This window comes from Campylobacter sp. FOBRC14, from assembly GCF_000287855.1.
In the GTDB taxonomy this organism is placed as follows: Bacteria; Campylobacterota; Campylobacteria; order Campylobacterales; family Campylobacteraceae; genus Campylobacter_A; species Campylobacter_A curvus.
On record NZ_ALJJ01000007.1, the window covers coordinates 1 to 230,686 of the forward strand.

The 230,686-nt window shown below is 45.1% G+C and carries 215 protein-coding genes, 7 tRNA genes and 4 pseudogenes (1 of these 226 cut by a window edge); 107 read left to right on the forward strand and 119 right to left on the reverse strand.

Going from position 1 to position 230,686, the window contains the following annotated elements:
- From HMPREF1139_RS00795 to fabZ, 8 genes and pseudogenes are all read right to left on the reverse strand, one after another.
- Nucleotides 1-2,926: N-6 DNA methylase (locus HMPREF1139_RS00795; protein WP_232209582.1), on the reverse strand; the 2,926-nt coding region annotated here is incomplete at its 3' end.
- Nucleotides 2,927-2,987: 61 nt separating this feature from the next.
- Nucleotides 2,988-3,089, reverse strand: a pseudogene (locus HMPREF1139_RS11805) (hypothetical protein); the annotation flags it as partial.
- 257 nt (nucleotides 3,090-3,346) lie between these two features.
- Complete coding sequence (gene carB, locus HMPREF1139_RS00800) at nucleotides 3,347-6,610, reverse strand: carbamoyl-phosphate synthase large subunit (protein WP_009649467.1); 3,264 nt, start codon at nucleotides 6,608-6,610, stop codon at nucleotides 3,347-3,349.
- Entirely contained in the window at nucleotides 6,610-7,365 is a 756-nt protein-coding gene (gene mreC, locus HMPREF1139_RS00805) for a rod shape-determining protein MreC (protein ID WP_009649603.1), read from the reverse strand. Before mreC ends, carB begins: the two co-directional genes overlap by 1 nt.
- Entirely contained in the window at nucleotides 7,355-8,392 is a 1,038-nt protein-coding gene (locus HMPREF1139_RS00810; protein ID WP_009649727.1) for a rod shape-determining protein, read from the reverse strand. The genes mreC and HMPREF1139_RS00810 overlap by 11 nt, the downstream gene beginning before the upstream one ends.
- Before the next feature lie 9 nt (nucleotides 8,393-8,401).
- Nucleotides 8,402-9,637, reverse strand: coding sequence for an ATP-dependent Clp protease ATP-binding subunit ClpX (gene clpX / locus HMPREF1139_RS00815; protein WP_009649678.1), 1,236 nt, complete (start codon nucleotides 9,635-9,637; stop codon nucleotides 8,402-8,404).
- Complete coding sequence (gene lpxA / locus HMPREF1139_RS00820; protein WP_009649838.1) at nucleotides 9,637-10,425, reverse strand: acyl-ACP--UDP-N-acetylglucosamine O-acyltransferase; 789 nt, start codon at nucleotides 10,423-10,425, stop codon at nucleotides 9,637-9,639. The genes clpX and lpxA overlap by 1 nt, the downstream gene beginning before the upstream one ends.
- A 13-nt stretch (nucleotides 10,426-10,438) precedes the next feature.
- A complete protein-coding gene (gene fabZ, locus HMPREF1139_RS00825) occupies nucleotides 10,439-10,885 on the reverse strand; it encodes a 3-hydroxyacyl-ACP dehydratase FabZ (RefSeq protein ID WP_009649448.1) in 447 nt (148 codons plus the stop codon).
- 160 nt (nucleotides 10,886-11,045) lie between these two features.
- Here fabZ and HMPREF1139_RS00830 point away from each other — a divergent pair, with 160 nt between their 5' ends.
- From HMPREF1139_RS00830 to HMPREF1139_RS11475, 3 genes are read left to right on the forward strand one after another with little or no spacing between them, the layout of a single operon-like run.
- Nucleotides 11,046-12,494: an MBOAT family O-acyltransferase gene (locus tag HMPREF1139_RS00830; protein WP_009649652.1), complete on the forward strand. Its 1,449-nt coding sequence runs from the start codon at nucleotides 11,046-11,048 to the stop codon at nucleotides 12,492-12,494.
- 11 nt (nucleotides 12,495-12,505) lie between these two features.
- Nucleotides 12,506-13,438, forward strand: a complete 933-nt coding sequence (locus HMPREF1139_RS11810) for a hypothetical protein (protein ID WP_009649498.1) — start codon at nucleotides 12,506-12,508, stop codon at nucleotides 13,436-13,438.
- Nucleotides 13,439-13,474: 36 nt separating this feature from the next.
- Nucleotides 13,475-13,630: a hypothetical protein gene (locus HMPREF1139_RS11475; RefSeq protein ID WP_009649728.1), complete on the forward strand. Its 156-nt coding sequence runs from the start codon at nucleotides 13,475-13,477 to the stop codon at nucleotides 13,628-13,630.
- A gap of 39 nt (nucleotides 13,631-13,669) precedes the next feature.
- Here HMPREF1139_RS11475 and HMPREF1139_RS00840 read toward each other — a convergent pair whose 3' ends face one another.
- On the reverse strand, nucleotides 13,670-14,743 hold the full coding sequence (locus HMPREF1139_RS00840) for an epoxyqueuosine reductase QueH (RefSeq protein ID WP_009649631.1): 1,074 nt from the start codon (nucleotides 14,741-14,743) through the stop codon (nucleotides 13,670-13,672).
- Between the two features lie 167 nt (nucleotides 14,744-14,910).
- Here HMPREF1139_RS00840 and HMPREF1139_RS00845 point away from each other — a divergent pair, with 167 nt between their 5' ends.
- The gene (locus HMPREF1139_RS00845; protein WP_009649832.1) at nucleotides 14,911-18,156 is read left to right on the forward strand and encodes a DUF748 domain-containing protein; all 3,246 of its coding nucleotides are present in this window, start codon (nucleotides 14,911-14,913) and stop codon (nucleotides 18,154-18,156) included.
- Here the strand turns inward: HMPREF1139_RS00845 and HMPREF1139_RS00850 are convergent, their stop codons facing one another.
- Entirely contained in the window at nucleotides 18,157-18,582 is a 426-nt protein-coding gene (locus tag HMPREF1139_RS00850; RefSeq protein ID WP_009649770.1) for a hypothetical protein, read from the reverse strand.
- A 114-nt stretch (nucleotides 18,583-18,696) separates the two neighbouring features.
- On the opposite strand from HMPREF1139_RS00850, the gene HMPREF1139_RS00855 reads away from it, so the two are divergent.
- The 9 genes from HMPREF1139_RS00855 (at nucleotide 18,697) to HMPREF1139_RS00895 (ending at nucleotide 25,763) form a co-directional block, all read left to right on the forward strand.
- On the forward strand, nucleotides 18,697-18,900 hold the full coding sequence (locus tag HMPREF1139_RS00855; RefSeq protein ID WP_009649660.1) for a tautomerase family protein: 204 nt from the start codon (nucleotides 18,697-18,699) through the stop codon (nucleotides 18,898-18,900).
- Entirely contained in the window at nucleotides 18,897-19,394 is a 498-nt protein-coding gene (gene bcp / locus HMPREF1139_RS00860) for a thioredoxin-dependent thiol peroxidase (RefSeq protein WP_009649517.1), read from the forward strand. The genes HMPREF1139_RS00855 and bcp overlap by 4 nt, the downstream gene beginning before the upstream one ends.
- 2 nt (nucleotides 19,395-19,396) lie before the next feature.
- Nucleotides 19,397-21,115: a phosphoethanolamine transferase gene (locus tag HMPREF1139_RS00865; RefSeq protein ID WP_009649850.1), complete on the forward strand. Its 1,719-nt coding sequence runs from the start codon at nucleotides 19,397-19,399 to the stop codon at nucleotides 21,113-21,115.
- 49 nt (nucleotides 21,116-21,164) lie between these two features.
- Nucleotides 21,165-21,824: a thiol:disulfide interchange protein DsbA/DsbL gene (locus HMPREF1139_RS00870; RefSeq protein WP_009649630.1), complete on the forward strand. Its 660-nt coding sequence runs from the start codon at nucleotides 21,165-21,167 to the stop codon at nucleotides 21,822-21,824.
- Between the two features lie 106 nt (nucleotides 21,825-21,930).
- The gene (locus HMPREF1139_RS00875; protein ID WP_009649804.1) at nucleotides 21,931-22,845 is read left to right on the forward strand and encodes a branched-chain amino acid transaminase; all 915 of its coding nucleotides are present in this window, start codon (nucleotides 21,931-21,933) and stop codon (nucleotides 22,843-22,845) included.
- Nucleotides 22,846-22,861: 16 nt separating this feature from the next.
- Entirely contained in the window at nucleotides 22,862-23,956 is a 1,095-nt protein-coding gene (locus HMPREF1139_RS00880; protein ID WP_009649429.1) for a prohibitin family protein, read from the forward strand.
- 13 nt (nucleotides 23,957-23,969) lie between these two features.
- Nucleotides 23,970-24,692, forward strand: a complete 723-nt coding sequence (hisIE, locus tag HMPREF1139_RS00885) for a bifunctional phosphoribosyl-AMP cyclohydrolase/phosphoribosyl-ATP diphosphatase HisIE (RefSeq protein WP_009649464.1) — start codon at nucleotides 23,970-23,972, stop codon at nucleotides 24,690-24,692.
- Nucleotides 24,682-25,212 (forward strand): DUF2393 family protein, encoded by a 531-nt coding sequence (locus HMPREF1139_RS00890; RefSeq protein ID WP_009649736.1) that lies wholly within the window; start codon nucleotides 24,682-24,684, stop codon nucleotides 25,210-25,212. Before hisIE ends, HMPREF1139_RS00890 begins: the two co-directional genes overlap by 11 nt.
- A complete protein-coding gene (locus HMPREF1139_RS00895) occupies nucleotides 25,212-25,763 on the forward strand; it encodes a DUF2393 family protein (protein ID WP_009649815.1) in 552 nt (183 codons plus the stop codon). Before HMPREF1139_RS00890 ends, HMPREF1139_RS00895 begins: the two co-directional genes overlap by 1 nt.
- A 59-nt stretch (nucleotides 25,764-25,822) precedes the next feature.
- Here the strand turns inward: HMPREF1139_RS00895 and HMPREF1139_RS00900 are convergent, their stop codons facing one another.
- The 3 genes from HMPREF1139_RS00900 to HMPREF1139_RS00910 form a co-directional block, all read right to left on the reverse strand.
- A complete protein-coding gene (locus HMPREF1139_RS00900; protein WP_009649539.1) occupies nucleotides 25,823-29,098 on the reverse strand; it encodes a S8 family serine peptidase in 3,276 nt (1,091 codons plus the stop codon).
- Nucleotides 29,099-29,288: 190 nt separating this feature from the next.
- Nucleotides 29,289-29,981, reverse strand: a complete 693-nt coding sequence (locus tag HMPREF1139_RS00905; protein WP_009649559.1) for a response regulator transcription factor — start codon at nucleotides 29,979-29,981, stop codon at nucleotides 29,289-29,291.
- A complete protein-coding gene (locus HMPREF1139_RS00910; RefSeq protein WP_009649699.1) occupies nucleotides 29,971-31,974 on the reverse strand; it encodes an ATP-binding protein in 2,004 nt (667 codons plus the stop codon). Before HMPREF1139_RS00910 ends, HMPREF1139_RS00905 begins: the two co-directional genes overlap by 11 nt.
- A gap of 152 nt (nucleotides 31,975-32,126) precedes the next feature.
- On the opposite strand from HMPREF1139_RS00910, the gene HMPREF1139_RS00915 reads away from it, so the two are divergent.
- Together HMPREF1139_RS00915 and HMPREF1139_RS00920 are read left to right on the forward strand one after the other, a co-directional pair.
- Nucleotides 32,127-34,577, forward strand: a complete 2,451-nt coding sequence (locus HMPREF1139_RS00915; protein WP_009649468.1) for a molybdopterin-dependent oxidoreductase — start codon at nucleotides 32,127-32,129, stop codon at nucleotides 34,575-34,577.
- Nucleotides 34,578-34,579: 2 nt separating this feature from the next.
- Nucleotides 34,580-35,128 carry a cytochrome c gene (locus tag HMPREF1139_RS00920; protein WP_009649829.1) on the forward strand — a complete coding sequence of 183 codons (549 nt, stop codon included), beginning with the start codon at nucleotides 34,580-34,582 and terminating at the stop codon, nucleotides 35,126-35,128.
- 53 nt (nucleotides 35,129-35,181) lie between these two features.
- Here HMPREF1139_RS00920 and HMPREF1139_RS00925 read toward each other — a convergent pair whose 3' ends face one another.
- Nucleotides 35,182-35,889, reverse strand: coding sequence for a hypothetical protein (locus tag HMPREF1139_RS00925; RefSeq protein ID WP_009649681.1), 708 nt, complete (start codon nucleotides 35,887-35,889; stop codon nucleotides 35,182-35,184).
- Nucleotides 35,886-37,223 (reverse strand): amidophosphoribosyltransferase, encoded by a 1,338-nt coding sequence (gene purF, locus HMPREF1139_RS00930; protein ID WP_009649547.1) that lies wholly within the window; start codon nucleotides 37,221-37,223, stop codon nucleotides 35,886-35,888. The genes HMPREF1139_RS00925 and purF overlap by 4 nt, the downstream gene beginning before the upstream one ends.
- Nucleotides 37,224-37,636: 413 nt before the next feature.
- Here purF and HMPREF1139_RS00940 point away from each other — a divergent pair, with 413 nt between their 5' ends.
- From HMPREF1139_RS00940 to HMPREF1139_RS00950, 3 genes are all read left to right on the forward strand, one after another.
- Nucleotides 37,637-39,409 (forward strand): aryl-sulfate sulfotransferase, encoded by a 1,773-nt coding sequence (locus tag HMPREF1139_RS00940; protein WP_009649698.1) that lies wholly within the window; start codon nucleotides 37,637-37,639, stop codon nucleotides 39,407-39,409.
- 80 nt (nucleotides 39,410-39,489) lie between these two features.
- On the forward strand, nucleotides 39,490-39,942 hold the full coding sequence (locus tag HMPREF1139_RS00945) for a hypothetical protein (RefSeq protein ID WP_009649585.1): 453 nt from the start codon (nucleotides 39,490-39,492) through the stop codon (nucleotides 39,940-39,942).
- Nucleotides 39,943-40,170: 228 nt separating this feature from the next.
- Nucleotides 40,171-42,435, forward strand: a complete 2,265-nt coding sequence (locus tag HMPREF1139_RS00950) for a hypothetical protein (RefSeq protein ID WP_009649472.1) — start codon at nucleotides 40,171-40,173, stop codon at nucleotides 42,433-42,435.
- Between the two features lie 305 nt (nucleotides 42,436-42,740).
- Here the strand turns inward: HMPREF1139_RS00950 and dapB are convergent, their stop codons facing one another.
- From dapB to mqnP, 21 genes are all read right to left on the reverse strand, one after another.
- Nucleotides 42,741-43,505: a 4-hydroxy-tetrahydrodipicolinate reductase gene (dapB, locus tag HMPREF1139_RS00955; RefSeq protein ID WP_009649821.1), complete on the reverse strand. Its 765-nt coding sequence runs from the start codon at nucleotides 43,503-43,505 to the stop codon at nucleotides 42,741-42,743.
- Between the two features lie 136 nt (nucleotides 43,506-43,641).
- Nucleotides 43,642-44,580 carry an NAD(P)/FAD-dependent oxidoreductase gene (locus tag HMPREF1139_RS00960; RefSeq protein WP_009649780.1) on the reverse strand — a complete coding sequence of 313 codons (939 nt, stop codon included), beginning with the start codon at nucleotides 44,578-44,580 and terminating at the stop codon, nucleotides 43,642-43,644.
- Nucleotides 44,581-44,590: 10 nt separating this feature from the next.
- Nucleotides 44,591-45,043 (reverse strand): hypothetical protein, encoded by a 453-nt coding sequence (locus HMPREF1139_RS00965; RefSeq protein WP_009649629.1) that lies wholly within the window; start codon nucleotides 45,041-45,043, stop codon nucleotides 44,591-44,593.
- Nucleotides 45,043-45,357 (reverse strand): thioredoxin, encoded by a 315-nt coding sequence (trxA, locus tag HMPREF1139_RS00970; RefSeq protein ID WP_009649715.1) that lies wholly within the window; start codon nucleotides 45,355-45,357, stop codon nucleotides 45,043-45,045. The genes HMPREF1139_RS00965 and trxA overlap by 1 nt, the downstream gene beginning before the upstream one ends.
- 71 nt (nucleotides 45,358-45,428) lie before the next feature.
- Entirely contained in the window at nucleotides 45,429-45,767 is a 339-nt protein-coding gene (locus HMPREF1139_RS00975; RefSeq protein ID WP_009649806.1) for a YraN family protein, read from the reverse strand.
- Nucleotides 45,767-47,029 (reverse strand): homoserine dehydrogenase, encoded by a 1,263-nt coding sequence (locus tag HMPREF1139_RS00980; RefSeq protein ID WP_009649459.1) that lies wholly within the window; start codon nucleotides 47,027-47,029, stop codon nucleotides 45,767-45,769. Before HMPREF1139_RS00980 ends, HMPREF1139_RS00975 begins: the two co-directional genes overlap by 1 nt.
- Nucleotides 47,029-48,234, reverse strand: coding sequence for an LL-diaminopimelate aminotransferase (locus HMPREF1139_RS00985; protein WP_009649612.1), 1,206 nt, complete (start codon nucleotides 48,232-48,234; stop codon nucleotides 47,029-47,031). Before HMPREF1139_RS00985 ends, HMPREF1139_RS00980 begins: the two co-directional genes overlap by 1 nt.
- A 9-nt stretch (nucleotides 48,235-48,243) precedes the next feature.
- On the reverse strand, nucleotides 48,244-49,041 hold the full coding sequence (locus tag HMPREF1139_RS00990; protein ID WP_009649741.1) for a hypothetical protein: 798 nt from the start codon (nucleotides 49,039-49,041) through the stop codon (nucleotides 48,244-48,246).
- Nucleotides 49,035-50,021, reverse strand: coding sequence for a hypothetical protein (locus tag HMPREF1139_RS00995; protein WP_009649505.1), 987 nt, complete (start codon nucleotides 50,019-50,021; stop codon nucleotides 49,035-49,037). Before HMPREF1139_RS00995 ends, HMPREF1139_RS00990 begins: the two co-directional genes overlap by 7 nt.
- A complete protein-coding gene (rlmB, locus tag HMPREF1139_RS01000; RefSeq protein ID WP_009649636.1) occupies nucleotides 50,014-50,694 on the reverse strand; it encodes a 23S rRNA (guanosine(2251)-2'-O)-methyltransferase RlmB in 681 nt (226 codons plus the stop codon). The genes HMPREF1139_RS00995 and rlmB overlap by 8 nt, the downstream gene beginning before the upstream one ends.
- 94 nt (nucleotides 50,695-50,788) lie before the next feature.
- Complete coding sequence (gene rsmI, locus HMPREF1139_RS01005; protein WP_009649748.1) at nucleotides 50,789-51,607, reverse strand: 16S rRNA (cytidine(1402)-2'-O)-methyltransferase; 819 nt, start codon at nucleotides 51,605-51,607, stop codon at nucleotides 50,789-50,791.
- A gap of 3 nt (nucleotides 51,608-51,610) precedes the next feature.
- Entirely contained in the window at nucleotides 51,611-51,811 is a 201-nt protein-coding gene (gene rpmE, locus HMPREF1139_RS01010; RefSeq protein WP_009649619.1) for a 50S ribosomal protein L31, read from the reverse strand.
- Between the two features lie 81 nt (nucleotides 51,812-51,892).
- Nucleotides 51,893-52,546, reverse strand: a complete 654-nt coding sequence (locus HMPREF1139_RS01015; RefSeq protein WP_009649489.1) for a 16S rRNA (uracil(1498)-N(3))-methyltransferase — start codon at nucleotides 52,544-52,546, stop codon at nucleotides 51,893-51,895.
- A gap of 1 nt (nucleotide 52,547) precedes the next feature.
- A complete protein-coding gene (locus tag HMPREF1139_RS01020) occupies nucleotides 52,548-52,949 on the reverse strand; it encodes a hypothetical protein (protein ID WP_009649856.1) in 402 nt (133 codons plus the stop codon).
- Between the two features lie 8 nt (nucleotides 52,950-52,957).
- Nucleotides 52,958-53,158 carry a hypothetical protein gene (locus tag HMPREF1139_RS01025; RefSeq protein WP_009649706.1) on the reverse strand — a complete coding sequence of 67 codons (201 nt, stop codon included), beginning with the start codon at nucleotides 53,156-53,158 and terminating at the stop codon, nucleotides 52,958-52,960.
- Nucleotides 53,158-53,739, reverse strand: coding sequence for a 6-pyruvoyl trahydropterin synthase family protein (locus HMPREF1139_RS01030; RefSeq protein ID WP_009649581.1), 582 nt, complete (start codon nucleotides 53,737-53,739; stop codon nucleotides 53,158-53,160). The genes HMPREF1139_RS01025 and HMPREF1139_RS01030 overlap by 1 nt, the downstream gene beginning before the upstream one ends.
- Nucleotides 53,739-54,485, reverse strand: coding sequence for a 7-carboxy-7-deazaguanine synthase QueE (locus tag HMPREF1139_RS01035; RefSeq protein WP_232209593.1), 747 nt, complete (start codon nucleotides 54,483-54,485; stop codon nucleotides 53,739-53,741). Before HMPREF1139_RS01035 ends, HMPREF1139_RS01030 begins: the two co-directional genes overlap by 1 nt.
- A gap of 20 nt (nucleotides 54,486-54,505) precedes the next feature.
- Nucleotides 54,506-55,474 (reverse strand): GTP 3',8-cyclase MoaA, encoded by a 969-nt coding sequence (gene moaA, locus HMPREF1139_RS01040; protein ID WP_011991755.1) that lies wholly within the window; start codon nucleotides 55,472-55,474, stop codon nucleotides 54,506-54,508.
- Nucleotides 55,475-55,619: 145 nt separating this feature from the next.
- The gene (locus tag HMPREF1139_RS01045) at nucleotides 55,620-56,126 is read right to left on the reverse strand and encodes a DUF6115 domain-containing protein (protein ID WP_009649867.1); all 507 of its coding nucleotides are present in this window, start codon (nucleotides 56,124-56,126) and stop codon (nucleotides 55,620-55,622) included.
- A 9-nt stretch (nucleotides 56,127-56,135) separates the two neighbouring features.
- Nucleotides 56,136-56,657: a hypothetical protein gene (locus HMPREF1139_RS01050; protein ID WP_009649764.1), complete on the reverse strand. Its 522-nt coding sequence runs from the start codon at nucleotides 56,655-56,657 to the stop codon at nucleotides 56,136-56,138.
- A complete protein-coding gene (gene mqnP, locus HMPREF1139_RS01055; protein ID WP_009649594.1) occupies nucleotides 56,654-57,523 on the reverse strand; it encodes a menaquinone biosynthesis prenyltransferase MqnP in 870 nt (289 codons plus the stop codon). Before mqnP ends, HMPREF1139_RS01050 begins: the two co-directional genes overlap by 4 nt.
- A gap of 97 nt (nucleotides 57,524-57,620) precedes the next feature.
- Between mqnP and HMPREF1139_RS01060 the strand changes: the two genes are divergently transcribed.
- Both HMPREF1139_RS01060 and miaA read left to right on the forward strand, forming a co-directional pair.
- Nucleotides 57,621-58,841: an NAD(P)/FAD-dependent oxidoreductase gene (locus HMPREF1139_RS01060; RefSeq protein WP_009649848.1), complete on the forward strand. Its 1,221-nt coding sequence runs from the start codon at nucleotides 57,621-57,623 to the stop codon at nucleotides 58,839-58,841.
- 2 nt (nucleotides 58,842-58,843) lie between these two features.
- On the forward strand, nucleotides 58,844-59,734 hold the full coding sequence (gene miaA / locus HMPREF1139_RS01065) for a tRNA (adenosine(37)-N6)-dimethylallyltransferase MiaA (RefSeq protein WP_009649767.1): 891 nt from the start codon (nucleotides 58,844-58,846) through the stop codon (nucleotides 59,732-59,734).
- Between the two features lie 12 nt (nucleotides 59,735-59,746).
- Here miaA and HMPREF1139_RS01070 read toward each other — a convergent pair whose 3' ends face one another.
- The 6 genes from HMPREF1139_RS01070 to HMPREF1139_RS01090 all read right to left on the reverse strand — a co-directional run bounded on the left by HMPREF1139_RS01070 (nucleotide 59,747) and on the right by HMPREF1139_RS01090 (nucleotide 66,009).
- Nucleotides 59,747-60,760 carry an ABC transporter substrate-binding protein gene (locus HMPREF1139_RS01070; RefSeq protein WP_009649555.1) on the reverse strand — a complete coding sequence of 338 codons (1,014 nt, stop codon included), beginning with the start codon at nucleotides 60,758-60,760 and terminating at the stop codon, nucleotides 59,747-59,749.
- A gap of 215 nt (nucleotides 60,761-60,975) precedes the next feature.
- The gene (locus HMPREF1139_RS01075) at nucleotides 60,976-61,749 is read right to left on the reverse strand and encodes an ABC transporter ATP-binding protein (RefSeq protein WP_009649518.1); all 774 of its coding nucleotides are present in this window, start codon (nucleotides 61,747-61,749) and stop codon (nucleotides 60,976-60,978) included.
- The gene (locus tag HMPREF1139_RS01080) at nucleotides 61,746-62,576 is read right to left on the reverse strand and encodes a FecCD family ABC transporter permease (RefSeq protein ID WP_009649688.1); all 831 of its coding nucleotides are present in this window, start codon (nucleotides 62,574-62,576) and stop codon (nucleotides 61,746-61,748) included. Before HMPREF1139_RS01080 ends, HMPREF1139_RS01075 begins: the two co-directional genes overlap by 4 nt.
- A 6-nt stretch (nucleotides 62,577-62,582) precedes the next feature.
- On the reverse strand, nucleotides 62,583-62,756 hold the full coding sequence (locus tag HMPREF1139_RS11815; protein WP_009649828.1) for a hypothetical protein: 174 nt from the start codon (nucleotides 62,754-62,756) through the stop codon (nucleotides 62,583-62,585).
- Between the two features lie 26 nt (nucleotides 62,757-62,782).
- On the reverse strand, nucleotides 62,783-63,679 hold the full coding sequence (locus HMPREF1139_RS01085; RefSeq protein WP_009649701.1) for a class I SAM-dependent methyltransferase: 897 nt from the start codon (nucleotides 63,677-63,679) through the stop codon (nucleotides 62,783-62,785).
- A 122-nt stretch (nucleotides 63,680-63,801) separates the two neighbouring features.
- Entirely contained in the window at nucleotides 63,802-66,009 is a 2,208-nt protein-coding gene (locus HMPREF1139_RS01090) for a TonB-dependent receptor (RefSeq protein WP_009649679.1), read from the reverse strand.
- Nucleotides 66,010-66,440: 431 nt separating this feature from the next.
- Here HMPREF1139_RS01090 and HMPREF1139_RS01095 point away from each other — a divergent pair, with 431 nt between their 5' ends.
- Nucleotides 66,441-67,631, forward strand: a complete 1,191-nt coding sequence (locus HMPREF1139_RS01095; RefSeq protein WP_009649557.1) for a NifS family cysteine desulfurase — start codon at nucleotides 66,441-66,443, stop codon at nucleotides 67,629-67,631.
- An 85-nt stretch (nucleotides 67,632-67,716) separates the two neighbouring features.
- Nucleotides 67,717-68,709 carry an iron-sulfur cluster assembly scaffold protein NifU gene (locus HMPREF1139_RS01100; RefSeq protein ID WP_009649889.1) on the forward strand — a complete coding sequence of 331 codons (993 nt, stop codon included), beginning with the start codon at nucleotides 67,717-67,719 and terminating at the stop codon, nucleotides 68,707-68,709.
- A gap of 58 nt (nucleotides 68,710-68,767) precedes the next feature.
- Here HMPREF1139_RS01100 and HMPREF1139_RS01105 read toward each other — a convergent pair whose 3' ends face one another.
- The 8 genes from HMPREF1139_RS01105 to ccoG all read right to left on the reverse strand — a co-directional run bounded on the left by HMPREF1139_RS01105 (nucleotide 68,768) and on the right by ccoG (nucleotide 78,047).
- Entirely contained in the window at nucleotides 68,768-69,001 is a 234-nt protein-coding gene (locus HMPREF1139_RS01105) for a hypothetical protein (RefSeq protein ID WP_009649584.1), read from the reverse strand.
- Between the two features lie 91 nt (nucleotides 69,002-69,092).
- Nucleotides 69,093-69,812, reverse strand: coding sequence for a hypothetical protein (locus HMPREF1139_RS01110; protein WP_009649600.1), 720 nt, complete (start codon nucleotides 69,810-69,812; stop codon nucleotides 69,093-69,095).
- A 54-nt stretch (nucleotides 69,813-69,866) separates the two neighbouring features.
- Nucleotides 69,867-70,094 carry a hypothetical protein gene (locus HMPREF1139_RS01115; protein WP_009649463.1) on the reverse strand — a complete coding sequence of 76 codons (228 nt, stop codon included), beginning with the start codon at nucleotides 70,092-70,094 and terminating at the stop codon, nucleotides 69,867-69,869.
- Between the two features lie 20 nt (nucleotides 70,095-70,114).
- Nucleotides 70,115-71,500, reverse strand: coding sequence for an efflux transporter outer membrane subunit (locus HMPREF1139_RS01120; RefSeq protein ID WP_009649787.1), 1,386 nt, complete (start codon nucleotides 71,498-71,500; stop codon nucleotides 70,115-70,117).
- The gene (locus HMPREF1139_RS01125) at nucleotides 71,493-74,648 is read right to left on the reverse strand and encodes an efflux RND transporter permease subunit (RefSeq protein WP_009649592.1); all 3,156 of its coding nucleotides are present in this window, start codon (nucleotides 74,646-74,648) and stop codon (nucleotides 71,493-71,495) included. Before HMPREF1139_RS01125 ends, HMPREF1139_RS01120 begins: the two co-directional genes overlap by 8 nt.
- Nucleotides 74,648-75,787 carry an efflux RND transporter periplasmic adaptor subunit gene (locus HMPREF1139_RS01130; protein WP_009649449.1) on the reverse strand — a complete coding sequence of 380 codons (1,140 nt, stop codon included), beginning with the start codon at nucleotides 75,785-75,787 and terminating at the stop codon, nucleotides 74,648-74,650. Before HMPREF1139_RS01130 ends, HMPREF1139_RS01125 begins: the two co-directional genes overlap by 1 nt.
- 259 nt (nucleotides 75,788-76,046) lie before the next feature.
- Nucleotides 76,047-76,664, reverse strand: a complete 618-nt coding sequence (locus HMPREF1139_RS01135; protein ID WP_009649495.1) for a TetR/AcrR family transcriptional regulator — start codon at nucleotides 76,662-76,664, stop codon at nucleotides 76,047-76,049.
- A 12-nt stretch (nucleotides 76,665-76,676) separates the two neighbouring features.
- Nucleotides 76,677-78,047, reverse strand: coding sequence for a cytochrome c oxidase accessory protein CcoG (gene ccoG / locus HMPREF1139_RS01140; RefSeq protein ID WP_009649717.1), 1,371 nt, complete (start codon nucleotides 78,045-78,047; stop codon nucleotides 76,677-76,679).
- A gap of 153 nt (nucleotides 78,048-78,200) precedes the next feature.
- On the opposite strand from ccoG, the gene HMPREF1139_RS01145 reads away from it, so the two are divergent.
- From HMPREF1139_RS01145 to HMPREF1139_RS01210, 14 genes are all read left to right on the forward strand, one after another.
- Nucleotides 78,201-79,706 (forward strand): flavocytochrome c, encoded by a 1,506-nt coding sequence (locus HMPREF1139_RS01145; protein WP_009649762.1) that lies wholly within the window; start codon nucleotides 78,201-78,203, stop codon nucleotides 79,704-79,706.
- A gap of 69 nt (nucleotides 79,707-79,775) precedes the next feature.
- On the forward strand, nucleotides 79,776-80,438 hold the full coding sequence (locus HMPREF1139_RS01150; protein ID WP_009649872.1) for a response regulator transcription factor: 663 nt from the start codon (nucleotides 79,776-79,778) through the stop codon (nucleotides 80,436-80,438).
- Nucleotides 80,431-82,089: a sensor histidine kinase gene (locus HMPREF1139_RS01155; protein ID WP_009649771.1), complete on the forward strand. Its 1,659-nt coding sequence runs from the start codon at nucleotides 80,431-80,433 to the stop codon at nucleotides 82,087-82,089. Before HMPREF1139_RS01150 ends, HMPREF1139_RS01155 begins: the two co-directional genes overlap by 8 nt.
- A gap of 11 nt (nucleotides 82,090-82,100) precedes the next feature.
- Nucleotides 82,101-83,447 (forward strand): FAD-binding protein, encoded by a 1,347-nt coding sequence (locus HMPREF1139_RS01160; protein ID WP_232209584.1) that lies wholly within the window; start codon nucleotides 82,101-82,103, stop codon nucleotides 83,445-83,447.
- 35 nt (nucleotides 83,448-83,482) lie between these two features.
- Entirely contained in the window at nucleotides 83,483-83,695 is a 213-nt protein-coding gene (rpsU, locus tag HMPREF1139_RS01165; protein WP_009649620.1) for a 30S ribosomal protein S21, read from the forward strand.
- 108 nt (nucleotides 83,696-83,803) lie between these two features.
- Nucleotides 83,804-84,433: a helix-turn-helix domain-containing protein gene (locus tag HMPREF1139_RS01170; RefSeq protein ID WP_009649709.1), complete on the forward strand. Its 630-nt coding sequence runs from the start codon at nucleotides 83,804-83,806 to the stop codon at nucleotides 84,431-84,433.
- Nucleotides 84,434-85,045 (forward strand): UPF0323 family lipoprotein, encoded by a 612-nt coding sequence (locus tag HMPREF1139_RS01175; protein WP_009649773.1) that lies wholly within the window; start codon nucleotides 84,434-84,436, stop codon nucleotides 85,043-85,045.
- A 1-nt stretch (nucleotide 85,046) separates the two neighbouring features.
- Complete coding sequence (locus HMPREF1139_RS01180; RefSeq protein ID WP_009649644.1) at nucleotides 85,047-86,225, forward strand: glutathionylspermidine synthase family protein; 1,179 nt, start codon at nucleotides 85,047-85,049, stop codon at nucleotides 86,223-86,225.
- A complete protein-coding gene (locus HMPREF1139_RS01185) occupies nucleotides 86,222-87,157 on the forward strand; it encodes a D-2-hydroxyacid dehydrogenase (RefSeq protein WP_009649452.1) in 936 nt (311 codons plus the stop codon). Before HMPREF1139_RS01180 ends, HMPREF1139_RS01185 begins: the two co-directional genes overlap by 4 nt.
- On the forward strand, nucleotides 87,157-87,654 hold the full coding sequence (locus HMPREF1139_RS01190) for a YajQ family cyclic di-GMP-binding protein (RefSeq protein WP_009649588.1): 498 nt from the start codon (nucleotides 87,157-87,159) through the stop codon (nucleotides 87,652-87,654). Before HMPREF1139_RS01185 ends, HMPREF1139_RS01190 begins: the two co-directional genes overlap by 1 nt.
- 132 nt (nucleotides 87,655-87,786) lie before the next feature.
- Nucleotides 87,787-89,151, forward strand: coding sequence for a coproporphyrinogen III oxidase family protein (locus HMPREF1139_RS01195; RefSeq protein ID WP_009649721.1), 1,365 nt, complete (start codon nucleotides 87,787-87,789; stop codon nucleotides 89,149-89,151).
- Between the two features lie 307 nt (nucleotides 89,152-89,458).
- A complete protein-coding gene (locus HMPREF1139_RS01200) occupies nucleotides 89,459-90,154 on the forward strand; it encodes an alpha/beta hydrolase (protein ID WP_009649672.1) in 696 nt (231 codons plus the stop codon).
- Between the two features lie 2 nt (nucleotides 90,155-90,156).
- Nucleotides 90,157-91,899 (forward strand): amino acid adenylation domain-containing protein, encoded by a 1,743-nt coding sequence (locus HMPREF1139_RS01205; protein ID WP_009649844.1) that lies wholly within the window; start codon nucleotides 90,157-90,159, stop codon nucleotides 91,897-91,899.
- Nucleotides 91,896-92,363: a GNAT family N-acetyltransferase gene (locus HMPREF1139_RS01210; RefSeq protein ID WP_009649497.1), complete on the forward strand. Its 468-nt coding sequence runs from the start codon at nucleotides 91,896-91,898 to the stop codon at nucleotides 92,361-92,363. Before HMPREF1139_RS01205 ends, HMPREF1139_RS01210 begins: the two co-directional genes overlap by 4 nt.
- Nucleotides 92,364-92,817: 454 nt before the next feature.
- Here the strand turns inward: HMPREF1139_RS01210 and HMPREF1139_RS01215 are convergent, their stop codons facing one another.
- Nucleotides 92,818-93,702 carry an alpha/beta fold hydrolase gene (locus tag HMPREF1139_RS01215; protein WP_009649738.1) on the reverse strand — a complete coding sequence of 295 codons (885 nt, stop codon included), beginning with the start codon at nucleotides 93,700-93,702 and terminating at the stop codon, nucleotides 92,818-92,820.
- 199 nt (nucleotides 93,703-93,901) lie between these two features.
- Between HMPREF1139_RS01215 and HMPREF1139_RS01220 the strand changes: the two genes are divergently transcribed.
- The 16 genes from HMPREF1139_RS01220 (at nucleotide 93,902) to HMPREF1139_RS01295 (ending at nucleotide 111,583) form a co-directional block, all read left to right on the forward strand.
- Nucleotides 93,902-95,542, forward strand: a complete 1,641-nt coding sequence (locus HMPREF1139_RS01220; RefSeq protein WP_009649506.1) for a multidrug ABC transporter permease/ATP-binding protein — start codon at nucleotides 93,902-93,904, stop codon at nucleotides 95,540-95,542.
- Between the two features lie 104 nt (nucleotides 95,543-95,646).
- Nucleotides 95,647-96,036, forward strand: coding sequence for an NAD(P)H-quinone oxidoreductase subunit 3 (locus HMPREF1139_RS01225; protein WP_009649869.1), 390 nt, complete (start codon nucleotides 95,647-95,649; stop codon nucleotides 96,034-96,036).
- The gene (locus tag HMPREF1139_RS01230) at nucleotides 96,018-96,530 is read left to right on the forward strand and encodes a NuoB/complex I 20 kDa subunit family protein (RefSeq protein WP_009649621.1); all 513 of its coding nucleotides are present in this window, start codon (nucleotides 96,018-96,020) and stop codon (nucleotides 96,528-96,530) included. The genes HMPREF1139_RS01225 and HMPREF1139_RS01230 overlap by 19 nt, the downstream gene beginning before the upstream one ends.
- The gene (locus tag HMPREF1139_RS01235; protein WP_009649745.1) at nucleotides 96,527-97,321 is read left to right on the forward strand and encodes an NADH-quinone oxidoreductase subunit C; all 795 of its coding nucleotides are present in this window, start codon (nucleotides 96,527-96,529) and stop codon (nucleotides 97,319-97,321) included. The genes HMPREF1139_RS01230 and HMPREF1139_RS01235 overlap by 4 nt, the downstream gene beginning before the upstream one ends.
- On the forward strand, nucleotides 97,318-98,547 hold the full coding sequence (nuoD, locus tag HMPREF1139_RS01240; protein WP_009649753.1) for an NADH dehydrogenase (quinone) subunit D: 1,230 nt from the start codon (nucleotides 97,318-97,320) through the stop codon (nucleotides 98,545-98,547). The genes HMPREF1139_RS01235 and nuoD overlap by 4 nt, the downstream gene beginning before the upstream one ends.
- A complete protein-coding gene (locus HMPREF1139_RS01245; protein WP_009649635.1) occupies nucleotides 98,544-98,774 on the forward strand; it encodes an NADH-ubiquinone oxidoreductase subunit E family protein in 231 nt (76 codons plus the stop codon). Before nuoD ends, HMPREF1139_RS01245 begins: the two co-directional genes overlap by 4 nt.
- Nucleotides 98,771-99,484, forward strand: coding sequence for a hypothetical protein (locus HMPREF1139_RS01250; protein ID WP_009649682.1), 714 nt, complete (start codon nucleotides 98,771-98,773; stop codon nucleotides 99,482-99,484). Before HMPREF1139_RS01245 ends, HMPREF1139_RS01250 begins: the two co-directional genes overlap by 4 nt.
- Nucleotides 99,485-101,824 carry an NADH-quinone oxidoreductase subunit G gene (locus HMPREF1139_RS01255; protein WP_009649826.1) on the forward strand — a complete coding sequence of 780 codons (2,340 nt, stop codon included), beginning with the start codon at nucleotides 99,485-99,487 and terminating at the stop codon, nucleotides 101,822-101,824.
- The gene (gene nuoH / locus HMPREF1139_RS01260) at nucleotides 101,817-102,809 is read left to right on the forward strand and encodes an NADH-quinone oxidoreductase subunit NuoH (RefSeq protein WP_009649794.1); all 993 of its coding nucleotides are present in this window, start codon (nucleotides 101,817-101,819) and stop codon (nucleotides 102,807-102,809) included. The genes HMPREF1139_RS01255 and nuoH overlap by 8 nt, the downstream gene beginning before the upstream one ends.
- A gap of 7 nt (nucleotides 102,810-102,816) precedes the next feature.
- Nucleotides 102,817-103,512, forward strand: coding sequence for an NADH-quinone oxidoreductase subunit NuoI (nuoI, locus tag HMPREF1139_RS01265; protein WP_009649447.1), 696 nt, complete (start codon nucleotides 102,817-102,819; stop codon nucleotides 103,510-103,512).
- A complete protein-coding gene (locus HMPREF1139_RS01270; protein ID WP_009649686.1) occupies nucleotides 103,505-104,038 on the forward strand; it encodes an NADH-quinone oxidoreductase subunit J in 534 nt (177 codons plus the stop codon). Before nuoI ends, HMPREF1139_RS01270 begins: the two co-directional genes overlap by 8 nt.
- Entirely contained in the window at nucleotides 104,035-104,337 is a 303-nt protein-coding gene (gene nuoK, locus HMPREF1139_RS01275; protein ID WP_009649886.1) for an NADH-quinone oxidoreductase subunit NuoK, read from the forward strand. Before HMPREF1139_RS01270 ends, nuoK begins: the two co-directional genes overlap by 4 nt.
- Before the next feature lies 1 nt (nucleotide 104,338).
- On the forward strand, nucleotides 104,339-106,180 hold the full coding sequence (gene nuoL, locus HMPREF1139_RS01280; RefSeq protein WP_009649891.1) for an NADH-quinone oxidoreductase subunit L: 1,842 nt from the start codon (nucleotides 104,339-104,341) through the stop codon (nucleotides 106,178-106,180).
- Nucleotides 106,180-107,697, forward strand: coding sequence for an NADH-quinone oxidoreductase subunit M (locus tag HMPREF1139_RS01285; RefSeq protein WP_009649514.1), 1,518 nt, complete (start codon nucleotides 106,180-106,182; stop codon nucleotides 107,695-107,697). Before nuoL ends, HMPREF1139_RS01285 begins: the two co-directional genes overlap by 1 nt.
- Nucleotides 107,694-109,184: an NADH-quinone oxidoreductase subunit NuoN gene (gene nuoN / locus HMPREF1139_RS01290; protein ID WP_009649428.1), complete on the forward strand. Its 1,491-nt coding sequence runs from the start codon at nucleotides 107,694-107,696 to the stop codon at nucleotides 109,182-109,184. The genes HMPREF1139_RS01285 and nuoN overlap by 4 nt, the downstream gene beginning before the upstream one ends.
- Nucleotides 109,185-109,252: 68 nt before the next feature.
- A complete protein-coding gene (locus HMPREF1139_RS01295; RefSeq protein WP_198003113.1) occupies nucleotides 109,253-111,583 on the forward strand; it encodes a DUF7494 domain-containing protein in 2,331 nt (776 codons plus the stop codon).
- A 302-nt stretch (nucleotides 111,584-111,885) separates the two neighbouring features.
- On the opposite strand, the gene HMPREF1139_RS01300 is transcribed toward HMPREF1139_RS01295, so the two are convergent.
- The 16 genes from HMPREF1139_RS01300 to tig all read right to left on the reverse strand — a co-directional run bounded on the left by HMPREF1139_RS01300 (nucleotide 111,886) and on the right by tig (nucleotide 122,885).
- Nucleotides 111,886-111,970, reverse strand: a tRNA-Leu gene (locus HMPREF1139_RS01300).
- A gap of 15 nt (nucleotides 111,971-111,985) precedes the next feature.
- Nucleotides 111,986-112,062, reverse strand: a tRNA-Arg gene (locus HMPREF1139_RS01305).
- 11 nt (nucleotides 112,063-112,073) lie between these two features.
- Nucleotides 112,074-112,150: transfer RNA gene (locus HMPREF1139_RS01310), tRNA-Arg, on the reverse strand.
- A gap of 6 nt (nucleotides 112,151-112,156) precedes the next feature.
- Nucleotides 112,157-112,233, reverse strand: a tRNA-His gene (locus tag HMPREF1139_RS01315).
- 10 nt (nucleotides 112,234-112,243) lie between these two features.
- Nucleotides 112,244-112,321: transfer RNA gene (locus tag HMPREF1139_RS01320), tRNA-Pro, on the reverse strand.
- A 95-nt stretch (nucleotides 112,322-112,416) separates the two neighbouring features.
- Nucleotides 112,417-113,088, reverse strand: a complete 672-nt coding sequence (locus HMPREF1139_RS01325) for a DNA alkylation repair protein (protein WP_009649882.1) — start codon at nucleotides 113,086-113,088, stop codon at nucleotides 112,417-112,419.
- A complete protein-coding gene (locus tag HMPREF1139_RS01330) occupies nucleotides 113,063-114,403 on the reverse strand; it encodes an MATE family efflux transporter (RefSeq protein ID WP_009649778.1) in 1,341 nt (446 codons plus the stop codon). The genes HMPREF1139_RS01325 and HMPREF1139_RS01330 overlap by 26 nt, the downstream gene beginning before the upstream one ends.
- 56 nt (nucleotides 114,404-114,459) lie before the next feature.
- Complete coding sequence (locus HMPREF1139_RS01335; RefSeq protein WP_009649450.1) at nucleotides 114,460-115,158, reverse strand: hypothetical protein; 699 nt, start codon at nucleotides 115,156-115,158, stop codon at nucleotides 114,460-114,462.
- The gene (locus HMPREF1139_RS01340; RefSeq protein WP_009649673.1) at nucleotides 115,155-115,895 is read right to left on the reverse strand and encodes a TerC family protein; all 741 of its coding nucleotides are present in this window, start codon (nucleotides 115,893-115,895) and stop codon (nucleotides 115,155-115,157) included. Before HMPREF1139_RS01340 ends, HMPREF1139_RS01335 begins: the two co-directional genes overlap by 4 nt.
- Nucleotides 115,896-115,919: 24 nt before the next feature.
- Nucleotides 115,920-116,495 carry a phosphoribosylglycinamide formyltransferase gene (gene purN / locus HMPREF1139_RS01345; protein ID WP_009649791.1) on the reverse strand — a complete coding sequence of 192 codons (576 nt, stop codon included), beginning with the start codon at nucleotides 116,493-116,495 and terminating at the stop codon, nucleotides 115,920-115,922.
- Nucleotides 116,477-117,877, reverse strand: a complete 1,401-nt coding sequence (locus HMPREF1139_RS01350; RefSeq protein WP_009649516.1) for a bifunctional ADP-dependent NAD(P)H-hydrate dehydratase/NAD(P)H-hydrate epimerase — start codon at nucleotides 117,875-117,877, stop codon at nucleotides 116,477-116,479. Before HMPREF1139_RS01350 ends, purN begins: the two co-directional genes overlap by 19 nt.
- A 1-nt stretch (nucleotide 117,878) precedes the next feature.
- Nucleotides 117,879-119,390 carry a YifB family Mg chelatase-like AAA ATPase gene (locus HMPREF1139_RS01355; RefSeq protein WP_009649648.1) on the reverse strand — a complete coding sequence of 504 codons (1,512 nt, stop codon included), beginning with the start codon at nucleotides 119,388-119,390 and terminating at the stop codon, nucleotides 117,879-117,881.
- Complete coding sequence (gene def / locus HMPREF1139_RS01360; protein WP_009649474.1) at nucleotides 119,387-119,911, reverse strand: peptide deformylase; 525 nt, start codon at nucleotides 119,909-119,911, stop codon at nucleotides 119,387-119,389. Before def ends, HMPREF1139_RS01355 begins: the two co-directional genes overlap by 4 nt.
- Nucleotides 119,912-119,916: 5 nt before the next feature.
- Nucleotides 119,917-120,951 (reverse strand): GGDEF domain-containing protein, encoded by a 1,035-nt coding sequence (locus HMPREF1139_RS01365; protein WP_009649593.1) that lies wholly within the window; start codon nucleotides 120,949-120,951, stop codon nucleotides 119,917-119,919.
- Nucleotides 120,952-120,969: 18 nt separating this feature from the next.
- Entirely contained in the window at nucleotides 120,970-121,560 is a 591-nt protein-coding gene (gene clpP, locus HMPREF1139_RS01370; protein ID WP_009649702.1) for an ATP-dependent Clp endopeptidase proteolytic subunit ClpP, read from the reverse strand.
- Entirely contained in the window at nucleotides 121,560-122,885 is a 1,326-nt protein-coding gene (gene tig / locus HMPREF1139_RS01375) for a trigger factor (RefSeq protein ID WP_009649841.1), read from the reverse strand. Before tig ends, clpP begins: the two co-directional genes overlap by 1 nt.
- A gap of 134 nt (nucleotides 122,886-123,019) precedes the next feature.
- Between tig and folE the strand changes: the two genes are divergently transcribed.
- Nucleotides 123,020-123,592 carry a GTP cyclohydrolase I FolE gene (gene folE, locus HMPREF1139_RS01380; protein WP_009649783.1) on the forward strand — a complete coding sequence of 191 codons (573 nt, stop codon included), beginning with the start codon at nucleotides 123,020-123,022 and terminating at the stop codon, nucleotides 123,590-123,592.
- Entirely contained in the window at nucleotides 123,589-124,896 is a 1,308-nt protein-coding gene (gene fliI, locus HMPREF1139_RS01385) for a flagellar protein export ATPase FliI (protein WP_009649608.1), read from the forward strand. The genes folE and fliI overlap by 4 nt, the downstream gene beginning before the upstream one ends.
- 140 nt (nucleotides 124,897-125,036) lie before the next feature.
- Here fliI and HMPREF1139_RS01390 read toward each other — a convergent pair whose 3' ends face one another.
- Nucleotides 125,037-125,213 (reverse strand): YgaP family membrane protein, encoded by a 177-nt coding sequence (locus HMPREF1139_RS01390; RefSeq protein WP_009649837.1) that lies wholly within the window; start codon nucleotides 125,211-125,213, stop codon nucleotides 125,037-125,039.
- A gap of 50 nt (nucleotides 125,214-125,263) precedes the next feature.
- Nucleotides 125,264-125,953, reverse strand: a complete 690-nt coding sequence (locus HMPREF1139_RS01395) for a Crp/Fnr family transcriptional regulator (protein WP_009649577.1) — start codon at nucleotides 125,951-125,953, stop codon at nucleotides 125,264-125,266.
- A gap of 127 nt (nucleotides 125,954-126,080) precedes the next feature.
- Between HMPREF1139_RS01395 and HMPREF1139_RS01400 the strand changes: the two genes are divergently transcribed.
- Nucleotides 126,081-127,055 (forward strand): SLAC1 anion channel family protein, encoded by a 975-nt coding sequence (locus tag HMPREF1139_RS01400; RefSeq protein WP_009649646.1) that lies wholly within the window; start codon nucleotides 126,081-126,083, stop codon nucleotides 127,053-127,055.
- Between the two features lie 2 nt (nucleotides 127,056-127,057).
- Here the strand turns inward: HMPREF1139_RS01400 and HMPREF1139_RS01405 are convergent, their stop codons facing one another.
- From HMPREF1139_RS01405 to HMPREF1139_RS01425, 5 genes are read right to left on the reverse strand one after another with little or no spacing between them, the layout of a single operon-like run.
- Nucleotides 127,058-128,791, reverse strand: a complete 1,734-nt coding sequence (locus HMPREF1139_RS01405; protein WP_009649567.1) for an ATP-binding protein — start codon at nucleotides 128,789-128,791, stop codon at nucleotides 127,058-127,060.
- The gene (locus HMPREF1139_RS01410) at nucleotides 128,791-130,461 is read right to left on the reverse strand and encodes a fatty acid--CoA ligase (RefSeq protein ID WP_009649888.1); all 1,671 of its coding nucleotides are present in this window, start codon (nucleotides 130,459-130,461) and stop codon (nucleotides 128,791-128,793) included. The genes HMPREF1139_RS01405 and HMPREF1139_RS01410 overlap by 1 nt, the downstream gene beginning before the upstream one ends.
- Nucleotides 130,462-130,469: 8 nt before the next feature.
- Nucleotides 130,470-131,717: an OmpP1/FadL family transporter gene (locus HMPREF1139_RS01415; RefSeq protein WP_009649503.1), complete on the reverse strand. Its 1,248-nt coding sequence runs from the start codon at nucleotides 131,715-131,717 to the stop codon at nucleotides 130,470-130,472.
- Nucleotides 131,714-132,565, reverse strand: coding sequence for a deoxyribonuclease IV (nfo, locus tag HMPREF1139_RS01420; RefSeq protein ID WP_009649634.1), 852 nt, complete (start codon nucleotides 132,563-132,565; stop codon nucleotides 131,714-131,716). Before nfo ends, HMPREF1139_RS01415 begins: the two co-directional genes overlap by 4 nt.
- Entirely contained in the window at nucleotides 132,562-133,044 is a 483-nt protein-coding gene (locus HMPREF1139_RS01425) for a hypothetical protein (RefSeq protein WP_009649754.1), read from the reverse strand. Before HMPREF1139_RS01425 ends, nfo begins: the two co-directional genes overlap by 4 nt.
- A gap of 66 nt (nucleotides 133,045-133,110) precedes the next feature.
- Between HMPREF1139_RS01425 and HMPREF1139_RS01430 the strand changes: the two genes are divergently transcribed.
- A tRNA-Glu gene (locus HMPREF1139_RS01430) sits at nucleotides 133,111-133,185 on the forward strand.
- A gap of 250 nt (nucleotides 133,186-133,435) precedes the next feature.
- On the opposite strand, the gene HMPREF1139_RS01435 is transcribed toward HMPREF1139_RS01430, so the two are convergent.
- A complete protein-coding gene (locus HMPREF1139_RS01435) occupies nucleotides 133,436-135,856 on the reverse strand; it encodes a bifunctional diguanylate cyclase/phosphodiesterase (protein ID WP_009649851.1) in 2,421 nt (806 codons plus the stop codon).
- A complete protein-coding gene (locus HMPREF1139_RS01440) occupies nucleotides 135,837-136,736 on the reverse strand; it encodes a cytochrome-c peroxidase (protein ID WP_009649893.1) in 900 nt (299 codons plus the stop codon). Before HMPREF1139_RS01440 ends, HMPREF1139_RS01435 begins: the two co-directional genes overlap by 20 nt.
- Nucleotides 136,737-136,844: 108 nt before the next feature.
- Between HMPREF1139_RS01440 and HMPREF1139_RS01445 the strand changes: the two genes are divergently transcribed.
- The 4 genes from HMPREF1139_RS01445 to HMPREF1139_RS01460 all read left to right on the forward strand — a co-directional run bounded on the left by HMPREF1139_RS01445 (nucleotide 136,845) and on the right by HMPREF1139_RS01460 (nucleotide 140,192).
- A complete protein-coding gene (locus tag HMPREF1139_RS01445; RefSeq protein WP_009649528.1) occupies nucleotides 136,845-137,603 on the forward strand; it encodes a DUF4197 domain-containing protein in 759 nt (252 codons plus the stop codon).
- The gene (locus HMPREF1139_RS01450) at nucleotides 137,604-138,488 is read left to right on the forward strand and encodes a DMT family transporter (protein WP_009649568.1); all 885 of its coding nucleotides are present in this window, start codon (nucleotides 137,604-137,606) and stop codon (nucleotides 138,486-138,488) included.
- 267 nt (nucleotides 138,489-138,755) lie between these two features.
- The gene (locus tag HMPREF1139_RS01455; RefSeq protein ID WP_009649858.1) at nucleotides 138,756-139,676 is read left to right on the forward strand and encodes a DMT family transporter; all 921 of its coding nucleotides are present in this window, start codon (nucleotides 138,756-138,758) and stop codon (nucleotides 139,674-139,676) included.
- A 96-nt stretch (nucleotides 139,677-139,772) separates the two neighbouring features.
- A complete protein-coding gene (locus tag HMPREF1139_RS01460; protein ID WP_009649733.1) occupies nucleotides 139,773-140,192 on the forward strand; it encodes a type II secretion system protein in 420 nt (139 codons plus the stop codon).
- Nucleotides 140,193-140,391: 199 nt separating this feature from the next.
- Here HMPREF1139_RS01460 and HMPREF1139_RS01465 read toward each other — a convergent pair whose 3' ends face one another.
- From HMPREF1139_RS01465 to HMPREF1139_RS01480, 4 genes are read right to left on the reverse strand one after another with little or no spacing between them, the layout of a single operon-like run.
- Complete coding sequence (locus HMPREF1139_RS01465) at nucleotides 140,392-141,198, reverse strand: metal ABC transporter permease (protein ID WP_009649877.1); 807 nt, start codon at nucleotides 141,196-141,198, stop codon at nucleotides 140,392-140,394.
- Entirely contained in the window at nucleotides 141,191-142,036 is an 846-nt protein-coding gene (locus tag HMPREF1139_RS01470) for a metal ABC transporter ATP-binding protein (RefSeq protein WP_009649445.1), read from the reverse strand. The genes HMPREF1139_RS01465 and HMPREF1139_RS01470 overlap by 8 nt, the downstream gene beginning before the upstream one ends.
- The gene (locus HMPREF1139_RS01475) at nucleotides 142,033-143,550 is read right to left on the reverse strand and encodes a nickel/cobalt transporter (RefSeq protein WP_009649599.1); all 1,518 of its coding nucleotides are present in this window, start codon (nucleotides 143,548-143,550) and stop codon (nucleotides 142,033-142,035) included. Before HMPREF1139_RS01475 ends, HMPREF1139_RS01470 begins: the two co-directional genes overlap by 4 nt.
- 3 nt (nucleotides 143,551-143,553) lie before the next feature.
- Nucleotides 143,554-144,447 carry a metal ABC transporter solute-binding protein, Zn/Mn family gene (locus tag HMPREF1139_RS01480; protein ID WP_009649742.1) on the reverse strand — a complete coding sequence of 298 codons (894 nt, stop codon included), beginning with the start codon at nucleotides 144,445-144,447 and terminating at the stop codon, nucleotides 143,554-143,556.
- Between the two features lie 292 nt (nucleotides 144,448-144,739).
- Here HMPREF1139_RS01480 and HMPREF1139_RS01485 point away from each other — a divergent pair, with 292 nt between their 5' ends.
- Complete coding sequence (locus tag HMPREF1139_RS01485; protein WP_009649739.1) at nucleotides 144,740-145,099, forward strand: Fur family transcriptional regulator; 360 nt, start codon at nucleotides 144,740-144,742, stop codon at nucleotides 145,097-145,099.
- Here HMPREF1139_RS01485 and HMPREF1139_RS01490 read toward each other — a convergent pair.
- On the reverse strand, nucleotides 145,090-145,482 hold the full coding sequence (locus HMPREF1139_RS01490) for an acyl-CoA thioesterase (RefSeq protein ID WP_009649475.1): 393 nt from the start codon (nucleotides 145,480-145,482) through the stop codon (nucleotides 145,090-145,092). The two genes, HMPREF1139_RS01485 and HMPREF1139_RS01490, sit on opposite strands and share 10 nt — an antisense overlap.
- Before the next feature lie 46 nt (nucleotides 145,483-145,528).
- Between HMPREF1139_RS01490 and HMPREF1139_RS01495 the strand changes: the two genes are divergently transcribed.
- Nucleotides 145,529-146,251 (forward strand): class I SAM-dependent methyltransferase, encoded by a 723-nt coding sequence (locus HMPREF1139_RS01495; protein WP_009649651.1) that lies wholly within the window; start codon nucleotides 145,529-145,531, stop codon nucleotides 146,249-146,251.
- Between the two features lie 27 nt (nucleotides 146,252-146,278).
- A complete protein-coding gene (locus tag HMPREF1139_RS01500) occupies nucleotides 146,279-146,833 on the forward strand; it encodes a manganese efflux pump MntP (protein ID WP_009649657.1) in 555 nt (184 codons plus the stop codon).
- A 450-nt stretch (nucleotides 146,834-147,283) separates the two neighbouring features.
- Here HMPREF1139_RS01500 and HMPREF1139_RS01505 read toward each other — a convergent pair whose 3' ends face one another.
- Nucleotides 147,284-148,042 carry an exodeoxyribonuclease III gene (locus HMPREF1139_RS01505; RefSeq protein WP_009649883.1) on the reverse strand — a complete coding sequence of 253 codons (759 nt, stop codon included), beginning with the start codon at nucleotides 148,040-148,042 and terminating at the stop codon, nucleotides 147,284-147,286.
- 119 nt (nucleotides 148,043-148,161) lie between these two features.
- Between HMPREF1139_RS01505 and HMPREF1139_RS01510 the strand changes: the two genes are divergently transcribed.
- On the forward strand, nucleotides 148,162-149,724 hold the full coding sequence (locus tag HMPREF1139_RS01510) for a phosphoethanolamine transferase (protein WP_009649871.1): 1,563 nt from the start codon (nucleotides 148,162-148,164) through the stop codon (nucleotides 149,722-149,724).
- A 29-nt stretch (nucleotides 149,725-149,753) separates the two neighbouring features.
- Here HMPREF1139_RS01510 and HMPREF1139_RS01515 read toward each other — a convergent pair whose 3' ends face one another.
- The gene (locus HMPREF1139_RS01515) at nucleotides 149,754-151,316 is read right to left on the reverse strand and encodes a flavocytochrome c (RefSeq protein WP_009649624.1); all 1,563 of its coding nucleotides are present in this window, start codon (nucleotides 151,314-151,316) and stop codon (nucleotides 149,754-149,756) included.
- Nucleotides 151,317-151,488: 172 nt separating this feature from the next.
- Here HMPREF1139_RS01515 and HMPREF1139_RS01520 point away from each other — a divergent pair, with 172 nt between their 5' ends.
- Both HMPREF1139_RS01520 and HMPREF1139_RS01525 read left to right on the forward strand, forming a co-directional pair.
- On the forward strand, nucleotides 151,489-151,848 hold the full coding sequence (locus HMPREF1139_RS01520) for a diacylglycerol kinase (protein ID WP_009649439.1): 360 nt from the start codon (nucleotides 151,489-151,491) through the stop codon (nucleotides 151,846-151,848).
- Nucleotides 151,845-152,084 carry a replication/maintenance protein RepL gene (locus HMPREF1139_RS01525; protein ID WP_034965923.1) on the forward strand — a complete coding sequence of 80 codons (240 nt, stop codon included), beginning with the start codon at nucleotides 151,845-151,847 and terminating at the stop codon, nucleotides 152,082-152,084. The genes HMPREF1139_RS01520 and HMPREF1139_RS01525 overlap by 4 nt, the downstream gene beginning before the upstream one ends.
- 42 nt (nucleotides 152,085-152,126) lie before the next feature.
- On the opposite strand, the gene HMPREF1139_RS01530 is transcribed toward HMPREF1139_RS01525, so the two are convergent.
- From HMPREF1139_RS01530 to rpsT, 3 genes are all read right to left on the reverse strand, one after another.
- Nucleotides 152,127-152,546, reverse strand: a complete 420-nt coding sequence (locus tag HMPREF1139_RS01530) for a TOBE domain-containing protein (protein ID WP_009649852.1) — start codon at nucleotides 152,544-152,546, stop codon at nucleotides 152,127-152,129.
- A 427-nt stretch (nucleotides 152,547-152,973) separates the two neighbouring features.
- Complete coding sequence (prfA, locus tag HMPREF1139_RS01540; protein ID WP_009649749.1) at nucleotides 152,974-154,041, reverse strand: peptide chain release factor 1; 1,068 nt, start codon at nucleotides 154,039-154,041, stop codon at nucleotides 152,974-152,976.
- Nucleotides 154,042-154,050: 9 nt separating this feature from the next.
- A complete protein-coding gene (gene rpsT, locus HMPREF1139_RS01545) occupies nucleotides 154,051-154,320 on the reverse strand; it encodes a 30S ribosomal protein S20 (protein WP_009649831.1) in 270 nt (89 codons plus the stop codon).
- 171 nt (nucleotides 154,321-154,491) lie between these two features.
- On the opposite strand from rpsT, the gene glmM reads away from it, so the two are divergent.
- From glmM to HMPREF1139_RS01575, 6 genes are all read left to right on the forward strand, one after another.
- Entirely contained in the window at nucleotides 154,492-155,832 is a 1,341-nt protein-coding gene (glmM, locus tag HMPREF1139_RS01550; RefSeq protein ID WP_009649458.1) for a phosphoglucosamine mutase, read from the forward strand.
- Nucleotides 155,825-156,271: a signal peptidase II gene (gene lspA, locus HMPREF1139_RS01555; RefSeq protein WP_009649532.1), complete on the forward strand. Its 447-nt coding sequence runs from the start codon at nucleotides 155,825-155,827 to the stop codon at nucleotides 156,269-156,271. The genes glmM and lspA overlap by 8 nt, the downstream gene beginning before the upstream one ends.
- Before the next feature lie 35 nt (nucleotides 156,272-156,306).
- Nucleotides 156,307-156,666 carry an NINE protein gene (locus HMPREF1139_RS01560; RefSeq protein ID WP_009649703.1) on the forward strand — a complete coding sequence of 120 codons (360 nt, stop codon included), beginning with the start codon at nucleotides 156,307-156,309 and terminating at the stop codon, nucleotides 156,664-156,666.
- 9 nt (nucleotides 156,667-156,675) lie between these two features.
- The gene (locus tag HMPREF1139_RS01565) at nucleotides 156,676-157,110 is read left to right on the forward strand and encodes a CopD family protein (protein ID WP_009649792.1); all 435 of its coding nucleotides are present in this window, start codon (nucleotides 156,676-156,678) and stop codon (nucleotides 157,108-157,110) included.
- 64 nt (nucleotides 157,111-157,174) lie between these two features.
- Complete coding sequence (locus HMPREF1139_RS01570) at nucleotides 157,175-157,933, forward strand: hypothetical protein (RefSeq protein WP_009649446.1); 759 nt, start codon at nucleotides 157,175-157,177, stop codon at nucleotides 157,931-157,933.
- Between the two features lie 114 nt (nucleotides 157,934-158,047).
- The gene (locus HMPREF1139_RS01575; RefSeq protein WP_009649781.1) at nucleotides 158,048-159,487 is read left to right on the forward strand and encodes an acetyl-CoA carboxylase subunit A; all 1,440 of its coding nucleotides are present in this window, start codon (nucleotides 158,048-158,050) and stop codon (nucleotides 159,485-159,487) included.
- A 220-nt stretch (nucleotides 159,488-159,707) separates the two neighbouring features.
- On the opposite strand, the gene HMPREF1139_RS01580 is transcribed toward HMPREF1139_RS01575, so the two are convergent.
- The 6 genes from HMPREF1139_RS01580 to proB form a co-directional block, all read right to left on the reverse strand.
- Nucleotides 159,708-160,478, reverse strand: a complete 771-nt coding sequence (locus HMPREF1139_RS01580) for an alpha/beta fold hydrolase (RefSeq protein WP_009649548.1) — start codon at nucleotides 160,476-160,478, stop codon at nucleotides 159,708-159,710.
- 19 nt (nucleotides 160,479-160,497) lie between these two features.
- Nucleotides 160,498-161,433, reverse strand: a complete 936-nt coding sequence (locus HMPREF1139_RS01585) for a DUF4299 family protein (RefSeq protein WP_009649537.1) — start codon at nucleotides 161,431-161,433, stop codon at nucleotides 160,498-160,500.
- A gap of 506 nt (nucleotides 161,434-161,939) precedes the next feature.
- Nucleotides 161,940-162,845 carry a pyrroline-5-carboxylate reductase family protein gene (locus HMPREF1139_RS01595; RefSeq protein ID WP_009649807.1) on the reverse strand — a complete coding sequence of 302 codons (906 nt, stop codon included), beginning with the start codon at nucleotides 162,843-162,845 and terminating at the stop codon, nucleotides 161,940-161,942.
- A gap of 68 nt (nucleotides 162,846-162,913) precedes the next feature.
- Nucleotides 162,914-163,804: a restriction endonuclease gene (locus tag HMPREF1139_RS01600; RefSeq protein ID WP_009649788.1), complete on the reverse strand. Its 891-nt coding sequence runs from the start codon at nucleotides 163,802-163,804 to the stop codon at nucleotides 162,914-162,916.
- A 219-nt stretch (nucleotides 163,805-164,023) separates the two neighbouring features.
- Nucleotides 164,024-165,352: a glutamate-5-semialdehyde dehydrogenase gene (locus tag HMPREF1139_RS01605; RefSeq protein ID WP_009649486.1), complete on the reverse strand. Its 1,329-nt coding sequence runs from the start codon at nucleotides 165,350-165,352 to the stop codon at nucleotides 164,024-164,026.
- Nucleotides 165,353-165,362: 10 nt separating this feature from the next.
- The gene (gene proB, locus HMPREF1139_RS01610; protein WP_009649597.1) at nucleotides 165,363-166,484 is read right to left on the reverse strand and encodes a glutamate 5-kinase; all 1,122 of its coding nucleotides are present in this window, start codon (nucleotides 166,482-166,484) and stop codon (nucleotides 165,363-165,365) included.
- 127 nt (nucleotides 166,485-166,611) lie between these two features.
- Here proB and HMPREF1139_RS01615 point away from each other — a divergent pair, with 127 nt between their 5' ends.
- Nucleotides 166,612-167,367, forward strand: a complete 756-nt coding sequence (locus HMPREF1139_RS01615; protein WP_009649876.1) for a PIN domain-containing protein — start codon at nucleotides 166,612-166,614, stop codon at nucleotides 167,365-167,367.
- 90 nt (nucleotides 167,368-167,457) lie between these two features.
- Here HMPREF1139_RS01615 and HMPREF1139_RS01620 read toward each other — a convergent pair whose 3' ends face one another.
- The 4 genes from HMPREF1139_RS01620 to HMPREF1139_RS01635 all read right to left on the reverse strand — a co-directional run bounded on the left by HMPREF1139_RS01620 (nucleotide 167,458) and on the right by HMPREF1139_RS01635 (nucleotide 171,536).
- Nucleotides 167,458-167,850 (reverse strand): GNAT family N-acetyltransferase, encoded by a 393-nt coding sequence (locus HMPREF1139_RS01620; RefSeq protein ID WP_009649811.1) that lies wholly within the window; start codon nucleotides 167,848-167,850, stop codon nucleotides 167,458-167,460.
- 178 nt (nucleotides 167,851-168,028) lie between these two features.
- A complete protein-coding gene (gene infC, locus HMPREF1139_RS01625; RefSeq protein WP_009649524.1) occupies nucleotides 168,029-168,547 on the reverse strand; it encodes a translation initiation factor IF-3 in 519 nt (172 codons plus the stop codon).
- Nucleotides 168,544-170,364 carry a threonine--tRNA ligase gene (thrS, locus tag HMPREF1139_RS01630; RefSeq protein WP_009649623.1) on the reverse strand — a complete coding sequence of 607 codons (1,821 nt, stop codon included), beginning with the start codon at nucleotides 170,362-170,364 and terminating at the stop codon, nucleotides 168,544-168,546. Before thrS ends, infC begins: the two co-directional genes overlap by 4 nt.
- 308 nt (nucleotides 170,365-170,672) lie before the next feature.
- The gene (locus tag HMPREF1139_RS01635) at nucleotides 170,673-171,536 is read right to left on the reverse strand and encodes a VIT1/CCC1 transporter family protein (protein ID WP_009649840.1); all 864 of its coding nucleotides are present in this window, start codon (nucleotides 171,534-171,536) and stop codon (nucleotides 170,673-170,675) included.
- Nucleotides 171,537-171,673: 137 nt separating this feature from the next.
- Between HMPREF1139_RS01635 and HMPREF1139_RS01640 the strand changes: the two genes are divergently transcribed.
- Nucleotides 171,674-172,942 (forward strand): hypothetical protein, encoded by a 1,269-nt coding sequence (locus tag HMPREF1139_RS01640; protein WP_009649583.1) that lies wholly within the window; start codon nucleotides 171,674-171,676, stop codon nucleotides 172,940-172,942.
- 11 nt (nucleotides 172,943-172,953) lie between these two features.
- On the opposite strand, the gene HMPREF1139_RS01645 is transcribed toward HMPREF1139_RS01640, so the two are convergent.
- Nucleotides 172,954-173,029, reverse strand: a tRNA-Val gene (locus tag HMPREF1139_RS01645).
- A gap of 278 nt (nucleotides 173,030-173,307) precedes the next feature.
- Between HMPREF1139_RS01645 and HMPREF1139_RS01650 the strand changes: the two genes are divergently transcribed.
- The 9 genes from HMPREF1139_RS01650 (at nucleotide 173,308) to HMPREF1139_RS01685 (ending at nucleotide 180,095) form a co-directional block, all read left to right on the forward strand.
- On the forward strand, nucleotides 173,308-174,852 hold the full coding sequence (locus HMPREF1139_RS01650; protein WP_009649722.1) for a flavocytochrome c: 1,545 nt from the start codon (nucleotides 173,308-173,310) through the stop codon (nucleotides 174,850-174,852).
- A 180-nt stretch (nucleotides 174,853-175,032) separates the two neighbouring features.
- Complete coding sequence (locus tag HMPREF1139_RS01655; protein WP_009649647.1) at nucleotides 175,033-175,467, forward strand: cytochrome c3 family protein; 435 nt, start codon at nucleotides 175,033-175,035, stop codon at nucleotides 175,465-175,467.
- Nucleotides 175,464-176,147 (forward strand): cytochrome c3 family protein, encoded by a 684-nt coding sequence (locus tag HMPREF1139_RS01660; protein ID WP_009649535.1) that lies wholly within the window; start codon nucleotides 175,464-175,466, stop codon nucleotides 176,145-176,147. Before HMPREF1139_RS01655 ends, HMPREF1139_RS01660 begins: the two co-directional genes overlap by 4 nt.
- 9 nt (nucleotides 176,148-176,156) lie before the next feature.
- Nucleotides 176,157-176,804, forward strand: coding sequence for a response regulator transcription factor (locus HMPREF1139_RS01665; RefSeq protein ID WP_009649713.1), 648 nt, complete (start codon nucleotides 176,157-176,159; stop codon nucleotides 176,802-176,804).
- 86 nt (nucleotides 176,805-176,890) lie between these two features.
- Entirely contained in the window at nucleotides 176,891-177,076 is a 186-nt protein-coding gene (locus HMPREF1139_RS12015; RefSeq protein WP_009649560.1) for a glycosyltransferase, read from the forward strand.
- On the forward strand, nucleotides 177,064-177,618 hold the full coding sequence (locus HMPREF1139_RS01670) for a glycosyltransferase family 2 protein (protein ID WP_009649661.1): 555 nt from the start codon (nucleotides 177,064-177,066) through the stop codon (nucleotides 177,616-177,618). Before HMPREF1139_RS12015 ends, HMPREF1139_RS01670 begins: the two co-directional genes overlap by 13 nt.
- Nucleotides 177,618-178,124, forward strand: coding sequence for a DedA family protein (locus tag HMPREF1139_RS01675; RefSeq protein WP_232209585.1), 507 nt, complete (start codon nucleotides 177,618-177,620; stop codon nucleotides 178,122-178,124). The genes HMPREF1139_RS01670 and HMPREF1139_RS01675 overlap by 1 nt, the downstream gene beginning before the upstream one ends.
- Nucleotides 178,125-178,393: 269 nt before the next feature.
- Nucleotides 178,394-179,119: an NAD-dependent epimerase/dehydratase family protein gene (locus HMPREF1139_RS01680; RefSeq protein ID WP_009649763.1), complete on the forward strand. Its 726-nt coding sequence runs from the start codon at nucleotides 178,394-178,396 to the stop codon at nucleotides 179,117-179,119.
- A gap of 40 nt (nucleotides 179,120-179,159) precedes the next feature.
- Nucleotides 179,160-180,095 carry a methylenetetrahydrofolate reductase gene (locus HMPREF1139_RS01685; protein WP_009649710.1) on the forward strand — a complete coding sequence of 312 codons (936 nt, stop codon included), beginning with the start codon at nucleotides 179,160-179,162 and terminating at the stop codon, nucleotides 180,093-180,095.
- 62 nt (nucleotides 180,096-180,157) lie between these two features.
- Here the strand turns inward: HMPREF1139_RS01685 and metE are convergent, their stop codons facing one another.
- The gene (gene metE, locus HMPREF1139_RS01690) at nucleotides 180,158-182,422 is read right to left on the reverse strand and encodes a 5-methyltetrahydropteroyltriglutamate--homocysteine S-methyltransferase (protein ID WP_009649610.1); all 2,265 of its coding nucleotides are present in this window, start codon (nucleotides 182,420-182,422) and stop codon (nucleotides 180,158-180,160) included.
- Between the two features lie 355 nt (nucleotides 182,423-182,777).
- Nucleotides 182,778-184,271: a C69 family dipeptidase gene (locus HMPREF1139_RS01695; protein ID WP_009649863.1), complete on the reverse strand. Its 1,494-nt coding sequence runs from the start codon at nucleotides 184,269-184,271 to the stop codon at nucleotides 182,778-182,780.
- A gap of 206 nt (nucleotides 184,272-184,477) precedes the next feature.
- On the opposite strand from HMPREF1139_RS01695, the gene rpmI reads away from it, so the two are divergent.
- The gene (rpmI, locus tag HMPREF1139_RS01700) at nucleotides 184,478-184,669 is read left to right on the forward strand and encodes a 50S ribosomal protein L35 (protein WP_009649813.1); all 192 of its coding nucleotides are present in this window, start codon (nucleotides 184,478-184,480) and stop codon (nucleotides 184,667-184,669) included.
- Nucleotides 184,670-184,759: 90 nt separating this feature from the next.
- A complete protein-coding gene (gene rplT / locus HMPREF1139_RS01705) occupies nucleotides 184,760-185,116 on the forward strand; it encodes a 50S ribosomal protein L20 (protein WP_009649469.1) in 357 nt (118 codons plus the stop codon).
- A 41-nt stretch (nucleotides 185,117-185,157) separates the two neighbouring features.
- On the opposite strand, the gene dapF is transcribed toward rplT, so the two are convergent.
- Together dapF and coaE are read right to left on the reverse strand one after the other, a co-directional pair.
- Nucleotides 185,158-185,907 carry a diaminopimelate epimerase gene (gene dapF / locus HMPREF1139_RS01710; protein ID WP_009649843.1) on the reverse strand — a complete coding sequence of 250 codons (750 nt, stop codon included), beginning with the start codon at nucleotides 185,905-185,907 and terminating at the stop codon, nucleotides 185,158-185,160.
- Entirely contained in the window at nucleotides 185,888-186,499 is a 612-nt protein-coding gene (coaE, locus tag HMPREF1139_RS01715) for a dephospho-CoA kinase (RefSeq protein ID WP_009649663.1), read from the reverse strand. Before coaE ends, dapF begins: the two co-directional genes overlap by 20 nt.
- A 69-nt stretch (nucleotides 186,500-186,568) precedes the next feature.
- On the opposite strand from coaE, the gene purM reads away from it, so the two are divergent.
- From purM to HMPREF1139_RS01730, 3 genes are all read left to right on the forward strand, one after another.
- A complete protein-coding gene (purM, locus tag HMPREF1139_RS01720) occupies nucleotides 186,569-187,552 on the forward strand; it encodes a phosphoribosylformylglycinamidine cyclo-ligase (RefSeq protein WP_009649724.1) in 984 nt (327 codons plus the stop codon).
- 37 nt (nucleotides 187,553-187,589) lie between these two features.
- The gene (locus HMPREF1139_RS01725; RefSeq protein ID WP_009649730.1) at nucleotides 187,590-188,267 is read left to right on the forward strand and encodes a DUF2625 family protein; all 678 of its coding nucleotides are present in this window, start codon (nucleotides 187,590-187,592) and stop codon (nucleotides 188,265-188,267) included.
- Between the two features lie 703 nt (nucleotides 188,268-188,970).
- On the forward strand, nucleotides 188,971-189,417 hold the full coding sequence (locus HMPREF1139_RS01730) for a nuclear transport factor 2 family protein (protein ID WP_232209586.1): 447 nt from the start codon (nucleotides 188,971-188,973) through the stop codon (nucleotides 189,415-189,417).
- A gap of 47 nt (nucleotides 189,418-189,464) precedes the next feature.
- On the opposite strand, the gene HMPREF1139_RS01735 is transcribed toward HMPREF1139_RS01730, so the two are convergent.
- The 3 genes from HMPREF1139_RS01735 to HMPREF1139_RS01745 form a co-directional block, all read right to left on the reverse strand.
- Nucleotides 189,465-190,886 carry an alanine/glycine:cation symporter family protein gene (locus tag HMPREF1139_RS01735; RefSeq protein ID WP_009649438.1) on the reverse strand — a complete coding sequence of 474 codons (1,422 nt, stop codon included), beginning with the start codon at nucleotides 190,884-190,886 and terminating at the stop codon, nucleotides 189,465-189,467.
- A gap of 88 nt (nucleotides 190,887-190,974) precedes the next feature.
- On the reverse strand, nucleotides 190,975-192,159 hold the full coding sequence (locus tag HMPREF1139_RS01740; protein ID WP_009649896.1) for a replication-associated recombination protein A: 1,185 nt from the start codon (nucleotides 192,157-192,159) through the stop codon (nucleotides 190,975-190,977).
- Nucleotides 192,160-192,241: 82 nt separating this feature from the next.
- Nucleotides 192,242-194,392, reverse strand: a complete 2,151-nt coding sequence (locus tag HMPREF1139_RS01745; protein ID WP_009649761.1) for a TonB-dependent receptor domain-containing protein — start codon at nucleotides 194,390-194,392, stop codon at nucleotides 192,242-192,244.
- A gap of 428 nt (nucleotides 194,393-194,820) precedes the next feature.
- Here HMPREF1139_RS01745 and HMPREF1139_RS01750 point away from each other — a divergent pair, with 428 nt between their 5' ends.
- Nucleotides 194,821-195,090 (forward strand): DUF5339 family protein, encoded by a 270-nt coding sequence (locus tag HMPREF1139_RS01750; RefSeq protein ID WP_034965933.1) that lies wholly within the window; start codon nucleotides 194,821-194,823, stop codon nucleotides 195,088-195,090.
- A gap of 232 nt (nucleotides 195,091-195,322) precedes the next feature.
- Here HMPREF1139_RS01750 and ung read toward each other — a convergent pair whose 3' ends face one another.
- Nucleotides 195,323-196,018 (reverse strand): uracil-DNA glycosylase, encoded by a 696-nt coding sequence (ung, locus tag HMPREF1139_RS01755; RefSeq protein ID WP_009649845.1) that lies wholly within the window; start codon nucleotides 196,016-196,018, stop codon nucleotides 195,323-195,325.
- Nucleotides 196,019-196,082: 64 nt separating this feature from the next.
- Between ung and HMPREF1139_RS01760 the strand changes: the two genes are divergently transcribed.
- A complete protein-coding gene (locus HMPREF1139_RS01760; protein ID WP_009649482.1) occupies nucleotides 196,083-196,658 on the forward strand; it encodes a YbaK/EbsC family protein in 576 nt (191 codons plus the stop codon).
- Nucleotides 196,659-196,699: 41 nt separating this feature from the next.
- Here HMPREF1139_RS01760 and HMPREF1139_RS01765 read toward each other — a convergent pair whose 3' ends face one another.
- From HMPREF1139_RS01765 to rsmA, 4 genes are read right to left on the reverse strand one after another with little or no spacing between them, the layout of a single operon-like run.
- Nucleotides 196,700-197,464 (reverse strand): pseudouridine synthase, encoded by a 765-nt coding sequence (locus tag HMPREF1139_RS01765; RefSeq protein ID WP_231931870.1) that lies wholly within the window; start codon nucleotides 197,462-197,464, stop codon nucleotides 196,700-196,702.
- A 10-nt stretch (nucleotides 197,465-197,474) separates the two neighbouring features.
- Nucleotides 197,475-198,437: a KpsF/GutQ family sugar-phosphate isomerase gene (locus HMPREF1139_RS01770; RefSeq protein WP_009649755.1), complete on the reverse strand. Its 963-nt coding sequence runs from the start codon at nucleotides 198,435-198,437 to the stop codon at nucleotides 197,475-197,477.
- An 11-nt stretch (nucleotides 198,438-198,448) separates the two neighbouring features.
- The gene (locus HMPREF1139_RS01775) at nucleotides 198,449-200,581 is read right to left on the reverse strand and encodes a ribonuclease J (protein ID WP_169753700.1); all 2,133 of its coding nucleotides are present in this window, start codon (nucleotides 200,579-200,581) and stop codon (nucleotides 198,449-198,451) included.
- Nucleotides 200,529-201,386, reverse strand: coding sequence for a 16S rRNA (adenine(1518)-N(6)/adenine(1519)-N(6))-dimethyltransferase RsmA (rsmA, locus tag HMPREF1139_RS01780; protein WP_009649641.1), 858 nt, complete (start codon nucleotides 201,384-201,386; stop codon nucleotides 200,529-200,531). Before rsmA ends, HMPREF1139_RS01775 begins: the two co-directional genes overlap by 53 nt.
- Before the next feature lie 155 nt (nucleotides 201,387-201,541).
- Here rsmA and hisF point away from each other — a divergent pair, with 155 nt between their 5' ends.
- The 3 genes from hisF to rlmN are packed head-to-tail and all read left to right on the forward strand — an operon-like array spanning nucleotide 201,542 to nucleotide 204,190.
- Nucleotides 201,542-202,300: an imidazole glycerol phosphate synthase subunit HisF gene (hisF, locus tag HMPREF1139_RS01785; protein ID WP_009649493.1), complete on the forward strand. Its 759-nt coding sequence runs from the start codon at nucleotides 201,542-201,544 to the stop codon at nucleotides 202,298-202,300.
- Nucleotides 202,301-202,337: 37 nt separating this feature from the next.
- Nucleotides 202,338-203,078, forward strand: a complete 741-nt coding sequence (locus tag HMPREF1139_RS01790; protein WP_009649855.1) for a purine-nucleoside phosphorylase — start codon at nucleotides 202,338-202,340, stop codon at nucleotides 203,076-203,078.
- Nucleotides 203,075-204,190, forward strand: a complete 1,116-nt coding sequence (gene rlmN, locus HMPREF1139_RS01795; RefSeq protein ID WP_009649765.1) for a 23S rRNA (adenine(2503)-C(2))-methyltransferase RlmN — start codon at nucleotides 203,075-203,077, stop codon at nucleotides 204,188-204,190. Before HMPREF1139_RS01790 ends, rlmN begins: the two co-directional genes overlap by 4 nt.
- Before the next feature lie 831 nt (nucleotides 204,191-205,021).
- Here the strand turns inward: rlmN and HMPREF1139_RS01800 are convergent.
- Entirely contained in the window at nucleotides 205,022-205,939 is a 918-nt protein-coding gene (locus HMPREF1139_RS01800; protein WP_009649653.1) for a pseudouridine synthase family protein, read from the reverse strand.
- A gap of 136 nt (nucleotides 205,940-206,075) precedes the next feature.
- Between HMPREF1139_RS01800 and purB the strand changes: the two genes are divergently transcribed.
- The 6 genes from purB (at nucleotide 206,076) to HMPREF1139_RS01830 (ending at nucleotide 214,170) form a co-directional block, all read left to right on the forward strand.
- Nucleotides 206,076-207,419, forward strand: coding sequence for an adenylosuccinate lyase (purB, locus tag HMPREF1139_RS01805; RefSeq protein ID WP_009649536.1), 1,344 nt, complete (start codon nucleotides 206,076-206,078; stop codon nucleotides 207,417-207,419).
- 122 nt (nucleotides 207,420-207,541) lie between these two features.
- On the forward strand, nucleotides 207,542-209,914 hold the full coding sequence (locus HMPREF1139_RS01810) for a ribonucleoside-diphosphate reductase subunit alpha (protein WP_009649782.1): 2,373 nt from the start codon (nucleotides 207,542-207,544) through the stop codon (nucleotides 209,912-209,914).
- A 259-nt stretch (nucleotides 209,915-210,173) separates the two neighbouring features.
- Nucleotides 210,174-212,279, forward strand: coding sequence for a ribonucleoside triphosphate reductase (locus tag HMPREF1139_RS01815; RefSeq protein WP_009649485.1), 2,106 nt, complete (start codon nucleotides 210,174-210,176; stop codon nucleotides 212,277-212,279).
- A 14-nt stretch (nucleotides 212,280-212,293) separates the two neighbouring features.
- Nucleotides 212,294-212,470 (forward strand): anaerobic ribonucleoside-triphosphate reductase, encoded by a 177-nt coding sequence (nrdD, locus tag HMPREF1139_RS11940; protein WP_009649543.1) that lies wholly within the window; start codon nucleotides 212,294-212,296, stop codon nucleotides 212,468-212,470.
- 54 nt (nucleotides 212,471-212,524) lie between these two features.
- Nucleotides 212,525-213,202 carry an anaerobic ribonucleoside-triphosphate reductase activating protein gene (locus tag HMPREF1139_RS01825; protein WP_009649618.1) on the forward strand — a complete coding sequence of 226 codons (678 nt, stop codon included), beginning with the start codon at nucleotides 212,525-212,527 and terminating at the stop codon, nucleotides 213,200-213,202.
- Between the two features lie 59 nt (nucleotides 213,203-213,261).
- Nucleotides 213,262-214,170 carry an aldo/keto reductase gene (locus HMPREF1139_RS01830; protein WP_009649454.1) on the forward strand — a complete coding sequence of 303 codons (909 nt, stop codon included), beginning with the start codon at nucleotides 213,262-213,264 and terminating at the stop codon, nucleotides 214,168-214,170.
- Between the two features lie 16 nt (nucleotides 214,171-214,186).
- On the opposite strand, the gene HMPREF1139_RS01835 is transcribed toward HMPREF1139_RS01830, so the two are convergent.
- Genes HMPREF1139_RS01835 through HMPREF1139_RS01845 form a run of 3 tightly spaced genes read right to left on the reverse strand, consistent with a single transcriptional unit; the run spans nucleotide 214,187 to nucleotide 216,566 of the window.
- Nucleotides 214,187-214,930: an ABC transporter ATP-binding protein gene (locus HMPREF1139_RS01835; RefSeq protein ID WP_009649541.1), complete on the reverse strand. Its 744-nt coding sequence runs from the start codon at nucleotides 214,928-214,930 to the stop codon at nucleotides 214,187-214,189.
- The gene (locus HMPREF1139_RS01840) at nucleotides 214,927-215,652 is read right to left on the reverse strand and encodes an ABC transporter permease (protein WP_009649774.1); all 726 of its coding nucleotides are present in this window, start codon (nucleotides 215,650-215,652) and stop codon (nucleotides 214,927-214,929) included. The genes HMPREF1139_RS01835 and HMPREF1139_RS01840 overlap by 4 nt, the downstream gene beginning before the upstream one ends.
- Nucleotides 215,649-216,566, reverse strand: a complete 918-nt coding sequence (locus HMPREF1139_RS01845) for an ABC transporter substrate-binding protein (protein WP_009649860.1) — start codon at nucleotides 216,564-216,566, stop codon at nucleotides 215,649-215,651. The genes HMPREF1139_RS01840 and HMPREF1139_RS01845 overlap by 4 nt, the downstream gene beginning before the upstream one ends.
- Nucleotides 216,567-216,758: 192 nt before the next feature.
- On the opposite strand from HMPREF1139_RS01845, the gene cooS reads away from it, so the two are divergent.
- From cooS to HMPREF1139_RS01885, 8 genes and pseudogenes are all read left to right on the forward strand, one after another.
- A complete protein-coding gene (cooS, locus tag HMPREF1139_RS01850) occupies nucleotides 216,759-218,789 on the forward strand; it encodes an anaerobic carbon-monoxide dehydrogenase catalytic subunit (RefSeq protein ID WP_009649622.1) in 2,031 nt (676 codons plus the stop codon).
- Nucleotides 218,790-219,273: 484 nt separating this feature from the next.
- Nucleotides 219,274-220,616, forward strand: a pseudogene (locus HMPREF1139_RS01855) (iron-containing alcohol dehydrogenase).
- 342 nt (nucleotides 220,617-220,958) lie between these two features.
- Nucleotides 220,959-221,336, forward strand: a complete 378-nt coding sequence (locus HMPREF1139_RS01860; protein ID WP_009649676.1) for a putative quinol monooxygenase — start codon at nucleotides 220,959-220,961, stop codon at nucleotides 221,334-221,336.
- A 37-nt stretch (nucleotides 221,337-221,373) separates the two neighbouring features.
- Nucleotides 221,374-222,213, forward strand: a complete 840-nt coding sequence (locus HMPREF1139_RS01865; RefSeq protein ID WP_009649591.1) for a carboxymuconolactone decarboxylase family protein — start codon at nucleotides 221,374-221,376, stop codon at nucleotides 222,211-222,213.
- Nucleotides 222,214-222,239: 26 nt separating this feature from the next.
- Nucleotides 222,240-222,653, forward strand: coding sequence for a cyclophilin-like fold protein (locus tag HMPREF1139_RS01870; protein ID WP_009649470.1), 414 nt, complete (start codon nucleotides 222,240-222,242; stop codon nucleotides 222,651-222,653).
- Between the two features lie 27 nt (nucleotides 222,654-222,680).
- Entirely contained in the window at nucleotides 222,681-223,544 is an 864-nt protein-coding gene (locus tag HMPREF1139_RS01875) for an aldo/keto reductase (protein ID WP_009649884.1), read from the forward strand.
- 2 nt (nucleotides 223,545-223,546) lie between these two features.
- Nucleotides 223,547-223,771, forward strand: coding sequence for a DUF2798 domain-containing protein (locus HMPREF1139_RS01880; protein ID WP_009649784.1), 225 nt, complete (start codon nucleotides 223,547-223,549; stop codon nucleotides 223,769-223,771).
- 92 nt (nucleotides 223,772-223,863) lie between these two features.
- Entirely contained in the window at nucleotides 223,864-224,613 is a 750-nt protein-coding gene (locus tag HMPREF1139_RS01885) for a carboxymuconolactone decarboxylase family protein (RefSeq protein WP_009649551.1), read from the forward strand.
- A gap of 6 nt (nucleotides 224,614-224,619) precedes the next feature.
- On the opposite strand, the gene rmuC is transcribed toward HMPREF1139_RS01885, so the two are convergent.
- The 6 genes and pseudogenes from rmuC to HMPREF1139_RS01910 all read right to left on the reverse strand — a co-directional run.
- Nucleotides 224,620-226,212 carry a DNA recombination protein RmuC gene (rmuC, locus tag HMPREF1139_RS01890; RefSeq protein WP_009649432.1) on the reverse strand — a complete coding sequence of 531 codons (1,593 nt, stop codon included), beginning with the start codon at nucleotides 226,210-226,212 and terminating at the stop codon, nucleotides 224,620-224,622.
- A gap of 22 nt (nucleotides 226,213-226,234) precedes the next feature.
- The gene (locus HMPREF1139_RS01895; protein ID WP_009649570.1) at nucleotides 226,235-226,684 is read right to left on the reverse strand and encodes a hypothetical protein; all 450 of its coding nucleotides are present in this window, start codon (nucleotides 226,682-226,684) and stop codon (nucleotides 226,235-226,237) included.
- 13 nt (nucleotides 226,685-226,697) lie between these two features.
- Nucleotides 226,698-227,186, reverse strand: a pseudogene (locus HMPREF1139_RS12065) (methyl-accepting chemotaxis protein); the annotation flags it as partial.
- 369 nt (nucleotides 227,187-227,555) lie between these two features.
- Nucleotides 227,556-228,578, reverse strand: a pseudogene (locus HMPREF1139_RS12070) (cache domain-containing protein); the annotation flags it as partial.
- A 30-nt stretch (nucleotides 228,579-228,608) separates the two neighbouring features.
- Nucleotides 228,609-230,282 (reverse strand): dihydroxy-acid dehydratase, encoded by a 1,674-nt coding sequence (ilvD, locus tag HMPREF1139_RS01905; protein WP_009649466.1) that lies wholly within the window; start codon nucleotides 230,280-230,282, stop codon nucleotides 228,609-228,611.
- Between the two features lie 225 nt (nucleotides 230,283-230,507).
- Nucleotides 230,508-230,686, reverse strand: partial view of a CsgG/HfaB family protein gene (locus HMPREF1139_RS01910; protein ID WP_009649615.1) — the end only. Its footprint extends 643 nt past the window's final position; only the last 179 of its 822 coding nucleotides appear in the window; its start codon lies off the right edge, out of view — the gene reads right to left on this strand; the stop codon is at nucleotides 230,508-230,510.

Sequence of the window (230,686 nt, forward strand, 5' to 3'; positions counted from 1 at the left end):
AATTTTGACTAAATTTTATGTCAAATTTTGAAAAAATTTCGCTCATTTTAGCTTTAAGCTCTGAAATTTCCATTCTTATTGTTTTAAATTCGTCATATACTTTTTCGCATTCAGCTACTATTTTTTCTTGTATTTCACGTGGCGGATTTGGGATTTTAATGGATTTTAATATTTCAAGATTGATATTTTTTTGAGAAGTTGTAATGGTCTTGTCAAACATTTGAAATTTAAAATAGTCAATCGAATACATAACATATTTATTTATAAAATTTTGATTAACTTTTAAAGCTACGATAGCTTGATTTGTTGCCATGTCAGAACCCAAAATACCAACTCTACCAATAGTTGCATAAATAGAAACTACAATACATCCCGATTTAACTACTTTTGCGGATGAATTTTGGATACCAAGATCCGTAATTTTTTCCTTTGTATCTAAAATTAAATCAAAATTTGCATAATCACCAATAGTTAGCCATTTTATATCACCATTCCAATATTGAGATATATTTCTTGACGGAGTTCCACCCATAAAAAAATCGCCACACTCTCCAAGCCTTACAAGTGGAAATTTACTAACTATTTCAACACTACTTTTCACACTCAAATTTATCGCCTTATCAAATTTTGGCTTTTTAAAATCCATCATATCAACTAGCTTAGAGACACTAGCAAATTTAGTTAAATTTCCAGGGATTTGCTTTAAATCTGCATTAAAATTTTGCCTTATCAAAAAGCTTAATTTTAAATTGTCATCTTTATCCTTTGGGTTGTAAAGTGGCGTATTTATAATATCCATTCCCTTGATGCTTGATATGATCTGTTTTTGAGCTTCGTCAAGTTCGTCGTTTTTTATGCTTACATTATTTAAAAGCTTTATGCCTTCTTTACCTTTTGATTCGCTCCACTCGTAGCCTAAAAACTCTTTTTGCTCCTTATTTTCAGTTGGACTTTTGATAATTAAAACATTTTGTTGCGATTTTGTAAGAGTAAAATAATAAATCTTTTCAAGCTCAATCTCTTTTGCAAATTTTACAAAAGCTTCATTTTTAAGCTCATCCTTTCGCCACTGCGGTATTTTAAAATTTTTTAACGCCTCATTTAGTGCCTTCTTATCATTATTGATATCTTTAAATTCTGGTGTTTTTTCAAATTCAATGCGTTTAAATTTTGGCTTATCAAAATTTCCTATAAGCTCTTTATAGGCATTTGATTTTTCAAATTCTCTTTCATAGTCTTTAAAAATTTCACTTTCAAAAATAGTATTTTTAATATTTTTATTTAAAAACTCGCCAAGCTCATTTTCGTCAAAATCTTGAAATTTAGCATAATCAGCAAGTAAATTTTCATCTTTATATCCATCATCGTTTATGAAATTATTTATCGCTCTATCACTCAATATATCGGCGTATCTTGGTGGTTCAAAACGCTTTTTTAAAAACAATGTTATAGTGTTTGTGCCCGTTTTGCCAAAAGTTTTATTTGACAGCTCACAAATGGCTATGATCTTAAAATTTTTAAGCACTATCTCACGAGCTTTTTCATAAATTTTAGGAGTGGATTTATTTAAAAAACTACTTGGTAAAATAATAGCAGCGATACCGTGAGGCTTTAAAAGCTGATATGCCCTTTCGATAAAAAAGCATTCGATATTATTACTTTCATCATTTGCAAATTCGTTTAGGCTAAATTTTTGCCTATCTTCATCATCCAAAGTTTGTAAAAAGCCCTTTACGCTATAAGGTGGGTTTGCGACAAGAAGCGAAAAAGTGTCATCTTTTATATTTTTATGAGATTTAAGTCCATCTGCATAGACTATATTTATATCTTCTTGTCCATACATAAAGGCTGAAACTTTACTAACTTTGCTTAGGCGATACTCTTTTTCTATGCCATAAATTTGTGAGTAAAACGCACTTAGTTCACTTGGTGCAATGTAGTGTTTAAGCTCGTTTGCATACTCTATCAAAAAGTGTCCAGCCCCACAAGCATAGTCGATGATACTTAAATTTTTATCATTTTCTATAAGCTCATTTAACGGGAGCGAACGGATGATAAATTTAACTATCGGAAATGGTGTAAAAAACTGCCCTTCGCTTTGCTGAAAACCGCCATCTAAAAACATCTCAAAAAGGTTGCCTAAAAACTGATTTGGCTTATTGCTTTTTAAACGTAAATTTTCAAATTCTTGAATAATCTCTTTTAAAACGATAGCATTTTTATTAAATAGCTCTTTGTTATAAACTTCCAAAAAAGCAAAGTTGTTTGACGAGAAAAATTTAAGCTCTAAGAAATATTTTTTTATAGTTTGTTTTAAGGCGTTATCTTTAAATTCCAAAAAAGAGCTATCTATCACATCGTCATTTATATAAGTAACCTCTTCATTTAAAAACTCTTTCATACCGATCTGATAAAGCTCTTCTAAGCGATCTTGCATATCAAAAAAGCTATCAGCCAGATCGCCTTTATAAGTAAATTTTAGATTATCTTTATTTTTGATCTCATCGACGATTTTACATAAGAATAGATTAACAAGCTTGTCAAAGGCATTTTCCTTACTTGAAATGTTGTGTTTTCTTAAAATAGTTGCGAATTTATTATATTTTTCATCTATTTGCTCACCAATATCTTGCAAATTTTGTGTCGTTTTTCGAGCTTCGCCGATAAAATAAGGCTCACTATTTTCAAAGATCCCACTTTCGTTGAAAATAATCCCATTATTTATCCAAGATGCAACCAACTCATCGTTATTTTGCGGACTAAATGCTTTAAAGATATTTTGTATATTTATGATTTTACTTTGATGAGTTAGTTTTTTTGTCAAAATCACTCGCATAAAGGCAGATAAATTTTGTCTTTTGTTCCTGCCAAGCGTAGCTAAAAAGTTGTCCGCCATTAGAACACATATTGTTCCACTCTTTTTCAAACTCGTCCCCATAGGTCTTACATTCTATAATAAGATAAGCGTTTTTTGAGTGATCGCAAACTAAAATATCAGCCTTACCACTTTTTGTGCTTCTACCAAGCTTCCATCTTGGCTCGATCTCTAAATTTTCAGGCTTGTATCCTAAATCTAAAAGTGCATTCACACACTCAAAAACAACAAAATTTTCATTATGTGAGAAATTTGATGTAGTCTCATCACTCTTTTTAAGTTCTTTAGGATATATTAGTTTTTCATTTTCAAAGTCTATCGCCAGTCCATTTTCACTAAATTAATATTCACATTTCTTGTCTTTTGTGAAACCTAGAAAAATCGCAAGTTCTTGTAAATTTTCTTTTGTTATCATTTTTTGATAATCCTAAAATTTCATTTAATAAAAGAAGATTTTGCCAAAAAGGCAAATTATTTCTGTAAATACTCCTGTAAACTTCTTACTTCCAGCGCGCTGCCTTCTTGCACGCTTTTTATCGATCTTGCCGCTGCAAGAGCCGCACGCATAGTGGTAAAATACGGAATTTTAAATCGCAACACGTTTTGGCGGATTTTCTTGCCGTCATCTACGCTTGATTTGCTATCGCTGGTGTTTATCACGAGCGCGATGTCGCCGTTTTTTAGCCTGTCTTCGATATTTGGGCGTCCTTCGCTGATCTTATAGACAAACTCCGCCGCCACGCCATTCCCACTTAAAATTTTATGCGTTCCGCCGGTCGCGACGATGTTAAAGCCTAAATTTATGAGTTCCTTTGCTAGCTGCGCGGCATAGGGCTTATCCGCGTCCGTTAGCGTCAAAAAGACGTTTCCGCCGGTTGGCAAGCAGTTGCTCGCGGCGATCTGAGACTTGGCAAACGAGCTTGCAAAATCGGCACTTATACCCATCACTTCACCCGTGCTTTTCATCTCAGGACCAAGGATGAGATCGGCTCCGCTAAGCTTGTTAAACGGAAAGACCGCCTCTTTGACGCAGACGTGACCTTTCACGCGAGGTTTTAAAATTTCTCCCGCTTGCTCCAGGGCGCCGTATCGATCGTAAAATTTAAGCGCCTCGCGCAGGTCGCCCTGCCACATCACGCGCGTGGCGACCTTTGCCATCGGCACACCCGTTGCTTTGCTGACAAAGGGTACAGTGCGGCTCGCACGCGGATTTACCTCGATCATGTATAGTTCATTCTCGTAGATGGCAAACTGGATGTTCATGAGCCCCACGACGCCTAAATTTAGTGCGATGTCGCGCGTTTGCGCCTCGACCTTTGCGATCATCGCTGGCGAGAGACTAAGGGGCGGCAGGATGCACGCGCTATCGCCGCTATGGATGCCCGCCTCCTCGATGTGCTCCATTATCGCGCCGATATAGACGTCCTTGCCGTCGCTTATCGCATCGACGTCAAGCTCGGTGGCGTCTTGTAAAAATTTATCAAGCAGCACGGGGGAGTTGTTACTGACCTTGACCGCTTCGTTCATATAGACTTTAAGCTCCGCCTCACTATGCACGCGGCGCATCGCGCGACCGCCGAGCACGTAGCTAGGGCGCACCAGCACAGGATAGCCGATCGCGGCAGCCTTTTTTAGGGCTTCATCTTCGCTTGTCGCGGTGTCGTTTGTGGGCTGTAAGATCTTTAAATTTGAGATAAATTCGCTAAATTTTTTGCGGTCTTCGGCAATGTCGATCGTGCGTGCGCTCGTGCCGATGATCTTTGCTCCCGCGACCACGAGCCGTTTGGCAAATTTTAGCGGCGTCTGCCCGCCAAAATGCACGATCACTCCGTCAGGCTTTTCGTGCTCGATGACCGAGCGCACGTGCTCGAAGTCAATGGGCTCAAAATACAGCACATCCGACGTGTCATAGTCGGTGCTGACGGTCTCTGGGTTGCAGTTATACATTATCGTTTTCACGCCAAGATCGCGCAGAGCGTAGCTAGCATGCACGCAGCAGTAGTCAAACTCGATGCCTTGACCTATGCGGTTTGGTCCGCCGCCGATGATCATCACTTTTTTCTCGTTCGCGTTTAAATTTTGCTCTTTGCGCGGTAGCTTCGTGACGTTTGTCGTGGAGTAAAGATATGGCGTGAGGGCTTTAAATTCGCCCGCGCACGTATCGACCTCATTGTATTCAAAATTTATGCCAAGCTTTTCGCGCGCGAAATAGATGTCGTTTTGGCTGAGTTCGAGGTTGTCTTTTTCGTTGATGAGCACTGCGATCATCTTGTCCGAAAAGCCCATAGTTTTGGCGGTGCGGAGTAAATTTGCGTCGTTTAGGATATCCATGTCGATTTTACTTTCAAACTGCACGATCTGATAAATTTGATCCAAAAACCAAGGATCGATCTTGCTAAACTCATGGACTTCACCGACGCTAAGCCCGTCACGAAAGGCTTGCGCGATATAAAGAATTCGGGCTTCATTCGCGTTTCGCAGCCCGTAAATAAGCGCGTTTTTATCTAAATTTAGCGCGTTAAATCCGCACAAGTCGCGCTCCATCGAGCAAAGCGCCTTTTGCACGCTCTCTTTAAACGTCCGCCCTATCGCCATCACCTCGCCCACGGACTTCATCGCCGTGCCAAGATATGGATTTGAGCCCGGGAATTTTTCAAAGGTAAAGCGCGGTATCTTGGTCACGATGTAGTCGATGACAGGCTCGAAGCTAGCCGGCGTGCCCGTGATGTCGTTTTTTATCTCATCGAGGCTAAATCCCACGGCAAGCAGCGTGGCGACCTTTGCTATCGGATAGCCCGTAGCCTTGCTCGCAAGTGCCGAGCTGCGGCTCACGCGCGGGTTCATTTCGATCACGATCATGCGCCCAGTTTTTGGATTTATCGCAAACTGCACATTTGAGCCGCCCGTATCGACGCCTATCTCGCGTAAAATTTTAAAACTCGCATCGCGCATCGCCTGATACTCTTTATCAGTTAGCGTGAGTGCTGGTGCAACGGTGATGGAGTCGCCAGTATGCACGCCCATGGGGTCGAAATTTTCGATGGAGCAGACGATTATGCAGTTGTCGTTGCGGTCGCGGATGACCTCCATTTCGTATTCTTTCCAGCCTAGCAGGCTCTCCTCGATCAAAATTTCATGTATCGGGCTGGCGTCAAGCCCTGCCGCGGCTAGCTCGCGAAATTCGTCCATATTATAAGCGACTCCGCTACCGGCACCTCCTAGCGTGTAGCTAGCGCGGATGATGAGCGGAAAGCCGATCTCATTTGCCGCGACAACCGCCTCGTCAAAGTTGTAGGCATAGCGGCTCTCGGGCAGATCCATGCCGATACGCTGCATCGTGGCTTTAAAAATTTGTCTGTCCTCGCCCTTTTTTATCGCCTCCGGATTCGCACCTAGAAATTTAACGTCGCCAAGTAAATTTTGCTCGTATAGCTGCATCGCGACATTTAGCGCGACCTGTCCGCCCATCGTCGGCAAGATCGCATCGACGCGCTCTTTTTTGATGATACGCTCGATACTTTGTGTCGTGATCGGCTCGATGTATGTGGCGTCGGCAAAGTCCGGGTCGGTCATGATGGTGGCCGGGTTTGAGTTAATGAGCACAACGCGGTATCCAAGCTCTTTTAGCGTCTTTGCCGCCTGCGTGCCCGAGTAGTCGAATTCGCACGCCTGACCGATGATGATCGGGCCGCTGCCTATCAATAAAATCGTTTTTATATCATCTCTTTTTGGCATTATTTTTCCTTTGTTACGACGTATAGATAGCTCGGGATGTTTATCTGGACGTAAGGCTCTACCAGGACGCTTTGATACGAGCTTTCTTTGAAAATTTTAGTGACCTTGCCTACCGGGATACCGCTGAAAAATATCCTGTCAAGACCGCTAGTAAAGACCTCGTCTCCGACCTTGGGGCTTAGCCACTGGGGGATAAATTTCACCATGATCCCGTTTTGATTGCCATGAGCGATGCCGGGGATCTTATCATTGCCGATATAAACGGCAAATACACTTCTTGGATCGTTTTGTAAATAAGCAAGCGGCTTGCCGTCCTTATCTATGACGATACCCGCACTCTTGCCTTGATACATCACTCCGTAGATTTTGTCCGGATCGTAGCCGTCAAATTCGCTTATCCAAATTTTGTTGTAATCGCCTATATGAGCGTAGCTAAGCCCCTTTACGAGCTTGACTGCCGGAGCATAGGCGCTTGAGTTTTTGTCTTTTAAAATTTGGTTTAGCTCGTTAGCGAAGGTCGAAAGTAGCATCGCCGATTTTTCGAGCTCGGCGTTTTGCTCCTTTAGGCTTTGTATCTCGCTGGCTTGTCTGAAGTGTTCGTTTATTTTGTCCTTAAGCGCCTTTGCGACGTCATCGTAAGAATTTACGACGTAGTTGCTAAATTTGAGCGAAACATTGCTTAAAATTTCACCCTTATAGATAGAAACGGCCGCAAGTAACGCGATAACGACAAAAAGAACGACCTTATTCTTCATTTGTTAGCTGTTGAAGCAGTCCTATCTCCTCTAGGGTCTTGCCCGTTCCTCTAGCTACGGCTAAAAGCGGCTCGTCCGCTACAAAAACAGGGAGTTTGACGATATCAGAAAGGAATTTATCAAGCCCTCTTATGAGCGCACCGCCGCCGGTTAGGACGATGCCGGTCTCTACTATATCGCCTGCAAGATCAGGTGGCATCATCTCAAGGACTGTTTTCAGCGCATCTGCGATCTCTTTGAGAGGCTCTCTCATCGCCTCGCGCACGTCTTCGCTAGTTAGCTCCACACGGCTAAGCAGACCGCTGACCTGGTCGCGTCCTTTGACGACTACGGACAGCTCTTTTTCAAGCTGGACAGCCGAGCCTACGCTGATCTTTATCTCCTCGCCGGTCCGCTCGCCTATTAGGAGGTTGTATTTTTCTTTGATGTAATTCACTATGCTGGTATCGATCTTATCGCCTGCCGTGCGGATAGACTTGCTTATGACCAGACCGCCGAGCGAGACGACGCCGATCTCTGTCGTACCGCCTCCGATGTCTACTACCAGGCTACCTTGCGGCTCGCGCACGGGTAAATTTGCCCCGATCGCCGCAGCCATCGGCTCTTCGATGAGAAACACCTCTCTTGCTCCCGCGCTCAAGGCACTCTCCCTGACGGCCTTTCGCTCGACCTGAGTAAGCCCGTAAGGCACGGAGATGATGATACGTGGGCGTAGGAAGCTCTTTCTGCGGTGAGTCTTTTCTATAAAATATCGTATCATCTTCTCAGTCATATCAAAGTCCGCGATGACGCCGTCTCTCATCGGGCGGATCGCCTCTATGTCACCAGGAGTTTTACCGACCATCTCTTTTGCCGCGTGTCCTACGGCTAGAATTTTTTGCTTGCCGTATTTTTCACGTCTGACGGCAACGACGGAGGGCTCGTTTATGATGATGCCTTTGTCTTTTACGAGCACGAGCGTATTTGCCGTGCCCAGGTCTATGCCCATATCATTTGAAAAAAATCCTATAATCTGATCTAAAAACATTATTTTCCTTTACGCGCTTTTCTTATTATGTTTTATAAAAATCGGCTTTGCACCGTCTTTTACGACCTCTTTTGATATGACGACCTCATAGTCCTTAAGCTCGGGCAGATCATACATTATATCAGTCATTATCTCTTCCATTATGCTTCTAAGCCCCCTAGCTCCGGTCTTTCGCTCTATAGCGAGGGCTGCGACCTCTTTTAGCGCATCATCGTCAAATTTCAGCGTCGCACCGTCGATAGCAAAGAGCTTTTGATATTGCTTTAGTATCGCATTTTTAGGCTCGGTCAAAATTTTGACCATATCCTCTTGTGTTATCTCATTTAGCGTGGCTACGACATGAAGGCGTCCGATGAGCTCCGGAATGAGGCCAAAATGCACCAAATCATCAGGCTCGAGCAAGCTTAGCAGATCCTCGCGCTCGGCCTTACCGCGCTTTTCTTGGTTAAAACCAAGTATATTTTTGCCCACTCTTCGCTCGATGATATCCACAAGCCCGTCAAACGCACCACCGCAGACGAATAAAATATTTGTAGTGTCTATCTGGATAAAGTCTTGGTTTGGATGCTTCCTGCCACCTTTTGGAGGGATATTCACAACGCTTCCTTCGATGATTTTAAGAAGCGCTTGCTGCACGCCTTCGCCGCTCACGTCACGCGTTATGCTGCGGTTTTCGCTCATCCTGGCGATCTTATCGATCTCATCGACGAAAACAATGCCTTGTTCGGCGCGCTTTACATCGCCGTTTGCAGCTTGAAGTAGCCTTGTGAGGATATTTTCCACGTCCTCACCGACATAGCCGGCCTCGGTCAGGCTCGTAGCGTCGCAAATAGCGATCGGAACGTCGAGGAATTTAGCCAGAGTCTGCGCCATCAGCGTTTTGCCGCTTCCGGTAGGGCCGACGAGCAAGATATTTGACTTTGAAATTTCAGTATCGTCTTTGATGTTGCTTTGCTTGAAAATTCTTTTGTAGTGGTTATAAACACCGACGCTAAAGACCTTTTTAGCGCGGTCTTGACCGATGACGTAGCTATCTAGCACGCTTTTTAGCTGCTTTGGAGTTAAATTTTGATATTCGAAATTTTCGTTTTCATCTTTTGCGTTTTCCGAAGCGTTATCGCCATATATCATATTATAAGCGGCGCTGATGCAGTATTCGCATATATAGGCGTTACCGTCGATATCGGCTAGTAAGCGCCTCTCGCTAGACTCTGCTTCGCCACAGAAGTTACATTTTCTTGGCATTAGTCTCTTCCTTTTGCAAGCGGGATTCCCCTTGTCGTTTCTAAAATAAATTTACACATCTTTTTTACATTCGTATCGTTCGTTTTCTCAAATAGTTCGCCGGCTTGATCCTTTAAGCTCACACCTTGGTTGAACAAAAATTTATAAGCCTTCACAAGCTCCTCGACCTGCTCTTTTTCAAATCGCCTACGGATGCCGACTAAATTTAGGCTCCTTATATAGGCTCTGTTGCCCTCGGCCAGACAAAACGGCACGACATCCTGCGAAAGCGCGCTGGCTCCTGCGATCATGCAGCTCTCGCCGACCTTGACGAACTGATGTATAGGCGTCAGCCCGCCGACGACAGCGTAGTCTCCAAGCTCGACGTGCCCGGCCAGAGTCGCGTTGTTGGCTAGAATTATATTATTTCCGATTAAACAATCATGCGCGATGTGGCAATACGCCATTATAAAGGCGTTCTCGCCAATGCGCGTGAGCCCGTCACCCTTGTGCGTGCCTGAATTTATGGTGCAAAATTCACGGATCGTAGCGTTTTTGCCGATTATCACGCCCGTATTTTCCTCGTCATGATAGCTTATATCTTGCGGGATATCGCCCACGATAGCGTAGCTAAATATCTTAGAATTATCGCCTATTTGCGTATTTCCGATGACTCTTGCGCCTTGCTTGATAGTGACGTTATCGCCAAGGACCGCGTCTTTGCTCACAAAGGCGTATGCCTCGATCTTGGCGTCCTCGCCGATCCTCGCTCCGTCTTCTACGACTGCTGTTTGGTGGATGTTTTTCATAAAATTTCTCTCATCACTTATCTACGATCATTGCCTTTAGCTCGGCCTCGGCGCATAAATTTCCGTCTATATAGGCCTTACCATCAAGAACCCAAATGTTGCCTTTGTGTTTTAGTACCTCGAGGCGATACTCGAGGCGATCGCCCGGGCGCACAGGATGGCGGAATTTAGCCTTGTCGATACTCATGAAATAAACTACTTTATTTTCGATGTCTGCTTGATGCTCGTCGCTCATGCTTTTAAACGCTAGCACGCCGCCGGCTTGAGCCATGCCTTCTACTATCATCACGCCAGGGTATATCGGATGTCCCGGAAAATGCCCCTGAAAAATAGGCTCGCCGATCGTTACGTTTTTATACGCGACGATGTGCTTGGCGGGCTCTAGCTCGGTAACGCGGTCAATGAGTAAAAACGGGAACCTATGCGGAAGGATTTTTTGAATTTCAACAACGTCTATCACTATCAAACCTTAGAAACTGAATTTTGACGCTGATTTTAGCAAATTTATACTAAGAACAAGTTTATTTATAAATTTCACAAACATTGCGTATTGCGTATTAATAAACCATTAAGTATATTTTAAATAGTATTTTTATTCAAAAAATGCCAAGGACTAGCTTTTGCTTTTCAACTCTTATGAATTCATATTTTTATTCTTACCAATAACATTTTTTATCTATTTTTATCTAAATTCAAAGCGATTAGCCACGACGGCGAAGGCGTTTTTGGTATTTGCGAGCCTCTTTTTTTACGCGTGGTGGAACGTGGCTTACTTGCCGATTTTGCTTTGCAGCATCGCGTTTAACTACATCGTTAGTATTTCGTTTGAAAAGGTCGAATTTAAAAAATTCCTCCTTATTTTTGGTATAGTTTTTAACGTCTGCTTGCTCGGATACTTCAAATACTATGACTTTTTCATCTCAAATTTAAACGCCGCATTTGGGGCGAATTTGACCCTGCTTCATTTGACGCTACCACTTGCACTTTCGTTCGTCACATTTCAGCAGATCGCCTATTTGGTCGATAGCTATAAAGGTCATACAAAAGAAAAGAATTTTTTAAACTACGCACTTTTTATAAGCTTTTTCCCGCAGCTTATCGCTGGTCCCATTGTCCATCACAAAGAGATGATGCCTCAGTTTGCAAGCAAATTTAACTTCGTCAAAAACTACAAGAATATCGCAACCGGTATTTTTATATTTTCTATAGGGCTTTTTAAAAAGGTAATCATCGCAGATAGCTTTGCTGTTTGGGCAAATAACGGCTTTGACGTGGCGGAGACGTTAAATTTCTTCGAGGCATGGGCGGCAAGCCTTAGCTATACTTTTCAGCTTTATTTTGATTTTAGCGGATACTGCGATATGGCGATAGGTGCGGCTTTGCTTTTTAATATCCGCCTGCCGATAAATTTTAACTCCCCGTATAAAGCGACCAATATCCAAGACTTCTGGCATCGCTGGCATATGACACTCTCTCGCTTTTTGCGCGATTATATCTACATCCCACTTGGCGGCAATAGGGGGGGGGTAGCACGCACTTATGCTAATTTGCTCATCGTTTTTCTCATTGGTGGGCTGTGGCACGGGGCTGCTTGGACGTTTGTTTTTTGGGGATTTTTGCATGGATGTGCCATCGTCATTCACCGCATCTGGCAAAATTTAGGCTTAAAAATGAATAAAATTTTAGCCTGGTTCATCACCTTTAACTTTGTAAATATCACGTGGGTCTTTTTCCGCGCTAGGGAATGGAGCGATGCGATAAAGGTTTTAAAGGGGATGAGTGGAGAAAATGGTATCATATTGCCACAAGCGTTGCACGACAAATTGTCATTTTTAAATACTTTGGGTTTTAAATTTGGAGACTGGATTATTCATTTGGACTATAGTGGAAAGACAATGTGTTTATACTTATTTTGCAGTCTTATCCTAATTTTATCTACCAAAAATTCATCATCTTTTATAGCCAATATGCGACTAAGCTATAAAACACTTTTAATAGCCTGCATACTATTTTCAGGTTCAATAGGTTCGCTAAATAAGATTTCTGAATTTTTATATTTTAATTTTTAGAAGGCAACTTTATGAAAAGCACAAAATGGGTAAAAATATTTTTTTTAATTTCTTTTATTTTATTATTATTAATATGCATAATTAATTATATAGTAGATCCCTACAAGCTATACGATACAAATTTTATAAAAAACAAAACGCAACTAGAAAAACAAGAAACACTCGTAAAAACCGTAGATGTTCAACGAATAAAACCAAAATCTATTATACTTGGCACATCAAGAGCCAATAGAGGATATAATCCATGGCATAATTATTTTATACAACCAGCATATAACTATGGAAGATCTGGTGCAAGTATTTATGAAATTTTAAATTTTTTAAAGTTTACACTTAAAAATGGCAAACTAGAGCAAACCTTACTAGTTGTAGACTGGATCTCTTTCAATGATATAAAAATGAAAGAAATTAACGATATTGAAACATATAATAATATAAATGTATTTTTATATCTTAATAATATTACTATGTTAAAAGATAGTATCCTAAATATAAAAGACCAATCTTATAGCATTTATTCAAACCATGGGCAAAGACTAACCAAAGATATTCAAGATTCTATAAGTAGAACAGGTGGGCATCTAGCGGTAACAAAAAATGATGAAAAAATATATTACAAAGATTTCAATACAAATTATACATATAAAGATACGGGCAAAAGCTCTTTTGAAGATTTCAAAGAAATTTTAAAAATTTGCCACGAAAATGAAGTAAATTTAGACATCATATTTGGACCTTCTCACATCAGGCTGTGGGAGGCATTTGCCTACTATCACGACTATGAGCTTTGGCTAAAATGGAAAAAAGACGTAGTGCTAGCCAACGAAGAAGTGGCAAAAGAGCTTGGCAAAAAGCCTTTTAGGATTATGGATTTTTCAGTATATCACGCATTAACTAGTGAGCCCTTTCCGCTAGATCCGGCTGCAAAAATGAAATATTACTGAGAGGCTAGCCACTATAAAAGCGAACTTGGCGATATAGTGCTAGATAAACTAGCTGGCAAAAAAGGTAAATTTGACGACTTTGGCGTGGAGCTAAATAGTACAAATATAGACGCACATTTACAAAATTTACGAGACGCAAGAGCTAAATTCATAGATACGAGAGCGTATCGTAAAGAAGTTTTTGGCGAGTAAATTTAAGCGTTTTAACCCGCATAAATTTACCCCTTAAATTTACTCCACCACGAGCATCTCGCGGCTATCGTTATAAAGCACGTTTTTGGCGTAAATTTCATATCGTCCGACCGGGATTTCATCCAGTACGATTATCGGATTGTGGCTAAATTCCCCGCACAGCTCGCGGCGCAATTTTAACTCCGCTTCCACGCCGATGGGCTCACGGCAAAGCTCGCGCACGCTAGCGAATTTCATCCCCACAAGCTCGTTAAATTTAGCCAAATTTAAAAGCGTCACACCCTCCCGCAGTTCGTCGCAAACGCACGCAGCCTCGCTCACGCTAAATTTCACGTTTTCGCGTTTAAAATTTGAGTATTGCAAAAAATAGCTCGTGACCACGCGCCCGTTAAATTTCACGAGTGCGCGCAGCAGGCGGTAGTTTAAAAAATATTTGCGCGAGAGGTGAAATCTCTCGCCCCGCTCCTCGCACCCGCGCACCCGCTCGTAGAGCCCCAGCCGCTCATCGATACTGCCGGGCAGTGCGCGACCGCACACATCGCTCATCAGCTCGGCGATCGGCAGCCCCTGCGCGTCACGCTGTTTGCTTAGTCCAAAGACGCAGCCGCAGTAGTTTTGGTGATAGAGTTTGTCCTTTTTGGCGAGCTCAAACTGCTCGTTCGTGCCACCGTTTTTGCGGTAGTCAATGGCAACGGGTGTTAAATTTGTCCCCGCCACCGCGCGGTTTAACGCCGCTTCAAGCTGCGCGAAGTCCTTTTTGGGGCTCATGAGCAAGGTCGTCGTGACCGATGTTTCGCCTATTTCAAGGGCTTTTCGCGCCGAGTTTCCCACGCGAAATTCAAAACAATACACGCACCGCTTGCCCTTTTCTGGCTCGTTTTCCAGCCCTTTCGTGCCCTCTAGCCAGCTTTCGTAGTCGTATTCGCCGCAGATGAGGTCGATGCCAAGCGCACCGCACGAGCGTTTGACGTCGTGAAATCTCATCAAAAACTCGCTATACGGGTGGATATTGGGATCGTAAAAATAGCCCACCAGCCGCTCGTTTGGGAAGTCCGCGCGCAAACGGCGTAAAAAATAGTGGCTATCGACGGAGCAGCAGATATGAACGAGCAAATTTAGCCTTTTTTGCTTGGATTATACTTAAAAATTTTAAAATTTATCGTGGGGCTCAGGAATTTAGCCCAAGCGCCTAGTTTGTCACCATCGTCGTTCTCGCCCGCACTAACTAAAATTTAGCTTTTTTGAAGTAAAATCACTCCAAAATTTTCAAGGCTTCATCCATGAACAAAAATAAAAAAATCGCTATCATAACAAGCTGCGTAGTCGCTGCATTGCTGCTTATTTACACGCTTTTTGGCTTTTACGGTGTGCCATATATCCTAAAAAACGTCGTGCCAAACAAGCTAAAAGAGATGAACGTCAGCCTTAGCCTAAACGAGGTGAAATTTAACCCTTACACATTCGAGCTAAACGTCACGAAGCCCGAGCTAAACACGACTTCACCGCTTTTTAGCGGCGAGCAGATAGACGTAAAGCTAAAGCCGTTTTTAATATTTAAAAAGCTGATCGCGGTGGATATTTTAAGGCTTGAAAAGCCCGATATCAGGATATCAAGAGATAAAAACGCGAGCTTAAATTTAGCGCCGTTCCTAAGCGACTCAAACAACACGAGCGAGGAGAAAAGCTCACTGAATTTCGCCCTAAATACCGCCAAGATCGTCAAAGGCTCGTTTGGATACAGCGATGAGAATCTGACACATCCTTTCAATGTCAAATTTAACGATATAAACTACGAAATTTCAGGCATAAACACCGAGCTAAACAGTATAGGTAAGCACAGCTTCGACTCAAACTCCAGCCTAGCTCAAAAGATCGACTGGCAAGGCGGCGTGGATATCTCTCCGCTTAGGATCTACGGCGTTTTAAAGATAAACGAATTTAGCATAAAGCCCGTTGCCATCAGCTTTATCGACGATCAAAGCCTCCAAATAAAAAATATGATAATAGACACAAAGCTTGACTACGAGCTAGCAGCCGATAAAAACGCCACTTCGATAAAGCTAAAAGATAGCTTCCTGACGCTAAAAGCGCTCGAGGCAGTGCTCGAAAATCAAAATATGAAATTTAGCGAGCTAAGCATACCAAACATCGTATTTGACGCGACTATCAGCGATAAAAGAGATCTCAAGCTAAATTTAGACACCATTGCGCTTAAAGAGCCGTCATTTGAGGGCGGCGTATCCTTAAACACAAAGGAGCTAAATTTAAGCGGTCTCGCGCTACATGCAAATATCGATGAAAACAGCAGCCTGAGCCTAAATACGGCGCTAAATTCAGCCTATATAAGCGCCGTATCGCTAGGACAAGGCGGCCTAAAAATAGCGAATTTAAAGGACATGAACGCAAGCGAGTTTAACGCCAGTATCCATGGTGGCGCTATTTTGGCGGGTGTAAAAAACATAATCGCAAGCTCACTTGATGCAAATATCGGTAAAAACGGCACTGCAAGCGTGGCGAACATCACTATAAATGCACCGAAATTTACGCAAGATACGAATGCCAGCTTCCTTGACATAGTCGGCGTAACGGCGCAAAATATAGGTGCAAAGGCCAAAAATAAAGAATTTGCAAGCATCCAAGATATCGATGTGAAAAATATAAATTTAAACCTCGCAAAAACGGCTCTAAACATAGAAAACATCGATATAAATAGGCCAAAATTTACCTCAGATCTAACGAACAAAGGCCTTAGCGTCATAAACGATCTCGCACTCGTCTCTCAAAGCGACAAAAACAGCAAGCAAGCCAGTGAAAGCGGATTTAAATTTAGCGTGAAAAATAGCTCCATAAACGCAGCCGATATCGGTATAAACCATATCTTTGAGGGTCAAAAGATAGCTCATAAATTTGACAACCTAAACATCAAAGCTCAAAACATATCACTCGAGCCAAAGTCGCAAATAACCGCGCAAATCGATATGAAAAGCTCGCAAAAGCTAAATTTAAGCTGCGACGCGAAAGTCATCCTCGAGCCTTTGAGCGTGGATGCGAACGTGAAGCTTGCGGATACGAACCTGCCGCATTTTTTTGCCTATGCCAAAAGCTATCTTGACGCGAATTTAAAAAGCGGAGCGCTAAATTTCGAGGCGAATTTAAAATACCAAAAAGATCTGAGCCTAAAAGGCAAAGCTAGCGTCCAAAACATCGCCCTAGATGACGGTAACAGGCAAAAGGTGCTGGCATTTAAGAGCATTGACGTGGCTAAAATTTCACTGCTGAAAAACAATCTAAATTTAGAGCAAGTGACGTTAAATTCGCCTTTTATCAAAGCTCATCTAAATAAACAAAGAGAATTTAACTTAAGCAAGCTCGTCATTAAAAAAGACGAAAAAGAGGTCAAACCGCAGGCAAAAACGGCCAAAAGCGGCGATGGATTCGACTTTGCCGTCAAGGACTTCAGTATCAAAAACGCAGAGGTGGATTTCTCCGATGCGTCCTTGTTCATGCCGTTTGCAACGACGATCACAAAGGTCAATGGCAAGCTATCGGATATCGACAAAAGGCATCCTTGCGCGGGAGAATTTGAAGGTATAGTCGGTAAAAACGGCTTTAGCAAGATCACGACAAAGCTTTTTGTCTATGAGCCAAAGCAAAACACACAAATAAAGCTCGACTTTAAGGACATAGATCTGACCGATATCACGCCTTACAGCGGGCAGTTTGCAGGATATAAGATCGCAAAAGGGAAGCTGAATTTAAACCTCAACTACGACGTCAAAGACTCCAAGCTAAACGGCTCGAATTTTGTAAATTTCGACTCGCTGACGCTTGGGGAGAAGGTCGAGTCCAAAGATGCCGTAAATTTACCACTATCGCTTGCTATCTCAATACTAAGTGATCAAAACAATCAAATAAACATCGATCTGCCGGTCGAGGGCGACCTAAACGATCCTGACTTCAAATATGGCGGCGTCATCTGGGCGGCGGTAAAGAAGCTCTTTGCCGACATCACGCTGGCTCCGTTTAGATTTTTAGGCGCGGCTCTTGGCATAAACAGCGAAAAGCTAAGCACCATAGACTTTTTACCAAACGACAGCGAGCTAATAAGCTCCGAAAGCGCCAAGATACCGGACTTCATAAAGCTAACGACGGCAAAGCCTAAAATGAAGCTAAGCATCACGCCAAGCTACTCTGACATCGACGAGCTCGCGATAAAAAACAAAAGGCTGGATAACAAGATAAACCTCATAATCACTCAAGATAAAAAGGACTATATGGGCGCGCTGGCTTCGCTCGTGCCAAATGAAAAGAGCCAGGACGAAAAGGTCTTAAGAGAGGCTGCGCTCAAAAATATAGAATTTAACGAGCAAAATTTGATAGAGCTGGCGAATCAAAGGGCTCAAACGATCAAAAACGCTCTAAAGGCCGCGGGGCTAGCGGAGGATAGGATAGTCGTAAAAGAGCCCGAGAAAACCGATGCGAAGCAAAACACCTATGTCAGCGTGCCTATGGGTGTAACAAACTAGCTAAATTTCGTTTATCTCGCTACTTCTGGCGTTATAAACGAACCAGCTAAGCAGCATCACCATCAAATAAAGCCCGCAAAGCAAAATGATGTAAAAATAGGCGCTAAAAACGGCTGAATTTTGCTCTGCGTGGCTTAGTAGATTTATGTTGTGAAGCCCGATCATGACGCCTACCAAAGAGAGCAGATAGCCGCAAAGCTTGATGATGAAAATTTTAGGATTTACGGCGGCTATCAGCGCACCGACCGCCATGACGCAAAGTGCCGTCAAAGCGTAGTTAAATTCGGGGCTCTCTTGTTTGAAATTTAAATATAACTCCGCCACCAGCGTACCGATAATCGCTGCAAATACGATATAAACGGCTCTCTTGCGGCCAAGATCATACACAAAACAGACAAAGCCTTTATTTGGTTTGTTATAGTCCATTTCATCTCCTTAAATTTCAAAATTTACGTTATTTTAATGTGTCAATGTTAAACAAAAGCTTTAATCTAAAATTTTAATGTTTTTGGTTAAAATTTCGTTTTTAAAGGAGAAAATATGCCTTTCATAAACGTAAAAATGGCGGGTCCCGAGCCATCAAAAGAGCAAAAAGCAAAGCTCGTCGAGGAGATGACCGAGGTCATGGTGCGCGTGCTTGGCAAACAAAAAGAGCGCGTGATGATATTTGTAGAGACCTACGAGCCTGACAGCATCGGGCTTGGCGGCAAAACAATAGAACAGATAAAAAAGGAGAGCAAATGAGCGAATTTAGCAAAGAGGATATGGAGCGTAAAGTAACACTTGAGGTAGGCGATAAAGCGCCAAATTTCGAGGCTCTCAACCAAGATGGCATGAAGGTCGCTTTAAAAGACTTCATCGGTAAAAACGTCGTGCTTTACTTTTACCCGAAGGACAACACTCCGGGCTGCACGACCGAGGCTTGCGAATTTAGCGCAAATTATGACGATTTCATCGCAAACGACACGGTCATAATCGGCGTCAGTCCCGACAGCGTGAAATCTCACGTAAATTTCATCGCTAAACAAAATTTAAAGCATATATTGCTAAGCGACGAGGATAAACAAATATCCAAGCTTTACGGCGTCTGGCAAGTCAAGAAAAACTACGGCAAAGAGTATCTTGGCATCGTGCGAACGACCTTTATCATAGGCAAGGACGGCAAAATTTTAAAAGTATATAAAAGCGTAAAAGCCAAAGATCATGCGGCTAAGGTTTTAGCGGATCTGGCGAAATAGCTATGAAATTTTATGAAGCTTTTAAAAATAGACCGATCTTAAATTTATTTATTGCAACTTTTATCTTAATGTTTGCACTAAATGTTTTTAAAACTTATAGCTTTTATAATCATGTGGCGTCAAAAATATATCAAGATATATTCAAAAACTTTTACATTGTAGGGCTATTAAATATTTTTATGTTTCATATAATATTTCTAGTTTTTAGGCGCTTTTTTAAAACGGCTATATATATTTATAGCATTTTGATATTTTTGCTATGCAGCACGGACTTTTTACTTATAAAAGAATTTTCCGCTACTATAAATCCAATTATAATAGATGCTATAATAAATACAAATTTCAATGAAGCAGATGAATTTATACAAGTATTTTTTGATATAAAATTTTTCATGACTATTTTTGTTTTTGCATTAATATCGATTTTAGTATTATGCATAAATACTAACAAATGCAGATGCTCAAAAAATAAAAGTCGTTCAAATAAAGTATATCACGTACTGCTTACTTTATATATACTCGCCATAATCGCATTTAGTATCGATATGACATCAAAAATATTAAAAGATAAAGACTACAAAGAAAAACTATCTAAAAATACACTAATAGAATTTATATTGGCAAATTTAGACTATGTATCAAGCGATAATTATATTTCCGCACTGAAAAATATAGATAAGCATTATGAATCAACTACCAAAAAGAACTCAAATATAACAGCTAAAACCAAAATAAAAAATATTATTATGATTATAGGTGAGAGCTTACAAAGAGACTATATGCAAATCTATGGATATAAACTCGCGGATACTCCAAATATGCAAAAACTACTTGAGACGAATCATTTAATAAAATTTAGCGATACCATTTCTTCGGGCACATATACAAATGCCTCACTCCAAAGAATGTTAAATTTTAGTAACTACGAAAGTACTTTGCCATGGTATGATAGTCTAAATATCATAGACATGTTTAAAATTCTAGGATATAAAACATCGTGGATAAGTAATCAAGAAGGTTTTAATAAAACACAAAATATAGCAAATAGCGTATCCAAACGTGCAGATAATGTCATCTACTTAAAATACGGAGATAAAGATAGTTTAGAACAAGTAGATGAAAAACTATTGCCTTATATATCAAAAGTTGCAAAAAACTCATCAGAATATAATTTTTACATTATTCACTTGATGGGAAGTCATGTAAGGTATGATAGACGTTACCCGAAGGAATTTATCAAATTTAAACAAAACGATATTAACATTACCAAACTCAATGAAAAACAAAACGCTCAAATAGCCGATTATGTAAATAGCGTATTGTATAACGATTATATAATCAATGAAATTTATAATATATTCAAAGATTATGAAAGTTTGATAGTGTATGCCTCAGATCATGGTGAAACCCTTTATAGGCACAAAGACATACTAGAGCATGGCGTTCTAAATAGATTCACTCTTGAAATTCCGCTTATTTTTATAGGTAGCGATAAATTTATAGCTAATTACCCTGAAATTTGGAAAAGGTTACAAAAAGCAAAAGATGACCCGTTTATGACGGACGATATTATCCATACTTTATCAGATATAGTCGGGGCAAAACCACTTGAATTTGACGAGAAAAGAAGTTTGATTAGCGATAAATTTAATATACATCGAAAACGTATAGTTCAAGATGTTGATTATGACAGTATAAAAAGACAAATAGAGTATCAGTAATTTGATATAATTTGTAAAATTTCACAAGTATAAAACCAAAGGAAAACCAATGAAAACATCCATTTTGAGTAAAATCGTAAAAATTTTAGCGCTGGTTTCATTTTTGAGTATCACGGCGTCAGCGGTCCAGGAGGGAGTTGATTATCAAGTGTTACAAAAACCACTCAACGTCCCTAAAAACTCCGTAGTCAAGGTCTTTAGCTACGACTGCCAGCACTGCTATAAATTTGACAAAAGTGTTACCAAAAAGCTCATGTCAAAGCTTGAGGGGGTGAGATTTATCCCGTATCACCTAAGCTCCAAAGGCAAGCTCGGAGAGACGGCGAGTAAAATTTTCGCATCCTTGATCGCTATCGACGAAGCTAACGGCACGGATCTGCTAAGCGACGAGTCGAAATTCAAAAAGGCAAAATTTGCGATCTACAAAGCAAGACACGATAAAAACGATGATTTTGACAACGGTAAAGACAAGGCGCGTTTTATAAAGCTAGCCCTTGACGCAGCGGGAGCGAGCCAGGACGAATACGAAAAAAGCCTCGCCTCCGCCAGAGCGCAAGAGCTCTTAAATGCGTGGTTTGACTCGTATGATGTGGCCATTATTAGCGGTGTGCCGGCCTTTGTAGTAAGCGGCAAATACCTCATCAACCTAGACTCCGCCACCTCGATAGACAAGATGGCTGAGATCGCAAAAGAGCTTTTGGCAAAATGATAAAAGCTAAATTTTCGGTGGCCGAGGGTCGCCGAAATTAAAATTTAAACCATTTTTTGATACACTCTGCGAAATTTTAAAAATTTTTAAACAAGAAAGGTCTGGGATGAACGCTTCGGAATTTATCTGGATGGATGGGAAACTCGTAAAATGGGACGATGCTAAAGTGCATGTCCTAACTCACTCGCTTCACTATGCAAATGCCGTATTTGAGGGCACAAGAGCATATAAAACGAACAAAGGTCTTGCTATTTTCAGGCTACAAGATCACACAAAAAGGCTCTTTAAATCGGCAAAAATGACCGCTATAAACGTGCCTTATACGCAAAAAGAGCTTGAAGATGCGCAGATAGAGCTACTTCGCGCAAACAAATATAACGGCAACGTCTATATCCGCCCGCTTATATTTTTAGGATACGGCGTGATGGGCGTATCTCACACGAAAGCTCCCGTCCAAACTGCGATCGCTTCATGGGAATGGGGTGCATATCTAGGCGATGAGGGACTAGAAAAGGGCATTAAGGTCAAAATTTCAAGCTTCACTAGAAATTCAGCCGCCAGCCAAATGGGTAAGGCAAAAGCCAGCTCGAACTATCTAAATTCGCAAATGGCAAACTACGAAGCAAAAGACGCCGGCTACGATGAGGCGCTCTTGCTTGACGGTGAGGGCTTTGTAGCGGAGGGTCCTGGCGAGTGCTTTTTCATCGTTGAAAACGGCGCTCTCATAACCCCGCCAAACGATAACAGCCTGGTCAGCATCACCCAAGACACCGTCATCAAGCTAGCTCACGACCTGGACATCGAGGTTCGCAGAGAGCGCATCACTAGAGATCAGGCCTACACCGCGGACGAGGCGTTTTTTACCGGTACGGCAGCCGAGGTCACGCCTATTAGCAACATCGACGGACGCGTCATAGGCAGCGGCGCTTGCGGAGCGGTGACTAAACGCTTGCAAAAAGCCTATTTCGACGTGGTCTACGGACACAATAAAAAATATCAATCATTTTTGACATACATTTAAAATTTAAAGGAAAATAATGCCAGCAGATTTGAACGACTATTTCAATAAGCGCAAACCAAGCGGTAATGACGGTGACAAAGAGCCTAAGATAAATTTCAAAGCTCCGAAACTGCCAAGCGGATTTGGTAAATTTGGCACATTAGCTTATATCATAATAGCCATTATCGCCGTCTTGGTCATAACTCAGCCCTTTGTCGTGATAAATTCAGGCGAGGTAGGCATCAAGGCCACCGCAGGAAAATACGAACCAAACCCGCTTCAGCCGGGATTTCACTTTTTCGTGCCGTTCATCCAAAAGGTCATCGTGGTCGATACCAGAGTGCGACTCATCAACTACACATCGGGCGAGGATATGGGCGAGTCGGTGCAAAAGTCATTTCAGGGCTCTGGTGCGGGCATAATCCGCAAAAATTCCATCTCGGTACTAGATGCCAGGAATTTGCCGGTCAGCATCGACATCACCGTGCAATACCGCCTAAATCCGGAAAACGCACCGCAGACTATAGCGTCTTGGGGCCTTAGCTGGGAGAGCAAGATCGTAGATCCCGTAGTGCGTGATGTCGTGCGAAGTATCGCGGGCAAATACACGGCCGAGGAGCTTCCGACCAAGCGTAACGAGATAGCCACTCAGATAGATGACAGCATAAGAAAAGATATCGACGCTCAGCCAAACCGCCCGGTAGAGCTCTTGGCCGTTCAGCTACGCGAGATCATCTTGCCTGAAAAGGTAAAAGAGCAGATCGAGCGCGTACAGATCGCAAAACAAGAAGCCGAGAGGACCAAATACGAGGTCGAGCGCGCAAATCAAGAGGCTCTTAAAAAGGCCGCCCTTGCAGAGGGAACGGCAAAGGCCGCCATAATCGAAGCCAAAGGTAAAGCCGATGCCGTAAAGATCGAGGCAGACGCACAGGCCTATGCAAACAAAGAGGTCGCTAAGAGCCTGGATGAAAATCTACTCAACCTAAAACAGATCGAAACACAGGGCAAATTCAACGAAGCGCTTCGCGACAACACGGACGCTAAAATTTTCCTAACTCCGGGCGGTGCGGTGCCAAACATTTGGGTCGACACCAAAGACAAAGCAAAGCAAAGCTCCGCTACGCAAAGATAAGAAAGGATAAAGCATGCTCGATCTACACATCGACTGGCAAAAGGTCTCGGGCATGCTGCCTGTCATCGTCTGCGAGCACGGAAGCAACGAAATTTTGATGCTTGCATACATGAACGAAGAGGCGCTGGATCTAAGCCTAAAAAGCGGATTTGCGCACTATTTTTCTCGCACCAAAAACCGCATCTGGAAAAAGGGCGAGGAAAGCGGTAACACGCAAAAGATAGTAAGCGCCAAGCTAGACTGCGACAACGACACGCTCTTGATAAGCGTCGTGCAAAATGGCGTCGCGTGCCATACCGGGCGAAAATCATGCTTTTTTAACGATATAAATTTGCAAAATTTTGAAATTTCGCATTCCGGTGATGAAATTTCAAAGCTAAAATACGATGTCATCGATGAGCTTTATCACATCATAATGGACAGGAAACTAAACGCAGATCCCAAGACGTCCTACGTCGCCAGCCTATTTAAAAAAGGTGAAAATTCCATCCTCAAAAAGGTCGGCGAAGAAGCGACGGAATTTGTAATGGCATGCAAAGATGCAAGTGCCTATAAAAGCGAAGATCCGGGCAAAAATACAAAAGACGCGCTGATATACGAGGCGGCTGATCTGTGCTTTCACTCTATGGTCGCACTGGCCCTCCACGATATACATCCGGACGCCGTGAAAGAGGAGCTAAAAAGGCGCTTTGGCATGAGCGGCATAGAGGAAAAAAGATCGCGCGATGATAAGTAGCATAAAGCAAAACATATTTTTTATTCTTGCAAATGCCCATTTCATCGATTATTTAGTGTATGGCTGGATATTTATAGCTTTTATTTTCATCTTATTCCTTGGAATATTTTTTGCTTTAAAATCATGGTGGCAGATAGGTTTTTTGTTTATAATGGCCGATTTGTTCGCGCTTTTAGCGGGGTTTTACTACGTAAACGATGCGCTTAGTAAGAATTTAAGGCCAGTCGAGATAAGCGCCGTAAATACAAAACAGCTGACCTATTCAAATGCCCTGATAATCGACTTTAACGTGACGAATCGCTCAAAAAAGATGCTAAATGTATGCAAGATCGATCTTGGCTTTTACACGGTGTCAAAGCAAAAGAGCAGAGACTTTTTAAATTCTCTCAACCCCTTTGCCAAAAAGACGATAGTGCTTCGTGAGCCGTTCATACCGGGCGAAGTCAAGCAGATAAAGGACTTTGTCAACGAATTTTCCTTTATTGATTACAATATAACCAAAAAAGCGGAGTGTTTTTGATGAGCCTGAGCTACTTTACCATCGTGCATATCATCGTGATGTTGGTGATATTTTTGCTCTCGATGTTGCTTTTGGTGCTGTCGATGAGGGCTGAGCGCAAGCTTTTTTGGTCGCTTTTGTTTATAAATATCCTAGTCTCTACGACGCTTTGCGTGTTTTTGATGCTCGTTTTGGACAAATACACAAAAAAGGGTAGCCTTGAAAACGTCACGAGCGAGAGGATCTTGATAAACGAAAGCATCGCGTTTAAGGGCAAAGTCCGCAATGTCGGCAACTTTACACTGACTCACTGCACGCTTAGCGTAAGGCTGGTGAATCGCCCGCAAAACAGAGACGGGCATTTCAAGGAAATTTTTAAGCCTAGCGGGCTTACGTTTTTTTCATCGCTATTTAAAAGCGAAGATAAAGACGAGAAGCCAAATGCCGTCGAATACAAATTTGACGTGGCTCAAAATTTACAAAAGCAAAGAAGCGTGGATTTTATGGTGAGTATGCCATACCCGCCGTATTTTGAAAACGTTATGCACATCACGAAACTTAGTTGTTATTAATCTAATTTTGCTACAAGCTAAAATTTGCTAAGGCCAAAAGACCTTAGCAAACAGTTTGATCAAAACAAAATTTGAAATTTTGCCCCTAGACTATTAGATTTTATGTCGCTTCCAAAAGCACCGCCATAAAATACCTTTAGATTAGCATTTTTAGATAGCATCATATTCAGTCCAAAATCTACCGTCGCAAGATCTTTTATCGCTTTGCCCTGCAAATTTACATAACCGGCATCAGCTATATTTAACCCTGCGCCAGGACGTTTGTCACCGAAGAAATGATTATACGCTAGATCAAGCTCAACCCTCGTATCCATCGAGCCTATCTTTAGCGGCACACTAGGAGCGATACCGATAGTCGCTATATTCATATTTCTCGTACTATCATCGGTGCTCATAGTAAACGGTCCAACTTTTTGACTCATGCCATCTGTTTTTACATATATATGAGAAATTCCAACATAAGGATCGATACTAAAATTTTGAGTACTAAATCCGCTATATACTAAATTTGCAAACAAATTCACCATCGTTTCGTCGCTTTTGATCTTATCGCGAGATATGTGCGAGACTATGGTTGATAAGCCGACTTTATTATGGTCTGCTTTGGTGTATATAGCGCCTAATTTTAGCCTTGCAAGGTCAAAATCCATGTCGCCATAAATACCGACATGTCTATTTTTGTTTTCAAATTCCTTGCTACCATCTTCTTTGGTATTTGTTTTGCCCATACCAAGCAAGATACCGACTCTAATGCTATCGTTTAGCTTTGTATCCGCGCCAAATAATTGAGTCAAAGAAGTAGATTTTAGATTATCAGACGACTCGTCAGAATCAGATTTTATGCTATTGCCAGTCGTTGTCATCCAAAAAGACATCCCGGTGGAAGCATCATCTCTATTAACGGCGTCAAAATTTCTATCATGGTTTAAAACGATATTTTTAAGTAGTAGATTATTTACTACGGCAGCATTTTGCGAAGCGAAATTTGCCTCGTTCGCAAATGTTTTAAGAGTATCTTTAGCTTGTTCAGGAGTAGCGAAGATAAAGCTTCTATAAAGATCGCTCGTTTTTACCGCTGGTCTGCTTCTAAAAGCACTCATCACAGCCGGCTGGTCACTTGAGCTTTCGATGACGGAAGCTATTAGTTTTTGGTTTTTAGTCCCTGCAAAATCCACCATACTTTTTTGACCCTTTTTAACTGTAAGTTCCAGCTTTGAGTCACTAAAATTTTTTACCAAATCAAAAAAGGCATATTGTCTTAAAGTAGCTCCATCATATCCTGCAAAGCTACCTTCTACCCAGTATTTTTTCGATTTTGACGGATCTTTATATATCTTTTGAATATCTTCAAAAAGCGGATTTTCAAGATCTACGATAGAGCCTTTCTCAAATGTAAGATTTAAATTTGACGCTCCGGCGGATGTCATCCCGACTATACCCTCATGGGACACTATAAATCTGCCGCCTGATCTTATGGTTGCAGTTACGGTGTCTGACGTGCTAGACCTTGACGTTTCTATTAGTTCCTTTGGTTTCCAACTAGATAGTGCATTAGCTTTGACTTCCTGAACGGTAAGTTTCTTTTTGATCTTCAAAGCACCACCGTTTTCTACGATTACATTGCTCTTTGTTAGAGATTGATTTAGCGCAGTGATCTGTCCGGCTTTTATTATAGTGTCACCGGTATATGTGTTCTTCCCTGCAAGCGTTAGTGTGCCATTGCCTCTTTTTATGAGAGTCCCTCGATAGCCTTCAGCGGCCCTATACACTCTTGCTCTTTCTCTTGCTAGCTCCACATCGTATTCGGCCTTTTCTTCAGCGCTTAAATTCCCGCCTTTTGCATCAAGCTCTGCTTTACGTAGAGCCCACGTGGCTGCGTCTGTATCATCCTCGGTTTTTCTAAATTTAATGGCCTTATCAGAGATATCGTTAGACCATGTATCATCTACGTCCATATATACGTCAAACACTCCTAAAAACTGACCGGGACCAAACATTGCCTTGCCAATGTCCACTACTCCCCATCCCCATTTTTTATCCGGTACGCCAAGCTCGCTGGTCCAGTCTGAAAGCTTCCTGGTATCATTTGGCTTAAAAGAGTATCTTGTCTGTCTTGCCGTAGTTAGCATGACATCCCTAGCTTGCTCGTTTGTCATATAAGTATATCTTGACATTATCACGCCAAGCGCTCCTGTAACGTGAGGAGCAGCCATAGAAGTACCGTCCCAAGAGTCATATCCCGCTTTTCCTGTTTTTACATCAACTATGGATGATTTTATTCCTTGCCCAGGCGCAGCGATAGTCCACCATTTAGAATGTCCTGCCGTATTAAATCTTTGAGAATCACCACTTGTTTGTCCAGTTACGTTTATCCAAAATTTCTCTGCATCAGGGCGAAAATACGGCAACATAGCCCTAGTATAAGACTCTTCCATTCCGTCACGATTTCCAGCAGTAAATACTTGTATGATTTTGTATTGCTTAGCCACTTCGTATGCAGCGTCTATAAAGTTTTTTTGACCACTTGTAACAAACTGATAATAAGCTTTTTTGGCACTATTTAAATCTTTTATATATAAGAAATCTCCTGGTTTAGTAGGATTAGTAGCTACTCCCGGGCTATAATAACCTTCCGCACCAGGATAAGAAGAGTTGACTTTTCTATTTGATCCCCAACTATTATTTATAGCCCTTGCACCTTTTTTGGCAAGCTCACTATATACTGCGTAAAAGTATCCATAGTCTTGATTTGGCCCGTAGGTCATACCGTCGTTTCCTCCGGTATTTGCGGACAAAAGTTTGGCTCCCCATGCTACTCCGTGCATACCTTCACCATCGCGATTAGCCGCTATCGTGCCACCCACATGAGTACCGTGAGAGTCATTTACTCCCGCTATCCAATCGCCGCTAGTTTCAAATTTTTCACCTTTTTTAAATTCGCCCTTATTGTTTCTATCTTTTTCTTCGGAATTTTTTTGTTTAAATGGCGCGTTGCCATACTCGGCATCCGGGTATCTAGCACCATCCTTTGAGTACTCGCCTTTTATCGTTATGCCAGAAACTCTGCCTCCGGCAAATTCTTTATGGCTTAAAAGCATCCCGGAGTCCACGACTCCAAGTACCACCCCTTTCCCATTAGCACCTTTAGCATATGCGACCGATGCATTCATGCCATCTAATCCCCAATACGATTTGTATTCATCGGTTTTCCAGCTATTTATGTTTCCGATCTCTCCGGGATCAACATATGTAGAGGCTTTACAGGCGTCCGAAAGCAACAAGGCGCAAACCGCCACCGAAAGTGTTGAAATACTTTTTAAAAAAGGCATTTGCATTTCTTCTCCTCACCTTAAAAAATGTAATTATGTGATTATATTTATTTTAATCTAAATAAATTATTAAAGATTTATTTAGATTATTTTTCATAATCATTAAAATTTTATGCAAAATGCTTTAAATTACGGAAGTAGAAAAGAAAGATTTAAAAAGACAAATCAAAATATAGAGAAATTTAGCCCTCAAATACTAATCTATATCGATCTTATACCCGATGCCCGAGATATTTTTTATGAGTTCAGGATAAATTTTGCTCCTGATCCTATTTATAAAATTTCTAATAGTATCCAGCGAAGCAAATTTTTCATTCCAGACATATGACTCTATCGCGTCAAACGATACGACTCTGCCGATATTTTTGATAAGTAGATATAAAAATCGCTGCTCGGTCCTGGTCAAAACGACCGCATCACCGTCTTTATACAAGATCCTTGCGTTCATATCATAGATAAAGCCATTTTTTAGATCGATAGTATTTTGGGCTAAATTTTGGCTATTTGTGATCGCCATTAGCATAGATATCATCAGCTGGCGCCTATCAAAGGGCTTTTTTAAAAATCCACTACTTTTTAATGATATGGAATTATACAAATTTTCATCGGTATCATAAGCGGTTATAAATATAATTGGCACGGCAGGATCTATCTTCCTGATCTCTTGAGCCATAGAAATTCCGCTCATATGAGCCATATTGATGTCGCTTATTATGAGATCTATTTTATTTGCATTAAAGAGTTCCAGCCCCTCTTCGCCGTTGCCAGCCGTATAAATTTCATTGATATAAGGCGCAATTAGACTCTTGACAATATTTTTTAAATTTTCATCATCCTCGACAAAAAGCACATTAGTGTCTTTTAAATTTTCAAAAATTTTATTGTCCATTTTTATAAAGCACCACTGAAAATATCGTTGGATTCGAGGCATGGCTCAAAATGATATCTCCGTTTATTTTCTTATCAAAAATCAACTTGCACAGATAAAGCCCCATACCTGTCCCCTCCTTGCCCTTAGTCGTGAAAAACGGCTCGAAAATGTGCTCTTTTATATCATCACCCACGCCAGCACCATTGTCCTCGACGTTTATAATATATCTCGTTTCCTCTTCAACGATACTTATTTTTATATAAGCTTTAAAATTCTCATCAAGTAGCTTCCTTTTTACGAGCTCATCTTTTGCATTTGATATCAAATTTAGCAAAACCTGTTTGATATAGGACGAATAGCTCGTTATCTCGTAGTCTTTTATCTCGTAATCAGCTTGTATATGTATGCCTTTTATCGTGATTTGAGGCTTGCATATATACAAGATATCATCCATTATGTCAAGCAGGTTAAATTTCGTCTCCTGCAAGCTTTCCTTGTAAAAATTTTTAAAGATATTTATCGTCTCGTCCATTAGTTCTATATTTGTCCTAGACTCACCAAGTCGCGAAAGTACTTCGCTTTTTGCATTATCTTGTATACAAGTCTGCTCTATTTTAGCCTCTATGTCGCTTACTAGCAGCAAAAGCGCATTTAATGGCTGCCTCCACTGATGAGATATAGCCGAGCTCATCTCGCCAAGCGCCGCCATTTTAGAATTTTCTATCAAGATCCTCTCTTGCTGCTGCCTATTCATCTCAAGTTGCGTCTCATGCGTCATATCATAGGTGACTATCATAACGCCTTCAAATTTATCGCCCTTTTCCAAAAGCGGTATGACGCGGATGCCATAAAAGCAGTCTCGTATATTTTTCTTGACCAGGATATTTTTGTTTGTATCGCTTTTTACTTGCTCAAATATATCCACATCGTTAAATAAATAAAATAGCTCACTTATGTTTTTACCGATAAATTCTTTAAATTTCAGCGAGAAAATTTTCTCGAAAGTTTTGTTTATAAACGTTATCTCGCCATTTTTATCGGTGATTACCAGTCCGTTTATTGAGCTTTTGGAAAATAAGCTAAGAAAGTGCTTGTTATCGTTAATCCTCTTTTGCGAAATATACATCCAAACCGATATACAAACGCCAAAAATCATCAAAAATAAAAATACTAAAAGATTGTTGAGTGTCTTTGCGTTTAAATTTTCATAAATTTTATCCTCTTCTAATATAGAAACGAATATCCACTCGCCGTATGCGATCATATCGTATACAAAGATATATTTTTTGCCATTTATCAAAAACCTGCCGCTTCCTTGTTTTTTATTGTATATGGCAAATAAAATTTTCTCGACATAAGCGTCCGTATAGTCTATGATCTGCTTTGTGGAGTCTAAAATTTTAGCCCCGTCCGTCATCAAAAAAGCCGAGCCGTATTTGGAAGGAAAAAACGAAGCCATCTCTTTTTGAAAGGCATCTAGCTCAAAATCGCCAACCAATACATTATCGAGTTTATTGTTTTTATATATCGGTACGGCTATTGATATGACGTATTTTTTTAGCTTCGTATCTATGTATGGCTCGGTAAAGGAGGTTTGCTGCTTTGATTTTACGATCTGATGCCAAGGTCTTCGCTTGACATCGTAGTTTGAGTAGTATTTTATCATGTCATATTTATCACTTGAAATGACCTTGTTTGTGTCGCTATATCCCACATAAACCTCTGAAAATCCAGCCGTTCTGGCCAAAATTCTAAGCACGTCCCTTATGAGGTCGTAGTCCTTGTCTGCATCTTTTGACTTGACAAATTTCGCCGTCTCTTCCAGCAACTTTTTTTGATTGCTTATACGCTCGTCTATCCTGGTCTTATAGCTTTGAGCCATGCTTATTTGATTTGAGACGGTCAAATTTAAAACATACTCTTTATTGTCTTTATAGTTTGCATAAATAAGATAAAAATAAAAAATGAAAAATATAGGGAAAAAGAAGATTATTATATATTTCGTATTCATTTTTCGGGCTCTTACTCGTTTTTGCCATGTATTATATAACACTTAAATAAAATTTTCTAATTGTTATATGTTTGTTATGCTTTAACAATATAATTACAATGAATATAAAATTTTACTTTAAGACTAACCACAATTCTTTAAAGGGAGAACAGATGAAAAGACGAGATTTTCTAAAGAGTGTTGGCGCTGTGGGTGCCATTGGTGCAAGTAGCGCTAGCGCTATCGATCTAGGCGGAGAGTCTATCCTAAGCGATGATGACTTTGTCATGAACGCTAGCCACTACGGTGCGCTTTGGGGGAAAGAAAGAAACGGTCGTTTTGAAATTCTTAAAGAATTTGAAGGCGATAAATATCCATCCTCTATGCTTCAAGGTATCGTCGCAAGGACTTATGACCCAAGCAGGATAACCGCTCCTTGCGTGAGAGAAAGCTATCTAAAGAAAGGCTACAAGGCCGATCCGTCGCTTAGAGGCAAGGAGAAATTTGTAGAGATCACTTGGGAAGAGGCTTATGATCTCATAGCAAAAGAGTTAAAAAGAGTCTATAAAGACTTTGGCTATCCAAGTGTTTATGGCGGTAGCGTAGGCTGGTACGGCGTAGGAAACGTAAATAACCCGCAAGCTCTAGTAGGCAGGATGTTGCAGGTTGCAGGCGGATACTGCAAAAGAAGCTACACTTACTCGGCTGGTGCTATATCTGTCATTACTCCACATGTCACAGGAACGAACGAAGCCTTCGTCGCCTCTGCATCTTGGGATAATATATGTAAAAATACGGAAGTGTTCGTACTTTGGGGCTCCGATATGATAAATACAAATCAAATCGGTGAGCATATCCCGACCCATCATCAATACGAAGACTTTAAAAATTTAAAAGATCAGATCAAAAAACGCGGACTAAAAGTCATCAATATAGACCCTATACAAACGACTTCGGCTGATTATTACGATGCAGAGCACATAGCGCCATATCCGAATACCGATGTTGCCTTGATGCTTGGTATCGCTTATCATTTAGCCGACAAAGGGCTTGCAGATCAAGAATTCTTAAAAAAATATACCAGCGGTTATGCACAATTTGAAGAGTATCTGTTTGGTAAAACCGACAATACGCCAAAAACCCCTGCATGGGCAAGTAAAATTTGCGGTATAGACGAAGCAAAGATAAAAGAGCTAGCCGAGCTTTTCGCTAGCAAAAGAACGATGCTTCATAGCGGTTGGGCGCTACAAAGAAACGACCATGGCGAACAGCCTTGCTGGATGATGATAACTTTAGCCGCTATGCTAGGACAGATCGGACTTCCTGGCGGCGGATACGACTTTGCTCTACACTACGAAGCACAAGGAAGTAAGGTAGCTAAATTCCCGGGTCTTGAGGCTGTAGCGGGCTCAGTATCTGCAAAAGGCGAATGGAGCACAAGAGAAATTCCGACTATACCTTGCGCCAGAATAGTAGACTGCATCAAAAATCCGGGCAAAGAGATAGAATTTAACGGCAAAAAGATAAAGTATCCGGACTTTAGAATGATCTACTGGGCCGGAGGAAATCCAGTCCACCACCATCAAGATGTAAATCAGCTGATAAAAGCGCTTCGCTCCAGGATAGAGACTTTCGTCATGCAAGATTGCTTCTGGACAGCCACTGCAAAGATGGCGGATATAGTCTTGCCTGCGACACTTGAGTGCGAGAGAAACGACATAGCAAAAGCATCTAACGGAAGCTATATCTTTGCTATAAAACCGATAGTAAAGCCTTGGTGCAACGCAAAAGACGACTATGAAATTTACTCAAATATCCTAAAAAGGTTTGACAAGGATGCGTATGACGCCTTTACAGAAGGCAACGAAGATAGCCTAAGCTGGGTCAAAACACTTTACGAAAGATCAGTCGCTCGCGGAAAAGAGATGGGCATAGATATGCCAAATTTCGAGGAATTTTGGAAAAAAGGATATGTTGAATTCGAGCTTCCAAAAGAAGATGACTCCGTAAGGCTAGCAGGCTTCATACAAAATCCAATGACAAACAGACTAGGAACTCCGTCCGGAAAAATAGAAATTTTCTCAAGAAAGATAGCTAAATTTAACTACAAAGAGTGCAGAGCCTATCCTAGCTGGTTCGAGCCGGTAGAGTGGCATGGCGACAAGAACGCTAAAGACTATCCTTTGTCACTTGTTTCACCACATCCAAAATACCGCTTGCACGCTCAGCTAAACAATACTTGGCTAAGAGATCTTGAAGAGGCGCAAGAAAGAGAGCCTGCTTGGATCAATCCGCAAGATGCTAAAAAATACGGCATAAAAAACGGCGATATCATAAAAGTAAGCTCCAAAAGAGGATCGATACTAGCAGGAGCGATCGTAACCGATAAGATAAGGCAAGGCGCTATCCGTATCCAGGAGGGCAGCTGGTACGATCCGCTCGACTGGTCTAAAAACGACTCTTTGGAAGTGCATGGGGCCGTAAACGTCCTAACGGTAGATAAATCTACAAGTGAGCTAGCGCAGGCTTGCTGCATCACGGCAAACGTGAAAATAGAGAAATTTAAAGGCGTAGCGCCGCTAGTAAAAGCGTTTGAGCCGCCAATCATCATCAAAAAAGGATAAAAATGAAAAAAAGCAATGCTTTAGTAGTCGGTTTTATTCTACTTAGCTCTCACCTGTTCGCAGGTGAGGCTTATGTTACACAAAATTACGATAGCTCGGTAGGGAAAATTTTTGCCGGAGCCAAAGTAGATGAGATCAAAAAAGATAGCGATCACTCGCTGGTAAAATACACCGGCTTTATACCAGCTGGCAGCACCATAGCTTATGCCAGACATGGGTTGCTCGAAAAGGAGATAGAGCTAAACGCTGACACAAAATATGAAAAAATCAGTGAAAAGCCAGACGAATACGACACGGTATGGACACAGGTAAGCTTCGAGCTAACACTACCTACAAAGATACTCTCCTATGATAAAAAACAAGTGGCAAATCAAGGCAAAGAGCTATTCGAAGCCAGGTGTAGTACCTGCCATCCTCTCCATCCGTATGATGAATTTGGCGTAAATGTTTGGCCCGGTATAATCGAAACGATGAAAGAAAGGGCGAATTTAAACGATACGGAGTATTCACTGGCCGTAAGATTTTTACAAAGCAAAGCTCCGACCGAATAAAAAGAAGGGGCGCTTAGCCCCTAAATTTAGCGCTGACTGCTATAAGCTAAATTTCACATCCCGCAAAGCACAACTAATAGTCTGCCTTGTTTCTTAATATCGTTTAAAAACAGCTCGCTCTCGCTTACGGTAAATTCCCTCGTCTCTTTTAGGGCGTTTTCATCTTCTATCTCGTAGTAAAAGCTCTTATTTTCGATCTTTGCGCCCTTTTTATAGATAAATTTCGCGTCGATGATGCTCGCGAAAAATCCACCCTTTTTTAGATAATAATTCGTCACACTCCTCACGTTTATTGGCTCGTTTGCTAAAAATTCCTCGCAGACATGGCCTTTTGCGCTATAAACTATGCTCTCCACCATGCCCGCGCCGATCTCGTAAAATTTAAACGACTTCGCCCTTTGAAGTGCGCTCATCTGCTCTTTTGAGCCGGGATCGATGGGTGAGTTCGCGTCTAAATTTATGATGATATTGTTTTTGCCGTGCGCCAGGCTATACATGTCGCCTATTTTATGGACGATGTAGCGCTCACCGGTAGGCGCTCTAAATTCGGCGCTTCCCACAAGAGGCATCGTCGCATTAGTCTCCTTCATCGCGCCAAAATTTTCACCTCTTTTAAAGCTTATTTGCATTTTCGTGCCGTTGTTTTCGATATATGGCGTCCAAACGGGCTCGACCTGCGGTGGCGGTGTCAGCTCGGCATCTCTTGCGCAACCTGCAAAGAGCAAAATAGCAAGCACGGGCAGGAATTTTAAAATTTTCATTTTATAAAATAATCCCCGTCAAAGCTAACGAGCGAGTATTTGCGCTCGGAGCCGATACTTGCGACCAGCTCGTCGATGTCTAAAAATTCAAGGCTGTCCGCGCCGATATATTCACGCACCTCCTCGCAGCTTTTATTCGCGCTGATGAGCTCGGCAAAGCTTGGCGTGTCGATGCCGTATCTCTCGGGAAATTTAAGCTCGGGGCAAGCGACCTTAAAATGTATCTCCCTCGCACCCGCATGCCGCAGCAGCGCCACGATCTTTTTGCTGGTCGTGCCGCGCACGATGCTATCATCGACCACGACGACGCTTTTGCCTTTTAGCACCTCGCTCATCGGGTTTAGTTTGAGCTTGACTTTGAGGTTGCGCATCTCTTGGGTTGGCTCGATGAATGTACGCCCGACGTAGTGGTTTCGCACGATCGCCGCCTCAAAGGGCAGTCCGCTAGCCTGCGCGTATCCAAGCGCAGCCGGCACGCCGCTATCAGGCACCGGCACGACGAAGTCCGCTTTCACGCGGCTTTTTTTGGCTAACGCTGCGCCCATTTTTTTGCGCACTTCATAGACGTTTTTGCCGTCTATGACGCTGTCTGGGCGTGCGAAATAAATATATTCAAACGCGCAAATTCTACTATCTGGCTCAAAAAGCTGGATACTTTCAAATTTATCACTGCCGTGCTCAAAGACGATCATCTCGCCTGGGCGCACCTCGCGGATGAATTGAGCACCCACTAGATCAAACGCGCAGGTCTCGCTAGCGACGATATAGCCGCCGTCTTTTAGCCGTCCCAGCGAGAGCGGACGCACGCCCCAGCGGTCGCGGATAGCGAAAATTTTGTGGCGCGACTGGATCAGCAAACAATACGCTCCGACGATCTTGCTAAGCGCGTAGATGATGCGCTCTTGCAGGTGCGGGCTGTGATTTTGGGCGATGAGATGGATGATGTTTTCGGTGTCCATGTTTGAACTAAATATCGCGCCGTTTTCGATAAGCTCTTTGCGGATCTCGTCTTTATTCACGAGGTTGCCGTTGTGTGCGAGCGCGATAGAGCCAAGAGCGTAGTTTGCGGTGACGGGCTGGGCGTCCAGGATCGAGTCCGAGCCTGCGGTAGAGTAGCGGTTGTGCCCGATCGCCATGTCGCCTTTTAAAATTTCAAAGCTATCCTTGCCAAAGACCTCGGTCACGAGTCCGCGATTTTTGATCGTTCGTATCTTGCCCGCATCGTTCGCGCTGATACCGCTAGACTCTTGACCGCGGTGCTGCATCGCAAATAGCGCATAATACGCCGTTCTCGCCGCATCTTTTGAATTTATCACCCCGACTATCGCACACATTTTTAAGCCTTTATTAAAATTTACAGGCGATTTTAGCCAAAAGAAGCTAAAAATTTAAGATACCAAGGGCAAGTGATTAAATTTTAAATTTTAGGCCTTTTTAAGTTTAATACAATCTTTGAAATGCTAAATTTTAATAAAATGTTGATTTGCTAAGTGTAGCCAAAATAGTGAAGCGGAAACGAGACTTTAAAAATTTATAAATAAATCATTGACACTTGCTTCGCTTCTGCTTTGCAGTTGCGAGTGTAACGCGGTCAGCCTTACGATTTCCCTAAGAATCGGCGGTGATAAGCTCGCTAGCAAGGTTTTTACAGGGATGCTGTTCGCATTCTCTTGCTTTAAAAACTGAAAATCAATGAAATATTGTAACAGAGCCAATTTATAAATACTTTACCTTATAAGGAGAGGATATGAAAAAGACTTCCTTCATCTGCGTTGCGCTCGCTTGCGCGCTTGGTTTTGGCGGTGCGTTTTTAGTTCCCGTGCCCGCAAACGCCGCAGTCCTGGCACATCAGGTCAAGACCCAAGGCGAGCTGGGGACGGTGTTTATCAACCCTTATGACGTCGCACCGCTTACCGCCGTCATCGACCGCGCGGGCAAGGACATCACGGACATCCACGTGCGCGTACTTGGCAAACCAAACGGCGGCATCGACATCAGTTACGACGTCTCGCCTCACGCGCTTCTGACGCACGATGGCGTGCCCGTTTGGGGGCTGTATCCGGACTACCTAAACGAGGTCGAGGTGAGCTATAAATTTAATGGCGTTGCCAAAAAAGAAATTTATAAAATTTACGCTCAGCCTATCGTCACGGTTAGCCGCGATTTTCGCTTTTCGCACATGCAGCGAGCCGTGCCAAGGAAGGTCGATCCGGCGTTTAAAAACCGCCTTTATCTCATCAACAACACCATTACTGGTATCCACAAGCCCCTAGACTGGCGTCGCGGCGGGGCTGCCAGCTGGAACGACTACACCGAAAATTTCATCGTCGATACGCAAGGCGAGGTCAGGTGGTATCTGGATTATCAGAAATTTTACGACCGCCACGAGATCGACGTGCGAAACGGCGGCATGATGATGGGCTTTCATCAGCTTGGTAACGGCGATCTTAGCTTTGGCATGGCGCAGCGATATATGCGCTACGATATGATGGGCAAGGAGGTCTATAATCGCTTACTTCCGCGCGGATACATCGACCTTAGCCACGAGGTGATGCCGATGCCTAGCGGCGATCTGCTCCTGCGCGTGGGCAAATACGACTACCACCACGCCGACGGTAGGGTATCGCACACGATCCGCGACCATATCATCCAGGTCGATAGCACGGGCAAGGTCGTCGAGGAGTGGGATTTGAACGAAATTTTTGGCAAAAACGTTTATCGCGCGAATCTCATCAAAGCCCTTGACGCGCGCGCCGTGTGCCTAAACATCGACATGGACGCAAAAGAGATCAAAATCAGCGACGATCTGCCCTTTGGCGACATCACTTCAACTGGCACCGGACGCAACTGGGCGCATGTAAATTCTATCTCCTACGACGCGAGCGACGATAGTATCATCCTTTCGCTCCGTCATCAAGGCATCGTCAAGATCGGGCGCGACAAAAAGATAAAATGGATATTGGCAAGCCCTGATGGCTGGAGCGAGGAATTTAAAGCAAAAGTGCTCGTGCCCGTGGATAAAAACGGCAAAAAGATCAAATGCGAAAACTCAAAATGCGAGGGCGACTTTGACTGGTCTTGGACGCAGCACACCGCATGGCTCACTGCGCGCTACGACAACAAGGGCAGTGTCAAGCACCTAAGCGTCTTTGACAACGGCGACGGACGCGGCATGGAGCAGCCCGCACTCAAAGAGGACAAATACTCCCGCGCGGTCGAATACAAAATCGACGAGAAAAAGGGCACGGTAGAGCAGTCGTGGGAGTTTGGCAAGGAGCGCGGATTTGAGTTTTATAGCGCGGTTACTAGCAACGTCGAGTGGCAAAATGACAAGGGCACATACTTCATATCAAGCTCGAATGTAAATTTACTCCGCCCGGACAAGACGATAAAAATGGTGCTCGTGGAGATCGATCCGAAGACAAATGATATAAAATTTGAAATGGACGTGGAGTCGGCGTCTCGCGATGATGTCGCGTATCGCGCACTTGTCATCGATCCGAATATTTTTAGTTATTAAATTTAGCTTCCTTGCTCGCCAAAAGGAGGGCAAGGAAAATTTGCTAAAATGAATGCTTAAATTTAGCCAAAAGGGAGGCGATGAAATTTAATACAAAATACTTTGGCGAGCTTAATGTCGAGATCGAGAACAGCGACGGCAGCGCATTTACCAGCTACGACGGACAAAAGTTGCACTTTTTCTTTGCTGATTTCAGATCTTACGGCACAAAGATAAATATCTGCCTAAACGTGCTCGATCACTATCCGCAAATTTGCGAAATGGCAAAGGCTGCGATAGTGCAAAATTTTAACAAAAATGAGCTCGTGAGATACTATTTTGAATGCCATTTTGACGGGCTTGACAGCGATAATCTGGTAGAAATTTTTAATACAGATAAATTTAAAGAGCTTGACATCAAGCAAGCCGTGCGTAATCTAGGCTATCCAAATTTGCTTTTTAGCTTTGCAGAGGGCAAAAAGAGCTTGAAATTTCGGTCGATTTTATGGTCGCACCCAAGTATTCAGACAAAATTTATGTGTAAAAATGGATGAAAATTTAAACGTTACGGACTTTTCGCACTAGAGTTAAAAATACCGCTCCACTTTGGCGCGACGGGAAATTTTGCTACGCTAAAATCATAAATTTTAAGCATTTTAAAATAAAATTTATTATTAATACTTATATAAACATTATAAAAATAAATTAAATTCAGTTAAATATAATCAACTTTATTTTACAATTAAATTTCTATTCAATAAATCTCAAACAAAGGAGAAAGTATGCGAGAATCGGCTTTAAGCGCAAAATTTACGCTTATTTGTCTAGTCCTGATGGCGAATTTCGTATTTGCGGCAGCGGATTTTCCCGCGCCTAAAAAAGCCTGTCTTACCTGTCACGACGGCGTCGAGCCGTTTACCGCTCACGATACCCAAATGGCGCAGCAAATTTATGCGCTGGGTGCAACAGTAGGCGATCCTAACGGCTGCGTCGTTTGCCACGGGGGTAATCCGAAAATCACCGACAACGAGAAAAAGGCTCACAGCGGCGCACCGAAGGGAAATTTACTCGACTTTTTCACGCCGACTCCGGGCGGACTTAGCGTGATAGACAAGACCTGCGGCGCCTGTCACGCCGAGCAAGTGGCTAGCATCTCAAAGTCGATGATGAGCACGGATGCGGGTAAGATCAAGGTCATAACCTACGGCTGGGGGCTTGATAACGAGGACTTCAAGCACCGCTACGCAAATCACCACACCAAGGACGAGGACGGATTCGAGCCGATATACGGAAGCGAATTTTACAAATCTTATATGAAAGAGCTCGCCGCTCAGCATGAAAATCAGTTCCCCGCCGAGCTAAAAAAGATACCTAAAACAAATTTCGCCACTCTAAAAGAAAAGCCCGAGGAGGCGGCTTACAACTATCTACGCAACTGCAACGCCTGCCACTTGATGTCAAAAGGCAAGCAGCAGCGCGGACATTACAGAGGGCTTGGCTGCTCGGCGTGCCACGTCGCATACGGCGTAGAGGGCTTTTACGAGGGCGGCGACAAAGCGATAAACAAAACTAAACCCGGGCACATGCTGACGCACTCCATGCAGGGCACGCGAAATTCCAAAGTAAAAGTAAACGGCGGCGAATACAGCGGTATTCAAATTTCTACCTGCAACGCCTGCCACTCATCTGGCAGACGCGTTAGCTTGCAGTATCAGGGCATGTTTCCGGTCGATCGCGGCGGGGCGTATATCCCGTTTGACGATCACGGCAAGCTTCAGCAGCCAAACGCGACCTATCTATACAAGCACATCAAAGAGGACATCCACAACAAAGCGGGCATGCTCTGCCAAGACTGCCACACCAGCCCCGACATGCACGGTAACGGTAACATCGGCACGGTCGCTTTAGGAGATGTAGAGGTGGAGTGTCAAGACTGCCACGGAACGCCTACAAAGTATCCTTGGGAGCTAAAATTCGGCACGGGCGACGAACTGCTGGATGCGAGAACCATAAAAGACGCAAATTTAAAAGAGATACTTTTAGGCGACAAACCGCGCGGACTAGCGGACGCACCGATGAGCGTGACCGAGAATTTCGCTACCAAATACGACAAAAAAGACGGCTTTTTGCTCACTGCGCGAGGTAACGCTTTTGGCAACGTCGTAAAAGACGGCGATAAAGTCGTCTTGCACTCCGCAAGCGGCAAAGACCATGTCGTGCCTATCCTAAAAGATATCGAGAAAAACAACAAATGGAAAAACCCGAACGGTCGCCTCGCGATGGTCGGAGCCGCGAAACACCTGGAAACGATGGAGTGCTACGCTTGCCACGCGACCTGGGCGTCGTCTTACTACGGATATGATTACAGCGTGGATTTCAGCAACAAGTCAAAAATGATAGACTGGATCGAATCGGCTGAAAAGATCGGCAAAAACGGCACGCCAAGCGACTTTGACGGCAAGAGCTTCATAATGCAAAAAGGCGGTTCAGCGGGGGATTATTCGCACGCTAGGTTTGAAGAACCGATCCTTGGCATAAACGGCGAAGGACGCGTCACGCCGGTCGTGGGCGTCATCCAGACCGTAGGCACAGTGATCGACGAAAACGGCAAGGTGCTGCTTCTAAACAACGTCGCCAAGCGCAAAGACGGCATGCTGACTATCGACATGCAGCCGCTTAATCCGCACACGACCATAAGAGAAGCAAGAGAGTGCAACGAGTGCCACCAAAACACCAAAACTATGGGCTTTGGCTTGCGTTTTGGCGAATTTGACGCGAGCCCGCAAGAGCCGAAATTTATGGGTATCAAAGACGCGAACGGCACGATGCTAAGCAAGCACTACAACGTCCAAATAAACGGCATCAAGAACCTTCACACCGGAGACTTCATGCAAATTTTGGATAAAGACGGCAATCAAAAAATGAGAGTCGATTCGCATTTTGAAAAATCCTCTCCGCTTACAAAAGAGCAGATCGAGAGCCTCAAAAAGGACAACTTCATCAAAGAAGCGCAGGAAAATCTTAAAAAAATCGATAGCCAAAAGTAGCTAAACTGGCGGTTTGCAAAAGCAAGCCGCCTAAATTATTTTAAATTGGCTCTATTAAAATATTTCATTGATTTTCAGATTTTAAAGCGAAGTCAAACCTTGTGAAGCGACGCTATCGCCGCCGATTTACAGGGAAGCGGTAGCTGACCGCGGTCTGCTTGCAGTTGCGAGTGCAACGAAGCAAAAAATCGTGCTATATGTTCGGCTACTCGCTCCCGCACAAACGCTGTTCACGTCTGTGCTAGGTCGCTCCTGGAGTGAATAGGGTTTGCGAAGCAAGTTTATTATAACAGAGCCTTTAAATTTTACAACCCCAAACAATCATATATACTATAAAGCCCGTTTTTTTGCGAGCTAAGCCACACGGCGGCTTTTATCGCTCCTTTGGCGAAGGTCGCGCGGCTTGTCGCGGTGTGATTTATCTCGATGAACTCGCCATCGTTATAAAAGCCGATCGTATGGCGTCCGACCACGTCGCCACCGCGCACAGCGAGTACTGCGATCTCGTCTTTGCTCCTAGCTCCCACCAGCCCGTCGCGACCCGTGACGATGACGTCCTTTAAATTTAGCCCGCGAGCACTCGCAGCGTGCTCTGCGAGCGTCAGAGCCGTGCCGCTTGGGGCGTCCTTTTTGTGCCTGTGGTGCTGCTCGACGATCTCGATGTCAAATTCCGCGAGGGTTTTAGCCGCGAGGCTGGCGAGGCGATTTAGCACGGCTATGCCTAGGCTCATATTCGTGGCGTAAAGGATAGGCATCGCGTTCGCGGCTAAATTTAGCACTCCAGCACCCTCCTCGCCAAGCCCCGTAGTGCCGATCACCAGCGGTTTTGGGTTCGTCCTTGCGTAGTTTATGAGATTTAGCGCGCCCTCTTTTATCGTAAAGTCGATGACCACGTCGCAGTTTGCAAAGAGCTCATTAAGCTCACCTGTCACGATGACGCCCTCCGGTGCGCTTTCGAGCGGCTCGATCGTGTAAAGCGCGGCTAGCTTCGCATCTTTGCTATCTTTTAAGCAGTTTATTATCATCTGCCCCATTTTACCGCTAGCGCCGTGTATACCGATATTTACCATCGTTTATCCTTTAAAATTTTGGCTAAATTTAGCATATTTTTGGTAAAAATCGATAATCAGAGGAGGCTAAAGCAGAATTTTATTTTGATGCGGCCCATAAGGCAGAATTTAGCCCTAAGGCTAAATTCTTAAAATTTTAATGCAAGCTCTCGATATAGCTCATCGCGCTAAGTGCGGCTACTGCGCCGTCTCCGGCTGCGACGATGACTTGCTTTGGAGCGTCTTTTCTGATGTCGCCAGCCGCAAATAGCCCGGGCACGCTACTTTGCATTTTTAGATCCACATCGACTTGACCGCCCTCGCTCATCTTGCAGATGAAAGAGCCGTCTTCGAGCTTTAAAATTTCGTTATTCACATTAAGCCCCACGAAGATAAAGACGCCTGGCACTTTCAGGTCGCGCTCGCCCTCTTTCGTGTTTAAAATAAGCCCGTTTAGTCCTGATTTATCACCGTATGCCTCTTTTATCGTGGCGCTCGTGATGAACTCGATTTTCTCGTTTTGGCGGGCCTTTTGCACCGTTGTCGGAGCTGCGCGAAATTCCTCTCGCCTATGGATCACATAGACTTTAGACGCGATATTAGCCAGATAAATCGCCTCCTCTATCGCCGTATCGCCGCCGCCAAGGACTGCGACCTCTTTATTTTTATAAAAAAAGCCGTCGCATGTGGCGCATGTGCTGACTCCGCGTCCGAAAAACTCGTCCTCGCCTTTAAACCCGGCGCGGCGCGGTACAGAGCCAGTAGCTACGATGACGGTCTTTGCTTGCTCGCTTTTGCCGCCTTCGAGTAAAATTTCAAAGCTCTTATCGACATTTTGCCTCACGCCTACGACGTTCGCCCACTTATGAACGAGCCCAAAATGACTGCATTGCGCCCACCATGTACTCATGAAATCAAACCCGCTTTCACCCGGGCTCTTTTGTCCGGGGTAGTTTTCTATCTCCGAGCTTGAGGTGATCTGACCGCCAGGCTCGCCCTTTTCAAACATCACGACGTTTTTAAGTCCGCCGCGAGTCGCGTAAAGTCCGGCGCTAAGCCCTGCCGGTCCGCCTCCTATGATCGCTAAATCTAACATCTTTTATCCTTTATTTTATCGTTTTTATTTTCGAGTCTTGTTTGTAAATTTCGCCGTTTTGACGCACTATCTGCACGCTGCTTGGCACGCTCGTGATACTTAAGGTATTCATCAGTTTTAATATCGTATTGATATCCGAGCTTATGTATTTTAGCGTTTTGTTCGAGTCGCTACGTTTTTGAAATATATCCACGGCGATAACTGGCTCGGCTATTTTTTCTCCCGCTAAAATTTCATCTATCTTTGACTGGTTCGAGCTAAATACCAAAATAGTGTATCTAGGCTCTTTTGGCTTGAAAATTTCGCTCTTTTCGTAAAAAACGAGCTGTGAAAAATCTATAAATTTATACTTTGAAAATCGATAATTATTATATGCAAAAACTATCGCTATCATGGCTGCACCGAAAAATGAGCCGAATATGTACGTTAGAGGAAGCAAGCTTCCCCTATTTTTTAAAGCCATTAAAGAAGTGAATTCAGCTTGTCGGTAATAGCCTGTTTTGACTGTGCGCCGACCATTTGATCGACTACTTCGCCATTTTTGAAAAATAGCAACGTCGGGATCGATCTAATGCCAAATTCAACCGCCAAGTCCTGTACTTCGTCGGTATTTACCTTGCAAATTTTAGCTTTGCCGTCAAAATCCTCCGCAAGCTCCTCGATGACTGGGGCTAGCATACGGCAAGGTCCGCACCATGGCGCCCAAAAATCGACGAGCGCGACGCCCTCTTTGGCGACATTGAAATTTGCAGTTGTAAGCTCTATGTATTTTCCCATTGTTTCTCCTTTGTTTTTTAAATGGTGTGATTATACACCAATTTTTCTGAATTTTTTCTAAATAATAATTTTTATAAACTAATATTTTCTATCAGCTCGAATTCGTCTTTTTTTATGACGAGCAGATCGATCTGAAAATCAAAATTCCAGCCATTTTTAAGCAAATAATAATCGACTGCCTTTAAAATTTTAGCGTATTTTGACGCGGTCAATCTATACTGCGCCTCGTAATCGCCATCAGTCGCCTTGACCTCGACAAAGTGCAAAATTTCATCTTTTGAGGCTATGATATCTATCTCACCAAATTTCGAGTGAAAATTTCGCTCGATTATTTTAAATTTTAGCCTCTCTAGGTACCTACTGGCCTTATCTTCCGAGCTTTTGCCAAAGAGATACTCTCTAAGCCCCACTACTCTTCGATCCTTATCATAAACGGATCTTCTTTTATGAAATTTTGCTTTTTCAAAAGCCCTATGACGCGTTTGACATCGGCCTCCAAGCTCGTATGCGTCGTGAAAAATAGCGTTACTTCGCCCTCGCTTTTGGTGACTGGCTTTTGCAAAAAGCTATCGATAGAAAGGTGATTTTCGCTCATCAAATTTGTGATCTTCGCCAGCACGCCGACCTTGTCCTCGACGCGCAGTCTAAAATAATATTTCGTGCGAATTTCATCTTGAGCAAGCAGCTTGAGCTCTTTTTCAAGGGGCGATTTGTAGCCTAGCATAGGGGTTTTAAGCCCTCTTGCGATGTCGATTAGATCGCTTATCACAGCACTTGCCGTAGCCGCTCCGCCTGCTCCAGCGCCGTAATACATCGTCTCGCCGACCGCGTCACCTACGACGCTGACTGCGTTCATCACTCCATCGACCTTGGCTATCATCTTGTCTTTTGGCACAAGGGCCGGATGTACCCGCAGTTCGACCTTTTCGCCTACCTTTTTGGCGATAGCCAGCAGCTTTATCACGTATTCAAAATCATTTGCGAAAAATATATCCTCTTTCGTTATCCGCTCGATGCCCTCGATCAAAATATCTTCGGGATCGCCGTGCACACCGTATGCGATGCTGGCAAGGATGAGCAGCTTATGCGCCGCATCAAAGCCGCCGATATCAAAGGTGGGGTCGGCCTCGGCATATCCTAAATTTTGAGCGGTCTTCAGCGCTTCGTCAAAATTCGCCCCGCCGTTCATCATCGATGTGAGGATAAAGTTGCTAGTGCCGTTCATTATGCCTTTGATCGAGAGGATATGGTTTGCACTCAGCCCTTCGCGTAGCGTCTTTATGATAGGTATGCCCCCGGCTACGCTCGCCTCAAAGCCAAACGGCGTATCGGCGGCTAAATTTTGCAGTTTAAAGCGATGATAGGCCAAGAGCGCCTTGTTTGCGGTAACGACTGCTTTTTTGCGTTTTAAAATTTCGCTCACCACGCGGTAAGGCTCGTCCACTCCGCCCATCAGCTCGACATAAACATCGATATCATCGCGCTTTATAACACTATCGATATCGGCACTAAGCGGTATCTTCACGTCTCGCTTTTTGTCTAAATTTCGTACCACGCCAACGACCGGGATTATCTGCTGGCCGCTTCTTGCGGTGATGATCTTTTTATTTTTTAAAAGGATATTAGCGACCTCGCTGCCGACGACGCCAACGCCCAAGATTGCTACGTTCATTAAAATTCTTTCAAATATTTTTTGACATTTCTGGCCGCTTGACGGATGCGGTTTTCATTTTCTATGAGAGCGATCCTGACGTAGTCGTTGCCACCTTCGCCAAAGCCCACACCAGGGCTCACAGCCACGCAAGCTTTTGTCAGTAGCTGCTTTGAAAACTCGAGGCTTCCGATGTTGCCTACTTGCGGTGGCAGCTTTGCCCAGACGAACATGCTCGCCCTTGGCTTTTGCATGCTCCAGCCCGCATTTTCAAAGGCTTCGATAAGCACATCGCGGCGCTTTTCGTAAATTTTGCAAATTTCGCTCACGCACTCTTGCGGTCCGTCAAGCGCCACGGTCGCGCCGACTTGTATCGGCGTGAACATGCCGTAGTCAAACCATGATTTGATCTTTTTAAGTGCGGCACAAAGGCGTTTATTGCCGCATACAAAGCCTACGCGCCAGCCCGCCATATTGTAGCTTTTTGACAGCGTGTAGCACTCCACCGCGACATCTTTTGCGCCGTCGACCTCAAAGATGCTAGGCGTTTTGTAGCCATCAAACGTGAGGTCCGCGTAGGCGATATCGGAGATAATGTAAAATCTCTCTTTTTTAGACATCGCTACCAGTCGCTCGTAAAAGCTCTTTTGCACGGTGACCGTCGTTGGATTGTGCGGGAAATTTACGACTACATATTTTGGCTTTGGCGAGCTGGCGTGGATGGTTTGTTGTAAATTTTCAAAAAATTTATTCTCGTCAAGCTCAAATTTTTCATTATAAACTAGCGGCATCTTTGCGACGTTCCCGCCAGCGATTATAAAAGCTTGCGTGTGTATCGGGTATGCAGGATCCGGCACTACGGCGACGTCGCCCGGGTTTATGATAGCTTGAGTAAGATGCACGAAGCCCTCTTTGCTGCCCATGACCGCCACGGCCTCGGTATCCGGGTCTAAATTTACATCGTATTTTCGCTTGTACCAGTTGCAAATAGCAAGACGAAGCTTGTAAATTCCGGCACTCGCCGAATATCCGTGCGTTTTATCCTTGTTCGCGCTCTCACAGAGCTTGTCTACGATGTGCTGAGGCGTGCGGCCTTCGGGATTTCCCATCGAAAAATCGATGATATCCTCGCCATTTCTACGTGCGGCCATTTTTATCGCATTCACCTCGGCAAATACGTAATTTGGTAGCCTCTCGATCGTGTTGAACCTAATCTCGTCAAACATCGCTTCCTCCTATTTGCTAAGCTTTACGCTTATGTCGTTTTTTATGTTGTTTATGTCAATATTATCGCTTATCAGCACGTATTTGGCGTCGCTTGGCAGCTGTAAGTCGTATTTGTGCATCGCCTTGTGTTCCTCAAAACTCACTATCTGCTCTAAATTTTTATCATAGATCCTCACCAAAGGCACCCAGCGGCTAGGCTCGTTAGAGACGATCTCAAGCTCGCTAGCACCGCCCGTGTTTAAAAAATACGCCCCGGCAGAACGCGGTAAAACAAACTCCTCACCAAAAATAGGCTCGCCGCTTTTTATCTGTGCGTCTTTTGCCTCAAGGCTAATGACTAGATTGCCGCTTTGTCTGCTAAATTCTAAAATCCCAAAACCGCTTGCATCAAGAGCCTGAGCGAGCAAAACGGGGTCGATGCCACCACTTTTAAGCGCGATGAGAGAGTAAGAAATAGGCGATAAATTTGAAAATTCATTGACTCTGGCGATGTTTGCGCCCATCATATCAAGGCTGAAATTTAGGGCTTTTACAAAAATCGCAGGCGAAATTTCATCGCTCGTGGTAAATTTTAAATTTAAGCTCGAAGAGGAAAATGACGCCGCATCAAAAAGCCCGTTTTCTTGCAAGAGACCGACTATCTCCTTTGTCTTTACGAAGCCTTTTTCATCGATAAATTTACTCTCGTCGCTAAAAAGAGAGCGAGCGGCCGAGGCATCGGCGCTAAGAGCCTGCGCACTAAGAGTAGCGCTCGCAGCAAAGAGCAGGGAGCAAAAAAGAGCCTGCAAGGCTAGGAATTTTACCAAGATTTGCCCTTGTTTAAAGCGATGAATTCATCGTAGCTTATGGACTTTATCTCGCCATTTTCGACTAAAAATCTAGCCGGCCTGCTAGGCGTGAATCTGCTGACTTTATCGCCGACTTTCAGCTCTATCGAGCCATTGCCACAGACGACGAGCTGTCTTTGTTTTAAATTTATAGAGATATTTTTATTCGAATCGCTTGAAATTTTCTGCCCGTTTTCTAAATTTATGATGCCTATCCAGACCTTTTGTTTTGGGATTATCAAGGCTTCGTCCGCAGAGCCTATGACCTCGCTTGCGTTAGTGTCCTTTGAGGAGATGCTCGTAGTGAGCTTTTCTAGCGCCGAGCTTTGCGTGCCGGCGTTTTGATCTAGTTTCACATCTTGTGCCGCGAGCTGCGGAGCGCTTAAATTTTGCTCTGCGGGCGCCGTGACCTCTCGCTCGCTTTGGCTGGCATTTTTATCCGCGCTTAAGCGCTCGCCACCAGCTTGAGTTATCGTTATGTTCGTATCTATGATATTTTTTTTTACTTCGCTTACGATGCTAGACTCCGAATACACCGCGCTTCTGTTCTCATCGTTGAAAAACGACGGTATGCTTTGGGCGTATTTGTAGATATCAAAATAATAAGCACCAAACGCTATGAGCGCCAGTATGACGACCCAAAACAGCCAGCCGAGCGAACCGCCGGATCTTTGCGTGACTATCTCGTCGCTCGTGTATGATGAAATTTTAGGATTTATCTTCGTTTTTTTGCTCTCGTCCGGCTTGTTTTCGCTCAAAAAGGCTTCGTATTCTTCCAGCCACCATCCAAGGTCGATGTTGTATTCACGTTGCAAAATTTTGATGTAACCCTTGGCGTTTAGGCGCACGAGCTTGGCGAAATCCTTATCTACGATACTTTGTAAAAAAACGGGCTCGATGTGCGTCTTGCGCGAAATTTCCTTGATACCGATCTCTTTTAAAATTTCAAGTTCATTCATTTATCATCCTATCACAGATTATCGCAAAGGCCGCGCTCACGTTTAGCGAGTCCCAGCCCTCTTTTAGTTTTATCCCTACGCACTCGTCGCATTTTGCGAGCGCCTTTTGCGGGATGCCTTCGCTTTCCGAGCCCATTATCAGTGCTCGCTTGGGATCAAATTTCATCTCATGCACGTTTTTGCCGTTACTAGCGGTAGCATAAAGACAAAAGCCGCTTTGTTTGAGCTCGTTTAGCAAACTCAGTCCGTCCTCGAAAAGCGCTATTGGGATCTCATAAGCAGCACCGCTACTGGCACGCAAAACGCCTTCCATATTTATGCTCTTTGCAACTACTATAAGCCCCTCGCAGCCAAGCGCATAAGCGCTCCTCGTGATAGCTCCGATGTTTCCTACGTCGCTGATGCCGTAAAGCACGGCAATGAAACTCATCTTTTTTAGCTCGTTCATCGCGGCGAATTCATATTCTCCGACCTTGGCCAAAAAGCCTTGATGGTTGCCGCCTCGAGCCAAAGACTGGGCCTTTTGATTATCCACACGAGATATATGCTTACCAACGCCGCAAATGCGCGAAAATAATTTTTTATCGCACTCTTTTGAGAGATATATCTCTTCTATCGTTTGCGGATGCTTGTCCAAAATATGCAAAAATAGCTGTTTCCCGTATATTATCATGGGTTTGATGATACCCAAAATCAAGTAAAATTTAACTTATTTTTGAAGAAACGCTCAAATATATCAGGCAAAATACACAACCGCTAAAATGCGGCTACAAAGAGGCTATAAGCTCGGAGTATATCTTTTTTACGTCTCGTCCCGTGATCTTGCTTAGCAGCTTGGCTTTTGCTTTTGGTGCGATATCAAGGGTGTTTATGTCGTCTATGCTTATGGCTTGCGTCGCTGCATTTGGATTTTGCGAGATGACTACGCACCATTCACCGTTTAGGTTGGCATCTTTTAGCTCGTTTGCGACACCTTTGGCGCTGCCTTTAAATTTCGTCTCAAATTTTTTAGTCGCCTCTTTTATGACAAAAATTTCACGCTCGCTATCAAATTTCGCTAAATTTTCAATAAGGCTCAAAATACGTTTCGGGCTTTCATAGATCACGCATGGGTAGGCTAAATTTAGGGCGTTTTGTATGGCTAAATTCCTATCTTTGCCAGTATTTGGCAAAAAGCCTAAAAATACGAATTCCTTATCGCAAAATCCGCTTGCTACGACGCTCAAGAGTGCAGCGTTGGCTCCGCTTAAAATTTCATAAGCGATGCCGTTTTTTTGAGCGTATCTAACGAGCGCCACTCCTGGATCGCTGATACCTGGCATACCCGCGTCACTCATATAAGCCACGTTTTTATCAAAAAAATTTTCATCTAAATTTGCAAAAAAATTAGCCTCGTTGTGAGTATGTAGGGGGATGAAATTTCGTATGTTTATGTTCGCGTCAAAGCGGTCGTTTAGTAGATTTACGAGACTTTTACTGACTCTCGTATCTTCGCAGATGATCACCTCGCATCCGCGCAAAACGCTGATCGCGCGAAGCGAGATGTCTTCTAAATTTCCTATCGGAGTAGGAACAAAATAAAGCAAGGCTTAGTTTAATGCGTATTTTTTCTTGAATTTCTCGACGCGGCCGGCGCTATCTACGATCTTTTCACTACCTGTAAAAAAAGGATGGCATTTGTCGCAAATGTCGATCTTGATCTCGCTTTTGTTCGATTTTGTTTTAAAAGTGTTGCCACATGCGCAAGTAACGGTACAATCGATATACTCCGGATGTATCTCTTTTTTCATGATTTTTCCTTTATTAGTTTGACTGTTTTTTATTTAAGCAAGCTGGGATTATACTAAAAAAAGCTTAAAAAATCAAATAAACTACACTAAAAATTTACTAGCCACACTAACAGCCGCGGTTTGCGACCTTAAAATACTATTCGTATCAAGTGAGTAGCTAGAATTTATCTTACGCGTCTCTTCTAAAGCAAAGCCTCCCTCAGGACCGATAAAAAGCAGCTCTCCTTTATATTCGGTTAAATTTTTACCGCCAAAATTTACGAGTGCAACATCTTTATAAACGGCTAAAAATTCGTCTAAATTTTTATAAATCTCAAAGCTCATCAGCGAGTCGCGTCCGCACTGCTCGCAAGAAAGCGCGCTTATATATTCGAGGCGCTTCACGTCTATTTTAAAATTCGCCTGCGAAAATTTCGTATAAACAAAGATGAGTTTGCCAACGCCAAGCTCGTTTAAAAAAGGGATCGTCTTTTCGATAGTTTTTGGATCCACGACCGCCCAAGCGAGGCTAAATTTATAGTCTCTCACTGTAAGAGTCGATGTAAAAACAAGCCTCAGTCTAGCATCTTTGCGCCCAAATTCCTCTATCTCGTAAAGATAGTCCTTGCCGTCTTTCAAATTTCTTAAATTTACGCGCTCGCCGACCTTCGCTCTGCGTGCCTTTAGATGCAAAAAGGCTTCGTTTATGATCTTTAAATTTTCGCAGCCGGCCATAGCGTCATATAAAAACTGCAAATCAATACCCAGCGATGATTATGAGTAAAATTTCAGCCAAGCTCTGAAACAGGGCAAATCGCCTGAATTTAGCCAGCTGCTTGGCGCGCGCATAGAATTTCAGCTTTTTAAACCCGACCGCGCTAATAGCTATCAGCGCCACGATCACGACTATCATTTTTACGGCTTTAAAGCTTAGCTCATAGTTATAAGCGGCCGCTAAAATAAGCCCCGTAAGGATCATGAAGCTTAAAAGCATGTGATAAATCGGTAAAAAATATCTGATACGAAGCACGTAGTTTTTGGTATCTATGCCAAACTGCGTCAAAAAAAGATATATGACGCAAAGCAGTAGCAAAACATGCATGAAGCCTTGATGTATCGGGAAAGTGTAGGCGTAAAGCTCGCTTAGATATTGGTTCAAATTTCGCCCTATTTTTGTGCGTTTTGCGTATCTTCTATGGCCGGTTCCGGCGGTAAATTCTCATCTATGCTGACGTTTGCGTCCGGCTGAGCGATGGAAACGTCGCTTGGCACCGGCTCGCTTTTAGGCGCGGTGTCGCTCTTTTCATCGCCGCATCCTACAAAAACGCTCGCACATATCGCCAAAATCAAAATTTTATAAAATTTCATCAAACATCCTTAGCATTTACGATAGGCTTTTTAAATTTTATCTTTTCAAACAGCTCTTTATCGTCCCACTCGTCGATCACGGCCTGCGAAAATACGATCCGGTCTAAATTTATCTCACCCATTTTCGCGTTATAAGCATCATCTCTAAAGCACTGCGCATAGCCCGTATCCGTCTCATGCACGATTATGCTCTCTAGCTTCACCTCGCGCTCGCCGTTTTGCATGATAGTAGTGCTCAAAAGCCTATCGATGATGACGAAAAATATCCTGCAAAACTGCTCCGCCGAGGGATTTAGCGGGATCTCTACCCAGCGCGCGGAGTGCTTTTTCAGATCGCTTTTATACTCCGCCTCGTCGCCTGAAAATATCGTCGTAGCGTGATCGAAGCTGTCGATTATGCACTTGATGTTTTGCTTCATCAAGCCAAAATCATAAACCATGCCGGCATTATCCAAAAAATTTGAGCTTAGCAGCACCTCAGCCTTGTAGCTATGGCCGTGGATGCTCGTCCTGCAGCGCTTTGAGCTGCAAAACCTCACGATATGCGCGTTTTCAAACGTAAAAAGTTTTCGTATTATCATCAAACACCCTCTTTTTTATCCCAAAGCCTGATGTGGATGCGCTCGGAGTAGTTAAATCCGTGCTTTATAGCAAAATCTGCGACCCTTGGCGCATTTTGCTCCAGCTCGCTCCTACTAGCGCCCATCGCCATGCACCAAACAGGCGCATCCGATATCTTCAGCACTTGCAAAATTTGTTCCAAGTCATTATCGCCAGGCGAGCTTAAAACAAACTTATAAAAGCTCTCTTTAGCATTTTTGCAAATCGCCTCTATCGCCTTCATATTTATACGTTTATCTACGCTCACGCCACTGTTTGCGAGCTTTATGCCAAGTGCGAATTTACATTTTTTATATACCGGGAATTTTGCAAAATTCACCTCGATCGTGCCGTTTGTCTCAAAATGCACATCAAAGCCAAGATTCAGCAAATTTTGTACTAAATTTATGAAATTTTCATTTTTGTGATGTATGAGAGGTTCGCCACCGGTCAGAACCACGATAGGCCTGGTTTTTAGCCCTTTGCATATATTTTTTACAAGCGATAAAATTTCATCGCTAGAGTATCTCTTGGACTTAAAATGTCCTTTAAAAACGGCTCTTGCACTATCGCAGCCGATCAAAATTTCGCCCGTTTTGTTTGATCTTGTTTTTACGTCAAAGCCGATGCAGTTTAGATTGCAGCCAAAAAATCGCAAAAATACGGCGAGCCTGCCCTGGTAAGCACCTTCGCCCTGAACGCTCAAAAAGCTCTCGACAAGCTCCAGTCCTCTGCCGCCGTCTCGCATCACCCGCCCGTTTGATAAAAGGCGCGCGAGGAGGTCTCGTTAGCGGCCCCGACAGCCCATTTGTTCTCTTTGGGCTTATTGGCCAAGACTTGTCTTAAAATTTCGCTCGCTCCTATGATGTCACCGCGACTGACGGCATCTTTTATGCTAAGCGCGTCCTCGAAATACAAACACGGTATGAGCAGTCCCTCGGCACTTAGGCGGATGCGGTTGCAGCTCTCGCAAAAGTCATGCTTATGCGGATCGATGATACCGAATTTATATCCGTCGTCCAGGCGGTAGATCGAGGCCGGTGCGTTTGGCAACTTTTCATCCTTCGTGACATTGTATTTTTGTGAAATGATATCTAAAATTTCGTCGCTTTTTAGGCCTTTTAGATCATCTTTCGCGTGAGAATTTTCCATATATTCGATAAATCTTATCTGCGAATTCCTAAACCTTGCGAATTCGAGCAAATTTATAAGCTCGTCGTCGTTCACGCCCTTTAACGCGACCGTGTTTATCTTTACCTTCAGTCCCGCGTCAAGAGCAGCCTCAAACCCGGTCAAGACCTCGTGTAAAACGCTCTTTTGAGCTATAAATTTAGCCTTTTGCTCGTTAAGCGTGTCAAGCGACATGTTTATGCGCTTTAGGCCAGCATCTCTTAGCCTCTTTGCGTAGTGGCGCAGCATAAAGCCATTAGTCGTAAGTGCCAGATCGATATCCGGCTTATAGTCGCTTATCATCTTTACGAACACGTCAAGATCTTTACGCACCAGCGGCTCGCCGCCGGTCAAACGTATCTTTGTCACGCCCTCGTCTATGGCGACCTTGACAAACAAAAACAACTCCTCGAAGCTGAGTAAATTTTCCTTTGGCGTCCAGCTAAAAGGCGTCGTCGGCATGCAATACCTACACCTGAAATTACAGCGCTGCGTAACGGAAATACGCAAATAATCAACCACCCGACCATATTTATCTACAAGCATTATGCACCTTTGAAAGCTTGGTTAAGGCTTTATTTTTACCTTGTTGGTTCGTTAATTATATGTTAAAAATTTTAAATACACATAAAATTTTTTATATGAAATTTTATATTTTGGAATTTTATTTAGCGTGAAGACATAGCCGAATTTAAGCCAGCTGATGAAGCTTTAGCACGAATTCCACTCGGCCTACGCCTAGATGCAGGTCCTTTGCTATGCTCTCTATGCTCTTGCCGGAGTTGAACATCCGCACGATCTGTTCCTCCTCGTCCTGCGCGCTTGGTGTTATCTTGCCGATATCGCGGGTGCGCTCCTCAAGAGTGAAAATCCTATCCTTTTGCTCGCTGGCAAACTCGTCTATAACGCGCTCGATACTCTTTATGGCTTTGACGATAGGCACGATCTTTTCGTTCAGCTCGGTTTGTAAATTCTTTTCGAGCTCCTTTTTCATTTCGTCAAGCTCGTCAGGATCGTCATGCTTGAAATTCGCCAAAGATGCGATCTGTTTTTTTAGGTTGAAATTCTCCTGCATGGCGCTTTCTATGGCGCGCTCGTATCTAGTAAAGCGCCTGTTCGTCTCGGCGTCTTTTATAAATATCAACACGATAATGATGATTAAAACTATGCTAAAGCCGCCAAATAGATAAATTTCCATCTTTTTCCTTTATGAGCCAGATCTCAGCTCTCTTATCATCACGCGCTCCCTAGCGGTCACATAGGCGTTCCAGTCGCTCTCGTCCTCTTCGTGCATCGTATCTATCTTTGCCGTGCGCTCGTCAAGGGCTAGCAGATAAAGGGCTATGGTGCGCTTAGGAAAGACCGGCATCAAAATTCTCGCGTAATATCGCTTATTGGCTTCAAATTTATGCTCGCTTATGCGCACATGCTCAAAGCCTATGGCGTCTATTTTCACGCTCTTACTTAAAGGCAGATAGCGCTTGTGCTCGTTTCTGACATATTCGCTGAGCGCATCGACCTTTCTGTGAAGCTCGATCATAAGCGTCAGTAAAACTTGATCGCTGTCTTTGGTCTCTCCACGCGATTTAGCGCGCTTTAGCCACGCTCCAAGCGGGTCTTCATCGCCAGGAAGCACGGAGTTGAATTCCCTCAAAAATTTTTCATCGCCCGCCTCGTCAAGCTCAAATTCCATATCAAGAGGAGCGGGGATCAAACGGATATCACTCATAATACACTCATCCAAACAAATATAAAAAATAAAATTCCAAGATAGCCGTTTAATGTGAAAAACACGCGGTCTATCTTGCTAAAGTCACGCCTAACGATCCTATGCTCCTGCCACAAAATCACACCGCTTAATAAAATCCCAAAAAACGCAAATCCGCCTAAATTTGCCGCCCAAGCAAAAAGCAGCCAAAATATCACCGACAAAGCGTGAAAAATAGCCGATATAAACAGTGTCGCCTTATCGCCATAAACGGAAGGTATGCTAAAAAGCCCGTGTTCGCGGTCAAATTCTATATCTTGTAGCGAATAAAGCAGGTCAAATCCTCCGACCCAAAACATCACGCCAAGGCAGAGCAAAACGCTCCAAAGCGGGATCTGCGCGCTCACTGCGACCGCCCCCGCGATAGGCGCTAGCCCTAGGCTAAGGCCCAAAACAAGGTGCGCTAGCTCGCTAAAACGCTTAAATATCGAATACCCCGCCAAAACCGCCAAGATAGGAAAGCTCAGCCAAAATGCGAGCGAATTTATAAAATAAGCGCAAACGACGAATATCACGCCATTTGCAGCGATAAAAATTCGCATATTGTCTTTACCGATGCGACCGTCCACGCTCGGGCGATTCGCCGTTCGTGGGTTTAGCTTGTCGATATCCTCGTCTTTGTAGCGGTTAAACGCCATCGCGAAATTCCTAGCCGAGACCGCGCACAAAGCCCCTAAGATCAGCAACTTAAAGCCAAACCAAGCCGAGCCGTTTATATGTTTGCTAGCGACTATCATCGCCGTAAAAATAAAAGGAAGCGCGAACACCGAGTGCTTGAAAACGATGAGCTCGCCGATATCTTTTAACTTTTTTATAAAATTTTCCATACATTTCCATTTCAAATTTTAAGGATTTTACACTCTTTTGCTTTAAATTTAAATTTATATTGTTATAATCGGGCAAATTCAAGAAAAAGGGGCGGATATGAGCAAGGTCGTTGTTATCGGGGCTGGTGTCAGCGGACTGATGAGCGCTTACGAGCTGGCAAAAAACGGCGAAGACGTCTTAGTGATCGAGCGAGGAGACGGCGATTACGATATGAGCGGGATATTAAGCGCATTCAAGACGCCTCCTTTGGCGCACGATGGCGTCATATCGGGCTCATTCAAGCGGCTCTTTGCAGGCACTAGCGAGCTTAGCATCAGCCCCAGCCTAAATGAAAATTTTCGCAGCTGGATGACGAAATTTAGCCTTAGTATAAACGACGAGCGCATAAAAAGATCGCAAATTTTATTTGAAAAATTTGGCGGCGAAAGCTATGAAATTTACGCTCAGCTAAACGAGAAATACCCTCAGATAAATTTCAAACGAAACGGTCAATTTCTAGTCTTTACCGATGAAAATAGCTTTAAAAAACGCCTGGATAGTATCAAGATAGGCGATCAAACGCAAGAAATTTTAGACATTGAGGGCGTGAAAAACGAGCTTGGGTTTTTAAACCAAAATATAAAAGGCGTCATAGATCTAAAGCAAAACGCCCAAATAGACGTGCAAAATTTGGCTGACGCCCTAAAAAGAGAGCTCGAAAATTTAGGCGCAAACATCGTTAAGGACGAGATCGCTTCGTGGGAATTTAGCGGCAGTCTCATCGCTAAAGCCATCGGCAAAGAAAACGCCTACGAGGCCGATACTTTCGTGCTGGCCTCCGGTATAGACACCCTGCTCGCAAGCCGTCTGGGCTCGAAGCTAAATTTGATCCCGTCTAAATTTTACAGCATCGATCTGAAATTTAGCGCAGAAAAGATCCCCTCAAAGCCGGTCGTTTTAAACGATCTGTTCGCCAAGATAATGCCTAAAACGGACGGCGTCAAGATCACATCGGGCCTGCAAATAGGCAACATCGACACCCTCATTCGCATGGATAAGATAAATGAATTTCTAAACGCGCTAAAGCCCTTTGGCACGACATGCGAACTAAAAGAGCCAAGATACAGGGCAAATTTCATCGCACTGACGCCAAACGACATGCCTTTGATCGGGCGCGACGAGGTTTATAAAAACTTGGTCTTTAGTATGGGGCACGGCTGGCTCGGGCTTAGCTTCGCACCAGCTAGCGCTCGCCTCGTGGCACGCCTCATAAGCGAGGATAAAGAAAACATCGACATCAACGAGCTGCTGCTTTTTAGCGGATTTTATCAGGGCTAAGGTTGTTTTGCGAATTTGCCATCATCGGCACCACCGCAAGCGGCAAAAGCGCGCTCGCGCTGCAAATCGCACAAGAATTTAGCGGCGTTATTTTAAGCCTTGACAGCCTGGCACTCTACAAGCAAATCGATATCGCAAGCGCGAAGCCAAGCCGCGAGGAGCTGGCCAGCGTGAAGCATTTTGGCATAGACGAGATATATCCGAACGAAAATTTCAGCGTCGGCATGTTTTTTAAAATTTACGAGCGCGCCAAAGACTACGCTCTAAACGCGGACTGTCCGCTCATCATCACCGGCGGCAGCGGCTTTTATCTAAGATCGATGCTAAGCGGCCTGGCTCCTGACGTGCCAAAATGCGACGAGGCTTTAAGCAACGATGAAATTTACGCGCTGGCAGCTAGGATCGATCCCGAATTTTGCGTTAAATTTAGCCCCAACGACAGCTACCGCCTCGAAAAATGGTATCAAATCTACAAATTTAGCGGCGCAGCGCCCAGCACCTGGCTAAGAGAAAATACGAGCGAGCCCGTGATAAAAGAGCTCGCGATATTTGAAATTTTATGGCCGACGCAGGCGATAAGAGAGCGCATACAAAGGCGCACGCAGGCGATGTTTGAGGCGGGGCTGCTAAAGGAGGCGAAATTTTTATTCGACACCTATGGACGCGAGGCAAAGCCGCTAAGATCGATCGGGCTAAAGGAGTGCGCAGATTTTTTTGACGCCAAGATATCGCGCGAGGAGTTAGCCTCGCTCATCTGCACGCACACGGCTCAGCTCGCCAAGCGCCAACGCACCTTCAACCGCTCGCAATTTAGCAAAATTTTCATCGGCGAACCGGACGCCGCGAGGGAGAAGATCAAGGAATTTTTAACAAACCAAGCAAAGCGCCCATAAATGCGAATCTAGCTAGAAATTCGACTTTGGATTTAATATATTTTTGACCTCATCGTCGCTTAGCTCGTAGCCGTAAAATTTCTCGTAAAATTCCTTCGTTTTTTGCTCCAAATTTAGCTCGGCAAATAGCTCAGGATATATCATCTTTCCCAGCCAGAGCGGCTGCAACGCACCCTCAGCACTTCGCACGCTCCATAGATACACTCCGCTTGGCACGACGAAGACCTTGGCGTTTTTAACCGCCTTTATACCCTGGAACGACGCATTTTTCATGATCTGAGCCTTGCCCTCGGGCGAGTTTGTGATGATGACGTCAGGATCGTAGAGCACGACTTGCTCCTCATTTATCGTTTTTGAGATCTTAAACGACGCAGGGTCCATGTCCGAGCTTAAATTTATACCGCCAGCGACCTTTATATACTCGGCTCCGATGTCGTTCGCACCGATGGTCGAGAAGTTGCCGGAGTTGAAATTTAGAGCCAAAACGCTTCTTTTTTGCTTTAAATTCGCCGTTTTTTCCTGCACGTATTTCACGTTTTCGTCAAAATAGGCGTTAAATTCCGCCGCTTTTTGCACGCTTTTGCCGCCTAAAATTTCAGCGATCTTGCTCACGCACGATTTTATCTCGCCGATCGTGCCAAATTTATCGAGCCTCACGACCGCGATCCCAGCGGCATTTAGCTGCTTGATTTGATTTTCGTCAAACATCATGGACACCGGCCCAAAGACGACCTGTGTTTTTGATGCGATGAGTGTCTCGACGCTGCTTCCTAGCATGCCGCTTTGATTGCCGCTGGTGCGGATCTTAGGAAAAATTTTAGCCATGAGTGGCGGCAGACGAGACGCGCCCGAGATGATCTTCTCCTGCTGCCCCAGCATCGCACTCATCTGCACGAAAGCCCCTATCATCGGTGTCGCGCGCTCCACCACATCAGGGATGCGCACCTCCTTGCCCTCGCTGTCCGTGACCATCCTGGCCTGTAAAATGACCGCAGTCAATGCTAAAAACAAAATTTTTTTGAACATGGTTTTTCCTTTTTAAATTATATAACGCTATAGCGAAGTCAAATCTTGTGAAGCGACGCTATCGCCGCCGATTTACAGGGAAGCGGTAGCTGACCGCGTAAATCGTGCTATACGTTCGGCGCCTTGCGGAGCAAGTAAGATTTGCGAAGCGATCGTTTAAGGATATCAACACCCCTTTAAAATAAAGCCCTTAAATTTAAAAGCCCAGCAAATCCTCACACCATCGGTACGCAGACAAATTTTTCCCTTCCATCTACGATCACTTTTTCCACCCTGACATCCACGCCGTAAGCCGCTTTTAAATTTTCGCTCGTGACGATCTCGCCAGCATCGCCGTAAAGGCACTTTGCTCGCATCAACAGGGCGACTTTGCTACCCGTGTAAAAGGCATGCTCTGGCGAGTGCGACGTCATCACGATGATAAAGCCCGCCGCTTTTAGCTTGTTTATCTCGCTTAGCACGCGGATTTGATTGCCAAAGTCGAGGTTCGCCGTGGGCTCGTCTAGCATCATGATCTTCGCCTCTTGCGCGAGAGCTCTGGCGATGAGTACCATTTGACGCTCGCCGCCGCTTAGATCGGTGTAAATTTTATCCGAAAACGCGCTCATACCAAGCCTATGAAGCGTCGCCTCAGCGATAGCAAAGTCTCTTTTTGACGGGCTTTCAAACAGCCCAAGGTGCGGCGATCTGCCCATTATCACGACGTCCATGACTTTAAAAGGAAACGGCGGCGTGTGAGCTTGCGGCACGTAGCTAAAGAGCTTCGCGCGCTCTTTATCGCTAAGGCTAAGAAGCTGCTCATGCTCCGCAAAAACGCTACCGCCAAGGGGCTTTAAAAAACCCAAAACGGACTTAAAAAGCGTCGTCTTACCTATGCCGTTCGCACCCAGCACGCATAAAATTTCGCCATCATCAAGCGCAGCGTCAAATCCCTTTACAACGCACTTTTCACCGTATCCACAGCTTAAATTTTGGATCTTAAATTTCACAGCCAGCCCTTTTTGCTGCGATAAAGCAGATAGATGAAGACCGGTGCGCCAACGAGCGATGTGAGCACGCCAAGGGGCACTTCGCTAGCCAGCATGCTACGTGCGGCGGTATCGACGACGAGCAAAAATAGCCCGCCACCTAGCATCGAGACTGGCAGCAGCGTCTTAAAGTCCGCTCCCACCGCAAAGCGCGCGATATGCGGGATCACGAGCCCTATCCAGCCCACGATACCACAAAACGCCACGCAACTAGCCGTCAAGAGTGTCGATGCGCAGATGATGACGAAGTTGTAAAATTTCACATTCACGCCCATGCTCTTGGCCTCGTCCTCGCCAAATGCCAGGATATTGAGCCGCCAGCGCAGTAAAAAAAGTGGCACGAAGCAAAGCGCGACCACGCATGCTAGGTAGGCGACGTTTGCGTATCCGCCCGTGCGAGCGAGGCTGCCCATGAGCCAAAACGTGATCTCAGGCAGCTTATCGTCGCTATCAGCTAGAAATTTAAGCAGTGAGCTAGCCGCCCCAAAAAGCGAAGAGATCACGACGCCACAAAGCACCATCACTAGCACGTTTATTTTGCCTTTTGCGATGAGCGAGCTTAAAAACACCACGAGTACGACCGCGCCCAGCCCAAAAGCAAACGCCATAACCTGCACGCCAAAATTTGGCAGCGACAAGATGATCGCGATGCTAGCTCCCACCGCCGCACCGCTGCTGACGCCAAGTATATCGGGCGAGACGAGAGGGTTGCGAAAGAGCCCTTGATACACCGCACCACTAGCGGCAAGCGCGGCCCCCACGAGCAGGGCAAAAAGTATGCGTGGCAAGCGTATCTACGTGATGATAGTATAGGCCTGCGCGTCTGCTGGCTCGCCGCCAAAGAAAAACGTCTGTAAATTTTGCGCTATCTGGGTGAAATTTAGCCCGTATCTGCCCACGCCGATCGACGCAAACGCGAGTATAACGACGAGCACACATAGCAAGATAATGATTTTGGTGTTGTTCAAATTTTTCCTTTTTGATTTGGGTAAATTTAGCAGTCCGCCCTGTCAGCGAGCTCTCGCACGTCCCACCACATCACGTAGCTTTTAGTCGGGCGGAAAAATCGGTATCCGCCCTCAAATTTCTGCAGATATTTATCTACGTTTGCGCGGTAAATTTTCTCCCTTTTAGCGGGCACGTCGCCTGCAAATTTAAAGTGCGCGTATGCCTCCTCCTTGCTCGCAAATACCGCCTCGTAGCCGTCATCTAGCACGCGGACATTTACGTTTGCGCCCATGTCGTAAAGCATGTTGAAAGTGATGTTGTAGCCAAACATCCTATTATTTTTGCTCGTCTCTTGGCGAGTATTTTTGACGGCGTCTTTACCGCTCGTTTTTGGTGTTTTTGGTGCGTCTTGCGCGATGCCTTCGAGCAGATCAAGCTGAATTTGCCGCAAGCTTGGCTCGGCGTCCAAAAAGCAGATCAAGCAGACGAATTTTCGCGCGATCTTGTTTAGCTTTTTGATGTCGCCAAGACCTAGCGAGCGCGAGGCGATGACGACGTCGTGGAGCCCGATGACCTCCGTCGCGTCATCATCCAGCCAGCTTTTTTTGAGGAATTTTATATTTTTCACACCCGCTTCCTTGGCGTTTGTCTCGCAGTGATGCAGCATTTTAGCAAACGCATCGACGGCGGTCACGCTTTTTGCGATGCGCGCTATCGGCACGCTTAGCCTACCCGTGCCGCAGCCGATGTCTGCGACGCTGTCTGCGCTCGTGACGGGCAAAATCTCGACCTGTTTTAGCGTGAAGTCGCGCTCAAGCTTTACCATCTCGTTATACATATCCGCCACATCGTCCCAGTCGATGCGGTTCACCCTGCCGTTTGTGTCCGTCAGATCGGCAAATCTAAGCTCTCTTATCGCTTCCCAGTTTAGTAGCCCTTGCATGTTTTTCTCCCATGATAGACAAAGCTAATATCTAAATTTTTAAAAGTATCAAGTGCCTTTAAAAATTTAGATCGGCAGCAGCTAAGCCACTGCCGAATGGGCTAAATTTAGACTAAATTCGCCTAGAATTTGACCTGTGCTGAAAGCATAAATGTCCTGCTTTGTCCCAAGAATAGAGAAGTAGAGCTATCTCCACCACCACGACCTGGATTAACCGTTCCGTCCATTGAAGCAGGGAACATACCGGCCCAGTATTTTTTATCAAAGAGGTTATTTATGTTAAACCTTATGGTAGTTTGCTTTCCTAACCAAGCGTTTGTTACATATCTCACGCCCACATCGGTTGTGAAATAGCTAGGCACTGCATAAGTGTTCGAGCTATCGGCGTAACGTTTGCCCGTATAGTGGAAATTTGTCGTAAATGCAAGTTTGTTAGTGTTTGGCACTACATAGTCAAAGAGCAAATTCGACTGGATCCTAGGCTCGCCAATCACATATTTATTTTCTGCATAAGCCGCCTTAGCTTCTTTGATTTTTGGATTTATCAAAGTTACACCACCAAATACACTTAAATTTTGCACTATCACACCGCCAGCCGTTAGCTCAAGACCGACATTTTTTTGAGTTCCTTGCTCTGAGTAGATACCGTCATCTCCCAAATACGCAATAGGACGTTTGATCTCAAAGAGTGCTGCACTTAGGTCAAGCTCGTTTATCCTAGCCTTTGCACCGATCTCATATTGTTTGCTTCTATATGGCTTTAGCACGACGGTTTGCCCTTTTCTAGGACCGTTATCATATGTATATGAGCTACCGGCCATCAAGCTATCGGCGTATGTGATATAAACACTTACGTTTTCAACCGGTTTATATATGAAGCTTGCTGCGTAGCTTAGCCCATCTTCGTCGTAAGTCTTTTTACCCTTTACGACATCTTTATTCTTAAACCATGAATTTGATACGGATAAAATAGTGCTGAAATTTTCATTAAATTTGATGTCATCAGCAACTGCTATATTATACATATCGTTATATGAACTCTTATAGGCACCGCCGCCTTTTCTAAAATTTGGATTAGGGTTAAATACCTTTGGGTTGCTTAGATTTGATCTGCCAAAAATATAGTTAGCCGACCCTCTATCTTTAGCACCAAATAGCGTCCAGCGATAGCCATTTGTGGCTACGCCCAGGCTGTGTTCTATGCCTCCCGTTTTAAAGTCGGTAGTGCCTTTTAAAAACCAGCTACTAGCCTCAAATTTACTCGCTGCACCGCTTCCGCCACTTTGAGAAACTCTAAAATCGCCATTTTGATTTAAAAGCGTATTGCTCGCGCCATACATATCTCTAACGGCTCTTTGCCACTGATAGCCACCCTCAAAATACCAATTCTCGTTCGGAGCGTATTTAAATTTAGCACTAGCAGTCGTCGTTTTTAGATTGCTTCCCGCAAAGGGCTGACCAAGCCCCGCTTTTGTCGTTTTAACGGCACTTGGGACGCCAAATCTTGCAGTGCCCGTACTTGGATCTACCGGTAAAGAAAAGCTACCCGGCATACCTTCCATTATGTGCTGATAGTAGCTAAAATTTGTCTCTATCGTTAGGCTTTCGGTCGGATAAAAGTCAAGCCCTAGGCTCGCTAGACGCCTGCGATAATCGCTTTGTTTAGCTTGCCTCTCACCGCCGCTCACATAAAACACACCGCGGTAGCCGACTTTCTCAAATTTATCCGACGTATCAAGGCCTATGCCTACGTTTTTACGAGAGGTGTAGTCCGTCCAGATGATATTTTGTAACGGCACAGGACGTTTTCTCGTATAGTTGAAAATTCCAGCCGGGTTTTGTCCGCCGTAAAGCGAGCCGGCAAGTCCGTTTTGTATCTGCAAACTCTCAAACATATACATCGGTATGGCTGTCGTCGAGATAGCGTAAAATCCGTCCCAGAAGACGTTACCAACGACGCTGCCCTCAAAGCCGCGCGTCTGCGGGCGACCGACCTCAGCGCCGCCGCGGTGCTGGATTTGAGCCGAAGGGAAATATTTGACTGCGTCCTCAAAGCCCACGACGCCTTGGTGGTTCATCATCTCCTTTGTCATCGTGTTTATCTGATAAGGCATATCAAGCACCTTTTTACCTGCAAGCGGACCGCTTGCAACTTGTTTGTTTAAAATTCCCTCCTCGATACCGCTCTCGCTGACGGCATCACCTACGCTATTTACCTCGACGGCTTGTAGCTTTTTCTCCTCTATCGCGCCAGCATTCACGGCAAAAAATATCGCGCAACACGCCACGATAGAAAGTAGGTTGCTACCACCCCCCATATACTTTTTCATGATAACTCCTTGATAATGTAAAGTAAATTTCATGTGATTTTAGGATTTGTTTGCTTAGTAAATATTTAAAATTTATTTTTTATATTGTTAAGATACCATATATATCGTTAAGATTCTATATACATATAAAGATATATATTTTAGATAGTAATTTTTACTAAAATTTTAAAAATCAAAATTTTAAGGCTTTTAGACAAAATTTCTTAAGAAAAAATTTTAATATTCAGATATTTTTAGCCCTTTTTTATGATAAAACACCTGGATAGCGATAAATTCAAATATTGATAAAGAATTTCAATATATTTTTACTATCAAAATTTAGTAGAAATTGAAAAAATTAGCCCAAAAATTTAAACTATCTTTTATCAAATTTGTTATAATATCCCATCAAAAATAAAAAGGATAAAATCTATCCTAATTAAGGGCAAATTTTGAGAGTATATTTAGATAATAACGCCACGACGATGGTCGATCCTGAAGCATTCGAGCTGATGAAACCATTTTTTTGCGAAAAATATGGCAATCCAAATTCCTTACATAAATTTGGCTCCGAGACACATCCGGCGCTAAGGACTGCGCTCGATCAGCTATATGCGGGCATAAATGCCAAAGATAGCGACGATATCGTGGTCACCTCGTGCGCGACAGAGAGCAACAACTGGGTCGTGAAAGGGGTTTATTTCGACAAGATCGCTACGGGTGAGAAAAAACGCATCATAACAAGCGCCGTGGAGCATCCGGCTATCGCTGCAACGTGTCAATTTTTAAAAAAATTTGGCGTTGAGCTTACGATACTTGATGTAAACAGTGAAGGCGTCGTAACTGCACAACAACTAAGAGATGCGATGAGCGATGATGTCGCACTGGTCTCCGTGATGGTCGCAAACAACGAAACGGGCATGATATTTCCGACAAAGGAGCTAGCGGCGATAGCGCATGAATACGGAGCACTTTTTCACAGCGACGGTGTGCAAGCCGTAGGCAAAATCCCTATAAACGTGCAAGATCTTGGCGTTGATTTTCTAAGCTTTTCGGCACATAAATTTCACGGGCCAAAGGGCGTGGGCGGACTTTACATAAAAGACAGTCAACCCCTAAGCAGTCTGCTTCACGGCGGCGAGCACATGGGCGGGCGCAGGAGCGGCACGCTCGATGTCGCAGGTATCGTCGGCATGGGCAAAGCACTTGAGCTAGCCAACAAATACATGAGCTTTGAGGGCTCACACGTGCGCCGTTTGCGAGACAAGCTGGAGGATGCGCTTTTATCTATACCTGATGTCAGCGTAGTAGGCAAACGCGAACACCGCGTGCCAAATACGATCCTGGCGTCCATAAAAGGCGTCGAGGGCGAGGCTATGCTGTGGGATCTAAATCGTGCCGGTATAGCGGCATCTACGGGCTCTGCATGTGCCAGCGAAACGCTCGAGAGCAATCCGATAATGGAAGCCATAGGAGCGGACAAAGAGCTCGCGCACACCGCGCTTAGGCTATCTCTTTCACGCTTTAACACAGAAGCCGAGATCGACTACGCGATAGAGCATATAAAAAAGGCGATAACCAGGCTAAGGGCGATCTCAAGCACGTTTGCATACGCGCCGATAGGTCACGTAAGCGGCCTGTAAATTTTAGAAAAAGAAAAGGTGGCGGTATCGTGAGATAAATTTAAAAGATACTCACGAGACAATACCGCAACCGCAAAGGAATAAAATGGCAAAAAATAGTTTGATAGGCGGCTCTATCTGGGACGAATACTCTCAGGTAGTGCAAGACAGGATGAATAATCCTAGATTTATGGGTGAGCTGACCGAAGAGGACGCCAAAAAGGCAAATGCAAAGCTCATCGTAGCGGACTTTGGTGCAGAAAGCTGCGGCGATGCGGTGAGGCTTTATTGGCTGGTCGATGAGAAGACTGACACGATAATCGATGCGAAATTTAAGAGCTTTGGCTGCGGGACTGCGATCGCCAGCTCCGATACGATGGCCGAGCTTTGTATCGGCAAAACTGTCGACGAGGCAGTCAAGATTACCAACATCGACGTCGAAAAAGCGATGCGAGACAATCCCGACACTCCGGCTGTTCCACCGCAAAAGATGCACTGCTCGGTCATGGCGTATGACGTCATCAAGGCGGCGGCGGCTAGCTACAAGGGCGTAGATCCCGAGCATTTTGAGGACGAGATCATCGTGTGCGAGTGCGCGCGCGTGAGCCTAGGCACGATAAAAGAGGTCATCCGACTAAACGATCTAAAAACCGTTGAGGAGATCACGCAATACACCAAAGCCGGCGCATTTTGCAAATCCTGCGTACGCCCTGGCGGACACGAGAAACGCGAATATTATCTAGTCGATATCTTGCGCGATACTCGTGCTGAAATGGAGCAAGAGAGACTAAAGGCCCAAGCCAACGCACAAGCTAACAACAACCTAAGCGACCTAAGCTTTGACGAGATGACATTGGTCGGGCAGCTAAAAGCGGTCGAAAGCGTAATAGATCAAGAGATCCGCCCGATGCTGATGATGGACGGTGGTAACCTCGAAATTTTAGACATCAGAAAAGACAACGACCAAAACGTCGATGTTTATATCCGCTACCTGGGAGCCTGCTCGGGCTGTGCGAGCGGTGCTGGCGGCACTCTATACGCGATAGAAAACGTGCTTCAAGAGAATTTAAGCCCGCACATTAGAGTGATGCCTGTGTGACGTGAAATTTAGCCTGTAAAGTGAATTTGCAGGCTAAATTCTAAATCTACATTAAAATTTACAGGTGTGAAATTTCAAAGGCTAAATTTTTAGCCGAGAACTCCGCCTTTAAAGCATTTTCTTTCCCCGCTAGAGAGTCATCGATAAACCTCTTATGCAAATCATAAAATTTCTTGCTATATTCGTCTAAAATTTTAAGTAGCTCGTCAAACGCTCTGCCGGCAGTATCGATGTCAGTTCCCGTGTAGGCGGCTATTTTCCTGGTCCTAAAATCAGGATCGCTTTGGCTCATGTATTGCTCTAAGCTTTTACCGCTTTTTAGGAAGTCGTAGTAGTTTTTTACTTGCTGGGTTACGCTAAGAGATCCTGATTGTTTGTGAGCCTCAGAGGTAGTGGCTTCGTAATATAATTAAATTATGAAATAACTCTCCGACGGTAGTCGTATCAAGATCGTTATTTTGGGTTAGTCCGACGACTTCTATATATCCTCTTTTTTCATTATGGATGATATCTAGGCTTCCCTTTTCTATATCAGCGGGCGAGGATACTCCAAAAGCGTATGAAAATCCAGTTTTCATGCTTCCATCGGATAAATTTTCTATTTGTAATAGATCGTTTTGTTCTCTCGTATCATTTCTAGTCTGATAAATTTTAACTAAATTTCCAAATATACTGCCATCATGACTATAGCCAGCCGGCATAGAAAGCATTTGCTCCTGAGTTATATTGGTATCTCCACTTAGATCTATCGCATTGTTCGTATAGGCTTTAAAAAATTTCCAAGCTCTAGAGATAGCTTCTATCGGTTCAAGTCCTGTTTTTTCGTTACTGGCATAATCTACTGCCATATCCATAGTCTTTATATGAATTTTGACATTTTGAGGGATGCCGGCTGCTTTATTAAAGTCAGCTCCGAAAAAGCCTTTACTATCAACATTAAAGCCATATTTCGTAGGAGTATCATAGACTGATTTTACATTGCTGATAGAATTTAGATTTGACTCCAAATTTGATTCTTTTATGTCTTTGATTATTTTGTTTGTGTTGTATGAAGCGTAAGAATTTGAGTAGGACGGAACATAATCGCTATTTAGACTTTGCATTTGCTTTACCTCCTAAATTTTAAAAGGTAAAGCAATGCTCGTTCCAAATTTAGCCTAGGCCTTTCGTCTGGCCGCTCTGATCGGGATCACGAAGATCGCGGCGATAGCGTAAAAAACTATGCCAAAAACCGCCGCCATCATAAATATCATCCCGATATCCACAAACGATGACTCCAGCCTAAACTGCTCCAAATAATCTATCAAAAACCAAAACGCCACGCCAAGGACTATGGCGAAGGCGAAAAAGCCCCAAGAGAATAAAAAATTTAAAATTTTAGTCATATCTGCTCCTTTTGTAAATTTTATTTTTGATCCGTTTGTTTGGCCTTAAACCCGCCACCAAATACCTTGTAAATTTCAATGGCCGCGTTATCTAAATTTAGCTGTGCGCTTATCGCGCTTAGTCTGGTGCTCAGTAAATTTCGCTGCGCATCGAGGAAGGTGAGATGATCGCTGTATCCGGCGTCGTATTGAGCCTTTGCCAAGCGATAAATTTCATCTTGAGAGCTTAGCAGCCTTTTTGTATCTTGCCAGACTTGCATAGCGTTTTTACGGTCCTCTAGGGCGACTTTGACCTCGCCAAGAGCCGTTTTTATCGTCTTTTCATAGCTTAGAGCGTTTGCACTTTGAGTGAGCTCGGCGATCTCTACGTTATTTGCCCGTCTGCCGTAGTCAAATACAGTCTGCGCTAAAGAGCCTGCGAGCGACCAAGTATTTGCATTTTGCACGAACAGTCTATCAAATTCCACTGAGCTAAAGCCAAAAATTCCGGTCAAAGAAAGCGTAGGAAAATAAGCCGCTTTAGCCACGCCGATCAGTGCGTTCGAGCTTTTTAGGCTCTCGTAAGCGCTCGCCACATCGCTTCTACGAAGTAAGATATCGGAGCTGATGCCGGCATTTACCTGCGGTGCATCAGGTAGTGTGGCGCTGGTGGCTACGATCTGGTTTAAAATTTCGTCATTGCTCTTCGCGCAAAGTATGGCTAGAGAATTTGAAGCGCTTACGATGGAATTTTTCACGTCAGTGAGGCTGATCTGCGCACTTTGGACCGACGCTACGCTTTGCAGATAGACCATTTGCGTTATACTGCCAGCATCGAGCTGCTTTTTGCGGTAGTTCATCGTATCTATGTAGCTGGCAAGGGTATCTTCTAACACACGCTCTTGCATCCTCAAAGACACCAGCGTGAAGTAGGCTTGAGCTACGTTTGAGGCGATAGTGAGCCTTGAGTTTGCGTAGTCATACTTACTAGCTTGCAAAAGCGCATCCGATGAGGCGATAGAGTTTCGTACCCTGCCCCAAAGATCGACCTCGTAGTTTAGCACGGCATTAAGCGAGAAGCTATCGTATTTTACATTATCTTGCCCGGTGTAAGTCTCGCCGCTCGTCCTGGCCTTGCTCGCTTCGGCGTTTATGCCCACAGTCGGGAAAAGGTCCGCCTTGGAATTTTTAAGCGTCAAAGCCGCTTTTTGTAAATTTATATAGGCGAGCTTTAGATCGATATTGTTTTTGAGGGCGTTCTCGACCAGTGCATTTAGCCTCTCGTCGTTAAATTCCTTCCACCAATAATCATTGATGTCGCTGCTTTCGTATTTATACTCAAACGTGGTATTGGTCTCTGGCATAGCAGGTCTAAACGAGCAACCGGCCATAAACAAAGCGATGATAAAAATAGCTATGTTACGCATTTACTTCACCTCCGTCGCGTTTAACAACCTTGCCTTTGTTCCAGAATTTCTCATTTAAATTTTCAAGCAAATAATAAAATAAAGGCACGAAAAATATCGAGATCGTAGATGCCGCTATCATGCCGCCTACGACGCCTGTGCCTAACGAGTGCCTACTGGCAGCACCCGCACCGGTCGAGATGACCATCGGGAAAACGCCAAGCGTAAATGCGATAGAGGTCATGACGATAGGACGGAACCTAAGCTTTGCTGCACTGATAGCTGCATCGAACACGCTCTTACCGCTCTCGCGCTCTTGCATCGCAAATTCTACGATCAAGATCGCGTTTTTAGCTGATAGACCGATGAGCAAAAGCAGACCGACTTGAAAATAAACATCGTTCGTAAGCCCTCTAGCCCATGTCGCAAGAAGCGAGCCAAAAACCGCAAAAGGCACGGCCGTGATGACCGCAAGCGGGATGAGCCAGCGCTCGTATTGAGCCGCTAGGATCAAGAAGACAAAAACCATACCAAAGATGAACGCTGTAGTTCCCGTTCCGGAGGCATTGACCTCCTGATACGCAGTCCCTGACCATGCGACTGAGTATTCGGCGTCACTTAGCGTCTCTTTGACGACCTCTTGGATAGCATTTAGCGCATCGCCGGAGGTGTAGCCGGCAGCCGGATCGCCCAAGACCTTAGCCGCAGGGAAAAGGTTGAACCTATCGACTATATCAGGTCCCATGCTTCTTGTAAGAGTCGCTACGGAATTTAGAGAGACCATGTCTCCGTTCGAGCTTTTTACGAAAATACTCCTCAGATCTTCGGGCGAATTCCTAAAGGTATCCTTAGCCCTCACATAAACGCGGTAAGTCTTGCCGAGCATGCTAAAGTCATTTACGTAGTATGAGCCTATCGTCGCTGCAAGAGCGCTAAATATATCCGATTTGCTCACTCCTAGCAAATTTGCCTTTTCATAGTCTACGCTTATGTCATATCGCGGGAAATTCGTCTCAAGTGTCGTTCTGACGCTTGTCAGCTCAGGACGAGTCCTAGCCTTGGCGACTACTTTCAAGACGTCTTCTTCGATTTGCTGGTAGCTTTTGCCGCTTCTGTTTTGCAGATACATCTCAAAGCCACCTGTCATGGATAGACCCATTATCGGCGGTAAATTTACCGCAAAGCTCAAGCTCTCTTTTGACGGATAAAACACTCCGTTATATTTATTGACTAGCGCGTCTATGCTGCTATCTGCAGTCTTTCTCTTGCTCCAGTCGGTAGTGCGTACGAAAAATACCATAGAATTTTCGCGAAGCGCTCCGGCTAGCAAATCATACCCTGCAAATCCAGTAATCCTCTCGATATTTGGATCAGCCATCAGCGTCTCGGTCATTTTTTTATTCTCTTTTACTGTCCTAGCTATCGCTGAAGCGGGGGGTAGAGATGATATGACCATGAAATATCCCTTATCTTCGCTTGGCACGAGGCTTGAAGGAAGCGTTTTAAAAAGTCCGCTCATGGCAAAGATAACGACTGCAACGATGATAAGGCTTGGTATGACGTGTCTGAGCACTTTGGCCACGCCTGCTGAAAACATCTTCGTGCTCCAGTCGAAGAAATCGTTAAATTTCTGAACTATCCAAAACGGTTTGTTTTCACCGCGCTTTAGCATGATAGCCGCAAGTGCCGGCGTGAGCGTAAGCGCCACAAATCCGGATAGACATACCGAAACGACGAGCGTAAGCGCAAACTGCCTTTGTATGACGCCGACAAAGCCCTCCATAAAAGCAACCGGCACGAAAACCGCCGAGAGGACGAGCACGATAGAGATGACTGGCGTGGCGACCTCTTCCATAGCCTTGATAGCTGCGTCTTTTACGCTTATATCGGGCTCTTCGTGCATTATACGCTCTACGTTTTCTATTACGATGATCGCATCATCAACGACGATACCGATGGCAAGGATAAGCGCAAAAAGGGTTATCAAATTTATCGAAAATCCCATCGCGTAAAATCCTGCAAACGTGCCTATGATAGATACCGGCACCGCTAGCATCGGTATGATGGTCGCTCTTATGCTCTTTAAGAAAAAATACATAACTATCATAACAAGTAGCATTGCTTCAACAAAGGTTTTTACGACCTCTTCGATAGAGACTTGAACGAATGTCGTAGTATCGTAAGAGACCGTATGTTTAAACCCTTCCGGATAGCTGGCGGATAGCTCGTTTAGCCTTTGAGCGACTGATTGTGCGGTCTGAAGTGCGTTTGCATCGTTTTGTAAAAATACTAGCATCGGCACCATGGTTTGGTTATTTAAAAAGCCGTTAAACGAGTAGCTTTGCATGCCTATATCGATATCGGCGACTTGCTTTAGTTTTAGCATAGTGCCGTCGCTGTTGGCCCTTAAAACGATATTTTCAAACTGACTGACATTAGAATAACGTCCATCAGACTTGATAGAATAGACATAAGGGTTTTTAGCATCTTGCAAAGGCGGCTCGCCGATAGTTCCGGCTGCGTATTGAGAATTTTGAGTCTTTATAGCGCTTAAGACTTCAGATACGCTTATGTTAAATTTAGATAGCTCGTCAGGCTTTAGCCAAATTCTCATCGCATAGCTTTGATTTCCTATGACAGCTACGTCACCCACGCCTTTTACACGTTTTATCTCATCTGAAATGTTTAGCAAGACATAGTTTGCCAAGTCGCGTTTATTCATACTAGGATCATCCGTCGTAAATGCTACGACCTCTAGGATAGAGCTACTTCTTTCTCTGACAGTGACACCTACTTGCTGCACCTCTTGAGGCAAACGAGCAAGGGCCGCTTGGACGCGGTTATTGACGTCGATAGTCGCTTGTTTGGAATTTGAGCCGATATTGAAATACACGCTTATACTCATAGTACCGCTCGAGCTTGAGGTGCTTTGCATGTAGATCATATTTTCAACACCGTTTATCTCGTCTTCAAGGATCGAAGCCACCGTGCTTGCTATGATCTCTGCATTTGCTCCCGTATAGGAGGCGCTGACGCTTACCTCAGGAGGAGTGAGCTTTGGATACTCTTCTATCGGCAATCCCCTGATCGACACGAACCCCGCGATAACGATGATTATCGATATGACCGCGGCAAATATCGGGCGATTGATAAAAAATTTAGAAAACATTATTTGTTCTCCTTGCCTTGCGTATCAGGCTGGACGCTAGAGCCCGGGCCTATCTTTTTGAAGTTATTTAGTATGATCACGTCGCCCTCTTCGAGCCCTTCTTTCACGTAGGCTTCAGTAACGGTTTGATATATGATCTTTATGCTTTTTTTGACTACTTTGCCGTCTTTTACAAGATAGACATAAGGGCTAACGGTATCTTGGAGTATGGCTACTTGAGGGATAGCAAAGCTATCTTTTTGCACGAAGCCGTTCATCGAAATTCTAGCGAACACTCCGGGCAAAAGCTTGCCGTCTTTGTTTTCAAATTCAGCCTTGGCTAAAACGCCGCCGCTATTTACATCGACGGTGCTATCTATAAATTTCACTTTGCCTTCAAAATTTTGCCCGTCTACGGTCAGTATAGCCTCTTTATTTATCTGCTCCCAGCTGTTTTGATCTATATTTTTAGCCCTATTTAGCTCGTCTATATCGGATATATAAAACCTAACATCGATAGGATCGATCTTGGTCAGCCTCACCAGCTCGGTAGAGCCAGCTGCTATGTAGGCTCCGACATCGACTAAATTTTCGCCCACCATGCCGCTAAATGGAGCCGTGACGTTCGTATAGCCAAGGTCCAGCTTAGCACTTTTAGTAGATGCGATTGCGCTTTTTAGCGTAGCGTCGGCGCTTTCATACGTAGCAAGTGCGGAGTCATAATCTTTTTGAGAGAGGGCTTTTTGGGCAAAGAGCTTTTTGACGCGCTCCATCTCGTTTTTGGCATTTTTTAAATTCGCCTCGGCTTGCGCTATGCTCGCTTTTGAGGACTCATAAGTGGCTTGATACTTCTCAGGATCGATGACAAAAAGCACTTGACCCTCTTTCACGGTATCGCCTGCCTTGAAATTTTGCTTTAAGAGCGTTCCTGAAACCTTTGGCTTGATGATCACATCTTGTTCGCTTTGTATGCGAGCAGGGTAGTTAAAGCTCATCGGATAATCGCCCTTTTTAGCAACCACGACATCGACCTGAGCCGGAGGCATAGCAGATGCTGCCGCTTGAGCTTTGTCTTTTTTAAAGATGTTTAGATCATCCAAGCAACCCGTAAAAAACAGAGCCGCCACTAAAGCGAGCGATAAATTTGTAAGCTTGCCCATTTAAAATTCTCCTTAGTAAATTTTATTGCCTGAAACTAAAGCAATATACATTACATCACCTGTTTAGAATGGACGATTATACTTTTAAATATTAAACAAATCAATAATATTATTAAAAAATTTTAGTTATATTATTCGTCACCCAAGCGCAGTCAAAACGGCCGTTTAAATTTAAAACGATTTTAAACTCTGTTAAAAAGCGGCCACGACCGCACATGCAATTAAAATTTCGCCCTTAAGGCTAACTTAGACCGAGGTTTTATTTATAAATTCCGTGTAAAAACAGATCGACTACGCTTTGGATCATCTTTTCTTTTTGGGTCTCGCTCAAATTTATATCTTCACCTAGTATCACGCCGCTTAGGTGATAGGGCTCTCGTATAAGAGCGCAAAATTTCAGTGCAAGCTCCTCGTAGTCATACTCTTTTATATGCGGCGCGACATCGTCTCTTGAGAAATATTTAGTCAAAATTCCACATGTTCTTTTGATTATATTTACGTTAAATCGCTCGCCAAGCTCCTTATTTTTATAGCATTCGCTTATTATGAGCCTAGAAAGCGCTATGGAGTAAGGCTTGCAAAATATATCGAAATAAAGCAATCCAAACCTATATAAAATTTCCTCCAAGCTCTTTGAAGGCTTTAAATTTACCTTCTCATCGAGCTCCTTACAAAAATCATCGAAATTTTTCTCCATTATCGCGGCAAAAAGCCCCTCTTTGTTAGTAAAATACTTATAAACGCTAGCAAGCGAACCTCCACCTTTGGCGACTATGTCGCTAAGACTCGTATGCTCATAGCCCTTCTCCAAAAATAGCTCGAGACCCGTTTGCATTATGATCTCGTATCTCTTTTTGCCCTTTTCTGAAATATTCATAAATTTCTCCTATTAATTTTTAAACTCATTATTGTAGCGTATTTTTTTAGGATACACAAATATAGTTTCACGATTTACGTTTATTTTACGTTGCTCGTCTATTGCAAATGCGTTTATCATAATAGAAATCGGCATATCATTTTTGAAATTTTGGTTTAAATTTAGTGATCTTAGCGTGACTATCGTCTTTTGCTTCGCACCGGCTTTTATGCGCACCGGGCTGTTTGGGCGGACTATTTTTAAATTTGTGTCATTAGTGTCAAAATAATATTCATGTTCCTTATTATCGGTGTTTTGAAACAAAAATACATAAGAATTTTCAACGCTTCCGTCCCTACCCACGCTGTAAAGTTCGCTGGTGCGGTTGATGTTTAAAAGCATATGCTCTTTTTTGCCACTCATTAGGATGAGTCCAACAAAAGCTACGATTAAGATAACGAGATAAGCTGCCGTCCTAAAGCGTATAAATTTTACCTTTCGGTGAGTTTTTTGTGAGTTGTCGCTCGTCCAGTCTATCAACGAAGGAAGGCTAAATTTCGCCATTACTTTTGCACATGCGTCAGAGCATTCAAGGCAGTTTATGCACTCAAGCTGCATACCTTTTCTTATATCGATATGAGTTGGGCAAATTCTCACGCAAGCCTCACAGCCGGTGCATTGACTTTCGGGATCTGGCGGCTTTTTGTAAAGTTTTACACCTTTATCGTAAATTTTACCGCCGCGCTGCTCGTTGTAGATGACTTGGATCGTATCGCTGTCAAACATCACCGACTGCACCCTCGCATACGGGCAAACATAAACGCAAAAATTCTCAGCCAAGATCGCAACGTCATAAACGAGCCAAAGCACGATACAGGCGAGAAATCCTATCAAAATTTTATGCTCGGAACCATCCTTTAAATAAGCAAAAAAATCCTCCGGCGGCACGAAATACCATAAAAAATTCGAGGCTATGAGCACGCAGATGATAGCCCAGATAAAAATGGCTGAAATTTGTTTTAGAATTTGCTCCTTTGCCGCTTGCTGCTTATTTTGGACGCTTTTGTTTATCTTTAAAATTTTAGTCTGCAAAAGATCGCGAAAGATCACGCGAAATATCGTCTGCGGACAGCTCCAGCCGCACCAAATGCGCCCTGCCAGCGTCGTTACAAAAAATACGAATAAAAATAGGATGATGAACAAAAACGGCATCAAATAAAGCTCTTGCATATCAAATTTTACGAAAAATAGATGAAGCTGGCTTTTGTCGAAATTTAGCAAAAATAGATGATTGCCATCTATACGGATAAACGGCAAAACAAGAGCGGTAAAGGTGATCAATGCATAAACAATATAGCGTTTATACGTGTATTTAAAGTAGTTTCTAACTTTTTCGTTACTCATAAACAACCCTTAATAAATTTTATAAATGATAGTTACAAAATAATTATATTTTTTGATTAATTATAAGTTAAAAATATTTGAATTTTCATTAAGATACACTTTTTTGACACTTTTGCCATATATAATTTTAAAATCTTAAAGAAAGGAGATATTATGCATAATATTTCAAGACGGAAATTTATAAAATCAAGCATAGTCGCGCTATCTGCCAGTGCAGTTGGAGCTGTAAATTTAAATGGCGACGAAAAGCCGAACAATGAGATAAAGTGGGATCAAGAATTTGATGTCTTGATCGTTGGAAGCGGCCTCAGCGCAAACGTTGCCGGTATAGTCGCTGCCGAAGGCGGACTAAAAACGGTACTGCTAGAAAAGATGTCAAGAGCCGGTGGAAATTCTATAATCTCTCAGCTTGACTTTGCTTGCGTAGGGTCTGACATACAGAAAAAAGAGGGCATAAAAGATTCAGTCGAACTTTTTATAAAAGATTTAAACAATGCAGGTAAAGGTTTCAATGACGTGGCACAATCCCGCAGAATAGCCGAAAATTCAAAAAGAGCTTATGAATTTATGAAAGCTAGAGGTGTCAAATATGCAAATAAATTAAAACATCTTGGCGGGCATAGTGTCGCCAGAAGCCTAGAAACCATCGGTGGCGGCGGGGTTTGCCTACAAACTCTAAACGCCCATTTTGAAACAAAAGGCGGAAGCATATTTAAAAGAGTGAAAGCCGATGAGATATTAAAGGACACAGAAGGAAGGGTTATAGGATTAAAAGTAAGAGAAGAGTATAAATTTGACAAAAGTCTAAAAGATGACGATAAAGAAAATACATCAGGAGTAGTCAAATACTACAAAGCAAATAAAGCGGTAATATTTGCTAGCGGTGGTTACTCCGCTGATAAAGAATTTAAGTTTATACAAAATCCAAGACTATCATTGGCAACGACTCCGTCAAATCCTGGTGCTACAGCAGGGGCGCTAAAGACAATGCTAAAAGCTAAAGCGACACCAGTACAGCTTAGTTTGGCCAGATACTCTTTTGGGATTCCTACAGAGGATTTGATATTTTCCATAATAGTAAATGGTAAAACCTCAAAGAGATTTATGAACGAAGATGGCGACAGGCAAACACTTTCAAATAACATTTTAGAAAATATGCAAAACACAGATACGACGCTATTTCCTGTTATTATTTTTGATGACACTGGCTTTAATCAAAGTCATGATATCAATAGGTTAAAAAACTTTTTAAATTTAGGAAAGATGAAAAAGTTTGACACTATTGAGGCTTTGACAAATGATTTTAAGCTTGACGTTAATGTATTAAAAAGCGAAATAGAAAGATATAACGGATTTATATCCAAAAAATCAGATGATGATTTCAAAAAAGACTTTACTAAAAAAATGGTCTCATCAATACAAAAAGCACCGTTTTATGCCATATTGGCAGCCCCTGGAGTTAGCTATACGCAAGGTGGTGTGAGAGTAAATTTAAATTTTGAGGTTCTTGATCTGCAAACCAATGAACCTATCAAAAATTTATACGCTGTTGGTGAGGCTACTGGCGGGGTGCATGGCTTTAGCAGACTCACAAGTTGTTCGGTGCCTGATTGTATAACTTCTGCTATGATAGCTGGAGAATTTATCCTAAAAAGCTAGATTATAAACGCCAGTAAAATGCTGGCGTTTAAGCCTTTTGTGCTATGATTAAAAACAAAAGGTTAATGCATGGATTTTAGTAATTTTAGCATACTTTACGCAGAAGACGAGCAAGGGATTTCTCAAAACATCTCATCTTTGCTTAAAATTTATTTTAAAAATGTTTTTATAGCAAAAGATGGACTAGAGCTTTTAGAGCTATATAGACTTTATGCTCCAGATATACTTCTTATAGATATTTGCATGCCGCATCTAGACGGACTTGATGCCTTAAAAATAATCAGAAAAAAAGATCCGAACATCCCTGCAGTTATCGTAACAGCACATACAGACACAAATCATCTTCTAAAAGCAGTTGAGCTTTTTATAACAAAATTTATAACAAAGCCCTTTGATAAAAAAACTTTATTTGAAGCTCTAGAATTTGCGCTAAAACCAAAATTTGACGAAAAGACGAGATTAAGAGATGATATTTTTTATTCGAGTAAAAATAAAACAATAGATATTAGCGGTCATACGGTAGCTCTAAACAAAAAAGAAAGCTTGTTATTAGAACTACTTTTAATGAATCGCGGTAAAATAATTTCAAGCTACATTATCGAAGAATATGTATATGCAGGCGAGGAAATGAGCGAGGACGCACTAAAATCTTTACTTAAAAATTTAAGAAAAAAAATCGGACAAGATATAATTATAAACAAAAAAGGTCTAGGCTATATAATATATGAGTAAAATTACAGCCAAAACTAAAAGCTTGATTTTTGTATTAACGCTAATGATTATTTTATCATCGTCTCAAATATATCAAAATTCTATATTCTACGAAACCTATATAAAGCAAATTCATATTTCGTATCAAAAATCATTTGAAAATTTCTATAAATCTTTTTTGAATAATGAATTCGACAAATATAGGCCGCTCGCTTCATATTTTACAAAAAAAGAGATCATTAAAGAGCTAAAAAACAATAATAACACCAAAATCATGAAGGAGCTTAGCTTCTACTTTTCATATTTTAAAAGTAGAGATAAATTTTTAAAAAACGTATTTTTTATAGATAAAGATTTGAAATTTAAAACAAGTAAAAATATGCTTATTTTCAATGAAAATAATTTTTTAAGATATAGCATTTATCAAGATAAAATAACCTATGAAAATAACGCTATTTTTGATGTTATAGAAAATAATAAAGAGCTGGAATTTGTATTGGTATTTGGGATATTTGAAAAAGGCAGAAACCTTGGCTTTATAGAAGTCGTTTTAGACCCAAATGCACTACTTAAAAATTTGCAATATTTTGATGGGAGCATTGGCTTTATCGTTAAAAACCAAGATAATATAAAATTTGGTGGTCAAACGATAGATACGACATCAGATCATAGTAGAATTTTAATAAAAGAGAATTCCTTTATCATAAATAACTTTATCATAAAAAACATAAACGATGAAGAGATGGCAAAAGGTATATTTTTGCTTGATATTACAAGTAAAGATAAATTTTATGATGAGTCAATACTAAAAAACATCATATTTTCTCTAATATTTTTTGTATTAGCCATTATAAGTTTAAATTTTGTATTTAATTTTTTAATATCAAGACTAGAAAGATCAAATTTAATATTAAATAAAAAAATAGACATAGCATTAAAAAAAGCTAGGCAACAGGACAAGCTTCTTATATATCAATCAAAATTAGCGGGAACTGGTGAAATGATAGCAAATATCGCACATCAATGGAGGCAGCCGCTGATGCAGTTATCCTCTATACTAATGCTTCTAGAAGCGCTATTTGAAAAAAATAAATTAACAAAAGAGTTATTTTATGAAAAGATAAACGAAGAAAGTAATATAATCAACTATATGTCAGGAACAATAGATGATTTTAGAAATTTCTATAGACCGGATAAAGAAAAAGAGAGTTTCAACGTCATGGATGCCATCGTAAGGTCGTTTGCTATTATTAAAAGCTCTCTTGATGCAAATAATATAAAATTTGACATAATATGCAAAAAAGAGAATGCTAAAATTTATGGCTATAAAAACGAATTTTCACAAGCTATATTAAATATACTTTCAAATTCAAAAGATGCCTTTTTAAACTCCTTAATAACAAACAAAAGGATACGAGTAGATATATCAAATATTAATAAAACTATTAAAATACTTATTCAAGACAATGCTGGCGGGATAGATGAAAATATAATAGATAAAATATTTGATCCCTATTTCACGACGAAACACTCTTTCCAAGGTACAGGCATAGGGCTATATATGTCAAAAATGATAATCGTAGATAATATGAATGGTACTATAAAAGTTTGCAATCAAGAATTAGATGGCAAGATCGGCGCTAAATTTGAAATAAGCTTTAATGATTTGTAAAAGATATAATGATGTATGATGTAATAGTTATAGGAAGTGGATTAAGCGGAAGTGTATGCGCTCTAAAGTGCGCTTTAAGCAATCTAAATGTTCTTGTTATAGAAAAGCTAGCTCATTTGGGAGGGACATCGTCATTAAGTACCTTAAGGATGGCTGTTTGTGGCTCTAAAATGCAACATAAAGCAAACATAATAGATAACGAAGATATATTTTTGCAAGATATCAGTAAGCTAACAAATGGGCTCAATCATATAAATCTAACTAAAAAGCTTGTGCAAAATTCAAAATATGGGCTTGATTTTTTATTGCAAAACGGATGTGAATTTAAAAATGAGATTATGTGGCAAGACGGACATTCTGTACCAAGAACGCTTATCCCAAAAAATGGGGCTTTGAGCATCTTATCGCCACTCCATAACAAGCTATTAAATTTAAAAAATTGTGATATTTTAGTGCAGCATCAAGTCTTGGATGTCAAACTAGATCATGATATTACTATAACAACGATCAAGAATTTAAAAAACGGCAATATTTATGAGGTAAAACCAAATATAGCAGTCGTTTTCGCAACTGGCGGCTATGCTAGGGATAAAAAATTTAGAACTATACAAAATCCCTTAACTGCGAATATAGCATCTAAGGCTTCGATTGGTGCAAATGCCGATTCACTTAAAATTTTACTTGGCTTAAATGCGACACCGATCCTTTTATCGCAAATGAGATATGCTTTTGATTTTCCGCTTGAAATCATAAAGTATAGCATTATTTTTAGTAGAAAAAATACCAAAAGATTTTTAAATGAAAACATCCAAAGACAAGAGCTTGGATTTAAAATTTTGACTGATATGAATGCAAAAAGCTCAGAGCTTTTCCCTATTGCGATATTCGATGCAAACGGTATTGACAACTTTGATAATCCGGATATATTATATGATCTGACGAGCAAAAATATACTTAAAAAATTTGAATCTTTAGAGCAAATCGCTCTACATTATGATATAAATGCACAGCTTTTAGAAAAAATCGTGAATATATATAATTCAGATGTAAAAAACGGTATAGATAGCGAGTTCTCAAAACAAATAAACGACTATGAAATAAAACCCCTATCAAGCCCACCTTTTTTTGCAATGGAGGTAGCGCCCTTGCTAAACTATACACAAGGTGGAGTTATGGTAGACGATCATGCCAGAGTTTTGGACACGGATCAAAAAAATATAGCAAATATATATGCCATAGGTGAAGCCGTTGGCGGAGTCCATGGAGAGAGTAGGCTCATAAGCACATCTAGCACGGAGTGCGTAGTTTTTGGTCTTATAGCTGCAAACGATATAATAAATAAAAAAAATATGATATAATGCGCTTTCATTTTAAAAGAAAGGTGGTGAGGATCGTGCCGGGAATCAAGGTGCATCCGAACGAGTCTTTTGACGAAGCTTACAGAAAGTTCAAAAAACAAGTAGATCGCAATCTCATCGTAACAGAGGTCAGAGCGAGACGCTTTTTTGAACCTATGACTGAAATTCGCAAAAAGCAAAAGATTTCAGCTCGTAAAAAAATGCTCAAACGTCTTTATATGCTTAGACGTTACGAGTCAAGACTCTAACCAAAACACGGTGGCGCTAAAACGCCGCCTTGTTTAACTCTTGTTTTAGCCTTCTTTGTTTATAATGCCTTGTCATAATCTTAAAATTTATCTTAAACGGAAAAATCTATGCAAAAGCTACCTGTTGGCCAAGCAGCTGAAATTTTAGGCATAACAAAAGAGGCGGTCTATAACCGCATAAGGCGAGGTTCTTTAAAAGCCGTAGAAAAAAACGGACAAAAATTCGTCATCTTAAATGATGAAAACGCGCAAGAGCCCGAAATAAAATCTGTCAAAAAACCTACTACAAAAACCCCAAAATCCGCAAATAACGATGAATTTGTAAAATATCTATTGGCCGAGCTTAGCGAGACGAAAGCGACAAATTTAAACCTTCAGGCCGACAAAGAGCGGCTATTTAAAGAAAAAGAGCAGATGCTCATAGAGCGTAAAAACGAAATTTCGCAAATTTACAAAGAGCGCGATGAGAAGCTGATGCAGTTTCTAAACGCGATGCAAAAGCCCTTTTTGACGCATAAAAACGACGAGCCCGCCATCGAAGCGCAGATAGACGAGGATGGCGAGAAAAAATGGATAAGCCTGGGCGAATATCTGCGCTCCTTGACGCCGCAACCAAAGAATATCAAAAAGGTGCAAAACAAGATAATAAAACGGATAAATCACTCAAAATTCATAAAATTTAAAAACGGCGTGATACTGATCAGAAAAAATAAAACTTTACAAGAGGTGACAGAATAGATGAAACATATAAAAAAGATAGCGACTTATGCGGCTATTGGCGGCTTTGGCGCGGTCGTGATGGCAGGACTAGCCGGATGCGACAGGAACGACGAGCAAACCAACGCAATGAACGAAGCGGCGCAAAAAACGGGCGCGTTCGTCGTCATCGAGGAGACCGAACCCGGCAAATACAAAGTACTCGAGGAGTATCCAAGCAGCGAAACGCGTGTGATCTTAAAGCAGCTTGACGGTACGGAGAGAATTTTGTCAAAAGAGGAAATGGACGCCTTAGTAGCCGAGGAAAACGCTAAGATCGACAACGGAACGTCAAATTTGACAAAGCCGGACGCCCAGCTAAGCAGCGGCGGCGCTGGCCTTGGCGAAATTTTACTAAGCTCTGCGGCAGGCGCGATAATCGGTAGCTGGATAGGCAACAAACTCTTTGGTAACCAAAATTTCCAAAGCCAAAGGCAAACCGCCTATAAAAACCCAAGCACATACATGAGAAGCGTCGATAGCTTCAACAAAGCAAGGAGCACGGCGACAAGTCCAAGAGGCGCTTCAAAGAGCGGATTCTTTGGAGGCGGCTCAAAAAGCTCCGGCTCTTCGAGCGGATTTTTCGGGGGTTAAGATGATAAATTTAAAAAAAATAGAGCCTTTGAATAAAGAATTTTTAGAGCAGATCGGCTTTGCTTGGCATACTGATGCCGACAACAGCGACTACGTCGCGGACGAGATCGTAGAGGTGAGCGATGAGCAGGCTCAGGCGTATTACGAAGCGGCGAACGAGCTATACGATATGTTCGTCGCAGCAGCCCAGCACATCATCGACAACAACCTCTTTCACGAGGTCGGTATCCCTTTTAACCTCATCGATCTCATCAAAGACAGCTGGGAGAACGAGGTGCACTGGCATCTTTACGGACGTTTTGATCTAGCGGGCGGACTTGATGGCAAGGGCATAAAGCTGATCGAGTTTAACGCCGACACGCCGACTGCGGTATTTGAGACTGCGATCATCCAGTGGGCGATGCTGAAATTTAACAAAATGGACGAGAGCTCGCAGTTTAACGACCTATACACGGCACTGGTCGAAAATTTCAAGCGCCTTGTCGTTTTAAACGGCGATACGGCCGATTTTAGCAAATATTACGAGGGCTGGAAAATTTTATTTAGCTCGGTCGCTGGCAGCATAGAGGACGAAAATACGACGAAACTGCTGCAAAGTGCGGCGAGCGAAGCAGGCTTTACGACTGATTTTGCATACGTAGACGAGGTGGAATTTAGCGACGAGAACGGGATATTTAAAGGTGATGAAAATTTCGAGTATTGGTTCAAACTCGTGCCTTGGGAGGATATCGCGATAAAGGAGGGCGAGCTAGCGCTCATACTGAAAAATATCGTCGAAAATCAAAAAGCCATCATACTAAATCCCGCATATACGCTGCTTTTTCAAAGCAAAGGCATACTCAAAATTTTGTGGGATCTTTACCCGAATCATCCATTGCTGCTCGAGACTTCAAACGAGCCGATAGTCGGTAAAAAATGCGTCAAAAAGCCGATATTTGGTCGTGAGGGCGAAAACGTGAGCATCATCGAGGCAAACGGCGAGGTAAGCAGCCAAAATAGCGGGATCTATGGCTCAAACAGCGCGGTCTATCAAGAATTTTACGAATTCAACAAAGACGCCAAAGAGCAAAGCTATCAAGCGGGCGTATTTTTCGCATATGAAAGCTGTGCACTAGGCTTTCGTAGGGGCGGCGAGATCATAGATAACACTTCAAAATTCGTAGGACATTACATAAAATGAAAATAGTCTGCCTGGATGCCTTGACACTTGGAAACGACGTCGATTTGAGCATTTTTAAGAGATTTGGCGAGTTTATCAGCTACGCGGTGACGAGCAAGGATGAAACTATCGCACGCCTAAAAAACGCCGATGTAGTCATTACAAACAAAGTCATCATCGATAAAAACGTGATGGACGAGTGCGAAAATTTAAAGCTCGTCTGCGTGAGCGCGACAGGAACAAACAACGTCGATATGAGCTACGCCGCACAAAAAGGCGTGGTCGTAAAAAATGTCGCCGGCTACTCGACAAATAGCGTAGTGCAGCACACTTTTGCCTGCTTACTCGGACTTTGCAACGAGATAAAATTTTACGATGACTACGCCAAAAGCGGCGAGTGGGTAAAGAGTGAAATTTTCACGAATTTAAGCAAAGGCATAGGTGAAATTTCAGGCAAAAATTTCGGCATTATCGGGCTTGGCGAGATAGGACGAGGCGTAGCCAGGATCGCCTCGGCATTTGGAGCGAATATCTTTTACTACTCCACGAGCGGCAAAAATCAAAACGGCGAATTCACACGCCTTGAGCTAAACGAACTGCTTAAAATTTGCGATATCATAAGCATCCACGCACCGCTAAATGAAAACACGAAAGCGCTGATCGGTGAGCGCGAGCTAAATTTAATGAAAGAAGGAGCCGTTTTGATGAATTTCGGACGCGGCGGTATAATCGATGAAAACGCCCTTGCAAGAGCGATAGACAGTAAAAATTTACGCGCTTGCATCGACGTGCTACAAAGCGAGCCGATGAGGCCAAACCATCCGTTTTTGCACCTAAAAAACAGCGCCAACCTCATCATCACACCGCATGTCGCATGGGCGAGCAAAGAGGCGCGTGAGAAGCTCATAAAGCTCATAGTAAAAAATATCGAAGATTTTATAAAGGAGAGATGATGGCGAGCGAACATAGCTTTGACATAAGCGCGCAGGTAGATATGATGGAGGTCAAAAACGCCCTGGAAACCTCCAAAAAAGAGCTTACAGCCAGGTATGATTTCAAGGGCGTCACAGCACAGATCGAGCTAAGTGAAAAAGACAAAACGATCACGATCCTAAGCAGTAGCGACAACAAGGTCGATGCACTAAAAGACATCGTCATCTCAAAGCTCATCAAGCGAAACATCCCGCCTGTCGCACTTAGCGAAAGTAAGCGCGAGAGTGCCAGTGGTGGCAACATAAAAGCCACGCTCAAGCTAAACGATACGCTAGATACTGAAAATTCCAAAAAGATCACAAAGGCCATAAAGGATGCCAAGCTCAAAGTCACAGCCACTATACGCGGCGAAGAGGTCAGAGTCAGCGGTAAAAGCATAGACGACCTGCAAGAGTGCATCCGCCTAGTCAAAGCTTTAAATCTCGAACTGCCTATAAATTTTAAAAATTTAAAATAAATTTAGCCCTAAATTTCGGGCTAAATTTGTCCGACATAGTAAATTTTAGGCGCCGATACAAGTAAAAATTTATAAAATTTTAGGTATCCTAACCCGAATTATTTAAACACTGCTTATTCAAGGTAATTAATTATGGGTTTTAAAAGTATTGTCGAGAGCTTTGCCGTAAACTACGCACATAACTCTATACAAAAGTCTTTATACAACGAATTTAACATAGACATCCTAACCACGACCTACAACAAAACGCCACGCGAGGGCAAAAAATACATGCTCTACGCTCACGTGCCGTTTTGCCACACATTTTGCCCTTACTGCTCGTTTCACAAATACCACTACGAACAAGAGCTTGCTAAGATCTATTTTGAAAATTTACGCGAGGAGATGAGACAGGTAAAGGACGCCGGGTTTAACTTCGGCTCGCTTTACGTAGGTGGCGGCACTACGCTGATAAACGAGGCCGAGCTCGAAAAAACTTTGCGCCTTGCAAAAAAGCTCTTTGACATCGAAGACATCTCTGCAGAAAGCGATCCAAACCATATCTCGCCCGAAAGTCTGAGGCGATTTGACGGGCTTATCGACCGTCTAAGCGTAGGCGTGCAAAGCTTTGATGACGACACCTTAAAGCGCGTGGGTAGATTTGAGAAATTCGGCAGCTCCAAAGAGGTGCGAGCAAGGCTTGAAAAGGCGCTAAATTTCCTCCCGGTCATTAGTCTCGATCTCATCTTTAACCTGCCAAATCAGACAAAAGAGCAGCTCGTAAACGATATCAAAATTTCAAAATCCATCGCCCCGCAGCAAATCACGCTCTATCCGCTAATGAAATCAGACCTAACAAGAGAGAATATCGCCAGGTCGCTTGGCGTCTCAAACGTTGATAACGAGCGAGAATTTTACGAGATCATCGTAGATGAATTCAGCCGCGGTGGGTATCATCAAAGCAACGCTTGGGCCTTTTCAAATCAAAGCTCAGTCGATATGCGAGACGAATACGTGGGCTCAAATCACGAATACGTGGGCGTTGGCAGCGGAGCGTTCAGCTTTCTTGACGGCGAGCTCGTAATAAACGCATTCAATCTGCTCGACTACGGCCGCAAGATAAAAGAGCGCACGAGCCCGGTCATCGCAAAATGCGGCTTTAGCAAAAAAGAAAGACTAAAATATATCTTTTTGACGGAGCTTTTTGACGGAGCCGTCGACATCCTAAAATACAACGAAAACAACCGAGCCAACATACATAAAGACCTATTTGTCGAGCTAAATTTACTAAAGCTCGTAAATGCGATATACGAGGAAAACGGCTGCATAAAGCCGACATTTTTCGGCCGCTACATCTGCGTGGTGCTGATGCGCGATTTTTACGCGGGCATGGACAAGGTGCGCGCGATATTTAAGGACGACGCGAAGATCAAACGCAGCAAAAACCTACACATCATGAGCGAAGATACCGAGGTCGACTACGAAAGAGCCATCATCCAGCCACGCGCAGCTATGTAAATTTAAGCACGCTCCGCTTTGAGGGGCTTGGCCTAAATTTTATCTATTTGATTTTATCTATCGATATTAGTATAATTTGGCTCCGTTTTAAAAAAGTATTGATTTCTAAAATTTTAAATACCTTAGCGTAGTCAAATCTTATGAAGCGACACTATCGCCGCCGATTTGCAGGGAAGCGGTAGCTGACCGCGCAAATCGTGCTATATGTTCGGCGCTTTGTGGAGCAAATAAGATTTGCGAAGCGTTCGTTTAAGACTATCAACACTTTTATAATTTTTACCAGCAAGCGGGCAAGGAGCGATGAAAAATGCAAAATAAAACCTACGAAAAGCACGAATTTAGCGTGCAGGGTAAAAGGGTCACGCTCTATCCAAGCGTCGAGGCGGACATGCCCGTCATCTATCTAAACACATTTGAAAACGAGGGTGAGCGCGTGCTGGCGGTGGTGCGCGAGAGGTGTGCGGCGGACTTCACGCTCGTGGCGATCGGGGGTCTAAACTGGGATCACGATATGTCGCCGTGGTCGATGCCGCCACTGTTTAAGGGCGATGCACCATGCACGGGCGGAGCGGACGAGTATCTGCAGCTTTTGACGGAGCAGATCGCGCCGCGAGCGGAGGAGCTCATCAAAGGACGGGCGGCTTGGAGCGGGCTTGCGGGGTATTCGCTAGCGGGGCTGTTTGCGCTCTACGTGCTCTATCAAAGCCCCTTTTTCTCGCGGGTTGCGAGCGTCTCGGGCTCGCTTTGGTTTGCAAATTTTAAAGAATTCGCTCTCACGCACGAGATGAAAGCGCCGCCTGAGTGCGTGTATTTCTCACTGGGCGACAAGGAGTGCATGGCGAAAAATCCCGTGCTTCAAAGCGTGCAGGAAAACACAGAGCAAATCGCGCAATTTTACGCGCACAGCGGCATCCAAACGACCTTCGAGCTAAACGAGGGCAATCACTTCCAAAATGCCATCCAGCGCACGGCAGCTGGCATCGCGTGGCTGCTAGGCAGGTGAAAATGCAGACGATTTACTCGGTTTTTAGGGGCGTCGTGGCGGCGCACGGGGACGAGACGGCGATCATCGAGGATGGCGGGACGCTCACGTTTGCCCGGTTTAGCCAGATGGTAGATGCCATCGCCGCGCATTTCCCACCGAATTTAAACGGCGTGGGTATCGTGATGAGCCACGGCGCGCAGATGATTGTCGCGATATTTGCGGTGCTAAAATGCGGCGCTCGCTACGTCCCGGCGGAGCCCGATTTCCCGAGGGGCAGGATCGCCACTATGATGAGCGAGGCGAATGTCGATTTTATCGTGACGCAGTGTGAATTTGCACCGCGGCTTGAGGGCTTTGAGCTAAAATTTATAGATGAAATTTGTAAATTTGGGGGTACGAACGGGCTACAAAATGATAAATTTTACAATAAAAATGAGCCGAGCGCGGGGTGGGTCACGCACGAAATTTGCGATTTAAAAAACGAAAGCGATGGGTCAAATTCCGCTTCGCAAATCCACAAATTTGCCAGCAGAGCCGAGCCGAACTCAAACATAAATTTAACTGCGTACCAAAACACTGCGCCGCAAGCCAATACCGACCAAATTTACACCGCCGAAAGCCAAATCGAACCGTCAAATTCCGCCTCGCAAACCCACGAATTTGCCGACCGAAGCGGTCAAATTTACGCCCAAAACCCGGACGCGCCCGCCTACGTGCTCTACACCTCGGGCACGACAGGGCAACCAAAGGGCGTTTGCGTCACGAACCGCAACGTCTGCCACTACGTGCGCGCGTTTGCGAGCGAGTTTCGTCCGCGCGCGGGCGACGTGATGCTTCAACAAAGCGTCTGCTCGTTTGACATCTTCGTCGAGGAGGTATTCGCGAGCCTGCTAAACGGCGTGGCGCTAGCGATCGCGAGCGAAAGTGACAAAGCAGACATCGGCACGCTGATGAGCTTCGTCGCGCGGCACAATGTAACGATGCTAAGCGGCTTTCCCTATCTTTTAGCGCAGATGAACGAACTACCCCGCATCCCGCGATCTTTGCGGCTTCTCATCAGCGGCGGCGACGTGCTGCGGGGAGCGTATGTGAGCCGCCTATTGGGGCAAGCTGAAATTTACAACACCTACGGACCCTCCGAAACCACGGTGTGCGCGAGCTACTATCGCTGCAACGGTGGCGCAGTCTTAGAGGATGGCACATATCCGATCGGGCGCGCGGTCAAGGGGGCGCGGATCAAAATTTTAAACGAGCGCGGAGAGGAGCTACCGGCGGGCGAAAAGGGCGAAATTTGCATTTACGGTGGCGGCGTATCGGAGGGCTACATCGGCGAACATGACGCGGAAAACAGGGCGTTTGAGAGCTTGCCGGATGGCGGTAGGATGTATCGAAGCGGCGATCTTGGCTACCTGCTGTCAAGCGGCGACATCGCGTTTTTGCACCGCAAAGACACGCAGGTGATGATCTGCGGCAAGCGCACGGAGGTCGCCGAGGTCGAGGCGCGCTTACGGCAGTGCGCGGGCGTGTCTCAAGCGATCGTGCGGGCATTTACCGACGAGGCGGGGCTAGCGTATATGGTCGCCTACGTCGTGGCGGAGGGCGAAAATCTGAGCCTTTGCGCGCTAAAAAGCGAGCTTGCGCGAAATTTGACGGAGTTCATGATACCCGAATTCTTCATTAGACTGCCGCAAATACCGCTAAATACGAGCGGCAAGCCGGACGCGGCGAAGCTGCCCATACCGATGAAGGATGGCGGAAAATGACGGCCAGGGTGCGGCGAATTTACGCGGATGAGATGCCCCTGCTGCTCGCCCTGCGCGAAGAGGTGTTGCGCGAGGTGTTTGAGCTAGCCCCCGATGCGGACGTGTCGGCGCTACTCGAAGCAAACCGCCGCTACTACGAGGCTAGGCTTGCTAGCGGGGAGCACGTCGCCTGCTTTGCGTATGAGGAGGGGCGAATTTTAGGCTGCGGCGGGGTGTGCTTTCAGACCGAGCTACCCTCGCCCGAAAACCCGAGCGGTCAGTGCGCGTATCTGATGAATATCTATGTGCGTGCGCATGCCAGGCGGCGTGGCGTGGGGCGGCGGATCGTGTGCTGGCTCATAGAGCGAGCGCGCGAGCAGGGCGTCGGGAAAATTTATCTGGAAAGCTCGAACACCGCAAAAGGGCTTTATGAAAAGCTTGGCTTTGTAGAAATGGGCAATATGATGATCTATACGGGCGAGTGAATTTGGCGAATTTGGTGCGGCTGGGTTGAGTAGGTTAAATTTGGACTGAATTTTAGTTTTTGTAAAATTTGAGCGGCAAATTTTACAAAATGGGCGACGAAAAAAGAATAATCAAGAGCAAGATCTAAATTCTAGTGCTCTAGGTAAAACAACAGATACCAAGTAAAATTTTAAACGTCCTAGCGAAGTCAAATCTTATTAGAGGACTTATCGGCAGCGATTTTCGCGACAGAAACAAAAGCCATAAGACCAACTGCATTTGTGCGAGTGCAAATCACAAAGCGCCTTGAAGAGCGGTGAGACAAAGCCAAACAGACAAAATCGTGCTATACGGCTACTAACTCTCGCACTCCACTGACAAGAAAAGTGCACACATCAACGTTTTTAAAATCTTAATCTCGCTAACGTAACCAACAACATCAAGCGCTTCTACCGGTCTCAAGCGCCGGAGAATTTACTGCTTAGAAAGAAATTTACTTATCATCGGCCAAACTATGTCAAAATCGGTTAGTAGTACGGGATGCGGAGCGTTCGGGACGATGCCAAGCTGCGCATTTGGCAGCATCTCATAAGCGGCGATGACCGTATCAAGAGGTGCGTTTGCGTCCTTTTCTCCGACTATCATGAGCGTTCTTGCATTTACGTTTTTAAACACCTCTTCGCCGACTGACGCCGAGTCGTAATACTCCATGACCTGCTCGAACCACAACAAAATGCGCTCGGGCTCGGGTCTGACACCATCAAGCTGTTCGTTCCAGTAGCGCTTATCGAGATTTTTTAGATCCTCAAACGTCTTCATCTCCGCCCTACTGCCCTGCACGAAGCCCTTCTCCCATACTCCGGCACCGATAGCTATGAGGTTTCTTACCTTTTGCGGATATTTTTTAGCGAAAAGATACGCCGTATAAGCACCGTCACTAAAGCCGATGATGTCGGACCTTGATATGCCAAGATCGTCCAAAACGGCGCTCACGTCATCAGCCTTTTGCTCAAAGCTTGGCACGACCCCGCCTATTTGGGATCTGCCGTGCCCTCTTGTGGCTACCAAGATCACTTTTCGATCTTCCCTTAGCTTATCGGCCAGCTCGCTCATATCAGCAGGCGAGCCTACCAGCCCTCCGTGTAGCAGTACGATCGGACTTCCTTTGCCGTAAATTTCATAATAAATTTTCGTATCCTTAGAATTTACATAATGCCCTACAGCCTCGTTATTTCCATAGTCGTTCTTGCTTTGATAGCTTTTAGATGTTTGTGCGAAATAATGATGCTTGGCTTCTTTAGCGGGCGCATTGACGCCGATCGTCACAAAAGCCGCGATCAATAAATTTCGTATTTTCATGGTTGCTCCTTTGATGTGGATTTCGTCCCACCATACCACAAACTTATAAATTTAAACCGCCCAAATGAAAATGCAAAGCGAATGGTAAAACCGCTAAATTCGGCTAAACTGGCGGTCGGCTTCTTTTATCGTTTCTCGTCTATTTTAAATGCACTTAAGTATGCTATGCTAAAATTTTTTAAAATTTACAGGTAAGCGGATGATAAAAACTCTAATAAAAAACAATAAATTTTCTATTATAAAAATCGTTATTTTGACGTTCATTTTCAGCGGCTTTGGCATCGGTGTGCTCTCTTATATAAACGAAAAACTACTAGCCGCACAGAAATTCGACGTGATGGTGGCGGTGCAGTTCATCGCCCTTTTATTGCTGTTTTTGGCGACCTCAGTCTATGCAAACATCTCTCTTACAAATTTTGGTCACAAGCTCATCTACGAGATCAGACGCCACTTGGTAAAGCAGGTCTTAGACACGCCAAACGCGCAGATAGACGCGATCGGCAAAGCAAAGATCATAGCCAGCCTAAACAACGATATAAAAACGATCACATTTGCCTTCATGACAGCGACCGGGCTCATCCAAGGCTCCGTTTTCATCGTGGCTTCGAGCATTTATCTATGCTACATCTCGCCAAAGCTTTTCGTCTTCGTCGCGATCTGGATAGCGGCTACGATGGTGCTAAGTGCGTTTTTTATGAAAAAGATCCATCACTACTACACGCTCTCAAGACGCGATGACGACGCGCTTCAGCAAAGCTACAACGACGTCGTGGAAGGACACCGCGAACTCACGCTAAATCAGCACCGCGCCAAGCTTTGCTTTGACGAGCTTAACGAAATAGGCATAAAAAAGCGCCAAAGTATGGTACGAGCAGACATTTATCACGCACTTTCGGATAACTTTACCAACATCATGCTACTTGGAGCTGTCGGCATGTGCGTGTTTTTATGCGTCGGTCTTGGCTGGGCGAGCCTGCAGACGGCAGTCACCGTGAGCCTGACCATACTCTTTTTAAGAGGCTCTTTCATCAGCATGGTAGCCTCCATCCCGACGGCATTAAGCGCCAAAGTGAGCTTGGATAAAATTCTAAATCTAAATTTAGCCCCGTTCAAAGAGAGCTTTGGCTTTACTGACAGCCTGAGCAAGCAGTGGAAAAATATAGAATTTAAAAACGTGAATTTCAGCTATCCGGATAAAAATTTCAGCCTCACGGACGTAAATTTACGCATAGAGCGCGGCGAGCTGATATTTGTCATAGGCAAAAACGGTAGCGGCAAAAGCACGTTTTCAAACATACTGTGCGGACTTTTACGCCCTAGCAGCGGTGAAATTTTAGTAGATGGCGTGAGCTTAAACGATGAAAATTTACGTAGCTATCAGTCAAACGTAAGCGCGATATTTTCGGACTTTTATCTTTTTTCACAAACGCTTGGCGAAGGGAGCGAATTTGCAAGCGAAAAAGACGCGAACGAGCTTTTGAAGCTGCTTGAGATAGACAAAAAGGTGCAGATCATCGAGCAAAGGCTGAGCACCACGGCTCTTTCTCAAGGTCAAAGAAAGCGTCTTAGCCTGCTCATCGCGCTACTGGAAAATCGCAGTCTGCTGGTGCTTGACGAGTGGGCGGCGGATCAAGATCCGATATTCAAGCGCGTATTTTACCGCGAAATTTTACCGATGTTAAAGCAAAATGGCGTTACGATAGTCGCCATAAGCCACGATGACGCGTATTTTGATGTTGCAGATCGTATCATCTTGGCAAAAGACGGTACGATAAGAGAGCTCGTGGGCGACGAGCGGCAAATAGCCAGCAAAGACGCGGTAGAAAAGATAAAAGAGTAAAATTTACACATAAGGTCGGTTAAAGCGCGGCGGCAAAATGTCTTTAACCTCGGATAAAAATAAATTAGATAAAATTCTTAAACATACTGATAAAGGCTGAATTTATGTCTCATTCGCAGCTTGCGAGCCCGTATCTGGGCGCTTTTATGATTTTGGTTCTAGCGACTTGCTCGTTCGTGCTGATAACGTTTTTATCCTCGCGCATCGGCAAAAAGCTCGCAAATCGTAACACCGAGCGCTTGAAATCTAGCATCTACGAATGCGGACCCGAGGTCGTAAAGCAGCCAAACAAGATCAATATCCATTACTTTTTTTACGCGATTTTGTTCATACTTTTTGATGTCGAGGTCATCTTTATGTATCCTTGGGCGGTGGATTTTAGGCTACTTGGAGCGTTCGGGCTCATAGAGATGCTACTTTTTGTAACGCTTTTACTCATCGGCTTTATCTACGCATGGAGGAAAGGGGTGTTTGAGTGGCAAAGCATCAAGTAAATTACACTGCAAACGGCGGCCTACCGATAGTTTTGACGACGGTCGATAGGCTCGTGCAATGGGGCCGCTCCAACTCGCTTTGGGCGCTTAGCTACGGGCTTGCGTGCTGTGCGATAGAGATGATGGCAAGCGGAGCTAGCAGATACGACTTTGATCGCTTCGGCACGATATTTAGGGCCTCGCCTCGCCACTCGGAGGTCATGATCATAGCAGGCACTCTCACCAAAAAACACGCGGAATTCACCCGCAGGCTATACGATCAAATGCCCGAGCCAAAATGGGTCATCTCGATGGGAAGCTGCGCGAACACCGGCGGGATGTTTAATACCTACTCCACGGTCCAAGGCGTAGATCGTATAATCCCCGTGGATATCTACCTCCCAGGCTGTGCGCCGCGCCCTGAGACACTGCAATACGCTCTCATGATCTTACAAAAAAAGATCCGCCGCCAAAGCGCCTTTAGAGCGCAGGGTGCAAAAAGGCTTGAGGCATGAGAGCCTACAAAGATAGAAAAAACGCGCAAAAAAAGCAGTATTATGACGATAGGTTTTACGTCGTGCCCAAGGTCGAGAGGCAAGGCGTAGAGGGCGGCGTTTTCGAGCCCGAGGTCAAAATTTTGCAAGACAACGGCGTTGAAATTCTAAAAAGCTTCGTAGAGCTAGAGCAGCTCGTAGTCATCATCGATGCTAGTCAAAATTTCAAAACGATTGAAATTTTAAAGGCCTTTGGATACGAGCAGCTTAGCGAGCTGGCGGCAGTAGATTTTATAGCAGATCGCGGTGGCTACGAGGTGTTTTACCAGCTGCTTAGCATCTCAAAAAACAAAAGAGCGCGCATAAAATGCTTCGTGGCAAAAGGCGAAGTGCTAAAAAGCGTGAGTGAAATTTACAAAAGCGCCAACTGGGCGGAGCGCGAGATGTATGATCTCTCGGGCGTCTTGCTAAGCGGACATCCGAATTTAAAGCGCCTCATAATGCCGGACGACTGGTACTCGCACCCGCTTTTAAAGAGCTATCCGCTACAAGGAGACGAATTTGCCGCGTGGTACGAAGTCGATAAAATTTTCGGACGCGAACGCAGAGACGAGATAGGCGCGGAAAATCGCGATCCGGCCTTCATCGATGAAAAAGATACGTTTGAATTTTCCAGGATCTATCACGAAGTCTCAAAGGGCGAACAACCTATCAAAAGCGAAATTTTGCAGGAATATCAAGAAACTAGCGGCGTGAAATTCGTAAAAAGAGTAAAACGCGGCGAGAGCGAAATTTTAAAGGAGCGGCCGTGAGTCAAGCTCCAAACCGCCTAACGCCGTTTTTTGAAAATATCGAATTCGAGCGAAACGACGGCAAGATGATACTAAATTTCGGCCCGCAACACCCAAGCGCTCACGGGCAGCTAAAGCTCGTGCTCGAGCTTGACGGCGAAAAGGTCGTGCGTGCGATGCCGGAAGTCGGCTTCATGCACCGAGGCATCGAAAAAATGGCTGAAAACATGACATATCAAGAGTTCATCCCGGTCACCGACCGCGTAGACTACATCGCCTCGGCGGCCAACAACTACGCATTTTGCGAGGCGGTGGAGAGACTTTGCGAGATCAAAGTACCACGCCGTGCGCAGATAATAAGAGTGATCTTGCTGGAGCTAAACCGCATCAGCTCGCATCTTTTGTTTCTAGCCACACACGCGCTTGACATCGGTGCGATGACCGTGTTTTTATACGCCTTTAGAGAGCGCGAATACGTGCTTGACATGATCGAAAAATACTGCGGCGCCAGGCTCACGCACAGCGCGGTCAGGATAGGCGGTATGCCGCTTGATCTGCCTGATGGGTGGCTTGAAGAGATGCTGAAATTTTGCGAGAAATTTCCAAAAGATATCAAAATTTACGAGGATCTGTTAAGCGAAAACAGAATTTGGAAAATGCGCCTTGAAAACGTCGGCGTCATATCAAAAGAGCTGGCCCTTAGTAGCGGCTGTTCGGGCGTCATGCTGCGAGCTAGCGGCGTGAAATGGGACATCAGGAAAGAGCAGCCCTACCTAGTCTATGACGAGATAGACTTTGAAGTGCCATACGCTGTGGCGGGGGATTGCTACGCCAGATACGTGCTTTACATGCGCGAGATGAAAGAGTGTGTCAAAATTTTAAAGCAGTGCGAGAGGCTTTACCGCGCAAGCTCGCGTGAAATTTTAGCCGATACACCGGAATTCGTAAGCCCCTCAAAAGAGCAGATCATGACGCAAAACTACTCGCTGATGCAGCATTTTGTCCTCATCACCCAGGGCATAAAGCCAAAACGAGGCGAAATTTACTTCGCGAGTGAGTCGCCAAAGGGCGAGCTTGGAATTTATATCAACTCCCAAGGCGAAGCCAGCCCTTACCGCCTAAAGATCCGCACGCCAAGCTTCAGCCACTGCGCGATATACGAGGACTTGCTCGTAGGTCAATACATAGCCGACATCGCCGCCATCATAGGCAGCACCAACATCATCCTGGGCGAGGTGGATAGATGAGGCGAGTCGATCTAAGGCATCTAAAAGATAGATTTTTAAGCGCACTGGGCGAAACCGCAAGAAACGCCCAAAGCGGAGAAGTGATCGTATTTTTGTTTGAGATAGGCGACTTTAGCGGCGTCAAAAACGCGATAAATTTAGCCTATAACCTAAACTGCGAAGTGATGAATTCGCTTAAATTCAACCAAACCGACTGGACTTTGATAATAAAAAAGGTAGCAAAATGAAATTTTCTAAATTCACCAAAGCAAAGAGCCTAAGCCTCGCAAACCTGCTGAGCCTAACGGACAGGGCGCTGGCAAACGAGCTTAAAGAGTGCGATTTTAGATATATCTCTTGCATAGAAGACGGCGTGCTTGGCAGCGAGAACCTCATCCGCTGCGAGATAGGCTCTATCAGCTACGTTTTGGCGCTTCTTTGCAAATACACGCTAAATTTAAACGACGGATACTTCGGCTCGCTTGACGAGGGCTTTTTAAGCGGCGAGTGCAATGTAGGCGAGGAGGAGTTCGAGGAGCTTGGCGAGTGGCTAAAAGACGCGCGAAACATCATTATCGACAGCTCCTTTTTCACTCACCCGGACTCAAAAATGCTATTTGAATTTTTGGAAATTTTAGGCAAAAACGTGATCCTAGCCGGCGGCAAAGAGCAAGGATACGAGACGAACGGAAATTTAAGCGAGCTAAAAGAGCTTGAAAATTTTGACGGCAGCGTCATCTACCTTGACCGTAAAGATAGCGACGAGGTCGTAGGCGGCGTGCAGTTTAGCATCGTCGCGAAGGTAAAAGACGGCGATGAAGTGACGCTGAGCGCGCCAAATTTCAGCGCTAAACGTAAATTTAGGCTAGATAGCGGCATGAAAGGGACGATCGCGATCGTTGGCATGAGCGAATTCGAGGGCTATGACTTCAAGCTCGTAAAAGTGAGTAAAAGCTAAATGAGACTAAGCATAAACGGCCAAATCTGCGAAGCGAGCGAGGGCGAATACATACTAAACGTCGCGCGCCGCGAGGGGATATTCATCCCTACGCTTTGCTACCTCAGCGGCTGTTCGCCTACCCTAGCCTGTCGCCTTTGCATGGTCGAGGCCGATGGCAAGCGCGTTTATAGCTGCAACGCCAAGGCCAAAGAGGGCATGAACGTCATAACAAACACCGCCGAGATCGACGCCGAGCGCGAAGCTATCATGCAAACTTACTGCGTGAATCACCCTTTGCAATGCGGAGTCTGCGACAAAAGCGGCGAGTGCGAGCTGCAAAATTTCGCCGCCAGGATGCGAGTGAATTCGCAAAAATTCGCGATAAAAGATAGCCACAAACCGCACAAAAAATGGGGTCTCATCAACTACGACCCGGCTCTTTGCATAGTCTGCGAGAGGTGTATCACGGTTTGCAAGGATAAAATCGGCGAGAGCGCGCTAAAAACGACGCCTAGAGGCGCGGATCAAGTCGCAAAGGAGCTAAAAGAGAGCATGCCAAAAGACGCATTCGCCGTTTGGAGCAAATTTCAAAAAAGCCTCATCGCCCCAAGTGCAGGCGACGTGCTCGAGTGCTCGTTTTGCGGCGAATGCACAAGCGTCTGCCCGGTCGGCGCGCTGGTAAGCTCTGACTTTCAATACACCTCAAACGTTTGGGAGCTAGAAAAGATCCCGGCTGCAAACCCGCATTCAAGCGACTGCGAGCTCATCTACTACGAGGTCAAGCCAAAAGGCATCGGCGATAGGACAAAGCGCATCTACCGCGTGAATAACGAATTTCATTTTGGCGAGATAAACACGGCTGCGCGTTACGGCTTTGACTTTCACAACGAAAATGCGGTGAAAAACGAGGCGAAATTTGAAGAGATCGTGCATGCCTTCAAGCAGGGCGAGATAAAAAATATAAAATTTAACAGCTTCATAACGAACGAAGAGGCGCTGATACTGGAGCGTTTGCGAGAGAAATTTAGTCTAAATTTGATAAATGAAGAGGCATACGCTTACGCGACATTTTTAGAGGAGTTTTCAAAATTTAGCGGCACGAGCCTTTATAACGGCAGCTTCGAGAGTATCGCAAAGGCTGATTTTATCGTAGTTGCTGGCAGCTTTTTAAGATATGATAGCCCAAACACCGGCTACAAAGTAAACAACGCGCTTGTCATGAACAAAGCGGGCGGGCTTTACTTTCATCCTTTGGGCGATGAGATCGTGCGAAGTTACTCTAAAAATTTTGACGTCATAGCCCATGAGCCGGGAGCGGAGAGTAAAATTTTGCTCTTGCTTTTGCAAAAATTCGCTAAAAATTTACCTGCCAAGCTGGCGGAATTTAGCCCGAGCGACCTCGCAAGCGAGCTTGGCGTAGATGAGAGCAGGCTTGAGGCTTTAAGCGCAAACAAACAAAATTCAGTCCTCATCCTAGGCGAGGATCTTTACCTCTCGCCGCACGCAAAAGAGCTAGCGGCCTTAGCGGGAGCGATACAAAGATACACGGATTTTAAGCTCGTTTTGATCCCGCCTCGCACCAACTCGCTAGGAGTAGCTAAAATCTGCACACTCTCAAACCAGCCAAAAAGCGGCAAAACGCTTGGCTACAACGAGGAGGGCGACTTTAAATTCAGCGTCTTTGAGGGCGACATAGACGCCGGTGCGCTAAATCAGCAAGAGGGCACATTTACCAGCATAAACAAAGCCGTAGTGCCGACGAACGCGGCACTGGCTCACGAGGGGTATTTTTTGAACGATCTGGCAAACGCTCTAGGACTTAGCGCGCGCTACACGATAGACTACACGCATGAGCTACCCCAAAGCAGCGGCTTTAAAGCGGTGAAATTTGACGATTTGAAAAATTTTTACGATAATGACGGCAAAGCTCACCGCGGATACGAGCTTGAAAATTTAAGCGTCGTGCCGCAAGATGATCTTGATGTTTCAAATTTCAAGGCGTTTGGCTGCAAAGAGGCTAAAATTTTGCAAAATGGAGGCGAAATTTGCATTTACAGGGCAAACCCTATCCGCCATTTTTCAAAATTTACAAACCGCACGAAGCTGCTAAACGAGGTCGGTGCGCTTTACGCGAGCGCTGAATTTCTAGCGAAATTCAAGCTAGATCAAAACGACGCTGCGATCATAAAAAAAGGCGAGGACGAGATAGCGATCCTGGTGAAGCTGGATAAGGATCTAAGCGGCGAGTGGGCTTATCTGGGCGATTTTGACGAAAAGATACGAACGGATAAAATTTTTAAAGGCGCGCGCTTTGCAAACGTGCAAATTTTAAGGTCAAAAGAGGCGAGCGATGAGTGAGGGGCTATTTTTTATCATCGAAACGTTCATAAAAGCCGTAGTGATACTGGCAGTCATAGCGTGTCTGGCGGGACTGGCGACATATGCCGAGCGCAAGGTACTAGCCTATATGCAGCGCCGTATCGGCCCTGACATGGTAGGTCCGGTCGGGGTCTTGCAGATCGTAGCCGATATGATAAAGCTTTTCACCAAAGAGGACATCGTGCCTGCAAATGCAAACCGCTTTATATTTTTGATCGCGCCGCTCATATCAGCTATCGCGGCGTTTGCAGCGCTCGCACCGATACCGTTTTTACCGGAATTCGAGCTTTTCGGGCATACGATCAGACCGATACTGGCTGATATCAACGTGGGCGTGCTTTACGTGATGGGCGTAGCCTCGGTGTGTGTATTTTCTCCGCTTATGGCAGGGCTTGCTAGCTATAACAAATTTGCCCTCATCGCCGCAGCACGCGCCGTGATGGGGCTAATAAGCTTTGAAGTGGTCTCTGGGCTGGCGCTACTTAGCGTCATCATGATAACAGGTTCGCTCTCGCTGATAGACATAAACAACTATCAAAAAGGCATCTTTGGCTGGTTCGTTTTCAAGCAGCCGCTAGCTTTCGTGCTGTTTTTGATGGCGAGCTTTGTCGAGTGCAACCGCACACCGTTTTGTCTGACCGAAAACGAGACCGAAATAGTCGCAGGATACGGCACCGAATATAGCGGCATGCGCTGGGCGATGTTTTTCATCGGCGAATACACCAACATGATCGCCTCAAGCATCGTCATAACACTGATATTTTTAGGCGGGTTCAACTCGTTTTGGTTCGTTCCCGGCGGCTTGATGATGATATTTAAGGCGAGCTGCGTGTTTTTCTTTTTCCTTTGGACGCGCGCAGCTTGGCCACATCTTAGGCCCGATCAGCTGATGGCGCTTTGCTGGAAAATTTTACTCCCGCTAGCGCTCGTAAATGTGCTGATAACGGGCATAGCGTTGATTTGAGGTAAAAATGGCCGAGAAAAAATATATTTTACTAGACGAACGAGTGAGCGTAGATACGAATTTTGATAAATTCAAGCGCTTTATCTCGCGCACCTTTAAAAGCGAGCTATTCACCGGACTTTGGGTGGTCTTGCGCGAGATGCTTTTTACAAAGTCGCACACCCTAAAATACCCCTTGCAAAAGATAGAGCTTGACGCTAGATACAGGGGCGTGCATAGGCTGATGAGGTTTATAGAGAGCGAAAACGAGAGGTGCATAGGATGCGGACTGTGCGAGAAAATTTGCGTCAGTAACTGCATCGCGATGCAAACGGCGCTTGATGAAGACGGCCGCAAAGCGACGCTAAAATACTCGATAAATTTAGGCAGGTGCGTGTATTGCGGATTTTGCGCGGATGTTTGCCCTGAGCTTGCCATCGTCCACGGCGACCGATACGAATTTGCGAGCGAGCAAAGGGCGTATTTTGGCATGAAGGACGACTTTTTGACAAAGGATAAAGATTTGAGCGAGCAGACGGAATTTGAAGGCTACGGTAGCCTACCGCCAAACGCGGATGTGCTCGTGAAGCAAAACCCAAACGCCTATTTGGAAGATGAAAATTTAGACGAAGCGGGTGAAATTTCAGCCACAAGCGATGAGGAGCTAAATTTAAACACCAAACAAACAGTCGCAAAAGCGAGCAAGGAGAGTCAAGATGTATGAAGCCATCGCCTTTTATCTCTTTAGTGCGCTCAGCCTTGGCTGCTTTGGCGTGAGCGTATTTAGCAAAAACGTCCTTCACGCGATGAGCGCGCTGGCCGGGGGCATGATATTCATCTGCGCGCTATTTTTCCTGTTGGGCGCGGAGTTTTTAGGTATCGTTCAGATCATCGTCTATACGGGTGCTGTGATGGTGCTTTACGCATTTAGCATGATGTTTTTTGACGTTAGCCGCGATGTGAACGAGAGCTATTCACTAGCTTCAAAGCGCCTTATCTATACGCTTAGCGTATTTATCGCGCTACTTTTAGTCATCGTGTTTTCAAGCCCTGTGATAGGCCAAAATTTAGCCGCGCAGCAAAGCGCGCAGGAGCTTGGCAATATCGAGCTCATCGGCCTCATGCTCTTTGGCAAATACCTCATCGCCTTTGAGTTGACAGCCATCATGTTGCTAGTAGCGATGGTCGCTGGTATCGTGCTCGTGCATAAAAAGATGGATGCCAAAAGCCAGACACAGGAGCTGCTATGATCACGCTTTCACACTATCTGGTCGTAGCCGCACTGATGTTTGTTTTAGGACTCATCGGCATAATGAAGCGAAACAACCTCATAATGCTTTTTTTCTCGAGCGAAATTTTACTGAATTCCGCAAACGTCGCGCTGGCTGCGATATCTAAATTTTACAACGATATCACGGGGCAAATTTTTGCGCTTTTCATCGTCGCAGTCGCAGCGAGCGAGGTCGCAGTGGGGCTTGGGCTGCTGATACTTTGGTATAAAAAGACGGGCAGCATAGAGCTAAGCTCGATGAATAATATGAGGGACTGAAATGGCGCTATTTTGCATATCTTTATTTTTCCCGCTTCTTAGCTTCATTTTCGCCGCCGCCTTGTCGCACGCAAAAAGGCTAAATTTCGTGGGGCTGGTCTGCTCCTTCCTCATACTTTGCAGCGCTACCGCCTCGCTGATGCAAGCGACGATAGTATTTGACGGCGCGCCGATACAAATTTTACTGAAAGACTTCATCTGGGTCGACGGGCTGAGGCTGAATTTCGGCTTTACGATCGATGCCGTGAGCGCTACGATGATGTGCGTAGTGGGCGTGGTCTCAACGATAGTGCATATCTACTCGATCGGCTACATGGGCAAAGACGATGGCTTCAACCGATATTTCAGCTATCTTGGACTTTTCGTCTTTTGCATGATGTTTTTAGTCATGAGCGACAACTTCGTAGGGCTTTTCATCGGCTGGGAGGGCGTAGGGCTTTGCTCGTGGTTGCTTATTGGTTTTTGGTATCAAAGATCTAGCGCCAACGCCGCGGCCAACGAGGCTTTCGTGATGAATAGGATAGCCGATCTTGGCATGCTGCTTGGTATGTTTTTTATATTCAAAGAATTTGGCTCGCTAAAATTTAGCGATGTCTTTGCGGACGCGCCGACTGTCAGCCATCAGGCGCTAAATTTCATCGCGGCGTTTTTGTTTATCGGCGCGATGGGTAAAAGCGCGCAGTTTCCGTTTCATACCTGGCTGGCAAACGCCATGGAGGGCCCTACTCCAGTCTCCGCACTTATCCACGCAGCGACCATGGTGACAGCGGGCGTGTATCTGGTCGTGCGCGCTAACGCCATATTTGCTCAAGCTCCTGAAATTTCGACCTTCATCGCCTATCTTGGCGCATTCGTGGCGGCCTTTGCGGCCTCCATCGCACTCGTGTATAACGATCTAAAAAAGATCATCGCCTACTCCACGCTCTCGCAGCTTGGATATATGTTCGTCGCGGCGGGGCTTGGGGCGTATTGGGTCGCGCTCTTTCACCTGATGACGCACGCTTTTTTCAAGTCGCTTCTGTTTTTGGGCGCTGGCAACGTGATGCACGCGATGAGAGACGAACTTGACATCAAAAAAATGGGCGGGCTTTATAAATTTATGAAGCCTACGGCCGTTTTGATGGCTATCGGCTCGGTCGCTTTGGCGGGATTTTACCCGTTTGCGGGCTTTTTCTCGAAAGACAAAATTTTAGAAGTTGCTTTTGCAAACGGCGGATACACGCTCTGGGCGGTGCTTTTTGCGGGCGCGCTGATGACGGCGTTTTATAGCTTCAGGCTACTCATGCTGGTATTTTTTGGCGAGGCTAAATTTAAATTTCATCCGCATGAGGCTAAAAATTTCATGCTTACGGCTATGGGCGTGCTTGGCGTGCTCGCTCTGATATCTGGCTGGTTTGGAAGCGATCTTAGCCTGGCTTTGTCCTCCGTGCTGCCAAAATTCGAGCTAAATTTAGAGTATGAAAGCGAGGTCACGCTCATCTTACTCACGCTGATATCGATCACACTTAGCACGCTGTTTACGATATTTGCCTATAAAAAGCGGATATTCAAAGAGGAGCTTGGCGAACTAAAAATTTATAAAATTTTACAAAACGCCTATTTCATACCAAAATTTTACGATAGATTTGTCATCAAAAACTATGCCAAAGCGGCTAAATTTTGCCGCAAAATGGACGAGGCCGTCATCGATAAGAGCGTAGACGGCATCTCAAAGCTGATAAACGCCTTCGCATTTAACGCGAACAAAATGCAAAGCGGCGAGCTAACGCGCATGCTACGCCTCATGGTCACGGGCTTTGCGATACTTTTAAGCTTTATATTTTTGCTCGCAGGAGGCGCATGATGCTCACGCTAATCATATTTTTCCCCGCTATCGGCGCGATGCTGGGCTTTTTGATCGAAGAGCGAAGCATAAAATTTTACGGAGTGAGCATAGCTTTCATAGAGCTCATCCTAGCTCTTTTCACGTGGTTTCGAGCGGATTTTGGGGCGTATGAGTTTGAGCTGATGAGCCAAAGCGCACTACTACCTACGCTTGGCATAAGCTATCTTGTCGGTGTAGATGCGATCTCGCTAAGCCTCATCGTAATGAGCGCGTTTATGAGCCTGGTAGCGCTATTTGCACTTAGCGTCAAAGAGAATTTAAAGCATCTTATCATCAGCGTGCTATTCTTAGAGATGACGATGATGGGCGTGTTTGCCAGCCTTGATATGATAATGTTTTATCTGTTTTGGGAGCTTAGTTTGCTTCCGATGCTTTATATCATCGGCGCTTGGGGCAGTGGCAAGAGGATCTACGCCGCGGTGAAATTTTTCATCTATACGTTTTTAGGCTCGGTTTTTATGCTGATTGGCATCATTTTCATGGCGTATCTAAATTTCAAATCAAGCGGCGCATGGAGCTTTAGCCTACTTGACTGGTATGGCATGGGTCTCTCAAAAGAGACACAGATCTGGCTATTTGCGGCATTTGCGTTTGCGTTTGCCGTAAAAACGCCGATGTTTCCGTTTCATACTTGGCTTCCTTACGCACACGGGCAGGCTCCTACCATAGGCTCGGTGCTGCTTGCGGCAGTACTTTTAAAGATGGGCACTTACGGCTTTGTCAGGGTCTGTCTGCCGCTATTTGCAGACGCGAGTGTCCAGCTTTACGGTGTCCTTTGCACGCTTGGTGTCATAATGGTCGTATATACAGCGCTCATCGCATACGCGCAAGATGATATGAAGCAAGTGATCGCCTATAGCTCGATCTCGCACATGGGTATCATAATACTTGGAATTTTCTCGTTAAATTCCATCGGTATCGCAGGGGCGGTATTTTTGATGATCAGCCACGGCGTAGTTAGCGGTGCGCTGTTTTTGCTAGTAGGCATGATATATGACAGACGCCATACGAAGCTGATAGCCGAATTTGGCGGGCTGGCTCATGTTATGCCTCGCTTTGCGCTTATATTTGGCGTCATCTTACTAGGCAGTATCGGACTGCCGCTTACGATAGGCTTTGTAGGAGAGTTTTTAAGCTTACTTGGAGTATTTAAAATAAACGCGATGTTTGCGTTTTTTGGAGGCATAGGCATAATAGTAGGCGCTATTTATATGCTGAGCTTATATCGCAGAGTATTTTTTGGAGAGTGCAAAAACGAGCGAAATTTAGCCCTAAAGGATCTAAATTTTAAAGAGCTCATCGCTATCGTGCCGCTTTGCTTGCTAGTTATCGCGCTTGGAGTGTATCCAAATTTCCTCCTAAAGCCGATCGATATCAGCACGCAAAATATCATCTCAAAAATGCAAAAGCGAGCCGTTTTGCAGGATGATAAAGACAAAATTTCACGGCTAAATTCAGCAAGGAGCGAGCGATGAACGAGATAGCGCAGCTAAATATGAGCGAGCTTTCGATATCCTCGGTCGCACCGATGCTTAGCATGATAGTTTTCGCACTGTTCATCCTTTGCGTAGGCGTGATAAAAAAGGATCTCTCACGCAGCTTTTACTCTGTATTTTGCATCATCGCGATATTTGTGAACGTGGGGCTCGTACTTGATTTTCACGGGCTTAGCGTCAGCTTTTTTGATATGCTCTTAATAGATGGCATCTCACTAGTCTCTCAGCTCATCATCTTGCTGGCATCGGCTCTTTTCATACCTTTAGCGCTTAGCACCAAGGAGTATTTTGAATACACCATCGCCGAATACTACGCGCTATTTTTGTTTATGATCGCCGGCTTTGAGTTCATGGTGAGCTCAAACAACCTGCTTCTCATCTTTATCGGGCTTGAGACCAGCTCGCTGGCACTTTATACGCTCATCGCCCTTCATAACAAGGCTAAAAGCGTGGAAGCGGCGATAAAATACTTCACGATGGGCTCGCTCTCTGCGGGCTTTTTCGCATTTGGCGTCGCGATGCTTTACCTGACCGGAGGCTCGATCGACCTCGTGCAAATAGGGCAATCCATCAAAAATTTCAACCTCCAGCAAAGCCTCACGGCACTGATTGGCTGCGTATTCATAGCCTCGGCTATCGGCTTTAAGCTATCTTTGATCCCTTTTCATACGTGGGTGCCTGACGTTTATGAGGGCTCGAACGCTCCGCTGGCAGGCTATATGTCGATAGTGCCGAAGGTCGCGGGCTTTATCGTGGCTCTACGCTTTTTTGAGATGCTGAGCACTTCAGGGATGCTTTGGGTCAAAGATATGCTTTACATCGTCGCAGTGGCTACGATGAGCCTTGCAAACATCATGGCTTTGGTGCAAAGAGATGTCAAACGCATGCTGGCTTTTAGCTCCATAGCGCATGCTGGTGTCGTGCTTTGCGCGCTAGTCGTCGGCGATACGCATGCAAATATCGCGTTGTTTTTTTACTGGATCATGTTCGTCTTTGCAAATTTAGGCGCGTTTGCGATGCTTTGGATAGCAAGATGCGACGACAAGGTCTGCTGGGACAAGCGCTTCAAGCATCCGTTCGAGAAATTTGCAGGACTAATCAAAATTTTACCAAGCTACGCCGTGATAATGGCGATCTTTATGGTCGCACTAGCGGGCATCCCGCCTTTTAGCGTATTTTGGGGGAAGATGTTTTTGCTAAGCTCTCTCATAAATTCCGGCTATATAGTCCTCAGCGCCATCATCATGCTAAATTCCGCCGTCGCCATATATTATTACCTAAAGCTCATAGTCTATATGTTTTTAAAAGAACCCATCGTGACCGATAAGAATTTATACGTTGCAAACGTCTCCATGGCGCTTAAAGTCATCGTCGGCATAGCCGTCATAGGCACTATTTTCGCCTTTTTGCTAGCTCAGCCCATACTAGGATATATCGGGCATTTCGTTTCGGCGGCTGGATTTTAAAAAATGCAAAACTTAGCTATAATGTCGGCATGAAAAAAGCCTTATCGATTTTATTTTTTCCGATATTTTTGCTAGCTTTTAATCTCAGTTTAAACAGCGGTGCGCAAAGCGGCAAGCCATATAGCGTGCTTCAGCTAAGCGATGAAAAAGAATTCGAGTGCGTGGAGCAAATTTTAGCTTACGACACGAAGCGATACGTTTGTATGCTGGACGACGGGATCTTGCCTCATATCGAGGACACCGTGCTTCCGCTGATGGATATAAAATACAAAAAACAAGACGGCAAGCTTTTTATCATCGTTTTACCAAAGGCGAATTCCAGACTGCTAAATATCCCCATCGAGCTATATGATAGCAACAAGGTCTATAACTCTAGTAGCACGATATCAAAGCACTTTAGCATCATCATCGATCCAAATTTAAGAGAATTTGACAAAATAAAGCCAAACGGGCTAAATTTCGCACCTGATTTTAGCGACTTGCTCTATCCTAGCATCGGAGCGCTCGATCTGAACAAAGCGCCGATCGAGGGCATGGACAGCAACGACATAGATCTTTACATCAGCATAAAAAGAGCCTACGACAACGGCTCTTACGAAAATGTCGCTCACGATACGCAAACAGCCATGCAGCGCCATCCTCAAAGCCTCTTTGCGAGCGAATTTTTACTCTATCACCTAAGAGCGCTTGATAAAATTTTCGAGCATGCAGACGAGTTTGAGGGTGTGACGCCAAACGAGCTGGTGAGCGAAGGCAGGGCCTGGATACGTAAATTCCCGTCTGATGAGAACTATGCTGAAGTGCTTTACCTCATCGCCCGCGCTTATTTAAAAGACGGCATAGCAAGCGACGCCAAATACATGCTAGATATCCTGATGGCCGAGCATGAAAAGTCTAAATTTACAAAGCTTGCGATGCTTGATTACGCTGATTATCTTTATAGATTCGGCAAACAAAAAGAAGCGATGGGAATTTATGAAAACGTGCTTTACAATACCGCCGACGTCGATGTGGCCAGTCGCGCCGCGCTAGCGCTCGTGGATGCCAATATCGACAAAGAGAAATTCGACGAGGCTAAAAATTTCATCATCAAAATTTTAAACGCTAATGAGAAATTTTTTATGAACAACCCGCAACGAGCTATGAATTTAGCCAGCGTATTTGCGAGTAAAAATATGCCGGATGTCGCGGCCAGGATCTATGAGATCATCGTAAACAACAGTAACCGCCAGAGCGAATTTTACGAGACGGCGCTAAAAAACATCGGTATAAATTTAGCCAAGACGAAAGACACCAAAAAGGCCTACGAATACCTAAAACGCTATGAAAACGAGTTTAAATACGGCGAATACGTCGATGAGGTCACACGAACGCTGGACGGGCTGTTTTTCGAGGTCAAAGAGGACAACTCGACCAAGCTTCACGAGCATTACGCGGATCTCATGCAAAAATACGGCGACTCCGACATCGGCAAAAAGGCGCTTATTAGTCAGATCGCGCTAGATATAAAAGAGCGCAGATACGCTGACGCGCTAAGCTATACGAGCGCGGTCAAGGATATGAACGTAACGCAAGGCATGGAGCTTTTAAACACGGCTGCGTATGAGCTTGCCAAGCAGGGATTTGTGGATGATGACTGCCAAGCGGTCGTAAATTTACTCGAAAACTACGATGTAGATAAAATTTCGCTCCCGCAGTTCAAGCTTTTTAACTGCTATTTCAGGACGGCTAGATATAACGAGGCTTTAGCGCTCGCCAAATCTCACGCCAAGGATGAAAATTTAGAGGATCGCGTCGAGTGGCTGGTAAATTTAAGCAAAATTTTATATCAGCAAAAGGACTACGAAGCCACCATAAAAGCGGCAAACGATGCGCTCTCACTGGGTGCTGGCGTAGAGTATAGCGACCCGACGCCGGTGCTGTTTGACCGCTTTTACTCGCTCTTAAAGCTAAAGCGCTTCGAGGAGGCGGTCGCAACGCTAAGTGCGATCGAGCAGCTGCGCGGACAGGACTTTAAGATAATCGAAACCTACGTAGCACTAAGTGACTACGGGCTAAACAGCAACGACTACGCCATAGTGAGCTCCTACGCCAAAAAAGCGCTCGAGCTGCAAACTCGTGTCAAGATAGATACGTTCTCGCCAAAGCTCAATTTCTCATACGCATCCGCATCGCTCAAAATAGACAATCTCGCCGAGGCACTTGATGAGGCGAAATTTATACTAAATATGAAGCTAAAGCCCGAAGATAGGCTACATGCGCTAAATTTAATAGGCGAAATTTATATCCGTATGAAACGACCCGAGCTTGCAAAGCCGTATCTTGAGGAGTGCGTGAGCTCGAATTTCACGAGCGCTTACAAAAGCGCATGCCAGGCACAGCTTGGTATGGTGAAGTAAATTTGCCTGCCCGTCTTAAGCACCCGTAAGAACATCATAAGTTGCCGTATATCCCTAATTTGTAGCGTCAAAGTCGATGTAAAATATTTGACATTTTAACTATAATGTCTTTAGTTCTATCGCGTAGTATCCGTGAAGAGACGATATTTATGCCGACTTTTATCCAGGCCGCGAGTCAATGTCAAGTTGCTCTTGGAACGAGTAAGATTTACGAAGGGCTCATTTGCATAGCCAAAAATATTACAAAAAATACAAGAGGATATTTGAGATTTTAATCATTATTCGAAAGTGTTTTAAAAAGATGGTGCGGATGAGAGGACTTGAACCTCCATGCCGTGAGGCGCCAGATCCTAAGTCTGGTGTGTCTGCCAATTTCACCACATCCGCACAAACAATGATAAATGGTACGCCCATCAGGATTCGAACCTGAGGCCTACGGCTTAGAAGGCCGTTGCTCTATCCAGCTGAGCTATGAGCGCATTAAATAAAGTGGCGCGCCCGATAGGAGTCGAACCCATAACCTACAGATCCGAAGTCTGTCGCTCTATCCAATTGAGCTACGAGCGCCCAAAATGGGGTGAGTGATGGGAATCGAACCCACGACCCTCAGGACCACAATCTGATGCTCTAACCGACTGAGCTACACTCACCATTTTGAAATGGTCGGGGTGAAAGGATTCGAACCTTCGGCCCTCTGGTCCCAAACCAGATGCGCTAACCAGCCTGCGCTACACCCCGCCTGAGTTGTGAGTTATGTGCCACTACCTCATTGAAAAATGGCATTTTAGCTAAAATCGCTTTTAATGTCAAGAAAATTTAGCCCTAGCGCCGCTTCAAATTTTAAGCCCAAGCAGCTCGTCTTTGACGCATTTTTCCACGCGAAAACTATCTCTTATCTTTGATATCGTCTTATTTTGCACGAATTTATCCAGCTTTTTGGTCTCTAATAGCCTTAAGGCCGACTGCCTAAATTTTATAAAAATTTCAGCTATCACCCAAGCCATCGCCATTTTGACGTAGTATCTATCATCTTTTTCATTTAGACAATCTCGCAAAAATCCATCCAGCTCGCTTTCGTCCAAAAAGCCGCTCATAAAAAATACATAATAAAATCTCTTTTCATACTCTAAATCCGAGCCCCGACACTGTTTCAAAAGCAAATTTGCAAATTTTACGTCTTTAAATTTTATCTTGGCAAACTGATCGCAAATAGCCCAGTTTGACATGCTCTTTACAAAATAAGAAGCAAGCTGAAATTTCGCCTCGTCATCTTTTAAAAGCATTATTAGATAGCCCTTTACGGCAAACTCCTCATGAAAAAACGGCTTAAATTTCACCAGATCCTCACTCTTCACACGCCTTGCAAGATCTTTTGCGATCTTTTTAAGTATCGGCGTCTTAACGCCCAAAATTTCAGGCTGCGAGATAAGCTTTTGAGAGAAAATCTTAAATTTCTCATCTCTTAAATCGTATAAAATTTCATGCAGTTCGTCTTGAAGTCGCATGAGCCCTCCTTAAAACAAAGATCGTCCATAAAAGAAAGCAGCCTGCGATGAGATAGACGTTAAAAAACATCGCGCGCCAGATATATGTGATGTCGCCCTTTAAAACAAAAACCACGAACGAATACAAGCAAATTTGCAAAATAAGCTGCCTGATCGCATTTAGCACAAAAACCATGCTCGGCTTTTTCACCGCTTGAAGTGCGCTTCCAGAGACATTTATGACGCCATATCCGATGTAAGCAAAGGAATTTACCAGCAAATAGCTCTGCGCGACATAAACCACCTGAGCGTTCGCATCAAATAGCCGCACGATGTAGCTTCCGCAAAGTACGCAAAAAGCGCAGGCAAAGAGGCAATAATAAAGCAATATCCTAAGCGCGTTTTTGTAGCACTCTTGCACGCGCTCATATTCGCGAGCGCCAAAATTTCGAGAGATTACGCTAAGCACGGCCGCGGCGATGCCGATCGTAGGCAATACAACTATCTGCTCGATACGCAGTGCTATGCCATACCCTGCTACCGCGCTAGTGCCGTAAAGGCTGATAAATTTTAACAGCACGAGTCCTCCAAGCGACATCGAGAGGTAGTTTAGACACGCGGGCACGGCTTGTTTTAAAATTTTAGCGTAGATCCTAGCGTCAGGCAAGAAAATTTTAAGAGAGCTGAAATTTATCATGCCGCTTTTATAGACTTTCACAAATAAAAATATCGCTCCTAAAAGCTGCACGCTAGCCGTCGCGAACGCTATACCGCCAACGTCTAGATCTAAAATTTTAACATTTATGAAACAAAAGGCTATGTTGATGAAAAAGCCGTAAAATAGCCAATTCCTGTAAGTTTTCGTATCGCCTAGCGCGACTAGGATGCCATTTAGCGACTTGATGAGTAGGAAAAACGGCGAAGCGAGGAAAATCACTCTTATGTATTCAAGTGCTTCGTCTAAAAATTCATCATTTGCGCCCAAAAATACAAGCAGCTTAGGAGCTATAAAAAAGCCAAAAGTACCCATCACAATAGCAAACATCAGTACAAAGATGACGCCCTTTGCAGCGTAAATTTTAGCTAGAAATTCGCGCCTGGCGCCTAGCGAGTTGCCAATGAGCGCAGTCAGCGCCGAGCCAAATCCAAGCCCTATACCAACGATGCTAAGATAGAGCAAAAAGCTCATGGATAGCCCGGCGACTGCGGACGTGGAGATCGTCCCGGCAAAAAACGTCCCCGTCACGTTATAAAGCGTGTTAAACATCATCGCCGTCCCGGCAGGCACGGCTAAAGTGATGATGAGCCGATTTACCGGCTCTTTTGTGAGATCCATTTTTGTCCTAAATTTTGCACGAGCGAGTCAATACGCGCATCATAGGCAAGCAAATTTTACCAACAAAATCTCTCGTTCGTGTTGTTTTCTTGACGGACACGCTCAAATTCGGCCCTATTTTTCGCATCGGCAAGATATTCGCTTTGCTTTTTGAGCTTCTCATCTAGCGAGCTTTCAGACTTTGCCAGAGCAGCCTTCCTGTCGCTAAATTTAGACGGAAACCTATCCATGAAAATCGCCTCGTAAGGATGAGCTTTGACCCACGCGATCGAGCGTGTAGCGATCTCTTCTTGCTTTTTGATGTCGCAAAATGCGTATGGATTTATCACATCGCCTACGAGCTTCATGAAGGCTAAATTTATATCCATCGTAGACCTAAACATCGGATCTTTGACGTCGATCACGTCAGCAAAGGTGATGAAGCGGTCTTTGCCCGCATAAAACCAAAATGCCGCCTCGTCGCGCAGTCCGAGATCATACGCGCGTGCCGCGATACTCATCAGCGCACTGGGGCTAACTAGCGCCGGATCGTCCTCGACGATCTTTATCGCCTTTTGTAAATTTGAAACGTCACTTGACATCAAAAGATCGTTTATCTTGTCATAGACGTTGATGTACTTGGGTTTGCCGCCGCTTGAGGAGTAGATATCCGAGACGTAAATATCCACCGACGTTACCTTTTGTATCGGTTCGCCGGCCGACAATGTAGCCAGGCTCGCGGCAAACAAAACGGACAAAATTTTGAAATTTTTCATGATTTTCCTTTGTTGATTTGGCTTTGCTTTTTCCTGGAGTAGATATTTATGAGCTCCACAGCCAAAGAAAACGCCATAGCAAAATAGATATAGCCCTTTGGCACGTGCAGTCCCAGTCCCTCGCCTATGAGCGAGAAGCCTATGAGTATCAAAAACGCAAGTGCTAAAATTTTGATAGTCGGGTTGCCATCTACGAAATTTGAAATGCCCTTTGACGCAAACATCATCACGCCCACGGCCAGGATCACGGCTAGGATCATGATCTCGATGTGATTTGCCATGCCCACGGCCGTGATGACGCTATCAAGCGAGAAAACGATATCCAAAATAGCGATCTCGGTAACGATGAATATGAAATTCGCCTGCGTCTTTTTGAGATCCTTTTTCACTTCGTCATGCTCGCCCATGATGTTTGAGTGAATTTCAAGCGTGGATTTGGCTATCAAAAAGAGCCCTCCTATTATCAGCACCAGATCGCGCCCCGTGATCTCGAAATTTGCGATGTTAAAGAGTGGCTTTGTCAGTTTCATGATCCAAAATAGCGATAGCAGCAGCAAAATTCTAGTCATCATCGCTAGCGCAAGGCCCAGGATACGCCCGCGGTCGCGCTGATTTGGCGGCAGTTTGCCTACCAGGATCGCGATAAAAATGATATTGTCGATGCCAAGCACTATCTCAAGCCCGGTCAGCGTCATCAGCGATATCCACGCCTCAGGCGAAGTCATCCATTCAAACATTTGCTTCCTTATTTGTAAATTTCATCATTTGCATAAAATTTTGACTATGCTTTGAGGTAAAATTTCATGCTCGATAGCGTGTATCTTAGCCTCCCACTCCTGCTCGCTCATGCCATCTTCGCGCTCGAAAGCACGCTGCGCAATGATCTTTCCGCCGTCTAGCTGCGCACTGACCCAGTGCACGCTCACGCCGCCGATTTGCATATCGCTAGCAAAGCTCTCTTTTATCGCATGAGCTCCCTTAAATAGTGGCAAAATGGAGGGATGCAGGTTTATCGCTCTTATCTGGCTGGTGAAAATTTCGGTCAAGATCCTCATAAATCCAGCCAAAACCACGAGATCGACGTCGTATTTTTTGATCTCGCTTACCAAAGCGGTGTCAAATTCCTCCCTGCTGGCGAAATTTTTATTTTCGATGACGACGCTGGTAAGGCCGTATTTACGCGCCCTTTCTATGCCGTAGGCGTCAGCTTTGTTTGTGAGCGTGAGCGCCACTTCAAGGCGTACGCCGTTAAAAATCTTACCATGTAGCTGCGACAATATCGCCTCTAAATTCGAGCCGCTACCGCTAAAGAGGACGGCTATTTTTTTCGTAGGCATTTTACTCCCTCGATGATGTTTTTAGGGCTTAGCGCGTAGTCGTTTTTCTTAAATTTTCGCGCACCAAGCGCATGTGCGAGGCTCGCGGTCACGGCCGCATCAAGAGGCGAGTATCCTTGCGCTAAAAGCCCTGCGACAAGCCCGCTTAGCACGTCGCCGCTACCGCCCTTTGCCAGCGCGCTCGTGCCGTGCCTCATGATATAAAGCCTGCCGTTTTGCGCGATGATCGTATTTGCACCCTTTAAAAGCAAGACGTTTTTAAATTTCAAGCTCCACTCGCGCGCAAATTTAAAGCGATCGCTTTGCAAGGTTTTAATGTCGATATGAGCGATATCGGCCAACGCCAAAAGCGAGCAAAATTCCTTCGGATGAGGCGTGATGACGATGTTTTCGTTTGATCTTAAAAGCTCGATCACTCGCGGCTCATAACACATATCAGCGTCTATGACAAGCGCTTTATCAGCCAGCTCGTCAAGGGCCAGACCCGCGCAGTTTTGCCTACCAAGCCCCATACCAAGCGCACCTGCATTCATCTTTGCGCTTAGGCTTTTTGTTTGCATTATATTTTCTTCAAGAGATGAGATTTCACTCTGGCTAACGACGCTAACGAGTCCCGCACCTATGGCGTTTGCCGCATTTGCCGCCATCATCGCAGCACCCTTGTGCTCTCCTGCTAGCACGAACACATGGCCAAAATCGCCCTTGTTGGTGTCGTTTTTACCGCGAAAAGGCAGCTTCATATCGCGTCTAGTGAGTAGATGATCCTCGCTTTGCACGCTGAAATTTTTAGAGCTCACGCCAAGCCTTGCGAGCAAAATTTTGCCAGTATAGTCCTTGGCCGCGTCAGAGTAAAGCCCTATTTTACGCGCTCCCATACATATCGTGACGTCAGCCTTCACGCATGCGCCAAGGATCGCACCTTGTTTGTTAAGCCCGCTTGGGACGTCGCACGCGACCTTGTAGGCTTTGTTTTTGTTTAAAATTTCGATCGTTTTTATGTGACCGGCTCCTAGCTGCCTGCTAAGCCCTGAGCCAAATATCCCGTCTATGATGCAGGCTGCTTCGCCTATCTCGCTTGTCTCGCAAACTCCCGCTTCAAGCGCTCTTTGACGCTGCTTGGCAGCTAGCGGCTTTAGCTCTTTTTCGCAGGCGTAAAAGCTGGCTTCATAATCAAGCGCCAGCATACGAAGTGCGGCAAATACGTCCGCACCGTTGTTACCAGCGCCGCAAACGCCTAAAATTTTAGCTTTCTTTTTAAATTTTTTACGGATGAAATTTGCTATGCTTGCGGCTGCATTTTCCATCAAAATTTCATCGCCAAGCCCGAATTTCTCGCTCGCTCGCGCGTCGAACTGGGCGGTGCTTTCAAAAAGCCTCTTCATGCTAGCTCCTTACTCGAAAGCTCAAGGCCTCTAGGACATGCGACCTTGCTATCTTCTCGCTCTCATCGATATCAGCGATACTGCGCGCGACTTTCAGCACCTTTTTTACGCCGCGTTGCGAGAGCGCATATCTTTGAGTCGCCGTATCAAGCGCGTCCTTGGCGCCATCTTGCAGCAGGCAAAATTTCGCGACATCGCTATCGCTTAGCTTGCCGTTTGGCTCGCTTTGAGCGCGCATTTTTTGAAATTTAAACGCACGCAAGACCTGCTCGCTCATCTGCTTTGAGGTGATTTTATCGCGCTCGGCGTTTCTGCTCTCCTCCATTTGCACGTGCAAGTCTATGCGGTCCATTATCGGCTCTGAAATTCGCGATTTATACTGCTTTATCTCGTTTTCGCTGCAGCGGCAGTTTAGATCCGCACTTAGTAAATTCCCGCACGGGCATGGATTTTGTGCGGCTACAAAGATAAATTTTGTCTCGTAAGTGACTTTGGAATTTACCCTTGCGATGTGGATTTTGTTGTCTTCAAGCGGCTCGCGCAGGCTTTCGATGATCTGCTTTGAAAAGTGTGGAAATTCGTCAAAAAATAGCACGCCGCCGTTTGCGAGCGCGATCTCGCCGATCTTTGCTACGTTTGAGCCGCCCCCAAATATCGAGCTCTTCGTCGATGTATGGTGCGGACTGCGAAACGCACGAACGCATGAAAATTCGCTATCTTGTAAATTTAGCGAACGATATGCGGCGGCGTTTAAAATTTCGGTCAAATTTTGAGGCGGCATGATGAAAACCAGCCGTTTAGCGCACATGCTTTTGCCACATCCGGGGCTACCTTCGAAAATTAGATTATGCATGCCAGCAGCCGCTATCACGCAGGCTCTTTTGGCTCGCGCCTGCCCCATGACATCGGTAAAATCAAGCTCGAAATTTACGTTTGGGACATATTTCTCGCCGTTTATCTCGATGACATTTTCAAAAAGAGGATGAACGTTTTTAAATTTACAGCTCTCTTTAAATGCCTCGTCTTGGAAGAATTTTATCGCCTCTTCCAGGCTGGAAACGCCGAAAATTTCAAGGTTTGGTATCATCGAGGCCTTTACAGCCACGTCCTTTGGCACGAGCACTTTGGCGCTTTTTATCTGCGTGCTCAAAAAAAGCAAGATAGAAAAAAGGCTCGCCGTATTTTTGACGCTTCCGTCAAGCCCGAGCTCGCCAAAAACGAAAATTTTCTCAAGGTCGCTTGATTTTTGAAGCGCGATCAAAAGGGCGATCGCAAGGTCAAAATGAGAGCCGCTCTTTGGAAGGTCGGAGGGGGATAGATTTATAGTAATCTTTTGAGCCGGAAAGCTGAAATTTAGAGCTTGCAACGCTGCTTTGACGCGCTCGGCGCTCTCTTTTATGCTAGCTCCGGCGAGGCCTACGATACTAAAACCGGGAAGCCCGCGCGAAAAAACGGACTCGACGTCGACGATCTTGAGACCATCGCTATAAGCCGCGCATTTTAGGGACTTCATAATCTATGTTCTTTTTTATTCTTTTTGCTTTTGTATTCTTTTTCGAATTTTTTACGTTTGTTGTAGCCGATCTTTTCGATGAAAAGATGGCCGTCAAGATGGTCGTTCTCGTGCTGCAAAGCAACGGCTAGAAGTCCGTCCGTCTCGATCTGGCGCTCCTGCCCGAAGCGATCTTGAAATTTTATTTTGACGCGCTCGGCACGCTTGACATCTTCGTAAAAGCCCGGTACGCTGAGGCAGCCCTCCTGATAGACGCATTCGCCGACTTTTAACTCGAATTTAGGATTGATGATCTCGATGAGATCGGCCTTATCCTGCACGCCCTCTTCGTTGCTTAAATTTACGATGAATACCCGTTTCGCGACGCCCACTTGGATCGCCGCCAGGCCGATGCCGTCCTTTGCTATCATCGTCTCATACATATCATCGAGCAGTTTATGCAGCTCCTCGTCAAAGGTCTCGACCTCTTTTGAGACCTCGTAAAGCTTTTTGTTCGGGTAAGATAAAATTTCTAAGACCAAATTTACTACTCTCCGTCCGTATGGCCTAAAAATATCGGCTGCTCTTCAAACTCGGTCGTAGCAAGCGCATCAAGCGCGCCCGAGAGTAGCTCCTCCATGCTTTTGTCTTTGGTTATCATACTAGAAACTATCTGCACGTCGAGGTTGTTCTCCTCGCCGTCGATCTTCCACGGCATACAAGTGAGCATATTTAAAATTCTCTTGCAAGCTTGCTTCGCGCCGTTTTCGTCGGTGTATTTCATGACCATAGCAAAGCATCCGTCACCATAATGTGCGACTATATCGCTTCTGCGCGAGGTCCTTAAAAGTAGCTGAGACATGCTTTTGAACATATTGTTGCGCTCTTTTAAATTTTTGACCCTGTTTGCAAATTTATCCTTGATCTTTACGAGTAAAAACGACGAGTTGTAGCCGTATCTCTTGACCGACTCTATCTCGCTTTGTATCGTGGCTACGAGGAATTTTTTGTTATAGACCTCAAATGTGGTGTCATATATCGACTGCTCTTCGATAGCCTTAAACATCTTGCCGACCTCTTCGTAGCTGATCTTGATCACATCAAGATGTTTCTCCATGAGCTCGTTTAACTTGATGAGGTCTTGGTTGAAAGCGCTTAGAACGTTTTGTAAGGCAAGCAGATTCGTATTATTTTCTAGGCTCTCCATGCGTTTTTGTATGATCGCTCTCATGACGTTTAAATTTTTATAAATGAGAGCTACGGCCTGAAGCATGCTTTTTATCTGAATGAAGCCTTGCTTCACCTCTTTTTCGATGTTTATACTACCGCCATCAGAGATGTTTTCGGAGTGCGAGATGAGGATGTCGCCTATCTCTTTTCTAAATTCATCCGACTGCTCATCAAGCATTTTTTCAAAATATATGGAGTAATTACTAGGGATAGACGGGATATTATCGCCTCGAAGCTCGTGTAAAATATCCTCGGAAAACTTATAAATATCTACCTTTTTCTTTTTGGGATTTTGCTCTTTGGCCTCGGTTTCTTTCTTTTTTGGCTCAGGAGCATTATCTATCTTTACCACGACCTTCGTTCCTTTTTGTTATTTAAAGCTTTTCTCCAAAATTTTGTCGATAAGCCCGTATTCTTTAGCCTCGTGCGAGCTCATGAAAAAGTCGCGCTCAGTATCTTTTACGATCTTATTTAGCTTTTGTCCGGTATTTTTAGCCAAAATTCCATTCAAAATCTCTTTCAAACGTAAAATTTCACGCGCTTGTATCTCTATGTCACTCGCCTGCCCTCTAGCGCCGCCAAGGGGCTGGTGTATCATTATGCGAGAATTTGGCAGAGCGTATCTCTTGCCAGGAGCTCCGCAGCTTAGCAAAAATGCACCCATCGATGCGGCCTGACCGATGCAAATCGTGCAGACATCGGGCTTTATATAATTCATCGTATCAAAGATACTAAATCCGCTGGTTATCACACCGCCAGGAGAATTTATATAAAGGTAGATGTCTTTTTCAGGATCTTCGGCCTCCAAAAACAAAAGCTGAGCCACGATAGAAGCGGCCATACCGTCCTCTATCTCGCCGCTTAGCATGACGATCCTGTCTTTTAAAAGACGAGAGTATATGTCGTAGCTTCTTTCGCCCCTGCTGGTCCTCTCGACTACGACTGGAACATAATAGCTCATTACTCCGCCTTCTCTTTTTTGCTTGATTTTTTATCCTCTTTACTGAACATTTCGTTAAAGAGTTTTTCCTCGATCATCGACATTTTGATCGCAGGGAGCATGCCTTGGTTACGATACATCTCAAGATGAGCTTTCGGATCGCGGCCGCTTCTGTAAGCCTCAAAATACACAGCCTGAACGACCTCTTGATCGCTCACTTTCACGCCTCTAACGCGTGCTAGCTCGTCGATGATGAAGGTCAGACGAACGCTTTTTTCGGCGTCATCTCTGTATTCGTCGCGTTTTTTAGCCACAGCATCTTTATCGTCTCTAAATTTCTTCCTCTCATCCTCGCTAAAGCCGTTCCACGCGTTTCTAAACTGCATATCTATCTCTTGCTCGACGATGTTTTTCGGGGTGTCAAATTTAAATTTCTCGACGACCGCTTCGGCAAATTTAGGCTTTAGCTCGTCCGAGATGAGTTTGAAAATTTTATCTTGACGGATCTGATCTTTTATGCGTTCCTCAAGTAGCTCTTCGCTTGGCTTTTCCTCGTTTGGCATGATGGCTTTTAGGGTATTTTCATCTAGCGTCTCGGGGATCTTTCTTTCTTGAATTTCGTTGATCTTTACCTTAAATACCGCTGGCTTGCCGGCTAGATGAGCCGCGCCGTACTCAGCTGGGAAAGTCACCTCTATATCTTTGCTCTCGCCGGTTTTTAGCCCTATCATGCCGTCCTCAAAGCCGGGTATGAACTGACCTGAGCCTATCTCAAGCAGATAGTTTTCGGCCTTTCCGCCCTCAAACGCTTCACCGTCTACGAAGCCCTCAAAGTCAAATTTAGCAAAATCTCCCGCCTTAAGAGCTCTCTTGCCCTCTACTTTTTCAAGCGGCGCGAACATTTTTAAAAGCTCGTTTTTCTTCTCGTCGATGTCCTTTTTAAGCACTCTAGGAGTTGAAAATTCTGGTATCAAAGCCTCGTAGCCCTCGACACTTACGCTAGGTTTGAAAGACGCTGTCAGTTCGACATCTATGCCGTCATCTTTCCTGTCAAATTTCGATATTAACGGCTCACCGATGAGCTCGTCGCTTTTTTTACCTGATTTTTTGATAGCTTCGTTTAAAACGTCTCTTAAAATATCTTGTTCGGCGTCGCTAGTAAGCTCTTTTTCATAACGTTTTAGCACGATGGCGACTGGAACGTGGCCTTGTCTGAACCCGTCTACTTTCATCGTTTTAGCCGCCTTTTTAGCCAGCTTTTCTACGCTCGCTTTTATCTCGTCGCTTTTTATTTTAGCGCTTACTTCGACATTTACGCTATCGATTGGTTTTGCATTGATTTCCATCTATTTCCTTTTGAATACAAAAATTTGAGGCAAAATATAGCAAATTTTCCCTTATTTCATAGTTAAATGCAAAATTTATACATCTAAAAGGCGTTTTGACGTAAAATAGTCTTTTAAAATTTCGGAGAAAATTTATGCAAGAAAGCTTTGAAAATTCCGTAAAAAATATGCTAAAAATCATCGGCGAAGATCCAAACCGCGAAGGGCTTTTGAAAACTCCCTCACGCGTGTATAAGGCGTTTAAATTTCTAACCAGCGGCTACGAGGAAGATCCCAAAGAGGTACTAAACGACGCGCTATTTACGAGCTCGAACAACGAAATGGTCTTGATGCGAAACATCGAATTTTACAGTCTTTGCGAGCATCATCTGCTGCCTATCATCGGACGCGTGCATGTAGCCTACATCCCAAACGGCAAGGTCGTGGGGCTTAGCAAAATTCCGCGCATGGTAAATATCTACGCGCGCCGCTTGCAGATACAAGAGCAAATGACCGAGCAGATCGCCCAGGCACTAGCCGAAGTGATCGAGCCAAAGGGCGTGGGCGTGGTAGTCGAGGCTAGGCACATGTGCGTCGAGATGCGCGGAGTGCAAAAGATAAACTCGACTACGACGACATCAGCACTACGAGGCTGCTTCATCAAAAACGCCGACACCAGGCGAGAATTTTTCTCTCTGATAAATTCCCCGCAGGAAACGCACTTTTGAACCTAGAACGCCTAAATTTAAAGCTGAAAAGCAAAGAGCTGTCTTTATCCAACACATTTGGCATCATCACCAAAATCACCGCGACAAATATCGAGATCACCGGGCTTTGCCCAAGCATCGGCGACATCGTTCGTATCGTAGCTAAAGATAAGAGCAAAAACGGGCTTGGCATGGTGACGCAGATAAAAAGCGGCGGGGCTTTCATAAGTCCGTTTGGCTTCGTGGAGGGCTTTAGGATAGGCGACTTCGTCTATGCCAGCGATCAAGGTATGAATATCCCGGTCGGGCGAAATTTACTAGGGCGCGTGGTCGATCCCTTTATGAAGCCAGTAGACGGCAAAGGGGCGATCGAGACCAGCGAATACATGCCTATCATGAAAGCACCGATCGACGCGATGAAAAGGGGGCTCATAAACGAGCCCTTTAGCGTCGGCATAAAAACGATCGACGGGCTACTCACCTGCGGTAAAGGCCAGAAACTAGGCATATTTGCGGGCTCAGGCGTGGGCAAATCCACTCTCATGGGTATGATCGTAAAAAATACCCTAGCGCCTATCAAAGTCGTCGCGCTGATCGGCGAACGCGGCCGTGAAGTGCCTGAGTTTATCGAGAAAAATTTAGGCGGGAATTTAGACGGCACGGTCATCGTGGTAGCTACCAGCGACGATAGCTCGCTGATGCGAAAATACGGTGCATTTTGCGCGATGAGCGTAGCGGAATACTTCAAAAATCAAGGCAACGACGTGCTTTTTATCATGGATAGCGTCACGCGTTTTGCGATGGCTCAGCGCGAGATAGGCCTCGCTCTTGGCGAGCCGCCAACGTCAAAGGGCTATCCGCCAAGCTCGCTCACGCTTTTGCCTCAGCTCATGGAAAGAGCGGGCAAAGAGGAGGGCAAAGGCAGCATAACAGCCTTTTTCACGGTGCTAGTCGAGGGCGATGATATGAGTGATCCGATCGCCGATCAAAGCCGCTCGATATTAGACGGCCACATCGTGCTTAGCCGCGAGCTCACGGACTTTGGCATCTATCCGCCTATCAACATACAAAATTCTGCCTCGCGCGTGATGGGCGACGTGATAAGCAACGAACACAGGCAAAATGCGATGAAATTTAAGCGGCTTTATTCGCTTCTAAAAGAGAATGAGGTCTTGTTGCGTATCGGCGCGTATCAGCGAGGTAGCGACAAGGAGCTCGATCTTGCGATCTCCAAAAAAGAATATATGGAAAATTTCTTAAAGCAAGATGCACAGGAAGTTTATAAATTTGAGGAAATTCAAAGCCTGCTCGCGCAGATAAATTAAATTAGCCATGTTTTGATGCTTTTACAAAATGCCTGAAATTTGCGCCTTAACAGCCAAACCAATCGCCAGCGACGCGTCAGCTGCCGTAAACGATAAAAGCCTTGTTGTCACTCAAAATTTCTAGCTCAAAAGCGATAAATTTAACGCTTCAAAGAGCAGCGATTTAAAAAATAACAAGCCGGACAAAAGCCCGTTATCCCGACGATCAGCGGCACAATGGCGATAACGGCGATCCACCAGCTACTAAAATATGCCGCCACGCCAAGTAGCAACACTCCCAAAATCACTCTAAAAATTCTAGTTTTCTTGCTTTGCATCGCATTTTCCTTTTTAAAAGCGTTGAAACAATGATAACAGATCTTAAATTTTAAATATGTGACGATGTCACTAAAGTGATGACGCCGCGTTTTTGCTTTATAGCTCCTTTGTTTTCGAGCTCCTTTAGCACTCGCGAGACCGCTTCGCGTGCGCTGCCTAAGTGGTTTGCGATCTGTTCATGAGTGATTTTTAGCTCGTTTTGTGCGCCGTTTTGTTCTAAAAATTTCATTATTCGCCCGGTTAGCGGCGTAAAGAGTGCTTGCTCCATCGCATTCATGACCGAGCCAAAACGCCGCGATATGAGCTCGAGCGTGTGATTTGCCACCTGCGGATAACGCTCGCGAAGCTGCTTGTAAAAGGGCTTTGGGATAAGGATTATTTGTGTATCTTGCATGATTTGCAAATTTAATTCTAACTGCGAGAGTCCAAGCGAACAAAACGCGCAAAGTATGCAGCTATCGCCATTTTTTAGGCTAAAAACGGTGATCTCTTTAAAATTACTCGTGCTGATGTAGCCTCTTATCTCGCCGCTTGTTACGATCGCGTAGCCGTAGCAGCCGTCTTTTGGATATATGATCTCACCTTTTTTAAAGGTTTTTATCACGGCATTTTGCAAGAGTAGCCGCCTATCCTCACTTGAGATATCAAATTTCGATAAGAACTCACCATATAATATCTTTTGAAACTCGTCGCTTAGCATATTCGCCTCTTTTGCAGTAGGATTTTTTATTGTAGTCATATTCGTTTGAAATTTCGGTAAGAGAATTTATTTATAAAGCGCTTTAAGCTAAAATTCATCACGTGACATAATCACTGAAATTTCAATAAATTTTAGTTAAAATCACTAAAAATTTTAAGGAATAAAAATGTACGAAGATCAAAATGATATTTTAAAAAATACTAATTTAAGCAAACTTGCAAATTTCCCGATCGTGTTTTTTGCCGTTACGATGGGGCTTAGCGGGCTAGCCCTAGCTTACGAGCGGCTAAATTTACTATTTGATATTTCGCAAATTTTAGGCGAGCTGTTAAAATGGCTAACAGCTGCGCTTTTTATAGTCATTACGGTCTTTTACTGCTTAAAATTCATACGTTATCCAAATGCCGTGCGAGTCGAGTTCGCTCATCCCGTGCGGATAAATTTTTTCGCTGCATTTTCTATATCGCTACTTTTGCTCGCAGCCCTTTTTCAGGAAAGTAAAATTTATGGATTTTTGCTTTACGGCGGACTTGCGGTGCAGACATTTTTGACACTTTACGTCGTCGCTTTTTGGATACAAAAAGAGCTCTTGCTTACCCAAAGTAACCCCGCGTGGTTCATCCCGATCGTAGGCAACCTCATCGTTCCCCTTGCCGCGCCCACTACAAGCGTATTTGCGTGGTATTATTTCTCTGTCGGGGCGTTCTTTTGGCTCGTGCTTTTTACCATCATTTTTTATCGCCTCATCTTTCACGAACGGCTCGCGCAAAAATTTATCCCCACGCTTTTTATCTTGATCGCTCCACCTTCGCTCGCATTTTCAGGACTTATAAAGCTTACTGGCGAATTTAGTCTGGTAGCGCAGATATTGCTAAATTTGACTTTATTTTTTACCTTGCTGATACTTTTTATGTTTAAAAATTTTTTAAAGCTTAAATTTTTCCTATCGTGGTGGGCTTTTACTTTCCCCACAGCTGCGGCTAGCATAGCGTTTTTTAGGGCATTTGAGATGACAGGAGAGAAATTTTGGCTAGCGTGCGCTATCGCGATGTTTGCGGCTTTAGTATTTTTCGTCTGCTTCGTAGGCTTTTATACGATAAAAGCAATCTTTCGGCGCGAGATCTGCGTTATGGAAAAATAAATTCAATAGTTGAACCCGACCCTTTTATCCTCGCCAAAGGCGGAATTCAGCTCGCGCTCGATCGTAGTCTTAAAGTCCTCGAAGGTAAATATCGCATCGTCCTTGACGGCTACTTTTAGCGCGGTATTTTTTAGTACCAGCACGATCTGCGCGCCGCTTAGGTTAAATTCCGCTAAGCGCTCGAGGCTGAAATTTTCCTCGAAATTCGCATTTTCAGGCAAAATCTTACGCCAGATGGCTAAACGCTGCTTGAAGTCTGGCTTTTTAAACTCGATCTTATAGTCAAATCTCCTCGAAAACGCGCTGTCAAGGCTTTGGAGGAAATTCGTCGTAGCGATCAGTACGCCCTCGAAGCGCTCGATCTGCTCTAAAAATATATTTTGCATTTGATTGTGCATTTTCTCCGCACCGCTACTGCTCTCCACGCGGGTGCTCAAAAACTGATCGGCCTCGTTTAAAAGCAGCACAGGCTCGCTCTTGCTCTTTTTGCAGATCTCTTTATAGGTATCGAAAATTTTACGCACGTTTTGCTCGCTTTCGCCGACATATTTGCTTAAAATTTTGGAGCAGTCAAAGCTTAATATCTGCTTTTTCAGACTCTTTGCAAGGCCTATGGCACTCATCGTCTTGCCGGTGCCGGGCTCTCCGTAAAATATGATCTTAGCGTCGATGCCGCGGCGATTTTTGATCCCCCAGCTGTTAAGCCGCGCGAGCACCTTTTTATCGACTTGTTTTAAAATCGCACCCAAAAGCTCTTTGGTCTTTTCGTTTAGCACCACATCGTCAAGACTCGTCGCAGGCTCGATGAGCTCGAATATTTCTTGCTCTTTTACGAGGCTTTCTAGCTTCAGCTTTTTGCTCTCGTTGTCGTTTTTAGGGTGCATTATGCTTTGTAAAATTTCCTCGTTTATGAAAAAATTTCGGCTGACGTTACCAAAGGCGTTTAAAACCTCGTCATAATCGATCAGTCCGTTTTCGATGAGCGCGGAACCGTCTTCAAGCAGCGAGCGGTTTTTGATGCGCTCGAATTCATCGTCGCTTATAAGGCCGATCAGCGCGTTTAGATCGCGCCCGTTTTCAAAGTCCCCGGCGTATTCTTCTTTTAAAAGCGCTAAAAATATCAGCTGCTCTTTTACGCTAAGCGCGTTGTCCTTAAAAATTTGCTCGATTTTTATGGAAATTTTGCTTATTTCTATGCGTTCGTTTATGCGCGCTTCAAGCTCGTTTATCTGCGTTTTTATGCGCGCTTTGGCGTCGCTTGCTCCACTTTGAAACATCGCGGCTTTGGCGTAAAGCTCGATCCTTAAAAACTGATCTTTCAAATACTCCAAATGATCCTCATATGCGCTAGGCATTGGCAGCTCTACCTTCGTGCTGCCCTCCTCTAAAATTTTAAGGAATGAGGGCGAGAGCGAAATTTCAGAGTGTAAAAGCGTAAGCAGGTTCGTACCGCTTGATTTGTTCGTATTTTCGGGCGTTTTAAAGATATTGTAGCTTTGCACTATCCAGCCGTAATCAAGTAAGGATTTTATAAATTTCAGATACGAAAGATGCCTGTAATCTTGCGAGCCAAACACCGTGCAAAGCAGGTCATAGACGCTTATATTGGCCACACCTTCGATGTAGATCTTGCTTAAATGGCGTAAAATTTTGGCCTCTTCCTCGCTGCATTTTATGAGAGCCGAAATTTTGCTTTTTTTGATATCGGAATTTAAAAAATCAAGCAGATATTGCACTAAATTTTATCCTTTACCTGTTCTTTTAGCACGCGTTTTAGCACCTTGCCGGTCGCATTTCTAGGTAGCTGCTCGGCAAAATAGATGCTCTTTGGAATTTTAAAATTCGCCAAATGCTTTTTAAGATAGTCGCGGACATGCTTTTCGTCTAGATCCATGCCCTCTTTTAGCTGGATAAAGGCCGCCACCTCCTCGTCCGCGTGCTCGTCTTTTATACCGATGACTGCGGCGGCTTCGACCTCTTCAAGCTTGTAAAGCACCTCCTCTATCTCGCGCGGATAGATGTTTATGCCCTTTGAGATGATGAGATCTTTCTTACGATCGACGATGTAGATGAAGCCCTCGTCATCGACCTTGCCAAGATCGCCCGTCTTCAGCCAGCCGTTTATGATCGTTTCGTCCGTTATGTTTGGCATGCCAAAATAGCCTTGCATGACGCAATCGCCCTTGACGATGATCTCGCCTATCTCGCCGGTACCGACCTCTATCATCTCGTCATTTACGATCTTTACTTCGTATCCCTCAAGCGCCGGCCCTACGCTGAGGCTCTTTTGCTTGTCATATAAATTTGCCGCGACTACGGGCGAGCACTCGCTAAGTCCGTATCCCTCGACCAGCCTGGCATGAGGGAATTTTACCTTAAAATCATCGATAGTTTGCTTAGCCAGCGGAGCTGCACCGCTGATGAAAAGACGGATGCGATTGAACCACCTGAAATACCAAGGGATCTTCGCCTTGCCGATAGCCGTATATATCGCGGGGATGCCCAAAAATACGGTGACTCGCTTCAAAAGCGTCTGCTTTAGGACGTTTGAGAAAGGAAAGACCGACTTTATGAGCACCATCGACGCTCCCACGAACATCGGCAAAAGTATCATCGCCGTTAGAGTAAAGCTATGAAACATCGGTAAAAATACGATGAATCTATCGCTTGACCTTACGATGAACCTGTTGTGAGCGCCCTGGATATTTGAAAAAATATTTTTATAGCTTATCATCGCGCCCTTTGGCTTACCAGTCGTCCCCGAGGTGTAGATGATGTGCACCAGATCGTCTATTTCAGGTGTTTTTGAGATACTTAGGGAGTATTTGTGAGAGAGCAGGTCGGTAAAATTTATATTTCGCTCGTTTACGCCTTGCAGGCTGAAATACTGCGCGTCGATGCCGCCTTCTTGTTGCAAAGCCGGCGCTAGATAGACGCTCTCGCCGTATTCTTCGTCTAAATTTTGCTTAGGCTCGAGCCTTGAGGTTTGCAAAGATTTTGGCACTTCGCCTATCCAAATGATCTTTTGTAGCTGCTTTAGCTCGTTTAGCGGGGCAAGCTCTTTTGCAAGCTGGCTTGAAGCAAACAAAATTTCAGCGCCGCAGTCGTTTAAAATATAAGAGAATTCCTCCGATTTCAAAAAGGTATTCATAGGCACAGCGACCGCTCCGATGGCAGTCACGGCAAGATAAGCAACGATGAATTCCTGCGAATTTACGACCGCCATGCCGACCTTGTCGCCAAATTTCACGCCGATAGCCTGCAGATACATCGCGGCCTTATCCACGCTGCTTTTTAGCTCGCCGTATTTTATCTTCTGCTTATCATCAAATATCGCCGTGTAGCCGTGACGCTGCTTTGCGACATCGCTTAGCATCTCGTAGAGATTTTGATATTTATACTGCATGTTTTCGCCTAAAAATTATACTTAAAGCTCGTAGCCAAGATCTGTATAGCTCCGCGCCCAAATTCCCCTGACATGGTGCTGCTTTGGCCGTTTGGGATATTTTCGGCGCGTTTTTGGTGTCTGTCTTGATAGACATAGCCAAGCGCGACCTCAAGCGCCTCTGAAATTTTATAATTTACGCCAAAAGAATACGCGCGTGAGGTGGTATTTGGCAGCTCAAGCCCGGTATTTCTGGCGCTTGAAACGTCCTGGTCGTAGGCAAAGCCCGCCATTAGTCTCAGCCTTTCGCTCGCGTCATACGCCACTCCCAGGCGGTAGGTATTCGAGTCGCTGTATTTTCTGTTTACAGGATCGTCCATTAAGCGGTTGAAATACCCGGCAAGACGAGAGTTCGTCTGGGCTGCGTTTTTGTTTGAATACTCAAAGTCATATCCTTTAAATTTCGACCAATACGTCCTCTCATAGGCTAGCAAAAGCGTGAAGTCTGAAATTTTATATCCCGCAGCCAAGACCAGCTGAGCTGGCAATGGTATCTGCACCTTTGCTGCGCCGCTGTAGTTTATCGCTCTAAGCGCACCGTTAAATGTGCCGGTCGCATCGCCCTTGATAGTCATATCGACCTTGGAGCGGTAAGTCGCCGCAAGGCTTAAATTTTCTATCGGTCTAAAGCTCAAAGCCGCGTTGTAGCCGTAGTCTATGCTATCTCCTTCAAGCTCTCTGTATCCGTTACTTCCAAAATCGCTCGCGACCTTGCCTTTACTATAAACAGCTCTAGCACCGACTGCCACGGCAAGCGAATCGTTTATGCGATAAGCTACGGTTGGATTTAGCTCGACTACTTGCAGCTTAAATCTCTTGCCCGTAAATGCCGTATCCGCGTCCTCCCAGGCCATACCGACCGCAGCTGGCACCGCCAAAGCCAGGCCAAAACGCCAGTTTTCATAGTATTCGGACGAAACGAAGCTAAACGTCGTAGCTAGGGAGTCAAAATTTTCAGATTTGTAGCTCTTGCCGTTATCGTTTTTAAATTTAAGCTCGCCGATGTGAAACCAGCCAAGAGAGCCCTCGAAATAATGCCTACCGTCTAGAAACATCATATTTGCGGGGTTAAAATAGGCCGCATCGGCACCAAAGCTCATGGCAACGTTGCTGGCTAACAATCCCAGCGAATCCGCGCTTTGTTCAGGCACTTTATAGCCGCCTGCGTTTAGCAAAGAGCATGCCGCAAGCATGCTAAGAGCGATCTTTCTCGTCATTTTTTTCCTTTTTGTAGATTTCTTAAAATTTTGATCTCATCAGCCCAGATACTATCATCTATCGTCTCTAGTATCATCGGGATCTCGCCTATGTGCTCGTCGTTCATTATGCACTCAAACGCTTTAAGCCCTAAAAATCCCTTCCCAAGGCTCTCATGGCGATCTTTTCTGGAATTTAGCCCGAATTTACAGTCGTTTAGATGCATCGCCGATAAAAACTCATACCCGATAACGGCGTCAAATTCGTCCATCGTCTTTTTATAGGCTTCAGGCGTGCGCAGATCGTATCCCGCGGCAAAGGCGTGACAGGTGTCGATACAAACGCCAACGCGGCTCTTATCATCCGTGCGCTCGATCAGATACGCCAGCTGCTCGAACCTAAAACCTAAATTCGAGCCTTGTCCCGCGGTATTTTCGATGACGAGCTTCACGCCGTCAGTGCGCTTTAACGCCTCGTTCATGCACTCTGCGATCAAATTTAGACACTCGTTTTGGCTTATCTCGTTTAGGTGTGAACCGGGATGAAAATTTAAAAGCTCCAGCCCAAGCTCGCTCACGCGCTCTATCTCATCTACAAACGCATTAAAGCTTTGCTCGCGCTTAGCATCGTCATAGTGGCCTAAATTTATGAGATAGCTATCGTGAGGCAAGATATGGCGGGGGCTTATGTTCGCGGCTTTGCAGTTTTGCTCGAACTCCGAAATAGCGGCACTTTCAAGCGGCTTTGCCGACCATTGACGCTGGTTTTTGACAAAAAGCGCAAAGGCGTTAGCTCCGATCTTTGCGGCGTTTAAAGGTGCGTTTTGCACGCCGCCGCTAGCGCTCACGTGCGCTCCGATGTATCTCATTTCAGCTCTTTGAGTATGATTCTTATACGATTTTTAGTGTCGATAAATTTTATTAAATTGTCACAAACTTCATATTCTATTGAATCATTACTTATATTTTGTTCAAATCCGCAAGCTTTTCTAACGAGATTTTTGCCGTCATAGATCTGCTTTTTTTGCAAGACATCTTGAAATATCGTCTCGTAGTGCGGACGCAAGAAAAATTTCTCGTTAAATTCCGTCTTTGAAAAGCAAGCGCGATTAACACAAATTCTATCGTCTATTTTTATGTTCGCGGTATTGACACCAGAGCTATAAATTTGTAAATTCAGACCATTTTTATAGCTATGCAAAAAGCCGACATCGTTTATTTTTATGAGCGGTGAAAATATGGTGACCTGAAACGTTTGAGATCTTTGAGGAGGCTCGTTTTTCACGCAGCCAAGCAGGATAAAGGCTGCGACTAGAGCCGTGGTGAAATTTAAAATTTTATTTATCAATTTTTTCCTTTTTTATATTCTATTAAGCAAATAAATAATATAATCCCATCTTTAATGACCGACGGCGGCCCCTTCGTCTAGCGGTTAGGACATCGCCCTTTCACGGCGGTAACACGAGTTCAAGTCTCGTAGGGGTCACCACTTCTTTCAAACTTTAAAATATTATCCACATAAGCTTTAAAATTTCGTTAATTGCTGATTTATTTTACTTAAAATTTTTATTTTATTTTATTTTTATATTGACTATCTTTGCTCGCTCGAAAACTGTGGTCGTCCAAAGATCACAAGATGAAATCGAAGCAAAAAGAGCAGTAGAGCAAGATGTGCTTACGAGGCGCTAAATTTCGAGCAATGACGCTTATAAAAAGGCTAAATTTACCGTGGTGGCCGCCTAGCTCATCGACTTTGGCTTGTCCAGTAAGAAGCCTTGTGCGTATTTGATGCCAAATTCCTGCACCTTGGTTAAAATTTCAGGCGAGCTCACAAACTCCGCTACGACCTTGTAGCCCTGCTTTTTAGCAAAATTTACGATGGTTTCGACCAGGACGCCCGCGTTTTGATCATACGGCAGCTTTTTGATTATCGAGCCGTCTATCTTGATGTTATCGATGTCAAGCTCCAAAATTCGGTAATAGTTTGAATACCCCGAGCCAAAATCATCGATCGAAATTTTACATCCGTAGCTTTTCACGCGCTTTATGAAAGAATTTATGCCTTCATAATCGCTCATTTCCTCGCTTTCTAGCATCTCAAAGCATACGTGAGCGGGATTTGCGCATGCGCTTAGCTTTTCTTCCAGTAGCTTTCTGACGGAGCGATCGGCGATATCGGAGCTTGAAAGGTTTATAGAAAATATGTATTGCGGGTATTTTTCGACGAGGGCAAAGGCGTGAGCGATGACCTTTTTGGTTATTTGCACATATAGTTGCGTCCTCATGGCGATCTCTAAAAATTCACCCGGATAGCGGATCTTGCCGTTTTGATCCATTATGCGCACCAAGACTTCGTAAAATTTCGCCTCTTTTTCGTTCGCCTCTACATCATAAATGCCCTGACACTCGACGATCACCATATCGTTTTCAAGGGCGTATTCTACTAGCTGAGTGGTGAGCTGGTTCTTGTGGTACTGCATCTCGATGGCGTCGTTTTCTTGATAGTAGTAAATTCCGCTGCCGTTATCCAGGGCTTGTTGATTTGCCAAGATAGCCTGCATCAAGCGATTAGTCTGAGGCGTGTCGTTTGGCAAAGATACGCCCATGACTATTTTGGGGCTTGGCAAGCTCTCGTGCTTATCATCTATCATCACCTCAAGCCTGTTGAAGCTAAAATACTCCTTGATAAAGCCGATGTCTCGGACGATATTATCCCCGTTATACCAAAGGTAAAACGCATCATCTTGAAAGCGAAAGAGCCAAGCGTTTATCTGCGAGGTATCCACGCATAGCTTTAGCGTATCGGCGATCGCTTTTAGCATGGCGTCGATGATCCTGGTTTGATAGAAAAATCTAAGTGTTTTGAAATTTTTGATACTCATGCAAATAAGCATGCCGTCCTTTTTGGCCTCTAAATTTTTAGTCAGCGCGAAATAATTGCCAAAGCCAGTGAGCTTATCGATCGCCGACTGCGCCTTTATCTGCTCGTTTTTGACCGCGAGTTCGTTTAGCATTATGGCCTCTTTGGTCCTGTTTAGCTTGATGGCGATATATCCTTCGAGCTTAGAGCGAAAGAAAAACGGGATAAATTTAGCCTTTTCGTAGATGAGGTTTCCATCTTTGGCCTTACTGATGAGCTCGTCGCTCTCCCAAAAATTCGCCGTCCTTATCGCCTCTCGCATGCTCTCGTAAAAGCTTTCTGGGTGCATGCCGGATTTTAGCACGTGAGGATTTTTGCCTTTTACCTCTTTTAGTTTATACCCGGTCGTCTCTTCAAACGTTTTATTCACGTATAAAATTTTATTTTGCACGTCCGAAAACACTATCGAGCTATGCCCGCCGTCTATCGTCGTTTTTAAAAGCTTTATCTGGCGCAAATTTCTCACGCTTTGTCTTGCTTGATAAAATATAAACGCCAGTAGCCAAAAGAACAAAACGAAAGCCACGCTTTGCAAGAATTTCAGCCTATCAAACACCTCTTTATACCAAATGAGATTTTCGCGTCTAAAATTTTCTATAAATTTACCAAGCCCGAGCTGGGCGCTTTGAGTGTAGATCGTATTTAGCAAGATCATGGAATTTAGCGCGTATTTGGCCTTTTTTAGCATATTGGACTGTTTGGCGTTTTGCTCGCTTAGCCCGGACATCTCATCTATCTGCGACTGGGCTTGTTTGACGGTTTGCAGATCAAATCTGATCATATTTCTTATCGTCAAAAACAAAGGCTTGAACGCTTTTAGCTCGGGGTCTTTGTCTATTTCGTATTCGCCGGCTATGATAAACGCCGCCATGCCAGAGCTAACGTAGTTTGATCTATCGACGAACCTACGTTTTTTGGTGTAAATTTCGCCAAGCTCTTTTAGCTTGTCCGCGTTATCATGCAGGCCAAGCCCTAAATTTTGCTCATTTAACGCCAAAAGCCTCGTTAAATTCCTGTCGAAATTTTTGGCGTTTTTGTTGAGCTCGTCGTAATTAAGCACGAGTATGTTATTTTCGAGGTTGAAATTCATCTCGTCGTTTGCAAGCTTTAAATTTATAAGAGCGTTGTTGAATTCCCCGCTCACGCTCAAGGCCTTGTTCGTTTTATAGATGAAAAACGCGCACACGCCAAATACCACCGCCAGCACAAAAGCGAAAATTTTAATTTGACGAAGGTTCATTCATTATCCTCGGGCGTTCGCCGCTTAAAGAAAGTAGGAATTTATAGAGCGCATCGATCTCGTCGCCGCTTAGATCATACATAAACTGATTTGCGCCGATATGTTTTATCGCCTCTTTTAGCGTCATTATGCTGCCGTCCATCAAATAAGGTGCGCTTACGGCGATATTTCTAAGTGACGGCACGCGGTAAAGGCGCTTATTCATATCGCTTTGAGAGGAGACGCCGGCTAATATATCCTTTGAAAATCGCACGTCCTGCATCAAATTCGCACCTAAATTTTTACCGTTATGGCACGCTACGCAGCCTAAATTTTTAAAAATTTCAAATCCCTTTTTCTCGCCCTCGCCAAGCGCGCTCTCATCGCCCGCCAGATATCTATCAAAGGGCGAATTTATCGTCAGTATCGCCTTTTCGAATTCTACGAAGGCATCGACTATATTTTCATAAGTTATGCCGTCTTTGTAGATGCGCGCGAATAAAATTTCATATTCCTCGATATCTTTTACGGCGGTTAAAATTTTATCTTCACCGGAATTTAGCTCATAGCGCGAGGTGATGGACTCTTTTACTTGAGCATGGATGCCGCGGATACGACCGTCGTTGTAAAATATATAATTTGACGCCGCGTTCAAGATACTAGGCGGGTTTAGAGTGCCCTTTTGAACGTATTTTGAATTCGTGCCGCTAAAGTCCCAGTAGAGGTTGTGACAGGTCTCGCACGAGTAGTTTTCGTTGCTGCTTAGTCTCTTATCGAAAAAGAGCTTTTTGCCAAGGTGCGCCCTGCTCTCATCGTAGTTTAAAAACAGTAGCGGCTCAAAGGACGCCTCGAGGGCGAAAATATTGACCACCAAAAGTAGCAAAAAGAAAAGCTTTTGCATAAATTCCCCGCAAAAATTTTAGAATTGCATTATATCTTAATTTACTTTCTGATAAAATAAATCCGCTTGACTTCTTTTCAATATAGCATTTTTCACTAAAGGATAGCGATGAGAAAATTTTGTCTGCTTTTGCTTGCGCTTGGTGTGATTAGCATGCTTCATGCAAGCTGGAAAGATACGCTAAATTCCGGTATGAGCGCCATAAATTCTGCAAATCCAAGCAGCAACGGCGACTATAAAAGCCTCGTTGCAAGCGCACTAAACGCCGCGGTCGATCAGCTCTCAAAAGACGGCTTTTTAAACAGTGCTACGGCCAAGATCCCGCTACCAAGCTCACTGCAAACGGCTGCAAATTTAGCCAAAAAAGTAGGTGGCGAGAAATGGGCGAACGAGCTCGTCGTCTCGATGAACAAAGCCGCAGGCGAGGCCGTGCCAAAAGCTGCGAACGTCTTTAGCGATACCATAAAAAATATGAGTGAAGCGGATGTAAAAAAGGTCCTTAGCGGCAGCGAGGACAGCTTCACGAAATTTTTACAGGAAAGATCGGGCAAAAACCTACAAAAGGTCTTTAAACCTATCATTGAAAAAATGATGAGCGATAACTCGTTCGCGACCGCTTACAACAAGCTAAATTCGCTCGTTGCAAACAACGCTTTGACAAACTCCGACACCGCAAAATCGCTCAAAAATTTAGCCTCCGACCTTGGCGCAGGCGAATACATCCCGCAACAAGACGAGGATATGAACGACTACATCACGCGCAAAACGCTAGAGGGGCTTTTTAAAGTCATGAGCGAAAAGGAGAACGGACTGCGTGGCGGCACTCTTGGCAAGGGCGCAAAAATTTTAAACGATATACTAAAGTAAATGTCAGCCAGAAAAAGTAAAGAATTCCTCGCCGATCTTGCACTCGTTGCAGTTGCCGTCGTTTGGGGCGTCACGTTTTTGCCCATGGCGCAAGCGCTTCATACAAACGGCGTATTCACGCTGCTTTTTTGGCGGTTTTTGCTAGCGTTTTTCCTGATGGTGCTAATCAGCCTGGCTTTCGTGCGCAAGATCGATGCGAATTCTATAAAATACGGCGCTATTTTAGGCGTATTTTTATTTGCAGGATTTGCCTTTCAAACGTTCGCGCTAAAATACGCTCTAAGCTCCAGCGTAGCCTTTATAACGGGCTTAAACGTAGTTTTCGTGCCGTTTATAGTATTTTTATTTTTCAAGCAAAAGGTCTATATCTACTCGTTTGCGGGCGCGTTTTTAAGCGCGATCGGGCTTTATTTTTTATCCTCCGGCGAATTTGGCCTGGGGCTAGGAGAGCTGCTAAGTGTCATCTGCGCTTTTGCCTATGCGCTTCAGATAGTTTTTACAGGCGTTTTCGTAAAGCGATGCGAGCTTTATGCGCTGGTTTACATGCAGTTTTTGACTATCTGTGCGCTATCTTTGATATGTGCGGTCATTTTCGAGGGCACGGCCATGCCAAATTTTGACACGGAATTTTACAAAGCCGTCATCATCACGGCAGTCTTTGCCACGGTTTTTGCCTTTTTCGTTCAAAACGCGATGCAGCGCTACACTACGCCGATGAAAACGTCGCTCATTTTTACGCTTGAGCCGGTGAGCGCGGGCGTGCTTGGGTATTTTGTAGGCGGAGAGAGGTTTAGCGCTCTTCAGATCGGCGGAGCGCTCGTGATACTGGCTGGAATTTTACTAAGCGAGATAGGCTCATACTATAAAAATAAAGGCTCTTTTTAGTAAATTTTTGATTTCTTTTCAGCGAAGTCAAATCTTATGAAGCGACACTATTTCCGCCATTCTGCTCGCAGTTGCGAGTGCATAAGCACGAAGCAAAAATTAAGGGAAGCGGTAGCTGACCGTTGATTTCGTGCTATATGCTTAGCTTTGCTTCGTTCGCTACCGTCCTGCTCTCGAGAACGGCACTTTGTGAGCGAGTAAGATTTGCGAAGCACTTAAATAATGTATCAAAATTTTACCAAAAAGAACTAAACTAAAAGGAATATGATGAATAGACTAAAAACGAAAGAATTCCGCGCGGATATCGCGCTCATCTTTGTCGCTTTGGTTTGGGGAGCGACGTTTTTACCGATGGCGGGAGCGACCGCGACAAACGGCGTCTTTACGATACTTTTTTGGCGATTTTTGATATCGTTTCTACTGATGTCCGCCTTTACGCTCAAATTTAGAAAATTTGACCCAAATTCCGTCAAATACGGCGTCATCTTGGGGCTATTTTTATTTTGCGGTTTCAGCGCTCAAACATTTGCGTTTAAATTCACGTATAGCGGCGCGGTCGCCTTCATATCAGGTCTAAACGTCGTCATCGTGCCGTTTTTGATGTTTTTGCTCTTTCGTCAAAGAATTTACGTTTATTCGTTCGTCGGCATATTTTTAGGCGCTCTTGGGCTTTATTTCCTCTCAAATGCCAGGTTTGGCCTAAGCTTTGGCGAGCTTCTGAGCGTCGTTTGCGCCTTTGCTTGGGCGCTTCATATCATATTTACAAGCATCTTTGTCAAGCGCTGTGAGCTTTTTATGCTGATAAATACACAGTTTGCGGTCGTCTGCGTGCTAAGCCTTATTTTCGCTTTTATCTTTGAGGGCGGAGCGACACCGAATTTAGACTACGCTTTTTACAAAGCGATGGTGATATCTATCGTTTTTGCCACGCTTTTTGGCTTTATCATGCAGCATCTCATGCTTCGCTACACCTCGCCCGTAAAAGCGGCGCTCATTTTTACGCTTGAGCCGGTTAGTGCGGGCGTGCTGGGGTATTTTGTAGGCGGAGAATATCTAAATTCAGTGCAAATTTCAGGAGCGGCGATAATACTAGCCGGCATCGTCATAAGCGAACTTGGATCGTATTATAAAAGTAAACGGATAGAATTTAGCCAAATACCAAGCACACAAAGCCCACAAAATGGCTAGTTTATAAAAAATTTAAAATTTGTTTGCAAAAAAACGAATTTCGTAGTATAATTCGCAATCGTATAACAAATACAAAACTTCAAAAAGGAGAAAACCATGAAAAAGGGTTTTACAATGATCGAGTTGATCTTCGTGATCGTGATTTTAGGTATCTTGGCAGCTGTCGCTATCCCAAGACTAGCAGCTACTAGAGATGATGCGGAGATTTCAAAGGTGGCTACTAATGTCCAAACTTTGGTTGCAGATATTGGTGCTTATTATACGTCACAAGGTTCTTTTTCGGATATTAAAAACATGAGCAATGTACCAAACCCTGTTAAAGCAAAGACAGACACTTGTCTTACAATAGGTAATGATGCAGGCAACGGCACGATAGGTGCAACAATAGGTGAAGATGGTCTTTGCAAAGATGTTTGGAAATTGCCTGGTTTAGTACAACTTAAAGACAATATCACAAGTAACGACAACAAAACTAAAAATACCCTAAAATTTGGGGGCATGGGAGTAAAATACTAATAAATTTTGCTCACTAAATCTTAATCAAAGAGCCTTTTGGCTCTTTGCTCCTTTTATCCAAATAAAATTTTTAATTTTTAACTGTCAAAATAAAGTCAAACCTCATGAAGCGATGCTACCGTCAGCGATCGTAGTCATTACTGAAGCGAGTAAAATTTGCGAAGCTTTTAAATTTAGAAAACGAGTGGAGCGAGATAAACTAGCCCCTTAGATCCTTAAATTTAAAACAAAACACAAAAAAGCAAAGCGAAGCTACGAGGATGATACTAGCGCCGCTGGTTAAATTCAGCCAGAAGCTAAGCATCAGTCCGGCGACGCAAAACGCTACCGAAAAAAGCGCCGAGATGACCATCATCGAGCCTAGTCTCTTGGCAAAGACTTGAGCTATATAAGGCGGTATGGTAAGTAGCGCGATGACTAAAATAAGCCCTACTACGCGGATAGTCGCGACCACGCAAAGCGCCATCATACAAACGAGCAGATAGTAAAAAAACGTCGTATCCACTCCACGCAGCTTTGCAAATTCCGCATCAAAGCTTAAAGCTACGAACTGACGGTAAAAGACCGCGATGATGACGATAAATGTCGCATCTATCGCGCCCATGAAAAGTAGATCGCTATGGCTGACTGCGAGTATAGAGCCAAAAAGATAGCTCATCAAGTCGGCATTGTAGCCGGGGGTGAGGTCGATAAATATGATACCAATCGCCATGCCAAACGCCCATATCGCGCCGATGACGGAGTCGATCTTGGTTTTGTCATGTAGCGTGATAGTCGCGATAACGAGGGCTAAAAATAGCGAAAACAGCCCAGCGCCAAGCAGCGGCTCCAGCGAAAAGAAAAATGCCAGCCCTATACCACCGTATGCTCCGTGCGCGATACCGCCGGCGATGAAGGTCATGCGGTTTATCACCACGAGCGAGCCTATCATGCCGCAGACTATGCTGACTAAAACGCCCGCCAGCAAAGCATTTTGCATAAAGCTTAGGCTCAAAATTTCAGCCATCGTAGCGACCTTTAAAGATGTTAAATTTCATTGTCGCAGGCCCTTGCTCGCTCACACCAGAAATTTCGCCTTGCGTCTTTTCATGCTCGCAAACGCACTCGCCAATGGCCACCTCGACATCGCAGAAGTGGTTGTGCTCATGCACTAGATGCTCGATGAAATCACGCTTCATAATCTGCGGCGAGATATCATGTAGGTATAAATTTTTACTGACGTAGGCGACCTTCGTCGCGTAGTTTAGCGCGATATTTAGATCGTGACTGACGAGCACGACGCCTATACCGTGCGAGTTTATCTGTTTCAAGATAGTGTAGATTTCAGCCTGGCCCTTTGTATCTATGCTCGCGGTGGGCTCATCTAACATCAAAATTTTAGCGTTCGCACAAAGCGCACGAGCGATATAAACGCGCTGTCTTTGCCCGCCGCTAAGCTCTCCTATGCGCTGCTCGCTAAAGCCCGCCATACCGACGCTCTCTAGCGCCCCCTCGGCCTGCGCTCGCTCACTTTTAGAGTAAAAGCCAAACATCTTTTTATCCAATAACCCCATCAAAACAACCTCTATGACGCGCATAGGAAAGCTTTGGTTAGAGAGGAAATTTTGAGGGACGTATCCGATGAATTTGCTGATATTTTTGGGCTTTTGACCAAAGAGCCTTATCTCTCCGCTTTGAGGCTCGATGAGCCCTAGCATCAGCTTTAAAAGCGTGCTTTTGCCGCCGCCGTTTGGCCCGATTATAGCTAGAAAGTCCTTGCTGTCGTAGGTCAGGTTTATATTTTCCAGCACGAGCTGCTTGTCGTAGCTGAAATTTAGATCTTTTATCTCGATAGTATGCTTCAAAATACACTCACTTGCGTCGTAGTCGTAAAAAGTATGAAAACCCCAAGCCCGAGCATCACTGCAAGAGCGAGGAATTCAGCGTAAATTTTAAAATGATTGAGCTTGCTAAAGGCGTTTTGATTTAGCTTGGCGCCAAAGACCGCGGCGATGAATATGATCGCGCTCATGCCAAGTGCCATAAATGCGCCGCTCATAAAGCCTGCAAAGTAGCTTCCAAGCTCGTGAGCCAGCACGAAAACCAGGATCGTGCCAGGACACGGGATAAGCGCTGCGGCTGCGGCTACCAGCCACTCATGATAGCCTTTTGGCTCGGCCTTTTTCTGCGAGCAGACATTACAGCCACACTGCGCTGCGTGTACTGCGGGCTGAAATTTCATCTTAGCGCGGGTGGCGTCAGGTGCACCGTTTTTAGAAACGTCAAAAATATAAGAATTCCGCCCGACCGTAGGCTTTGAGGTGTAAAATTTCAGCTTTTTATAAAACATATAAAGCGAAATGGCGATGATGACTATCGCCGAAGCGACGGTCGTTATCCTACCCGCGTCTTTAGTGTAGCCGGCACTCACCCCAGAAAGTAGCGCAAACATCAGGCAAACGAATAAAAACGCGCCGATAACGTGCAAAAAGCCGATCTTTAGCGAAAAGAGAGCGGCCTTTACGTAGCTGCCTCCGGTCGCCGCAAAATACGAGCCCGTAAGCATCTTACCGTGCCCTGCGCCCGCAGCGTGTAAAAAGCCGTAGATGAACGAGCAAAGCAGCATGAACGAAAACGAAGCGAATTTAAACGTTTCGGAATTTTGCCGTAAAAGTTGCTTCAGCTCGTCTAAAAAGCCAAGGCTGGCCTTTGTGACGGAGTCAAATTTTTGCTCGTCGATCGCGTCTATATCGGCATGCTCGTTTTGCTGTTTTACGACTGCGCTCAAGCTTGGCTTGTCGTTGTGCTCCTTGGCGCTTTGCTCGGTCGAGAGCGTGTAAAAGATGACATTTGAGTTTGGATTTGGTATGACCCAAACTTTAGGCGAAATTTTAAACGCGTCGCTGTCTAGGAATTTGAAGTTGAAATATCCCTCTTTATCGAAAATTTCGACCGAGATGACATAGTCGTTTTTTATAGGCAAGTCGGTGTTGAACGCGAGGTTGAATTTCAGTCGTCCCTCGTCGAAATAAAGCTTGTAATCCCTTAAATTCAGCTTTAGCTTAGTGGCGTTTTCGTCCTTGTAAAAGTGCTCGATATCTACTAGAAAATGCCTTGGCACAAGGTAGTCAAGTAAATTTAAACGTATCTGGCGAAGCTCGTTATCATCGATCTTTTTATCAGAATTCAGGTCGAAATTTTGCTGCATGAGCTGCGAGAAATTCTCAGAAAAAGTCCATGTGAATTTTATCGCCGAAATTTTGTCTTGTTTGACCTCAAACGCCGTATTTACGTGCGCGGTTGGACTATAAAGCGAGCAGAGTGCGCATCCAAAGGCCTGCAGATAAACTAGACTTAGCAAAAGGACGCGCACGAGCATTGATTAAAGGCTTCGGGCTAAAATTTCAGCCGTTTTTTTCATCTCATCCAGCCAGTTTAAAGGCAACTGATCGAGCTCCTCGACGGTGGCTCCGGCTTGCTCGGCTATCAGCTTAGCCGCTTTTTTAGGAAACTGTGGAGCTACGAAAATGACCTTCACACCGTGCTCTTTAGCCTCGTCGATGAGCTCGGCGATATCGGTCGGTTTTGGCTCTTTGCCCTCGACTTCGATAGCGATTTGCTCCAGGTTATAGCGTTTAGCGAAATATCCCCACGACGGATGATATACGATAAATACGCGGCTCTTTATGTTTTGCAATTTATCAGCGATGAATTTATTAAGCTCGTCAAGCTTGGTCTCGAATTTAGCTAAATTTGCCTTATAAAGCTCGGCATTTGCAGGAAACTCGGCGATCAAAGCGTTTGCGATATTTTCAGCTTGAGTTTTTACAAGCACAGGATCGAGCCAGATGTGCGGATCAAGGCCGTCATGATGGTGGTGATGATGTCCGTCATGATCATGATGCTCGTGTTCGTGGTGTTTGTCGCCGTCATGTTCGTGCTCATGCTCCTCACTCATCGCGATCTTTTGGATACCCTCTTGAGTCTTTACGATCTTTAAATTCTTATAAGTCTTTGAAAATCTATCCAGCCAAGCGTCCTCAAACTCGATACCAACGGCAAAATAAAGCTTGCTTTTTTCAAGCTCTTTCATCTGCTTTGGCTTTGGCTCGTATGTGTGCGGGTCTGCGCCCTTGCCGACCATGACATTGACATCAAGCGTGTCGCCGGCGATCTGCTCGATGAAGTATTTTGTCGGCAAAATACTTGCGGTTACGATAGGTTTGGCAAATAATGCAACTACACTTATGACTAGCAAAGTGAAAATTTTTCTCATTATCTCTCCTTTAAAAATAATCCGCAAGTTTAGCAAAATGCAACTAAGTTGCAACTTAAGAGATTTAAGTTTGAATTTTATCTGAAATTTCTAAATTTTAGACTATTTTTCTAGCGAGGCGCGTATTCGTAGCATAGTCAAACGATACGAGCAAAGGACAGAGTGCCTAACACAAACGAAAGCGAAGCTTTTAAATTTTCAGAAAAGAGCCTTGATTTTTTATGAATGCTTTCATTTTTTAAATTAAATTTAAAAATTTTAGCGTTAATATAAGCAAAACTAAAGGCAAAATATGGACATCGAGAAATTTTTACAAGAGCACGGCATAAAGCCTACGCCGCTGAGGATGCAGCTGGTCGAAATTTTAAATGCCAGCAAAACGCCTCTTAGCTACGACGAAATTTTACAAAATTTAGATGCGAACAAAACGACGATCTACCGCAGTATGGAGCTCTTTGAGAAGCAAAACCTCATCGTAAAAACCGAAAACAACCACAAAAGCTACTACGAGCTCGCAGACGGAGCGAAAGCGTATTTCATCTGCGACGTCTGTCACAAAGTCACGAATATCGAAGTGCCGATGCCAAAGCAAGCAAAGATCGTAAAAAGTGCCGTCATAAAGGGCATCTGCGAAGAGTGCGATCACTCATAAAGCGCGATGATATCCTCCGGGATCGCCTTTGGTCGCTGCGAAATCGGATCGAAATAAACGAAAGTCGTCTTTGCTTTTGCGATGATCTTGCCATCTTTTTTAAACTCAAAAAATCTTAACGAAGTAGCCTTTTTATCAGCCTGCGTCCAGGTGTGGATCTCGATTTGATCGCCAAGCTTTACGGGCGCGATATATGTGGCTTCGTTAGCCCTGATGAGCCAGACGCCGTTTCGCTCGCGCTGAGCGTCCAGCGTATCGCCTACCGCGTCAGAGTGCGCAAATGCCGCCTCTTGCATGAGCACGAAATAATAAGTGTTGTTCATATGCCCGTGCATGTCGATAGCCTGCGGCGGGACTTTTAGCTTGTAGATGAATTCTTTCATTTTGCCGCCCTTTTTGCTAAAATTATACCCAAAAACGGGGATTTAGATGCAAAATATCTGGGATAAAAAAGCGAGCAATTATCAAAGATTTGACGGCAGTATCAATAAATTTCAGCGACAAGTTTTTGATGCGCTGCAAAATTTCGGTGTAAATTTTAGCGGCAAGTCACTCGTTGATATCGGCTGTGGTACTGGCGTTTGGACGCTACTTCTGGCAAAAGAAGCCTCGCACATTACCGCAGTGGACAGCTCCGCCGGTATGATCGATATTTTAAGGCAAGACGCCGCAAAATTTAGCGTAAAAAACGTGACCGCCGTTCAAAAAAGCTGGCAAGAATTTAGCTACGATGAAATTTATGACATCGCGCTTACGACGATGAGTCCGGCGATAGCGAGCGAAGAAGATTTTAAGAAATTTTACGCGCTGGGCGAGGTCAAAATTTACCTGGGCTGGGCGAGGTCCAGGACATCGGACATTCTCGAGCCGTTTTTTAAGAAATTTGGCAGGCAGGCGTCAGAATACCCCGCCACGCGTCGCCTCGAAGAGTGGCTAAAAGTGCAAAATTTAGCCTATAAAAGCGAGCTTTTAAGCGAGAGCAGGACAGCTAGGCGTAGCTTTGACGAGGCGCTTGAGAACATCTGCTGGCACCTTGAGATAAACGGGCTGAAATTTGACAAAAACGAGATCATTACGATGCTAAGGCCGCTTTGCAAAGATGGCTATTTGGTCGAGACTATCGATTCTTTAATGAAACTTTTTGTATTCTAACGCTTCAAAATTTTAAAAAGGAAGCGGATGGAAATTTTACTACTGGCGTTTGCACTGGCGATGGATAGCGTCGCACTTAGCATCGCGAGCGGCACGAAATGTCGCACTTTAGGCTTTTTGCAAGTCCTAAAAACGGCGCTAATTTTTGGCGTTTTTCAAGCGCTTATGCCATTTTTAGGCTATATTTTGGGGCTTAGCTTTGTAAATTTCATCCAAGAGATCGACCATTTCATCGCGTTTGGCATATTGGGCTTTTTGGGCGCGAAGATGATCTTGGAAGCCCACCACACCAAAGATGAGCCCTGTTTGATCAACCTTAGCAGCAAGGATCTAGCCCTTGGAGCAGTTGCTACCAGTATCGATGCGCTCGCTGTCGGTATAACTTTTAGCTTTGCAAATGTCGATATAGCCTACTCTTGTTTGATCATCGGTACAGTTTGCTTCGTGCTTTGCACGGCGGCCTGTTATGTCGGTAAAATTTTAGGCGCATGGCTAGAGGCCAAAGCACTCGTGCTGGGAGGCCTGATACTGATCGGGCTTGGCACGAAGATCCTCATTACACATTTAGTAGATCGCATCTAGGCTGAATTTACTCTCCTGGCAAGAGTTATTTACATAAATATTATGTAATATATTTATATTTTTACATAAAATTTATTATTAAACTATTAATAGATATATAAATGTTATAGTTTATTATGGTGGCTTTACAAATTTTAGGCGTTAAAAGCGATCATAGACGATACCAAGAGTATTTCCTAAAATGCGGGTATCGTCGCTAATAAAATTTGATCTCGCTAAATTTTATAGATCTGTTAAAATATTTCATTGATTTTCAGCTCTCAAAGCAGGAGAATGTGAACAGCATCCCTGTAAAAACCTTGCTAGCGAGCTTATCACCGCCGATGTTTCTGCTTCGACTTTGTCTCGCAGCTTTTCAAGATACTTCGCTGTCGCTCGTGACGCTCTGCTCGCAATTGCGAAGCAAGTATCAATGATTTATTATAAACAGCCTTTTAAAAACCAATACTATCAAAGCTCGATCTCAATACCAACCGGACAGTGGTCACTACCGCCGATGTCAGCGAGGATGAATGCGTCTTTTAGGCGGCTTTTTAGGCTTTGTGAGATGAAAAAATAATCAATCCGCCAGCCAACGTTTTTCGCACGCGCGTTGAAGCGATAACTCCACCATGAATACGCGTCCGCCGCGTCCCCATGCACCTCGCGGAAGGTGTCGATGAAGCCATGCGCCACGACCTCATCCAGCCACGCCCGCTCGATGGGCAAAAAGCCCGAAGTTTTGGCGTTTGCCTTTGGGTTTTTGAGGTCAATCTCGCGGTGGGCGGTATTGACGTCGCCGCAAAATATCACGTCCAGCCCCTGAGCGACCAGAGCGTCGATGTATGCGAGAAATTTGGCGTAAAAGTCCATCTTGTAAGCAAGCCGTGCGTCATCTTTTTGCCCGTTTGGAAAATAGATATTAAACAGCGCGACATTGCCGAAGCGGTGTTCGAGCACTCGCCCCTCGTCATCGTTAAAAAAGAGCGATTTTTGTGTGGCGGTGTTAAATTTAGACAGGCTCATCACGCCAGAATACCCCGCTCTCACCGCGGAATTTACGCTGATCTCGTTAAAGCCAAGCTTATAAATTTCAGGCGGCACGTCGGCTTCTTTTACCTTTATCTCTTGCAAGCCCAGAAAATCGGGCTTAAGCCCCGCCACCCACGCAAAGCCGTCCTTTGCGGCAACGGCGCGCAGTCCATTTACATTCCAGCTGATCAGTTTCATTAAAAGCCTTAAAATTTTAAATTTATTAGACGAAAAATATCAAATTTTTGCTTTATATAACTAAAAAAATATTAAAATACCGTCTTTGATTTTATTTCAATACTACTGAAAGGTTTTTCATGCAAAAGGTCCTATATATCAAGACACTTACGTTGATTTTGGTTTTTAGTATTTTTATGTCTTTACTAAACTACCAATTTTTCTTATTCTGCTTTAAAGATATAAGCTTTGATGGTAATAAAACGATATTTTTCACGCTTCCTATCATTTATTTTATATTGACTAATTTCATATACTCGGTCCTGCTGATGCCATATATTTGGAAATTTATCGCAGTACTTACGGTGCTGATCAGTAGTTTAAGCGCTTATTTTATGGGTGCTTACGGTGTTATTTTAGATAGTGAGATGATAAGAAACGTGTTTGAGACCAATCCGGACGAAGCCGCAAGCTATCTAAATTTTAATCTAATACTATGGCTCGTTTTTACGTGCATTTTGCCGATAATCTATATCATAAAAGTAAAAGTGCGATACGCAAATTTCAAGCAAGAGCTCATCAAAAGAGTCTCATTCACACTTGGCTGCTTAGTCGTTTTGGGAGTATTTAGTGTATTTTTGACAAAGACGTATATGCCCTTTTTTAGAGAGCACAATCACGCTAGATTTTACAACTTGCCATTTTACCCGATATATTCGACAAATAAATTCATAAAGAAAAGATATTTTTATAAAAAAGAGGAATTCAAAATTATCGCAGCCGACGCTACTAGAGTAAAAGGTGACAGGCAAAAGATCCTTATTTTCATAGTCGGCGAAGCAGCGCGCTCGGCAAACTACTCGCTAAACGGCTACAAGCTACACGATACGAACAAATTTACTCAAATAAAAGATGTCGTGAGCTTGCCAAATTTCTACTCTTGCGGCACGGCTACGGCTCAGTCCGTCCCTTGTATGTTTTCAAATTTAGGGCGTGAAAATTTCTCGGTCGATAAGGCGAATAACCAAGAAAACGCGATCGACATCCTGGCAAAAACAGGCGTTGATGTGTATTGGGCCGAAAACGACAACGGCTGCAAGGGAGTGTGCGACCGTATGAAAAATGTAATCCAAAGAGATGTCGGCATGGATACCGTGCTACTTGAAGACGCTAAAAACTGGCTAGAGATCGCCAAAAAAGATGGCAACGATACGGCTATATTCATCCACATCATCGGCTCGCACGGACCGACATACTTTGAGAGGTATCCAAAAGAATTTGCCCAGTTTAGCCCCTCTTGCGAAACCAGCGAGCTAAAAAACTGCAGCAGTGAAGAGATCGTAAACGTCTATGACAACACGATACTTTACACTGATTTCATAATGTCAAATCTAATCGATATGCTAAAAGAGCAAGAAGCAAACGCCGATGTAGCGCTATTTTATCTCTCTGATCACGGCGAGAGCCTCGGAGAAAACGGCATTTATCTGCACGGTCTGCCATACGCCATAGCGCCTGACGAGCAAAAGCATATCCCTGCCATCGCTTGGTTTGGCGAAAGCCTAAAGGATAAAAAGCAAAATTTACAAAACGTAAAAGGCGAGCGCTTCTCTCAGGATAACGTCTTTCATTCGCTACTTGGCTTTTTTGACATAAATACAAGCGTCTACAAGCAAAATTTAGACCTATTTAATATAAAATAAAGCCCGAAGAGTTCGGGCTTTTTCTAAATTTAGCCGATCGTCTCGGCGGCTATCATGCCAAACGTGAGGCAATCGGTTATCGCTACGGAGCCAAGACGGCTGGCACCATGCACACCGCCTGTTATCTCGCCTGCAGCGTAGAGATTTGGTATCGGCTGAGCAGTCAGCGAGTTTATGACCTGCGCTTTAGTGTTGATGTTTAGCCCGCCCATCGTATGGTGGACTTTTGGCGTTCCGCGCTCTGCGTAAAACGGCGGTACAGATATGTCGATGCCCTTTGTCGTAGTCGCAGCGACTGGCTTGCCAAAGTCCTCGTCCTTGCCTTTTTTGACGAATTCATTATACCTTGCGATAGTCTTTTTAAGCTCGGCTACCGGGATCTTATACTCCGCGGCTAAGGCGTCTATGGTATCAAATTTCTTGCAAATTCCAGCCTCAAGCGCCTTTTCGTAGTGTCCAGGCAACATGTGCTTTAATGCACGCGAATCGCAGAAGTTTATAGGGAAATTCTTATCATCATCGCCCTTTTCGTGGATGACCTTAAACATCGCCTCGGTCCTTGTGCGACGATCTGCGAGCTCGTTCATGTAGCGTTTGCCAGTGCGAGGATTGACTGAAATTCCAAACGGGAAAGAGCCATTTACATTAAACATCGAGCCGACGCCAAAGCCGGTCTCATCTGCACATCCCCAAGGTCCGTATTGTATCCAGCTTGGCTGCACAGGGTATGCGCCCGCTCTAAATGCCGTCAAGAGCGCGCCTGCTGTGGCTCCTGGGTGGTTCGTGGAGTCGGTTTCTGGCGTGATCCTAGGATCTTGCAAACGTCTAAAAATTTTATCTCGGCAAAACCCGCCTGCAGCCAGCATAACGGCCTTTTTAGCTTTGATGTATTTGGTGTCGCCGCCTTTGTTTTCGACATCATCGCTCATCAAATTTCCGTCAAATTTATAGTTTTCTCGCACGATGACGCCTACGACCGCGCCTTTGTCGTCAAAGACGAAGTTGTCAAATTTCGTTCTTTTTTTGACAGTCGTACCATCAAGCTTTTCAAACGTGCCGATCATAGGAAGCACGATACCAGAGCCGCTGCCGTTTTCAGTCTGAAGACTCCTTGGCACGGAGTGGCCGCCCGCATGTGTGAGCTGATCGATGTATTTAGCACCGCAATCAAGCGTTAGCTTATACGCATCTTGTGCTCTTTTGCCAAGCATTTCAAGAAGCTCTCTGTGGTTTATGCCCCGACCGGCCTTGAGGCAGTCGTTCATAAAAAGCTCCGTACTGTCTTTTATGCCGGCTTTCTTTTGGATGTCGCTATTTGGAACGGCAAAAATACCCCCGTTTATGACGGAATTTCCTCCGAGTCGTCCCATTTTCTCGATCAAAACGACCTTGTTGCCCTTTTTAGCCGATGTCACACCGGCTGCAAGAGCGGCAAAGCCCGAGCCTATGATGACGACGTCGAATTCCTCGTCCCATTTGACGTCTTTTTCGTTCATTGCAGCGACTAAATTCATACCGCTAAGTGCCAAAGCGCTAGCGCCTACCGCACTAAATTTAACAAAATCCCTTCTGGATAAACCTTGTTTTTTCATGTTCGCTCCTTTGAAGTAAGATAGTTACTATTTCTTAAGTTGATTATACAACTTTTTACTAAAAATATCAAATTAATTTTTATATATAAGCTAGTATTAAAATTATAATCCCGAGTACTACAAAAACTATTTGTAAGCATCAAAATGATATATTTCAGGCCAAAGGAAGATCATGAGAAATCAGCCAAAATATAACTTTTTTAAAAATACGAAATACGCATTGGACGGACTTTGCGAAATTTACGGCAAAGAAAGCTCCTTTCGCATAGAAATTTACATCATCGCCCCGCTCATTGCCGTTTCGTTTTTCTTACCAACTAGCCTAAATTCACACATCGCTCTTATAGTTTCGCTCATATTCGTGCTCTTTGCAGAGTGTGTAAATTCAGCGGTAGAAAGGTGCGTAGATCTATGCACGAGAGACATCCATCCGCTAGCAAAGGCGGCTAAAGACGCCGGAAGTGCGGCCGTATTTTTATCGATCGTAATAGCCGCGATCGTTTGGGTGCTGACACTTTGGACCTTGCTATGACACCAAACGAAAAGGGAATTTACTCGGCGATACTAGGCGAAAAGAAGGTCGAGATCATAAATTTGCTGCTTTTAAACTGCGATGAAAACGGATTTATCTTTTGCAAAATTTCTGAAATTTGCGAAAATTTAAACGTCAGCAAACCGACCGTCATTGAGACCTTTAAACTTCTGCAAAAGGCTAAAATTTTTAGCAAAGTCAAAAACGGGCTTTATAAACTTAATCTTACGAATTAATTTGAGGAATTTAGAAGCAAAAGGGTGAAACGCCCTTTGAAATTATTTAACGCCGACGATGATCTGTGTCGCTTTGATGATCGCAGTGACGCTGTCGCCTACTTTTAGATGCATATGCTCTGATGAATGTTTTGTTATGATAGCTGAAATTTTATCGCCTTTTGCATCAATGATGATCTCTGAATTTACAGCTCCGTCTTTAACTTCGCTCACAACGCCTTTGATTTGGTTTGTAGCGCTTAGCTTTAGCTCACCATTTTTAGCGACGATAACGCTTGAAGCCTTAAACAAAAATACTGCTTTTTTGCCGGCTTTTAGCCCAAGAGCCTTTTCGCTATCTATCGTAACTGTCGCTTTTAGTGTCTCACCACCAGGCATTTTAGCTACTATCAGCGAATTTACCGCACCTGATTTTACCTCTGTTATCTCAACGTTTAGTTGATTTCTTGCACTTATAGACATTTCGTCTCCTTTGATTTTTGGTTTTGTGAGTGAAATTGTAATTGAATAAAATTAAGCCAAACTTAAAAAGAATATATGTAAATTTAAAACATAACAAATATAAAATTTTAATGCCAAGATTGCCTATTTTTGGGATCTGTGAGTTAGAAATTTACAAAAATAACTTTGCGAAATGTCGATTTATATTTTATAAGGCTCTGTTTTAATAAAGTGCTGATAGCCTTAAACGAACGCTTCGCAAATCTTATTTGCTCCGCAAAGCGCCGAACATATAGCACGATTTTGGCGGTCAGCTTTATAGCTTCCCTCAAAATCGGCGGCGATAGCGTCGCTTCATAAGATTTTTACTCGAATGCTATTCGCATTCTCCTGCTTTGAAAGCTAAAAATCAATGAAATATTGCAACAGAGCCTTTTATAAATATATATCAAAGCCCGGCGTCAGTGATCGCTTCGGCCTGATGATGAGCGATCAGCGGCTCGATGATCTCATCGAAAAGTCCGCCCGCCATTATCGCATCGAGGCGGTAAAGGGTCAAATTTATACGGTGATCGCTTATGCGATTTTGCGGGAAGTTATAGGTGCGGATGCGTCCGGAGCGATCTCCCGTACCGACTTGGCTCTTGCGCTCGCTAGTCTCTTTGGCGATACGTTCGGCCTCTTGCATCTCGTAAAGGCGAGCCTTTAGCACTTTCATCGCAGCCTCTTTATTTTTGTGCTGGCTCTTGCCGTCTTGGTTTGTGACGACGAGTCCTGTAGGGATGTGAGTGATACGCACAGCACTATCGGTCGTATTTACGCTTTGCCCGCCATGCCCGGAGCTTCGCATGACGTCGATACGAAGGTCGTTTGGATTTATCTCGATCTCGCTGTCTTCGACCTCGGGCATGATCGCGACTGTGACGGCTGAGGTATGCACGCGCCCCTGACTCTCGGTCTCCGGCACACGCTGGACGCGGTGAGTACCGCCCTCAAATTTTAAGCGCGAATAAGCTCCCTTACCTTTGATAAGCAAGATGATCTCTTTAAATCCCCCCGCACTTCCTTCACTTTGACTGACGATCTCAAATTTATACCCGCGCAAATCAGCATATCTAATGTAAGCGTTAAACAAATCTCCTACGAAAAGCGCCGCCTCATCGCCACCGGTGCCTGCACGGATCTCTAAAAAGATATTTTTATCGTCGTTAGGATCTTTTGGCAAGAGTAAAATTTTGATCTCGTTTTCAAGCTCTTCTTTGCGGACTTGGGCTGATTTTAGCTCCTCGCGCGCAAGCTCGCTAAGCTCGGCGTCATCAAGCAGGGCTTTGTTTTCTTCGATATCGTCTAGTGTTTGTAGATATTGGCTTGCCGCATTTTTGATAGGTTCGATAGATGACTGCTCTTTTGAGAGTTTGGTCATCTTTTCGATGTCGTTTATTATATTTGGATCGCCAAGAAGTGCGGAAATTTCATTATAGCGATCCAAAAATGGACGGAGTTTGTCGGCAAACATTAAGGGAGATTAGGCGGCTTTTAATGTATTTACAAGTTGTGCAAGGCGGCTAACGCGGCGAGCTGCGGTTTGTTTTTTCAAAAAGCCCTTGCTTACGAAGCTATGGATGCTTTTATTTGCGAGCTTAAGCGCTTCATTAGCGGCATTTACGTCTTTTGCTTCAACAGCTTCACGCACAGCTTTTGTTATGTTTTTAAGTCTTGTGCGGTAAAATCTGTTTCTTTCAGTTCTTTTTATAGTCTGTCTTGCTCTTTTTTCAGCAGATTTATGGTTTGCCATAATATACCTTTTTGATAATTTTAGTCCGTGATTATATAAAATTTAGTTTTAAATGGCGCTTAATTTAAGTAAAATTTAAAGAGTGAGAAAAATTTTAGGGCTTAAATTTGAGAAATTTTGATAAAATAACGCTGAAATCAACGAGGCTAAATTTTAATAAAAGGATAATCTATGAAACTATTTGGTACTGACGGCGTTCGTGGCAAAGCCGGAGAAAAGCTCTCTGCACAAACGGCTATGCGCCTTGCGATGGCGGCCGGAATTTACTTTAGAAAATACTCCGCTACAAACGTGATCCTAGTCGGCAAAGATACCAGAAAAAGCGGCTATATGATAGAAACCGCGATAGTTGCAGGGCTAACTGCAGTCGGATACAATGTGCTTCAAATCGGTCCGATGCCTACGCCTGCGATCGCATTTTTGACCGAAAATATGCGCTGTGACGCAGGCATCATGATAAGTGCCAGTCATAACCCATACTACGACAACGGCATAAAATTTTTCGATAATTGCGGCGACAAGATAGAAGAAAACATAGAAGCCGAGATCGAAAAAATTTACTACGATGACGAGATGATCGCAAACGCTCAAAAAACGATGACCGAAATTGGCGCGAACAAGCGTATAGACGATGTTATCGGCCGCTACATCGTACAAATCAAAAATTCCTTCCCAAAAGAGCTGACGCTTAAAAATTTAAGAGTAGTGCTAGATGTCGCAAACGGCGCGGCTTACAAGGTCGCACCGACTGTATTTAGCGAGCTTGGAGCCGATGTCATCGTGATAAACGACGAGCCAAACGGAAGCAATATCAACCAAAGCTGCGGAGCGCTGCATCCCGAGGAGCTTGCAAACGAGGTAAAACGTCTGCGTGCAGACATCGGCTTTGCATTTGACGGGGATGCTGACAGGCTAGTAGTGGTCGATGAAAACGGCGAAGTCGTGCATGGAGATGCCGTGCTTGGCGTGCTGGCCACTTATCTGAATGAGAAAAAGGCGTTAAAAGGCGGCGCAGTCGTCGCGACCGTCATGAGCAACGCAGCCTTGGAAGACTATCTGAAATCTCACAAAATCAAACTGCTTCGCGCAAATGTCGGCGACAAATATGTCCTTGAGATGATGAAAGAAAACGGCATAAATTTTGGCGGAGAGCAAAGCGGACACGTGATATTTAACGACTATGCCAAAACCGGCGACGGGCTCGTGACCTCGATGCAAGTCGTCGCGATGATGCTAAAAAAGGGCAAAAAAGCGAGCGAAATTTTTAAAGCCATCAAGCCGTATCCACAAATTTTGCTAAATTTAAAGATCACGGAGAAAAAGCCGCTTGAAAAGATCGCGGGGCTAAAAGAGCTCGAAAAAAGTCTCGAAAAAGACGGCATCAGGTCGCTGTTTAGATACTCTGGCACCGAAAACGTGATACGTCTCTTGCTTGAGGGCAAAAATCAAAATTTAGTCGAAAAGCGCATGAATGAAGTCGAGAAATTTTTCATAAAAGCTCTAAATGCCTAAAATTTTGATCAAATTTTTCACGGCTTTCGCGCTGATATTTGCACTCGATCAAGCCATCAAAATGCTGTTTATAGGCGGCTTTAGCTGGGAGGGCGAGTATTTCTCGCTCGTGCTTACCTACAACGAAGGCGTAGCGTTTTCGATGTTCGCCTTTTTGGGCAAATGGCTGAAATTTATCCAGCTTGCGCTCATCGCCGCAGTCTTTTTGTACCTGATCCTAGAAAAGCACCTGCTAAATGCCCACGCCACCGCGCTTGGAGCGCTACTTGGGGCCGGCAGCTCGAACATCATCGATCGCTTCATCCACGGAGGCGTCGTAGACTACGTTTTTTGGCACAAATGGTTTAATTTTGCTGTTTTTAACTTTGCAGATGTTATGATTGACCTTGCGGTTGTTTTGATACTTTGGCAAAGCTTTTTTGCCGGCTCAAAGGATTAAAATTTTGCCCCGCTCTAGCGCACTAAAGGAAAGAAATGAACAATATTTATATCGCTTACGCATTATGGTTTTTCGCCGGCTGGCTCGGAGCTCACAGGATATATTTAGGTAAATTTATCAGCGGATTTTTGATGATGGGGCTGTTTTTCGTAGGAGCAGCACTCAAGATCGTCTTGATCGGTTACTTATTCCTCGCAGTTTGGGGCATCTGGTGGGTGATCGACGTGTTTTTGACGAGCTCTTACGTAGAGCGAAATTTACAAAAAGAGGAGCTTAAAAGAAGCCTCAAGATGCAGAGCAAGGAGGCTGATTTGAAGCGGCTTTACGAGCTATACGAGAGCGGGGCGATAAGCAAAGCGGAATTTGAAGCAAGACGCGAGATACTTTTTAGATAAGGAGAGGAAATGTCGGAGTATTACCTTTACTTTAAATTTTTACATTACATATTTTTCGTGTCGTGGATGGCGTTTTTATTCTACCAGCCGCGACTTTATGTCTATCACGCCGAAAATATGGATAAGCCCGACTTCGTCAAAGTCGTCGAGGTGCAGGAGTATAAGATGTATCATTACATCGGCTGGGTCGCACTCATCGGCTCTTTCGTTACGGGAGCTTTGATACTGATAGCCATGCCTGATCTACTAAAAACCGGGCACATCCACGTAAAGATATTAGTCGTAGTGCTCATGGCGATTTACCATCTTGATCTTGGCAGATATATGAAACAGCTTCGCGAGAAACGCTGTAGTCGGTCTGGTATGTTCTTTAGGGCATACAACGAGGTCCCGACGATCTGTCTTTTGATCATCATCTGGGTCATGATAGTAAATCCTTTCTAAAATTTAAGAGGGGCGATGAGTAGATTTTACTCGTTTGCTCCTCGTAACACCAACAAGGGCCAAAATGAACGGACAGATGTATCAGATCTGCGCTATCGTTACGGTAGCCAAAATAGCCCTGAAAAATGGCGGCGAGATAGGCTACACTCCGCTAAAATACGAAGATGAGACAAAATTTTTATTTCAAGATGGTAGCGTTGCACGAAATGTGAGCGAGTGGTTTGAACGCACGCGAAATCTTGGGCTGGACGATATGAAATTTCTATCTCCTACTAGCATGCCGGATCGCTCTTTGCTTGGCTTTTCAAACACTACTCAAAGCGGCATAGCTTGCTATTTTAAGGACGGATCGGTCAGCTATCTCTCACCACACTGGGAATTTACTCGTGGATCTTTGCAAGATGGCAAATGGCAGATAACATACAACGAGAATAAATGGGAAAATCCGCCCGAACAAAAGCCTAAATTTGACGATAATAGGACGGAATTCGTGTCTATTTTGACGCGTATCAAGGCCTTGGCGCAAGAGATCGAATGTGAAAATTTTGCCCGTCTTTTCCAAAAGGCACTGGACGCTCTAAACGACGATGACACCGTAGCTGCGGAGTATATAGACAAAAATATCCTAGCCCTACCACGGCCAAATTTAGGGCTATTTTTAGCGGCTGATATCTCGGATGTATTTGGCGCGATGGGCTCGTGGAACGACAGCCCACCATATATGGCGCAGCAAAAGGGGCTAGGAAAAGAGTATGACGAGCTTTCCGATGAGCTTTTACGTCAAAATCGCCTAGCACTTTTATACGCGATGAACGAGTGGTGAAATTTCGCTCCTAAAAAGCGCTGGCACCATCAAAATAGCGCCTAAATTTAAGCAAATTTATCAAAAAATAAATCTTTAAAAGATATGATAATAAAAACCGAACAAGGATAGCCAATGATACATAAAATTCTCATCGCTAACCGCGGCGAGATCGCCGTTAGGATAGTGCGCGCGTGTCGCGACTTGCATATGCAAAGCGTAGCCATCTACACGGCTCCCGACGCGCAATGCCTGCACGTAAGGATAGCCGACGAGGCCCACATGGTAGGTGACGATCCGATAAAAGGCTATCTTGATGCAAAAGCTATCGTCAAGCTCGCAAAAGAGTGCGGAGCGGACGCGATACACCCGGGATACGGCTTTTTGAGCGAAAACTACGAATTTGCTAAAATGGTCGAGGATGCGGGGCTCATCTTCATCGGCCCAAAGGCTGATGTGATCCGCAAAATGGGCGATAAAAACATCGCTCGCTATCTGATGAAAAAAAACGGGATACCGATAGTCCCGGGCACCGAGAAGCTAAACGACGATAGCATGGATACCATCAAAGAGCACGCCAGACGTATCGGCTATCCTGTCATCTTAAAAGCTAGCGGCGGTGGCGGCGGACGCGGCATACGCGAGGTCTGGCAAGAGGAGGATATGGAAAACGCTTTCAACTCCTGCACCAGAGAGGCCAAAGCGTATTTTAACAACGATGAGGTCTTTATGGAAAAGCTCGTGGTCAATCCCCGCCACATAGAATTTCAAATCTTAGGCGACAACTACGGCAACATCATACACCTTTGCGAGCGCGACTGCTCGATACAGCGCCGCCACCAAAAGATCATCGAGATCGCGCCATGCCCGTCCATAAGCGAAAATCTACGTAAGGTCATGGGTATGACAGCCGTTGCTGCAGCCAAGGCGGTAGGCTACTCAAATGTCGGCACGATCGAGTTTTTGCTCGATGATTACAACAACTTTTACTTCATGGAGATGAATACCCGTATCCAAGTCGAGCACGGCGTGACCGAGGAGATCACGGGGCACGACCTGGTCGTGAGGCAGATACGTATCGCTGCGGGCGAGCTTTTAGAGATCGAGCAAAGCGACATAAAGCCGCGCGGCTACGCGATCGAGGCACGTATCACCGCTGAAAATGTCTGGCAAAATTTCACCCCGGCTCCAGGAACCATCACCGGCTATTACCCGGCACTTGGCCCGTCCGTGCGCGTCGATAGTCATGCCTACAAAGACTACACGATACCGCCGTTTTTCGACTCGCTCGTGGCAAAGCTCATCGTAAAGGCCACCGACTACGACCTAGCCGTAAATAAACTGGAGCGCGCACTGGAGGAATTTACGATCGAAGGAGTGCGAACGATCATCCCGTTTTTACTCGCCATCAGTAAGAGCCGCGAATTTAGACGAGGTTTTTTTGACACGAGCTACGTCGAAAAAAACCTAAAAACCATCCTGGAAAATACGCACGACGACACAAATACCGACCCTGCGGCAGACCTGGAGGAGGTCATCACCGAGGCCATAAAAAGGTATAGGAAAAAGAGATAAATAAATTTTGACCTCCTTTGAGGTCAAATCCCTCGCACAAGGCCTTACCCTACGCTAGTACGTCTATGTTATAAGCTCTTGCTAGGTGCTAGCTACGTAAATTTACGCACAGCAGAGCCAAGACTCAGGCGCTATCAAATCATGCGGTCGGTCAAAGGACGCTACCTACATGAAAATTTAAGCGCCTCACACCCGCACATCATCCAGCACGAGATTTAGGCTAAAGTCCGTCCTTTGTGAGCTTCGCGGCGGCTTTGGCGATCCACTCTGCCGTGATAGCTGGCATCTCCCAGATCATCGCGTGCGCCCCGTTTGGCACGCTCAAGATCTCTATGCCAGCTTTTGTGATAGCGTTCAGATCGAAGCCGCCCTCTTCACTCGCACCGCCAGCGATGAAAATTTTAGGCTGAGCTAGCGCATAAAATCTACGCGCCCACTCGCCGGAGCCCTCGCTCATTAGCTCGCTTGCAGAGCGCCAAAGTGCGACTGCTGACCACTGGCGCATGCTCGCTACAAAGCGCATATCCTCATCGTTCGTGCAATCAGCGATAAATTTCTCACGGTTTTCGCTAATAAATTTCGCCTCGCCCTCGTCAATATATGGCAAAAATTCCTTTTCGATCGAACCCTCGATCAAGATGACACCCTTTACTTCGTGCGGTAAATTCTCAGCCACCGCGACTGCCGCGCGAGCGCCCAGACTGTGCCCGCAGACGATAAATTCGCCTAAATTTAGCCGCTTTACGAGTTCGCAGATGTAGCGCGCGTGACTTTGCGGTAGGTAGTCGAAATTTTCTGGCTTATCGCTGTATCCAGCTCCCAGTATATCGACTAGCACTCGTCTATGCCCCACCAAAGCACCGCTGCTGACACACTCCGCATAGTCAAAAGAGCCTGCACAGCCCCACCCGTGGATAAACACGATCGGCATCCTCTCACCGGGTAGATCGCTAAATCTCACACGTCCAAATTCCGTTTTCATCTCCTGCATATTCGCTCCTAAATTTGCCTCACTCGCACTTTGCTGCGATCTGCTCCATCTCCTGCTTGCTAAGTCCCTTTATCTCGATATACGTAGCGTCGATGAAGCGGTATTTATCCTGCGGTAAATTCGCCATAAATTTTTTATACGGCACATCCGCAAAAGGCTTATACGACTCCTCGTTCTGGTCGTCACCGTCCACCGCCACGAGCGAGAGCTGCCACTTGGCGACCTTCCTATCGCCTAGGATTTCGAGGTTTTCATACTCGATGTACGGCTCAAACGGCAGCAACGTATCCAGCCCCTGCGACAACACGTATAGGCCTAATATCTCGCCCGCCTCGTTCTCAAAAAACTGCTGATGCGCCGCATAGGCGTCTAGATGCTGCGTGGAGACTAGCATTTGGCTATATTTACCCACAGGATCGGCGTCCGCTAAAATTTCGTCTATCATCGCTAAATTCATCACGAAAGGGCGTGTGATGCCGTAGTTGATATACGTGTCGGTCTTGTTCTTTTCAAAGTCGTTTTTCGTCGCTTGTAGTTCAAACATTATATCACGCTCGTAATCAAATTTCAAGATGGCCTGCGAGTCGTAGCTTTGCTCGTCGGTGTCAGCGACAATAGGACTACCTAGTCTGGCGGCTAAATTTGACATGAACTCCAGCGCGATCTGCCAGTCAGTGCGAGCGCTCGGGGTCAGCACGCGCACCTCGTAGCTCTTCTCGCCCTCATTGTAGTTTAGCTCAAAGCCGCGCCCGCTCACGCCTTTTACACCGATAACTATGCAGCCCTCGTACGGGATCTTTGAGGAGTAAAACGCCTGCGCGTTAAAGCCCTTCTCGTCCTCATCAAAGCTAAACTGCGCTAAATTCGGCGCGAGCCCTAGCGCTTCCTCGACGCTTAGCACGCTTGCATAACCAAGCAGCTTCTTTTTATTTTTTATGGAAAAAACGACGCTCATATTTGCTCCTTTGGGGTGTATTTGCGATATCTGAAATGATAGCGAAAATCGCCAAAATCTAAACATACGGCACGTAGAGACGAGAAATATGAATTTAAAGCTTTAAAAGTAGCATCTTCGAGCGATAATACTTATCAACATCGTCTAAAACACAGCCTAAATTTATCGACTCAAATATCAAAATATAAACCACCGGATAGGCGAGTATCTCTGCGTCGAGCTTTAAAAGCTCTCTACGCTATCAAAGCCGTGATCTAAATTTTATACCACTACGCTCACGGCTTTAAATTTAGCGCTTTTGACAAGGATACGTTTTTTAGTACGAAATCCCTTTATACCGTCGTCTGCTAGCACCACAAACGACACCGTCCTCTCTTACCTAAAATCTATCAATCTTGCGCGTATGCGATTTCTTTGTATAGCGGCTTACTTAACGTCAGCCTTGGCATAGCGTACGCGGCAATTAGTAACGCCTGCACGCTAGCGGCTAAATTTTGCATAAATTTTCATTTTCCAGCCTTCCTCGTCGCTGCGCTCACGGCTTCGATGATGGCGGCTCTAAATTTAGCGTTTTCCAGCACTCGCACCGCTTCGATCGTCGTACCGCCCGGAGAGCAGACCTCGTCTTTTAGCCTAGCCGGATGCTTGCCCTCTTTTAGCGCAGCAGTCGCCATTTTTGCGCTACCGGCGACCGCCTCGCACACGATCGCATAGGCTTTTTCGCGCCCCAGCCCCTCCAGCACCGCTCCGTCCGCCAAAGCCTCGATAAACATAAAAACATAGGCGGGCAGGCTGCCTGCGATGGCGGTAAATACGGCAAATTTATCCTCCGCCAGCTCATAACTCTTGCCAAAGCAGCTCAAAATTTTCATCACCGACGCGCGATCGTCCGCCGTAAAATTCGAGCTAAAATTTACCGCCGTCACACCCTCGCCGATGAGAGAGGGCATATTTGGCATCGTGCGAGCGACCTTCGCGTCCGCGCCCAAGACCTCGCGCACCATTTGGATGCTGAAATTTGGCGCAACGGTGACAAATATCGGCTGCGAGGCGTTTTTGCCCCGAGACGCCGTTAAATTTGAGCCGCTCGTGTCAAATTTACGAGCCTTTACATCGTCCGAGCTTTCGCCACTTGCCACGCCAAAATCATCCGCGCCGTTAAATTTACCCGCCTCGCTTATCTCTTTTAGCACGCTCTCGTAGCTGGCGGGCTTAACGGCGATGACGACGATGTCCGCGCCATTTGCGACCTCTTTTTCGCTTGCGGCTATGCGCACGCCAAATTTTGCCCGCAAAGCCTCGTTTTTACTGCGCGCAAAGACTAAAATTTCATCCGCCCTCACGCCGCCGGCCACCAGCGCACCTATCATCGCCGAGCCCATATTTCCGCCACCGATAAAGCCTATTTTCATTTTCGCTCCTTAAATTTACCCGCATTTTACCACAGCTTTACGCGGTCGTGAGTTGACCGCACTTAAATTTAATAACTAAAAAAATCGCCGTCGATGTCACAAATTTCCAAAATTTGCCGCACCTGCACGCCGAGTTTATATTTTATCATCAGCTCTGCCAGCCGCTCGCCGTCAATAAGAATGACCGCATGGCTTTGCACGCCGTCCGCGTAGCTCCTGGCGTCTTTTGTGAAATTTGAAGTCGTGATGAAAACGCCTTTCTTGGTCTGCTTGTCCGAGATCGCGCCGACAAATTTTTGAACCTCAGGGCGCGAAACGCTACCTTGCCAGCTCTTTGCCTGGACGTAAATTTTAGAAAGCCCAAGCTCGTCTTCATCTACGATGCCATCTATCCCGCCGTCCGCGCCGCTTTTTGTGAGCCTGCTAACGCCGTATCCCATTTTTTCGAGCAGTTTGGCGACTAGATATTCAAAAAAGCTCGGGTCTTTTTGCGAGATCTCATCTAAAATTTGAGATTTTAAATTTTGCATCAGTTCGTTTGAACTATCGATGATTACGTCGTTTGGTGTTTTTTCCTGTATTGATTTTTGATGATTTTCGCGGTTGGTTTGAACCTTATTTTTATAAATTTCATCATACCACACATTAAATTTGGCAAATGCATCCTTGCCTTTTAAAATTTCCTTGCCAAATTTTGTTATCTCATAAACGCCCCTATCAACCTTTTTAAGAGGCTTTTTGTTTTCAGGCAGATCTTTTGTACCGTAAAAATATGTTAAAGCCCAGCCTGCACGGCTAACATAAAGTAGCGTTCCGCTTGCTATCCTCAAAGATAGCTCTTGCTCGCTAAGCTTAAAGTGCTTGGCGACAAACTCGAACACATCTTTCCTACTCGCACTGCCTTTCTCTGCGATAAATTTTAATATCGGAAACATCATCTCTTTGTAGCTTGGTATCATTAAAAATCCTTAAAATATAAATTATGTCAAAAACGCAAATCGCGAAATATAAATCAACTTATTGTAGCGAAGCATCGTGAGATGAATTTTTGCTTCGCTTTGCTCGCAACTGCAAGCAGAAAAATGTTGCGATGAAATTTTCGACCTAGATAGAACAGATAGTTCATCGACGGGAGAAAATTTCAAGCTCATTTAAAGGCACTCACGAGGCAAGCCGCCTTAGCGAATTTGTCCATCCCCGCGCACGACATATTTACTGGTCGTCAGCTCCCTCACGCCCATCGGACCGCGCGCATGCAGCTTTTGCGTGGAGATGCCGATCTCGCCGCCAAAGCCAAACTCGCCCCCGTCGCTAAACCTCGTCGAGGCGTTGGCATACACGACCGCGCTATCCACAGCGTTTAAAAACCGCTCGATGTTGGCGTAGTCGCGGCTTAGGATCGCGTCCGAGTGGTGCGTGGAGTGGGAGTTGATGTAGCTCACCGCTTCGGCGACACCGCTCACGCACTTTACTGCTAAAACTAGACTCAAAAACTCCGTACCAAAGTCGCTCTCATCAGCCTTTACGAGCTGCGCGCCATTTGAGCTTTCGCCTATTTTTACCTCCGCCTTTAAACCACTTAAATTTGCGTCCAAATCGCCTGAAATTTCGCCCAAATTTTCCCCAAATTTCGCCCACAGATCCTCATGTACTCGCAGCTGCACCCCGTCTAGCTCGCGCGCTAACGATGTCAAAACCTTCACCGCCACTCGCTCGTGCAAAAGCACGCACTCCACGCTATTGCACGTACTTGGACGCTGTGTTTTGGCATTTTTGATGATCTCTACCGCCTCGCGCACGTCCGCACTCTCATCGACGAAGATATGACACACTCCCGCACCCGTCTCGATGACCGGGATAGTCGCGTTTTGTATGATGAAATCCTTTAAATTTTTGCCGCCGCGCGGTATCAAAACATCGATAAATTCGTGCATTTTTATCATCTCGCCGACCGCTTCTTTATCGGTGCTTTCTACGAGTGCGACCGCACCCTTTGGTAAGCCGAATTTCGCCCCCGTTTCGTTAAATAAATTTACTAAAAATTTGTTAGAGCTTATCGCCGCCGCCGAGCCGCGCAGGATCACGGCGTTGCCGCTTTTTAGCGCCAGAGCAGCCGCGTCGATGCTGACATTTGGGCGACTCTCGTAAATGATACCAAGCACGCCAAGGGGCACGCGGATCTTGGTGATTTGCATGCCGTTTGGATGCCGCCAGCCGCCAAGCACCTCGCCCACGACCTCGTCAAATTTTGCCACCTCGCGCACGCCATTTGCCATGGCTTCGATACGCGCATCCGTTAGCTCGAGGCGATCAAGCAGCGCCGCGCTAAGTCCTGCGTTTTCGCCCGCTTTAAGGTCGAGCAAATTTGCGGCTTTTATAGCCTCTTTTTGGCGGACGAGCTCGTCTGCGACGGCGTTTAGGATTTGGCTTTTCGCCTGTGCGCTTAAATTTAAAAGCTGCTCGCAACTAGCCTTTGCCGCCTTTGCGATGTTTAAAATTTCACTCAAATTTCGCTCCTTAGATCAATATCATATTGTCGATATGCACGGCGCTTTCGTCGTATCTGTGCCCCAAGATACGCTCTATGTCCTCGCTCTTTTGCCCTGCGATTCTTGCTAGCTCATCGCTTGCGTAGTTGCTTATGCCCTTTGCCACGAGCTCGTTTTGCGCGTTTCGCACCTCGACCACGTCGCCGCGCTCAAATTTACCGCTCACGCTTTTTATCCCCACACTTAGCAGGCTTTTGCCGTTTTTTAGGGCATTTAGTGCGCCCTCGTCAATAAAAAGCACGCCTTTTTTGCTAGTGCCATATCCCAGCCAATATTTGCGCGAGCTGATCTTTTTGCCGCTTTTTAAAAACAATGTGCCGATGCGCTCGCCCTCGATGATCTTTACGATATTTCGGGGGTCTGCGCCGCTTGCGATGATGAGATTTGAGCCGATTTTAGTCGCCATTTGCGCGGCGGTGATCTTCGTGCGCATGCCGCCCGTGCCAAATTTACTCCCCTCGCCGCCCGCAGCTTTTAGCACGTTTTCGTCGATATTTTCAACCAAATTTATAAATTTCGCATCCTTAAATTTGCTCGGGTTTTTGTCGTAAAGCCCGTCGATGTCGCTTAAAATAATAACCAGCTCGGCGTCGATGAGCCCCGCAACGAGTGCACTTAGCGTGTCGTTATCGCCGACTTTTAGCTCGTCATTTACCACGGGATCGTTTTCGTTTATTATGGGGATGATTTTTTTGGCTAGTAGCGCGTTGCAGACGTTTCGCGCGCTTATGTAGCGGTTTCTGTCGCTAAAATCGCCGCGAGTGAGCAGCAACTGGGCGATCGTCTTTGAATGCGCCCAAAACAGCAGGCGGTAAAGGTGCATGAGTGCGACCTGCCCGACGGAGGCGAGGGCTTGCTTTTCGCTCAGGCTCTTTGGACGCTCGTTTAAATTTAGCTCGCCCATGCCCGCCCCCACCGCTCCTGAGGTGACTAAAACGACGTCCAGCCCTTTTTCTGCTAGCTCGCTCACGCTTTTTACGATGAGCTTTATCTTCTCCTCGTTTAGCTTGCCCTCTTGCGTGGTGAGCGTGGAGGTGCCGACCTTGATGACGACCCTTTTGACGCCTTTTAGTAGCTCTTTTCTGTTCATTTTTCGGCCTTGAATTTTGTTTATCATTATAACTAAAATTTGGCTTATTTCCATTTTTTTGATAATATTAAGCTATTTTTCAGAAAATTTTAAAACATAAAGCCAAACGAGCGACAAGGAAGCATAAATGAGACGTTTCATAATAGACGACGAAAACATAAGCGTAGATAAAATTTTAGATATAAAGGAGCTTGATGAAGGTGATAAGATCTACATCGTAACTAATAGCAAAAAGAAAATTTCAGTCCGTGTGCTTGAAAACCTCCTTGTAAAACGCATAAAAATAAAAATCGTAACCTTCGATATACGCAGCAAGGACTTTGCGGACAAGATAATAGTCTTTTTGATGGGCAAACTGGCCTACAAAAAAGGCAAAATTTATATCGTCAGCAAGGATAAATTTTACGACAGCGTGATAAATTTTTACAACACTGCGGTGCATAAAAAACGATGCAAATTTAAAAGATTGACTCTGGAAAAAGAGGAAATTCCTGCTGAAAGTAAGGCTGAAATTTCAGCTCTCAAGGTAGAATCTCAAATCGTCAATACCCCAAAGGAGGACGTGATAAACGAGATCAAAATTTTGATCTCTGGCTGTAAAAATTTAAACGATTTTCACTCGGCTCTAGTCAAGCGATATGGCGCGACAAACGGGCTGAAGCTTTACAAAAAGCTAAAGGATAGGGTCGCGGTACTTTACAGTCGCGCAAAGCCTCTAGATAAGCCAAAATTTACGGACGATAAAAACGAACAGATCGGGCAAATAGCTCAAAATTCTAAAAATTTAAACGACTTTCACAACAATCTGATCATAAAATTTGGCGAAGACGGCAAGCAAATCTATAAAGAAAATAAGGAAAATTTCAAATCGTTTTTCGTTTAAATTTAGAGTATTTCACGAAAACGGCTAGCTCGAGCGAGGCTAAATAAAATTTGCCATAATTAAGCCTTCTTTGCGATCATATAAGGAATTTTAACCCCTCGCGATCTGCGCTATCTCATCTTTCGTTAGGCGAAATTTCAGCCAGCCGCTTTGCCTTTTTGCGCCCAAATTTTCGTAAAATTTGATGCTTGGCTCGTTCCAGTCGAGGCACTCCCATTCGAGCCGTCCAAAGCCCTCGTCCTCGCAAATTTCGACTAGTCGCTTTATCATCGCTAGCCCTGCGCCGCGTCCGCGAAACTCCTGCTTGACGTAAAGGTCCTCCAAGTGTATCCCCGCCCTGCCAAGCCACGTGGAAAAGGAGTGAAAATATATCGCGTATCCCACGATCTGCCCGTCTGCCTCGGCTAAAAGGGCGTTTGCGTAGCGGTTTTCAAAGATATGGCGTTTAAAAATTTCCTCGTTGATCTTGACCTCATCTGGCATCTTTTCATACTCGGCGAGCTCCTTTATTAGGGCGATTATAGCGTGTGTCGGCGATATTAGCTGGGCGAATTTGCATTTTTGTCCTTTAAATTTGAGTGGGATTTATAAAATTTATGCGGATCATTCAAACATCGAGAGCCGGATTTGGCTCTCTAAATTTAACTTGCAATGGCTAAATTTAGCCTTTTTTAGGGGTTACAAGCATATTGACATAGCGGCCTTCGACGAGCGGCTCTTTGTCGCGGTCGGCGACGTCTTTTACGAGCTCCCAGACCTTTTCAAGCATCGCTACGCCGGCTTCTGGCGTGCTCATCTCGCGGCCTTTTAGAAAGACGCGAAATTTCACATGCTTGCCGTCTTGTAGAAACTCGACCGCGTGCTTGACCTTGTATTTGATGTCGTTTTGAGCGATCTTGATGGAGAGCTTGATCTCTTTTACCTCGATCACTTTTTGCTTTTTCTTCGCTTCTTTTTGCTTTTTTTCCTGCTGATAGCGGAACTTGCCGTAGTCCATGATCTTGCACACGGGCGGCTTGGCATCGGGTGCGACGAGCACCAGATCGAGTCCTTGTTTTTCAGCTATCTTTAAAGCCTCGTCTCGCGAGATGACGCCATACACCGTGCCGTCATCGCCCACACATCTTACTTCGCGCGCCCTAATGTCCTCATTGAGCAATACTTCATTTTCTTTACTCAAAAATGTACCTCACTAAGTTTCTCCTTCGTTAAATTTAAAAATTCCGCCAAGCTCATGTCGCTTTGCGTTCTAGCCTGTCTGTCGCGCAGTGCGACGCTACGGTTTGCCACCTCGTTGTCGCCCAGCACGATGATCATCGGCACTCGTTGTTTTTCAGCCGTTCGTATTCGTTTGTTCAAGCTCTCGTTTTTGCTCGCCACTTCGCTATCGACGTTAAATTTGCGTAGCTCGCGCGCGATCTCTTTTGCGTAGTCCAGGTGCGCGTCACTTATCGGCACGATGACGACTTGCGTCGGAGCGATGAAAAACGGCAGCTCGCCAGCCGTGTGCTCGATCAAAATGCCGATAAATCGCTCGAAGCTGCCAAGTAGCGCACGGTGGAGCATTACAGGGCGCTGGCGCTCGTTATTTGCGTCGATGTAGCCTAGGTCAAAGCGCTCCGGTAGGTTGAAATCCACTTGTATCGTGCCGCACTGCCATTTGCGCTTTAAAGCGTCGGTGATCTTGATGTCGATCTTTGGCCCGTAAAACGCCCCGCCGCCCTCGTCAATGCCGTATTTAAAGCCGTTTTCGTCGAGCGCTTCTTTTAGCGCATTTGTCGCGATGTCCCAAATTTCATCGCTACCGATGGCTTTGGCGGGTTTAGTCGAAATTTCCATCTCGTACTCGAAGCCAAAATTTTGCATTATCTTGCCCGCGAAGCTTAAAATTTCAAGTATATTTTGCTTGATCTGGCTTGGCATACAAAAGATGTGTGAGTCATCCTGCGCGAACTCACGCACCCTAAATAGCCCGTGCAGCACGCCGCTTTTTTCGTGACGATGCACGACGCCGTATTCGAAAAATTTAAGCGGCAAGTCGCGATACGAGCGGATCTCGGTCTGATAGACTTTGATGTGTCCCACGCAGTTCATCGGCTTGATGCCGTATTCCGCGTCGTCGATCGTCGTAAAATACATATTTTCCTTGTAGTTTGCGTAGTGTCCGCTCCTTTTCCAAACGTCGGCTTTTAGCAGCTCCGGTCCGCGTACCGGCTCGTAGCCGCGGTCGCGGTGAGCTTTATATAAAATTTGCTCTAATTTTGAGCGCAAGCGTCCGCCGTTTGGTAGCCAGATCGGCAAGCCCCCGCCGACCTCCTCGTCAAAGCCAAATAGCTTCATCTCTACGCCAAGCTTGCGGTGATCGCGCTTTTTGGCCTCTTCGATGATGCGGATATGCTCGGCTAGCGAGGCTTTGTCCGCATACGCCGTGCCGTAAATTCTATTTAGCATCTCGCGCGTCTCGTCGCCACCCAGATACGCGCCCGCTACGCGTGTGAGTTTGAAAAATCTTAAAAATTTGGTATTTGGCACGTGCGGTCCGCGGCAAAGATCCTCAAAATCGCCCTGCGCGTAGCTGCTGACCTCGCCCTCGGGGATGCGTTTTAGCACCTCTTGTTTTAGGTCGTCGTTTTTAAATTTCTCGCTCATCGCGGCTTTTGTGGAGCAAATTTTAGTTATCTCAAGTTTAGCCTCGGCTAGCTCTTTCATCTTTTTTTCAATGGCTTCAAGGTCGCTCTCGCCAAGCTTCGTGCCAGCTTCATCCACTCTAAAATCATAATAAAATCCGTCCTCGACGTTTGGTCCGACGAAAAATTTGGCATTTGGATAAAGCGACTTGATAGCCTGTGCCATCAGGTGCGCACAGGAGTGGCGGATGACGTGTAGGGCGTCGGGGGAGTTGTCAAAATACACAGGCTGCGCGACCGCCTCTCGCCCGTTGATGCTTTGGGTGTCGATCAGCTCACCGTTTAGTTTGTATGCGATTATCTCGCTCATCGTGTTTTCCTTATATCAGATTGTCTTTTTTACGCTAAAAGAACGATGGTTGATTTTATCTAAATGGGCTTTAAGCCAAACTTAATATTTAAAATTTAGGTTTCACGAAGCTAACGGCGCAATAAATATATAAAGTTTGAATATTGTTAAAATTTATGGATTTTCTTTATATATTTTATTATATTTTAAGAAATAGGGTGTTAATATTACCGTTGAAAATGGATTTAAGCAATTACTCGTCTTTGCATTACTTGTAATTCATTTTTCTCCCGACAATCTTGTGCGAGGAAGTGGTTAGCCTCGCACTTTTAAATTTCAAGTCCAAAATATCTCTTTACTAAAAATCCGATCAAAAATGAGATAATCGCTACACCAAAGGTTATAGCGCACATTTGCACGACGCGAGGGGTAAATTTAAGCTCTTTTGCGACACTGATATAAAAGTTGTAGGCCACGATCGCGACGAAAGCTCCCACGAACATCAGCAAGATGGCTAAATTCATAGAATTTACGACAAAAAACGGCAGTATCAAAATAAGTGTAGTTATGATATAAGAAACACCCGTATAAAGCGAATAAACAAGCGGTGAAATGTCAGCAGAAGGATTTTCTTTAGACTCTAAATACGCCGAGCCGGCCATCGACAACGAAGCGGCTACACCCATTATGAAGCCAGTCGTTCCGACGACCAAGGTATTTGAAAAAGCCAGCGCGATGCCGCTAAGAGTGCCTGTTAGCTCAACTAAGGCATCATTCATACCAAGCACGATAGCTCCAGCGTTTATCAGCTTTTTGTCCTTTAGCATCGATATCAGCTGCGACTCGTGGTTCATCTCCTCTTCATAAATTTGCGAGGCTTCCGGGTACTCGTTCATTATCCCAGAGTAAAAGCTCTCCGCGCCCTCCTCCCTCGACTCCATGAATTTAAGAGCGAAAGACGTACCGAAAATTTTGACCATTATCACATAAAAGATCACGTTAAAGATGTTCGCCGTCCTGGTTTCGCCGGTGATCTTTTGACAAAAATTGTAATGACGCTTCTCCTCACCGGCTATCTTTTGTAAAATTTTGCGGTTTGCATCGTCTTTTTCGCTATTTGCCAAAAGGGTGTAGATCGTGTAGTCATTTATCTCGTTTTGAAGCTGCTTGAGAGCTAAATTTTTATCTAACATCGAAATTTCCTAGGATTGATTTGGGATCAAAATTCTATCCAAACGGGCATTAGGCTAAACTTACGAAATTTCGATCGACTTTAAAAAATACGAAAATTTCCGATATAGTTTAAAATTCATTAACAAAGGACATGTTTATGAAAATCCAAAATTACAGCATCGACATGCTCGCGCAAAATTTCAGCTACCAAGAGAGCAAAAACTCATTCACGAATCAAAGCGCGAAGCTGATCGGTTCGCAAACATCGCAAGGCTCTTTTAACGCTAGGAGCAAAAATATCAACGTGATAGATAAAAGCAACCAAACGAACATGAGCGCCACAGAGCAGATGATGATAGCGCAAATGGCGCAAAAATCGATACTGATGTTTAAAAGGATGCGAGACACGCAAGATGTGGATACAAGCGGCATAGGCACGTTCAAGCGCACGTATTCGCAGGCTGAGCAGCTAAAATTTCAAACCACTGCCATCATAAAAACGAGCGATAAAGAGATCGGCGTGATGCTTGAATTTAACCTCTCACACAGCTTTCAAAGCGTATCTAGGATAAGCGCCTTTGAGATGATGGACCCGCTCGTCATCTCACTTGACGGCAACGCTCCTAGCATAAGCGACGAGAAATTTAGCTTTGACATAGACAGTGACGGCAAGGCGGATCAGATCTCAAAGCTAGGTGCAAATAGCGCGTTTTTGGCGCTTGATCGAAATGGAAACGGCGAGATCGACGATGGAAGCGAGCTTTTTGGCACTAAAAGCGGTAACGGATTTGCGGATCTGGCTCTTTTTGACGATGATAAAAACGGCTGGATAGATGAAAACGACGAAATTTTTAGTAAGCTTAGGATCTGGCGAAACGATGGCGATGAAAAGAAGCTCATCGCACTTGGCGAGGTTGGCATAGGGGCGATATTTTTGGGTAACGTGGAGTCAAAATTTAGCTTTAGATCAGAAAAAGATAACGAGGAGCTGGCAAGGCTCAAAAACGGCGGATTTTTCTTGTATGAAAACGGCACTGCGGGCATGATCTCACAGATCGATCTGGCGAAACATGATAAAAAAGCACAAAACAACGCTACCGGACAAATAGCCGAGGCAAGCAAAGCCTTTGAAAACGATCCTATAAATTTAACCTTCACCAAAAACGATCAAGACAAGGTGGTAACGACACAGCAGCAAGAAAAACTGGATATGAGCAAATTTATCGTGAAGAAAAAGAGCTCCAGCGCGGTAGTGCTCACGAAAAACAGAGAAAGCCTCCTAAGCGAGCTGCAAGAACGCTTGGCCGCGCTTACTCAAAAGCTGATGGCGGCAAAAACACAAGAGCAGACGCAAAATATACAGATACAAATACGAAGCGTGAATTCTCAAATCATGGCGGTCATGGCATCGGCAGTCGCGGGATAAATTTAAAAGAGTGGTGGCCCCGAATGGACTCGAACCATCGACCACTACCATGTCAAGGTAGTGCTCTACCAACTGAGCTACGGGACCGAAGCGATTTGGGATTATAATCAATTTTTCTTTTTGGCTAGCTTAAATTTTAAAATTTCATAAATTTTGTTCGTATATTGTATGATTTCTTATCTTATCTTGATTATTTACATATAAATTTTATCCTTTAAACAAATATTAATTTTTATTAGAGTTGTAAAACGGATTATCATAAATATGCCCAAAATAGCACAAAATTAAAATTTCAAAATATCTCATATCTTTCTCATAAATATTTTGTATAATTCAACTAGAACAACTTTTTAAAAGGAGACAATATGGCAAATCAAATGTCAAGACGTGACATGCTCAAAATGGGCATGGTAGGTGCCGGCGCACTTGCTCTTAGCGGTGTGAATGCTTCAGCTTCCGTCTTAAACGAGAAAGACGTAAAATTTGACGAAGAATGGGACGTGATCATCATCGGTTCGGGTTTTGCGGGTCTTGCCGCAGGTCTAACGGCTGCCAAAAAGGGCAATAAAGTTTTGATCCTTGAAAAAATGGGACGTATCGGCGGTAACTCCGTCATCAACGGCGGCGGTATGAGTGTACCGATGAATCCCGTGCAAGCAAAAACAGGGATAAAAGATAGCAAAGAGCTATTTATGGCTGACTGCTTGAAAGCCGGCCTTGGCATAAATCACCCTGAGCTTTTGGAGACTCTAGCCGATCGCGGCATGGATGCGTTTAATTTCTTGGTAGAAAACGGCGTTCAGTTCAAGATGGATCACTGCGCGCACTTTGGCGGACATACCGTCGCTCGCTCTATGCTGACTACAAATGACTCGGGATCAGGCTATATCCAGCCTATGCTCGAGAGATTTGAAAAGGCCGATGGCTGCAAACTCGCACGCAGAACGAAATTCGACGACTTTGTTTTAGATGATAAAGGTCGCGTAGTAGGCGTAGTAGTGCGCGAGGAGTATAAATTTGACGACAAGCTTTACAGCGACGATCTTGAAAATACATCAGGAACCAAAAAAACCCTCAAAGCCAAAAAGGGCGTCGTGCTTGCAGCGGGCGGATTTTGCCGAGATAAAATTTACAGAAAGCTTCAAGATCCTAGGATCCCTGACAGCGTAGACAGCACGAACCACGCAGGTGCGACTGCAGGTGCGCTTTTAAAGGCTTTCGAGCTAGGAGCTTATCCTGTTCAAGTTGATTGGATCCAGTTTGGTCCGTGGGCGAGCCCCGATGAAAAAGGCTTTGGTACAGCTCCGATCCTCACTCAACAAGGCACATTCAAATACGGTATCGCAGTCGATGTTCGCACCGGCAAGCGCTTTATGAACGAGCTGGCCGACCGCAAAACCCGCGCCGATGCGGAATTTAAAATTTTAAGAGAAAAACCGGACGCTTTCCCTATCACATTTGCCGATGATAAATGCTTTAGAGACCTTAGCCCGGAGGTAGTTCAAAAAGGCATGGCTAGCGGCAAGCTAGTGGGTGTTTGCAAAAGCATCGACGAGATCGCCAGCAAATACGGCGTCCCTGCTGACGCACTAAAAGAGAGTGTAAAAAAATATAACGAGGGCGTAAAGGCCAAAAAAGACGAATTTGGCAAACAAGAGAGCGCGTTGTTCGAGATAAACGAGGCAGGACCGTTTTATGTCATCCGCCTATCTCCAAAACCGCACCACACTATGGGCGGTCTAAAGATCAATACAAAAGCGCAAGTGCTATCATCTAAGACAAACAAACCGATAGACGGCCTTTACGCTGCGGGCGAGATCACAGGCGGAACGCACGGTGCCAGCCGCCTAGGAACAGTTGCTATCACAGACTGCATCGTCTTTGGTATGATAGCAGGCGAGAATATCTAAATTTAGCCGGCTAGTTTATTTCTATGGCGGTCGTAAATCTCTTACTTAGCACGGAACAGATCGATTTTCGCGGTTGGGCATAATGCCCGCCCTGAAAATCGGCTGGTTACAGCTTCGCTCGAGATTTACTGTCCGCCTATTGAGAGCAACATTAGCCGATATAAAATTTTAAGGCAACCCATGAAAAATCTAAATTTCATAGCTGTCTTGTTATGTTTTTGCTCTTTTTATCTGTCTGCGGCGGATATGCCAAAGAGCGATCTAAACGTAACCAAGATAGTGGTATCAGATGAGCTTAGAGCCAAGCATAAGCTAAAGCCTCATCATGAGCATCTGGCGTTTGATTGTCTTGACTGTCACGTAGGTCAAGGAGATGATCCGAGCAAATTCAAAGCTATAGGCGATGAAGGCTGTCTATCCTGTCATAAGAGTAAAAAGCTCTTGGCCGAGAGGCTAAAATTTATGGATACGCTAAAAGCCAATCCTCACAACTCCGTTCATGACGGCCCTACGCTATACTGCGACGAGTGCCACTTCGAGCATAAAGAGTCTACTAATATGTGCTCAGAGTGCCACGAACATGAAATTCCGCAATGGATGGGGGTAACACCATGAAAATTTCAAAGAAACTCTTAGCGCTTATCATACTTATAAGCGGTATCATAGGATTTTTAGTAGTGCTTCCCGTTCATTATGCACTTGAAGAGACCAGCACGGATAAATTCTGTGTGGTATGTCACGAGATGGATCCTATGGTCATAGCCTACAACGACGATGCCCATAGCGGCAAAGGACCTACCGGTGTGAAAGCAAAATGCGTGGATTGTCACATACCTCATGACAATATCGCAAAATATGTCCTCATCAAAGCCAAAAACGGAGTTATGGAGGGCTGGGTGCATTTCTTCGGAGATCCAAACGCTATCGACTGGCATAAAAATTTAAAAAATAGAGAACACTTCGTATTTGACAACGGCTGCACCAGCTGCCACGCAAACGTCATAACAAGTGACAAGACCTCGGCTCAAGCTCAAAAGATGCACGCTCATTACGAGAAGCTAAAAGGCACGGATAAAGAGCTAAAATGTGTCAGCTGTCACTTTAGCGCGGGACACAGTGTAGGATTTAGAAACTATCTTGAGTACTGGAAGCCTACATACAGTATCTACGACAAGAAGATGATGGAGAAAAAGATACAAATCAAGAAAGCATTCTTTAAAGATAAATACACTCCTACCAAAGAGGAGGAGGAATTTATGAAAGGGGATGGGAATAAAACCGCAAGCGGACATTAAGGCGAATTTATGAAAAAGATCATGTTGCTTTCAAATGACTTTGACCTGAATGTAAATTTAGGCGCAGTGCTTTATCGCTTCAACTTCAGGATAAACTGCTTTCAAAGCGAGCAAGGAGTCATGGACGACTTTGACAACGGCAACAGATACGACCTTTACGTCTTAGACATGAAGGCCAAAGACATAAATTTAAAACTTGTAAAATTTTTGCGTGAGAATAAAAACCTCACGCCTATTTTGCTTGTCTTAGACGAGGCCATACCGACGCTTTTTAAAAAGATATATTACGCTAAAGTCGATGATTTCATCATCAGGCCATTTTCGCCCGATGAGTTCATCTTTCACGTATTCAAGCTTTGTAAAGTGCTTTTAGGCTCGAAATTCGAGTTTAAAAATGGCCTCGTATTTGACAAAGACGCGCTTTGCGTCACAAAAGGCAAAGAAAAGATCTATCTTGGCAAAAAAGAGAGCTTGTTTTTAGAGATCCTAGCCAAGAATTCCCCTCACGTAGTCACCTACGAGGAGCTCGACCATCACCTCTACAAGGGCGAGAGCCTGTCTCAAGACAGACTAAGATCGCTCATACGCGAGATAAGACAAAAGATCCCCGCACTTGAGATAACCACCATACGCGGCATAGGCTACAAAATAGAGTAAATTTTAACCATACGTAGCGATCTTGTTTAACATTTTCTTCATACCTTTTACCTAAAATACGCAAAATTCTAGTAAAGGAAAACGCGATGAACGAGCGATGCAGCGTGATAATCATCACCTTAAACGAAGAGCGAAATATAAAAAATTTACTAAGCGATCTTTGCTTGCAAACGCACAAAAATTTCGAAGTGATCGTAGTAGACAGCGACAGCACGGACGGCATGATCGCTGTGGCAAGCGATTTTCAGGCAAGCTGGATTTGTCTGTCATAGCGATGAGCGAGCGAGGAACGAGCCTGGGACGCAACACGGGCGCGAAAAACGCAAAATACGAAAGGCTGGTATTTTTAGACGCCGACGATAGGATAAAGCCCGATTTTTTAGAAAAATCGCTTGCAGCCTTGCAAAAAAGCGGGCTTTGGGTCGCAGGCGGTCAAATTTGGGGCGGCGAAAATTTAATGACGAGGCTTGGCATCGGGATTTTCAACCTCGGCATGCTAATAACGCAGTATTTTTTCCCGACCTGCACGGACGCTTGCATCTTCAGCACGAAAACGGCGCACGAACATATCGGTGGATTCGATACGCGAATAAAGCTATGCGAGGACTGCGATTACGTAAATCGCGCGAGCAAAACGTTTCGCTTCAGGATGCTAGCGGTAAAATTCAGATTCAACGCGCGCCGCTTGGAGCAAGACGGGCTTTTTAAGATGGGCGCGCTGTATCTAAGAGCCAACGTCAGACGATTAATATTTGACGAACTGCTTAATGACGAGATAAAATATCCCTTCGCGCACTACCGAGAGAAACAATGATGCCGCCGTGGCTATCATGCGTGCTAAATTCGCACTACTTTTCGCTTATCATTTTTCTAGGAGCCTTTGGCGATGCGTTTTTATTTAGCGCGCCTTTTGTTTTTGGCGAGATATTTTTTGTCGCCGCGGGATACGCACTCGCGCATCTTAGCGGATACAAGATCGTTTTGCTAATCTGGATGGGCGCGGTTTTGGGCGATATTTGCAGCTTTTTTATCGGTAGGCGTTGCGCAGAGCGCATTTTAAGAAGGCTCACGCACAAGCGCCCTAGGCTTCGACTAAACAGCACAAGGGCGGCAAAACTCATCAAAAACAAAGGCGCGATGACGCTCATCATCGCTAGAATTTCAGGACCGTTATCAAAAATAATGCCTTTCATGGCGGCGAGCCTGGGCATGAATTTCATCCCGTTTTTGCTAGCCGATTTTTTGGGCGTCGTTTTGGGCTCGGCGCAATTCATCTTAGCGGGCTGGGCGCTAGCTAAAGGCTTGCACGGCAGATTTTAGCGGCGCAAATAAAAATAAAGCAAGGCTCTGTTCGGATAAAGCATTGATTTCTAACTTTCAAGAGCGAAGCCAAACCTTGTGAAGCGACGCTATCGCCGCCGATTTACAGGGAAGCGGTAGCTGACCGCGTAAATCGTGCTATATGTTCGGCGCTTTGCGGAGCGAGCAGGGTTTGTGAAGCTAGTATCAATATTTGATTATAAGATGGCCTAAAGTAAATTTATTTACCCGTTTTAGCTACACTCACGTAAATTTTAAAAAGGATAATGATGAAAAAAGTATTTTTAGCCGGTGCAAGCGGCGTTTTAGGCGTGCGAATATGCAAAATTTTACTTCAAAACGGATACGATGTTTATGGCACGACAAGAAGCGAAGCTAAGGCGCAAAATTTAGCAAAGATCGGCGTTAAACCCGCCATAGTCGATGTTTTTGACTATGAGAATTTGCAAGCGCAGATGAAGAATATCGCACCTGAAATTTTGATGCACCAGCTCACCGACCTGCCTGACGGGCTTGATTACGCGGGCAAGATGGACGAGGTGCTGGCAAGAAATGCGAGGATCAGGGTTGAAGGCACGGCAAATCTCATAAAAGTCGCCAAAATTTCGGGTGTAAAAAAGATGATCGCTCAAAGCATCGCCTTTATCTACGAGCCAAGCGACGGGATCTTCACCGAGAGCTCGCCGCTGCTAAATTTCGCAGACGCCACATACGGCGAGACTTTGCGCGGCGTGCATAGCCTGGAAACGCAGGTTTTGGACGCGCCGTTTGTGGGCGTGGTGCTACGAAACGGGCTGCTTTACGGGGGCGATACCGGTTTTAGCGCACCTTTTGAGGGCATGGCTAGCGTGCATGTGGATGCCGCCGCAAATGCCGCATTTTTGGCGTTAAAATGCCAAAGCAATGAAATTTTCAATATCGTGGATACAAACGCCAAAACCTCGAACGAAAAAGCCAAAAAGCTACTTGGCTGGGATGAAAATTTTAGGCTTTGATTTTGCTATAATCACGTTAAATTTAGGCTAAAGGCTAATTTTGCTGATCCAAAAGATAAAAAATAACGAAGCGGGCATACTGCTATACGGACTCACGCCGCCAAAGGAAAATTTAACCGGCGAAGAAACGGCGGCTATCGCGGCTAAACAAATCGCGCGCCTAGAGGGTCAAAATATCGATGGCATCGTGCTTTACGACCTGCAAGACGAATCCAGTCGCACAAACGAGGAGCGCCCTTTTGAGTTCATCAAAACTACGCCGCCAGAGACCTATTACGAAACCTATCTGAAAAAGCATTTCAAGGCCGTTATCTACAAGGCTGTCGGCAAATATGATGAGCCCGAATTTTGCGAATTTTTACGCCATCAGCAAGAGGACTTCATCTGTGTTTTCGTAGGAGCCAGCTCGAAATCTCAAGAGGTGAAACTAAGGCTTGACGAGGCTTACGCCCTAAAGGCAAAATTTGCCCCAAATATCACGCTAGGAGGCATCTGCATACCAGAGCGGCATGCCAGCAAGCTAGATGAGCACCTAAAGGTCGCCCACAAAAGCGAAAAAGGGTGTGAATTTTTCATCACTCAGGCCGTTTATAATCTCGAAAACGCAAAGAAATTCATTGATGACTATGCGAAGCTGGAGGGCAAAAAATGCCCGATAATTTTCACTTTCACGCCTTGTGGTAGCGCAAAGACGCTTCTTTTTATGAAATGGCTTGGTATAAATATCCCGCCAAATTTCGAAGAGCGGCTGAATGCGTCCGAAAACATCCTGCAAACATCGCTGAATTTATGCCTTGAAATTTTCAATTTCCTTTACAAATATGGCCTCGCAAAAGGCATAAGCGTCGGAGCGAACGTAGAAAGCGTCTCAAACCGCAAGGTCGAGATAGAGGCCTCTATCACGCTTTTAAAGCAGATACAAGAGATCATCGCAAAAACGAATACCGCCTACCACTGGATAGGAGCTGGGGTATAAGATAAAAGTAGTAAATCTAAGCCTCTAAATTTAGAGGCTTAGATCATAAAAATTTATGCAGATTATGAATTACGAACGATCTTGACCGCTTCGACCATATTTTTTAGGCTAGGTCTTACCTCGTCCCATTTACGAGTTTTTAATCCGCAGTCAGGGTTGATCCAAAGCTGCTCTTTTGGAAGTACCTCAAGTAAAGCACGGATCTGCCCTACTATCTCATCGACTTCAGGCACACGCGGGCTGTGGATGTCGTAAACACCAGGGCCTACCTCTTGCTTATAGCCGACGGATTTAAAAATTTTAAGCAGTTCGTTGCCGCTGCGAGCCGTCTCTATGCTGATGACATCAGCGTCCATCGCTTCGATCGTCTTGATGATGTCGTTAAATTCAGAGTAGCACATATGCGTGTGGATCTGCGTTTTTGCACTTGCAGAGCTGACCGAAAGCTTGAAGCAATCAACGGCAAATTTCTCATACGCAGGGATATTTTCAGCGCGTAGCGGATAGCCCTCTTTAAACGCGGCTTCATCTACTTGTATGATCTTGATACCGGCATTTTCAAGATCAGCGATCTCATCATAGATGCAAAGGGCAAGCTGCTTGGCGATCTCGCTTCTAGGCTTGTCGTCGCGCACGAAGCTCCAGTTTAGGATAGTCACAGGCCCTGTCAGCATGCCTTTCATTATCTTTTTAGTCTTGCTTTGAGCGTAGCTGATCCAATCAACCGTCATCGGCTTTGGACGGCTCACGTCGCCAAAAAGAAGCGGCGGCTTCACGCAACGGCTACCGTAGCTTTGCACCCAACCGTTTTGAGAAAAAGCGTATCCTTTGATCTGCTCGCCAAAATACTCGACCATGTCGTTTCTCTCAGGCTCTCCGTGCACGAGCACGTCAAGCCCGACATCCTCTTGAAATTTAACACAATCATCGATGTAAGCTTTGATATCAGCCTCGTAGGCTTCTTTGCTGATGAGTCCTTTTTTAAAGGCGTTTCGCACTTGGCGAAGCTCCGGAGTTTGCGGGAAAGAGCCGATGGTCGTAGTCGGTAAAATGCCGTAGTTTAAAGCCTCTTTTTGAATTTTTATACGTTTTTCATAGACCGTATCGCGCTCGAATTTACTTAAATTTTTAATACGATTTGCGACCGCTTCATCGTGGATGAGCTTTGAAGTAGCGCGCGAGTTTGCACTGGCTTTGTTTGCAGCGTAAATTTCAGCCTGCTTTGCGCTTAGCTCTTTGTTATTTGCGAGAGTGGCGATGATGGCGATCTCGTCAAGCTTTTCAACACCAAAGCTTAGCCAGCTTTTGATCTCAGGGTTTAGCTTTTCCTCGTATTTTAGGGTATATGGCACGTGTAGTAGCGAGCAAGACGGACCGATAGCAAAGTCTTTACCTCCAAGCGCAGATGAGATTTCTTTTACGAGGGCGAGCTTTTTATCTATATCGCTTTTCCAGACATTGCGACCGTCGATGATGCCGGCAAGTAGTACGACATTTGAAGCGGCGATCTTCGCTAAGGCCTCTTTGTTTTTCTCACCGTGGATAAAGTCTAGCCCAAGGCCGTAAATTTTAGTTTTTAGCACCTCATCGACAGCTTTTAAAGCATGCTCGAAATAGGTCATAAAAATGATTTTCACATTTGATGCGACGCTTGTTAGCCTGTCATAGACCTTTGAAATTTCGCTCGTTAGCTTATCACCTTTGTCAGTCACGAATATGGGCTCGTCAAACTGAACTAAAATTTCATCGTCAAGCTTTGAGATCTCTTTTAAAAGCTCCTCGTAGCTCGCTAAAATTTCGTCCAAATGGCAAAACGCGCAGCTGCCGTCAGTCGTTTTTGACAAAGCTAAAAAGGTTATCGGACCGATCAAATTTATCTTTGTCTTCACGCCTTGGGATTTTGCTTCGTTGTATTCGGCGATGATCTTCTCGGCGTTTAGTTTAAATGTACTGGTTTTATTGATCTCTGGTACGATGTAGTGGTAATTTGTGTTAAACCATTTCGTCATCTCCATCGCCACGGCGCTTTTGTTGCCGCGAGCCATAGCAAAATATTGCTCCAAGCCGTTTAAATTTTTAAATCTAAACGGGATCACACCAAGCGCAAAAATAGTATCGAGTATGAGATCGTAAAATGAGAAATCATTGCTTGAGATGATGTCGATACCAGCGTCTTTTTGATACGCCCAGTGCCTAGCCTTAAGCTCGGTCGCGACGGCTAGAAGCTCGCTCTTTTCGACCTTACCCGACCAGTAGTTTTCAAGCACCTTTTTAAGCTCGCGCTGTTCGCCTATCCTTGCAAAACCCGTAATATAACTTTTTATCATTTTTTTCCTTTTAAATTTTATTTTTGAGCCAAACGGCAACTAAATTTTGACTTGAAATTTTAAAATTTTGGCGGATGGCAGCCGCTTTTTCGTAGGCTGAAATAAAATTTATAAAACGCCGTCTCAAAAAGCCTGCTCGCCGCTTGCGATAAATTTATGACAGTGTTTGAAAATTTAAGTTTATTTGAAAATTTATTTTGGTTTATGGCTCTTTTGCCAAGATCAGCGAATTTTAGGCATGGGACAAGGCATCAGCCGTTCCTTTTTGGTTAAATTTAGCGCGTATTATAAAGATTTTTTGCAAATAAATCAAGTAAATTTAAGGCACGCAGCAAGGCGCACCTTAAATTTTGGGCTAATCTTTTTTATTTTTGTTTAAAGATTTTAGCTTCGTATCCGTATCGTCAGTGAGCATCGTGAAAATTTGATTCGTCAAATCTTGCGTCAAAGCCTTCGCCTCTTTCATCGTTTTTAGCGAAAATTCGTTCAAAAGTTTGTTTGCTTTTTTCTTGTCTTTTTTGTAAATTTTGACGTATTCGTCTTCAAATTTTGCCTGTTTTACGGCTAGCTCATCTTCAAATTTTTTATACGCAGCCTTGACGATCGAAGCGTATTTGTTATAATCCATCATAACGAGCGTTTGTAGCTTGCGGTAAGTCCAGTAAATGGACTCGTCATCAGCCTTGTATGAGCCTTTGTCATAGCCATCGATGAAGCCGTCCAGCCCGTAATAATACGGCAAATACACGCTTAAATCAGACATTCCAAGCGCGACGTAAGTCACTCTGCCGATCTCCTGCGGTAGCCACGGTCGCACCTGCATCACGTGCGACTCATACGTCCTAAACACGCTGATGGCTCTGTAAATGCCGCTCTCTTCGTCCTTGCTGACGTATGGATCATACTTCGTGCCGTCGTAGTGGGCTCTAAGCACGGTTTTTAGATCATTTACGCTTAGCTTTTTCTCTGGCTTCATAAATACAGGGAAATTCGGCCCGTCAGCGATGTCTTGCTTGAAGCTTGGATTAAACATCTGCTGCACCCAAAATACGCGCGGATAGTTGTAGGTAACGTCTCTCTCGTCGTTTCTCGTGTAGGCCTTGCCAAAGTGGAATTCGCCGTCTTTGCTCGGGTCATACGCGCCATGCTCTTTGGCGAAATTTATCAAATTTTTCGAGCCCATGAAATTTGGGTCGTTTTCTTTGTAGTTTTGCAGTCTGCCTTGATTGCCCGAGACGAAATACTCATCTTTTGGCAGCTTCACCGCCATCCACTGATGCCCGGTGCCAGTCTCGAAATACCAAATCTCATCCTTATCCACGAACACGACACCAAAGCCCTCACCCGCACCCGTACTCTCCACGATCTGCCCGAGTAGCTTCACGCCCTCTTTTGCACTTTTCATGCGTGGTAAAATCACATCCGGGATGTCATCTTCGGTGATGCCGGTGGCTTCGTTGTAGGGATCGATCTTTAAAAGCTCGTCCTTTGCGTAAATGGTCTCGGTGCCACTTATGCCAACACCTGCTTCATTGTATCCGACCGCGCCGTGAAGCTTGGTGTGAGAATTTGCGATGGTCGTGTAGCGCATCGAGTCCTTTGGCAACGGATATGTGAAGTCGCTCGCGCCGTCGTGGGCTTTTGAGCTATATGTACCGCTTTGGTTTATCTTTTTTGGATGTATCAAAAAAAGCTGCGCCTTTATGGCCTTGCTATCGGCACTCCTGGCGATCAAGAGCGAGCCGTCGTTTGAGGCTTCGTTACCTACCAAAATAGTCGTGCAAGCCAGCGCCGAGCCGCAAAATAGCGTGCCGATAACCGCCGCTGAGGCGAGAAATTTACTCTTCATTCGTTACTCCTTTTGGTTGAAATTTATTTTAAAATTATAGGCTTATGCTGTTTAATTAAATATAAAAATTTAAGAAATTTTCAAGAATTATTTAAAATTTCACATTATAAATTTTGACTTCATTTTATTAAATTTAAATTTCTTAAAGCAAATTTTAGTATAATCCACATCTTACGTCTAACGTAAAAACCGAAAAAAGGATTAGCATGCCAAAAATGAAAACCGTTCGCGGTGCTGCTAAACGCTTCAAAGTAGGCAAAAACAAGATAAAACGTGGCTCAGCTTTTAGAAGCCATATTTTAACTAAAAAGCCAAGCAAGCGTATGAGAGATTTGCGCGGACCACATTATGTGGATGGCACGAATGTTTCTGCAGTAAAGAAAATGCTCGGCGTATAAACGAGTGAAGTTTTTGACCAAAAGTCATTCAAACTCCCCTAAAATTTTAGGGAAAGATCCGAAATGGACGCCAATTTGTAAAGGATAAATATGGCAAGAGTAAAAACAGGCGTAGTTAGAAGAAGACGCCATAAAAAAGTTCTAAAGCTTGCACGCGGATTTTTTAGTGCAAGACACAAACACTTTAGAAAAGCCAAAGAGCAGCTCGAAAGAAGCTTAGTCTATGCGTATCGCGACAGACGACAGAAAAAGCGCGATTTCCGCCGTTTGTGGATCGTCAGGATCAACGCTGCTTGCAGACTAAACGATCTTAGCTATTCAAGATTTATGAACGGACTAAAAAAAGCAAATATCGAGCTTGATAGAAAAATTTTAGCTGATTTGGCCATGAATGACGCGAAAGCATTTGCGGCACTTGCAAAACAAGCGAAAGACGCTTTAAAATAATCGATCCATCTCTGCCATCAAGGCAGAGATTTTATTTTTAATCAAACATCTATATAAGCATCAAAACAATGTTTTACTTTTCCCTTGAAGAAGATTTTACCATTTTCTAGTCTTAAGCCAAGCTCATCACCGCTTTTTGGATACACTTTGCAGCACCTAGATGCGTTAAAATTTAAAACCGTACCGTAAAAACATGCAGCCATACCTGTACCGCACGCTAGTGTCTCATTTTCCACACCGCGCTCATAAGTGCGAACATAAATAGTATTATTTTCCAACTTGGCTAAATTCACGTTAGCATTATATTTATAGCGGAGATCTCGGCAAGTTTGGATGTCAAATTCATTCAAGTCGCTAACAAAACTAACAAGATGGGGTACACCGGTATCATAAAAATGCCATATCTTGCCAAACTCATCTATGGGCTTATTACTAAGAATTTTAGGGCTAGTCAGCTCTACTTCTACGCCATCTTTACTAACGTTTGCACTAACTATGCCGCTTCCGGTCACCAGGTCAAATACATTAGTGCAAAGTTGATTGTCTACGGCGTATTGGGCTGCTGCACGTGATCCGTTACCACACATATCCGCATGGCTTCCATCGGAGTTATAAAATTCCCAAACGATTTCGTTAGTATCCTTGTCCGGTTTTAGCACGATCAGTCCGTCTGCACCGATGCCGTTATATCGGTCGCAAAGCCTCGCAGCAAGCTCGCTTCTATCCGCACTAACAAACGTATGAAATATCACGAAGTCATTGCCGTTTGCGTTATACTTTGATACTATCATATTTGCCTTTCAGTTTTTTTATAAATTCAGTCGTTTCACGCTCTAAATTTGCTAAATTTCGGCTATTATCTATCGCAAATTTTGCCATTTCTCGCTTTTTTTCGATATCAATTTGTAGCTCCACTCGGCGCAACGCTTCATCATGCGTCAAAGAATTTCGTCGCATTACACGTTCAACCAGCAAATTTTTAGGCGCATAGACAAGCGCGACTTGTGTAAATTCATCGTAATCAAGCCCCTCAAAATATAGCGGGATATCCACAAAAAACGGCTGCTCTTTTGCCTCCAAAATTCGCGCGCGGGATAAAATTTCAGCCTTTATGCGCGGATGTAGCAGATTTTCGAGCCACGCGAGCTTTTCTTTGTCGTTAAATACGATGTTGCCAAGCTTCTTACGATCGACCGTGTCCTCTGTTAAAATTTCATCGCCAAATTTTGTTGCGACTTGCTTGGCGCAAATTTGCAGCTGCTCGTGTGCGATAATATCCGCGTCTATCACGCTAAATCCGTGCAATTTCAGCAAATTTAGCACCGTGCTTTTGCCGCTACCGATACTGCCTGTGATGACGAATGCGTGCTTGAACTCGCTCAAATTTATCCTTTTTTACCGCGATTTTAGCAAGTCTTGGCTAAAATTTAGCAAATTTTTAAAAGGCAAAAAATGATAAGCTACAAAGACGCGGGAGTGGATATCGACGCTGGCAACAGCTTTGTGGAGGCGATAAAGCCCTTTGTGAAGGCGACGCGCACACCAAACGTGATAGGCGGTATCGGCTCATTTTCGGGCGCGGTGCGACTGCCTGCGGGGTATGAAAAGCCCGCTATTTTGGGCGCGACGGATGGCGTGGGTACGAAGCTACGTCTCGCGATCGACGCGCATAAATTTGACGGCGTCGGGCGAGATCTCGTCGCCATGTGCGTAAATGACCTCATCTGCAACTTTGCCACGCCGCTGTTTTTTCTCGATTATTACGCGACGGCAAAGCTAGAGATCGAGGACGCAAAAGCCGTCGTAAAGAGCATCGCCGATGGATGTCAGCTAGCTGGCTGCGCGCTGATTGGCGGTGAGACGGCAGAGATGCCATCGATGTATGAAAAGGGCGACTTCGATCTCGCGGGCTTTGCGGTGGGTATCGCCGAGGAGGATGAGATCGACCGAGCTAAATTTGTCCGTGAGGGCGATGTGCTCGTGGCGTTGCCGTCAAGCGGTCTGCACTCCAATGGCTTCTCGCTCGCACGTAAGGTCGTGGCGGAGCTGGGGCTAAAATTTGACGAGCGAGTCGCGGGTCGCACGCTCATCGACACGCTTTTAGAGCCAACGCGAATTTATGTGCGCGACTTTTTAAATTTAAAAGACAAAATCTCCGCACTCGCGCACATCACGGGCGGTGGCATCGTCGAAAACCTACCGCGCATTTTCCCTGATGGGCTTGGCGCGAAGGTGCAAAAAAGTGCGATAAAAACACCTGAAATTTTTAACATCATCGTACAAAAAGTCGAGCCCGCCGAGATGATGAGGACGTTTAACATGGGCGTTGGGCTCGTGCTGGTCGTGCCAAAGCAAAACACAGACGCCGTGCTAGCAAACTCGGACGGCTACATCATCGGCGAGGTCGTAAAAGGCAAGGGTGTAGAGCTGGTTTAGATAAATTTAGCGTGCATTCTTGATAATAAGGAAAAATGTGAAAACCTTAAACGAGCTCGTAAATTTAGAAGAGCCAGGCTGGCGGCTGGTCAAAGAGTGGGCGGCGGAAGCTAAAAATCATTTTGAAATTTTACCGCGTGATGAGCGGCTGGCGGGCGAGGAGCTGGTCGCGTTGCAGATCAGTACCAGATCGCCGATGGGAGCGGTCGTTTATGAAAGCGGCGGAGTGCTGTTTTATCGGGGCTTCGTGCGCCTGCTTGGCAGTGGGTGCGATCGAATGAGACGCGGGCTTGCCGGCTGGAATGCAAAGATGATGCCAGATCTGCCGATGCAAGGGTGGCCGTATCTCATCGTCGCTGATGATGTAGTGGGCGGGGTCTTTGCGATAAATGACGGCGGGCTTGGCGAGAACGCGGGTGTCATCTACTATCTAGCACCGGACACGCTCGAGTGGGAGGACACGCAGCTTTCCTACTCGGATTTCGTGTGTTGGCTATTTTGCGGCAATGTGGCGAAATTTTACGAGCCGTATTTTTTCGAAGGCTGGCAGGACGCGGTCGCGAAGCTTGGTTGCGACGAGACGTTTTCATTTTATCCGTTTTCATGGAGCAAAGAGGCGCAAGATATGGGCGTGGGTGCGCTTAGCCAAAAAGCCGTTAGTGCGGACGAGAGCTACCGCCTGATGATAGAATTTGTGGCAAAACTTGGTAGCTAAACAATAAAAATTTTAGACTCTGTTAAAATACTTCATTGATTTTCAGATTTCAAAGCAGGAGAATGCGAACAGCATTCGAGTAAAACCTTGTGAAGCGACGCTATCACCGCCGATTTTCAGAGAAGCCGTAGGCTGAGCGCGGTCTGCTCGCAGTTGCGAGTGCAACGAAGCAAAAAATAGTGCTATATGTTCGGCTATTCGCTCCGTGCAAACGCTGTTCGCGTCCGCACTGGTCACTCTTGGAGCGAACAGGGTTTGCGAAGCAAGTATAAATGATTTATTATAGCAGAGCTAAATTTTAAAAATTTGCTATGCCTTGTGGCAGTAGGCAAGTCCTTTATCGCAGGCAATGAAGTTGTTTAAGAGAGCTAAAAATTTAACGACTGCTCATACGAGACACACAACGATACAAAGCGCGATATCATAAGAAAAGTATGCGTTATTTTGGTGATCTGTAAATATAAATTGGCTCTAAATATTGATTTTTAGCTTTAAAAAATACGAACAGCATTCAAGTAAACCCTTGCTAATGGGTTTATCGCTGCCAATTTTTACTTTGTGCTACGCATCCGCAACTGCGTAGTAGAAGCGAAGTGAGTGCCAAATAGACAGGAAGCCAAAGTAAAATTTACCTTGCTATTTAAATTTACATTTTGTTGTAATGCCTATGATAACATCGACAAATTTTTACAAAAGAGCGATCATGAAAAAGAGTTTTTTAGTAGTTTTGGCGGCGGTATCTTTGGCGTTTGGTGCGGCGGGTGCTACGCAGAGCGTGAGCGAGCAAAATAAAATTTTGGTCGAAAATTTCTGGAACAGCGTCTTTAACAAGCACGACACATCGGTGATCGATAGCGACGTGGGTAGCGAATACAAACAGCATAGCCCAAATTTCAAGGACGGCAAAGCGGCGTTTAAAAGCGCAGTCGGCGGCTTTCTCAAAGAATTCCCGCAAAGTAGCGCCGTCATCAAACGCATCGGAGCAGACGGCGAGCTGGTCTTCATCCACAACCACATAAAGCTAAACCCAAATGACCGCGGACAGGCTGCGGTGGATATTTTCCGCGTGAAGGACGGCAAGATCGTCGAGCACTGGGACGTGATACAAGACCTGCCCGAAAAAGCCGAAAACAACAACACGATGTTTTAAATTTTTGTGGCTTGAGGCAAAATTTCAGCCTTCAAGCCGACCTGTCATCATAGACTGTTTTGTTTTCCGTAGCGGATATAATCTTTCACATCATAATCTTTTTTGTCGTTATAATCTTTTAAAAGCTTCACAACGATCGGGCTTAGTATAAGCACGGCTATCAAGTTTGGTATCACCATCAGTCCGTTGAAGAGGTCTGACAGCTCCCAAACGAGCTTGATCTTTAGCAAACTTCCCATAAAAACGAATACAACGACTAAAATTTGAAGTATTTTAACGGCTTTTGGGCCAAAGAGATATCTGACATTTATCTCAGCAAAATAATACCATCCAATAATAGTCGTAAATGCAAAGAAAAATAGACAAATCGCAACAAAAGAGTAGCCGAGCGTATGGCCGAGTAGATGCGATGAGAACGCCTCTTGAACCAGCGTGATGCCGCCTAGTGCATGGATATTGGCAGGATCGATGACATTTGAGCTGAGCACGACGAAGACAGTGATGTTTAAAACGACGAAAGTATCGACAAATACACTCATTATCCCAAGCACGCCTTGCTCTACGGGGTGTTTCACCTGTGCTGCAGCGTGAGCGTGCGGAGTCGAGCCCATGCCCGCTTCGTTTGAAAACAGTCCGCGCGCGATGCCATATCTCATCGCCGTCGCTATGCTAGCTCCTACTGCCCCGCCCCAAGCCGCAGACGGATCAAAAGCCGCCTCAAAAATGATAGATATCACGCCCGGGATCTCTTTAAAATTCACACACATTATCACAAGGCCCACAAAAACATAAAGTATCGCCATGAGCGGCACGACCTTTTCGGCTACGCGTGCGATAGTCTTTACTCCACCTATGAAAACTACGGCGCATATAATGGCCAATATGACGCCCATCAGCCATTGTGGCACGCCAAACGCACCAGCAAAGCCGTCCGAGATGGAATTTGCTTGCACCATATTTCCCATGCAGCCAAGCGCCAAAATGATAGCAAGAGCAAAGAATGCGGCTAAAATTTTACCCATCTTGCCGCCAAGTCCACGCGAGATGTAAAATGCCGGGCCGCCTATCGTATGGCCGCTATTATCCTTCGTGCGATAAACTTGCGCCAGGCAAATTTCGGCAAAATTCGTCGCCATCCCTAAAAATGCGGCGCACCACATCCAAAATATCGCACCAGGACCGCCCATTATGATAGCGGTAGACGCACCGACCAAGTTACCCGTGCCGACTTGTGCTGCGACTGCGGTGGCGACTGCCTGAAAGGAGCTCATGCCGTGCTTGCCGGCCGCTTCACCGTGAAGAGAAAAACTACCAAATAAACGATTCCAGCCGTCTTTGAATTTAAAAATTTGAACGAATTTTAGCCTGATAGTAAAGTAAAGTCCCGTACCGCAAAGCAGAGCTATCAGAAAATACGGCCCCCAAACGAACGAGTTTATCTTGCTGACGAGATCGGTAAATAGTTCCAATGGCAAATCCTTTTCAAGCAAATTTCAATGAGATTTTTCAGTATATTAAAAAAAATTTAAAATTTTTATAAAATGTAAAAAAGATGGACTACTTTTTAATTTTTATCTTACCGATCCACTCATCAAGCGTTTTTTCAAAGCCTATGCCCTTGCTTTCGTAAAATTTCAGCGGCTTTTCGAGATATTTTTGCTCGACCCAGCCACCAAAATCATGCGGGTAAAGGTAGTTTTTGATCTGCGGATCCGTATTGACGAGATACGGTGGGATTTTAAGAGGCGGCTCGTTTTTGACGTATTTTAAGGCACTGTTTATAGCTAAATAGCTTGAATTCGACTTTGGCGAGTGAGCTAGATAGACGGCGCATTGAGAGAGGATTATGCGCGCTTCTGGATAGCCTATCTTACTAACAGCTGTTAGCGTGCTGGTAGCTAAATTTAAGGCGTTTGGGTTAGCGTTACCGATATCTTCGCTGGCAAATATCACCATCCTGTGCGCGATAAAGTCTGCACTCTCGCCGGCGTCAATGAGCCGTGCGAGATAATAGATAACGGCGTTCTCGTCGCTACCTCGCAGGCTTTTTATAAATGCGCTTGCTAAATGGTAGTGCGTATCGTCCTCGCTCACGCCTTCGCTAACGGCATTTGCACGTAGAATTTTGAGATTTTCAAGCGTTATGTTAGTGCCTAGACTCAGCGCGAATTCGAGTAAATTTAGAAAGCTCCTTGCATCTCCACCGCTACTTTTAAAAAGATACTCCTTAGCTTCGTCACTTATATCAAATTTTATCTCGTCGCTAACACGCGTTAGTAGCCTCTCAAAGTCGTGTGAGTTAAGAGGCTTGAATTCAAACAGCATCGATCGGCTACGGATACCAGAGCTTAGTGTAAAAAATGGATTTTCCGTGCTTGCGCCGATTATTATGGCACGGTAGTTTTCCATCGGTATGAGCAGGGCTTCTTGCTGTGTTTTGCTCAGGCGGTGGATCTCATCGATGAAAAATAGCGGCTTATTTAGAGCATTTTCATAGCTTTTTAAAATTTTGCGAAATTCTTCTACCTTTAAGTTACCTCCATCAAACTCATAAAAATCATAGCTCATCTCTGCCGCAACAGCTCGCGCAAAGCTCGTTTTACCACAGCCTGCAAGTCCGTAAAATATACTGTGCGGGATCTTCTCATTTGCGATAAATTTTTTAAAGACGGCGACTATATCGCTTTGTCCGCAGATATCATCGAGCTTTTTAGGGCGGAAGCGTAAAGCAAAGGCTTGCAAAATTTCTCCTTTTAAATTTAAGCTATTATACTCAAATTTAAATATGAACGAGGCTTCATGCCCCGTTCTTAAATTTCACCGCCTAAAACGTCTTTTCAAAATCGACGTAGAAATTTCTACCTTTGCCGACTCTTGAGGTCCTTTTTAACCCGTTTGGAAAGATGTATTCTTTATTGAAGAGATTATTTATACCAAAGCTGATCTTAAGCCCTTTATTTAGCAAATAGCTATCAAAATTTCTCGGCTCCCATTTGCCCTTTAAATTTACGATCGTGAAAGTCTCGTCGTTGTTTTTGTAGGTCACACCCTGTGAAACGAATTCTTTTTCATCGTTATTAGGTTTGAACCAGTGCGTCACATCAGCACCCATGCTAAGCCCCCAAGGCTGATATTTATAAAGTGCACCAAATGTCAGCTTGTCGGCATAGACGGTGAGTATCTTTTTGGTTGCTTTATCGTAAATTTTAGTGTGGTCATAGCCTAGAGAGAAGACGAGGTTATTTATGGCATATTTTGACTCGACCTCGATGCCATGACGCTTTGCGTGATCGACATTTTCATACATACCGTAGCGCCTATTGGGTGCGTCCGGATCAAATGGCGGATTGCCAGGTTTTACTTGCAAAGCTATCATATCTTTGATATTGCCATTGTAGTAAGTCGCCTTAAAATACAGCTCATCATCGCCAAATAAATTTTGTTTGTCGATAGAAAGGCCAAGCTCGTATTCTTTTGCAAGCTCAGGTTTTAGCTGAGGGTTTGACATATACCAGTAGTGAGGATTTAGCGGACCGATAGGAGAGGTCTCGTTTGGCGTAGGACTTCTAAAGGTCTCGGCGTATCCGGCGAGTAAATTTACACCATCGAGCACCTCGTAAGCAAGAGCAAATTTAGGCGAAAATCTCGACTCCGAGCTCGTGCTCCTGCCCGGTAGCTTCACACCGCGTTTAAATTTGTCAAAACGCCCGCCAAGGGTAAATTCAAATTTTCCCACATCAAAGACATCTTGAGCGTAGATACCAAGATCTTTGTAAAAATTTGGAAACGAGCCAAAGTCAGACGGTTCGCCGTTATACAAAAATATCGCGTCTTCTTTCCTATGCTCGTAATCAACGCCAGTTACCAGTCTATGCTCCAGCCAGCCCGTGGCAAAAACACTCTCGTTTTTTAGCCTCAGCCCCCATCTGTCGTCTTTATTGACGTAATCAATTAAAAGCGGCTGGCGTCTTAAGATACCAGATCTTATCCTATGGTTTTGAGCCCTTGCATTATAATACTGAAGCGACAAATTTACCCAGTTGTTATTAAGCGGAGTATATTTATATATCACGCTATAATCGCGCTGTTTTAGCCGTCCGACCGTCGGTAGTGCTCCGGGCTCCGACCAGTAAAGCGACTGCCAACCGCTGATAAAATTTTCGTGATAATTAAATACACTAGCCTCTATCGCGTGTTCATCTGTTATCGCCCACTCGGTCTTTGCAAAGACGGTATTTATGCGCTCATCGTTTATAGCATACTTTATGCCCGTTCTCTTTCCGTCCTTTGCCATTTTCATCGTGCCAAAGTCCGCGTGCTTGCCATAAAGCACAAATCCGAAATTTTCTACCGGTCGCAAAGCGATAGCAGCGCGGTTTGAATTCATGTGATTGCTCTCTTGACGATGGCCTATCGTAACGCCGTAGTCGCTGCCCGGGTTTATGAAGTCATTTACGCCTTTTGTCTGCATGCTAACGATACCGCCGATCGCGCCACTGCCGTGAAGTACAGATGATGCACCCTTTACGACTTCGACGCGTTTTAGCAAGTCATTATCGACGCGAAAGCTTGAAATTTGATTTGAAAAGAGTGATGCAGAGCGCTTGATACCGTCTTGTTCGATGATGACGCGGGCTTCGCTTTGATAGCCAAAGCCGCGGATGTTGAAATACTGACCAACCTGCCGACCAAAATCATTTCCAAGCTGCACACCAGGAATGGAGCCTAGATCTTCGATGATAGAGGGCGATTTTACCAAGTCATTTTGATTTAAGATACTGACCTGACCTGCGTATTTTGCAACATCGGTTTCGCTCCTATTTGCCATGATCGAGACCGTATCGAGCCTGACTGTCGCGATGGTCGTGTTTGAGTCGGTTCGTTTAGAATTTACGTCCGAACCCCCCCCCATTTGTGCTGTGGCAGAAGATACGCCAAATAAAATAATGGCGGTAACTTTGCTTAATTTACACATTTTACCTCCTTATATTTTAAAATAAATATTGATAATTAATATTAAATTATAAGGATAATAGCAGTTATTTTCTTAAGAATAAATTAGACATTAATGATGTTTAAACATACTTTATATATTTTAATAGCCTTGCTTTAAGAAGTATTAATTTTTAAAATTTTAAACATTCTAGCGTAGTCAAATCTTATGAAGCGACACTATTTTGCTTCGCAACTGCAAGCAGAGAGTGCTATATGTTTGGTACTTCGTGGAGTAAGTAAGATTTGCGAAGCGTTCGTTTAAGGCTATCAGCACTTTTTTGAAACAGAGCCGTTTTAATATAGTTAATCTAGAAATTTATAAAATCAGATAATATCTGATATTTATCTTAAACTTGTTTTAAAATATAAAATAATATAATCGTTTATATTTTATTTCAAGGAGAATATATGAAAAAATCATTGTTGGCAATCGCCTTTTTAAGCGCTATGAGTATTTCAGCTACAGCAGCAGATCTTTCACCTGCTTGCGAAGAATATTTCAAAATGGTTGACAAATTTGTAGAAATGTCAAAAGACAACCCGCAAATGGCAACCATGAAATCAACATACGAGGACCAGAAAAAACAATTTGCCCAACTTCCAAAAGATTCCCAAGAGGCCGCTTGCAAGCCTGCACTCGAACAAATGAAACAAGTAATGCAAGCAATGCCTAAATAAATTTCATAGGCTATCTATTTAAAAACTTCACAGGTAAAGCTTATTTGTGAAGTTTTTTAATTTTATTCATAAAAAAATTAGACTATGTTTTGATTTCTTTAAGCCACTTCTAAGCAGAAAATCCGAGTTACAGTAGTGAAATTACGAAAGTTAAGCTTATAAAGTACTACGCACTACAAGTCAGCTCATTTGTTCCACCACAAATTTTAGGAAAGCCTTATGATACTAAAGCCTAAATTTGAAAGTTATTCAGATCCCAATCTATCGGCGTCTTTGCATGCTGCGTAAGATAAAAATTCGTCTTAGAAAAGTGACGGCATCCAAAAAATGCACCGCGCGCCAAAGGACTTGGATGAGCGGCTGTTAGCACTAGATGTTTGTTAGTATCGATGAGCGGGATTTTGGCTTTTGCGGGATTGCCCCAGAGTAGAAATACGATATTTTCACGCTCACGGCTTAAAATTTTAATGACTGCATCGGTGAAAATTTGCCAGCCAAAACCACTATGTGAATTTGCCATGTTAGCGCCAACTGTTAGTGAAGCGTTTAGTAGCAAAACACCCTGCTTCGCCCAATACGTCAGATCGCCAGAATTTGGCTCGCGGATACCCAAATCATCGTAAATTTCTTTATATATATTTACAAGGCTTGGCGGGATCCTCACACCGTTTGGGACTGAAAAGCTTAGCCCCATGGCTTGATTAGGACCATGATAAGGATCTTGACCGAGTATGACGACCTTTACAGTATCAAACGGCGTTAGATTAAAGGCATTAAATATCAAATTTGACGGTGGATAGACGATGCCGGCTCTTTTTGCGCATATCAGCTTTTCTTTTATATCGCCAAAATACAGGCTTAAAAACTCACCTTTTAATGCCTCTTTCCAGCTTGGCTCGATCTTTACATCTTCTAAATTTACCTGCATGTTTTTCCTTTTTGTCATTATAACAAGCTTAAATTTAATGTATAATTAGCCAAAAGGATGCAAAATGTCACAGAGAATTTTTGAAAGCATAAAAGAGCTTTTGAGCTCGCAAAACGCTAAATTTAGAGTGGTTTCGCATGCAGAGGCGAGGACTAGTGAAGAAGTAGCCAGATTACGAAATACCGAGTTAGGACAAGGAGCCAAGGCGTTAGTTTGTTCTATCAAAGGGGTAAATTTAGAGGCTCTTGGCGATATAGCCTGCAGTGCCCCGTCCCATTTGCGGCTTGCCGACGATAAACCTAGGATGAAAGCTAATAAAATTTTTGTTCTAGCAGTGCTTCCAGCCGATTATAAAGCAGATTTAGACGCCCTTACGGCTACACTTGGCGGCACAAAAGTGAGCTTGGCAAGCCCATCAGAAGTGCTAGAGCTAACAGACTGCGTTTTTGGCTCGGTGCCACCATTTAGCTTCCATAAAAATTTATTGTTGATCGCCGATCCTAGCTTGTTTGAAAGGTATGAGGAGATCGCTTTTAACGCGGGATTGCTTGATCATTCTATCATTTTAAGCGCAAAAGACTACGAAAAGATAGTGAGACCAAAACTGGTAAAATTTGCGATGATTGATCAAGAAATGTAGCAATAATCTCGTGTACGTACAATTTTATTACTGATTATTTTTTAATATCTTATATCATTGGCTTTCAAAAAATCTCTCAAATCTTCATATTCGCCGTTTTCAAAGTATCGCCATTTGCCAGGTTTCAACATTCCAAGATCCACGCGTCCAAAGCTGACGCGTTTTAGATCCATGACTTCCAGGTCAAAATAGCCAAAAAACCGCCTAAGCTCGCGGTTTTGCCCTTCGTTTATGATGACGCGAAATTTCGTATATCCGCCGCTTGAGCCAAAGATGTCAAACGCAACAAAGGGCTTAAATTCCATCGACTTTATCTTGCTCTTTGCATGCGCGCCCTTGCTCGCATCAGCGGCGAAAAAGCCCTCTCGCATCGCAGTTTTGACCTCATCGGTGATCTCGCCTTTTACTTTTAGATAGTATTCGCGCTCGATGTCGCTACTCATTAGAGCTGTAGCGATCGCAGGCGCGTCCGTGAGCAGTAAAAGCCCCTCGCTAGCGTAATCAAGCCGCCCGATACTGACAAATTTAGCAAAGCCCTCTGGTAGCGCGTCGTAGATCGTCTTGCGTCCGCGATCGTCTTTTTTGGTGACGAGTTCGCCCTTTTGCTTATGATAGACGATCATCGTGAAGTCCTTTTTTGGCTTCACGAGTCGCCCGCCGATCTTGACCTTGTCTTCGTCACTAACGCTCGTTGCCAGCTCGCTAACAAGTTTGTTATTGACGCTTATTTTGCCCGATTTTATGAGCTCGTCAGCCTCTCTGCGCGAATAGCTCGTGTTATGCGATATGAATTTATTCAGCCTCATTTTTTGCATTTTATAGTCCTAAATTTGCCAGATCGTGGATATGTAGCACGCCGATAGGTCTATGTGCGTTATCAACTACGATCAAAATTTGAATTTTATACTCTTCTATGAGTTTTAACGCGTCGATCGCCAACATTTCAGGGTCACTAAGCGTTTTTGGCGATTTGGTTGCGTATTTTATCGCCTTTTCATTGATGTCAAATTTTTCGCTCATCAGCGCGCGCCGTAAGTCGCCGTCGCTCAAAACCGCTACTAACTCGCCCTTTAAATTTACTAATAGCACGTTACCAAGCTTGCCATGCGTCATCGTATCTATCGCGTTTTTGAGACTAACATCGTCACTAACGATTGGCAAATTTTCGCTTCTCATCACGTCTTTTACCTTTAAAAACAGCCGTTTGCCAAGGCTGCCGCCCGGATGAAAATTTGCAAAGTCTTCTTTCTTAAACCCGCGCCTCTTCATCAAGCAAACCGCAAGTGCGTCACCAAGTGCAAGCGTGAGCGTCGTCGATGCGGTCGGCGCGACGTTTAGCGGGCACGCCTCGCGCACGATGTCAAGGCAGATGAACGCGTCGCTAAATTTGCCAAGCGAGCTCGCCTTACTCCTTGCCATCGAGATGATCTTTACGCCAAAGCGTTTAACGTGAGGCAAAATTTTAACCAGCTCGTCGCTCTCACCGCTAAAACTGATCGCCAAAACGACATCGTTTTTATCGATCATACCAAGGTCTCCGTGCATCGCCTCGGTCGGATGGATGAAAAAGCTAGGCGTGCCCGTGCTGGCAAGTGTCGCGGCAATCTTTGCGCCGATGTGTCCGCTTTTGCCCACGCCCGTGACGATGACCTTGCCTTTTGTGTTATACATCAAATTTACCGCTTCTTCTATCTCACCGCCCAAATTTGACGCGTGTCTTAGAAGCTCCTGGGCTTCGATTTTTAGCACCTCGGCGGCGATGTCTTGCATATTTTGCATTCAAATTTTCCTTACATTAGATAGATGATCGGCACGATGGTAGGGTATTTTTTGATCTTTCTAAAAATGTGCTTGCGGATGACTTGACGCACCTGAGCTTCGAGCATGCGGTTGTCTTTTAGAAGCTCCTCTTTGACATTGCTTAGAAACTGCACCAGCACCTCTTCCATCTCTTTACTAAACTCGTTATCCTGCCTGTCCGCAACCAGTCCGTAGCTAATGACGCGTGGCTTGTTGATGAGCTTTTGACTGTGGCGCGAAATTTGCGCGATGATCATAACGACACCTGCTTCGGCTAAATTTTGACGGTCGATGACGACATCGTCTGAAATTTGCTTGTTGATTTGATTGTCGATAAAGACCTTACCCGTTTTCACGGTCTTGGCGCGCTTCATATATTTTTGACAGATTTCCATCTGATCGCCGTCGCTCATCAAATAGATATTTCGCTCATCCACGCCGCAGCTCATCGCCGTTTCTTTGTGCTTTGCGATGTGGTTGTATTCGCCATGCACGGGTAAAAAGAATTTTGGTTTGATGAGGCGCAGCATCAGCTTTTGCTCTTCTTGGGCTGCGTGCCCTGAGACGTGGATCTCGCTAAAATCCTGATACGCCACGCTCGCGCCGCTTTTGATGAGGAAATTTAAGATCGTCGAGACGCTGCCTTCGTTGCCCGGGATCGCCTTGGAGCTGATGATGATCTGATCACTTGGCTTTATCTTGATGTATTTGTGCTCGTCCGTCGCCATACGATAAAGCGCGCTCATCGTCTCGCCCTGCGAGCCGGTGGTGACGATCAGCACTTCGTTATCTTTAAATTTACCCACTTCGTTGGCGTCGATGAAAATTTTCTTATCCAGCTTCACGTAGCCTAGCTCCATCGCCGTGTAGAGGTTTCGCTCCATGCTTCGCCCGATGACGCAGACCTTGCGGTTGTATTTCAGCCCCCACTCGATCGCCTGATAGACGCGGTGGATATTCGAGCTAAACGTGCTCATTATCACGCGCCCCTTTGCCTTTGAAAATATCGCGTCAAAGGTCTTTCCCACGCTGCTTTCGCTTTTAGTGAAGCCCTCGCGGTAGCTGTTCGTGCTATCGCTCATAAGGCACAGCACACCGCGCTCGCCGTAATACGCAAGCCGCCCAAGGTCGCTAGCATAGCCGTCGATCGGAGTGTGATCGATCTTGAAGTCACCGGTGTGGATGATCGTGCCCGCCTTTGTCGTGATCGCAAGCGCGGAGGCGTCGATGATCGAGTGCGTAATATGTATCCACTCGACCTCAAAATCGCCGATGATATAGGGCTTTCGCTTCTCGACCGAGCGGAAAAGGGAGCGCTCTTGTTTGAGCCCGTGCTCTTCAAATTTATTATTTATCATGCCAAGCGGCAACGGCGTGGCGTAGATCGGAAATTTAAACTCTTTGTAAAAATATGGCACCGCGCCGATATGATCCTCGTGTGCGTGCGTGATGATGACGCCTTTTATCTTGTCCTTTATCTTTCGTACGTAGTCAAAGTCCGGGATCAAAATATCCACGCCGTGCATGCTTTCGCTCGGAAAGCTCATACCGATATCCACGATGATCGCGCTGGTATCGGTCTCAAAGACGGTCATATTTCCGCCGATCTCGCCCAGTCCGCCAAGCGGCGTTACGCGGATCTTATGCTCGGTCGAATTTTGAAATTTAAGCGGTTCGAGGCGCAGTTCGTGCGTGGCTTTGTTCGCTTCCATCGCATTTGCGATGTCTTGCTGCCACTGCTCGTTGCCGTTTAGTTTGGCAGGTAAATTTTTACGGATCTTTTTTTGTTTTTTGTTTGGATTTTCGCCGTTTGAGCCGGAATTTGACTGTGCGTTTGGCTTTTGCTCTTGCTTTGTTTGGGCGTTTTGAGCGTTTGAATTTTGCTTGCCGTGTTTGTTTTGTTTGTTAGCGTTATGATTTTTGTTAGTTTGCTTTTGCTGTGATGGCTGCGCGTTTTTATCGCTTGCTTCGTCGCTTGCAAAGAAATTATCTATAACGCTTTGCGCCGAATTTACAGCCTCGTTAGCAGTACCATTTCGCTCTTTGTTTCTCGGGCGAAATCTGCGTTTTTTATTGCTCTTGCCCTGCGAGACTACCGCTTTTTCTTCGTTTTTGTCGTTCATTATCTTCCTTTAAATTTTCAAATATTTTTAGATAAAGTTCGACATTTAGTTCGTGCGGACGGATAGCGGGGCTTAAATTTAACTCGGCAAAAAGCGTGTTTAGCTCAAATTTATCAAATTTAGCCGATAAATTTTTCATAAGCGTTTTTCTTGGTGAAGCAAAGGCGATTTTTAGAAAAATCTTAAATTTTTCATACTCAAATTTATCTTTAAATATGCCACTTTCGCCAAGCAAAATTTTACTTTTTTGGATCTTTATGACTGATGAGACGACCTTTGGCGGCGGGTTAAAGTACTGCGCACTCACGTCAAAAAGCAGCTCGCAGCTGCCTTGGAGGTTTGCTAAGATCGCAAGCGAGCTAAACTCGCTCTCGCCGCTTTTTGCGCTAAATTTAAGCGCGACTTCTCGCTGTATCATCACGACAAGTCCGCGGCATTTTTCATCGTCGATCGCGCTTAGTATCATCTTCGTGGCGACGTAATAGGGCAAATTCGCCACCAAAAAGTAGCCCTGCTCGCTCACTCCGCCCTCGTCCCACTTTTCAAGCGCGTCTTTACAAAAAAGTTTCAATCGTCCGTTTTGAACTTCTTTTGCAAATTTTTTTCCAAGTAGCGCAAACAGCTCGCTGTCTATCTCGTAAGCCGTGACGCTACAAATCTGCAAAATTTTAAATGTCAAATCACCTAAGCCAGGCCCAATCTCAACGATATTTTGCGTATCTTTGGGTATCGCTTGGATGATTTTGTTTAGTACCGCTTCATCTTGTAAAAAATTTTGCCCGAAGTGCTTTTTCGCCCTTATCATCTTTATTTTACTCTATTTTCACGCCGCTTACACGCTGCGCGTCGAAGCGTTTTTTCATTAAAATTTCGCCGATTTTATCCAAAACATTCTTATATAATGATTAGATAAGTGAGATTTCGCTAAAATGTAGCCAAAATTTAAGCAAAGAAAAAGCGATGAATCATTTTGCAAAACGCATCATCCCCTGCCTCGATGTCAAAGACGGGCGCGTAGTAAAGGGGGTAAATTTTGTCGGGCTCATAGATGCGGGAGACCCCGTAGAAGTCGCCAAACGCTACAACGAAGAAGGTGCGGACGAGCTGGCGTTTCTGGACATTACGGCGACACATCTGGGGCAAGAGACGATGGTGGAGACGATCGCGCGGGTCGCAAAGGAGCTCTTTATCCCATTGACCGTGGGCGGCGGGATACGCACGCTGGATGACATCTCGCGACTTTTGAACGTGGGTTGCGATAAGGTGAGCTTAAATTCAGCTGCGATCCATAATCCAAATTTAATAGACGAAGCGGCGAATAAATTTGGCTCGCAGTGCGTTGTCGTCGCTATCGACGCGAAAAAATTTGACGCCACTCATCACGTTTTCATAAACGGCGGCAGGATCGACACGGGCAAAGACGCTCTGGCGTGGGCAAAAGAGGTGCAAGAGCGCGGCGCGGGCGAAATTTTGCTAACGTCAATGGACAAAGACGGCACGAAAGACGGCTACGACATCACGCTAACAAACGCCATTAGCAAAGCCCTAAATATCCCCGTCATCGCAAGTGGCGGGGCCGGGACGATGGAGCATATCAAGGACGCCTTTTTAAACGGAGCGGACGCGTGTCTGGCGGCGTCGATATTTCATTTCAGGCAGATCGAGATACGCGCGCTGAAACGATACCTAAAAGAAAACGGTATAGAGGTCAGACTGTGAAATTTGGGTTTAAATTTAAGGCATTTGGAGCGGTGAAATGATAATCTGCGCCGGGCGAAATGAAATCTTTGACTTTGCCTTGCCAATGGGTGTAGGGCTGGTCGAAACGAGCATAAATTTAACCGTATTTTTACAAAAAAGAGCTATGGTTAGCGGCTGTGTTAGCGATAGATATGTGGCTGGTTTAGGCACTTGGACTGCTTCAAAGCTAACAGACGAGCTAACAAATTTAGAGGTTAGCGACGAGATAAATTTGGATAAATTTAGTAGATTTTTTAGCTCACAGCCGACCGGCAAACAAGCCATAAGTGTGCCCAAAAATCCAAATAAAATTTTAAACGCCTTGCCTGACGAGATCATTTTTATCGGTTCGGGCGGACTTTATAAAGAGGGTAAAATTTTAGAAATTTACGAGAGCTTTACGGCGGGAAATGTCGAAATCTCAAGCCTAGAAGATAAAAGCTACACGCCGTTAGAGTGTGAAATTTCATCTATAAATTTTAGCGACGTTCCACGTGAAACTATCAAAATCAACTCGTCAAACTACATCACAACCGATCAAAATTTAGCTCAAAGGCTGTTTGAAAAGGGCTATTTTTTAGAAAATATGGAATTTTTCGCCGTCCTAAAAACGGCTCAAAAATTTCAAATCCCGGCTCGTGGCGTCTTTATCGCGACAAATTTCTGCGACCAAAATGCACACACCGACTTCGTCAAAAACCACAACGCCGCAAAAGAAAAACTTGCACAATATCTCAAAACAAAAGGTATGATTTGAAAAATTTACTCGACTACACGCTGTCCGAACTGGAAGCGATACTAAGCCCCAAATTTAGAGCAAAGCAAATTTACGAGTGGATCTACAAGAAAAATGCCGAAAATTTTGATGAAATGCTAAATTTACCAAAGGATATGCGCACGAATTTGGCGCAGGAATTTTACTTCGATCCGCTGTATTGCGTCAAATTTGAAGAGAGCTCGGACGGCTCGATAAAATATCTTTTCGCCCTAAAAGACGGCAATACGATAGAAAGCGTCCTACTACCGATGAAAGAGGTTGAGGTCGATGAGGGCGGCAATATCTCGCGCCACGCACGCTATACGATCTGCGTTAGCTCGCAAGTGGGCTGTAAAATGGGTTGCTTGTTTTGCCTGACGGCAAAGGGCGGACTGAAACGAAATTTATCGCCGGGCGAGATCGTCGGGCAAATTTTATGGATCAAAAAAACTAACCATATCCCTTACGAGCGCCGCGTAAATGTCGTATATATGGGCATGGGCGAGCCACTTGACAATCTTGCAAACGTCGCAAAAGCCATACAAATTTTAAAAGAGCCGGACGGCCTCGCCATCTCACCGCGCCGTCAGACAGTCTCGACGAGCGGGCTTGGAGCGCAGATAAAAAAGCTCGGCGAGATGGATCTTGGCGTGCTACTTGCCATCTCACTGCACGCCGTCACAAACGAGCTACGAAGCAAGTTGATGCCCGTAAATAAGGCCTACAATATCGAAGCCGTGATGGACGCGGTGCGAGGCTTTCCGATCGATATGCGCAAGCGAGTGATGTTCGAGTATCTCGTTATCAGGGGCATGAACGATAGCGTCAAAGATGCAAAAACGCTCGTCAAGCTGCTTCACGGCATCAAAGCGAAGGTAAATTTGATCTACTTCAACCCGCACGAAGGCAGCGAATACGGACGTCCGGAGCTTGCGGATATGCTGGAATTTCAAGAATACCTGCGCGCTCACGGCGTGACCTGCACGATCCGCCAAAGCAAAGGGCTAGACATCTCGGCGGCATGCGGACAGCTAAAACAAAGAAGTCAAAATTTATCGCCGTCAAATAATAATACCAGCAAGCCAAGTGACATCAAAAAGAGTGAATCATGACTGTACTAGACATCGTCCAGATCATGTTTATCGTGATAGTCGTAGCGGCTGGATTTGGGTTGATTTTGAAAGTTTTAAGAGAAAAAAAATAATACTTGCGTTAAAATTTTAGTGCTTTAAGAAGACTCTGTTCTGACAAAGTATTTGATTTTTGACTTTCAAGAGCATGAGAATGCGCACAGTATTCGAGTAAAAACATTGCTAGTGAGTTTATCGCCACCAATTTACAGAGAAGCGGTAGCTGGGTATGCAAATCGGCTAAATTTAGGCTACTCGCTCCCGTAAAACGCTGTTCACATTCGTGTTAGGTCACTCCTAGAGCGAGCAGGATTTACAAAGAGAGCATCAATTTGATTACAACAGAGTCTTTAAGAAATAGCTTTATAAAATATGAAATTATTTTTATTTGGTAAATTCTGTTTATCCTATTTATCCAAAAATCCCACATTTTTCATTCTGGATACTGCTTTATCTTTTGGATTTTACTGTATTAGCCTAATATACTAGGCATAATATTCTCACCTATTTCAATGTATTCTTGGGCAAATAAGATTTTAACTCTATTAAAAAGTGTTGGGATCCCTTAAAAAGGTTCATAAAATAGGTCTTCCCCTAAGGCGCCTCACTCACAGCTTTACAAGATGTAAAAAACCGAGTCTACAATACTACTTTTTGCTTTGCATCATACACTCGCAACTAAAAACAGATCGTCGCTCATCATATTTAATATGCCAAAACATCAGCAAATCAACACTTTTAAAGTAGAGCTATTTTAATATATCTTTCAGAAAACAATTCACGATTTAATTTATCTCTTAAATATTTTTAATTTCAAAATTCAAACTTGGTTTTAGCCAACCGATAAAACTCATCTCGCACGTCAAATTTGCTCTTTATATGAAATTCCCGCCCTCTAAATTTAAACTCTATCTCATCCGCATGCAGCAGCAGCCTCGACGCTCCTGTTAAATTTATGCGCTCCATTTCGCTCATTTTGCCATCTAAAATTTTGATAATCCGCTCTTTTGCCAGTCCGTAAAGCGGCTCACCGATGATAGCGTGTTTCACGTGGAACAAATGCAAGCGAATCTGATGCTGCCTACCGGTCAGCGGCACGGCTCGCACGAGCGTCGCATCGATGTCCGCAAAATACTCCATCGGTTCAAATTCCGTCACCGCCGCCTTGCCATTCTCGCAAATTTGCATTCGCATTTTCACATCGTCGTAGTCGCTGGCTAGATCCATTTTCGCATCTACGATAAATGGCTCGCAAATTTCACCGCCAGCCAGCGCGACATAGCGCTTTTTCACCGCCCTACTCTCAAACATCGCTTTGAGCTCTTTTTGTGCCGCTAAATTCTTTGAAACCACGATGAGCCCGCTCGTTTCGCGGTCTAGCCTATGTGTGACGGCCGCCTCGCGCCCGTATAAGTGCCAGATTTCATCGTTTAGACTATACTCGCAGCGTCTACCATTTGGGTGACTGAGCACTCCGCTTGGCTTGTCAAACACAGCAAACTCGTCGCACTCAAAGATCGGACTAAGCCCGCGCGGGTTCATTTCGTAGTCGATCAGGCAAATTTCGCCGCTCAAAACGGCATTTTTCTCACTCACGACCGCCCCATCACAAAGCAGCCTGCCCTTGTCGATGAGACGCTGTGCCTCACGCATTTTAAAGCCCAAATTTATCAAAATTTCATAGGCTTTTTGCGAGCGAGCGACGGTGATAAATTTATTAATGTAAGGCAAATTTTACCCTTTAATATCAAATTTTAGTTCAAAATTTAAGCCCAAATTTAGCGACCACTAACCGCCCTTTCAGCCCAAATTTTATATAATTTCACTCTTAAAAAATTATACAAAAATTTCCTAAAAAGGCTGATAAATGGTAGAGAGATATTCGCGCGAGCAAATGGCGAAAAAGTGGAGCGTGCAGGCGAAATACGACGCATGGCTCGAGGTCGAACTAGCCGCGGTCAAAGCGTGGAACAAGCTTGGCTTCATCACAGACGCCGACTGCGAGAAGATCTGCAAAAACGCAAAATTTGACGTCATGCGCATCGACGAGATCGAAAAGACGACCAAGCACGACGTGATCGCATTTTTAACGAGCGTGAGCGAAAGTCTGGGCGAGGAGAGCCGCTTCGTGCATTACGGCATGACGAGCAGCGACTGCATCGACACGGCGGCGGCATTGCAGATAAAGGGTAGCTTGGAGCTCATCATCGAAGACGTCCAAAATTTACTCTCCGCCGTCAAGTCCCGCGCGATGGAGCACAAAAACACGCTCATGGTCGGTCGCAGCCACGGCATCCACGGCGAGCCGATCACGTTCGGACTGGTGCTTGCGATCTGGTACGACGAGATAAAACGCGCGCTAAAACTCATCACGGACGCAAAAGAGGTCGCGAGCTACGGCAAGCTAAGCGGAGCGATGGGAAATTTAGCCCACGCGCCGATGGAATTTGAGGAGCTAACCTGCGAGCTTCTCAGGCTGCGCCCCGCCCCCGCGTCAAACCAAGTCATCCAGCGCGATCGCTACGCGCATGTCATCAGCGCGATCGCCATCCTCGCCGCGACCTGCGAAAAGATCGCCATAGCCATCCGCCACTACCAGCGCACGGAGGTCTATGAAGCCGAGGAGTATTTCAGCCCCGGACAAAAGGGCTCATCAGCGATGCCGCACAAGCGAAACCCCGTGCTAAGCGAAAACATCACCGGGCTTTGCCGCATGCTGCGCTCATACGTGACGCCCGCACTGGAAAACGTCGCCCTTTGGCACGAGCGCGACATCAGCCACAGCTCGGTCGAGAGATTTATCCTGCCGGATGCGTTCGTCACGGCTGATTTTATGCTCGCGCGCCTGGCAAATCTCATCCAAAATTTAGTCGTTTATCCCGAAAATATGATGAAAAATCTAAATTTGACCGGCGGGTTGGTCTTTTCCGGGCGAGTGCTTTTGGAGCTGCCAAAACGCGGCATCTCGCGCGAGGACGCCTACAAGATCGTGCAACGAAACGCGATGAAAGTCTGGGCCGACCTGCAAGAGGGCAAAAAGGCGATCGACGAGGGCGGACACAGCCTGTTTTTGCAAAATTTACTCGCCGACGAGGAGCTACGCCGCTCACTAAGCGAAGATGAGATAAAAGCGTGCTTTGACTACGGCTACTACACGAAAAACGTGGATAGGATTTTTGGTAGGGTGTTTGGAAATGATGAAAATTTTTAGTCAAATAAATACCGTCGTGCAAGGGGCAACCTCCTCCTACCTTAATCCATAAAAATTTAATTTCTAGCCCATAGCGGCTATCAGGATAAAGCGATAAAAATTTAATTTAAGAAAGAGAATTTATGAAAGTAATCAAACGAAACGGCAGGACCGAGGAGCTGGACATCAGCAAGATAAAAAAATACACGACGGCGGCAGTCGCAGGCTTAGAAAACGTAAATTTAAGCGAGCTTGAAGTGGATGCGAAGATCCAGTTTCGCGACATGATCACGACCGAGGAGATCCAGCAGACCCTCATCAAAACCGCGGTCGATAAGATCGACATCGATCGCCCCAACTGGACATTCGTCGCCGCGCGGCTGTTTTTATACGACCTTTATCACAAAGTCACGGGCTTTAACGGCTACAACCACCTGCGCGAATACCTGCAAAAGGGCGAAAAAGCCGGACGCATCATCGCCGGTCTCAAAGAAAAATACGACCTTGACGACCTAAACGCATACATTCGCCCCGAGCGCGACTTGCAGTTTGCGTATCTGGGAATCAAAACGCTATATGATCGCTACCTCATCAAGGACAAAAACGGCGCACCCATCGAGCTTCCGCAGCAGATGTTTATGGCGATCGCAATGTTCCTCGCACAAAACGAGCTAGACTGCCAAGGCTGGGCGAAGAAATTTTACGACCTAATCTCTAAATTTGAAGTCATGCTCGCCACCCCGACGCTCTCAAACGCCCGCACTACGCGCCACCAGCTAAGCAGCTGCTACGTGGGCTCTACGCCCGATAATATCGAGGGGATCTTCGACAGCTACAAAGAGATGGCGCTGCTGTCTAAATTTGGCGGGGGCATCGGCTGGGACTGGTGCAAGGTGCGTGCGATGGGCGGCAGCATCGACGGGCACAAAAACGCAGCCGGCGGCATCATCCCGTTTCTAAAAGTCACCAACGACATCGCCGTCGCGGTCGATCAGCTAGGCACGAGAAAGGGCGCGATAGCCGTCTATATCGAGCCGTGGCATATGGACGTGGCGGACTTTTTAGACCTACGTAAAAACTCGGGCGAAGAAAGACGCCGCGCGCACGAGCTCTTCCCTGCGCTTTGGATAAACGACCTTTTTATGAAGCGCGTGCGTGAAAACGGGCGATGGAGTCTCTTTGACCCGGCACAAGTAAGCGACCTGTGCGACCTGTATGGTGAAAATTTCGAGCGCCGCTACGAGCAGTATGAAAACGACGAAGATATCCAAAAAAACGTCGTGCTGGCAAAGGAACTTTGGAAGAAAATTTTAACTAGCTACTTCGAGACCGGCATGCCGTTTTTATGCTTTAAGGATAACGCGAACAAGGCAAACCCAAACGACCACGAAGGCATCATCAGAAGCTCGAATTTATGCACCGAAATTTTCCAAAACACCGCGCCAAACTACTACAAAATCAAAATCACCTTTGATGACGGCGGCGAGCGGCTATTTGACGAGGAGGAGGACGTTACGATCGATAGCGGCATAACCAAAAAAGCTAAAAAGCTAAGCGCACTCGATAGCCTTGACGGTAGGCAAATTTTCATCGTCGAAAAAGAAAGCGTCGAGGGCAAAACCGCCGTGTGCAACCTCGCAAGCGTAAATTTAAGCAAGGTAAATAAAAAAGCCGACATCGAACGCGTAGTGCCAATCGCCGTGCGCATGCTCGATAACGTCATCGATCTAAATTTCTACCCGCACAAAAAGGTCAAACACACAAATTTAGCCTCCCGCTCGATAGGTCTAGGTGTCATGGGCGAGGCGCAGATGCTAGCCGAACGCGGCGTGAAATGGGGCAGCTACGAGCATTTCGCGCTGATAGACAGCATAATGGAAAACATCAGCTACCAAGCGATCTACACGAGCTCAAATTTAGCCGTCGAAAAGGGCAAATACCCGACCTTCGAGGGCTCGAAATGGAGTCGCGGCGTGATGCCGATCGACACCGCGAACGAAAACGCCAAAGCCTTGCTAAACCGCGGCGGGCTATTTGACGAGGATGTGTGCGACTGGGAGAAGCTGCGCGCAAAGGTGAAAACGGACGGCATGCGAAACGGCTATCTCATGGCGATCGCTCCCACAAGCTCGATAAGCATCCTTGTCGGCACCACGCAGACCATCGAGCCCGTGTATAAGCGCAAGTGGTTCGAGCACAACCTAAGCGGCATGATACCAAATGTCGTGCCAAATTTAAGCCCCGATACATGGCAGTTTTACACGCCGGCATACGAGCTAGACCAGCGCGTGCTCGTGCGTGCAGCCGCCGTGCGCCAAAAGTGGATCGACCAAGGGCAGAGCCTAAATATCTTTATGAGCCTGGATAAAGCAAGCGGCGGGTATCTGAGTGAAATTTACACGCTCGCGTGGGAGCTGGGACTAAAATCGACCTACTATCTGCGCTCGGAAAGCCCGGATAGTGAAAAGGTAAATAACGTCGCCGATCGCAGCATCGAGTGCGAGGGGTGCCAGTAACCATAAAAATAGTAAAAATTTCCATATTATTTTGACTTTAATATTTTTTAATCAAAATTTCAAACTCAAACTAAATTTGAGCGAATTTAAAAAAGTTCGCCCAAATTCCATGTATACCAAAATTAAAACCATAACGCAAATAAATCTAAATTTATAAGCCTATAATTAAAGCGTTACTCTTTTATTATGATAGAAGATATCATATTTTAAGCCAAATTTATCTATACTTCCAATAATTTTTAACTAAACAGGTCAGGGTATGAGAGAAATTTTAAAACGAGACGGAACCAGGCAGGAATTTGTCGCATACAAGATAGTCGATGCGATAAAAAAGGCGTTTGAAAGCGAAAACACACCATACGACGAGAAAATTTTCACAAATGTCGTTCAAGATATCTTTCAAAAATCAGGCGCCATAACGGTCGAAGATATCCAGGATGCGATAGAAAAAGAGCTCTTTGAGGGCCACTATTTCAACATCCTAAAAAGCTTCATGCTCTATCGCCACACGCACAAGCTCCAACGCGAGCAGGTCTTGGGGCTAAACGAAGATACGACTTATATAAATTCTACTCAAACGATAAACGAATACATAAACGGTACCGACTGGCGTATCGCTGCAAATTCCAACACCAGCTACTCAAACGCCGGTCTCATCAACAACACTGCAGGCAAAGTCATCGCAAATTACTGGCTGGACGCAGTTTATAGCAAAGAAGAGGGCATCGCGCACAGAAACGGCGACTATCACATCCACGACCTCGACTGTCTCACCGGATACTGCGCGGGCTGGAGCCTAAGAGCGCTTTTAAACGAGGGCTTCAATGGCGTTCGCGGGCGCGTAGAGAGCCGCGCGCCAAAGCATTTCCGCGAGGCGCTGTCTCAAATGGCGAATTTCCTTGGAATTTTACAGAGCGAATGGGCCGGAGCGCAGGCATTTTCGAGCTTTGACACATACCTAGCGCCGTATGTATTTAAAGACGATCTAAGCGACATCGAGATAAAAAAGGCGATCACGAGCTTTATCTTTAACCTAAACGTCCCGGCTCGCTGGGGCCAGAGCCCTTTTACCAACGTGACCATCGACATCACCTGCCCAAGCGACTTAAGAGATCAGATACCTACGTCAAACGACGTGCATTTGTTTTCGAATTTTACCGACGAAGCGGCGCTAAAACGCGCCAAGGAGCGCGGCAGAGACAAGCTCATAGATATGACTTATAAAGACTTTGAGCCTGAGATGGCGCGTATAGACAAGGCATTTTATGAAATTTTGACCGAGGGCGATAAATGCTCGCAGCCATTTACATTCCCGATCCCGACCGTAAATATCACCGAGGATTTCGACTGGGACAGCGAAGTGGCGCAGGTGCTCTTTGAAAATACCGCAAAAATGGGCTCCAGCTACTTTCAAAATTTCATCGGCTCACAATACACCATTGACGAAAATGGAAGACGTATCGCAAACGACTCGGCGTATAAGCCGGGACACGTGCGCTCCATGTGCTGCCGCTTACAACTTGATCTAAGAGAGCTTTTAAAGCGTGGCGGCGGGCTTTTTGGCAGTGCCGAGATGACCGGCAGTATCGGCGTAGTCACTATAAATTTAGCTCGCCTGGGCTACAACTACAAGGGCGACAGAAAAGGGCTCTACGCACGCCTTGAATACCTACTCGAGCTGGCCAAATCTACACTTGAGAAAAAGCGTAAATTTATCCAAGAGATGTATGATCGCGGGCTATATCCTTACACGGCGCGATATTTGAAGCATTTTAACAACCACTTCAGTACGATCGGCATAAACGGTATGAACGAGCTTTTGCGAAATTTTACCGGAGATAAAGAGAACGTTTCGACCAAATTCGGACGCGAATTCGCCCTTGAAATGGTAAATTTCTTACGCGACAAGATAAGAAGCTTCCAAGAGCTGACGGGCAACCTCTACAACCTAGAGGCCACCCCTGCCGAGGGCACGACATATCGCTTCGCAAAAGAGGACAAGAAGCGCTATCCTGACATCATCCAAGCCGGTATGGAGGAGAACATCTACTACACGAACTCCACGCAGCTTCCTGCAAATTTTACCGACGATGCATTCGAGGCGCTCGACCTGCAAGACGAGCTACAAAGCGCATACACCGGCGGAACGGTCTTTCACCTATATATGAAAGAGCGCATCAGCTCGCCTGAGGCCTGCAAAGAGCTCGTAAAAAACATCATCACGAACTACAAGCTGCCTTATATCACGATAACGCCGGTATTTAGCGTATGCTCTAAGCACGGATACATCGCTGGCGAGCATGAGTTCTGCCCGATCTGCGACGCCGAGCTGATAGAAAATGAAAAACGAAAAAATCAATCTTAATGAAAGGAGCAAACATGAGTGAAAAAGAAATTTTGACAAAACTCGCCGACAAACGCACAAAATGCGTAGTCTATACACGCGTCATGGGCTATCATCGCCCGGTCGAGAGCTTCAACCTCGGCAAAAAAGGCGAGCACAAAGAGCGCGTGAAATTTGACGAGTGCGCTAGCACTTGCCAAAAAAGCGCATAATCGCGCGAATCCGAAGGGCGAAGACTCATTCGCCCTTTTCGCCCAAGGAAAATTTTGCAACACCCGATATTTAGCATCACTCCCTTTACCACACTGGACTACCCTGGCAGAGTCGCCGCGATAGTGTGGTTTGCGGGCTGTAATATGCGCTGCGCCTACTGCTACAACATAGACGTCGTTTTATCAAGAGGCAAGCTAAGCGCCGAGGAATTTTGCGAATTTTTAGATAGACGCATAGGCAAGCTAAGCGGCATAGTCTTTAGCGGCGGCGAATGCACCCTGAGCCAGTCGTTTTTACCGCTCGCTCGCGAGGTCAAGGAGCGAGGTTTTGCGCTCAAAGTCGATACCAACGGCTCAAATCTACCCGTCTTAAAAGAGGCCATCTCGCAAAATTTGATCGATTACATCGCGCTTGATTTCAAAGCGCCAAAAGAGAAATTTCAAAGCGTGACCGGCTCGAGCCTATACGAGAAATTTATGGCTACGTTAGAGTTTTTACTAAGCATAAATTTTAGCTTCGAGGTGCGAACGACGCTGCATTTTGACCTACTAAACGAAAAAGATATCTCGCAAATGGCGCAAATTTTATACCAAAAGGGCTACGAAAAGGAGTATTTTTTACAAAAATTCCTCGATACGGGCGAAAATTTCGCAAATCTAAAAGAGCCTAAAAACAGCTTCGACATAGCCCTGATCGACTCGCCCATACCCATAAAACTACGAAATTTCTAGGTAGTCGCGATCGTTTGCCATTAAAAGATATAATCTTTTGAAATTCCAAAGGAGTCAAAATGAGTAAAATTTTAAACCAGACCTTCACACTGGCAAATGGCGTAAAGATCCCAAAGATCGGGCTTGGCACGTGGCTGGTAGATGACGATAAGGTCGCAGCCGCCGTGCGCGAAGCCATAAATTTAGGCTACCGTCACATCGACACTGCCGAGGCCTACGGTAACGAACGCGGAGTGGGCGAGGGCGTGCGAACATGCGCGGTGGCTCGCGAGGAAATTTTCGTGACGACGAAGTTGCGAGCCGAGATCAAAGACTACGAAACGGCAGCGGCTGCCATAGACGAGTCACTGCAAAAGCTCGGGCTTAGCTACATCGATCTCATGATCATCCATAGTCCGCAGCCTTGGACGGATTTTCGCGAGGGAGAGCACTTTTTTGAGGGCAATATCGCCGCATGGCGCGCACTAGAGGCGGCCTATAAAGCAGGCAAGCTACGCGCGATAGGAGTGTCGAATTTCGAGCGCATCGACATAGAAAACATCACCGCAAACTGCGAGATAAAGCCGATGGTAAATCAAGTCCTAAGTCACATCGGCAACACGCCGTTTGAGCTCATCGACTACTGCCAAAAGGCTGGAATTTTGATCGAGGCTTATTCGCCCGTCGCACATGGAGCGATCCTGCAAAATACCCAAGTCGCCGACATCGCCAAAGGCTACAGAGTGAGCGTCGCGCGCCTTTGCGTGAGGTATTGCATAGAGCTTGGGCTGCTGGCTTTGCCAAAGACCGCGAACGCCGCGCATATGAGAGAAAATGCGGATGTAGATTTTGAAATTTCGCCTGCGGATATGAAAATTTTAAAGCAGATCGCTCCGGTAGAAAACTACGGCGAGGCTAGTGTATTTCCAGTTTTTGGCGGCAAACTACACAAAGACGGCAGACTGGAAGCCAAGAATTTCAAGAAATAGCTAACGTCCGCGCGCGTCATATCATGTATTCAGGATCGCTGTCCTCGCCGTTAATGAGGTCGAAAATTTTAGCCTTGAGCTCGAAATATCTCACATCATGCGGGTTAAATTTGGGATTTGAGAGCTCTTTTATGATCCTGCCATCGTGCAAAACGACGATCTTACAAGCTAAAAACAGCGCCTCATCGATATCGTGAGTGACGAAAATACTAGTAAGCTTGCTTGAAATTTCTTTTAGCCTCAGCTGCAAATTTGCCCGTGTTATGGGGTCGAGCGCAGAAAACGGCTCGTCTAAAAACAAAATTTCAGGACTCAGGCTAAGGGCTCTTGCGATCGCGACGCGCTGCTTTTGTCCGCCGCTTAGCGAGTGTGGGAACATTTGAGCCCTGTGCGCGAGCCCGACAAGCCCCAAAAACTCCTGTGCACGGCTCTCGCGTAGCCCTTTGTCCTTCATACCGCTGCATTTTAGGGCAAATTTTATATTTTCTTTCGCGCTTAGCCAGGGCATGAGCGAATAGGTCTGCGTGATGATCTGGCGCGATTTATCCATGCTGACGCGACTAGTAAATTTGCGCTCGCCGATCCTGACCTCGCCGCCATCAAGCTCACTAGCGCCGCTTAGGATATTTAAAAGCGTCGTTTTGCCAGAGCCGCTACCACCGAGCAACACGCAAAATTCGTTGCGACTGATGCGCAAATTTATACTTTTTAAAATTTGGTGCTTGCCAAAGGATTTGCTTAAATTTTTTATCTCTATCATCGTCCCAACCTCGCTGCCGCCCACCTTTCAACCAGTGAAAATATAAAATTTATCCAGGTGCCGATCACGCCGATGACAAAGATCACGGCTAGCACCATATCGATGCGAAGCTGGTTTCGCGCGTCTATGATGAGATATCCCAGCCCGCTTTGAGCCCCGACCATTTCGCCCACGACTAAATTTATCCACGCGAGGCTGGCGGCGAGCTTTAGCCCCGAGATGATGCCAAAGAGGCTTGAGGGCAGGATGACGCCGATGATCGTTTGCAGCCTACTCGCTCCAAAGCCCCTAGCTGCCTGCATGAGCTCGGCAGGCGTGCTTTTGACGGCATTTGTAGTGAGTAACAGCATCGGGAAAAACACCGCATACGAAATGATGAAAATAGTCGGCTTATCACCGATTCCAAAAGCAAGCAGGGCAAATGGTATCCAAGCTATCGGCGATATCGGACGCAGTAACCCGATGAGCGGCTCAAAGGCACTCGCCACGCTAGGAAACAGTCCGAAAACCAGCCCGACCATGACGGCAAAAATACAGCCCAGCACGAGTCCCACGACATAGCGCGATATGGAAGCGGCGATACCGGTAGCTAAATTCCCTCTTTTTATGAGCTCTAAAAGTGCGGTCAAAGCATCTTCGGGCGAGGGTAAAAGATCGCCGCTAAAGCCCTGCCAAAGCGCCAAGACTGCGGCCAAAACTAAAATTTGATAAACATATCTCATCTTGCCTCCAGATACTCGCTGATGTCTAAATTTGCGAGATTTTCGTTGCCAAGCCCTTTGGCGACTAAAAAATCTCTAAGCTCCTTCAGCTCGGCCAAATTTAAGCCAAGATCGTCGTATCGCGCGATATTTTCGTCTAAAATTTGCTCCAAAAGCGCGGCTTTTTGATTCATTATCGCCTCACCGAGCCGTGCGCTGGCGGCATGCTCTTTCGTGATGAAAAGAGCGGCCTTTTTAAACGCCGCTAAAAGCTCGTCAAAATAGGGCTCGCTAAGCATATCCGAGCGAAAATTCAGCGTGCAGCATATATGGTTTGGCTTGATATCTTTTGAAAAGAGCAAATTTTTGGCGCGATTTTTGAAATTTACAGCCATTTGCCCGAAAGGCTCGGCGACGATGTAGGCGTCTATCTGGCGACTAAGCAGCGCGAACGGCATCTCAGGAGGCGGCATCTCTATCGTTATGAAGTCGATATTTTCGCGCCTTGCGATGATGTCAAGCAAAAAATAATGCATACTGAATTTAGACGGCACGGCGATCTTTTTTCCAGCTAGAGCGCGCACGCTTGATATATCGCTTCTAGCTACCAGTGACGAGCCGTTTTTGTGTGCGGATATGACGACTTTGATGTCGGCTTTATTCGCCCGTAGCATGAGCCCAAGCGGAGCTAGTAAAAAAGCCCCGTCTATAGCGCCCGCACGCAAGGCCTCGGCTAGATCGACCCAGCTTGCGAATTTTATCGGTACGATATTGAAATTTTGGCTTTGGCAAAGTTGCTTTGCAATAATAATTAGATGATCGCTTATGGGCACGAAACCGATCTTGACACCGATCTTCGGGGCACTAGCAAGCATCGGCAGTCCCTGAAGCGCCAAAAATCCGCCCAAAATTTGCAAAGCGTTTCGTCTATTCATAAACTCTCGTCCTAAATTTAAAATGTGTGATTATAGCGAGCGAGATTAAATTTTTACATAAAATTTACGATACAGCGATATAAAATTTCGATTTCTTATCATAAAGCAAGTATTTTTGCGAAAAAATAATGATATAATTCGCTCCACATTGTAAAAATAATGTAAATTTATCAGCATAAAAGGAGCGAAATTATGCAAAACAATGACGAAATTTTAGGCATCAAAGTCCAAAAATACGGGGCTTTAGAACCAAACGAAAATGGGGTTTATCCATACGAGGACGGCGTGGAATTTACCGACTACAACCACGCGATCAATCTTTACAAAAAGACCTTCCCCGACAAAAAGACCGTCATCGAACAAACCCCGGATCCGGCCGTGCGTGAAATGCTCCTTAACATGCAAGAGGCCGGGATCGAGACCGTTTTTGACAGATTTGACAAGCAAAAGCCTCAATGCACCTTCGGCATGGCGGGCATTTGCTGTAAAAACTGCTTCATGGGGCCGTGCAAGATAACCGCCAAAGCCACGCGCGGTATATGCGGTGCGACAGCGGACACGATCGTTTCGAGAAATTTACTCAGACACGTAGCTGCGGGCGCTGCGGCGCATGGAGCCAGAGGCAGAGAGACGATGCTGGCGCTAAAATACGCCGCCGAAGGCAAGCTGGACCTGCCGATCGAGGGCGAAGAGAAAATTCTAGCCGTGGCAGCGACTTTCGGGCTTGAGAGCGAGGGCAAGACGATAAAAGAGCTGGCCGGCCAGATCGCTGATATTTTGCTAGAAGATCTCTCGCGCACGGTGCCCGCCACTCACAAAACGATAGAGAAATTCGCCCCAAAAGAGCGTCAAGAGGTGTGGCGAGAGCTCGACTTGCTGCCTGTTGGCGTCTATCACGAGGTCTTTGAGAGCCTGCACCGCACGACTACGGGCACGGACGGCGACTGGCGAAACATCATGAAGCAGTTTTTGCGCACGGGAGTAGCGTTTGCGTGGTCGAGCACTCTAGGCACGTCGATCGCGATGGACTGCCTTTACGGCTTGCCAAAGCTAAACGACGCGCAGATAAATTTAGGCGCGATCAAGAAAGGCTTTGTAAATATCGCCGTGCACGGCCACTCGCCGCTATTAGTAAGCGTCATCGTAAAGCTTGGTAAAAGCGAGAAATTTCAGGAGCTGGCGAGGTCAAAAGGCGCACTTGGCATCCAGTTTTACGGCATTTGCTGTAGCGGACTATCGGCGATGTATCGCTACGACGGCGTCATCCCGCTCTCAAACGCCGTGGGCTCGGAGCTAGTCATGGGCACGGGGGCGATCGATCTTTGGATCGCGGACGTGCAGGATGTATTCCCGTCTATCATGGAGGTCGCGCAGTGCTTCAAAACCACGGTCGTAACGACAAGCGACTCGGGCAGACTGCCTGGGGCGGAGCATTACGGGTTTGATCATCATCACTCGAATTTAGCCGACATCCACGCGATAGCCGAGAAAATTTTAAACCGCGCTATCAAGAGCTTTAAGGCTCGCCGCGGCGTACCAGTCAAGATCCCGATATACTCGGTCGAGGCTAAAATGGGCTTTTCGGTCGAAAACGTCAATAAAATTTTCGGCGGACTAGAGCAGATAGCAGAGGCGATCAAAAGCGGCAAAATTTTAGGCCTCGTAAATCTCGTGGGCTGCTCGAACCCGCGCATCGTCTATGAAAAAGCCGTCGTCGAAGTCGCGCAAATTTTGCTAAAAAACAACGTCCTTATCATGACCAACGGCTGTGCGTCGTTCCCGCTTTTAAAGCTTGGCTTTTGCAACGCCGGTGCGCTGAAATCTTGCGGTGACGGGCTGAGAGAATTTTTAGAGCCTTACGATATCCCGCCGATCTGGCACATGGGCGAGTGCCTGGATAACGCGCGCGCCAGCGGTATGTTCAACGCGCTTTCGGCAAAGCTTGGCGTAAAGATCAAAGACCTGCCGTATGCTTTCACGAGCCCCGAGTGGTCGAACGAAAAGGGTATAGACGCCGCGCTTGCTTTTAGGCTGCTTGGCATCTCGTCTTATCACAGCGTGCAAGCTCCTGTAGAGGGCTCGCAGGCGGTGAAAGAATTTATGGCAAACGGCACGCTACCGATACTCGGTTCAAAAATGGTCGTAAATGTCGATCACAACGCACTTGCCGAAGGGCTCGTGGCTGATTTGAAAGCCAAACGCGAAGCTCTAGGCTGGGACTAGGCCAAATTTAGCCCCGGATTGACGGTGTCCGGGGCTGGCCCTCAAATGCTGCGAAATTTCATACCGCTATCAATTTTATTCAGCAAAATCAATACTCTATCGTAAGCGCTTCGCAAATATTTGACTCTGTTTTGAAACCCTTAAACGAACGCTTCGCAAATCTTACTTGCTCCACAAGACGCCGAACGTATAGCACTAAAATCGCAGTCAGCTGCCGCTTCCTTGATTTTAGGCGGCGATAGTGTCGCTTCATAAGATTTGACTACGCTAGAATGTTTAAAATTTTAAAAATCAACACTTTTTAAAACAGAGCCATCTTACTCGCTCCATGAGCACCATAGCACAGGCACAAACAGCGCGAGCAACCAAGCGAAAATTTCCAAAAATTTTAAAATTTGTAGGATCAGGCAAGGATTTTGGAGTATCTATCTATCGCCGTTTGCTTTTAAAGGGCTATAATTTTTAAAATTTCAAAGGAGAAAGCATGCAAGATTTTAGTTTCTGTAATCCCACTCGTATCGAATTCGGCAAAGGTAAAGAGCGAAATATCGGCTCATACATGAAAGAGTTCGGCGCTAAAAAAGCGATCATCATCTACGGTAGCGAACGTGTGAAAAAAGCGGGCTTTTCGACACGGCGGCAGACAGCCTGAGGCGAAACGGCATAGAATTTACCCAGTGTGGTGGCGTGAAAAGCAACCCCGTGCTGAGCAAGGTAAAAGAAGCGATCAAGATCGCCAAGGATTTTGGCGCTGATAGCGTGCTGGCTATCGGCGGCGGCTCGGTGCTAGACAGCGCCAAGGCGGTCGCGGCGGGAGCCTGCTATGACGGCGATGTTTGGGACTTTTTTACAGGTAAGAGTCCGAGCCGGGCACTAAAGATCTTTGACGTCATCACGTTAGCCGCGACTGGCAGCGAGATGAACAGCGGTGCTGTCGTGACGAGAGAAGAGACCCGCCAGAAATACGCCATAGACGGGCGCGTGCTATACCCGAAGGTCTCGATCATCGACTCCGAGCTGCAAGCCAGCGTCAGCCGCGAATATCTAGTGTATTCGGCAAGCGACATCATCGCGCACAGCATAGAGGGCTATTTCACCGCGAGCGTCCAGCCGGGACTCATCAGCTCATACGTCGAGGCCAATATCAAAGCCGTCATCAAAACGACTGAAATTTTGCTCGCAAATCCCGATGATTACGATGCTAGAGCTGAATTTGCCTGGGCTGCGACGATGGCGCTGAACGGCCTGACCTACGTCGGCACGGGCGGCTATAGCTACCCAAATCACATGATCGAGCACGCGATGAGCGCGGTGACAGACTGCGCACACGGAGCGGGGTTATCGGTCGTGATGCCAGCTTGGATGAAGTGGTATAAGGACAGGAATTTAGCTCAGTTCGAGCGCTTTGCGCGTGAAATTTTTGGCCTTAAGGGCGCAGACGAGGGCATCGCGGCGGTGCTGCCGACCATGCAGGCGCAAAAAAGCGGACAGATCATAAACATCTCCTCCGTCGCGGGGCTCAAAGTCTCCTCCGGCATCGGCACGGTGTATAGCGCGACGAAATTCGCGGTCAAAACGATCTCCGAGGGCTTGCGCGCCGAGAGTAAGGGCGATGTGCGCGTCTGCACGATCTATCCGGGCGCGATCGCTACGGAGCTTACGCAGCATTCTAGCGACGAGGCGGCAAAAGCTGGCATACAGGCGTTTTACGCGGCAAACGAGATCACTCCTGACGCGGTCGCTCGCGCTATCGTTTTTGCCGTTTCGCAGCCAGCCGATGTCGATATAAACGATATCACGATACGCCCGAGCAGGCAGGAATTTTAGGCTGAATTTACGCTTCGGGCGGGCTTGGGCGAGTTAAATTTATATGCTCACACGAGACAGTTTGCGGTGTAGCTCGCCCGGATTTTGGACTGCGTTAAATTTAGCTTTGCCGTTAAATTTACACTTTCGGGTATCGTCGCACCCTACGCCGATGTCGCGTGATGCTTTGTGATTGCGCGCGGCGAATTTTGGCTTTAACGACGCAAGAGAGCTGGCGCGGGCTTAAAATTTAAAGAACGGCTGGTAGCGATTTTGTCGCTTTATGCTGTTTGGCGCGCACGGCCAAAAAACGAGCAAAATTTAGCCTTGTTCGGGCGGTAAATTTACAAACGAAAGGAAAATATGAAATTTATGAAATCTGTCATTTTGCCCTGCGTGGCGGCTATAAATTTATGTGCTGGCGAGCCGGTCGTAAATTTTTTCGAGCTGACAAACGCGCCGGGAAAATTTGAAAATTTTAAAGAGCTGGGCGAAGAAAACATCGTAAATTCGCTCGAAAAAGAGCGTGGCACGCTGGCGATGATGTGCGTCAGCCGCGTGGACGATGAGAATTCGCACTTCGTATTTGAGATCTATGCGGATGAGGCGGCATACGAAGCGCATAGGCAGACGCCCCATTTTAGGGCTTATATCGAGCAAAGCAAAGACTTGGTCGTAAGGAAAGAATTTATAAAAATCAAAAATTTGATCTCGCTTAGCAAGAGCGCATTTGCGGGGTAAACCGCCTAGCGTGCGGTAAAATTTCAAGGAGAGAAGCATGAAAAGACGCGAATTTTTAGGCTTTGGGGCGGCATTCGTGCTACTTGCTAACGCGCCATATTTGGTCGCACAAGAAAGGAAAAATATCATGAAACTAACGAAAAAAGCGAACGAATTTTACAAAAGCTGGCTAGGCGGGGTTCATCCGTTAGAAAGCAGCGATCCTGAATTTGTCGAAATTTATCTAAATTTTTTATTTGACGATGTAAGCAGCGAGATAAATTTAAGCACTGATGAGCGGCTAAAAATCACGCTCGCTTGCCTTGTAGTCATCGGTGCGAAGCGCGCTTACGGCAGGCTTGTGGGTGCTGCGCTAAAAAATGGCGTAAAGCCAGGGGAGATAAGAGAAATTTTGTATCAAGCCGTGCCTTATATTGGCTTTGGTAGGGCTGAGGAGCTGTTTTACGCGATGAACGAAGCGTTTAAAAAAGCGGGCGTGGCGCTACCGCTAGCAAATGCCGCCACTACCACGCGCGAAAACCGCGAAGCAAAAGGGCTTGCTGTGCAGCGAGAGCTTTTTCCTAATATCGATAAATTTAACGCCGCTACGCCCGTAGACGAGAAACATATCCGCAAATTTCTTTCGGCGCACTGCTTTGGCGATTTTTACACGAGAGAGGGCTTGGAGCTTAAATTTCGTGAGCTGCTGACCTTTGTATATGTGCTATCTTTGGGTTATGCACGTCCGCAGCTTTTAGGGCATATCGCTGGGAATTTTCATGTCGGCAACGACCGCGCCAAGCTAATAAATGTTACGACCGCACTCGTGCCCTTTATCGGCTATCCGATGGCGCTAAATACCTTTGCTGCGATCGATGAGGTCAGTAAAAAGGGATAAATTTAAAGCGAAAATTAGGAGCTAAAATGAAAATTTTAAAATTTTTCGTGCTGGTGGCGATGCTAGCGCTAAAATTAAATGCAGGAGAGAGCATGAAAATAGAGGTCAAATTCGAAGGCGTTACGCTAAAAGCTACATTAAACGATAGCACGGCAGCAAAACAGCTTTATGCGATGTTGCCGCTAAATTTGAAGCTTGAAAATTTTGGCGATTTGGAGAAGATTTTTTACTTGCCCGGCAAACTCGATACGGTCGGCATGAGCGCGAACGAGCGCGTACAAAGCGGTGACATCACCTACTACGCGCCGTGGGGCAACGTGGCGATATTTTATAAACCCTACGGTGGCAACGGCGATCTTTACAAGCTTGGTAAATTTGACGAGGATATAGCAAGGCTCGTAAAATTTAACGGCGAAATAATCGTGCAAAAAGCGGAGTAAAATTTTAGTAAATTTAGAGGAGAAAAAATGCAATACGTAAATTTAAACGACGGCAACAAAATGCCGATTTTGGGCTACGGCGTGTATCAGATCGAGGATCTAAAAGAGTGCCAGCGCTGCGTAGAAGACGCGCTCGCGGTCGGCTACCGCCTGATAGACACCGCGCAGGCGTATTTTAACGAAGAGGCTGTGGGCGCGGCGATAAAAACCGCACTGGCTGGCGGCGTCAGGCGCGAGGAGCTTTTCATCACCACCAAGCTTTGGATCAGCGATATGAGCGAGAGCGGGGCGGCTAGGGCGTTTGAAGCGTCTATGAAGAAGCTGGAGCTTGACTATCTCGATCTTTATCTTTTGCATCAGCCTTTTGGCGACGTGTATGGCGCGTGGCGGACGCTGTCGCGACTAAAAAACGAGGGGCGCATCCGCTCGATCGGCGTTAGCAACTTCTACCCCGATCGCTTGATGGACTTTTGCCTGCATAACGAGATAGCTCCCTCGGTCGATCAAGTCGAGTGTAGCCCGATGCATGCGCAGTTTGAGGCGCAAAAGACGATGGAGGAGCTTGGCGTAGCGATGCAGAGCTGGGCACCATTTGGCGAGGGGCGAAGCGGACTGCTCGAAAATGAAATTTTAAAATCTATCGGCGCAAAGCACGGCAAGAGCGTGGCTCAGGTCATCTTACGCTGGCTCGTGCAGCGCGGCGTCATCGTCATACCAAAGACGGTGAGCAAGGAGCGAATGGAGCAAAATTTCAGCGTTTTTGACTTCGCGCTTGACGAGGCGGACATGGCGCGTATCGCGAGAATGGACGGCAAAAAGAGCCTGTTTTTAGACCACCGCGACCCGCAAACGGTTAAATTTTTAAGCGATTATCATAAAAATAGGAGTTAAATTTGATAGACATCAAGTATTTTCGGTTCGTGTTCGCGTTTATAATGGCGCTTTTTATGTCGTGCATCATCGCGGGCGTGCTGACTTACATAAATTTAGGTTTGATCGAGGGCTTTTTTAAAATTTGGATGCAAGGCTGGGCAAAAGCCTTTGTCGTAGCGTATCCGTGCTTGCTTTTGCTGTTTCCTATCGTGACTAGGATGGCAAATGCGCTGTGTAGAAAATGAGAGTGTGAAAAGGCGCGAATTTCTAGGCTTTACTGCGATGTTCGCGCTGCTTGCTGACGCGCCAATTTGGTCGCGCAAGAAAGGAAAATACAATGAAACTAACAAAAAAGGCGAGCGAATTTTACGAGAGCTGGCTGGGCAGCACTCATCCGCTTGAGGATAGCGATCCCGAATTTACGGAGATTTATCTAAATTTTTTATTTGACGATGTGAGTAGCGAGATAAATTTAAGCACCCACGAGCGGCTAAAAATCACGCTTGCCTACCTCGCGGTAATCGGCGCGAAGCGAGCTTACGGCAGGCTCGTTACAGCTGCGCTCAAAAACGGTGTGAAGGCAGGGGAGATAAGAGAAATTTTATATCAAGCCGCCCCTTACGCGGGTTTTGGCAAGCTCGAGGAGATATTTTACGCGATGAATGAAGCTTTTAAGCAAGCGGGCGTGACATTGCCGTTAGCGGACGCCGGCACGACTACACGCGAAAACCGCGAAGAAAAGGGGCTTGCCGTGCAAAAAGAGATATTTCCCGCTATCGATAAATTTAACGCCGACGCGCCCGAGGACGAGCGCCATATCCGTAAATTCCTCTCTGCAAATTGCTTTGGCGATTTTTACACTAGAGAGGGCTTGGAGCTTAAATTTCGCGAGCTGCTGACATTCGTATACGTGCTATCTTTGGGCTACGCAAAGCCGCAGCTTTTGGGACACATTGCGGGGAATTTTCACGTCGGTAACGACCGCGCAAAGCTCATAGACGTCACGACCGCTCTGGTGCCATTCATCGGCTATCCGGTGGCGCTAAATGCCTTTGCCGCGATCGATGAGGTCAGCAAAAAGGGCTAAAAAGCATCACTCCTGCGGCTTTAGATCCTCCAGCCTATTAGCCTCAAATTTCACGTTCAGTTCAGCTATCTCGGGCTCGTTTTGTATGGCTTTGCTTGAAAGCTGCTTAAAGCGCTCCACCTTGCCAAGCAGCCCTTGCTTGCCCACTAGCGAGGTCACGGCTTGATTGTAGTGGTTGCTCGCGGTATTTAGCGTGCCGCCAAGCCTCGCCAAAGCGTCCGCCACGCCGCAGACTTTGTTGTAAATTTCACCCGCACGAGCGGCGATCTGCTGGGCTTCTTGGTTGCCACGCTCGATGCGCCATAGATTTGCTATCGTGCGCAGGATCGGCATCAGCGTCGTGTGAGAGACCAGCACGACCTTGCGCTCGTAGCCGTAGTTGAAAAGCCCAGTGTCAAATTTCATCGCCTCGATATATGCGGGCTCGACCGGCATGAACATCAGCACGAAGTCAGGGCTCTTTAGCCCGTCAAGCGAGGCGTAGTCCTTCTTTGCGAGCTCGTCGATGTGCCTCCTCACCGAGCGGACATGCTCGCTCAAAGCCGCACTCGCCTTTGCCTCGTCGCCCGCACTGACTGCCTCCTCGTAGGCGTTGAGAGAGACCTTGCTGTCGATGACGATGTGTTTTTCATCGGGTAGCCTGATGATGAAGTCAGGCACTGCCCTATCTCCACTCTCGCTTTTGAAATTTTGCTGCGTGAAGTAGTGCTCGCCCTTTATGAGTCCCGCAAACTCTAGCGTGCGCTCCAGCTGCGCCTCGCCCCAGTTGCCGGCGATCTTGTTGTTGCCCTTTAGGGCGGTCGTGAGGCTGTGCGCCTCTTTTGACATATTTAGCCCGATGTTAAGCACCTGCTTTATCTGCTCCTCCAGGCTCACGGAGCTTTTGACCGCCTCGCTATGCACCTCGTTCACGCGGTTTTGAAAGCCGGCTATCTGCTCGCGCAGGGGCTTTAAAAGCAGCTCCAGCGAGGTCTGGCTCGTTTTATTAAAAGAGCTTGTCTTTTCCTCGAAAATTTTATTTGCAAGGTTTTGAAATTCTAAATTCAGGCTTTGCTTGAGCTGGGCTAAATTTTCCTCTTGGGCGCGTAAATTTTGCTCCTTTGCGCTTAGCTCGCTTTTTTGCACCTCGATGCTTTTTTCAAGCTCGCTTTTTTGCGATCCCATCGCCTCTAGCCGTGCGGTCAAAATTTTTAAATTTTCATCCAGCTTGGCATTTTGCTCTTGTTTTTCATTTAGCGTGGCTCTCACACTTTCCAGCTCGCCCTTTAGATCCTCCACGCTCTTTTGGCTTTGGATATTTGCCGCCTTTAGCTCCATGATGATCTGTTCTTTATTTTTTAGAAACTCTTTGTTGCTTCGATTTTCGCCGCTCTCCTCGCCTAAATTTTGATTTAGCTCGGATATGGTTCGCTCCAGCTCATCCTCTTTGAGCAAGGCTGCTTCAAGCTTGCTTTCTAGCTCGCTATTTTTGGCTTCATTTGCCCTTAGCATGGCGTTTGCAGTGCTAAATTTATTGCTTAGAATGATAGTAAAAACGATAAATCCAAGCAAGATCACGCCTAGCGCTATAATAGCGATCAGCAGCTGATTTTCATTCATTTTTTCCCTTTGTGTCTTAACGTCACGTTTGCTGATGAAATGCGCTCAGCACGTAGCATTCGGGGCAAATTTCTACATAAAGTATGCCCTCACCACCATCGATGATCGCCCACGGGATCTGCGCTAGCAGCTTCATCGTCTTGTCGCATTTTGGACACTCGCAACACTCAGCGTCCTGCACCCAGTCGCCATGCCCACCGATGCTGATGTCAGACTCGGCAAAGTAGGGATAAAATGGTGGCTTTGGTGCGCGATCTAGCCTAAATTTATGCGAAACTATCTCGTTCATCGTATCTTCTTTGATATAGTTTTGCATTTGTTCGATATTTTGAATGATATCTTTTATCTTTTCTTCGATTTGCTCATCGCTTAAATTTAAAAATTTATCTTGCTCGTTTTTTATCTTACATTGATAGCAAACGCCATTATATCCGATCTCTCGTCCGCATTGTTCGCAGGGATAAACAGCCATTTTGCTCCTAAATTTAGCTCTTAAACTGATTTAGCTTATTGTTTAGGCTATCTACTTGCTCGTTTAGCATGCTTGAGGCTTTTGAAATTTCATCGACGCTTCTCGTATTTTCGGCAGACAGCTTATTGACATTGGCAAAGCTGTTTATCGTGCCCTGTATAGACGCACTCATCTGTCCGACTTCCGCTACGGCGAGGCTGGTTTTTTCTATCGCCTCGTCAAGCAGCCTCGATGTCTCCTCGATCTCGACTTTTGAGCCGTTAGACTCGCTCGCGATGCCGGCTATGAATTTAGAATTTTCACTCATCATCGTGGAGGCGTCATTGACGGACTGGGTTATGAGATTTACTGTGTTGTTGATCTCGACCAGGCTCTTTGAGGTCTTTTCGGCTAGCTGTCTGACCTCATCGGCCACGACGGCAAAACCGCGTCCGTGTTCGCCTGCGCGTGCCGCCTCGATAGCGGCGTTTAGAGCGAGTAAATTCGTCTGATCGGCGATATCGTTGATGACTTTTAAGACCTCTTTGACCTCGTCTGTGTTTTGAACCAAATTTTGAAGCCTGTCAGAGAGCTCGTTTTCGGTTTGAGCGGCGTTATTTATGCCGCTGACCGTTTTTATGATATTTTCTTTGGTCTTTTGCAGAGTCTGGCCGACCGATTTTAGATCGGTTATGGCTTCGTTTGATTTATCGTTTGAGCTTTGAGATAGGGCGGTCATCGCCTCGGCGTCTTTGGTGATGCCTTGAATGATATTAAATTCGTTTTGCACGCGCGATTTTATCTCTTTGGACGTGGCGCTTAGCTCCTCTGAAAGCGATGAATTTTCGCTACTGCTGCTCTTTGCCTCGTTTATCAAAATTCTAATCTTTTCGATGAATTTATTCATATTCGAGCTGATTTGGCCCAGCTCGTCTTTCGAGTCAAAGTCTAAATGCTTGGTCAAGTCGCCCTCACCGACGGCAAGATCATGCGAGAGCTCCATCAGCTTGATGACCGGCTTGAACAAAATTTTAAGTAAAAGCACGATCAGCACGATACTGATGACTATCGCTGCGACACCCACCATGGTGCTAAACTGCGCATTTTTCTTATTTTCCGCCATCGCATCGTCAAGCCTAGCCATGAACGTGACTATAAGACTGACGCCATCGATATTTGCAAAAGAAAGCATCTTGTCATCGCCCTTATATTTGTAATAAAAAAGCCCATCTTTACTTTTACTCGTGTGTGCGACGAGCTCTTTTAGGCTTGGGTCTTGATCGCTTATATTTTTGCCGATGAGCTGTGAATTTGGATGAAAAAGTATCTTGCCGCCCTTATCTATGAGCATGAAATACCCTGTCATATCGTTATCGCTGTTAAACATCGCGATGACCTCGTCAAATGGCATATCCGCACCCATCACGCCGATAAATTTGCCCTCTCTTACGATAGGAGTGGCGACCGTGGTGACTAGCTTTTTAGTCGCCTCATCGATGTAAAATTCCGTAGCGATCGGTCTGTTTTCTCTTTTGGCTTTTTCGTACCACTCTCTTGTTTTCGCATCGTAGCTTGCATCAGGCACCCAGTCGTCGCTAAATGCCGTCTCACCGTTTTCCAGCGCGTAATAAGTAGCTACGAATTTGCCCTTGTCGTTCGTGGCCTTTATGACATCGATGTTCTTTTGCCTATCGTGCCCGGAGAGCACCGACTGCATCGCGTCAAGCAGCTGAGCCTTTAGTCCATACCACGTCTCGATCTTTTTATCGACCTGCTTTATCAGTAGCGTGGAGCTAGCTTCCGTCATATTTGCGATGACGTTTTTAGTGCCGTTATAGCTGACACCAACAAGTGCTACGACCAAAATCGTAAGCAAGATCGACACACAAACGACTACTTTTTGCCTAAAACTCATACTTTCTCCTTTTAGCTCATTAAAATTTGACTACGCTTCCAAAATCGCCCCATTGCTTGCATTTGTTACAAGACGCTGATACTGCCTTAGCCATTTGCCTTTGAGCTCTTTTTGCACGGGCTTAAATTCCGCCTTTCGCTTTGAAATTTCAGCCTCGCTTAGGCGCACGTTTATCGAGTAGGTATCCACGTCGATGTCGATGATGTCGCCGTCTCGTAAAAGCCCGATCATGCCGCCCTCCGCCGCCTCGGGGCTGATGTGTCCGATACTTAGCCCCCTTGTTGCGCCGCTAAAACGCCCGTCCGTGATGAGCGCGACGTCAGCGCCCAGCCCGCGCCCCATGATGAGGCTTGTGGGGCTTAGCATCTCTTGCATTCCCGGGCCTCCGCGCGGTCCTTCGTAGCGGATGACGACCACGTCGCCCTTGCCGACCTTGCCGCTAGAAATGCCCGCGATCGCCTCGTCTTGGGAGTTAAAGCATACCGCCTTGCCGCTAAATTTACGCTCGCCCACGATGCCCGCGGTCTTGATGACGCAGCCTTGCTCGGCTAAATTTCCAAAGAGTATCGCCAGTCCGCCCACTTTCGAGTAGGCGTTTTCGACCTTGTGGATCACGCTCTCGTCCTTTATCTCGCTTAGCCCGACGCGTTCGCCCAGTGTTTCGCCGCTTACGGTTAAATTTTCAAGGTGCAGCATGCCGTTGTCGCGGCGCGAAATCTCCTTTATCACGGCGTTCATGCCGCCCGCGCGCCCGATGTCCTCCATATGCACGTTTGGTAGCGACGGGCTTATTTTGGCGATGTGAGCGATGTTTTGGCTGATTTTATTCAGCTGCGAAATTTGCAAATTTACCCCCGCCTCGCGGCTGATAGCCAGCATATGAAGCACGGTATTTGAGCTACCGCCCATCGCCATATCCACAACCAGCGCGTTTCGCACGGCTTTTTCGTTTAGGATGTTTCGGATCTTAAACCGCTCGTCCAATGCGATCTCGCAAATTCGCCTGCCCGCGCGGCGTATCAGCTCCTCGCGCTCTTTGGTGAGCGCAAGTATCGTGCCGTTGCCGCTTAGCGCGATACCCATCGCCTCGCATAGCGTATTCATAGAGTTTGCGGTGAACATCCCGCTGCAACTGCCCCCGCTCGGACAGGCGTTGCACTCGATGTCTTTTAGCTCCTCCTCGCTGATCTCCTTGGTCTCAAATTTACCCACCGCTTCAAACGCCGTCGCAAGGTCGATAGGCTGACCGCTTTTGGTGTAGCCCTTTCTCATCGGGCCGCCGCTGACAAATATCGTCGGGACATTGACGCGAAGTGCGCCCATGACCATACCGGGCACGATCTTGTCGCAGTTTGGCATGCAAACGAGCGCGTCGAGGGCATGCGCGTTCATCACGGTCTCGATCGAATTTGCGATGATCTCGCGACTTGGCAGGCTGTAAAGCATCCCACCGTGTCCCATCGCGATGCCGTCATCCACGCCGATAGTGTTAAATTCAAACGGCACGCAGCCGTTTTTGCGGATCTCGTCTTTTAAAATTTCAGCGTATTTGTTTAAGAAAAAATGCCCCGGGATGATCTCGATGAAACTGTTTGCCACGCCGATGAAAGGCTTACAAAAGTCCTCGTCTTTTAGCCCGGTTGCGCGCAAAAGCGAGCGGTGCGGCGCTCTAGTGTAGCCTTTTTTTATCACGTCACTTCTCAAATTTGATCCTTTATTGAAATTAATTTAAATCGATTTTAGCAAATTTAAACTAAATGATAGGTTTAGACCGCAATGAAATCAAAAATCGTGCTATATGCTCGGCTACTCACTCCTGGATTTGCGAAGCGTTCGTTTAAGGCTATAAACACTTTTTATTAATACAAAACCTAAGAATTTTAAAACAAGGAGAGAAAATTTGAGCCCGAAGGCTCAAATTCAGGAAATTTAGTCAGATACTTTCAGAGTTCCGCCTGCGCCCAAGCCGCCCTTTACCTTTTGAGCTTTGTAGTTTTTGACGGCGTCAATTAGGTTATTCATAGAGTCGGTGAAAGCCGCTACGATGACCTTGCCTTCAGGGGTTTTAGCATAAGCTCCGAGCGCTCCGCCGGCCGAGCTGCCAAATA

Coding starts and splice junctions, on each gene's coding strand:
- carB (WP_009649467.1), bottom strand. CDS start 6,610: ATGCCAAAAAGAGATGATATAAAAACGATTTTATTGATAGGCAGCGGC.
- mreC (WP_009649603.1), bottom strand. CDS start 7,365: ATGAAGAATAAGGTCGTTCTTTTTGTCGTTATCGCGTTACTTGCGGCC.
- HMPREF1139_RS00810 (WP_009649727.1), bottom strand. CDS start 8,392: ATGTTTTTAGATCAGATTATAGGATTTTTTTCAAATGATATGGGCATA.
- clpX (WP_009649678.1), bottom strand. CDS start 9,637: ATGCCAAGAAAATGTAACTTCTGTGGCGAAGCAGAGTCTAGCGAGAGG.
- lpxA (WP_009649838.1), bottom strand. CDS start 10,425: ATGAAAAACATCCACCAAACAGCAGTCGTAGAAGACGGAGCGAGGATC.
- HMPREF1139_RS11810 (WP_009649498.1), top strand. CDS start 12,506: ATGAAAAGCACAAAATGGGTAAAAATATTTTTTTTAATTTCTTTTATT.
- HMPREF1139_RS00845 (WP_009649832.1), top strand. CDS start 14,911: ATGAACAAAAATAAAAAAATCGCTATCATAACAAGCTGCGTAGTCGCT.
- HMPREF1139_RS00850 (WP_009649770.1), bottom strand. CDS start 18,582: ATGGACTATAACAAACCAAATAAAGGCTTTGTCTGTTTTGTGTATGAT.
- HMPREF1139_RS00855 (WP_009649660.1), top strand. CDS start 18,697: ATGCCTTTCATAAACGTAAAAATGGCGGGTCCCGAGCCATCAAAAGAG.
- bcp (WP_009649517.1), top strand. CDS start 18,897: ATGAGCGAATTTAGCAAAGAGGATATGGAGCGTAAAGTAACACTTGAG.
- HMPREF1139_RS00865 (WP_009649850.1), top strand. CDS start 19,397: ATGAAATTTTATGAAGCTTTTAAAAATAGACCGATCTTAAATTTATTT.
- HMPREF1139_RS00870 (WP_009649630.1), top strand. CDS start 21,165: ATGAAAACATCCATTTTGAGTAAAATCGTAAAAATTTTAGCGCTGGTT.
- HMPREF1139_RS00875 (WP_009649804.1), top strand. CDS start 21,931: ATGAACGCTTCGGAATTTATCTGGATGGATGGGAAACTCGTAAAATGG.
- HMPREF1139_RS00880 (WP_009649429.1), top strand. CDS start 22,862: ATGCCAGCAGATTTGAACGACTATTTCAATAAGCGCAAACCAAGCGGT.
- hisIE (WP_009649464.1), top strand. CDS start 23,970: ATGCTCGATCTACACATCGACTGGCAAAAGGTCTCGGGCATGCTGCCT.
- HMPREF1139_RS00890 (WP_009649736.1), top strand. CDS start 24,682: ATGATAAGTAGCATAAAGCAAAACATATTTTTTATTCTTGCAAATGCC.
- HMPREF1139_RS00895 (WP_009649815.1), top strand. CDS start 25,212: ATGAGCCTGAGCTACTTTACCATCGTGCATATCATCGTGATGTTGGTG.
- HMPREF1139_RS00900 (WP_009649539.1), bottom strand. CDS start 29,098: ATGCAAATGCCTTTTTTAAAAAGTATTTCAACACTTTCGGTGGCGGTT.
- HMPREF1139_RS00905 (WP_009649559.1), bottom strand. CDS start 29,981: ATGGACAATAAAATTTTTGAAAATTTAAAAGACACTAATGTGCTTTTT.
- HMPREF1139_RS00910 (WP_009649699.1), bottom strand. CDS start 31,974: ATGAATACGAAATATATAATAATCTTCTTTTTCCCTATATTTTTCATT.
- HMPREF1139_RS00915 (WP_009649468.1), top strand. CDS start 32,127: ATGAAAAGACGAGATTTTCTAAAGAGTGTTGGCGCTGTGGGTGCCATT.
- HMPREF1139_RS00920 (WP_009649829.1), top strand. CDS start 34,580: ATGAAAAAAAGCAATGCTTTAGTAGTCGGTTTTATTCTACTTAGCTCT.
- HMPREF1139_RS00925 (WP_009649681.1), bottom strand. CDS start 35,889: ATGAAAATTTTAAAATTCCTGCCCGTGCTTGCTATTTTGCTCTTTGCA.
- purF (WP_009649547.1), bottom strand. CDS start 37,223: ATGTGTGCGATAGTCGGGGTGATAAATTCAAAAGATGCGGCGAGAACG.
- HMPREF1139_RS00940 (WP_009649698.1), top strand. CDS start 37,637: ATGAAAAAGACTTCCTTCATCTGCGTTGCGCTCGCTTGCGCGCTTGGT.
- HMPREF1139_RS00945 (WP_009649585.1), top strand. CDS start 39,490: ATGAAATTTAATACAAAATACTTTGGCGAGCTTAATGTCGAGATCGAG.
- HMPREF1139_RS00950 (WP_009649472.1), top strand. CDS start 40,171: ATGCGAGAATCGGCTTTAAGCGCAAAATTTACGCTTATTTGTCTAGTC.
- dapB (WP_009649821.1), bottom strand. CDS start 43,505: ATGGTAAATATCGGTATACACGGCGCTAGCGGTAAAATGGGGCAGATG.
- HMPREF1139_RS00960 (WP_009649780.1), bottom strand. CDS start 44,580: ATGTTAGATTTAGCGATCATAGGAGGCGGACCGGCAGGGCTTAGCGCC.
- HMPREF1139_RS00965 (WP_009649629.1), bottom strand. CDS start 45,043: ATGGCTTTAAAAAATAGGGGAAGCTTGCTTCCTCTAACGTACATATTC.
- trxA (WP_009649715.1), bottom strand. CDS start 45,357: ATGGGAAAATACATAGAGCTTACAACTGCAAATTTCAATGTCGCCAAA.
- HMPREF1139_RS00980 (WP_009649459.1), bottom strand. CDS start 47,029: ATGAACGTAGCAATCTTGGGCGTTGGCGTCGTCGGCAGCGAGGTCGCT.
- HMPREF1139_RS00985 (WP_009649612.1), bottom strand. CDS start 48,234: ATGTTTGACGAGATTAGGTTCAACACGATCGAGAGGCTACCAAATTAC.
- HMPREF1139_RS00995 (WP_009649505.1), bottom strand. CDS start 50,021: ATGAATGAACTTGAAATTTTAAAAGAGATCGGTATCAAGGAAATTTCG.
- rlmB (WP_009649636.1), bottom strand. CDS start 50,694: ATGATAATATACGGGAAACAGCTATTTTTGCATATTTTGGACAAGCAT.
- rpmE (WP_009649619.1), bottom strand. CDS start 51,811: ATGAAAAAAGAGATACATCCGGAGTATATCGATTGTACCGTTACTTGC.
- HMPREF1139_RS01025 (WP_009649706.1), bottom strand. CDS start 53,158: ATGAAATTTTATAAAATTTTGATTTTGGCGATATGTGCGAGCGTTTTT.
- HMPREF1139_RS01030 (WP_009649581.1), bottom strand. CDS start 53,739: ATGATAATACGAAAACTTTTTACGTTTGAAAACGCGCATATCGTGAGG.
- moaA (WP_011991755.1), bottom strand. CDS start 55,474: ATGCTTGTAGATAAATATGGTCGGGTGGTTGATTATTTGCGTATTTCC.
- HMPREF1139_RS01045 (WP_009649867.1), bottom strand. CDS start 56,126: ATGGAAATTTATCTATTTGGCGGCTTTAGCATAGTTTTAATCATCATT.
- HMPREF1139_RS01050 (WP_009649764.1), bottom strand. CDS start 56,657: ATGAGTGATATCCGTTTGATCCCCGCTCCTCTTGATATGGAATTTGAG.
- mqnP (WP_009649594.1), bottom strand. CDS start 57,523: ATGGAAAATTTTATAAAAAAGTTAAAAGATATCGGCGAGCTCATCGTT.
- HMPREF1139_RS01060 (WP_009649848.1), top strand. CDS start 57,621: ATGAGCAAGGTCGTTGTTATCGGGGCTGGTGTCAGCGGACTGATGAGC.
- HMPREF1139_RS01070 (WP_009649555.1), bottom strand. CDS start 60,760: ATGTTCAAAAAAATTTTGTTTTTAGCATTGACTGCGGTCATTTTACAG.
- HMPREF1139_RS01085 (WP_009649701.1), bottom strand. CDS start 63,679: ATGCAAGGGCTACTAAACTGGGAAGCGATAAGAGAGCTTAGATTTGCC.
- HMPREF1139_RS01090 (WP_009649679.1), bottom strand. CDS start 66,009: ATGAAAAAGTATATGGGGGGTGGTAGCAACCTACTTTCTATCGTGGCG.
- HMPREF1139_RS01100 (WP_009649889.1), top strand. CDS start 67,717: ATGGCAAAAAATAGTTTGATAGGCGGCTCTATCTGGGACGAATACTCT.
- HMPREF1139_RS01105 (WP_009649584.1), bottom strand. CDS start 69,001: ATGAGCCAAAGCGATCCTGATTTTAGGACCAGGAAAATAGCCGCCTAC.
- HMPREF1139_RS01110 (WP_009649600.1), bottom strand. CDS start 69,812: ATGCAAAGTCTAAATAGCGATTATGTTCCGTCCTACTCAAATTCTTAC.
- HMPREF1139_RS01115 (WP_009649463.1), bottom strand. CDS start 70,094: ATGACTAAAATTTTAAATTTTTTATTCTCTTGGGGCTTTTTCGCCTTC.
- HMPREF1139_RS01120 (WP_009649787.1), bottom strand. CDS start 71,500: ATGCGTAACATAGCTATTTTTATCATCGCTTTGTTTATGGCCGGTTGC.
- HMPREF1139_RS01125 (WP_009649592.1), bottom strand. CDS start 74,648: ATGTTTTCTAAATTTTTTATCAATCGCCCGATATTTGCCGCGGTCATA.
- HMPREF1139_RS01130 (WP_009649449.1), bottom strand. CDS start 75,787: ATGGGCAAGCTTACAAATTTATCGCTCGCTTTAGTGGCGGCTCTGTTT.
- HMPREF1139_RS01135 (WP_009649495.1), bottom strand. CDS start 76,664: ATGAATATTTCAGAAAAGGGCAAAAAGAGATACGAGATCATAATGCAA.
- ccoG (WP_009649717.1), bottom strand. CDS start 78,047: ATGAGTAACGAAAAAGTTAGAAACTACTTTAAATACACGTATAAACGC.
- HMPREF1139_RS01145 (WP_009649762.1), top strand. CDS start 78,201: ATGCATAATATTTCAAGACGGAAATTTATAAAATCAAGCATAGTCGCG.
- HMPREF1139_RS01150 (WP_009649872.1), top strand. CDS start 79,776: ATGGATTTTAGTAATTTTAGCATACTTTACGCAGAAGACGAGCAAGGG.
- HMPREF1139_RS01155 (WP_009649771.1), top strand. CDS start 80,431: ATGAGTAAAATTACAGCCAAAACTAAAAGCTTGATTTTTGTATTAACG.
- HMPREF1139_RS01160 (WP_232209584.1), top strand. CDS start 82,101: ATGTATGATGTAATAGTTATAGGAAGTGGATTAAGCGGAAGTGTATGC.
- HMPREF1139_RS01170 (WP_009649709.1), top strand. CDS start 83,804: ATGCAAAAGCTACCTGTTGGCCAAGCAGCTGAAATTTTAGGCATAACA.
- HMPREF1139_RS01175 (WP_009649773.1), top strand. CDS start 84,434: ATGAAACATATAAAAAAGATAGCGACTTATGCGGCTATTGGCGGCTTT.
- HMPREF1139_RS01180 (WP_009649644.1), top strand. CDS start 85,047: ATGATAAATTTAAAAAAAATAGAGCCTTTGAATAAAGAATTTTTAGAG.
- HMPREF1139_RS01185 (WP_009649452.1), top strand. CDS start 86,222: ATGAAAATAGTCTGCCTGGATGCCTTGACACTTGGAAACGACGTCGAT.
- HMPREF1139_RS01190 (WP_009649588.1), top strand. CDS start 87,157: ATGGCGAGCGAACATAGCTTTGACATAAGCGCGCAGGTAGATATGATG.
- HMPREF1139_RS01195 (WP_009649721.1), top strand. CDS start 87,787: ATGGGTTTTAAAAGTATTGTCGAGAGCTTTGCCGTAAACTACGCACAT.
- HMPREF1139_RS01200 (WP_009649672.1), top strand. CDS start 89,459: ATGCAAAATAAAACCTACGAAAAGCACGAATTTAGCGTGCAGGGTAAA.
- HMPREF1139_RS01205 (WP_009649844.1), top strand. CDS start 90,157: ATGCAGACGATTTACTCGGTTTTTAGGGGCGTCGTGGCGGCGCACGGG.
- HMPREF1139_RS01210 (WP_009649497.1), top strand. CDS start 91,896: ATGACGGCCAGGGTGCGGCGAATTTACGCGGATGAGATGCCCCTGCTG.
- HMPREF1139_RS01215 (WP_009649738.1), bottom strand. CDS start 93,702: ATGAAAATACGAAATTTATTGATCGCGGCTTTTGTGACGATCGGCGTC.
- HMPREF1139_RS01220 (WP_009649506.1), top strand. CDS start 93,902: ATGATAAAAACTCTAATAAAAAACAATAAATTTTCTATTATAAAAATC.
- HMPREF1139_RS01225 (WP_009649869.1), top strand. CDS start 95,647: ATGTCTCATTCGCAGCTTGCGAGCCCGTATCTGGGCGCTTTTATGATT.
- HMPREF1139_RS01235 (WP_009649745.1), top strand. CDS start 96,527: ATGAGAGCCTACAAAGATAGAAAAAACGCGCAAAAAAAGCAGTATTAT.
- HMPREF1139_RS01245 (WP_009649635.1), top strand. CDS start 98,544: ATGAGGCGAGTCGATCTAAGGCATCTAAAAGATAGATTTTTAAGCGCA.
- HMPREF1139_RS01250 (WP_009649682.1), top strand. CDS start 98,771: ATGAAATTTTCTAAATTCACCAAAGCAAAGAGCCTAAGCCTCGCAAAC.
- HMPREF1139_RS01255 (WP_009649826.1), top strand. CDS start 99,485: ATGAGACTAAGCATAAACGGCCAAATCTGCGAAGCGAGCGAGGGCGAA.
- nuoH (WP_009649794.1), top strand. CDS start 101,817: ATGAGTGAGGGGCTATTTTTTATCATCGAAACGTTCATAAAAGCCGTA.
- nuoI (WP_009649447.1), top strand. CDS start 102,817: ATGGCCGAGAAAAAATATATTTTACTAGACGAACGAGTGAGCGTAGAT.
- HMPREF1139_RS01270 (WP_009649686.1), top strand. CDS start 103,505: ATGTATGAAGCCATCGCCTTTTATCTCTTTAGTGCGCTCAGCCTTGGC.
- nuoK (WP_009649886.1), top strand. CDS start 104,035: ATGATCACGCTTTCACACTATCTGGTCGTAGCCGCACTGATGTTTGTT.
- nuoL (WP_009649891.1), top strand. CDS start 104,339: ATGGCGCTATTTTGCATATCTTTATTTTTCCCGCTTCTTAGCTTCATT.
- HMPREF1139_RS01285 (WP_009649514.1), top strand. CDS start 106,180: ATGCTCACGCTAATCATATTTTTCCCCGCTATCGGCGCGATGCTGGGC.
- nuoN (WP_009649428.1), top strand. CDS start 107,694: ATGAACGAGATAGCGCAGCTAAATATGAGCGAGCTTTCGATATCCTCG.
- HMPREF1139_RS01325 (WP_009649882.1), bottom strand. CDS start 113,088: ATGCGACTTCAAGACGAACTGCATGAAATTTTATACGATTTAAGAGAT.
- HMPREF1139_RS01330 (WP_009649778.1), bottom strand. CDS start 114,403: ATGGATCTCACAAAAGAGCCGGTAAATCGGCTCATCATCACTTTAGCC.
- HMPREF1139_RS01335 (WP_009649450.1), bottom strand. CDS start 115,158: ATGAAAAATTTCAAAATTTTGTCCGTTTTGTTTGCCGCGAGCCTGGCT.
- HMPREF1139_RS01340 (WP_009649673.1), bottom strand. CDS start 115,895: ATGTTTGAATGGATGACTTCGCCTGAGGCGTGGATATCGCTGATGACG.
- purN (WP_009649791.1), bottom strand. CDS start 116,495: ATGCCTACGAAAAAAATAGCCGTCCTCTTTAGCGGTAGCGGCTCGAAT.
- HMPREF1139_RS01350 (WP_009649516.1), bottom strand. CDS start 117,877: ATGAAGAGGCTTTTTGAAAGCACCGCCCAGTTCGACGCGCGAGCGAGC.
- HMPREF1139_RS01355 (WP_009649648.1), bottom strand. CDS start 119,390: ATGAAGTCCCTAAAATGCGCGGCTTATAGCGATGGTCTCAAGATCGTC.
- clpP (WP_009649702.1), bottom strand. CDS start 121,560: ATGAGCTATTATGTTCCAGTCGTAGTCGAGAGGACCAGCAGGGGCGAA.
- tig (WP_009649841.1), bottom strand. CDS start 122,885: ATGGAAATCAATGCAAAACCAATCGATAGCGTAAATGTCGAAGTAAGC.
- folE (WP_009649783.1), top strand. CDS start 123,020: ATGCAAGAAAGCTTTGAAAATTCCGTAAAAAATATGCTAAAAATCATC.
- HMPREF1139_RS01390 (WP_009649837.1), bottom strand. CDS start 125,213: ATGCAAAGCAAGAAAACTAGAATTTTTAGAGTGATTTTGGGAGTGTTG.
- HMPREF1139_RS01395 (WP_009649577.1), bottom strand. CDS start 125,953: ATGACTACAATAAAAAATCCTACTGCAAAAGAGGCGAATATGCTAAGC.
- HMPREF1139_RS01400 (WP_009649646.1), top strand. CDS start 126,081: ATGTACGAAGATCAAAATGATATTTTAAAAAATACTAATTTAAGCAAA.
- HMPREF1139_RS01410 (WP_009649888.1), bottom strand. CDS start 130,461: ATGCAGTATAAATATCAAAATCTCTACGAGATGCTAAGCGATGTCGCA.
- HMPREF1139_RS01415 (WP_009649503.1), bottom strand. CDS start 131,717: ATGACGAGAAAGATCGCTCTTAGCATGCTTGCGGCATGCTCTTTGCTA.
- nfo (WP_009649634.1), bottom strand. CDS start 132,565: ATGAGATACATCGGAGCGCACGTGAGCGCTAGCGGCGGCGTGCAAAAC.
- HMPREF1139_RS01435 (WP_009649851.1), bottom strand. CDS start 135,856: ATGAACCTTCGTCAAATTAAAATTTTCGCTTTTGTGCTGGCGGTGGTA.
- HMPREF1139_RS01440 (WP_009649893.1), bottom strand. CDS start 136,736: ATGCAAAAGCTTTTCTTTTTGCTACTTTTGGTGGTCAATATTTTCGCC.
- HMPREF1139_RS01445 (WP_009649528.1), top strand. CDS start 136,845: ATGAGAAAATTTTGTCTGCTTTTGCTTGCGCTTGGTGTGATTAGCATG.
- HMPREF1139_RS01450 (WP_009649568.1), top strand. CDS start 137,604: ATGTCAGCCAGAAAAAGTAAAGAATTCCTCGCCGATCTTGCACTCGTT.
- HMPREF1139_RS01455 (WP_009649858.1), top strand. CDS start 138,756: ATGAATAGACTAAAAACGAAAGAATTCCGCGCGGATATCGCGCTCATC.
- HMPREF1139_RS01460 (WP_009649733.1), top strand. CDS start 139,773: ATGAAAAAGGGTTTTACAATGATCGAGTTGATCTTCGTGATCGTGATT.
- HMPREF1139_RS01465 (WP_009649877.1), bottom strand. CDS start 141,198: ATGGCTGAAATTTTGAGCCTAAGCTTTATGCAAAATGCTTTGCTGGCG.
- HMPREF1139_RS01475 (WP_009649599.1), bottom strand. CDS start 143,550: ATGCTCGTGCGCGTCCTTTTGCTAAGTCTAGTTTATCTGCAGGCCTTT.
- HMPREF1139_RS01480 (WP_009649742.1), bottom strand. CDS start 144,447: ATGAGAAAAATTTTCACTTTGCTAGTCATAAGTGTAGTTGCATTATTT.
- HMPREF1139_RS01485 (WP_009649739.1), top strand. CDS start 144,740: ATGGACATCGAGAAATTTTTACAAGAGCACGGCATAAAGCCTACGCCG.
- HMPREF1139_RS01490 (WP_009649475.1), bottom strand. CDS start 145,482: ATGAAAGAATTCATCTACAAGCTAAAAGTCCCGCCGCAGGCTATCGAC.
- HMPREF1139_RS01495 (WP_009649651.1), top strand. CDS start 145,529: ATGCAAAATATCTGGGATAAAAAAGCGAGCAATTATCAAAGATTTGAC.
- HMPREF1139_RS01500 (WP_009649657.1), top strand. CDS start 146,279: ATGGAAATTTTACTACTGGCGTTTGCACTGGCGATGGATAGCGTCGCA.
- HMPREF1139_RS01505 (WP_009649883.1), bottom strand. CDS start 148,042: ATGAAACTGATCAGCTGGAATGTAAATGGACTGCGCGCCGTTGCCGCA.
- HMPREF1139_RS01510 (WP_009649871.1), top strand. CDS start 148,162: ATGCAAAAGGTCCTATATATCAAGACACTTACGTTGATTTTGGTTTTT.
- HMPREF1139_RS01515 (WP_009649624.1), bottom strand. CDS start 151,316: ATGAAAAAACAAGGTTTATCCAGAAGGGATTTTGTTAAATTTAGTGCG.
- HMPREF1139_RS01520 (WP_009649439.1), top strand. CDS start 151,489: ATGAGAAATCAGCCAAAATATAACTTTTTTAAAAATACGAAATACGCA.
- HMPREF1139_RS01525 (WP_034965923.1), top strand. CDS start 151,845: ATGACACCAAACGAAAAGGGAATTTACTCGGCGATACTAGGCGAAAAG.
- HMPREF1139_RS01530 (WP_009649852.1), bottom strand. CDS start 152,546: ATGTCTATAAGTGCAAGAAATCAACTAAACGTTGAGATAACAGAGGTA.
- prfA (WP_009649749.1), bottom strand. CDS start 154,041: ATGTTTGCCGACAAACTCCGTCCATTTTTGGATCGCTATAATGAAATT.
- rpsT (WP_009649831.1), bottom strand. CDS start 154,320: ATGGCAAACCATAAATCTGCTGAAAAAAGAGCAAGACAGACTATAAAA.
- glmM (WP_009649458.1), top strand. CDS start 154,492: ATGAAACTATTTGGTACTGACGGCGTTCGTGGCAAAGCCGGAGAAAAG.
- lspA (WP_009649532.1), top strand. CDS start 155,825: ATGCCTAAAATTTTGATCAAATTTTTCACGGCTTTCGCGCTGATATTT.
- HMPREF1139_RS01560 (WP_009649703.1), top strand. CDS start 156,307: ATGAACAATATTTATATCGCTTACGCATTATGGTTTTTCGCCGGCTGG.
- HMPREF1139_RS01565 (WP_009649792.1), top strand. CDS start 156,676: ATGTCGGAGTATTACCTTTACTTTAAATTTTTACATTACATATTTTTC.
- HMPREF1139_RS01570 (WP_009649446.1), top strand. CDS start 157,175: ATGAACGGACAGATGTATCAGATCTGCGCTATCGTTACGGTAGCCAAA.
- HMPREF1139_RS01575 (WP_009649781.1), top strand. CDS start 158,048: ATGATACATAAAATTCTCATCGCTAACCGCGGCGAGATCGCCGTTAGG.
- HMPREF1139_RS01580 (WP_009649548.1), bottom strand. CDS start 160,478: ATGCAGGAGATGAAAACGGAATTTGGACGTGTGAGATTTAGCGATCTA.
- HMPREF1139_RS01585 (WP_009649537.1), bottom strand. CDS start 161,433: ATGAGCGTCGTTTTTTCCATAAAAAATAAAAAGAAGCTGCTTGGTTAT.
- HMPREF1139_RS01595 (WP_009649807.1), bottom strand. CDS start 162,845: ATGAAAATAGGCTTTATCGGTGGCGGAAATATGGGCTCGGCGATGATA.
- HMPREF1139_RS01600 (WP_009649788.1), bottom strand. CDS start 163,804: ATGATACCAAGCTACAAAGAGATGATGTTTCCGATATTAAAATTTATC.
- proB (WP_009649597.1), bottom strand. CDS start 166,484: ATGAACAGAAAAGAGCTACTAAAAGGCGTCAAAAGGGTCGTCATCAAG.
- HMPREF1139_RS01615 (WP_009649876.1), top strand. CDS start 166,612: ATGAGACGTTTCATAATAGACGACGAAAACATAAGCGTAGATAAAATT.
- HMPREF1139_RS01620 (WP_009649811.1), bottom strand. CDS start 167,850: ATGCCAGATGAGGTCAAGATCAACGAGGAAATTTTTAAACGCCATATC.
- thrS (WP_009649623.1), bottom strand. CDS start 170,364: ATGAGCGAGATAATCGCATACAAACTAAACGGTGAGCTGATCGACACC.
- HMPREF1139_RS01635 (WP_009649840.1), bottom strand. CDS start 171,536: ATGTTAGATAAAAATTTAGCTCTCAAGCAGCTTCAAAACGAGATAAAT.
- HMPREF1139_RS01640 (WP_009649583.1), top strand. CDS start 171,674: ATGAAAATCCAAAATTACAGCATCGACATGCTCGCGCAAAATTTCAGC.
- HMPREF1139_RS01650 (WP_009649722.1), top strand. CDS start 173,308: ATGGCAAATCAAATGTCAAGACGTGACATGCTCAAAATGGGCATGGTA.
- HMPREF1139_RS01655 (WP_009649647.1), top strand. CDS start 175,033: ATGAAAAATCTAAATTTCATAGCTGTCTTGTTATGTTTTTGCTCTTTT.
- HMPREF1139_RS01660 (WP_009649535.1), top strand. CDS start 175,464: ATGAAAATTTCAAAGAAACTCTTAGCGCTTATCATACTTATAAGCGGT.
- HMPREF1139_RS01665 (WP_009649713.1), top strand. CDS start 176,157: ATGAAAAAGATCATGTTGCTTTCAAATGACTTTGACCTGAATGTAAAT.
- HMPREF1139_RS12015 (WP_009649560.1), top strand. CDS start 176,891: ATGAACGAGCGATGCAGCGTGATAATCATCACCTTAAACGAAGAGCGA.
- HMPREF1139_RS01675 (WP_232209585.1), top strand. CDS start 177,618: ATGCCGCCGTGGCTATCATGCGTGCTAAATTCGCACTACTTTTCGCTT.
- HMPREF1139_RS01680 (WP_009649763.1), top strand. CDS start 178,394: ATGAAAAAAGTATTTTTAGCCGGTGCAAGCGGCGTTTTAGGCGTGCGA.
- metE (WP_009649610.1), bottom strand. CDS start 182,422: ATGATAAAAAGTTATATTACGGGTTTTGCAAGGATAGGCGAACAGCGC.
- HMPREF1139_RS01695 (WP_009649863.1), bottom strand. CDS start 184,271: ATGAAGAGTAAATTTCTCGCCTCAGCGGCGGTTATCGGCACGCTATTT.
- rpmI (WP_009649813.1), top strand. CDS start 184,478: ATGCCAAAAATGAAAACCGTTCGCGGTGCTGCTAAACGCTTCAAAGTA.
- rplT (WP_009649469.1), top strand. CDS start 184,760: ATGGCAAGAGTAAAAACAGGCGTAGTTAGAAGAAGACGCCATAAAAAA.
- dapF (WP_009649843.1), bottom strand. CDS start 185,907: ATGATAGTATCAAAGTATAACGCAAACGGCAATGACTTCGTGATATTT.
- purM (WP_009649724.1), top strand. CDS start 186,569: ATGATAAGCTACAAAGACGCGGGAGTGGATATCGACGCTGGCAACAGC.
- HMPREF1139_RS01730 (WP_232209586.1), top strand. CDS start 188,971: ATGAAAAAGAGTTTTTTAGTAGTTTTGGCGGCGGTATCTTTGGCGTTT.
- HMPREF1139_RS01745 (WP_009649761.1), bottom strand. CDS start 194,392: ATGTGTAAATTAAGCAAAGTTACCGCCATTATTTTATTTGGCGTATCT.
- HMPREF1139_RS01750 (WP_034965933.1), top strand. CDS start 194,821: ATGAAAAAATCATTGTTGGCAATCGCCTTTTTAAGCGCTATGAGTATT.
- ung (WP_009649845.1), bottom strand. CDS start 196,018: ATGCAGGTAAATTTAGAAGATGTAAAGATCGAGCCAAGCTGGAAAGAG.
- HMPREF1139_RS01760 (WP_009649482.1), top strand. CDS start 196,083: ATGTCACAGAGAATTTTTGAAAGCATAAAAGAGCTTTTGAGCTCGCAA.
- HMPREF1139_RS01765 (WP_231931870.1), bottom strand. CDS start 197,464: ATGAGGCTGAATAAATTCATATCGCATAACACGAGCTATTCGCGCAGA.
- HMPREF1139_RS01770 (WP_009649755.1), bottom strand. CDS start 198,437: ATGCAAAATATGCAAGACATCGCCGCCGAGGTGCTAAAAATCGAAGCC.
- HMPREF1139_RS01775 (WP_169753700.1), bottom strand. CDS start 200,581: ATGAACGACAAAAACGAAGAAAAAGCGGTAGTCTCGCAGGGCAAGAGC.
- rsmA (WP_009649641.1), bottom strand. CDS start 201,386: ATGATAAGGGCGAAAAAGCACTTCGGGCAAAATTTTTTACAAGATGAA.
- hisF (WP_009649493.1), top strand. CDS start 201,542: ATGAATCATTTTGCAAAACGCATCATCCCCTGCCTCGATGTCAAAGAC.
- HMPREF1139_RS01790 (WP_009649855.1), top strand. CDS start 202,338: ATGATAATCTGCGCCGGGCGAAATGAAATCTTTGACTTTGCCTTGCCA.
- purB (WP_009649536.1), top strand. CDS start 206,076: ATGGTAGAGAGATATTCGCGCGAGCAAATGGCGAAAAAGTGGAGCGTG.
- HMPREF1139_RS01810 (WP_009649782.1), top strand. CDS start 207,542: ATGAAAGTAATCAAACGAAACGGCAGGACCGAGGAGCTGGACATCAGC.
- HMPREF1139_RS01815 (WP_009649485.1), top strand. CDS start 210,174: ATGAGAGAAATTTTAAAACGAGACGGAACCAGGCAGGAATTTGTCGCA.
- nrdD (WP_009649543.1), top strand. CDS start 212,294: ATGAGTGAAAAAGAAATTTTGACAAAACTCGCCGACAAACGCACAAAA.
- HMPREF1139_RS01830 (WP_009649454.1), top strand. CDS start 213,262: ATGAGTAAAATTTTAAACCAGACCTTCACACTGGCAAATGGCGTAAAG.
- HMPREF1139_RS01835 (WP_009649541.1), bottom strand. CDS start 214,930: ATGATAGAGATAAAAAATTTAAGCAAATCCTTTGGCAAGCACCAAATT.
- HMPREF1139_RS01840 (WP_009649774.1), bottom strand. CDS start 215,652: ATGAGATATGTTTATCAAATTTTAGTTTTGGCCGCAGTCTTGGCGCTT.
- HMPREF1139_RS01845 (WP_009649860.1), bottom strand. CDS start 216,566: ATGAATAGACGAAACGCTTTGCAAATTTTGGGCGGATTTTTGGCGCTT.
- cooS (WP_009649622.1), top strand. CDS start 216,759: ATGCAAAACAATGACGAAATTTTAGGCATCAAAGTCCAAAAATACGGG.
- HMPREF1139_RS01860 (WP_009649676.1), top strand. CDS start 220,959: ATGAAATTTATGAAATCTGTCATTTTGCCCTGCGTGGCGGCTATAAAT.
- HMPREF1139_RS01865 (WP_009649591.1), top strand. CDS start 221,374: ATGAAAAGACGCGAATTTTTAGGCTTTGGGGCGGCATTCGTGCTACTT.
- HMPREF1139_RS01870 (WP_009649470.1), top strand. CDS start 222,240: ATGAAAATTTTAAAATTTTTCGTGCTGGTGGCGATGCTAGCGCTAAAA.
- HMPREF1139_RS01875 (WP_009649884.1), top strand. CDS start 222,681: ATGCAATACGTAAATTTAAACGACGGCAACAAAATGCCGATTTTGGGC.
- HMPREF1139_RS01885 (WP_009649551.1), top strand. CDS start 223,864: ATGAAACTAACAAAAAAGGCGAGCGAATTTTACGAGAGCTGGCTGGGC.
- rmuC (WP_009649432.1), bottom strand. CDS start 226,212: ATGAATGAAAATCAGCTGCTGATCGCTATTATAGCGCTAGGCGTGATC.
- HMPREF1139_RS01895 (WP_009649570.1), bottom strand. CDS start 226,684: ATGGCTGTTTATCCCTGCGAACAATGCGGACGAGAGATCGGATATAAT.